The organism is Bradyrhizobium sp. LMG 9283 (genome assembly GCF_045571415.1).
Taxonomy (GTDB): Bacteria; Pseudomonadota; Alphaproteobacteria; order Rhizobiales; family Xanthobacteraceae; genus Bradyrhizobium.
In genome coordinates this window covers 6515068-6745753 of record NZ_CP120691.1, presented here as the reverse complement: position 1 = coordinate 6745753, position 230686 = coordinate 6515068, and the positions used below count along the sequence as shown (strand labels likewise).

Genomic DNA, 230686 nt, shown 5'->3' with positions numbered 1-230686 from the left:
ATGTTGCCGACATCGAAGTGGCCGGTCACGTCGGCGTGCTCGGCGAAAACCGCTCCGGCAAATCGACGATCCTGGACATGGCGCAGGTCGTTCTCACGGGCGGCAGCCGCCGCTTCCTGCGCCTGAACGCGGTCGCCGGCGACAGCGGAAAATCTCGCAGCGCCTCGAAACGCAGCGTCGTCGACTACTGTCTTGGAACTCTCGGCGAAGACCAGCGGCGGCGCGACGAGGCGCGCACCTACATCGCGCTCGGCTTCGAAGACGCGGACGGAGAGAGGCCATCGGTCACCATCGGCATGGCACTGGAGGCCCGAAAGTCAGACACCAGAGAGACCGTGCTTGCACTGTTCGTTGCGGTTGGAGCGATCCTAACCTCCAAGGACTTCATCGAACAAAAAGGAAAGTCGCAGTACCCCGCGCAGTGGGACGACGTGCGCGCCAGGATCGTCGCCGCGGTCGGCGAGGCGAATTTCGTCAATCACCGCGACCGGGCGGGCGACTACGTCCGCGAGTACATGCGCCATCTCCTGCCGCACTCGCCGTGGGGCGAGCAGAATGCCAGCGCGCTGCAAAAGTCGATCGTCAACGCCATGACACTCGACCACAATCAGACCGCCACTCAGTTCGTGCGGAACTACATCCTCGAGGACAGTCCGATCGGGATCAAGGAGCTGCGCGAGTCGATTCAGACCTACCGCAACATCAGCGATATCATCCGGAAGATGCGCCTGAAGCTGGAGGCACTCAAGCAATTGAGGGAAATCCTGGCCAACCTGGAGGCGACATTCGAAGCTATTTTCCGCGAGCAGTGGATCGCCAAGCGCGCGGAATGGCTCGCTGCGCGAGCCGCCAACCGCGAATTCAGGAACAAGCTGCGACTGGCTACGGCCCAGCGCGATGCCGCCACTGGCGAACTCAAGTTCCTGGACGACGACATCAAGGCGATCGACGACGAGATCGAACGACTGACCGAGGCCATCGCCCAGCACGAGGCCAAGACCGGCAGGAAGTCGCTGCAGCAGAGCGCCTCGGTAGCCGAGCAGGCAGCGCAGCGCGCGACGTCCGATTTCAAGGCTCGGCTCGAGACCATCCGGCGGCTGGAGCCGCTGCGCGCGATGGCGGGCCACGGGTTTGACGATCTCATTCCCGTCGTTGAGAGTCTCCTTGCCGCCGCAGGGACGAGCTCCGTCACCTCAGTTTCCGGGGAGCTCTCTGCCGCGGAAGCTGCCGTGACGGGCTTGGGCGCGCAGCGGCTCGCGAAAGTGGACGAGGGGCGTCAGACGATCATCGCACAGGTGTCGAAGCTGCGCAGCGAGCGGAACGAGCTCCTCGAGCGGATCCGGCAACATGCATCCGGAGGACCCGGAGCGCACCTGGAGGATGATACGAAACTCCTCTGCCAACGGCTTCGGCAGAAGGGAATGGCGCCGCGCGTGCTTTGCGAATTGATCGAAGTCGCCGAGCCCGAATGGGCAGGAGCCGCGGAGGCCCTACTTGGCCGCGACCGCGATGCGGTGTTCGTCGACCGGACGCAGATCGGAGTGGCCACGGGAATCTTCAAGGAAGGACGCCGCGAATTCCGCCGTACCTCCCTTGTAAGTCTCAACAAGCTGGAACAGTTCAGAGCCAAGCCGGAGCGGGGAACGTTCCCCTCGATCTTCCGGACGCAGGATCCGGACGCGCTTTCGTTCATCATGCGCCGGTACGGCTCCGTGCGGCTTGCCGACACGCTGGACCAGTTCAATAAGCCTGGCCGCGCCATCATGAAGGACGGCCTCTACGACGACGGTCTCGTCCGGACGCATCGGTCGATCGACCCGTCGCAGCACAAGATCGGCAAGGCGGCGCAGTCGAGCGCGCTGCGCGCCCTGCAGGAGCGAGCCGAAGATCTGGCGGACTCGCTGGCGCTGGCCGAAAAGGAAGCTCAAATCGCCGACAGCGCTTTCATGGCGCTGAAGACGCTCTGTGATTCCCCTTCCAACGATCTGAAGTCCGCAGGCAGGGCATTTGCCGCAGCACGGGCCGAGGCAGCGGACGCGCAGGCGAGGCTTGCGGCCCTCGACGGCGCCGGCGACGGCGGCCTCCGGGACAAAAAGCTGGCCCAGCACCAACTCAAGCAGAGAAGGCTCACGGAGCGCAAAACCCAGCAGGACGCCTTCAACAAGCACGACGGCGAGGTGAGGACGGCGCGAAGCAGGTTGAGCGATGGTGAAAACGTACCTGGCTCTCAGCTCAACCTGAAGATCGCTTGGTCGCTCTTCGCCGAGAACCTCTCGCTCTACTCGGTGGCGAAAGGCCGCCCGGTGCACCGGGCGCGTCTCGATGCCCGGCCGCACAAGAACGAGGTCGAACGCCATCGCGTCATTGCGGAGAAGTCCGCCAAGGATGTTGAGGCGGCGAACGACAAGCGCAGGGAGATCGAGCGGGAGGTGCGCGAGGCGCTGGAGGTGTATTTCGGGGAGTTCGGCGTCAGTTCCCAAGTCGGCATCGAGAGCGAGCCTCTCCAGGAGGTGAAGCCCTGGATGACGCAGTTGATCGACGACATCGAGTCAAACGAGTTGCGGCAGTACGAGAGGCAGGCGCGTGAAGCGGCGGAGAAGGCCGTCACGCTGCTGCGCGGAGAGTTCATCAACGCGCTGACTTCGCGGATCGGCAAGATGGAGCGGGATCTGCAGTCGCTGAACCGCAGCCTCCAGGCCCACCCCTTCCACAGCGAGCGCTACTCGTTCCATCGCACCCAGGTCGTGGAATTCCAACCCATCCTGAAGATCATCGAGATTGGCAAAATGTCCCCGGAGGCGTTGGACATGCTCTTCCGCGGCGACGTCCCCGACGACTTCCCGCACAAGGACACGATCCTGGCGCTAGAGGCGCTGCTCGAGGATCCGGCGAAGGACTTCACGCAATTCGAGGACTACCGCAACTTCTACACCTTCGAGATCCACATGGAGGACGTCGCCACAGGCCGGTCGACCCGTTGGGAGCAGCGGCGCGGAACCGGATCCGGGGCCGAACAGCAGGTACCGATCTATGTGGCCATCGGCGCCTCTCTCGCGGCCGTCTACGGCAGCGCCGAGCGGCGAACTGGCAAGCCGTCCGGGTTCGCGCTTGCCATGTTCGACGAGGCCTTCTCCAAGATGGACGGCAAGAACCAGCGGCAGATGATGAGCTTCTACAAGAATTTGGGGCTGCAGTTCGTGATCGCGGCGCCGTTCGAGAAGCGGGTCGCGGTGCTGGAGCACATGGACACGATCGTGGAAGTGGATCGCATCGGCGAGCAGTCGAGGGCGACCGTGGTCGCGCTAAAGGAAAAGGCCAAGCGCGAACTGATGGCGATCGATCCGGATCTGATGTCCGAAGACGAGCTCGCCACGCGCCTTGCCGCCGAGTAGCCATGGCGCGGCGCTTCACTGACGCAAACGAGCTACTGAACGACCTCCTGGACCGATACGAAGGCGGGGCCGCGAGCCCCATAGCGCATCCGGACTACGACGCGTTTTCTTCTGTGGTAGCTGCCGACACATTCCTAAAGCAAATCGCGCGCGCCGAAGAGGCCGGCGCAGTCAGTCTTGGAATAGGGAAGGGCGCCAGACGACACCAGATCGCGCACGTCAGGCTGCGCGTGGCCAATGCGCTGTATGGCCATCTAGGTCGAGTTCCGGCCGGACAGCTCGCTCAAGATGCTGGTATGCGACTCGTCGCCGGCCTCGCCTTGGACGGGCGCCTGGTCGAGGCAATCCCATCGATCACAGATGCTTGGGGAAGAGGGAAGAGCTGGCATGGATTCGGGTCGTCGGATGTCAACAAGCTGCGCGATGCCTTCGCTCTCGCTCAGGCGATCCTGGACAACAAGCATCTCGACGTCGATTACAAAACATTTTCACGAAGGACGGTGGGTTACAGCAAGACGCTAGAGCACATAGAAGGCGTCGTCGTGCGGCTTCTCAACGGAATTCTCGAATTTCCGCCCGGCGCCCGCCCGCGAGAGGCGCTGCGAACCATCGGGTTGGAGCGCTTCGCTCCGCCGCTCCTGATCGCGGGGCGGATTGATCTAGATGGGGCAGATCTGTCCCGCGCCTCACCCCACTATCTCGGAATTACGCCCAAGGAGGCAGATCGCATCCGCTTTCGGAAGCCTCCGACTTACGTCCTGACGATAGAGAACTTCGCAAGCTTCAACAGACACATTGCCGAGGCGGACCCTGGTCGACTTGGCACGACGATGTACGTGGGTGGCTATCCTTCGCTCGCCACCCAACAAGCGCTGCGAACGATCGCGGGCATGGTGTCCGAACGCACGCCGCTCTTCCATTGGTCGGACATCGATCCGGACGGCACCTGGATCTTCCATACGATCGAGCGTGCCGTCGGTCGCCCGGTTCGACCTCATTTGATGAGCGTCGAAATAGCTGAAAGATTCGGCGCGGTGCCGTCGAAAAAGTCCGCCCCGGCGAGATGTCCGCCGGAGTCCGGGATTGCAGCTCTGGCGGCGTACCTGACAAAGGAAGATGCCAAGACGCTGGAGCAGGAGGAACTCGATCCCATCCTGCCTCTGCCTTTTTCCAACGAATAGAGGATGTTGAGACTGTACGGACTTCGACCATCTTCCGATGCGGAGCGGCGTTGTCACTCGCTTTCTATTGGGCTCGCCTTCGCCAAGCTTCAGCTCTAGCGAATCAGCAGGAGTTCCAAACTTGAGCCGTGGTCCTCGACACCCTTCCATAATCAGCAGAAGCAGCAGCAGAGGCAGCGGATCATTGTGATCACAGTCGCAGGCTTCGACAAAACCAAGCTTGTGAATGTGCTGACCGAAAAAAGGCCTGCCATCGGCAAAGACGCCGGCGCAGCCCAACAGGCCGATGGTCATAGCCATCTTGTTCGCCATGGTCATCCTAGCGACCATGGTTTCGGGCCGCTCGGAGCGCTTCTCGTCGAACTCTCTCCGGTCCGCACTCGATACAGCGGCGTTTCCGTAGCCCTGCAACTCGGAAGCGGCTGGATCGGCGGATTTGCTTCGTTCGTCGCGACGGCGGTCGTCATTGCGACCGGTAGGCTCTGGTACGCGGTGGTGTTTGCCGGCCTGACGCGATCGTCGGTGCGCTATTGTTGCCGGAAACTCGTGGCCCGCGACATCAACCTCTGATCGGGTGCGATCTGCGACACGTGGCGTCAATGTTTGGCGCCGCGGTGTCATCGTACTTGCGGGCACGCGCGTGTTGCCGCATAGCCGATGGCTTCGTGGTGGTCGGGGATGGCTTAGTTGGATGCTACCAGCACGGTGACAAGGAGTAACGGCCTAACGAATCGTTAGGCCAGTAGCTTAGGCAGGTTCTCAGCTCTCGCGGAGTGGAAGCTGTCCAATTGTGCAGCGGCTTGCTTGCTGTCGTACCTTGATTATGAGCCGCTGCCCGATCGGACGCCGATGCTTCCGACTAGGCAGCCTCGGCGAGGCTACCATCAACTGCTTATTCGACGGACCGCCGACACGAGAGTTTCAACCTCCTGGAATGTATTGTAGTAATGCGGCGACGCGCGAACGACATCAGGAAGGTTCCTACGCGTTGCGTCCAACGGGGTGCTTGTTGCTGGCGAGACTGACACATTGATTTTCCCTGCTGCCAACTGACGCATGACCTCGCGTGCACCCACGTTGAAATTGTGAAGGAGATGATTGAAGCGGGATGTTCTCCCAGATCATGAATCGACACTTCAGCGATTGCAGCGAGAAGTTCGCGCAGTCCCTTCGCAAGCAGACGGCAACGTCGTTCGATTCTCTCGATGCCGATCGAAAGCGCGTAATCGACAGCTATCCCAAGTCCAAGCCGCGCTGCATAGTTTGCTTCCCACGTCTCGAATCGTCGCGCGTCGGATCTAAGTTCGTAGCGCTCAGGTCCAACCCACGGTGCTCCGAACAGGTCGATCATGGCAGGTTCGACGCCCTTCAGGAAATCGTTACGTATATACAGGAACCCTGTCCCACGCGGACCGCGCAAGAACTTCCGGCCTGTTGCGGTAAGCATATCGCAACCAAGTGCACAGACATCGATCGGCATCTGCCCAACCGCCTGACACGCATCTAGCAAGTAGGGGATACCATGTCGGCGCGCGATCCGTCCCACGGCCTCAGCCGGATTCACGAGGCCGCCATTGGTCGGCAGCCGGGCGATGCTGTCGTATACGCCGTCGAGGCGAGTGGTGTTCTCAGCGCTTGCCTCATAGCCGCAAATTTCCGCTTCGCGCTGCAGGTATTCGATCATGCCGCCGACAACCTGCTTCGGCATCAATGCCGCGCCTGCATTATTAAATGGGGTCGATTTGCGACGCCTGGCGTATCTTCTCGCAAACGATCCACGTCGGAATCGGAAAGATCCGAGAATCCGAATAACCTGTCGGCTGTGAAAAAGACGGCTGCACCGGAAATCACCTTTGCTCAACTTAAGGCCCACTTCGGCGTGCACGACTCTTCGAAGCGTAACTGGAGCTTCAGGCCCAAACCGGGCGTGTTACATCGAACAATGCCCAATTCTGTCATCGAGCAGCTCCAAATTGCAGTAATCGCCATCGGGTTTCGTCAAAGTATGGTCTGACACGAGGGAGGACGAAATTGCGAGCGCCCCGGCGCCTCGCGCTGCCAGGCCATGCTCTACATCGTCATCCCGGTGGCGATCCCGGGCATCCTCTCGGCCGGCATCTTCGCTTTCACGCTCTCGTGGAACGAGTTCATCTATGCGCTTGTCTTCCTGTCCTCGCCTGAACAGAAAACTGTGCCGGTCGGCGTCACATCGGAGCTGATCCGCGGCGATGTATTCTACTGGGGACCACTGATGGCTGGGGCCCTGCTTGGATCGATACCGGTTGCTATCGCCTATTCATTTTTCGTCGAGCACTACGTCGCAGGATTGACCGGATCGGTGAAGGGCTAACAGCACCACGGATCAAGGGGATTCGAAAGCGCGCATGCAGACTACGCATAGGCCGTTGGGAGGCAGGTGGAAGCGAATGGGCCAAGTCGTCCTCAAGGAGGTCAACAAGTTCTTTGAGAGCGTGTCGACTCGGATAAGGGACGCGTGCCACTGCATCTAAGGGTGACCGGCCCGTAATCACAGCTTCATCAATCCCGGTTCCAGTGGATTGCCTTCACCTACCAGTTCGACAGTCCTGCGGATGTCAGCTCACACCAGTCGGCGAGCGCGGCGGGCAAACTGGATCCGTTCGAGAGGGCAGGAGAGGCTTAACTGCCGCCGAGGTCAGTTACCTGAGGTGGATCCAGACTTGCCTTTTGCCGCGCGCCAGCGCGGCAATCAGTTTAGGCGCGACAGTGTGCTCGGAAGTAAGATAAAAGCCCGCAACAGCTGAATCCCGTCTCTGATCGGGCAGGTCGGGCAGCGGTGTTCGTCGAGCAACGACCAGTTCCAAGAGGCGCTTACTTGGACCGGGATTCTTCGCGTTTTCGATCGGAGGAAACGACGATCGGTATCTGGCGAATATCGGCATTCATGACATTGCCGTTGAGCGTCACAACCGCAAACATGGTGTAGCGGCCAGCCGGCAACCGATTCTTGAAATCGAATTGGAACGAGGAGCTTTCGCCAAGAGGGGTAGCGCCAGCGAGTACCACACGCTTCTGATCGTCGACGACCACGATCCGGCATTCCGCTGGCATTCGCTTCAGCACATCTGCCGGTATGGACGAAAGCGGTACACGCTTAAGGCGATACCTGCGCTGAAACTTGTCGATCATCTCGATGTCGCCCGACAAGCGGACACCATCAACCGTCGAGTCCACCGCAGTTATGAATCCGCGACGCGGGATCGCGTAAGAATCATAGGAGCCCACGCCCAGCGGGTAGCTCAAGTCCCGGAACGCAGACAGCACGACACTGTCATGCGACCAGCTCTTGAGCTGATAGGGCCCGTTGGTCACCAGAAAATGGCCGTTGGCCCTGTAGAACGCAGAGAGCGCTGCCCACCGCCTGCGTGCCTCATCAACGCCGACGAGCGGGCGCAACGCTTCGGGTCGGTAGCCTTCACGCTCGAAGCTCTCGATCAAGGCCAACAACCGCGCGTTAAGTGCTTGAGAGCGGACGAGGTCCAGCCATTCGACGCCGCGGCGAACGGCTTCCGTCTCCGAAAAGGCCGCCCAGTTTCGGTCGACCGCTTCTTCCATCAGAACGAGGAGATGCCAGGGCAGCGTGCTCCAGGGCGGCGCCGGGACTGCCTCTCGCTCCGGGCTCGCCGGTGCGCTGGTCGTATAGACCTCGATCGTGAACACTTCACGGAGGAAATCGACGTCGCCGACCCTGAAGGATTTGGATGCAGTTTCGCTGCCCGCGACGCGCAATCCCGCCAGCTGGCGGCGTATCGGCGCGGTCGCAGTATCGAGTAATGGATCGTAATGCGTCTCGCGGCCGTCGCTACGAATGCTCCAGCGATATGCAAATATATAGGGGTAGAGCAGATCGGCAGTCGTCATCTTAGTCCCGTCGTGAAACGCGGAGCCGAGCAGACGATAGATCAATTTTGTCCTGGCAAATTTGTCGGGCCCGATGGGTTGGAGGCGGCCGCTGTCGAGATCAGGCAGTACCGCGTCCGCGGGTATCGCAATCATATTTTCCGCCACCGATGGCTGCGCGGATGGCCTGCTGCGCTCGACGATCGGCTCGGCCAGGATCGACAGACTGACGAAGGTGTAGACCACCATGAGCGCGGTGAGCGGGATCTGCGAGGTCAACGCGAGCTTGTGCGGGGCAAATGTGTGCATCGCCTGCACATGCGCGAGATAAACTGCCGCGATATGTCCGAGAAGAACGGCCGCGACCGCCGTGTACCAGGCGAAGCGGGCGCCCACGATTGCAATGTTCGGCCGGTAACTCGCGGTCCCGAACAGGTCCCAGCCGTAGCCGAGGGGATCGGAAAGCAGGGGAACGATGTATTGCCCCTGAACTAGGAAGTAAACGAGGTAATGCGCCAAGTGGTAGCCGAGCGCGATTGGGATCAGCGTGAGCGCGAAGTTCTGGGCGATCTGCCGTGGTGAAAGTTGCCACTCCGTCATAGCGCTCATGATGGCGCTCACTATCAAATAGGCCGACATGAACAGGAGCCAGAACCCAACCAGGCCGATGCTACGTAGCGCTACCGGGCCGAGTTCGGCTACACTGGACAAATGCGCCCTGAGAGCGGCTTCCGCGACCGACCATTCGGGAGTCGCAATCAGGCCGTCGTAAAGAACGCTCGACAGAAGCAGCAGCACCAGTGCCATCATCGATGGCGAGGCCTGTTCACGACCGATCAACCCCGCTCCAAATGGTCGCACCAATAATTGAGGTTTCGCCTGGGCGGTGCATATGGCCGTCGGCGCGAAGCCGGCGAACGTGCTGAACACGACTGTGAAGAGCTCGCCGTGCCGCAGCCAGACCTGGCTGCCGAAGACGAGCATGCCGGCCCAGGTCAGTACGGAGTAACCAAGTGCGAAGGAGACTATATGTGAGGGCACAGCGGGCGTCGGATAGACGAGCTCGGTCCATGAGAAGGCCAGCAGCAGGAGCACAGCGGGCCAGACATCGAGTGCGGGGGGATACGGTTTGTCGAGCGCGAGCTTGCGGCCGCAACCGCGCCTGTATGCCATCTCCACGCCTTCGAAGACGGTCCGCCATGGATTGATGAGCGGCCAGATATTTCCGACGAAAGCCGAAATATAGGCGAGGCCGATCCAGACTATGATCCAGACGAGCGTGGGCGCGAGGTTTCGGTAAGGATTCTGATCGCCGAAAAAGCCCGCCGCCAGCATCACGGCAAACAGGACGAGAGCGATCAGCTTGAGTGGAACGCCCGACGCCGCGATGGCTTTTCCGAGCCGGTAGTCGAACAAATCGACGCGCGAATAACTGTGTACCAGCGATGTGTGGCGCACAAACAGGCCGACCACCACGAAGGAGAGCACGACCGCAGTCGCACCGCCGAACAGATAAAGCGGTAACGGAAGGGGGAGATCATAACGCTGGCCGAAGCCGTGCGCGCCGGATGGTGCGACGCTCGTCAGTAAAGTCGCGGCCGCAAACGGCCATCGCATCGCTATCAAGCGCCGTCGGCGCGTCTGGTTACGGATAGACCTCGATACGCACAAGCGGAGCTTCCCCGTGTGAGTGGCCGCCGGGCCCAGCCGATCCATGGACTTCCACCGGAAACCGCCCGATTATGTTCGCGGCGAATTCCATCAGACCAAAGGTGCCGGGCTCGACCTTTCGTTCAATGTCATAGCCGTGCAGATGCAGGACTATTGGCCGATCCGTGCTCCACCGCAGTCTGACGACGTCGCCTTGCTTGACCCGAACCACCTGTGCGCTCTCAGTTATCCGCCCACGCTCGATGCGGAAGTCGAATGTGAGCTCTGCGGCGCTGGCTCCGATGATCGTCACCCTGGTCGCCCAGACGAGCGCCGTGCCGACGAGACATGCGCGAAACATTGCGCTGCAAGGCATCGCAGTAATTCCTTGTCACGGTGGAGTAGCCTGGATCTCCGAGACCCGATTCGCCATCCAGGTCTCCTCGTAGGGCGACGGCAACAGAGCGGGGTCTCCGACGGAGGACCACATCAATCGCCCGAATTGGTCGGAAAAGCCCGTGATGGGGTTCCAAGCGGATGTCGGCCGTGCATCGATTCCGAGACGGAGCCAACCATTCCAGGGAAAGTCCTTTAGCTTCACCGTGCGGAGGAAAATCGCTGCGTTGAGGCCCGTAAGGGAATCGAACGCGATGTTCTCGATTCCCGCCGAGAACTCGGTACTGAAATATTCCCGCTTCAGCGTGTAGCCGACGACGAGTTGACGGCACTCGCTGACGAGCGCGGTCACGACCGCTCGCTCCAGATTGATGCGATCGACGGGGTCGTTGAAATCGCCGGATTGAATCCGCTGCAGGTCAGCTTCCACGCGCTCTTCTGTGCCGACATCGATTGCATCGTGCAAAACGAGATAGGCCTGATACCATCCGCTCCTCGCCACTGGCGGGACCAGCCAGCCGTTGATCACGGTGATTGCCGAGGCCACGAGTTCAGCCAAACTCGTTTGCTTGATTTCAACGTCCCAATCCGGCCCCGGGTCCGCTTGCTCGGTGCCGAGCAGGCGTTTCGCAGAAGCGTTGGCCGCCTTGATCTTCAGATCCCGGATTATTGGCTCAATCTGGGTGTCGGAGAGTACGCGGCTCTTCGCCGCTTCGGCAAGATCGACGTGGTGCAAATAATCGCCGTGCAACGGTGTGATCGGATAGGGGTGCAAGATTACATCCGGATTGCTCGAGCTGATTTTCCGGGCAACAGCACGTGTGACCGCGCAGGCGGTCGCATCCGCTTTCGCATGTGACGATTGCGGGTTGATGCGGACTATCACCAACGAGCCCAGTGATTGCACCGCAGCGATCTGATCCGGCGCAGAGTCCGAAAGACGAAGCTCGTCTCCGAGAAAGGCGTGGATCTTGGACTGCTTGAGCAGGCTCTCCGCGGCGTCGGGCGCGACCGTCCTGATCTCGATCTCATGCGGATAATAGGATGGATAGACCGGCAATTCGTGACCACCTCGCACTGCTCCGGTTACGGTCAGGGCTGACAACAGCAATCCGAACGTCAGGGGGCGTTTCATGATGCAATCCCAGCAAAGCTGTACCCCACATCGTGCGCGCGTGCGACGACGCGTTTCATCCGCGCAGAGCCTTCATCACCCTCTCATCGGTGCGCGCTTCAGTTGGCAAACCGTGGAAGATGATCTCGCCTCGATCGATCACATAGAGCCGGTCGCCGATACGGGACGCGGCGGCGAGATGCGATTCCGCCAAAAGGATGGAGACGCCCATCGCCTTGATCTTCATGACTGCTTCCGTGAACCGATTGACCACGACCGGTGCCAGTCCCTCGAATGCCTCGTCAAGTAGCAGGAGGGACGGCGACGACATCATCGCGCGCGCGATCGCGACCATTTTTCGCTGACCGCCGCTCAAATGCATGCCCTGACGCTGCAGCAGATCCTGAACTTCGGGAAAGACACGAAAAGCCTGTGTCTGCGGGTCGGGACGCACAACCCCGTCTCGCCGGCGCGACACTTCATCCCCGAGCCAGCGGCTGATCATCAAATTGTCGTTGACGGATAGTTCCGGGAAAATGCCGCAATCCTCCGGCGAGTAGCCGATTCCGCGTTTGGCGCGTTCATGCGGTGCGAGTCTGGTCAGGTCCTCGTCGGCAAATACGATCTGGCCTGCCTGCAGTGGCAGGAAGCCCATAATGCTCTCGATCGTCGTACTCTTTCCGGCACCGTTACGACCGATCAGGCACACGACTTCCTGTCTGTCCACGCGCAGCGAAACGCCGTTGAGAATGTGAGCGGGGCCGCGGTAGGTGTGAATCGCCTTGACCTCCAGCACGATCAATCCTTTCGTGAAAATGCGTCCGGACCCGAGGCGCCGAGCAGGATCATCGCAACGTTGTCATTGTTTCTAATGGCGTCCGGCGTGCCCTGGGCGAGGATCGCCCCCTGATGCATCACGACAATTCGATTGGAATACTTGAAGACAACATCCATGTCGTGTTCGATGATCGCGGCGGTGATGCCTTCGCCACGCACGACCGAAGCAATGATGTCCATTATTTTATCCTTCTCGCGCGTGCTCACCCCGCTCGTTGGCTCATCCAGAAATAAGAGCTTCGGCCGGAGCGCGTAAGCGAGCGCAACATCCAGCAATTTACGTTCACCTTGCGCGAGACCCCGCGCAGGTTCGTTGCGCTTGCTCGCGAGTCCGAATTGATCGAGGATCGTGTCGGCCTCGATGGCCACCTCGTGGTCGCGGTCGGCGAGCGCCGCCATGTTCCGGATCTTGCCGTCGCGCGAAAAGATCGCGAGTGCGACGTTGTCGAAGGATGTGAGATCGTCGAACAGGTTGACTAGCTGGAAGCTGCGCGCGATGCCGGCCTTCACTCGCTCGATCACCGACGAATGGGTCACGTCGCGACCTTTGAAGATGATTTTCCCGGAGTCGGGAACGAGAAGGGCGCTGATGACGTTGCAAAGCGAGGTCTTTCCGGCCCCGTTGGGACCGACCACGGAAATGAACTCGCCTTCGGCAATGGTCAGGTTGACATTGTCGACAGCGTGCGTGTCGCCGAAATATTTCTTCAAATTGAACGTCTCCAGGAGGATCATTTCGTCGATCTCCCGAGCTTTGCAGCGAGCCGCATGGTCGTTCCGACGATGCCGGCGGGTAGCGCCATGACCAGAATGACAAGCACCACGCCAAGCAGAAGCTGCCAATATTCGGTGCTGGCGATCGCGTAGGTCTTGAGGTAGTTGAACGCCATCGCGCCGACGATCGGACCGGCGAAGGTGCGGAATCCGCCCAGCACGGTCATGAACACGATCTCGCCCGAGAAAGGCCAATAGAGAATGTCGGGCGTGGTGAGACCGTTGAGCGGAACCCACAGAATGCCGGCAAGTCCCGTGAAGGTTCCGGAAATCATGAAGGCAATCCAGCGATAGCGCCGCACCGAGATGCCTACGAATTGCGCGCGCGTTTCGTTGTCGCGAATCGCCTGGAGCGCCTTGCCGAACGGTGAATGCGTGATCACCCACATAAGGATGGTGGAGACGGAAAACAGCACCAGCACATAGTAGTAATAGGCATAGACGAAACGCTGGAACGAGCCTGCCCCCTTGAAATCGACCAGGCCGCCAAGCAAGGTGAGATTGGCATAGGGGACGCGAATGCCGTCGGTGCCGCCCGTCACCCAGAAGAACTTGAACGCAAGGCTCCAGAGAACCTGCGACAACGCAAGCGTCAGGATACCGAAGAAAATGCGTGTGTGCCGCACGCAGACGAATCCGAAGACTGCAGCAATGATCGCCGTGCCGAGCATCCCGCCGACGATGCACAGCTCCATGGAGTGCGCGCCGAGATCTCGCATGATGAAGGCCACTAAATAGGCGCCGGCGCCGAAATAAGCGGAATGGCCGAATGACAAAAGGCCAGTGTAGCCGAGCAGCAGATTGAAGCCGAGTGCGGCAATGGCCATGATCAGACCGTAGGTCAGCAGTACCGTTTGATAGGGATCGACGAGCTGCGGCAGGATCGCAAGTATCACGAGAGCGATTGCGGCGCCGATGCCGATTCGCCAAATCGAGTTGCCAGTGGCTGCTGTCCTCTCCATCGTCATGCCCTTCCAAACATACCGGTGGGACGGACGAGGAGGACGGCGGCCGCAATCAGGTATAGGACCGCGAGTTCAATCTCGGGGAAGAACTGAATGCCGGCGGTGCGCACGAAGCTGACGATCAACGCGCCGACGAGGGCCCCTTGCAAGCTTCCGAGGCCACCGATCACGACGACCACGAAGGCCAGAATAAGCACCTCGATACCAAGGCCAAGGACCGCCGCCTGCGCTGGTACCACCACCGCGCCGCCAAGGCCGGCCATGAAGCAGCCGATGGCGAAGGCCTGGACATAGACGCGACTGACATTGATACCGAGCGCCGCGGCCATGCGTCGGTCCTGCGAGGTAGCACGCAGGATGACCCCAAACTTGGTGCGGTAGATGAACGCCCACAATCCGATTGCGGCGGCAATCCCGACCGCGACGACGAACAGATTGTAGGAGGGATACATCAGGCGACCAACGGGGATACTGCCCATCCGATCCATGATCTCGCCGGCCGATAGTGGCGTGCGACCGAACAGGAGCTTCATGACGTCTTCGAGGATCATGAGCAGCCCGAACGTAACCAGCAGGTGATATTCCTCGGATCGTCGATAGAGCGGGCGCAATAGGGCAGGCTCGATCAGCGCGCCGACGGCTGCGATGGCAACAGCCCCGAGCGGAAGGAGGAGAAGCATTCCGGCCAGGCCGAGATTTCCTTCCAGCGCGTGGCCGACCGCACTGCCGACAATCCAGGCGGAGACATAGGCGCCGAGCGCATAGAGCGCCCCATGCGCCAGATTCACGATGCGCATCACGCCGTAGATGAGACTTAAGCCGGCAGCGATAAGGAAAAGGACTGCCGCGTAAAAAAAAGAGTTGAGAATCTGGATGACGAAGATCGTCACGGTTTTCGCTCCGCGTCCTTGGCGTCCCCGGCTCGCCCGGCCTTGCCGATTGTCTCGCTATTTCGCAGTTCGATGTGTCCGATTGCTGGGTTGATCGTATTCCCATCAAGAAAGATCGCCGCGAACAGCGTATAGACGCCGGACTGAAGGGTGGTCGGCAGCGATGCCGCAAAGCGATTGTCCGGTTGCCGTACCAGGCTTCCGACCGCAGCCACCCGGCCGTCCCAGCCAATAACGACGTAGTGCGCTTCCGGCCGAATAGGCTCTAGCGTGCCGCGCAGCGTGTCGGGCCGCAGCGGCGCGCGGACGAGGCGATGGTCGCGTTGCTGCTTGACGGCAAATTCGGCGTCGGCGCTGAGCAGCACGAGATCACCGGCGCGCTCCATTCCGGTGATGAGCGCGCGTGCTGGATAGGCAAAGCCGTTGAACGTACCGAGACCGACGGGATAGCTGAATTCCCGTACAACCTCGAAAACGAACGCGTCGGGTGACCAGGCCTTCAGCCGGTAGGGCCCGTTGGTCACCAGCAAATGACCGTTGCCTTCAAGGAACTGGTCGAGAAGCTGCCAACGGGCCTTCGCCGTCTCCGGGCCGACCAGCGACTCGAGCGCTGCCGGGCGGTAGCCGGTCTGCGCAAATTCCTTGATTAGCGCGCGGAATGTCTTCAATTGCGCTGGATCGCGGACAAGGTCGAGCCACGGCAGGTGGCGCCTCTCCGCTTCGCCGCGCGAGAAGGCTGCGATGCCGCGCTCGACCGCCGCCTCCATCAGCGCAAGCACGTGCCATGGCACCGAACTCCAGGGCGGAGCGATGAGGGCGTTTTCCCGTTCGTCGAATGCGAAGTTATCGAGATAAATCTCGATAATCGGGCTGCGATAGGTGAAGGTCTGATCAGCGACCGACCGCGAGGTTTCCTCCACCCGGAGGAGTTTCAAGCCGCGCAGCCGCTCGCGTATCAGCCGCGTCGCAGCAGCGATCTCCGGATCGTGGGCCCCCGCATTCTGCCCGCCGGCGCCCCAGCGGAACGCCAGTGCATAGGGGTAAAGTAAATCGGCCGCCTCCATGACCGAGGCGTCGCGGAAATTCGAGGCCGACAGACGATACAGCACTTTGGTCATCGCGCCATGGCCCGGCCCGACCTGGCCAAACCTGCCGGTCATGGTCTCCGGCATCAGCGCATCATCGGGAACGCGAACCGACCGCTTGATACCGGATTCGTCCGTAGTGCGAATTTCGGCGCGGTTCTGGACCCACCGGCTATTATAGGGGATGGGCAGGAAGGCGTTGTCTCCGACGGTCGACCATGCCAGACGGCCAGCCGCATCGTTAAAGCCAGCGATCGGGTTCCAGGCTGCGGTCGGGGGCGGATCGATCCCAATGCGCAGCGTGCCATTCCAGAGGAAATCCTTGAGCTTCACGGTCCTCAGGAAAACGGCTGAATTCAAACCGAGCTGCGAATCGATGGCAATATTTTCAATGCCGTTGGAAAAGTCGTCAGTATAGAATTCCCGCCGCAGCCGATAGCCGACCACGGCGCGCTCGCAACTGCCTAGCAAAGCTGCCAGCAACTCGCGCTCGAGGTTCATCTGTTCGGTGCGATCCCTGAACTCGTTGTGGGTGAGACGATCATAAAGCTCATCGGCCTGCTCTCGGTCGTTCGCTTCACTGAGGGACGGACGAAGCAGCTGGTAAGCTTGGAACCATCCTTCTTTGGTCCAGGGCGGTGCAGACCAGTCATTGAAGCTGATCCCTGCTTCGATCAGCAAGGCATTCACCGAAGCCTCCTTGAGACTCACATCCCATTCGGTTGCCTGGACGCGAGCCTGCGGTGAGAGCAGGGACACGTCGGCGTCGGCGCGAAATGCCGGCGAGGGTGCACCGGTTGGCGTGCGCGTGGCCTTGCCTGGAGGCAGTCGATCTGCATGGCCGAGATAATCAGCGTGATAGGGCGTGATCGGATACGGATGCATAACGACGTCAGGCGGCGCCGCCAGCGCCGCGGCGGCCTCTTCGAGAGCGTGGCAGCGCGCATCGCGGCCCCGAAGCCGCGATGATTGCGGATTGACGCTGACGGTGATCAGCGACTTGAGTGACTCGATCGACTTGAGGTGCTCGGGAATCTGGCCGGAAAAGCGCGGTGTGGCGCCCACATAAACGTGAAGCGGATCGACCTTGTTGACGAACTCGCGAGCCGCTCGTTCCGGATCGAGCGGCTCGATGCGGATCTCATGCGGATAAAACGAGGGAAAATAAGATATCTCGTGGTCGGCCAGCGACGATGTTGACGCAACAACAACCGCGCAAGTCAGCCCCAGAACCAAGCCGGCTGTTCGCGCCCGAGGCGAAGCTGCGCGCAGAGACATGTTCCGCTCCACCGCCCGCAGAATATCGCTGCGGCCGAATAACGCCGATGTGGAGTTGCGGCCGCCCGATCAAACTACATCCCAAAGACGGCCATGGTTTCGACAAGAGGCATGGCCGTCTCGATTGCTGCCTTCATGCGACCTGCGGCCAAGTCTCCTTGATCCAATTGTAAGTCGCGGTCGGATCGTTATGACCACTGCCAGGCTTCGGCCAGCGCGGTGGAGCCGTGATATTGCGGATCGGGATTGTGATCATCCGATTCGGATCCAGGATTTGGAACTGGTATTCGGGAACGTTCTTGCTGAATCCGGTTACCGCGTCCTTGTAGCCCTGGTGATTGTCCGGACGGATATAGAGATAACCAGCGGCCGTCTCGAAATACATGCCTTCAAGCTGGCTGATGATCGCCTCTTCCTCCGGCCACCCACCCGTAAGCTTGTTCGCCTTCTCGACGGCCGTCTTGTACATATAGAGCGTGTGATATGCACCGTCCGATTGGAAGTTCGGATACTCGTTCCAGCGCTTATAGTACTTCTCGACGAATGTCTTGTTGGCCGGCCAACGATTTCCCGGCGGGAAGGTAAAGTAATAGTTCGAGTGCACGCCCGCGATAACGCCTTCCGGGTGATCTTTGCCGATTGCATGCGGCGCAACGCCAAAAGCAATCGTGCTCGCAAACTTGGCACTATTGAACATGCCGTAGCGCAAGGCCTGCTTGTACATGGCCACGTAATCGCCGCCCCAGACCGACGAAACGATCAGGTCGGGATTCGCCGACATCGCCTTGGTGATGTGAGCGGTGAAGTCGGTGGTGCCGAGCTTCGGCCAGCCTTCCGAGACGACTTGGGTACCGGGCACTAGTTTGCTGAACGCGACATTGAAATGGTCGAAGGCATTGCGGCCATAGCTGTAGTCCGGGTGAATATGCGCAATCCGCTTTGACTCAGGCCAAGTCTGCGCCGCCGCCACCGCGCAAGTGACGCCGTCCGCCGACTGGATGTTGGTAATGCGGAACGCAAATTTCGGATTTGGGACAGCCTTGTCCCACAGAAAGTCGGTGCAGCCATCGACAAAGATCGTCAGCACGCCAAGCTCCTCGGCGACCGGGCCGAGCGCCGGCGTGTTGCCGCTCGATATGACGCCGGTAAACATGTCGATCTTTTCGGATAGCTTCATCCGGCGAAGCTCTTTCACGTTGGCGTCCGTGCCGGCTGCCTCGTCGGCGGTGATCGTCTCGATCTTGCGCTTGCCGAGAATGCCGCCCTTGGCGTTGATTTCCTCCGCAGCCAGAAGGTGTCCCTTGAGTGAAGGTTCGCCGAGCACCGCTGCCGGGCCGGTCAAGAAGGTCATGTGACCGAATTTGAGAGGGGTATCGGGAATTTTTCCTTTCGGCGCCTCCGGAGTCTGCGCCGATGAGGGGTTAATGGCTGGTATCGCGGTTGCTGCCGCGGCAGCGCCGACGCTCACGCCAAGGTTATTGAGGAAGCTTCTGCGGTCTACGTTTCCTTGCTCCATAGTTCATCCTCCTTTATCGAGGACAAAGATGATCTCGCTACGTTCAAGCTCCGTGATGGGGGCTTGTTGTCACATTTTAGGCCATTGTCTGATCCCAAACCATAGCTCTCTCAGGCAATCTTTGGGCATTCGGCGTCGACGGCCCTACGCCGACGCGCGGCCCCGTGTTCACGGCGGCATCGACCGAACTGAAGTGGCCCCTGCGCAGCTTCTCGCTCGCCGTCAATCTTCGAGGGCCTTCTCAGTCGCGGGTAGCTATGCAGGCGACGGCGTTGCGCGTTACACCTCTTGATCCGCCTCGACCGACACGATGCTGCTGAAACAAGCAGATCCTGTCGGACGCGCGCTGGAACATCGTTCACGGCTGCGTGCAGACCGCTTCGCCACGCTAAAGTTACGTGACGGTTGAACAATCAAAGATTAGAAATTACATAATAATTTCAATGCGATAATAGCTGGGCGGCTCTGTCGTGAATGGTGCGCCATTTTGTATTCATCCGCAAACCTGGACATTCGGCTTCCGCAAGCTCACCGCGAAGAGTGTGGCGGTAGTCGCTCCCGGTTCCGGCAAAGGCGATGTGTCGAGCATGGACAATCCTATTGGCGGAATTCGTCGCGGTTGGCCCTCCATCCGTGATGGCTGTGCCAAGCTGTTCGGAGGACCCGCAGTCGTGAACGTGACGTTTTATGACTTTTCCTCGCAAGGTGGAAGCGACTGGCACCTCTTGGTGGGGCGTGAGAAGGGCGCCTGCAAGACACCGTCGACTTACCATCGACCTGCGCTTCCGAACTACGCGCTGGTTCACGAGGATGAACGGCGTCTGGAGGCAGCTCCATCATCACGGATCGATTGAGGATCCCGGTCTGCTCGCCGAAATATCAGCGAGCAATCTTCGGCTCTCCTCTACAGAAGCCGGTGTGAGGCCTCAAGCCAGCCCATCCCATGCAGGCTGGTCTGCCCAATCTGTGAATCGCTGACTTCAGAACCCGCATCTCCGCACACCGCGCAGCGAGAGCGTTGGGTCGCTCGCGCGGATAAGCCAGTCTCCGAGTTCAATTTGCGCGACGCGCAAGTAGAAGCGTAGCTCCCAGGCTAACCATCACGGCGCCTGACGCCCGTGGCGTCTTGGCAATGAATGACGGTCGCTTTGCAAACCCGGCTGTCGCCTTCGCAGCCCAATAGGTCACGATTAAGTTGACGCTTGTCTTCAGTGCAACCGAGATGAGCCCAAACACGATGAACTGCGCGGCGACGTACGCGGTTGGGTCGACGAATTGCGGGATGAAGGCGAGAAAGAATGCGGTCGTGCTGATTCCGATGATCTCGCCCGGGTGTACCGATTTGATCTCGCCCAGGATTCCGAGATGATCTCGCCCACCATTCCGATTTGATGTCGCCCGGGGCGCGAGGCGTTCTGGCTGTCTGGTTTCTGGCATCGGCGAAGCCGCGTGGTCAATCTTGAATCGCGGCTCGACGGGTTGGTTTTTCTGTTGCTCCTGCTGTGGGCATGTGGGCAACGCTCTTGCGTTGTCCAAGCGTAGCGGCATGTCCACAGCGCCACAGGCTCAAGCCTTTCGGTCGGGTTTGCGGGTTCGCCGCATGCTTTCGCCGTTGAGATCGATCCGGTGGGCGTTATGGACCAGGCGGTCGAGGACGGCGTCGGCGTAGGTGGGATCGCCGATCAGCGCGTGCCATTGATCGACCGGGAGCTGGCTGGTGACGATGGTGGAGCGGCGGCCGTAGCGGTCCTCGAGGATCTCCAGGAGGTCGTGGCGGGCGGCGGCGTCGAGCGGCTCGAGGCCCCAGTCGTCGAAGATGAGGAGATCGACGCGGCCAAGCGCGCGCAGCAGGCGGGAGTGGCGGCCGTCGCCGCGCGCCAAAGCGAGATCGGTGAACAGCCGCGGGACGCGCTGGTAGAGCACGGAGCGATTGTCACGGCAGGCCTTGTTGCCGAGCGCTGAGGCGAGCCAGCTCTTACCGACGCCGGAGGGCCCGCAGATCAGCAGGTTAGCGTGGTCATCGATCCAGCGGCCTTCGACCAGCTTCGTCAGCAGGCTGCGGTCGAGGCCGCGTGGAGTGCGGTAGTCGATGTCTTCGACGCAGGCCTCCTGGCGCAGCTTGGCGTATTGCAGCCGCTTCGACAGCCGCTTGTCGCGTCGTAATGACGCTTCGCGTTCGAGCAGCAGCGCAAGCCATTCGGCGTGGCCGAGGCTTGCGGCCTCGCCGCCGGCTTCGATGTCGGCGAAGGCCTTGGCCATGCCATGCAGGCCGAGCGCGTAGAGTTGATCGAGGGTCGGATGCGTGAGCAAGATGTGATCTCCTAATTGTAGTAGCGCGGCCCGCGGATGTTGGGATGAAGGATCGGCGCGTCGTCCGCGGAGCGCTTGGGTGAAGGACGCCGATCGAGATTGTTGGCAAGGATCGATTTGACCGAGCCGTACGTGCGCGCGCCAATATCGATCGCCCGCATGGCGGCGGCATCGAGCCGCTCGTGCCCGTAGGATCGGGCGAGCCGGATGATGCCGAGACAGGCGCGGAAGCCCTGTTCCGGATGCGCCCGCTCGTCGAGGATCAGGTCGCACAGCGCCGCGGTGGCCGGCCCGATCGAGGCGGCGTCCTTACGGATGCGCTCGATGGTCCAGCCAGCGTAGCGCCGATGACTGGAGGCCATATGCTCCGGCACGGTCGTGTGCTTGTGGTTGCCGCTCATGCGCTGATGCGCGGCGATCCGCTCACCCTTGTGGAAGATCTCGACGGTGCGAGCCGTGAAGCGCACCTCCACCTCGGCGCGGACGAAGCGATGCGGAACGCTGTAATAATGCGCCTCGACCTCGACGTGATAATCGATGCTGACCCGGCAGATCCGCCACTCGGCGAACTCGTAAGGGTTCTCCGGCAGGGCCTTCAGCGCTGGCCGGTCGATCTCCTCCAGCAGCTTGCGGCGGGTGACACCGAGCCGCCTAATCGGTCGCTCCTCGTTGAGCCGGATCATCAACTCGGCGATCGCCGCGTTGACGTCGGCGAGGCTGTGGAAGGTGCGGTGGCGCAGCCGCCCGAGCAGCCAGCGTTCGACCATCAGGACCGCCTGCTCGACCTTGGCCTTGTCCCGCGGCCGTCGCGGCCTGGCCGGCAGAATGGCGGTGCCGTAATGCGCCGCCATGTCGGCATAGCTGCGATTGATCCTGGGATCGTAGAGACAGGCTTTGATCACAGCGACTTTGGTGTTGTCCGGCACCAGCAGCGCCGGTACGCCGCCGATCGCCTCGAAGGCGCCGACGTGGCCGCTGATCCAATCGGCGAGCCCCTGCGTCCAGGTCGCCTGCGCGTAGGTGAAGCTCGATGCGCCGAGCACCGCGACGAAAATCTGCGCACTGCGCCGCTCGCCGGTGCGCCGGTCGATCACCACCGGGACGCCGTCGCCGGCATAGTCAACGAACAGCTTGTCGCCGGCCGCATGCGACTGGCGCATCGTCACCGACAGCCGGCCTTCCCAGGCGCGGTAGAGCTCGCAGAAACGCGAATAGCGATACCCGCCGGGCTCGCCCGCGATGTACTCCTCCCACAGGATCGACAGCGTCACGTGCTTGCGCCGGAGCTCGCGGTGCACCGCCGCCCAGTCCGGCTCGGCCTGCCGGCGATGGCCCCGCCGGGTGCCGGGACCGGCTCCCGCGCTGGCGAACAGCCGGGCTTCCAGCACAGCGTCGGTGATGGCGTCGGGCAATGGCCAGGTCAGCCCCGCCGCCTCGAACCGGTGGATCGTCAACCGCACCGTCGAAGGGGCTGTCCCCACCCGCCGCGCAATCTCGCGGGTCGGCATCCCGGCCGACTTCAATCTGATCACATCGCGCACATGGCGCATCGCAAACCTCTCCGTCGGCATCCAGGTCCCCCTTCGCAAAGCCGAAAGGCGGACCGTATCGGAGCCAGAAGAGGCCTCGTCACCCCGGGCGACATCATCCCGGAATGGTGGGCGAGATCATCTCGGAATGGCGGGCGAGATCAAATCGGAACGGTGGGCGAGATCATTCCGGAATGGTGGGCGACATCGAGCGGAATCAGCACGGTCGTCTTCGGCTTGCTCCCTCGACCACGATGCCTTCGCGAAAGGCGCGATGCGCCCCCGTCGTTTGAACCCCTGTTGGTTCGAGGACTCGGGCTTCGCGCCATGTCGTGATCCCGAGCCAGATGAGATACAGGGCTCCCGCGATCCTCAGAAAAGTGAACGCCTCCGCACTCGCCATGACGAGCGCAGATATGCCGACGCGCCGCCGAAAACGTGCACAAGTCCGCACAGACCGAGGCCAACGCTCGATGCCAATCCTTCCGTACGCCCGCCGGCAAGCGTTCGCGCCACGATGTAGAAGATGCGTGGCCCCGGTGTGATTGCGACAACGACGGCCGCTGCCAAGAACAAAAGGAGGGTCTGAAAGCCAAGCATCGTTTACCCGTAATCGTGTTAATTTGGGGAACTCTTGCCTCAGCCCTGAACCGAAATGAGCAGTCCCACTTCTCGATCCCTCGGCTCCTCGCTTGCCGCAAGGCCGACGGCGACGCGGGTGCGGTCAGCTTCGGGACGGTTCTGGCTCATCTTGCGCTTGCCTTCGAACCTGGTGACGGGAATGCGCACCCCAACGATCCCGCGCAACTGTGCTGCGATGTAATCCGCGGGAGCTTCGTTAACGGTCCAAGGCGTCGCGCGCGGCCTCTCGTGAATGTTCGTAAGGCGTGTGACAACCTCCAGCAAGCGTTCGGGATCATGGAAGAAATCAACCGGGCCATGGGCGTGGACAGCGATGTAGTTCCATGTCGGCACCACCTTCCCGGTTTCTTGCTTGGTGGCGTACCAGGAGGGCGTCACATAGGCCTCTGGACCCATGAAGATTGCGAGGGCTTCGCCGATCGAGGAGGCCTTCCATTGTGGATTGGCCTTTGCCACGTGCCCGTACAGCACGCCGCGCTCGCCTTCGGTCTCATCGAGGAACAGCGGCAGAGGCGTCGCAATTGGACCGTCAGTCGTGGCGGTGACCAGATTGGCCAGCCGGGCAGAGCGGATCGTCGCGCGGATATTGTCGAGGTCATCGTCCCTGAAGGCGGGGGGCACATACATGGTGTTTCTCCATTCTGCGCCAGAGATAACGCTGGCCTGGTATGGATGAAACTGCCAGTTACTGAAAATTGTGGTAGTCCAGTTAGCCGCGCCGCTATCGGCGCTAACGAAGCTGCTCCACCGCTTGAGCCAGCAGTTGACAGCCATGCTCAATCTGGCGCGGCTGCAGCGCGGCACCCATGATCAGCCCAGCAAGTTCCGGCCGGCGCCCACGACCGGCATGACGTGGATCGAAGAGCGGAGAGACGGGGTAGATACCTACGCCCCTCGCGCGCGCAGCCTCGATCAATATTGCTTCGAGCGCCTGGGGCAGATCGCAAAACCAGACTACGACATGCAAGCCGGCTGCGGCGCCGTCGATCCGGATACGATCGCCAAATTTGCGGCGTAAGGCATCGAGCAGCATTTTCCGACGCTCGCCATTGCGCCTTCGGATGCGATTGACATGGGCGTCGTAGGTGCCGGTCTCGAGCATCGTGGCAAGCGCCTCCTGCTCGAACAACGGCGTGTGCCGGTCGATGCCCTGCTTGGCGGCAGAGAAGATGGACTGTAGTTGGGGCGGCACAACCAGGTAGCCGATCCTCAGCGTAGGCGAGAGCGTCTTCGAAACAGTACCAAGATAGATGACATTCTCGCTATCTTCGAGGGCGTGCAGCGGGGGAATGGGCTTGGTGTCATAGCGGTACTCGCTGTCGTAATCATCTTCGATCACGTAAGCGTTGAATTTCTTTGCCCAGTTGAGTAACTGCTGCACGAAGTTGAACTCGCTTGAGAACTCGCGAGTGACCCACGCGAACGGCGGATAATACGTTGGTTTGATTGGTGTGAGAAACGCGGTGGGGAGCAACTGAGTTCAGCGGCCGCGGCGTAGAAAACTTAAACCTAACTATCTCCCCAAAACTCCTGTCATACATGTATTTGGCGCAATTGCCGAAGCTTTGATGCACGTAAGCTCAAAGCCGTCGGCAGTTCGTCCGTTGAGTCTGTTTCGCCGTCGATTGGTCAGGTCTAGACCAAGCAGCCCCAAATTCGCGCCAGCTACCAGATTCTCGTTCAAGGTGTTTTCCGCAGATCAGCCAGCCCTTACCAGCCGGCGCGTCGGATTTGGCGACGATATGAAGGCTCGCGGCCCAGTCAGGACCGATGCGCTTGGCCGCCCGTCCTTGTCGGCTGACCCGACAAAGACATAAGTCAGGTTGGTGAAGAAATCCCGATGCTGTACCGGCATCTCCTTTCGAATTGCCACCTTTGCATGCTTGCGGATGTTGTCATCCACACCAGCCCGCCGCTGGACTTCTAGTTCACCCGAGTGAAACGGAGACGAATCGCGTTCCGGCATCATGATGCACTCTCTACGAGCCTGCTATCGGGGGCGCTGGCGGCATTGACTCGAACTTCGGCAAAGCCTCGATACGCTCAAGCCATCGAACGATGTTCTGATGGGGCTTCAACGACACACCGCCTTCCGGTGCGGCGCGCGTATAACTGTAGCATGCGATGTCAGCCACAGTGGGCAGGCCGGTCGCCACGAACTTCCGTTCTGCGAGATGCTCGTCCATCACCTTGAAAAGCCGATCCGCCAGCTCGATGGACCGCTCACGATCTACCGATCGTCCAAACACGGTGCCAAGACGAGCGGTAGCTGGGCCAAACGCGAGCGGGCCGGCAGCGACGGAGAGCTTACGCTTCTCAAAGAAACCCAGACCGAAACTCGCGAGAGCGAGTTCGATCTAAGGTCGCGACGTTGCAAGATTGAACACTACCATACGCGCGTGAATATATCCGCGCCCTTCAACTTGCTAGGCTTGCCGTTCTTATCAACGTAGAACAGCGTCCATGACGTTGGCATCTGAGGCCCGTTAACTTTTCCAACCCACTGGGTGAAAGAATTGCACTGGGCAAAAGTAACGACAAAATACAGTCCGGTTGGACGAACGGCTCCTGATGCAGGATAAGGGATACCCTGGCAAGCAAACCCTTGAGCATGGTTTGTGAAAGTCCCTTGTATTGACCCGCTATTAGCGGACCAAACAAACAGTTCTGAACCCCGCTCATTCTTCCAGTATGAGGGAGCAGGAAGCCCTTGCGCCCTGGCCTCGGCGCAAAGCAAGCAAAACTGAGCGATCACCAAAAATCCCAGAAGTCTCTTCATATTGAAGCCCCAAGAGAGTTCGCTTAAAAGTAGCAACTTAGATAACTAATTTGGTATAACTTGAGGTGACGTTCGCTGCTCTTTCTCGCATTCGGCAACGGAATGCGGCGCATATGCACGAAATCAGGCTGGATCGCGGCGAAGTCGGCGTCCCTCGATCCCAGCGGCCTTGCTTTCCCTGCGTCGGTTCGCCTGGGCGGCCGAGCTACGAGGCGATGCGCTTCCCACGACGGGGCGGGTTCTACCTCTTGATCTGCACCCGTTTTGCGGACCCGTCGAAGACGATGGATGCATCGGCGACCTGCGGGCTACGATGCTCTCACTGAGATCGTCGATTGATGGTGCCGAATGTAAAGGGGGCTTCACCTGCAGCTGCGCGATGAGGTTCTGATCTCGAATTGCTTCATCGCAACGCCATTGCTGACGCGGTGATAGCGAGATTGCGGTCAGCACCCGTGCTTCACGGCAGCTCTTGACGGTTGCCCGTTATCGCGTCAACGAGAAAGACCGATGAATGGGAATGGCAAGCTGAGGATGATGGATGTGATTGATCAAGCGAGCGCCTCGGAGTTGCCACCCGTCTTGCACAAATCCCACGACGTTTTTCCTGGATTCTCGCGATCGTGGTCATCTCCTTTGGTCTGTGCGCGGGGGCAGCCTACTATTGGACTAACATCGAGGCAGTTTTCGCGACATCGTCGGTGCGTGAAGCTGCCTCAACACCAGGCTTGCCACCTGAAGATAGGGAAGCTCTCTCGGAGATTCGATCAGGGCAACATAGGGCGAGAGATGAACTTGCAGAGCTCAATCGCAACATCGGTGCGCAGCAAGCCGATTTGAAACGGATGGCGGACCAGATCGAGGCGCTCACCGCGAAGATCGAATCTTTGCAGAATATACCCGTGCCTGCCTCTGTGCTGTCGGCTCCATCTCCGCCGGCCGTCCATCCCACTTTGAGGCCAGCGAAGAGAGTGGTTCAACGATCTAAACCAGAAGGGCCAATCTCGGTCGGGGGCGCGCCGCTGATTCCTGAGCCCGGCTCCGACCAGCGTTGATCCAGAATACGGCTCTGGCGTGGACTGATTTCGTGGTCATAGCGCTCCTGACACTGCGAGCTCTTGGCCATGGCTCGGTTGATGGCTCTCGAGTCAGCCCTTGACCCTTGCGCTCATCCCTGATCAGCGCTCCGAGGCTTTTGCTGATTGTGATCGTTGGCAAGACCAACCCTATCGGGACGATCTTTGGCAAGTTTCAAGAGCAATTACAAAAACCGATCGGGACGTTTTTCAGTTGATTATTCCTTAGTCTCGTAAAATCGTCCCGATCGGGACAATTCGGGGCTGGCGGGGATCCCGCCGATCGGGCTGTGCAACCGGAAAACACCTAATTCAATCATTTTAGCGCGCCCACGAGCCCAAGACCAATCCGTGGCACCAGCACGGTTCGCCTTGCGATCGTTTTGCCGTCGCACAACTTGATGGGACCGCTTGCCAACTGGCCGAGTCCCAGCTTGCCGCTGTCAAGATCAAGCTTGCCCGGACCAAGACCGCAAATTCCGAAGAAGGTCTCACCTGAAGGTATTTCCCTCGGTCCCACAAACCAAAGTCGCAGAAAGTGATTCGCAGGCCGATATGTCGGGGCCGAGTGAGTGATGAAAAATGACCGCCTCCAAATCTCAAAAAGGCGATCTAAGCTGATTGCGTCATCGTCGTCGGTCATCATAAATCCTCCGCTGCGCGGGAAAGAATGCGCCAAGGACCAGCGAAGGTTCGTAACACTCGAACATCGCCAGCACGGTAGATGTCATGCGCGGGGCTAGTGGTCCTCCACCGAATGCCAGTCCACGCCGTGGAGGCGGATCATCTCGCGATGCGACCGATTGATGAAAGCGCGCTCGACGCAAAAGTCCGGAAGCGACTGAAGCGGCCAGCGCAAGGCCACAGGCGATGTAGCTATTGATGAAATTCCAAAAAATGTTGCTGCCAGCGACGACAATAAAAGTGAGTGCCATGACCGTATTGCGTATTGCCCCAACCATGTAGTGTCCCCGGCTAATCGGCGAGGGAGGTTAACATTGCAGTCACGACGATCAGCAGCGTTGATCGTGGTGATCCGTCGTATTTCTGCTAGACCAGCTTGGGGCTCGGGACGCCGTGGGTCTACTCCGTTGGTTGGCGCAGCTCGCACCGGGCGTCCTCAGCCACATGGCCCAAGAATTACAGCGCCGGTACAACAAGCACCAGTACCCAGACGAGAAGCGCGAGGCCTTAGACGCATATGCTAAGCACGTTGCGGCGACCATGCTTAGGCGGTCCCGGGCCCGGAATTGATGCTGTCTACGGGTTGGGCGCGAGTTCCTGAACCCGACACTTCGTGCGAACGCGATAGCAATTCGCTAAGCACGACTGCAGCACTTAAGGCTCGTTAACAGCCCGGTGGCCGCGCGAATGTACTTTGTGCCACAACCCCTGATAAGCGGAGAAGGCGCATGAATATCGCTATCAAGACCGCTGCTGTTTGCGGAGTTGGTACGCTCCTCATTGGTGTGGTCGCCGGTCGCGGCAATTCGGCGCCGCCGCCGCCATCTGTTCCGGTACCTTACGACCAATCTGGTTTTGTCCGTTCGATCTCTACGGCAAAGACTGCTTACAAAACAGCAACCAACCAATTGGCCGCAGGAGGGGCCCGCAACAGTCGGAAGCAAGCAATCTGCAACGTCCTGCAAGGTCAAAGCGCGACCGGATGGATCGGAAAGATTGCGCAGCTCTCTTCTAACGGCGACGGAAAAGGAGTGATTAGCATCGAACTAGCACCTGACGTGCACGTCGCTACATGGAATAATGCTCTTTCCGACATAGGCTCGCGTACCCTGATCGAGCCAACGTCTTCTCTCTTTAAGAGCCTCGCTGGGATGAAGCGCGGCGATATGGTAAAGTTCTCCGGCAATTTTACGTCGTCTGACGTCGATTGCGTGCGTGAGCAGAGTGTCACGCTAGATGGATCGATGACTGATCCGGTTTTCACGATGCGTTTTTCGTCCGTCGCTAAGCTCTGATCGACCCGGGCCAACAGCGCCCAAGCACATTTTCGAGCTGCGTCAAAGCAATAACAAGCGCAGGGTGCACGCGCGTGCCAATGGACGAGAAGCGCGAGGTGGTTCTCTGGGATATGGGCGGGCCAGACGAGTACCGCCTCATGCATCAATTGTTCCTCCACGACACGACAGTGGCGCTTGTCTTGCTCGATCCCACGTCGTCGCACCGCGCTCGAAGAGGCGGAGGGGTGGACGAAGCGACTTGAGAAGCAACTTGTCGGCAAAATCCCAGCGAAATTGCTGGTCGGCACGAAACTGGATGCAGAAAATGACCCGGTGGATGTGCGCGGAATAGACAAGCTCATCAGAAGTGCCGCGAAGCTTGACTGCGTTGACGAGCACTCTGCGAGAAATCGAGCCGAGCAAATGTGTGGCGAGCACGACGTTGAGCTTTGGGAAGTCGACCGGCTCGTTTCTGTCTTTCGGTCGACCGCAACCAAAGTGCGCAGCGAAACGCGATTGGTGAAAGCTGAACGAAGGCGCAGTAGTTGGCGGCAAGTTCGTCCTAGCTCGGCGCCCCAATCGCAAGATTTCCTGAGGATACCGCTAAGAACGCGACGGTTATTAACTCGTGGTGCGCTGCGCGGCTTATTCGATAGCCTTAACTTGATGGCAGCCCAGTCACTCGTCAGTCAGTTCGTAGCGCATGATTCACCCCTCAATGAGGCGCTTGAATGACCGCTCGGCAGTGAAAGCCCGCTCAATGGCTTCCGGTGCGGCGACACGTCAAAGGCCGGATTCCGATTCCAGGAATCTACGGGATGAACAAGTTCCGACGTAGGCGTGCCGCTCAGCCCTCGAATTCGTCCGCCTCGTCGCGCGGCCTTGGCGAGGCGGGGCATTGCGCATTCTGCGCACGCGCCTCGTCTCGCTCGCGTACGGCTCGGCGCTCGGTCGGCTCGCGGCCGACGTTCGCTTGCAAGCCCGCCAAATCGGTGAAGACGTCGGCCTGGCGGCGCAGCTCATCGGCGATCATCGGCGGCTGGGTAGCAATTGTGGAGACCACTGTGACGCGGACGCCGCGGCGCTGCACCGCCTCAACCACGGGACGGAAATCGCCGTCACCCGAGAACAGGATCATCTCGTCGATTTTTCCAGCAAGCTCCATGGCGTCGACCGCGAGCTCGATATCCATGTTGCCTTTCACCTTGCGGCGTCCGGAAGCGTCGACGAATTCCTTGGTCGGCTTGGTCACGACGGTTAGCCATTGTAGTGGAGCCAATCGACCAGCGGACGGATCGAAGAGAACTCCTGATCCTCGACAACGGCCGTATAGTAAAAGGCGCGGAGCAGGGTGCCCCGCCCCTGAAATTCCTTCAGGAGGCTCTTATAATCGATGTCGAAGCCGAGCGTCTTGGCCGTGGCGTAAAGGTTGGCGCCGTCGATGAAGAGGGCAATCCTATTGGGTACGGTTGACATCCTGACACGGCCCGACTTGCCTCAACTGCGGAAATGCGCTCCCGCATGGGCCTGATTTAACGATCAATCCGACGATTTCGGGCGGCCTTTGGTGCCGCTCGCTCGGCCCCTTTACGGCGTTGCCGTCCGAGCTCCGACAGCGACAGGCTATCTTCGATCGTTCGACCTTTCAAAACCTTTTTCATGAACTCTTGAACCTTGAGTAACGCAGCAACGACGACAGAAGTATATAGCTGACAAGAAGGCGATGCCCGAGCACCTGCCGCTCTTCGAGATCCATCTGAGACAACGCCGCCGGACATGCAGATGGTATCTCTGTACGACCGGCGGCCGGCCGCTCATGCACGGATCGGAAGCCAGCAGGACCGCCGCCCGGTACCAGGCCAATCGCGCACTGTTTCTGATGTTGCTGGCCTCGGCCCACGGACGATCGGGCCTGGCGAAAGCGCCTATCAGGGCAAGTCCCCGGCATGTTTAAGATTGAAGAGGTATGTTGAAGCCAGCATCGCGGGTGCGATTTGACCAAAGGAATTCTCCTCAAAGGAGATCGGTGTCTACGGCTTTGCCGACAGATTGAAATCGCCGCACGATGACCTTCTCGTCGATCTCGAAACTCACCAAGTCCTCACCAACCTGGCTTTGTCGTCGCATGCGCCGCTGCCGCCTGCCTGGGCAGCGTATGGCAGCTCTGCCCAGGCACTTCAGACCTCGATTTTCCGCGCTCTCAATTCATCAATGTCGAGAACGCCGAGATATCGACCGTGCTCTCGATGTTGGTATAGCCCCTGCAGTTGAACCGCAGGCAGGTTGGCCGGTTCGCGCCGTTAGATCAGCCTCCAAGTTTTGGCTGCGTGACGTATAAGCCAAGAATCCAAACCGTGCAGGGTTTTACAACGACTCTCACATCGCGTCATCAGAGGGATGTCCGCTGCTGATGCGGTGGACGGGGGTTCCGTTAGCGTTTGCAGCAAGATGTAGTACATGCTACATGATGTGGCCTAGACGTAATCGCAAGTCGAGGAAGGCTTATTCCATGCAGTTGTTTTCGGACTCGCGGCGGGCCGCTCATTGCCCTCTCAGGATGTCTTGCTTCATTGCTGTAGGAGTATCGGTCGTTTTGCTTTGCTTGGCCGGATTCGCGGGGCCTGCCTTCGCAGAGGGAACATCTGAAGGCGCGGGTATCGGAATTGCGGTCCTGCCACGCGACCTCAGTCCCTGGGGCATGTTCATGCAGGCCGATATCGTCGTGAAGGCGGTGATGACCGGGCTGGCCTTGGCCACTGTCGTGACCTGCACGGTGTGGCTGTCCAAGACCATCGAGCTGTTCAATGCGCGCCGTATCGTGCGGCGCTCGCTGCGCGAGCTCGCGGGGGCCGGAAGCGTCGAAGACGCGGTGCGGACGGTGCCTGCCGGGCCGGTGGCGAGGCTGCTCGACGGCGCGGCTGCAGAGCTGAAGCTCAGCAACGATCGCATGGACAGGGACGGGATCAAGGCCCGCATCCTGTCGCGCCTCCAGCAGATCGAGGCCGCTGCCGGACGGCGCATCGCTTTCGGCACTGGCGTACTGGCGACCATCGGTGCGACCGGGCCCTTCGTTGGCCTGTTCGGTACGGTCTGGGGCATCATGAATAGCTTCATCGGCATTTCGAAATCGCAGACCACCAATCTCGCGGTGGTCGCTCCCGGCATTGCCGAGGCGTTACTGGCAACCGCGCTCGGTCTCGTCGCGGCAATTCCGGCGGTGGTGATCTACAACCTTTTCGTCCGCCAGATCGGCGCCTACCGGGCTCTGCTCGGCGAGGGGGTCGCCGAGATCACGCGGCTCGCAGGCCGTGATCTCGACAGTGGTGCGATCGTCGTGCGACGAGCGCACCTCGCGGCCGCGGAGTGATCCGGTGGCGGTCAATCTCAGCCATTCCGGCACCGAGCTTGCCGAGGTCAACGACATCAACGTGACGCCGTTCATCGACGTCATCCTCGTGCTTCTCATCATCTTCATGGTTGCGGCGCCACTGGCGACCGTCGATGTCGCGGTCGATCTGCCAGCTTCGAATGCGCAGCCGCATCCGCGTCCGGACAAGCCGGTGTATCTCACCGTGAAGCCGGATCTCTCGCTGTCGGTCGGGGACGAGGCGGTGAGCCGCGCAGCACTGGCCGCGGCGCTCGATGTGGCGACCCATGGACAGAAGGACAGCCGCATCTTCCTGCGCGCCGACAAGACGGTGCCCTATGGGGAGGTGATGCAGGTGATGAACGGATTGCGGACGGCCGGCTACCTCAAGGTCGCCCTGGTTGGCCTGGAGCAGTCGACCGCACCATGATCGGTCTTGCGGCGGAAGACGTCTCCGATCTGAGACGCTGGACATTCAGCGGTCTTGCCGTGGTGACGCTGTACGGCGCGCTGACGGCATCGCTCCTGGGATGGCGCGAGCCGGATGACGTCCAGCCGGCCGAACAATCCGGCGCGGTAGTGGTCGACCTTGCGCCTGATGCGGCAGCGCCGCCGGCTACACCGTCCGATCTCCCGCCCGGTCCGGAACAGGCGATGGCAGAGTCCCGGCCGGAGCCGAAGCCGGATGTGTCGCCACCCGATGAGACGCCGGAACTGCCGCAGGCAGTCAATCCCGAGGCGGTCGTTGATACTGCGACCAAGGCGCAGCCCGAAGCCGTCCCCGAGCAGCAGGCCGCGGCGGGCACTTCGGCGCCGGCCATGGTTTCGGAGCGCGTGGCGCCGGTGGCTGCCGCGCCGAAGAAGGGTAGGCCGGAATTGAAGAACGAGCAGGCGGTCGCGACCTGGCGCTCGCAGATCCTCGCGCTGATCGAGCGCAACAAGCGCTATCCCGAAGCCGCGCGGTCGCGGCGCGAGCAGGGGATCACGCAGGTCCGGTTCATGCTGGATCGCAAGGGACAGGTGAGCAATGCTGAGGTTACGCAAAGCTCCGGCTCCAGCGCCCTTGACGGTGAAGCCATCGCATTGTTGCAGCGAGCGCAGCCGTTTCCAGCTCCGCCCGATTCATTCGAGAGCCAATCGGTGGCCGTGAGGCTGCCGATCAGTTTCACGGTCAAATAGATCTGCCCTGACGCGGCCGGTCGCGTCAGTTCGCCACGGCAGCGCGATCGGCCGCGCCGAACCTGTAATTGACCCCGACGCGCAGCGTGTCGGTTCTCACCCGCACATCGGAATCGAACGACGTCGCCATGCCGGCCGGCAGGTTCGGCGTCGCGCGGAACGATCCCAGGTTCGCGTGCAGGTATTCGATCCGTCCGGACCAGTTGCCGGCCAGCAGGGTTTCGATGCCGGCACCGGCGGCCCAGCCAAAGCGGAACGTGTCCACATTGTAGGGCGTCGTGACGGGAGCGCCCGCGGCCGTGAAGCCTGCCACTGAACCCGATGCCGTGACGAGGCCAAACGGAACGCCAGCGGTGACGTAAGCGACGACGTTTGGCGTGACCGCGATGCCGATGCGTCCGCGAATGGATGCCAGCCAGTCGAGCCGGTAGCCGAGGTCAGCCGACATCGGCGCATTGAACGGCAGCAGCGCCGCGTTGCAGACCGCGCCGGGACAGTTGCTTGCCGAGCGGCCGTGCTGGTTCGCGTAAGTGAAATCGCCCTCGATCCCGGCGATCACGGGCCCCGCCGTCCAGTCGTATCCGGCCTGAAGGCCGATACCGGCATTGTCGAGCCGCGCCGTCGGCGTGCTGCCGAACAGCGGCGTCTGCGATGCATTGTCGATGAAGCCGGCATATGTGGTGGCGGTTCCCCAGACATAGCCGAGATTGCCGCCGGCGTAGAACCCGCTCCAATCCGAGGCCGGCGCTGTGGTCGCCTTGCGGTAGATCGGGTCCGCTTGCTGTGTCCGCACGGCGCCAATCGGTGCATTTGCAGGCGTCTCGGCGCCGTATTTGACGTTGAGGAACAGTTTGAACGTCCGTCCGGGCAGAAGAATCTCGTCCTTGTGGAATTGCACGGAGTTGCGGATATCGGCGTTCAGGAGATTGTCACCGATGAGGCCAGTCGCGACCTCCACCGGTCCCCAGGGTGAGGTCTGCCATCTCTGCCGGTGCTCGATCTGAAGCTTGAGCAGGTCGTAGCCGTTGGTCGGCGTGTCGAATTCGGCGAAATCGTTCTGCGTGAACGCGTGCAGATAGTTCAGTCGCGTGTACCAGTTGTCGTTGCGCCAATAGACGCCGCCTCCGGCCCGCATCGGCGGGATGCGCGGCACGTTGGTGCCGTCCGCGAAGGTGGCGCGCACGGTATCGAACTGGCCTTCCACGCCGAATATGCCGTCCGAAAGCGGCAACACGTCCCACTGCCACGACAATTCACCGCCGCGGAAAATCGCGTCGCGCTGCGAGTAGGCGACCTGGATGTAGTCGCCATTGCCGCCAGCGACGCAAGTCGCGAAAGTCGCACCGCAGAAATTTCCGGTGGCGCGGCCGTAGATGAACTTGTCGTAGAACGTATAATAGACGTTCGCATTGAATCTGAAGTCGCCGCGCGCCCGTTTCAGGCCGGTTTCCGCAGTGTTGGCCGTCTCCAGCGTCAGGTCCGGACTGCCGATCTTGAAGGTCTTTTCGGAATCGTCCGGACCGGAAGCGAACAGTTCGAGCGCACGCGGAGCGCGCTGGACGCGTTGGAGCGTGAGGCTCGCCTCGAGGTTCGCTGGGAGATCCTTGATCACGCCGAAACTGACGCTGGTCGGCTGGAAGCTCGATTTGGACGGCGAACTCGACGGCGCGTCCGGCGGCAGGTAGGTCGACGGAAAATCGAACGACGTGCCCGAGACGTTGACGGATTCGATGCGCCCGGCAAGCTGCGTTCGCAGCGTGTCGGTATGCCTGAGCTCCTCGAAGAAATAGGCGGCGGCAGTCGTCGTCTGCGCGGGAAGCAGGATAGCCTGGCCGAGGGTGTCCAACTGCTGATAGGCGCCCTGCGTGCCGACGATGCTCCTCAGCATTCCGAGCGGCGTCGAGACCGGCACAGTTTCGAGCTCGAGCTTGCCCTCGGTCTGGCGGTTCTTGAACGTCGCGCCGATGGTCTGGAAATCGCCGAGGTTCGTGCTGTTGACGTCGACTTCGTCGTGCCGATAGTCGGAATATCCGAGCCAATAGCGGACCGCAGCGATGGCTGCGGCATCGGGCCGGTATTCGCCCTTGCTGGCAATCTTGGTCTGCTCGAGCTGATTGTGCTGCTGGCTTTCCGACGAGGCGATGCCCGGGACGTGGTAGTCGCTGGTGAAGCGCGAGATCGACAGGCCGGCATAGCCCCCATCGAACAGATAGGAGCCGCCGATCGAGGCGCCCGCGCTCTGCGTGGCCGAATTCGGCTGTCGCCCATTGAACGCCGGCGCGGGAGTGGGGGGCACGAGATAGGGATAGCTGGGGATGCGATAGTCCTGGGCGCCGCGACCGTAGACGTCGGCATGCACGGCGGCGTTGCCGCTTCCGGCGTCGAGCAACAGCCCGCTCTCCCAGCCGCGGTCGACCGAGGTGACGGCAGACCGCAGCTCCGCGGCCACGCCGCCGATCGGAGCGGCCGTGGGAATCCGGTTGTTGGTCACATCGACGATGCCGCCGACCGCCTGCGATCCGAACCGCAGCGCGCCCGGTCCGCGGAACACCTCGGTCTTCTGGAGCGCCAGCGGATCGATCGGGACGCCGTGATCCTGCGCGATGTCCGACACGTCGACGCTGCCGATGCCGTTTTCCTGGATGCGCACCTTGGCGTCCGACAGTCCGCGCAGAACGGGGCGTGCAGATTGGGTCGACAGACCCGCCGACGTCGCCCCTGGGGCGGTGAAGAACATGTTCCCGAAGCTTGCGCTGGTGTTCGACTGGATCTGGCTGCCGGTCTGGACCGAAGGCGCAAAGGGGGCCTGGCTGGAGGCCGTCGTCGAAGCGGGCGTGGGCGCGGTTGTTGCGTTGCCGGGCGCCGTCCGGTTTGGGGCTCCGCGGTTGGCGCGGCGGGCCGGCTTTGACTGACGGCCTTCGACCGTGACGACGGGAATATCGACCTCGGCCGGCGCAGCGGATGATGCGGGTGACGCTGTTGGGTTCGATGGCTGCGAGGCGGGAGGCGTGGCAGCGTCGGATGGGGCCGGGGTCGCTGAAGGGCTCGGCGCGGCGTGCTCGGTTGGCGAAGCCGCAGGCACCCCGGGAGCGGCTGGCTGGGCATATGCAAAGCCACCGAGACCAATCATGACGATCGATGTCGTGCCCAGAAGAGCCGAACGGGTTACGCGCATGTCCATCTTCAACCCCCGATGCGCAACCGAGGAGACGGATGCGCTTAGTTCATACATTAAAATGTAGCACAAGCTACAATTGCGAGGCCGAGGCTACAGAGTCAAGGGATGGCTGTTGCAATTGCGACGCTGTTGCAAGTGGGTGACAGGAGGGATGCCGTGTGTGCTTGCAATGTCGCCATGGAGAGCCCATGGTCAGATGGTGAAATTCTGGGTTTTCAGATGCGCCGGAAGACTGTGGACGTTGTGACATCGCTTCACGCCCTCCCCACCGAGCAGGCGCAGGCAAGGCGTTTTGGCAAGGCCCGGTCGGCGCGCTCGACTGCAATCCTCGAGGACTACGTCGAGCTGATTGCCGACCTGCTCGAATCGTCCGGCGAAGCTCGCGCCACTGATATCGCGCGCCGGCTCGGCGTGTCTCATCCGACGGCAATCAACACGATCACGCGGCTCAAGCGGGAGGGCTTGGCAATTGCCCGGCCTTATCGCGGTATCTTCCTGACCGAGAAGGGTGAAGCGCTCGCCAGGCGCGTGCGCGCGCGCCACCGCGTGGTGCTGGAGATGCTGCTCGCGCTAGGCATACCCCGGGAAACTGCGGAAGCGGACGCTGAAGGGATCGAGCATCATGTTTCCGAAGCGACGCTCAAGGCATTCTCGGATTTCATTAAGACGTCCGGAGTGAAGAAGGCCAGTTGACGAGCCGTTGAGATCCGCGTGGCTTGGAACTCTAAGCTTCGACACGCGATCCCATCATGGCGGGCATCTGCCTGCGCCTCAGGCTCAACCTTACCGATTGCCCAGCATCGGCAGGTTGAGGGCAAAGTGAGTCTCGCGAAAACCATAAACCGAGCAGCTTTCCATCAAGCCGGACTACTCGAAGTCGCGCAACCCGTTGTGTACGGTCGCCCGCGAGATCCTGCGACCATTATCTTGTGCACGCGTGATGACAGCCCTGACGGTGGCCGGTCGTCCGCCGTCTTGCAGCAGGAAGCTGATCAGGATGACCCGCTGCCTTGTTGGTCGAAGGCCCCGGGCGGCCAATATTCTTCGAAGTTCATCGTCAGACATGGAAACGAAACCGTAGCAGATGCTGCATACGCATTGCCAGGATGGCGCAACGAAACTAGAATCAAGGCGGGCTTCCTCCTGTGCGATTTGAAGGAAGGTCATCACGTACTGGAGGGGGATGGTGTGCCTTAAGCTGAGCATGACGCTGATTGCGTTGGCGACACCTATCGCTACCTCGCGGAGTTCTGGTGTGAGCCAGTGCGGATCATCTTGCTCCTGCTCAGTCATCGGTCGCTCCTGGTCCCAAAGGGAAGCGTAGGGATACATCGGCCGTTCAGGGGCGTGCCGCTTGCTACACAAGTAGCAAGTATCTTCAACAGGATTGTGGGGAGTGGATGACGATGCGGACTTCCGCTTTTGCGGTCTCAGGAAAAGCCCTTGGTACTTCCGAGACTTGGCAGTCGTGCCCCGATGTCTCGACAGGAGCTATAGGGCAATCAACGTCTGCTAGATATCCAAACGAGGTACTACCATAACGGTTGCTTGGCTCATCAATTTGCCCCATAATAATCTTGGCGGCTTGGCTTACCGCAGTTAGGCAAATCGACTTTCCGCGGGGCTTTGGTTACTTTCACGGGGACAAAAGGTCCAAATATTCTACTTACTGTGACGGACGAAGGCCCGGACTTCGACGTGTCTGATTTTACCGAGAAGAACGACTTGGGAGAGGGCTATTCCTTCGTTTTCGTCGATGGCTCAGAAACGTTAAAGCTGACATGTTCATTGAAGAAGTACGATCGGGGGTGCCAAGACGCCACTAGGCTTTCACCCGTGGCTCTTGCAGCTTTTCAGTCTTTGCAAACGAAAGCGGTTTCGAAGATCAAAAGCAACGCGTCCTCTTATGAGGTTGCACCAACCAATGCCCAAAACATCCGAGCGATGTTCGCGTGCGTAGTACCCTAGATTGGACTGCAACGCCCGCGACGGTGCGCTTCGACGGTCACACGAGGGGCCGCCACGACGCTTCGTTGCCATATGGCAGTTGACGCGGCGACCTCCGCGCCTGCGCTGTTCGAGATGATGAAGCCGACATCGGGGAGTCTATCAGTACCCGCCGTAGGATGGGGAAGAATCGGTGCAGACGCCAGCTATTGGATTAAGACGTCTAAGTCAGAAGAGTTTCGGTGTTGGGGCATGTTCTCGTGGGAGGCTCGGCATAACGCTGGAGCCCTTCGAATTCGAGCGTATCGCTCAGTGAGTGGTATCGATTGCGAAGCCGGAAAAGACGCTTCCAGAGCGCCCTAGGTATCGGCGGGTACTCCGTAGGCCACGGCTGTTCTCGCTTGACGGACTGCCGGTTTCTCCAGAGGCGGCTGATTACTTCGATGTCAGCGCGTAGCTCTGCAGTGTGCTCGGTATTTTCCGGTGCATCCCATTCGTATCGCTTCGGCACTGGCCGACTGAAGGGAGGCATGGTGAAACCTGGTGCGCGTAATGCGGCCAAGGTCTCCACCGCGCAGGGATGGTCAGCGCCTTTCTCGACTGCGTATCTATACGAGGCAGCAGTGGGGTAGGTTCTGCCGTGCGCTAGAAATGCGGATTCCGACGAAGTCGCCCGGGTGTACCGATATGAAGTCGCTCGGAGATTCCGAGACGATGTCGCCCACCTTTCCGATTTGATCTCGCCCGGTGACGAGGCATTCTGGCGGTAGCTTCTCTGGCATTTGGCGAGCCGCGTGGTCAACCTGGAATCGCGGCTTGAACTTCTTCTGCTTCTGTTGCGGTTGCTGTGGGCATGTGGGCAACGCCTGGCGTTGTCCAAGCGAAGCGGCATGTCCACAGCGTTACGGGCTCAGGTCTTTCGGGCGGATTGCCGAGTTCGGCGCAGGCTCTCGCCGGTGAGGTCGAGCCGATGGGCATTGTGGACGAGGCGATCGAGCACGGCGTCGGCATAGGTGGGATCTCCAATGAGCAGATGCCACTGGTCCATGGGGAGCTGGCTGGTGACGAGGGTCGAGCGGCGGCCGTAGCGATCCTCCAGGATCTCCAGGAGGTCATGACGGGCGCCGGCATCGAGCGGCTCGAGCCCCCAATCATTGAGGATCAGCAGATCGACACGGCCGAGGCCGCGCAATAGGCGTGGATGGCGGCCGTCGCCGCGCGCGAGAGCGAGGTCATCGAACAGCCGCGGAACACGTTGATAGAGCACGGAGCGATTATCACGGCAGGCCTTGTGGCCGAGCGCCGAGGCGAGCCAGCTCTTGCCGACGCCGGCCGGGCCGCAGATCAGCAGGTTGGCATGGTCGTCGATCCAGCGTCCCTCGACAAGCTTGGCAAACAGTGGGCGGTCGAGGCCGCGCGGGGTGCGGTAGTCAATGTCCTCGACGCACGCCTGCTGGCGCAGCTTGGCGTAGCGCAGGCGAGTGGCGAGCCGTTTGTCGTGCCGCAGCGAGGCTTCACGTTCGAGCAGCAGAGCAAGCCATTCGGCGTGACCGAGGCTGCCAGCCTCGCCGGCGGCTTCGATGTCGGCGAAGGCCTTGGCCATGCCGTGGAGGCCGAGGGCGTTGAGGCGGTCGAGGGTCGGATGGGTGAGCAAGGGATGGTCTCCTAATTGTAGTAGCGCGGTCCGCGGATGTTGGCATGCAGGATCGGCGCATCGTCCGCGGAGCGCTGGTGAGCAGGACGCCGATCGAGATTGTTGGCGAGGATCGACTTGACCGAGCCATAGGTGCGCGCGCCGATGTCGATCGCCCGCGCAGCCGCCGCGTCCAGCCGTTCGCGCCCATAGGAGGCGGCGAGTCTGAGGATGCCGAGGCAGGCGCGGAAGCCTTGTTCGGGGTGCGAGCGCTCGTCGAGAATGAGGTCGCACAATGCGCTGGTCGCCGGCCCGATCGCGGCGGCGTCCTGACGGATGCGCACGATGGTCCAGCCGGCGTAGCGGCGATGGCTGGAGGCCATGTGCTCCGGTACGGTGGTTTGCTTGTGATTGCCACTCATGCGCTGATGCGCGGCAATCCGCTCGCCCTTGTGGAAGATCTCGACGGTGCGGGCGGTGAACCGCACCTCGACCTCGGCACGCGCGAAGCGATGCGGAACGCTGTAATAATGCTTCTCCACCTCGACGTGGTAGTCGAGGCTGACGCGCCGGATCCGCCACTCGGCGAGCACGTAGGGGCTCGCCAGCAACGGCTTGAGCGCCGGCCGGTCGACCTCCTCGAGCAGCCGGCGGCGCGTCACGCCGAGCCGCCGGATCGGCCGCTCCTCGTTGAGCCTGGTGAGCAACTCGCCGATCGCTGCGTTGACCTCGGCGAGGCTGTAGAAGACGCGGTGACGCAGGCGGCCGAGCAGCCAGCGCTCGATGATGAGGACGGCCTGCTCGACCTTGGCCTTGTCGCGCGGCTTGCGCGGTCGCGCCGGCAAGACGGCCGTGCCGTAATGCGCGGCCATCTCCGCATAGGTGCGATTGATCTGCGGGTCGTAGAGGCTCGCCTTGATGACTGCGACTTTGGTGTTGTCAGGCACCAAGAGCGCCGGGACGCCGCCGATCGCCGCGAAGGCGCCAACATGGGCGCTGATCCAGTCGGCGAGCCCCTGCGTCCACGTCGCCTGCGCGTAGGTGAAGCTCGAGGCGCCGAGCACGGCGACGAAGATCTGCGCCGTCCTCCGCTCGCCGGTGAGGCGGTCGACCACCACCGGCACGCCGTCGCCCGCGTAGTCGACGAACAGCTTGTCGCCGGCCGTGTGCGCCTGGCGCATCGTCACCGACAGGGCGTCCCTCCCAGGCGCGGTAAAGCTCGCAGAAGCACGAGTACCGGTATCCGCCGGGCTCGGCGCCGACGTATTCCTCCCACAGGATCGACAGCGTCACGTGCTTGCGCTTGAGCTCGCGGTGCACCGCCGCCCAGTCGGGCTCGGCGATGCGGCGATGACCCTGCCGGTTACCGTTGCCGGTCTTGGCGAACAGGCGGGCCTCCAGGGCCGCATCCGTGAGTTCGTCGGGCAACGGCCAGCTCAGGCCTGCGGCCTCGAACCGCCGGATGGTCAGCCGCACTGTCGAGGGCGCCGCGCCCATCCGCCGCGCAATCTCGCGGCTCGGCAGCCCAGCCGCCTTCATCCTGATCACATCGCGCACACGGCGCATCGCAAGCCTCTCCGTTGGCATCCAGGGTCCCCCTTCGCAAAGCCGAAAGGGGGACCGTAAGGGAGCCAGAAGAGGCCTCGTCACCCGGGCGACATCATCCCGGAACGGTGGGCGACATCATAGCCACCCGAGCCGGATCGGTTGCGAGCTCATGGAGGCTGGTGTCGAGTCACTCCGCAAAGACTCGTTCGACGTGATCGCGGTAGCCCTCGATGGTTTTTTCGCTGCGGTTCTTCCGGATCAGATGTGCATCAAGATATCGATCCCAGGCCTGCCTGAGAGTGATGTTCGCGACCGCCGCACCAATTGGCATCGCCGGAGCGGGACTCATCCGTTTTGTTTGCCTCTCATCCTTCGGATGCCGGCCCCGGCTAATCTGGGCCAGGTACTCCTTGGCAGTCGCGCGCGCAGCTCGGGTCGACATCTCGCTGGCGTCGCCGATGGCAAAGGGCTTCTCGAACACTCTCGTAGCGCGGCGTGCATCTAGAAACTGTGGCGAAGGGATAGTACTGAACTCTTAATCAGCGGGTCCCAGGTTCGAGCCCTGGTGCGCCCACCATTTCAAGGCATTGGTCGGCAAAACCGTTTGAGCAGTGGATTTTTCAAACGGTCTTTTTTGAACCAATCGCCAACAGCGCCCGATAAAGAGGGGCGTCGCGCGACACCTCGGCTGTTCGTTGTGTAGTGAGGCCTGACTGGCTGTCGGCGAATGGCAAGCCACGGGCGCGGCGGCTTGTCCAATGATGGGCTGGACCGAAAATTCAAGTTCTCGATTAACTGGCGGGGTGTGCACGACGTGTGCACCGGGAGATCAAGAAAAATCCTGCGTCGGCCAATCTGGGCAGGCCCCGGAAGTGGGGCCGCATCCGCGGCGCGGCAGTTGGGTTGCCGTTTGGGCCGGCCTCTGTCGTAAGATATCGGTTCCGGCCGGGTCCTATAGCATCGGCTCGAACTGGCAGTGCACGAGCATCTCGGAGACCGACGCATTGTTCGGCATCATGAGCGCAGTTTCCACCAGGCGTGCGATGTCGCCCGGCTGGCTCATCTCGTGGCGTGGGATCTCGTCGTCGTTCAGCGTCATGTCGGTGGCAACGTAACCCGGGCAGATCACCGTCGCCCGGATGCCGGCCGCGCGTCCTTCCCGGCGAATGCCGTGGGTGAGTGCAACCACGGCGAACTTGGTCATCGCGTAGCCAACGTTGCTTCCCACGCGCTTGCCAGCTAGAGATCCCAGATTGACGACACGGCCATGACCGCAGACGGCCAGATGGGGAAGGGTGGCTCTGACGAGGCGCAGGGGACCCTTGACGTTCACGCGCCACATTTCATCCAGCTCGTTCTCGCCCTCGTCGGAGACACGAACCTTCGGATTGATGCCGGCAGCGTTGACGAGGGCATCGACGCCGCCCCACCGCGCGACCGTTGCATTGACCCAGGAGATCGGGCTCTTGGCGTCTTCGGCGTCATAGCGGTACGTCATAAGCCTCTCGCTCTCGGCGAGACGGCTCGGGTCCCGAAGCCCTGCCGACACGCGGAAGCCCGACGTCAGCAGCCGGTCGACGACGGCGCGCCCGATGCCGCGCGAAGCCCCGGAGACCATGACGATCCGATTGCCGACTTCCAACATCCTAGTCCGTCTCCTATGGGTAAGCGAAGAGCACCGCTAAATTTAAGGGGATACGCGCGAGGACGAGTAAGAGAAATTCACTCTGCCTGCATCGGGTGTGCTTATGGCTCGCGCGCCCGACGACTTCCGGCCGGGGATATTGGATGTCCTTATGAGGGCAGAACAAATCCGCTGTATGCGTGCGTCAATCCCCGCACGTAACTTTCCGCCGCTCTGGCTGACTCTAAGCGAGCCTTGCGGATGGGATTTTCGGACTATCGAACGGCGTTGGTGACGGGCGCGTCCTCCGGTATCGGGGCTGCGACGGTTCGTCGCCTCCGCGCCGAGGGGCTCGAGGTTCATGCACTGGCGCGCGATGTCCGCCGGTTGACCAGCCTGTCAGCTGAGACCGGATGTCACGCATGCGCGGTCGATGCGAACGATCTCGGCGCCTTGAAGCGCCTTGCAAGCTCGGCCGAATTCGATGTTCTCGTCAACAATGCCGGCCAGTCGCGGCGCGGCGCCATCCTGGATACCGCGCCGGACGATGTCGACACGCTGGTCGACGTCAATCTACGGGCGGTCCTGCACCTGACGCGGCTGATCGCACCCAGTATGGCGCGGCGCAACCGCGGCCACGTGGTCAATGTCTCGTCAATCGCCGGCCATTATGCCTTCGGCGAGAACGCCACGACATTCAACTCATCCGTGGCCTATCACGCGACGAAGGCCGGCGTTCATTCGCTGTCGCAGCAATTGCGCGTCGATCTCTACGGCACCTGCGTTCGCGTCACCGAAGTCTCGCCCGGGCGTGTCGCGACGAGCGTCTTTCAGAACCAGAACGCTACCGACAATCCGGATGCCCGCTTCGTCGGGGCATTCGAGACACTTCAATCCGAAGACATCGCCGATGCCATTGCGTTCGCGGTCGGATCGCCGACGCGGATGAACGTCGCGACGATCGAGGTAGTACCCACGTTCCAGGTCGTCGGTGAACTGCGATTTGCCAGCCGATCCGAGGCCGCGCGTTTGAAAGACACGAGAAGTGGAGTTGACAATGCCTGAACTCGCAAACCGGCTCAAGACCGTGAAGGTGTCGGCCTCGGCGGCGATGACGGACAAGGCGCGCGAGCTCCGCGACGCCGGTGTCAAGATCGTGGGCCTGTCGTCCGGCGAGCCCGATTTTCCGACGCCGCCGCATGCGATCGAGGCCGCACATCGGGCCGCCCTCGCCGGCGATACCAAGTATCCGGCGCAGCCGGGGACTGTCGCGCTACGGACCGCGGTCCAGCGCAAGTTCAAGCGCGAGAACAATCTCGACTACGCCCTCGACGAGATCCTGATCGCCAATGGCGGCAAGCAGATCATCTTCAACGCGCTGTTCGCGACCTGCAATCCCGGCGACGAGGTCGTCATTCCGGCGCCAGGCTGGATCACCTATGCCGATATCGTTCTCCTTGCGGAGGCGACACCCGTCGCGGTGCCTTGCCCGGAGAACAACCAGTTCAAGCTCCGCCCCGCAGACCTGGAGGCGGCGATCACGCCCAAAGCGAAGTGGTTGATCCTGAATTTTCCCAACAATCCGACCGGCGCTGCCTGTACACGCGAGGAGATGCGCGCGATCGCCGACGTCATGCTGAAGCACCCCGATGTCTGGATTCTCACCGACGACATCTACGAACATCTCACCTACGATGGCTTCGAGTTCTGCACCATCGCGGAGGTTGAGCCAAGGCTGAAGGATCGCGTCGTGACCGTGAACGGCGCGTCCAAGGCCTACGCCATGACCGGCTGGCGGGTCGGCTATTGCGGCGGTCCCAAGGACCTGATTGCGGCGATGAACAATGTCCATGGTCAGGCGACCGGCGGAATCTGCACTGTGAGCCAGGCCGCAGCCGTCGCCGTCCTGGACGGACCGCAGGACTACCTGAAGGAGCGCGCCGACATCTATCGCGACCGGCGCGATCTGGTGGTCAAGCTCCTCAATCGGATTCCGGGCATCACCTGCCACAAGCCCCAAGGGGCCTTCTACGTGTTTCCGAACATCGCCGGTTGCATCGGCAAGACCACGAAAGGCGGGCGGCGGCTGGATACCGATTCCGATTTCATCTCGGCTCTGCTGGAAGAGCAGCATGTCGCAGCCGTGCCCGGGGGCGCCTACGGCATGAGCCCGTACTTCCGCATTTCCTACGCGACCGATACCGAATCGCTGAAGGAAGGCTGCCGACGCATCGCCAGCTTCTGCGAAGGCCTGCGTTGACCGCGCATCGCGATGGCGGCTCGCCCCTGGTGCAGTGCGAAAGATGCAGCAGGCGGCATTCGTCGGTCAAGATCGGAGCAGTATGCCGAACCAATTGTCATAATCCATCCTGATGCCCCTAAACGAAGATGTTCTTGGTCCTGTAGGATGCCGACGCATAAGCTTTGTGCAGCAGAGGGGTATGCCTTGGTATCGCGCAGTCGAGGACGGCCAGCGATGACCACCAGCGACGATGCGGTGGCAGTCTTAGGTGTTCAAGCTCCACCGGCAACCCGGCGGGCATCGCGGTGGCGTCTGGCTCTGCCGGTCGGGCTTCTCGCCATCCCGATGCTGGCGTTCCTCACGTACTTCTTCTTCTATCCGGCGCTGGGGCTGCTGCTCTCGAGCATCCAGACCCAGGACAGCCGCGGCATCATCGGCCGTCCATTCACGCTGGCGCACTACGCCCGTCTGGTCAACGTCGACCTCTACGCGCGCGTGCTCTGGACGACGCTGCGGATCAGCATCATCACCTCGGTGCTTGCGACAGTGCTCGCCTATCCGGTCGCGCTGGTGATGGTCAAGAGCCGCCCGATGATCACGCGCATCATCACCCTGATCGTCATCGCTCCCCTGATCGTCAGCGTCGTCGTGCGCGGATACGGCTGGCAATTGGTACTTCAGAACGGTCCGAAGGGCATGCTGAACTGGATCCTGATGACGCTGCACATCGTGGACGCCCCGATATCGGTCCTCTACACTGAGGCCGCCGTCGTCATCGGATCGCTGCACGTGTTCTTCCCGATGATGGTGCTGCCGCTGGCCTCAGCCCTCGGCAAGATCGATCCAAACCTCGAAGATGCAGCCCGCATGCTCGGCGCGCCGTGGTGGAAGGTGTTCCTCCGTGTGACGCTGCCGCTGAGCATGCCCGGTTTCGTGGCCGGCTTTACCCTGGTCTTTTCGCTCACCGCCGGCTCCTTCGTCATTCCGGCGATCCTGGGCGGCGCCTCGGCTGTCATGCTCGGCAACCTGATCGAGCAGCAGATCTTCGTCGTCTACGACTGGCCGTTCGGGGCTGCGATCGCCGTCGTTCTCGTTGGCCTCGTCCTTGCGGTGAACGGCGTCTCGATGTGGCTTCTGGAAGGCCAGCGTCTCAGGAGGGCCGAGTGATGGACGAGCGGCTTTCCGGCTTCGGCGCCTTTATCCTCTACACCATCACCGCAGCCATGATGCTGTTCATCTTGGCGCCGCTGCTCCTGGTCATGGCGGCGTCGGTTTCCGATTCCTATTTCGTGACGTTCCCCCCGCAGGGCTTCACGTTAAAATGGTACGCCAAGGTTCTCCAGGACCGCGACTTCCTCGAAGCGATGAGACTGAGCATTCTGCTCGCGCTCGGCACGACCGCGGGCTCACTCTTGCTCGGCGTGCCCGCGGCCTTTGCGCTGGTGCGCGGCCATCTCTTCGGTCTGGCGGCGATCAAGGGATTCCTGCTGTCGCCGCTGATTTTCCCGGCGCTGGTCACCGGCCTCGCGCTGCTTCAAGTCCTGACCAAGCTCGGCTCCCAGGATGCGCGGCTCAACCTCCTGATCGGCCATGTGGTCGTGACCTCGCCTTATGTGATCCGCACGGTCGTCACCAGCCTCCAGCTCGTGGATGAGAACCTGGAGGACGCCGCGCGCACCCTCGGTGCCAACCGTCTGCGGACCTTCTGGCGCGTAACATTGCCGCAGATCGCCTCCGGCGTCGCCGCCGGCGGCCTGTTCGCTTTCATGGTGTCGTTCGACAACTACCCGGTCACGATGTGGCTGGCGAATTCCGAATATTCGCCCGTGCCGCTCGTCCTGATGCGGCAGCTGGTCAACGTCTTTGATCCTTCCGTGCCGGCGATGTCGACGATCATCATCCTGATGGCGATGGTCGGCGTGCTGCTGCTCGAGAAACTGGTCGGCCTTCGCCGCGCGCTGGCCGCCTGATGTGCATTGGTTAGATGGAGATTGGACCCATGAAGCTGACACGTAGGACTCTCATTAAGGCCGGTGCATCCGCGGTTGCTTTCCCGACGATCATCAGCCGGTCGTGGGCGCAGGACGCCAAGCAACTGCATGTCGGCGTCTACAACTCCGCGCTGGGCAAGCTGATCCAGAAGGAGGTCATTCCCAAGTTCGAGGCCGAATTCAAGTGCCGCGTCTTCACGATCGAAGGCGCAACACTTTCGAATATCGCTGCTCTCCGAGCGACTCGCGATACGCCGCGCTTCAGCATGATGATGATGGACGACGTAGGCATCCCTCAGGCCAAGCAGGAGGAGCTGATCGACAAGCTCGATGCGGCCAAGATTCCGAACCTCGCGAAGGTCTATCCGCGCTATCTCTTCGAGGACGGCTATGGCGTCGGCTTCTCGATCTCCAGCGCGGCCATGTTCATAAATCCACAGGTGACGAAGCCGCTCGCGAGCTATGAGCAGATCTTTGATGCGAAATATCGCAAGCAGATCCTGCTCAATACGCCCAAGAACACCCAGAGCGTGCTCATGCTCATCGTGGCGACGGCGCTCGTGACCGGCAAGCCGCTGAAGGAGGCGCAATACCTGGTCGATAGCGGCTGGGACAAGCTCGCGACCCTAAAGCCGAACGTGTTGACGATCTACGATAGCGAAGCGCAGGTGCTTCAGGTGGCCCAGGGCCAGGCGATGATCGGCGGCATCGAATATTCGAAGGCGATCTATCCGCACACGGCGAAGGGCATGCCGATCGACATGACCTTCCCCAAGGAAGGCGCGTTCACCGGCATCAACAGCATGACGCTGGTCAAGAATGCGCCCGAGCCGGAGCTCGCCTGTGCCCTGATCAACCGCATTCTGGAGCCCTCGGTCGCCAAGATGCTGTCCGAGCAGACGCTCAGCGCGCCGTCGGTGGGCGGCATCGACTTCAAGCCGGAGACGGCCAAGTTCCTGGCCTATCCCGACACCAAGGCGACCGATCTCGGACTGTTCACGCCGGACTGGAAGTTTATCGTTCCGCGCCGCGGTCCGTGGCTGGAGCGCTATAATCAGGTGTTCACGAGCTAGGACAGGCTGCCATGAGGTCTTCCGAAGTCAGGCTTGACCGCCTCCGTAAGGAATATAACCGCACCATTGCGGTCGACGACGTCTCGCTCACGATCGAGCCGGGCTACATGGTGGCCTTACTCGGTCCGAGCGGATGCGGAAAGACGACCTGCCTGCGCATGATCGCGGGGCTGATCCGGCCGACATCCGGCGACGTCTTCGTCAACGATAGGCGGATGACCGACGTTCCCGTGCATCGCCGCAATGTCGGGATGCTGTTCCAGAACTACGCGCTGTTCCCTCATCTGACCGTCGAAGAGAACATCGCGTTCGGCCTGGAGATGCGCGGAATCGGCAAGGCCGATGCCGCCAGGAAGGTGAACGAAGCACTCAATCTCGTCCAGCTCTCCAGCTTCGGAAAGCGCTATCCGGCCCAGCTCTCCGGCGGCCAGCAACAGCGCGTCGCGCTGGGGCGCGCCCTGGTGATCGAGCCGGCGATGCTGCTGCTCGACGAGCCGCTCGGGGCGCTCGACAAGGGGCTTCGCGAGAGCATGCAGGTCGAGCTGCGCGCCCTTCAGCGCAGGCTCGGGCTGACCACCATCATGGTAACTCACGATCAGGACGAGGCCCTGACGATGGCCGATAAGATCGTGGTGATGCGCGATGGCAAGCTTGAGCAGGTCGGCTCGGCAACTGAGATCTACCAGCGCCCCGCCTCGAAATTCGTCGCGCAGTTCATCGGCGCGTCAAATCTGTTTCATGGGCCGGTCGAGCAGCGCAACGGGAGCGGGGCGGTCGTTCGTGTCTCGCCCGAACTCAGTCTTCAGGTTGATCAGATCCCGTCGTCGGTCAGCGACGTGATGGTTTCGATCAGGCCCGAGGCGATCTTGGTCGAGCGCGTTGGCCAGAGCCCGGCGGCGCAACGCGCCAACAGCGTGACGGCGCGCGTCGACCAGGCCATCTATCGCGGGTTCGTGAGTCACTACTATCTCAAGACGCCGAGTGGCGGTCAGATCATCGTATTCGAGCAGAACCAGTCGCAGCAGGCCGGACTCCGATACGCGGTGGGCGAGGAGGTCGTGGCGCGGTGGGAGTCACCCAGCAATCATGTCATTGCGCGTCACTGAAGCCGGAGGCGAGCGCGACGTCTTGCCGGTAATCGACATCCCTTATACCCGCAGACGAACATCGTCTTGGATCGGATTGCGCCGCTTGGCTAGATCTAGGGGTGGTGGCGCCACGGGCGTTCGACCAGCGAGGCCCTTTTGTCGATCAATCAGCCAAACGCTCCCTTTGTCGGCACGATCGAAAAAAGCCCGAAGATCAGCCTGATCGGCACGCTTGCAATGCTGGTCGAGGCGCCGGGCGATTTCGACCTGGTGCAGCAGGGCCGCATCTGGGCCCTTGCGGATGCGGTTTCCACCTGGCCCAACGTCCAGGAGGCCGTCATTGGCGTCACCAATGTGATGCTCGTATTCGAGCAGCCACCGGCGGATATTGGCATGCTCAGCGCTTCGATCGTCGAACTGTGGCTTCGCTTGCCGAGCCGCAAGGCCGACGGCAAGCTGATCGAAATTCCCGTGATCTATGGCGGGAAACTCGGCTTCGACCTGCCGGCGGTCGCGAGACGCGCTGGACTGTCCGAACGCGACGTGATCAGGATTCACAGCGAAGGCGAATACACCGTCTGTGCGGTCGCGAGTTCGCCGGGGTTCGGCTACCTCTACGGCCTCGATCCGCGCATCTACATGCCGCGCAAATCGGTGCCGTCGCTCAACATGCGCGCAGGCTCGGTGACGATCGGCGGAATGCAGACCGGGGTGGCGGCGCTGACAAGCCCGAATGGATGGAATGCCATCGGCTGGGCCTCGCTCGCCATGTTCGATCCGAGCTCCGAACAACCCTCGCTCATGCTTCCGGGCGACCGTGTCAAATTCAGAATCGACCGGATCGAGCTGTGATCGAGATACTGACCAGCCCCGCCTTCAATACCATCCAGGACCTGGGCCGCCACGGCGCGCGCCGTTTCGGCGTGAGCACCTCGGGAGCAATGGATCCCGTCGCGCTCGCCGCCGGCAATGCCCTGCTCGGCAATGACGATGGTGCGGCTGGTATCGAGATCCAGACCTTTCCGTTCCGCCTGCGATTTTCGGCCGACACCGCGTTTGCCCTCACCGGCGCTGATCATGACGCGACACTGGCCGGTTCGGCCGTTCGGCCGTGGTGGTGCACGCGGGCGAAGGCGGGCGACGTTCTCGCGATCACCGCGCCGCGGCGTGGTGCGCGGGTCTACACGACGTTCGGCGGCGGTATCGATGTTCCGCGCGTGCTGGGCTCGCGCAGCACGCATGTACGCGGCGGCTTCGGCGGGTTCGAGGGCCGTACCTTGCAGGCGGGCGACATCGTGCCGATCGGGAGTTCGTCGCGCAGCAGCGAGGGCCGCTTCGACTTCGGTGCCGTGCCGCCGGATGTCGCGATCCCAGGCGCCGCTCCAGCGGATGGCCGCGTGCTGCGGATACGCGTCATGCGGGCCGGCGAGTACGACCTGTTTTCCGAGGCGATGCAGGCGACGTTCTGGTCGACGCGATGGAAGATCAGCGCCCAGAGCGATCGGGGCGGCTACCGCCTCGCCGGCGGCAAGCTGATATTGGACGCGCCGGTCGAGATGCGCTCGCATGGCGTCGTGGCTGGCGTCGTGCAGGTGCCGCCGGCCGGCGAGCCGATCATCCAGATGAGCGACGCCAATACGGCCGGTGGCTATCCGAAGATGGCGGCCGTGATCCAGGCTGATCTCTGGCGCCTCGGCCAGGCGGCACCGGGATCGGTCGTCGCCTTCACTGAGGTGAGCTACCAGGACGCGGTCTCGGCCATGGCTCCTGTCAACGACTATCTCGCGAGGTTGCGTGCAACCGCGGATCTCTATCGAGCGCTTTGAGTGGACGTCGACAACAACAAGAGCAGGGTACGAACATGAAAATCGGCATCAATTCGGATATGGGCGAAGGCTTCGGCAATTATCGCATCTGCGACGACGAGGCGCTGATGGATATCATCTCGTCGGCCAACGTGGCGTGCGGTTTCCACGCCGGCGATCCCATCATCATGGATCGCATGGTTCGCCTGGCGAAGCAGAAGGGGGTCGAGGTCGGCGCCCATCCGGGCCTGCCCGATCTTCTCGGATTTGGCCGCCGCGTGATCGAGATGGACGCCGCCGAGCTCGAGAAGCACATGGTCTACCAGATCGGCGCCTTGCAGGCGATCGCGGCCAATGCAGGCCATCGCGTGACCCATGTCAGCTTCCACGCCGCAATGGGCAACATGGTCAATGCCGACCCCGACATGGCCGATGTCGTCGCCCGTGCGATCGCGACCATCAATCGCGATTTCATCGTGTTCTCGCAGCCTAACGCCGAGATCGTGCGCGCCGCGCGCAAGGTGGGCCTGCGCATCCTCACGCTGTTCCTGGCTGACCGCGCCTATGACGAGCGCGGCCATCTGGTGTCCCGCAAGCTTCCCCACTCCGTCATCACCTCGACCGAGGCAGTGGCCGAACGGGTCAAGCGTTTTCTGGACAGTGGGACGGTGCAGACCATCGAGGGCAAGTCGATCAAGGTCGAGGCGCGCTCGATCTTGATCCACAGCGACACGCCCGGATCGGTCAACCTCGCCTGCACGGTGCGCCGCGTGATCGAGCAGGGCGGTGGCGAGGTCACGCCCGCAACCGTCCTGCTCAACTGAGCCGGCGAATGCGCACGACCGGTGTGCCGTAGCCGACCGTTGCGCCGGTCTCCGCGATCACGGCATCGACGATACCGGCGGCCGGCGCCAGGATGGGCGCATACAAGAGCCCGATCTTGACGAGGCCGACGATCGCGCCGGCCTCGATGCGCTGACCCTGTGCGACGAACGGCTTTTCCCGCCAGGGATGAGCCGCAAGGAAATGCCCTGCGACGTCGGCTTTGGCGATGACGGAATGGTCTACAGCCGGGGCGGCCAGCGTCGATGACACAGCCATTCGCGGACCCGTGTCGACGACGAGCTTCAGGGACTGGCCGGGCTCCTCGATCTCGATTGTGTCGGCGCCGGACCTTTCGAGGATCTGCGCCAGACGCGCGATGTCGGTCAGCTCTATCGGCATGTTCTGGTCTCCTCGACAAGGCGAACAATAGTCCTCAGCCGATCGAGATAGGCCGATATCTCGGCTTCGGCTGCCAGCGCATCGGCGTAAGCAGTTTGTTCGAACCGCAGCTTGCTGCCCAGCCGCGCCTGCCCGACGCGCCACAGATCGGCCCGGATCACGGTTGCGATCTTCGGGTAGCCGCCGGACGTCTGCGCGTCGCGCATCTGGATGATCGGCTGTCCGTTCGGCGGAATCTGGATGACCCCGGGGACGATGCCGTGCGAGCGCTTCTCGATCGGCGCCTTCGGCTTCACGGTAGCGCCTTGCAAGCGGTAGCCATAACGGTTGCTCTGCGGCGTGACCTTCCAGCTGCTGGACCAGAACAGCGCCTGCGTGGCGGCGTCGAACTGGTCATACTCGCCGGCAATCACGACCCTGACGGTGGTTTCGTCCGCGACGGCGTTCGGCCGCGCCAGCGTGATCTCAGCCGGCTCGACTCCCAGCTGCCCAATGGTCGCGGTCGATGCGGCGCAGGGCAGCATGTCGCCCACCTGAAGTGGCCGTCCGTGCAAGCCGCCGAATTCGCCACGAAACTGCGTGCTGCGCGATCCCAGCACCATGGGTACCTCGATGCCGCCCCCGAATGTCAGATAGAGTCGTGCGCCGCGGGGCATCGCCTTGATGGCGAGAATATCGCCGGCACGGGCGTGCGCGCGCCACCATGGCGGAATCGCGCGTCCCGCGATGTCGGCCTCGACATCGGCGCCCGTGAGCGCAAAGGCCATGTCGCGGTCGAAACGAAGCTTGAACGGCAGCATCGGAATCTCGATGGCGGCAGCGTTCTCGTCATTTCCGAGCAGGATGTTGCCGGCACGCAAGGCGACGTCGTCCATGGCACCAGACGTGCCGACCCCGAAGCGATACTGGTCGAAGCGACCGAGATCCTGGACGCTGGTGGGCCCTGTGACAGACAGGATCTCGATCACCGGATCACCCGTTCAATCTCGAAGCGGATCGTGTCGCCCGGTGCGAGCGCGGCAGGTGTCAGCCAGGATGGATCGAAGAAGGTCCAGCTCGTATGCCCGATGGCGTGCCAGCCGCTAGGGCCGGGCGACGCGGAGACACCGGTCTGCGATCCGCCGATCGACACCGAGCCGCCCGCGGAGCGTTGCAGCGGCGTCTGCCGGCGCGGCATGGTGATACGCGGGTCCATGCCGCCGAGGTAGCAATAGCCGGGATGACTGCCGAGCGCGAACACGGTATAGAGCGGCGCGGCATGGATCGAGACCACGTCGTCGACGGACAGGCCGCAATGATCGGCGACGGACTGAAGCGACGATCCGATCTCGCCGCCATAGGTGACAGGTAGCCTGATCTCGCGGCCGCCGATTGCGAGGCCTTCCGCCGCGTCCCAACCGTCGTTGAGATCGGCGGTCAGGGTGTCGAGCTCGCGAGGAGGGGTCTCGAAAGTCAGCATCAAATTGGTGATGCCGGGAATGACCTCGCGGATTCCCGGCCATTTCGACGCAGTGGCCGCCAGCGCCCAGATGCGCCGCTGGTGCGGCAGGTCGAATGCGCCGGGCGCCTCGAACAGAACGGCCGATGTCCCGAGCAGGCTGATCTGCGGCCGGTCCGGCGTCGTCATGGCGCGGCTGCCTTCGTATTCATCCAGTGTTCGAGATGGTGGATGTCGTAGCCGCCACGGCAGAACGCGGGATCGGCGAGGATCGCCTGATGCAACGGGACATTGGTTCTGATGCCTTCGGCGCACAGCTCGGACAAGGCGACGCGCGCACGCGCCATCGCTTCCTCGCGGGTGCCGCCGTGGGCAATCAGTTTGCCGATCAGCGAGTCATAGTGCCGGGGAACGGTGGCGCCGGCGGTGATATGCGAATCGACGCGGATGCCGATGCCGCCGGGAACATCCCAGCGCGTCACCGTGCCGGGCGACGGCGCGAAACTGGCGGGGTCCTCGGCATTGATGCGGAATTCAATGGCATGGCCGATACGGGCGATGTCGCCTTGCGCGATCCCCAAGGGCTCGCCTTTCGCGATCCGGATCTGCGCCTTGACGATGTCGATGCCTGCCGTCATCTCGGTGACGGGATGCTCCACCTGGACGCGCGTGTTCATCTCGATGAAGAAGAACTGCCCGTCCTCGTAGAGGAATTCGAACGTGCCGGCGCCGCGATAGCCGATCCGCCGGCAGGCCTCGACGCAGCTTGCGCCCACCCGCTCGATCAGCGCGCGATCGATGCCGGGCGCGGGAGCTTCTTCGACCACCTTCTGATTCCTGCGCTGGAGCGAGCAGTCGCGGTCGCCGAGCCAGAGATGGTTGTCGTGCTGGTCGCACAGCACCTGGATCTCGATATGGCGGGGTTTTTCGAGGAATTTCTCGATATAGACCGCAGCGTTCCTGAAGGCCTTGCTGGCTTCCGCGCGGGTCAGCGCCAGCGCCTCGTCCAGCGCGGCCTCGCTGCGCACGATCCGCATGCCGCGTCCGCCGCCGCCGCCGGCGGCCTTGATGATGACGGGATATCCGATGTCCCGCGCGATCGCGCGCACCTCGGCCGGTTCATCCGGCAGGGCGCTGTCCGGCCCGGGCACGCAAGGCACGCCCGCCAGCCGCATCGCGCGCTTGGCCGCGACCTTGTCGCCCATGGTCCGGATACAGTCCGCCGGAGGGCCGATGAAGGTCAGGCCGGCGCGCGCGACCCGATCGGCGAACTCCGCACTCTCCGAGAGGAAGCCGTAACCCGGGTGGATCGCCTGGGCGCCGCTGGCCTCGGCTGCGAGCAGGATCGCCGCAACGTTGAGATAGGTGCCGCTCGCCGGCGCCGGCCCGATGCAGAGTGCCTCATCGGCGAGCGCGACATAGCGCGCGTCGCGGTCCGCCACCGAGTGAATGACGACCGTCTCGAGACCCATCGCCCGACAGGCGCGCTGGATGCGAAGCGCGATCTCGCCGCGATTGGCGATCAGGACCTTGTCGAACATCAGGATGAACCCGCAGGACCGATCCGGAACAGGGCTTGACCCGCCGCGATCTCCTCACCGTTCTCCGCGAGGACCGCGAGCACGATGCCGGGCGCCTCGGCGGCGATGTCGATGAAGGTCTTCATCGCCTCGATGATGCAGATCTTCTGCCCGGCCTCGATCCGCGCGCCGACCTCGACCAGCGGCGGTTCGTCCGGCGCCGCAGCCCGGTAGAAGATGCCATGCATCGGTGCGGGCACGACGATGTCGACGGCAGCCTCGGCAGCTGGGCGTTCCGGGTGATGGAGAGCAGGGGCCTCGACCTCGACCCGGTTTGCAGGCTGTGCCGGGACCGCAGGCGCTCCTGCCGACGCACGCTTGAGGATGCGGATACGGGTCCCGTCCTGTGTCAGGTCCAGCTCCGCGATCGAGGAGCGTGCAACGAGATCCACGAGCTGTTCAATCTTGGAAAGGTCCACAGTCACGCTCCGCGCTGACGGCCCGCCGAGTTCGGTGCGTTCATGCGTCACTCCGCCGGCGGCCTGCTCTTCTGTGCAAAATTGAGGCCGCCGACGACCTGCTGGGTCGGCAGGACTTCCATGAAGGCGACATTCATGCGGGCCGGCGATCCAACCGCGAACGCGATCGAATTGGCAATGTCCTCGGGCTGAAGCGCATCATAGTCGTCGAAGAAGCGGCGCTTGGCTTCGGCGAGGTCACCGAGCAGCCGGCCGAACACCTCGGTCTCGACGCGGGCCGGCGATATCTCGGTGACGCGAACCCTGGTCCCGTAGAGATCGACCCGCAATTGCTGCGACAGGGAGTGAATGCCCGCTTTCGTGGCATGATAGACGGTGTTGCCGCCGCCGAATGCGTAATGGCCGGCGATCGAGGAGATGTTGACGACATGGCCGCGGTCGCGGCGCACCATGCCCGGCACGACCAGCCGCGTCAGATGCAGCACCGCGCGCAAATTGACGTCGATGAGGGCGTCGACATCCTCGGGCGTCGTGTTCAGGATATTGCCGCGCCGGGACTGGCCGGCATTGTTGACCAGGACGTCGAACTCGGCCGACTTCGTCAATGCGGCAAGCGCGTCGAGGTCGCTGATGTCGACGGCGCAGGGGCGGCAACCAGTTTCTGCCGACAGGCCGCTCAGGCGAGTGGCGTCGCGGGCCACGGCGTAGACTTCGAGCCCTTCCGCACTCAGGCGGCGAACCGTGGCAGCCCCTATTCCGGAGGATGCGCCCGTCACCAGGGCCGTACGATAGTCCGAAAATCCCATCCGCGAGGGCTCCTCTGCTAGCGTCCAACCCGCTGGTGGCGTCGCTGCAACGCGGGCGGCGGACGAGTTCAGCACTAGCTATAGGCCCCTCAGGTTCCCGGTGGTAAGAACGATTCCTTCTGATCCCATAGCTTCAGCCTATTGCTGCTGCACTGCTGCCTGACTGGATATCCGGAGACGCCGTATTGGATACGAAACGTTTGGAGGCCTTCATCAAGGTCGTGGACCTCGGCAGCATGACGAGCGCGGCAAAGGTGCTGAATGTTGCGCAGCCGGCGCTGAGCCAGCACATTGCGAGCCTGGAGGCGGATTTCAAGTGCAAGCTGCTCGACCGCAGCGCCCGCGGGGTCAAGCCCACCGAGGCCGGACGAATCCTCTACCGCTATGCCAAGTCGATCCAGCGGCAGATCGAAGAGGCCAGGCGCACCATTCTGGACAACAAGCCGGAGCTGACCGGCAATGTCACGATCGGTCTGGCCCCGCTCAGCTCGGCGGCATTGCTGGCTATCCCGTTGCTCACGCAGATACGAGAACGCTATCCCGGCATCGTGCCTCACATCTACGACAGCTCCGGGGTGATGCTCAGCGAGATGATGCTGAAGGGGAGCATGGATATGGCGGTCCTTTACGGCGAGCGCCCGGTGACCGGTCTCGATTACAAGCCGCTGATGCGCGAATACTTCTATCTTGTCGCGCCCCGCAGCATGTATCCGGAGCAGAAGCCTTCGGAGGACGTTTCGGCGGCGGAGGTCGCGCAATTCGACCTGCTTCTTCCATATCGGGAGTCCTTCCTGCGACAGACGGTCGAGCGAGTCTGCGCGGAGGCGGGACTGCGCCCGCGCATCGTCGCCGAGATCCATTCTCAATCGATCCTCTCTTCGGCGATCGCCGCCGGAGTCGGCGCGGCAGTGCTGCCCATGTCGATAGCAAGGGAGTTGCCCAATCTCGACCAACTCTGCATTAGACGGATCAATGCGCCGTCGGCGTCGCAACAGATGTCGCTATGCATTTCCGATAACGCTGCGCTGTCCGACGCCGCGTTCGCCGTCTACAAGATCCTGCTCGATATCATCGTCAAGAGCTGGGGACCGTTCGATGTCCAGCTCGGCTCGGCTGCCATGGCCGCGGGTGGCCCGGCCTCGCCCCTGGACGTTTCGAAGGACGAGCCATAACGAAACGCGATGCGGCAATCCTAAAATCTGAATTTGCTGCCCCAAGGCGGTTGGTTATGGAGGTGTAACGGAGATCGCCACTGCAAGGAGGTTATCATGGTGCATGTGATCAGGACATTCGACCGGCCCGCCGCTGAGCTTGTCGAGCGCATCAAGCAGTTTCCTCCGTCCACCCTGCACGAGGCACAGGGGCGATCGGGCGCCCTGACCTCCCGCATCAAGCCGATCTATTCCGGCATGCGCGCCTGCGGACCGGCGTTCACCGTGAGCTGCCATCCGGGCGACAACATGATGCTGATCGCGGCGATCTCGCTGGCCAAGCCGGGCGATGTGCTCGTGGTCAGCGCAGGCGATCATCCCGAGCAGGGCGGCTTCGGCGAGGTGCTGGCGACCGCTTGCGTCTCCAAGGGCATCGTCGGCCTGGTCACCGATGCCGGCGTTCGTGACGGCCTGGCGGTGCGCGCCACCGGCTTCAACGTCTTCTCCTACGGCCTGTGCATGAAGGGCACCGTCAAGGAGACCCTCAGCACTATCAACCAGCCGATCGTCATCGGCGGGATCGCCGTCCGCCCCGGCGACATCGTGAGCGCCGATGACGATGGCGTCGTAATCGTGCCGAAGGAGAACATCCCCGATGTCTGCGCCAAGTCGGCGGCGCGCGAGGACAAGGAAGCCGGCGTGATGAAGGCCCTCAAGGCCGGCGGCGACATTCTCGAGCTCTCCGGCATCGGCAAGGTGCTCGAATCCAAGGGCTGCACCTTCGCCTGAGCGGACAGCCGTTGCACGGACGCGGTGATGGGAGATCAGGTGTCAGCCATTCTCGGCTCTGGGGAGCATTGCTACCGCGTCGTCGATAACTGGGCGAAATTGCCGGATGGCTGGCAGCTCACCGACGTCGCCTCCGTCGCGGTCGACAGCAAGGACCGCATCTACGTCTTCAACCGCGTCGCCCATCCGATGGTGGTGTTCGACCGCGACGGCAATTTCCTGCGCAGCTGGGGCGAGGGGCTGTTCTCCCGCGCCCACGGCCTGCATATCGATGCCGACGACAATCTCTACTGCACCACGACGGCGACCACACCGCGCGAAAATGCACGACGGACGGCAGGGTGCTGCTGATCATCGGTGTCCCCGAAAAGCTCGCGCCGTTCATGAGCGGCGATCCCTTCCATCGCTGCACCCACACGGCTTTGTCGCCGAAGGGCGAGATCTATGTCTGCGACGGCTACGGCAACGCCCGCATCCACAAATTCACGCCTGACGGCAAGCTGATCAAGAGCTGGGGCGCGCCCGGCACCGATCCTGGCCAGTTCAACGTCGTGCACAATATCGTCGCTGATGCCGATGGCTGGGTCTATGTCGCCGACCGCGAGAACCATCGCGTGCAGGTGTTCGACGGCAACGGCAAATAGGAGGCGCAGTGGAATAACCTCCACCGGCCGTGTGCGCTGTGCCGCTGCGGCGGGCTAAGAACCCGACCTTCGTCATCGGCGAACTCGGTCCCGCCATGCCGGTCAACCGCAAGGTGCCCAATCTCGGCCCGCGGCTGTCGATCGTGGACGCCAAGGGCAAGCGCATCGCGCGGCTCGGCGGCGAGGATGGCCCCGGTCTTGCGAGCGGCAAGTTCCTCGCGCCGCATGGGATCGCGCTAGACTCCAGAGGCGACATGTATGTTGGCGAGGTCGGCGTCACCGACTGGAAGACGAACTTCCCGGACGAGGAGATGCCGGCCGTGGTCCGCACTTCGCGTTGCCTGCAGAAGCTGGAGCAGGTGGCCGACGTTCCGCGCTAGACCGTTTCACAATCCCATATAGCGCGCTGAATTTTCAACGCGCAGAGCCTCAGATCGATCATTGCTCCACTTGGGTAACGTTCGGACGATGTCCTGCCTCCTACCGGAAATCGTGCCACGACTCCCGCGCCGGTACGCACCTCTCCCGAGCCAACCCTGCAACTCGTGATCTTGAGCAATCGATGCGCTCAAAGTAGCAAATACCGCGTTACTGATCGCCTGCTGCTGGCCACGTAGATGATCTTCGAGAAGTTTGTGCCGCGTAACTCCCACGCCACCTAGACCGGGTAGAGTGAGGTTAAATCCTCCTCCACCTCCCGGTTTCTCAACGCGGTCCTCCACAGGAATGAGTGCGTTTCCTATGGCTTGCATCACTTGCGCGAAGCCGCTCGTCCGGCCCCACGTCACGTGGATGGGAGGACTTCGAGTTGCGGAGTGGAGATATGCGGAGGTGAGGGCCAGGGAGGTCTTACCTACGCCCCGGTCCCCGTAGATGAATATCTGACGACCTGGAGAACTGAGTGCGCGGTCAATCGTGCGGAGGTTCTTTTCTCTTCCAAACAGCCGTTCTGGGGTCTTGATCGTGTCGGAGGGCGTGAGGTTCTCAGCCAGCACCGCCTTCGAGTCTTCGTCGGTCACGCCCTTAATGGTCATGATGGCCCCGCCCTCGAATCGGACCAGGAACTCTACGGACGCGCGCGAGAGAGAGTGAGGAGGAAGCGTTGCAACCCTGTGCACAATTTTTGGCTCACATATGCGAACCCGCCTGGAGGCGGCAAGGCGACTTCCCCCCGGTACGCCCCTCAGCAGGCCCGGCTCTAGGAGGGTGATAGGGGGCGAGCCGCTGGGTGCAGGCGAGGGCACGGAGTACTGCTGCCGTGGGCCTATTGCCGTCACGACTCAAAGCCGTGGCCTGAAAACAGCACGTACGCCGATGTTAGACTTCAATACAGAGCAAATGTGCGTCACTCGTTAACCGTGGGGACCTTGGCGAAGCTGAAGAGGTCTGCTGCTATCTGCTCTGTGGCCGGAACGACGATTGCTCCGGTGCGGTGCTGGTGATCCCGGCGACGAAGAAGGCCATTTTCCATTCGCATCGATGAAGACGTGCTCGACTTCTTCAAGAGCGAAGGCGAAGGCTATCATGCCCGGAGGACGAAGCCGAAGAGGCGCGTGATGCGCGAGGCTGTAGCCGAGCCGCGAGACCCCGCAGGACGCGAGGCGCAGCATCGATGCGGCTCAGCGCGACCAGACGAGGGCGGAGCCGCTGCCGACCACGACGAGATTGGCGTAGATCAGCGCTGACCAGGACGCTCTTCGTCAATTGGCAATTGGCCTCGATTCCGGGATTGCTGATTGCCGACGATATCGAGCGAGCCATAGCCGCCTGCGACGGCGAAAGCCGTGTCCACAGACATCGACGCTGTTTGGGACGTACGCATCCGATCAAGCTCCGCCCGCGGACAGCACGATGTGAAAGACATTGCGACCGGCGCTATCCCCCGGGTACCAACGGTGCGGTAAACCGACCATCGTCATGGTGTCACCGGTGCCTTCCATCGCATGAAGGCCCCGAAGCATTAGGATAGGATAGTTTCACTCGCATCACTGGAGGCGGCAATCTGCTGGGCGAGCATGATTCCCCGCGCCATCTCGTCGTCCCGGTAGACAAAGTCGCGGGCCTCGTCTGCCACTGTTACGAAAATCGCTGCGATCAGTTCCGGTTCCGCCGGCAGCGGGATATATTCCTTGGCGCCGGCACGGATCGCCGCGGCTGCGGCGCGGGCGTCGTTGGTGATGCCGCAGGCGACGATCGGCACGTAAATGTGCTCGGCTTCCAGCCGCAATACGAGCTCGCGAATATCGAGCCCGACGTCGACCAAGAGCAGGTCGGCGCCCTTGTCGCCGCGCAAAACCCGCATCGCCAGTTCATGATCCTCGGTCTGGGTAACGGTCGCGCCATTGTCGATGGCGATCTTGGTGGCTGTCGTGAGCTGGCCCTTCAAGGTGCCGACAATAAGAAGCCGCATGCGATTATCCTATACATCTGTTCGCGTCGTCCACGACGCGAGTCTATGAAACGTCACAATATGCTTTGCATTGTCATGGTGACGCCGAGCTTATCTTTCAGCACCACCCCGACGCCACTAGGCAGTGATTCCTCAGTCAATCTACGTATGGTTGCTGAGGACCGGCCGCCGGTCAAGCTCAAATCTGCACCGTGCGGTGCGCCCGGAGCACCACTTCTATTGGAGTATCAATCGGCGTCCCAAAATTGCACGCCGAATGACACGGCATAAACGGCTTAACGAGATCGATACAAAGACGGATCGGCGAGCCGGGTGCCAAACCGCGCGCTACTATGCAACGTTTTCCGCCCGGCTTGTTAGTCCGCGGGGCGTTCAGAGACTCTCTGGCACTCCGATTTTCGAGCCCCGGCGCTCGTCCTGACGTGGGTCTAACCGATCGGACGGATTGCGACCCAGCTTCAGCTTCAACTGTGCCAGGTCGATAAATTCGTCCGCCTGCCTCGAAGTTCGTCGGCCATCATTGGCGTCTGGCTCGCGATCGTGGACGCGACAGTCACCCGCACGCCCGCGCCGCTGCACGGCCTCGATCAGGGAGCGGAAATCGCCCTCGCCCGAGCACAGGACCATCTGGTCGATATGCTCGGCAAGCTCCATGGCGTCGACCGCCAGCTCGAGATCCATGTTGCCTTGACCGCGCGGCGACCGCTGGCGTCGATGAATCCCTTGGTCAACTTGGTGACAACCGTGTAGCCGTTATACCTGAGCCAATCGGTGAGCGGCCTGATTGACGAACATTCCTGTTCCTCAATAATCGTCGTGCAATAGAACGCGCGCAGCACCGTGCCGCGGCTCTTAAACTCCCCGAGCAAGCGCCTGTAGTCAATGTCGAAGCCAAGCGCCTTGCAGGTTGCGGTGAAGGTTGGCGCCGTCGATAAAGAGCGCCATTTTGTCGAATGATGACATTGGCGTTTAGCCGCTCCCACCACTCATTCGCCTAGGCCGCGTGTGATCCATCCAAAAAAAATGGTTGAAATGAGCGCGCCACGGCAAGATCAGAAGCAATCGCTGCCAAGACGCGCGCTTGATCAGTCCAGCCCGTCATCAATGTGTCTCCTGGCCTATCCTACGCTTCCAACTAAAACTTAAGAGCCCCGCCTCATGGAGCATAGGGGCAGGGCCGCTCCCGTGCTCCCCAAGGCGGGAAGCCACGCTGCTGGGAAACGGCGCAGTACTTCGGCGTCGCTCAGAGACTCAGCGGGCGTTTCGATTGTCCCCCTCGTCGCTCTTTACGACGTTGCGCAAGACAATTTCGGAAAGCTCCACAACCAGCTTTTTGAGACGCGCAATCTCTTGCTTGCAGCGCCTCAATTCGCGTTGGTCATCCGTCATCTCCGATATTCCAGGGTGGCTGCTATTGCTGTCTTTCATGTTAGGACCATCGGACCAGCGTCACCTTCCGAACAGCAAGGGATGACTTCACCATACGACGCTAGGGTCGGACTCCAGCGACAAATACCTTAGTCCCGCGGACCGTGCTACGTCAGATACAGTACGTAACGAACGAACAATTTCGTTTCTCGCCTGAGTCGGTCACCTGCACAAAACCCCAAGACTCTAACTGCCGCTGGATGAAAATGCAGTGGCAGGTCAGTGGCGGTAACGTATAGAACGAAGTCCGCGTCTTCCGTGATATCGAATCCGTTGACGACCTCGGCTGACGATTTGATGGCCTTCTTGAGTCTAGCGATGATATCTGAACGCTCCCGCTCCATAGTTCCAAGCACAAGCACTTGAACAGGCCGTCCTACCGCCTTCGTCGAAGGCTGCGTAAGAGTCCCATCAGTTCAGAGTTGTAGTCAGGGATGTTGGCGTGCAGGGGAAGGCTCAGAACCAGATCCAGCGCAGGCAGGCGCGGAGGAGACGAATGACCGTCAGCAAATATCAGTTCAGGCACGAGCTGCGGCAGCTGATCGAGAAGCACATCAGCGCGGCGAGCACGTTCGAAGACTACGTCCTTATCATCGGGCAGTTAGAAGAGGCGAGGTACATGTTGGACCTGGAGGCCGAGAAGTTTCCGGACGAAGAGGTCGACGCCTTCGGCTGGAAGTGCTGAAATAAGCTGGAGAAGCCGGCCAAATGGAGGATTAGGTGCGAACGTGCGTCTCGTTGAATTAATCGATGAAACAGAACGCTCAAATGTGAAGCCGACACGACGCCCATGTGAGGCCGCGACGACACACTCAGGTAAGAAAGGAGATTATTCGTTCGTTTCGTACAGTGTTGGTCGAGCAAAAGCGCCCAAAGCGCTGGCAAAGTCAGTGTGCCGGCCAACCCCGGACAGGGGCAACGCGGATGGGAGATATAATGTTTGAGCGCGATGGTGACTTGATCTCTCAACTTCTGCTTTACGTGATCCTGTTGCTTATTCTTGCGTCTCTGATGATCGCTGCATGGCAGACTACAGGATGACCGAAACCGATCGCCGCGAGTTGCTGGAGAATTGATCGAGCGCGATCGTCGCAGGAAGTCGGGTTCGGGTTTCAAGTTCATGCCCGAATGACAGGCCGAACAAGTTCGAGCGCTTCATCGACGGCGCCAATCTCCCGGCAACCGCCAACCAGAGCTGCGAGAGCTGGCATGGCCCCATGGGTGCGTCCTTGCTAACGGTCCCGTCGGCCTCGTTCACAGACTTTACAAAAGGTGCATTTTAGAGGGGTCCAAAGGCCACAGGCTCAGCCGGGGATTAACCCAGGTCAACGTACTGTGGGTGACGGGTATTGGTGCCGGCCGGCTAGGCGTTGCGTTCCTAGAAATGCGGATGGGAGCGGCGGATGCAAAGTCATCCGGTAACCTTTCGAAGAGAAGGTGGATTCGCGCAATTATGCCACAGCGGGCTTTCGATCAAAGTCGGGTTGATGATGATTGTCTGTGTCGTTATCGCTTCGGAGCCGGCCTACGCGGCGCGAGCAACACGGGCTGCGCAAACGCCGCAAAGTGCCGAGGGCAAATAGTGCGCACGCGAGGTGGCAAGGGCGGTCGCGATTCGATGGGCGCACCCCCGACCAGATCTGGGCCGCGTGTCTTGGTCGATGATGGTCGCTTGACTTCCTGCACGAACCTTGAAATTCCCACGAGCGCGGAGCGAGGCTAGATCAGGGGCCGCTGTCGTTGCGCTTCGGGGCTCATGCGGCGTGAAGGAATGTCAACCACTAGCGCGGCATTTCCAATACGCGAGACTATCTTGCTCGCTGTTCGCAGGCGGCCGTACCCTTGACGCTGAACAACAAGACGATGTGACGAACATGGAGCAGCAGGGTGATATCGCAGATGGTCACATTCCGATCCTGGGATTATTCGGCTAGCAATGCACGCGGCGTTCGCAGCATGATGGTCTGTCGGTTTGCCCAAGGCGTTTCAAGCGGCAGGCGTCGACCATTGCTTATTTTGGTCGAGCAGGGCGAAGATGCGGTCGGCTGATACCGGCCGACCGATGAGATATCCTTGGATTTCATCACAGCTGGTTTGGCGCAAATACTCGAGCTGTTCCGTGGTCTCGACGCCTTCCGCGACCACGCCAATGTGCAGATCCTGCGCTAGTGTGATTATTGATTTTACGATCGCCGCGCTATCCGGTCGTGTCAGCATGTCGCGTATAAAGGATTGATCGATTTTGATGCGGGTGTAAGGCAATTTTAGCAAATAGGTCAGCGACGAAAATCCCGTTCCGAAATCGTCGAGCGCCACCGTCACCCCCAGTTGCAGGAGTGAATTCAGAATCGATGATGCCGGCTCGTACTTTGAGATCAGCATCGACTCCGTTATTTCGATTTCAAGCCGGCTAGGGGCGACTCTGGCCTGCGTCAGGGCCTGCACGATTGTTTGCAGGATACTGCTGTCATGGAATTGAGCTGCAGAGAAGTTCACGGCGACCCTGAGATCAGAGGGCCAGTTCGACAGCGTCGAGCAGGCGCGTCGGACCACCCACTCACCGATCGGGTGGATCAAGCCGGTTTCCTCGGCCATTGGAATGAACTCAGCCGGCAAAATGACTCCCCGGACAGGGTGTTGCCAGCGCAGCAAGGCCTCAAAGCCGGTTATTCGGTTTGCGCGAATATCAAAGAACGGTTGATAGACGAGAAAAAGCTCGTCTCTCCCGATCGCCTCCTCCAGATCCCTTTGCAGCGCCCTTCGATCGCGCGCTGATTTGTCGTCGCTGACCTCAAAGAAGCGAACCGTTCCGGGTCCCGCTTTTTTTGCCCGATAGAGGGCAAGGTCGGCATTTTTCAGGAGCTCATGAGGCGTATTGCCGTCGCGCGGGGCCAACACGATTCCGACGCTCGTCGTGCCGACGATCTCGCATCTTTCGATCAGGAATGGCTCGCTGAAAGCGCCGACGAAGCGCTCGCCGATTTCCAACGCGTCTTCTACTTTGGCCAGATTGGTCATAATCAGCGCAAATTCGTCCCCGCCGATCCGCGCGACATTATCGGTCTCACGCGCGCATCGCTGCAGTCTCGCCGCGGCCTGAATGAGAAACTCATCTCCTGCGGGGTGGCCGAATTTGTCGTTCACCTCCTTAAAGCGATCGAGATCAAGGAGAAAAACCGCGAACCCCTCGCCCGATCGAGCCAACCGGTTGAGGGCAGCTTCGAGGGTTTCGTTGAAGGCGAAACGGTTCGGCAACTGGGTCAGGGAATCCCGCCGGATCCTCCGTTCGGCTTCCAATTGAGCAATGGTGCGTTTCGTGAATTCGAAAGAATGGGCGAAAACGCCGCGCAGAAGCACGAAGCCATAGGCCACAACGAGGATAGCGACGAGCAGATGGACGAAGTCGCCATTTCTGCCGAGGCAGATTGCCGTACCCACAAAAATCGGAGCCGTGAATGCAACCGCCGCCACCGGAATCGTAGCGAAGGCGAATGCTCCGCCGGCGAGCATCCCGGAGCAAAGACATGTGATCACGAGTTGGCCGCCATTCGAGGCGTCGGCGAAGAAAGCTACCGGAACGACCGCCCAGGCGGTTCCGAGAACGAGCGCATTTCGCACCAGCCGATGCATGGCCTGTCGGGAGACGAACTGCGGCTTCGTAATCCGTCGGGATAAACGCGCCTTCAAGCCTATCGATAACGCGCCGCAAACTACGGCAGCTGCCCAGATCAGGGCATAGTTTCTGTTGGGCGAGTGCCAGAGGGCAATTGCAAGCACCGTCGCATTGCAGGCGTTGGCTAGCATTATGCCCAGGGAATAACCAAGCACGAGGGAGATCTGCTCCGCGCGAATGTGCCCTGCGACCGCTTCATCAGTGGCCGGGCCGCCGAAAGCCGCCAGATCCCCCGCGAATAGCTTCGAGAGATACGAGCTCAGATATGTCCTCATCTGGGACCCCCGCAGGACTGGCTCTAACGTTGCCGCCAGTACTGGAAGGTCGCGGCAAACATTTGAGAAAAGATAAATTGTTGAAGTTCGCCACGTTCGGCGCGGCATGGGGTGGCCGAACTCATTATTTCGGTGGCTAAGGCGGGGCCGAGAGCTGGGGACCCCCTTGTCCTCTGTCGCCGCAAACGCGGGGGCATGGTTCTGTACGTTGCGTACTGACCTATGCCTTTAATCGATTGCCGAATTCAGCGCAGCGGCCATGATGGCAGCTTGTGCGCTAACCTGCGGTGGGGCGGTATGAGATTGATAGTGCTAACGAAAATGAGATGCCGAACGCATCGTAAGTTACGGCCGCATGCGCCGACAACTTTCTCGATCGATGACGTCGGTAGCATAACGCATCGTAGCCGCCCGACATCTCGCCGCTTTCCCGCGCCATATCCGATAAAGCGATGCAATGCTGCGGCTTCACCCCAAAACACGCACGATACGAACGCAAGGGCAGGTCTAATCTCGCCAAGATCATAGAGGTGATGTGGGCGCGGCGATCTCCGCATCCCCTAACCGGTGTCCCATTCCCGAGACCTAGGTACGAGCGCTGGCGGCAGAAGGCGCTTGAGGCGGTGGCCGGCTGTTTTCTCGTACAAGGCGGGACTGCTGCCCTCGCTCCTAGGAGCAATCGTGGGTGTTTCATGCGCAATCGTGACCTTGTCTCCGACAGCTTCCTGACACTGACTGCGGTCGGTCTGGTGGTGCTCTGCTCGAGCCTGCTTGCCTTTGCGTTCGCTTAAAGCGAACGCGCTCGTTGCGTTTGGCGCCTTGACCATGATGTTTCCGGAGAACAGGTGCCCGGATCACACCCTAACCTTCGCGGGAGTGAGATGAGCAACTTCAGCCAGGAAAGCGTGCTGAGCGTCCATCACTGGACGGACAATCTCTTTAGCTTCACCACCACGCGGAATCCATCGTTCCGCTTCCGCAGCGGCGAATTCACTATGATCGGGCTCAATGTCGACGAAAAGCCGCTGCTGCGTGCCTACGGCCTCGCCAGCGCCCATTACGAGGACCGGCTGGAATTCTTCTCGACCAGGGAGCCGAACGATCCCTTAACCTCGCGTCTGCAGCATTTGAAGGAAGGTGACAAGATCACCGTGAGCCGCAAGGCGACCGGGAGGCTGGTCATCGACAATCTCGAGGACGGGCGCAATCTCTATCTGATTGGCACCGGCGCTGGTCTTGCTCCGTTTCTGAGCGTGATCAAGGATCCCGAAACCTATCTGCGATTCGGAAATGTCGTGCTGCTGCACGGCTGCCGCCGCGTTGCCGAGCTTGCCTATGGCGAAATGATCACCGAGAAGCTACCGAGCGACGAGCTGCTCGGGGATTTCGTGCGCTACCAGCTGATCTATTATCCGACCGTTACCCGCGATCCTTTCCGCAACCGCGGCCGGATCACCGACCTGATCGCGTCAGGCAAGTTGTTTTCGGACCTCGAACTGCCGGAAGTCGAGCCGCAGCATGACCGCATCATGATTTGCGGCAGCCCTGCGCTGGTGCGCGATACCCGCGAGCTGTTGGTGGGGAGGGGCTTGGTTGAGGGCAGTCACGGCAAGCCGGCGCAGTTCGTGGTCGAAAACGGCATTTGAACAGTAGCCCTAGATTGTGTGAGATCGAGGCAGGATCTCAACTGTCACCGTCGTCCGCCGGTGGGCCCCAAAGCGTGCTTGTTCTGAGGCTCGGAAGTCCGGCACCTTTGGCGATCTGGCCGCGCACTTTGCTCACGCTGCACTCGCAGAGATCCGCTGTCATGTGGCCATGCCGCTATCGCTATCACTGGCCCTCCTGTCGGGTACTCTTTTAACCGGCCTAGTCGCCCGCGGGCACGATCAGCAGAAGTCGGAGGACCTGCAACAACACCTCGAAAGCTTTACTAACGAGTCCGAACAGGACGGCGCAATGCGATCGATTCCATCTGTGTTGACGTACCACTTGCCGACGTCCGCTGGTTGGAGCCATTCGGGTCGTCGAACGGCGCGCGCTATTCGATCTGACTTCACAGCCGACCCGCTCGAAGTTCTATTTGAGGGGCGTGCGGCTGGCTGACAGGGGACACTACCCGTCGAGATCATGGAGCTGCCTCTTGGTGGAAAGCTCGCCAGCGCCCTTAAATCTTCTGATTGTACCGGCCCACTTCCTGTCAATCGGCGTTCAAATTTGGCTCTCGTTTGCTCTGACGCAGCTTTGATGCAGCACCATTCTATTCTGCGCCGATTAGTTGAATTGCCGCTTCATCAATCGTAACGCCACGGGCGAATGAGGAGATGAGAATGGCACGAGGGCGCTCAAGCCATGACGATACCTCGGCGGCGGCTCCGCGCCGGATCATCAAGTGGAATTCGGCTATGATCTCTCGAGAGCTTCGACAAGGGTGGGAGTGGCCGCGGCTTTAGCGAATGCTCAGACCAAGATATCGGCGGGCTCAAATGGACGCGAACGCACTTTTCATCGGCTTAAACCCGGAAGAGCCTTCCCATGCGCGAACGTTTGAAACGACGATGCGGTGTACGGCGGAGCTAGAAGAGAATGCAATAGCCGGCGAATGGCAGGTCAATCGGCGTTCAATGCAGACCGAATGACACATTAAAGGATTTTGCTGCTCCGAGCTCCTCCATCTTGAGGAATCTCGGCAACGGTAAAGCGCCAGAGGCCGAAGCAAAGAAGTCTAATCCGACGACGTCATCAGGCAATGCCACGCCGTGCGAAAACTTGCTCAAAATATTTGCCGTGTCAGGCACCGTGCTGCTGGGCTTGCTAGCCGCAAGCACTTTTAGCTTGGCATCGGGGCCAGCGCACCAGCGCACCCGACCCACCTAACCGAACATAGCCTCTCGCAGCCGGCTTGCCGTTCTGGTAGCGCCGCGCGATTTACCCAGCAACTCCCGCTGACGCGCGTCACGTTGCGCTTTGAAAGCAGCGACGAAGACCTCAAGGCCGGCCGAGGTTAAACCGTTCTCAGTGACGAAGCCCAGCCGCGTGAGGTTGACCGTCTCGATCAGACTGTCGCCACGCGTGGAACCTCCGCCGAACAGCTTAATGACAATTCTCTGCTCTCTGCGAGTCAGCTTGTTCCAAAGCGTCAAGTCGGGCATCCCATGCCTCACGCGAATCGCTGCATGACACTGAGGAATTAGCCGATCGCCCAGAGGCGAAATCGTGGCAGCGGCCTCAACGCTGTGAGTAGAGGCTAGGTATTTTTGTAGATGCCCTGATGGTACCGAGCTCGCAAGGCGGCGGCCCATGGGCTTTCGTCCGATTAGTACCAATAAGGGACGCTGACAGTCCGTTTATCTTTCCTGCCAAAGCTGCCAAAGCTTCAACAGCACTGATTTAGAATCCTCCAAAGTACGTCTGGAATTTTTGTAAAACACGGTGCCACTCACTCGAGTCGATCGATGATCGAGACATTCTAAGTCGCGCCGCACGCATTTGCGTTGCGGTCACGATATCATCTCTCTAAAGAGGCGATGCAGATCGCTGGCAATCGGACGTTGGTGATAAGGCGCAGGCAATCAACAGCGCGGGTTTGCGGGTGAGTTGTTTCATGTCGGCCGCGCTCGAACGCGGAGAGCCGAACTTCGATCCATGGTGATTGCGGGCCGAGCGTGGAGCCATTTCACGTTGGGCGACATGCTGTTGATGAGGGGCCTTCCGAGAATGCAACGCGCAACTGAGATTGGGTCGGTAGCTCGCCGTGGTGCGGCGCTGCTAAGTGGAGTGGCGTTGCTGGCATGGTTCGAATCGCCCGCTCAATCCCAAACATCGCAAGGCACCAACGCCCTTCCACCTGTTACCGTCGATGCCCCGGCGCAACAGTCGGTCCGCCGTGCACCGAGCAGGCGCACTGCCGCCTCGGTCCGATCCACATCAAGGCGCGCCACGTCGCCTGGCGCCTCGCAAATGGAAACGGTCGCGGTACAGCCTCAACCATCGCAGCCGGGTGTCGTGCCCGCCTTTGCAGGCGGCCAGGTCGCTCAAGGCGCGCGGCTGGGAATGCTCGGCAACACGAGCACAATGAAGTCACCGTTCAATGTGGCGAGCTACACGGACAAGTTCATTCGGGATCAGCAGGCGGCGACCGGTGCGGATGCCTTGATCCTGGATCCTTCCGTGCGCAGTTCGCACCCAACGGGCGGAGTGGTCGATTCCTTCAATATTCGCGGCTTCCCGATCAACGAAGGCAACAATGGTGAGTTCGCCTTCGAGGCTCTTTACGGCATCGCGCCGAGCTACCGCATCTTCACGGATTACGTCGAGCGCATCGAAGTGCTCAAGGGTCCGTCAGCCGCGCTCTCGGGCATCGCACCCAATGGCGGCGTCGGCGGCGTCATCAATGTCGTGCCTAAGCGTGCGGGAGAGGACTTGACCCGTCTTACCGCGAGCTACGGTTCGGCCGCACGGTTCGGAGGTCACTGGGACGTCGCTAGGCGCTATGGCGACAGCAAGGAATGGGGCGTGCGGGCCAGCGGCAGCGTGCGCGGCGGGGACACACCCATCGACCGCCAGTCTGAGACGACAGGCGTCGGGGCGCTGGCCCTCGACTATCAGGACGAACGGTTCAGGTCTTGGCTCTACCTCATCGCGCAGACCGATCGCTTCGACGCTCCATCACGTCCATTCCTCATGCGTGCGGGCCTGCCAGTGCCAAGGGCGCCGGACGGCCGGCTGAATGTGACGCAACCCTGGGAATGGTCGCGCATCAACGACCAGTCTGTCCTGTGGCGCAACGAATACGATGTAACCGATCAGGTTACGCTGTTCGCCGATGTCGGCGGATCGCACACCAATGTCGAGCGCTTCTTCGGTCTTCCGACCATCACCAACACGAGCGGCGACACCACCTCGACGCCGCAATTCTTCGGACTCGGCATTGATCGGCACACCTATGATGGCGGCGTCCGGGCCCGTTTCGATACCGGATTCGTTCACCATGCCGTCACCTTCCAGGCCTCGGTCTATCATGACGCACTGTACCGACGGCTCACCAATGGCAGTCTCGTCACCTCGAACATCTATAGTCCGACCGTGGCGCCAACGCAGTTCGCAAACGAGATCCCCGGACGCCCTCGGCTCTCGGATAGTGAACTCACGGGGCTCTCGATTGCCGATACCTTGTCTGTGCTCGATGAGCGTGTCCTGTTGACTTTGGGTGTTCGGCGCCAGGGCATCGAGGCGAACAACTATCTCTCCAACGTCGGAACGCTGACGTCGTCCTACGACAAGAGCGCGACCACCCCCGTGGTCGGCCTCGTCATCCGACCCCGGGACAATGTCTCCCTGTACGCGAACTACATCGAAGGTCTCAGCCGGGGCGACATCGCGCCTCAAGCCGCTTCCAATTTCGGCGAAGTACTCCCGCCTTACATCGCCAAGCAGTACGAGGCTGGCATCAAGGTAGACTTCGGCCGGTTCGCAACCACCTTTAGCGCCTTCGAGATATCGAAGGCGAGCGGCGAGCTGTCCGCCGGGCGCTTCGGGGCGACTGCCGAACAGCAGGTCCGTGGGCTCGAGCTCAATGTGTACGGTGAACTCATGCCCGATGTTCGTGTCCTCGGAGGCGTTTCGCTGCTGGACGGCACCCTGACAAAGACCGCCGTCGCGGCAAACGTGGGCAACACGCCAATCGGCGTTCCGAACGTACAGGCCAATATTGGCGCCGAGTGGGATCTTCCGTGGATGAGAGGGCTCACTTTGAATGGGGCTGTCATCTACACGGGCAGGCAGTTCGTCGATGCGGCGAACAAGCAGCCGATCCCGGATTGGACGCGACTCGATCTCGGTGCCCGCTACACGACGGCGATCAACGGCAGGAAAACGGTTTTCCGCGCCAACGTTCAGAATGTGACCGGTGAGAATTACTGGTCCAGCGTAGCTTCATTCGGAACGTTCTTCCTGGGAGCACCGCGCACGTACCTGCTGTCGATGACCGTGGACATGTAATCGCTGCTCTTACGGTTGGTGAGACGCTTATCGATGCGCCCTCATGACGGCGCTTCGTGAACTGCTCCTGCTGACAAAATCAGGCTGGTCGATATGCAAGTTTGTCTCCTTTCGCCAACATGCTTGATCCCGACGGAAGAGGTCGATCCCGACAAGGTAGCGGAGCTGCAGGCGCAGATCCTCTGTACGGATTGCTGGACTGTTCCGATCACAGCGGAGAGGGATGCCCTGTTCGTGATGGACGGTCATCACCGGCTGGCAGTCGCGCACCGCCTGCAGCTGCCGCTAGTGCCAGTGATTCTCTTGGACTACAGCGCGGTGCGGGTGGAGAGCTGGCGCCCGGGCCTGACGATCACGCCGTCGTGCATCTTTGCGATGGCGCGCAGTGGCCGAAAATTTCCCTGCAAGACGACGCGACATATTTTTGATCAAGGCCTGCCTAATTGCAACCTGCCGCTGGAGACCTTGCGCCTCCTTGCTCCGCCAGAACGCGCCGTAGCCCATGCCGAAAGGGCGAGGTCATGACCTTGCTCTGCCACAAGCCCCGCGCGGGCCTCTCGCCAATTCTGCGGCCGAGCACGGCGGAGCTATTGGCTGGCAACTGCCCGCTGCTGATCGATTGGGTCGCCCGACATGGGTCACCGGTCAATCTGATCTGGCCCGATGAGCTGCAGGTGAATCTCGCCGCACTCAAGGGCGTCTTGCGAGAGAGCGGTGTTGCACACGCGCTCTATTACGGAACGAAAGTCAACAAATCGCCCGGTCTATTGGCCGCAGCTCTGCGCGCAGGGGCCGGCATTGACGTCTCTAGCCTTTATGAGTTGCGAGATGCCAAACGGCTCGGTGCCGATGGCGCACAGCTTGTGGCGACAGGCCCAGCGAAGACAGCAGCGTTCCACAACGAGCTTATCAGCTGCAACGCTTTGATATCGGTCGATTCACCGGAAGAACTCGAGGATCTGATCCGCTTGCTTCCTGTAGGCGGCCCGGCTCAGCGGGTGCTGCTGCGTTTGCGTCCTACCAACCAGACGCGCAGTCGTTTCGGCATGCCGGCGCTGGCTATCCGGCAGTGCCTGTCGCGCATTGCTGGCGAAGGCCGATTGCGCTTTGATGGGCTGCACTTCCACCTGAGTGGCTATAGTTGGGAATCTCGTGCGCAAGCGATCGGAGAAGTCGCCGGCCTGATCAGCGAATCCCGCGCACAAGGTCTTGCGCCACGCATGATCGACATCGGCGGCGGCCTGCCGATCCAATATGTCGATCAGCGCGCCTATCAGGCGTACCTCGGGGCGCAGATGCCCGAGGACTACCGCACCGGGAAGGTGCCGACCTCCTTCTATCCCTACGGGGGAGAGCTTTCCGCGGCCGAATGGCTACGCAGTCTGCTGCGTGCGCCGATGGCCGATGGCCGCAGTCTCACGAACTATCTTGTCGATGAGGATCTGGTGCTGGGGATGGAGCCCGGGCGAGCACTGGCCGATCAGGCAGCGATTTCCGTTTTCCGGGTGTTGCGCGTGAAAGCCGTTGGCCCTGATGCCCATGTCGTTTTCGTCGAAGGCAGCAGCTTCAGCGCTTGCGAAACGTGGTTCGGCTCCGAATTCCTAGTCGATCCCATCCTGGTGCCGGCCACACCGCCCCCCGTCGCCGCAGAACCCATCCGAGGCTATCTGGCAGGCCATAGCTGCTTGGACGAGGACGTCCTTTGCAATCGATGGCTCACCTTTCCGATTCCTCCGCGAGCCGGAGACCTTTTGGTTTACGCCAACACCGGCGGTTACCAGATGGACCTCCTTGAAAACGAATTCCATCGCCACCCGATGCCGAGCCGCCTTTGCGTGGTTCAGGACGCAAAAGGGCAGCTCACGCTCGTTCCCGACACGATAGGAGAGGCACAATGCTCTGCACGACCGTAAGCCAGTTGATCGGCCAAACGCCGGTGATGCCGATTGCCGTACCGAACAGCGATGCCACGCTGGTGCTGAAGCTTGAGAAGAACAATCCGGGTGGCTCCATGAAGGACCGAATGGCGCGCAGCATGGTGCTTGCCGCGCTTGCGGACGGGCGGCTTCCGCCGGGCGGCACCATCGTCGAATCGTCGTCCGGAAACACCGGAATCGGATTGGCGTTAGTTGCTTTGGAATTGGGCCTACGTTTCATCGCCGTTGTCGATCATCACGCCGCGCCGGACAAGATCCGCACGATGCGCGCGCTGGGCGCGGAAATTCGCTATGTCGAGGGCAATTTTCGGGAGGACGAGGTTGCGGTGGTGGAGCGCCAACGGCTGGCTGCCCAACTTGGTGCCCAGCTTCCTGATGCGTTGTTCATGAACCAATCCGACAATCCAGCAAACCCGGAAGGCTATGCGGGTTTCGTCGACGAACTCCTGGCGCAGCTTCCAGACGGCATCGACGCCTTTGTCGGTTGTGTCGGCACTGGCGGCTCCATGACCGGTATAGCCCAGCGTCTGAAGCGAGTTAATCCTGCTGTCCGGACCATCGCCGTGGAGCCGGCCGGCTCGATCATCTTCGGCAAACCCGGCCACCCCTACTACCAGTCGGGAACGGGGACGCCCGCTGGCGATGAAATAGGCAAGGTGCTCGACTATGGATGCATCGATGAAGGGGTCCAGGTCACCGACACCCAAGCCTTCGAAACAGCACGTTTTATCGCCCGGCGCCATGGAATTCTAGTCGGGGGCTCAACCGGGGGCACCATCTACAAGGCGCTCGAATTCATTGCGGCCCGCAAGCTGTCCGGCACCGTGGTCACGCCCGTTGCCGACGGTGGCGAGAAATATCTGAGTTCGGTCTTCGACGATGAGTGGATGGCCAAGCGCAATTTGTTGGATCCGACAATCGGCGCACAGCTCGACGGCTGGCTATCCGGAAGGGCGCGCGCAGCATGAAGGTGACGATCTGCGGTGCGGGGCGCACGGGGCATTTGAATGCCGTGCTCTTCAAGCAGCATCAAGGTCTCACTGTGTCGGTGCTGACCGGAGCGGCAGCCGTCGCCAATCGGTGGACGAGCGGAGATGGTGTTTGGTGCGCCGAGATGCCGGACGGCCAAGTCTTGAGCGGGCGGCCTGACTATGTCGGGACCGATCCGGGCGAGGCACTCACAGACACGGACCTCGTGATCGTGACGCAGCCAGCCCACGCGCGGCCTGCGCTTCTGGGCGACTTCGCACGGCATCTCCCGCGGGACAGGCGCGTCTATGCCGGCGCCATTCCTGGCTTTTGCGGCTTCGACTGGCTCGCAGCCAAAACCCTATCCGCCACAGACAATGTGGTGATCTGGGGCATGAAGGACGTGCCCCATACGGCCTTCGACCTCGTTCCGGGCGAGCGGGTGCGCATGGGCGGGGCAAAGGCTCAGCTCTTTGCGGCGCTTCATCGCCGCGAGACCGCAGCGAGCCGTGCCAAGCTCCAGGCGATGCTGAGTCGCCTTTATGAAGCCCCGGTCGCCATGCTGCAGGACTATCTGGAAATCACGCTGACGCCGGGCAACGCGCTGATGCATCCCGCCGTGCTCTATGCGTTAATCGGCCCTGGCGCCCCTTGGGAAGACAAGCCCTTTGACCGTCCCTTTTGCTGGTGGAGCGATTGCCCGCGCGCCGGCGCCGAATTGCTGGAGGACTGCGATGCGGAAAACCAGGCAATCCGCCATGCCGTCGAGTCACGCCTGGGCATTGATCTGAGTTCAGTGAAGCCGCTCCGACAGGAATTGATCGAGGCTTATGGCAGCCAGATCGAGGACGACCGGACCATGTACACGCTGTTGCGAACCAATCGTGCTTACGCTGGCATTCATGCCCCACTTGTTCCCAATCCGGACGGGCCCGGCCTTGTCATCGATCGCGCAAGCCGCGCTTTCCACGAAGACGTCGCCTTCGGACAGTCCCTGCTTGTGGAATTGGCCGCGCGGCTTGAAGTGGCAACTCCCGCGATCACGAAAACCTACAACTGGGCGCTCAACTATCACGGCGGGTTCACCGAAGGCGCGCCGGCCTGTTTGCCCATCAACTGGCCGGAGGAAGGGTGATGGACGAGAGGATGTCTTCCTCCCCAAATGCCGACGCTCAGGCGTATGCCGCGCAGCTCCGGTTCGGCGCATCGCGCAATGCGCTCAAGCGGTTGGTACGCTGCCTGTTCGCCGAGCGTCTTCTTAACCCGGATGCATTATTGTGGGCGCGTGACGGCAACCAGGCATGGCTCCCCCTTTGGCAGTCACGCCGGGTCCTGCATTTCACCGACCTGCGTCGTGCGCCTGCCGGAACATTGCAAAATCGTGGTTCTGTCGAAGTCCTGGACGAGACCGGCGCTCGGCGCCGGATCGATGATCCCTCCGACTTCATCGGGCAGGTCGCGACCGCGTTGGCGATCTCGCCTGCATCGGACGGCATCCAGGATCTCATACGCGATGTCGAGGACAGCATGCGCAACGACGTCCTGGCGCGCCGTCATCGGGAGCAATGGAGCGCCGAGCTGCGAGGGAAGGTGGCCGAAGCAGGTCCGCAGGGATTCCTCGCATATCTGCAAAAGACCTTGCCGCCGCATCTTGCGGCCATGACTCTCGATCAGTGGGGCGCGCTGGAAGGTCACCCCTTCTATCCGACATGGAAGGCCAAACCCGACCTGTCGCCCGAGGACGTCACTGCTTTGTCGCCGGAGTTCGGTGCTCGCGTGCGCGTTCGAATCGCAGCGCTCCGTAAGGAATGGTCCTACGTGGAAAAGATGCCGCATGTCGGCAGTTATCCGGAATGGTTCGCACAAAACTTCCCCGAGCTCTCGGGCGAATGGGCCGAAGGATTGAACAGGCGCGGAAAGTCTCCTGAGGACTGGCTGCCTCTGCCTGTTCATATTTGGCACCTTGACAATTTCCTGCACCGCGAATTCGCGTCCGAGATAGCTTCCGGAGTCTTCGACCCGGACGGTCCGGAGGTCGTAACGCTGCCGTCAATGTCGTTCCGCACAATGCTGCCGGACACACGGGAGCCGAGGCCCTTTATCAAACTGCCGGTCGCGATCTGGATGACCAGCGAACGGCGCACGCTGCAGGCCAAGTCGATACACATGGGACCGCGTCTCAGCACCCTGATTTCCGACATTCTGTCAAAGGAGAGGGATCTTCACGACGGGTTGGAGATCTTTACCGAGGAGCTGGGCGCAATCCTGCACCATCCCGTGACCGGCGACGAGCATCCAGGCCGCTTTCTTTCGGTCGTCTACCGCAACGCCGACGCTCTGGCGCGAAATGATGGACTGTTGCCGGTCACCGTCGCGGCACTCTTGACGGCAAGCCCGATCGATGGCCGCCCGCTCATTTGCGAATTGATCGCGAGAAACGGCGATGAAAGCGAAGCAGCCGTAGCGGCGTTCTTCCGTGCCTATGCAGGGGCCGTGATCGGGCCAACGCTTGCCATGTATCTGCTCTACGGTATCGCGTTTGAGGCGCATCAGCAAAACAGCACAATCCTGTTCGATGACACCGGTCGCCCGCGAAAACTGCTGATCCGTGATTTCGGCGACGGCCGCAGTTTTGCGCCTCTCTTTAAGGAACGCGGGCACCACCTAAAGCCCTTCAGTCGCGCGGGGATCTTACCGACAACATTTGACGACGATATCAGTCTCGTGCGCTCATTCGTCATCGATGCCTGCTTCGTCTGCCACCTTCATGAGGTGGCACTGTGTCTCGACGAACATTATACGCTGTCGAGCACAAGCCTTTGGCGCATCCTGCGGGAAGAGGTCGAGGCAGCTTTCGACACGCTCAGGCCGCGCATGTTGTCGGACGCGTTCTGGCTGGAAGAACGCGAGGCCTTTCTCGAGAAGCCCTGGCCGACCCGCTCGGTGCTGCGGATGCACCTGGAGCGTTATCGCGACTATCGCCTTGAGCACGAGCTGCCAAATCCAATGGCGGCAGCAGAATGACAAATGCTTCGGCCGCGCTTCGCGGCTTCGGACCTGTTTTCGCTCTGCTGTTCGGGCTGCAATTCATTTCCATGGGAGCCATGGAAATGAGCGGTCCATTCTGGCCGATCCAAATCAAAGCGTTGAGCCCTTCCGACAGCGTCTTTGGACTCGCAGGTGTTGGTGTCTATGTCGGCCCGATGATTGGCATGTCGCTGACCAGCGCCTTTTGGGGGCGAATGGGCGATCGCTACGGCAATCGGCTGATGATGGTTCGGGCGCTCGGCGGTCTGGCGGTCACGCAGCTCGTTGTTGCCATTGCACAGGATGTCTGGACCATTATGGCGCTGCGTTTCTTGCAGGGCGCCTGCGCCGGCTATATCGCGCCAGCGCAGGCCTATGGCGTGCAGATGACGGGCGGGAAGGATCGCGCAAGCCTGTTCGCCTGGCTTCAGGTCGCTACCAATGTGGGCTCGCTGGGCGGCGCTTTCCTGGGCGGGCTCATTCTCGATAGCTTCCCATTTGCCGCAATAAATCTGACCGCTGGTGCAATTTGTGCGCTGTGCGCCTTCGTCGCCTGGTTGAGCCTGCCCGTACCGACGTCAGCAACCGTGGCAGCCGATCCCCGCAACGTGGGCACCGCAAAGCAGAGGTCGTCGACAGGTGCTCCGATCGCAGCTCTTCTTGTCTTGATGGGGATGCTGATTGCCAGCCGCATGGTCCTGCAGGTTCCTTTCTCACTGTACATCACCCAGGTATTTGGCGCCCGGCACTGGGTTGCCGGATTCACTTACGGGCTGCTGGCGTGCGGCTTTGTCGTGGCCGCGCCGCTGTGGGCGCGGCTCTTCGAGAATCGCACGCCGTCCTATGTGCTAGGCGGGAACGTGCTAATTTCGGCCGCGTGCGTGTTGGTGACGCATCTGGCCGGCAGTACGGGCTCCGTTGCCGTATTTGCGTTCCTGTACTTTATCTGGGGCATGCTTCTTGGTGGAACGACTCCGGTCCTACTTGCGCTTATCTCGGTAGCCGTGGCTAATGATCGGCAAGGTTCGGTGCTGGGCCTTGCGCAAGCTTGCCAGCAGGTCGCTTCCGCGAGCGGCATCATTGCCGGCGCCGCGGTCACCCAGCTCTTTGGTCTCGAGGCCGCTTTCCCGCTCGTCGCCACGCTTTACGCCTTGTCATTTTTGTCGGCTCTCGGCATTTGGCTCAAAACTGCGCACCCCACTCAAAAAGGAAGCCGACCATGACGGAACACCGATCGCTGCTGCATGCCGCGGTGACGGCTTTTGCCCTGATCACTTTGCTTTCGCCAGCCGCATTCGCCGGCGACCCTGGGCAGACACGGACCCAAGCGCCGCTTACCGTCACTGATATCGCGGGCCGCCAGGTGACGCTTAACGCGCCCGTCAAGCGCATGCTTCTGGGCGAAGGCCGGCAGCTCTATCTGATCGCATCGCTGGAGCCCAAAGATCCTCTGGCCCATGTGGTTGCCTGGCGCACCGATCTGATCGCAGCCGACCCGGCCACTTACGCGCAGTATCTCGAAGTGTTTCCCCAGTTGGCGGAGCTCCCTGCCTTTAAGGGCCAGGAGGACAGCCTGATCGACATCGAATCGGCGATCATTCAGAAGCCTGATGTGGTGCTGCTCAATCTTGAAGCCATGCAGGCCAACAAGGATGCCAACTACATCGAGAAGCTCGCGGCACTGAACATACCGGTTGTTTATGTCGATTTTCGCCACCGTCCCCTGGAAAACACCGAGCCGACCATTCGGCTCCTTGGCAGGATCATGGGGCGCGAAGCGCGTGCGGAGGAGATCATTGCATTTCGCCGCCAAGCCATGGCTGCGGTTGCCAACGTCCTTGCCGCCAAACACCCGAAACGCCCCAATGTGTTCGTCGAGCGGATCGGTGGCTACACGCAGGATTGCTGCCTGTCTTTCGGCGCGGAAAATTTTGGCAAATATGTCGAACTGGCTGGCGGCCATAATATCGGCAGCGATATCATTCCTTCGACCTTCGGGCAGATCAGCCCCGAACAGGTCATCGTCGCCAACCCCGAGCATGTGGTGGTTACCAGCGCCGACTGGCAAGCCTATGTGCCCGGTGGCCGCTGGATTCCGCTCGGACCAGGGGCGGATCCTCGCCTGACACGCAAGAAGCTCGAATGGTTCACTACTCGCGATGCCTATACCGGTATCGTGGCAAAGAAGACGCGGAACTTTCACGGCATTTGGCACCAGTTCTACAATAGCCCATACGAATTTGTTGCCGTCCAGCAATTGGCGAAGTGGTTCCACCCCGATCTGTTTGCTGATCTGGATCCCGACGCAAGCTTTGCCGAATACCATCGTCGATTCCTGCCGATAGACTACCGGCCCGGCTATAGCGTCAGCCTTTCCGACAGCGAGCGATGACAGATCTCCATACCGAAACACTGACCTTGGCCGGACGCGACGCTTACCAAGCGCTCAGCGTCAGGCGATGGATCGTTCTCCTTGTGCTGGTGGTCGGGGTTTGCATCGCATTGGTCGGCGACCTCTCGACTGGACCGGCCAGCTACGGGCTTGGAGACATTGTGCGCACGCTCATGTTGCCAGCAGAGGCTGATGCGCAGATGCGGGTCATTGTCTGGTCGATCCGCATGCCATCAGCGCTCATGGGCATGGTGGTCGGTGTGGCGCTTGCCATCGGCGGCGCTCAGATGCAGACCATCTTGAACAATCCGCTAGCGAGCCCGTTCACGCTGGGCATTTCCGCCGGTGCAAGCTTTGGTGCGGCCCTGGCGCTGGCCTTTGGTGTCGCGCTGATTCCGATGGCAGGCGACTACATCGTCGCGGCGAATGCTTTCGTCGTGGCCATGGCAACCGCTTTCCTGATCCATTTGGCCAGTCTGCGGCGCGGAGCTTCGATCCAGATGATCGTGCTTTTGGGCATAGCGCTGGTTTTCAGTTTCAATACCGCGCTCGCTATCACCCAATATTTCGCTGCCGAGCAGGCGGTCGCGGCCATCGTCTTCTGGACCATGGGCAGCCTCACCAAGGCGACATGGCCCAAGCTCGCCATCACCGCGCTCGTCGTGGGTCTCACCTTGCCAGTCTTTCTGCGCCGCCGGTGGCAGTTGACGGCCCTACGTCTTGGCGAGGCGCGTGCGGCGAGCTTCGGCATTCCCGTGCGGCGCCTGCGGCTGGAAACCCTGATCCTCGTATCCCTTTTGTCGGCAATCCCCGTCGCGTTTGTCGGCACGATCGGCTTTATCGGTCTCGTGGGTCCGCACATCGCCCGCATGATGGTCGGCGAGGACCAGCGCTTCCTGCTGCCCGCGAGCGCGCTGACTGGCGCGCTGATCATGTCGTTGAGCTCGATCCTGACCAAAATCGTGGTACCCGGCGCGGTCCTGCCGATCGGCATCGTCACCTCAGCGATCGGATTGCCGGTCTTCCTCTATTTGATCCTGAAAAGCGGAAGAGACATATGGTAGTGCTGAGCACCCATCGTCTCGGCGCCCGCTTCGGATCGCGCCAGGTACTACGCGATGTGACGCTTCCGCCCTGTTATGGCGGCGAGGTGGTCGCCGTCATCGGGCCGAACGCAGCGGGCAAGTCGACGCTGTTCCGGCGCCTGGCAGCCATTCTTCCGGGGCCCGGCGAGTGCCGGTTGGAAGGCGTGCGCGATGCAGATCGCGCGGTCGCCTACATGCCTCAGGACCAAACGGCAAGCGCCGTGCTGACCGTATTCGAATCCGTTCTTCTTGCGCGCAAGCAGGTCAGCGCCTGGCGTCTGGAGAGGTCTGATCTGCTGGCGGTGGACCAGGCGCTGGCAGCACTCGAAATGGGCGATCTCGCCAATGAAATCCTTTCCGAGCTGAGCGGTGGACAGCGTCAGCTCGTTGGGCTTGCCCAATGTCTCGTGCGCGAACCGCAGGTGCTGCTCTTGGATGAGCCGACCAGCGCGTTGGACATGCACCGCCAACTCGAAGCGATGCGGCGGGTGCGCAGCCTTGCACACGACAACGGAATGCTCGTGCTGATCGCGCTGCACCATCTCGACCTCGCACTGAAATTCGCCGACAAGGTCGCGATCCTCTCCGCTGGAACATTGCACGATTTCGGTACGGCGGCTGACGTTCTGACGCCGGAAAACCTCGCCGCAACCTTCCGCATTAAGGCACGTGTGGAATCCTGCTCGCAGGGCAAGCCACATTTGATCGTTGACGACGCGATCTGACGCGCACGCGTCAGGGCGGCCGGCCTCAGAAGTCCGTCGTGAGCTGGATAAGTATCGCGCTTCCGGGATTTGAGCCTACTCGGCGAATATTTTAGGCGGCGATGGATTGCGCACGAACGGTGACTCTTCGCCACATCGACGATATCGCTATCGCGGACGTCCTCTCGATTTATTTGGACGCGCAGTTGGACAAGCTTCGCGGCCGTTTCAATGTCGATAGCGAGAGCGAAGATACCATCCCCGATATCCGCAAGTTCAAGAAGCGGATCGAACGGCTGAACGAGTGGTAGGGAGCAAGAATGTTGGGCGAGGTAAATGGGGAGGCATGTCGCTCGTACGCCAAGAAGCGCGGCAAGAGGGGAGGCGCGCGCCGAGACCTTGAAGATCTCCGCGCCGCCATTGGTCACCATGAAGCCGAAGGATATCATCGGGAAATTGTGAAGGTGTCGCTGCCGGAGAAGGGCCAGCCACGAGACAGGTGGCTGACGCGCAGCGATGCGGCCAAATTGGTTTGGGCGCTATCGCGAAATGCAGAAGGGCTCGCGTCGACCGACGGATGATGTAAAGGTCCCCACAAGTAAGCGTCCGCTGCGCCACCTTGCTCGGTTCATTTTGATCGGGATCTACAGCGGGTCCCGTGCGGGCGCTATCGCTGCGGCATCTCCCATTCCGGCGATCGGCCGCTCTTATGTCGATCTGGAGCGCGGCCGCTATTACCGTCTCAAGCAGGGCAGCGCTCAAACCAATAAGCGGCAGCCGACGGTGCCGATTCCTTTCCGCTTGCTTGCTCACCTACGACGTTGGCATCGGATCGACCCGGAGGCGAAACATTTCGTCGAATACAGCGGAAAGGCTGTTACCTCGGTTAAAACGGCATTCAAGAGTGCTGTAAGGCTTGCGGGGCTTGCTCCGGGCGTCTCCCCCATACCCTGCGGCACACCGCAGCGACTTGGCTCATACAGAGAGGCGCCGATCCTTGGCAGGCTGCAGGCTATCTTGGGATGTCCCTCGAGGTGCTGCTCAACACCTATGGCCATCACCATCCCGACTATTTGTCTGATGCGGTGGACAAAATCGCGAAGCGCGATTCAGCAAGCGAACGAAAAGCGCACGTATCTGGTGCGGTTTCTGGTGCGGTAATCCCAATCAGAAGAGATGACGTCAGGTAAGTCATTGATTTTATTGGTGGGCCCGGCAGGACTCGAACCTGCAACCAGACCGTTATAAGCGACGGGATAATGGTCGGGTTCGTTGGTCTTGCTGCGTTTTCGTTTGATTTCGATCGCGCTCGTTGCGTTTTGATCAGGTTGTTCTGGTGCGAAACTGGTGCGTAGCGACGAAAGCGGGATTACTTGGTTGGGCGACGTCAGAGGATACCTGCCATCGCGCGAAGAGCCCCACGCCAAAGAAACGCACGTCAGTATCTATCAATGGGCGTCTTTTGCTTCGTCCGTTGATTTGTATCGCTCTTGTGAAGTGTGGCGCGCGCCATGCCGCTGATAAGGACTCGATGAGATTTAAGAATTGGGCCCGAGCAGGGACAGGCGTACCGTCGATACTTGGGCTGAGCTGGACTCCAAAGGTTCTCGAGCAAGTTCGGAGGTCCCCGGACTGATCGACGTCTCGAGCGAGGACTGCGGCCCCTCGGCATCACCTTATCGAGGGCCTGCTCGTGTCACAGGCGCTCATGTTGTATACGAGATCATCGTGATTTGCTTTACCTGTTGCTGGACCGCTTGCACCATCGGCTTTGGGGTCCGGCTGTTACGGCGGACGGTGGGCATCGAGGCTGACACCGCGCGATCCTGAGCACCCGAGCCACGGTGCTTCGTCCGCCTGGCGGGCAGTGAGCGGGTGCAGGACAGCGCCAGGAAGAGTATGGCTGGATGGTCGAAACCAAGTACACGGGAACTGGCCGCCAATAGGTACAACGAAGCGAGCTTTGAGCAGCGACGTGACCTCTTCGCAGTACGATCAACGCAGTCGGGCAGCAGTGCTGAAAGTCAGTTACCTGCTGGGCGCAACTGCGGTCACATTTGTGCTCCCGGCCCTGTCTGCAACACATTCCCTCCGCTGGTTTCTTGTCTCGGTCTTGCTAGCCATTCAGGTGCTAGCGCTGCTCATCTGCCGCGTTCCGACGAGTCAGGTCCTGCGTCCAGTTTGGCGGCTCAAATGGTTGTTCCTGTTCCTGATCGGCTCTTACACGCTGCTTCCGCCGGAGCATCCCGCAGCGGATCTCGTGCTGCACTGGCGAGTTCAGGGGCTCGGATGGGTGTTTCCCTTTAATCTGACCGGTCTGGATCGCGCCGCGGTGATGTGCCTGCAGATTCTGACCGTGTTGCTCACCTCGGCCGTGGTTCGACTGACGGGGAGCCAGGACGACCTGGTCCATGGGCTGCAGCGGCTACGGTTGCCCGACTTGTTCGTTCACTCGCTCGACCGCACGCTCTCGCTGCTCAGCGGTTCCGACGAGCGAAGCCGGCGCAAGGCCCGTGAAGTCGGTGGGGGGCCGCAACACGGGGCCTTGACGGCGCTCAAGCATTTGCTGCGCGGCAATGTTGGGGGCTTCGTGCTGTCGATAAAGGCGAATGTGGAGCTTGCGGGCAGCCAATCCGAAGGAGGCGATAAGCCCAAGCTCGAAGCCAGACTAGCTCACGATGTCGCCATCGTGAGCGGCATCGCGCTCTGCATGGCATCCTTCAAGATGCTGAAATTCCTCCCCGGATTGCCCTTTGCCTCGGGGCATAAGGCTGTTCTCCTGTTCCCGCTCTACGTGCTCGCGGCGCGCCTCACTTATTCGCGCTGGGGTGGCACAACGGCGGGCACCATCATGGGCGTGATCGGCCTTCTGCAGGGAGACGGGAGATTTGGCGTGCTCGAGGTCTTAAAGCATATAGCGCCGGGCCTCGTGATCGACCTTGCAGATCCGCTTGTACGCCGGTTGCCTGTGTGGGCGCTCGGCTACTGCCTGCTCGGACTCCTCGCCGCTGTCGCCAGGATCAGCACGGAGCTGGTTCTGGTATTTCTTCTGGGCGCGCGGGCAGAAATATATCTTTTTCCCGCGGCTAAGCTGGTGCCGAACCTGCTGGCGGGATTCTTGAGCGGTTTCGTGACATTGTTCGTGTTGCGCGTCTTTTTGCGGGAGCCACCAGTTCACGATCATCCGCGGCAATGATTCCGCGCATGTTCAAAAGCTGACTTATCTGTCAGAAAACAATGCGTTAGCTCGCTATTTGGATGCTTATACAGGAACTCGCCCAACTTTTTGACTTAGCTGCTTTCCGCCTGAGAAAGTCGGCCTCCAATTCTCGTCCCGAACCCTTCGGATGCGCCAAAATGAACTGAACGTACAAACGAGAGTTAGTAAGCGCGGCTGCGCCGGGGAACCCACAGCGAAGCCTGTCTGACTCCCGCGAAGGAGGTGTTCCGTGCGGCGCCGGTTCCTGTTCTTCGCAATGTTCGCTGGGCTGTGGTGTCTGGATGCCGCGTTAGCCGCCGAGCCCAGCGGCGTGCGCGTGGCTGCGGCCGCCGACCTAAAATTTGCCTTGGACGAGGCTGCGGACCTCTTCCGCGCTCGGCATCCGAACATCAAGCTCCAGGTCACCTACGGCTCCTCGGGAAATCTCTACGCCCAACTGTCCAACCATGCGCCCTTCGATGTCTTTCTCTCCGCTGACGTTGACTACCCCCATCGCCTCGTTCGGGAGCGTCTTGCGTCCGAGGGCGACGAGTTCGTCTACGGGGTGGGACGAATCGTAATTTGGGTCCCGCGGTCCTCGTCTATCAACGTCGAAAAGCTCGGCATGCAGTCTCTGCTGAGCCCTGAGATCCGCAAGATTGCGATCGCCAATCCGCGCCACGCCCCCTATGGCCGGGCGGCGGAAGCCGCGATGAAGAGCATGGGGGTCTACGAACAAGTGAAAGACCGGCTGGTGCTCGGTGACACCGTGCTGCAGGCGGGCCAGTTCGTCGAGAGCGGCAACGCCGACATCGGCATCATCAGTCGCTCTCATGCGCTTGCCCCATCGCTGCGGGACAAAGGAAGGTTTTGGGAAGTGCCTTTGGACGCCTATCCTCGCCGTGTGCAGGGAGGCGTGATCCTGTCGTGGGCGCAAAGCCGCTCCGCGGCCGAGGCCCTGCGCGATTTCATGCTGGGCGAGGAAGGCCGAACGATCTTGAGACGTTTCGGGTTCGAGAGTCCGGAGGAGTAAATGGATATCGAGGCGATATGGGTCAGCGTCGAACTCGCGGCGTTCACCACCCTGATCCTGTTCCTCCTGGGGTTACCTTTTGCCTATTGGCTGTCCGTGACGCGCTGGCGCCTGAAGTTCCTGCTCGAGTCCTTGGTCGTTCTGCCGATGATTCTACCTCCGACCGTCCTTGGATTTTATGTTCTGGTTGCCATTGGGCCGATGAGCCCGTTGGGCCGGGCCTACGAACACATGACGGGACATGCCCTTGCGTTCTCGTTTCAAGGCCTCTTGGTCGCGTCGATCCTCTATAGCATGCCCTTTGCGGTCCGGCCGTTCGCCGCCGCTTTCGCCAGCGTTGACCGGCGACTGATCGAAGCGTCGTGGTGTCTCGGCGTCTCGCGAATTCGTACTTTCTTGCAAGTCGCCTGTCCGCTCTCGTGGGCGGGCATTGTTACAGGCCTCGTCCTTAGCTTCGCGCACACGCTCGGTGAATTCGGCGTCGTGCTCATGGTGGGAGGTAACATTCCGGGTGTCACGCGCACGATATCGATCGCGATCTACGACGAGGTTCAAGCGGTCAACTATAGAGGGGCTGCGATGGCCTCCCTCGTTTTGTTGGTATCGTCTTTCATTGCGCTCTCGGTGACGCATCTCCTCAATCGGAAGGGAGGATATGGAGCCTGAGCTCGTAGCGGAGTTCGAGAAGAAGTTCCCAGACGGTCCTCCGATAAAGGTCCGGCTGCATCGCCCGCTCGGCTATTTTTCGCTCACCGTCTTGTTCGGTCCGTCGGGCTCGGGAAAAACAACTGCTCTGCGATGCCTGGCCGGGCTCGACCGACCGCAGCACGGCTACATCCGCTTCGGCGATGAGATTTGGTTTGATGCAAGTCGCGGCATCCTGGTTCAGCCGCAGCGACGCCAAATCGGCTATCTGTCTCAAGAATATGCTTTGTTTCCGCATCTCACTGTCGAGCGCAACATCGCTTACGGAATTCGCCGCATCGGTGATGCAGAGCGGCGTAAGCGGATCGCTGAACTGAGCGATCTGCTCGGTCTCGCCGGCTTGGAGGGCCGCTACCCTGACCAGCTGTCGGGGGGACAGCAGCAACGCGTTGCGCTCGCCCGCGCATTGGTCTGCCGGCCGCGCCTGTTATTGCTGGATGAGCCGCTCTGCGCGCTGGATCAGCCAACCCGCGAGCAACTTCGACGTGACCTGCGCCGTTGGCTGACGAAGTTGGCAATACCAGCCGTAATGGTGACTCACGACCGTGTCGAGGCCTTAGGATTGGGCGATCATGTCATCGTGATGGACCACGGCTGCGTTCGCCAATGTGGCTCACCGCAGGATGTCTTTTCCGCGCCGGTCGACCCGGCCGTAGCCCGGATCGTCGGTGTCGACAATATCGAAGTCGGCAAAGTCATTCGGAAGGTGAATGGCTTGGCCGCTGTACAAATCGGCTCAAGCGAGTTGCTCGCGCTGTCGGCAGCCTGCGTCGGCAGCCCTGTATGCGTTTGTATTCGTGCGGAGGACGTTATGCTGCAAAGGGGCGCAGTCGCCCGGCAGAGCAGCGCACGCAACCACCTCGTCGGTCGCATCCGGTCGTTGGACCGTGAAGGTCCGATGGTGCGCGTGGGCATCGATTGCGGCTTTCTTCTCAAGGCGTTGGTCACGTATCAGGCTTACGAGGACATGGGACTGTGCGACGGGATGGAAGTGACTGCTTTGGTCAAGGCGCCCGCCATTCGCCTGATTGCGCGGGAGTGAGCCAGGAAACAATGACTGCTCCGTGAACGGCGGACTTTGCACCGAAGCTTGGGCGAGGAGGAGACCATGTCGCGAGTTAGTCGGATTGCAGTTCGATCTATGCCGGCGCTGCGATACGTGAAGATTGCCGTCGCGATACTCCTGCTCGTGCTTCTCACAGCGTCGCCGGGGCAAGCGCAGGTGCGTGCTACGCTGAGAGGGCATACCCTTGCGCTCGCCTCGGTGGCCTACTCGCCCGAGGGAAAATACATAGCCACGGCCAGCTACGATCGCACTGCGAAGGTGTGGGATGCGACAAGCGGCAAAGAGCTGGTCACCCTGATTGGGCACGAAGCCGCGGTCGAGGCTGTGGCCTTCTCGCCAGACGGCAAAGTCCTGGCAACAGGCAGTTATGACTCGACTGTCAAACTCTGGGATTGGGCTGCCGGAAAGGAGCTCGCTACATTTTGCGGCCACACAAACATGATCCGCTCGCTGGCGTTCTCATCCGATGGCGAGATCGTCGCTTCAGGCAGCCACGATAACACAATCAAGCTGTGGGATGTTGCGACCGGCACGGAGCGGGCGCAGCTCAATCACAAAGGCGCAGTTCGATCGCTGGCGTTCAGCCACGACAGCAAGCACTTGGCATCAGGCAGTAATGACTACACCGTCAAGATCTGGGACGTCGCGACTGGCCGCGAGGAAGCTATCCTGACGGGGCACGGGCATGGGGTGAGGGGCGTCGCGTTCTCGCCCGACGACAGGACGCTGGTCACCGGCGGCATGGACACGACAGTGCGGCTCTGGGATGTCGCCACACGCGCCGAACGCATGATCCTCGATGGTTCAGAGAACGAGGTGCTCTCCGTCGCGTACTCGCCAGACGGCAAACTCGTTGCCGCGGGCGGCCAGGACGATACCCTCAAGATTTGGGACGCAGCGAGTGGACAGGAATTGGCGAGCATCCCGGATGCGGGTGACCGCGTGCGCGCAGTCGCATTCTCGCCCGACGGCAAGACGCTGGCGACCGCCACAATGGATACGCTCGCCAGGCTGTGGGACGTCGAAGAGCTCCTCAAGCGCGGAATTCAGGCGCCCGCGGAAAGGGTGAAAGATGAGGGGCAGGAATCCTTTGCGGGGCATACCGCCTACGTGACCGCTGTGGCATTCACGCCGGACGACAAGATCCTCATATCCGGCAGCCACGACCACACGGCTCGGCTGTGGGATGTCGAGACCGGTAAGAAACTCGCCATCCTCAAAGGTCACACAGGCGCGATCGTGACGCTTGTGCTCTCACCTGATGGGACGATTCTGGCCACTGGCTCCTATGACCGGACGGTCAAGCTCTGGGATATGGCGAGCGGCAAGGAACTTGCGACCTTACGCGGGCACACCAATATCATTCGCGCTGTGGCCTACGCACCGGACGGCAAGACGATCGCATCCGGAGGATATGATCAAACGATCAAGATTTGGGACGTCACGACCGCAAAGGAGCTCGCCACAGTCATCGGACATGCTGGTGGTGTCAAGGCGCTGGCTTACTCTCCCGATAGTCGCATCCTCGCATCGGGCAGCATCGATGGCACCGTCAAGCTCTGGGATATTGCTACCCGGAGCGAGATCGCGACGATCGACGTGCATACCGGGCCGGTGCACTCGGTGGCATTCTCTCCCGACGGCAAGCTTCTGGCATCAGCAGGCGCCAGCAATGATGTGCAGCTCTGGAACGTCGCGACCCACGAAGAGCTCGAGCCTTTCAAGGGCCATACGCGCTGGGTCCGCTCTTGTGCTTTCTCGCCTGACGGCAAAATGCTGGTCTCAGTCGGGCTAGACAACGTCGTGAGGTTCTGGGACGTCGCCACGCGCAGTCAGGTAGCCGCGCTCACCGGGCACGAACGGCGGATTCATCTTGTAACCTTCTCGCATGCCGGTAGGTGGGTCGCGACCGCAGGTATGGATCGCAACGCGAAGCTTTGGAGCGTGCCTAAGGAGCCGGCCGCGCGCGTCTCTGAGCAAAGGTCCAAATACGATGGAATGACGCAGAACGAAGCCGGTAGCCGCGGAGCTGTGCGCTCCGCCTGCAAGGGTGAAATCGACAGGTTGTGCCTCGGTGAAGAGCATATCGGGCAGTGCCTGCGTAAACACAAAGACCAACTGTCCGCGGGGTGCCAAACCTCAATGGGAAGAGGACATTGAATACAGCGATCTTCTCGGCGGCGCGACTGGGCGCTCCGGTTGAATGGAGGACGAGATGGACAAGGAAATCTTGGACCGAATGACGATAGCGCTGATGGGCGCGAGTCCCACCGACGACGAAATGATGGCGAATCTCGACAATCAGCCGGTCGTGCAAATCCTCCCCGATGCCAACGTCGTCAAGGTCGGCGGCCAGAGCTTCATCGATCGCGGACGCGCCGCGGTGTTTCCGCTCGTTGAGGAGATCGTCGAGAATCTTCCCCGCCACAAGATGATCATTGGCACCGGTGCCGGTACACGAGCGCGCCACGCCTACAGCGTCGGCCTGGACCTCGGCATGCCAACGGGCGTCTTGAGCGTGCTCGGCTTCTTCGTGAGCATTCAAAACGCCAAGATTATTCATTACCTCTTGGCCAAGCACGGCATTCCGTCAATTGAGCCAGCGCAATTCGCGCAATTGCCGCTATACTTGGCAGAGCGCCAGGCGTGCGTTTCCGTCGGCATGCCACCTTATGCGTATTGGCAGCCCAATCCGGCGATCGGGCGTATCCCGCCTCATCGCACCGATGCCGGTTGCTATCTGATCAGTGAAGTGCTCGGCGCCCGCTCCATGATATACGTAAAGGACGAGGATGGTCTTTACACCGCCGATCCCAAGAAGGATCGCAACGCGCGCTTTATCCCGAAGATCACCGTTGAGGAGCTTGAACAACTCGATCTCGTTGACGTCGTGTTGGAGCGAACTGTCTTCGAACTGATGAAGACCGCAAAACACCGCCGATCGGTGCAGATCATCAACGGATTAAAAAGAGGCAACCTTACCCGCGCGCTCAATGGCGAGGCGGTTGGGACCATTATCAGCGCGTGATCGGAGATCGTGCCATGTCATCATCGGATGCATCGCTTAATGAAATTCCGGCCGACGGCCGTCATCACGTCAAGTCAATGCTGATGCGCGAGAGTCTTCTCGACAAGAAGGTGATGTCCTCGACCGAAACGCCGGTCGTTCGCATGCTGCCATTCGCTCATGTTATCAAGATCGGCGGACGATCCATCATCGATAACGGGCGCAAGGCGACTTATCCGCTGGTGGACGCGCTCGCTGCTGCTCTTGACAAATTCAAGCTCGTGATCGGACTTGGCGGCGGTATTCGCAGCCGACACGTCACATCGATCGGCATGGATCTTGGCTTGCCAACCGGAGTGCTCGCGCAGTTGCGGATCATCGACGCGTTAGGCAATGCCCACTTGCTCGGGACGCTGCTCGCTCCCTATGGCGTCGTGGCAATTCCACCGGAAATCCTTGGACACATGCTGCCGTTCTTCATCAAGTCAGCTCCGGGCGTCATCTGCAACGGCGATCCGCCGTTCTCGATCTGGGAGCATCCGCCGCGTTTAGGCCGTATCCCGCCGCATCGGACGGATGCGGGCACCTTCCTGCTGGCAGAGTGTTACGGATGTGCCACGCACACGCTGATCAAGGATGTCGACGGGCTTTACGATGCCGATCCGAACGCCAACCCGAACGCAAATTTCATCAAGGAGATCACCGTCAGCGAGCTGAAGGAGCGGAATATTTCCACACTGCCCTTCGACCGGGTGCTGATCGACCTGCTCGCTTGCGCCCGCCAGGTGAAATGCTTTCAGATCATCAATGGGTTGAAACCGCATTTGCTTGAACCGGCGCTGCGAGGTGAACACGTTGGAACGATCGTACGCCAGGACGCGTCCTGAGACGCCACTGCCGTCTAAAGCCGCTAACCCGTTCAAGCAGGCTTTCGAGCGCAGCGAGCCACCGTATGAGTGACAAGTGTCAGGAACTTAGGGCCGACATCGGAGTTTCCATGAGTTTCCCATCTGGAGGAGTGTCATGCGGAGAACGATTCTGGCGTTGACAGTCATTTTTTTGGCGCCGACGGCAGTGATGGCGTTGACGGCCGGTCGTGAGCAGGTCGGAGACCCTCAATCGGGAGCTGCTGCGACTGCCATCCAAAAGCGCCAAATCGCTCCCGGCGACGTCGCCGGAAGCGGCCACGAAGGCTCCCTTGGAGGCAAGGTGATCCTGGCCAAGGGCGACAAGTCTGGAACCGGTCCTGGTCATGGCGGCCACAAGGGGGCCCACAAGGGGGAGCGCAAGGGCGGCCAGAAGCATGGTAAATCCTGAGCGTTGGTATTTTTGAGCCGCCATAAGCTTCGCGCGGCCCGCACGATTTGAAAGGCACACGGCACCGCCGACACGGCGCCTGTGGTCCGCGCTGCACACACCGTTGCGGACCACCGGCGCCGGATAACCGGCAAACACGCCCGGCATCGGTGGCATGTTGCCGGCGTCGCGATTGATCACGCGGAAGAGCGCGATGATCGCGGCTTGGTTTGTGGTGACGGAGTGCCGGTCCCAGCATCCTCGACGGCGCTCGGCGTTTCTGGTGCGGTACCCCTGCGGCCGACGAAATTGAAAACCAGCTGAGCAGCCATTGATCAACTGGTGGGCCCGGCAGGACTCGAACCTGCAACCAGACCGTTATGAGCGGCAGAATATCGATCGGGTCCTTGCTGTGTTTTTGTTCGCTTTCGATCGCATTCGTCGCGTTTCGCTCGCGACGTTTCCGGTGCGAAACTGATGCGGTAGCCTTGTCCGCCGTCTGTGTCTGAGGCTTTCGCTTCCAGACCAAAGCGGGCGACAGCTGATTCCACCCGCGAAGTTCCCTCTGCACACCGGATTTCTCGGTTCCGCTTGCAAGGGACGGAAAGCTCACCCGCGGGTTAGTAAGCGTTCCTCATCCGCGAGACACTCTGTCGCAGAACCATTCGCTTTGCCAGAGGACTAACCTCTGGGCGGAAATCTGCCGCGCCAATGTCGAACAGCATGCAACGGGTCGATCCAGCGCCCTCGAGGTTGCAAGAGCTGTGGCCGTGGGTCGCTGCTTGCTGATCTGTCCAAGAGCATGAAAGCGGACTGCCGCAATACCAACCGCTAGTCACGGAGGAGATGCCATGACGGAGATCCGGCTGGCCTCGCTGCAGGGCGGGGCGATTACGCTCGAAAGCGATGCAATTGCTGCCTTTCGCCAAACCTTGCGAGGTAGCGTCTGTCTGGCCGAGGAGCCGGGCTACGATGAAGCACGCACGATCTGGAATGCGATGATCGACCGCCACCCAGGCGCGGTCGTGCGCTGCAGAGGGACCGCAGACATCATTCGTGCCGTACGGCTTGCGCGTGAGCACGGACTCTTGGTCGCTGTGCGCGGCGGCGGCCATAACATCGCGGGCAATGCTGTTTGTGACGGCGGGCTCTTGATCGATCTATCGCTGATGCGCTCCGTCCGGGTTGATCCATTTCACCGCACCGCGCGCGTGGACCCGGGGGCAACGCTTGGCGACTTCGACAAGGAGGCGCAAGCTTTCGGCCTTGCGACCCCGCTCGGGATCAACTCGACAACCGGCGTTGCAGGATTGACGCTGGGCGGCGGCTTCGGGTGGCTTAGCCGCAAGTTCGGGCTTGCCGTCGATAACCTGATCTCGGCCGACGTGGTGACGGCCGAAGGCGAGCTCGTCCGGGCAAACATCGCCGAGAAGACCGACCTGTTCTGGGCGCTGCGCGGAGGCGGAGCCAATTTCGGGGTGGTGAGTTCGTTCGAGTTCCGCTTGCATCCTGTTGGTCCGATGGTTCTGGCCGGACTCATCGTCCATCCCTTTGCGCGGGCGAGGGAGCTGCTCGCGGGCTATCGCGACGTCGCCGCCCACGCGCCCGACGAACTGACGGTGTGGGTGGTGCTCAGGCAGGCGCCGCCGCTGCCGTTCCTGCCCGCCGAGGTTCACGGCAATGAGATCGTCGCGTTCGCCGTCTGCTATGCGGGAGATGAGAACGAGGGCAAGCGTGCATTGGAGCCGTTGCGCGCGCTCGGACAGCCGATCGCAGACGTGATCGGCATGCAGCCCTTCGCGGCCTGGCAGACCGCGTTTGACCCACTGCTCACGCCCGGCGCCTATAATTACTGGAAATCGCACAATTTCGTTGAGCTCAACGACAGTCTTCTCGATACGCTGGTGAGCCATACGACAAGCCTGCCGACCGGGGAGTGCGAGATTTTCATCGGTCAGCTTGGTGGCGCCACCAGCCGCGTGGCCGTCGACGCCACGGTGTTCCCCCACCGCGAGGCGAAGTTTGTCATGAACGTTCACACGCGATGGCGCGACCGCGCGGATGAGCAACATTCGATCGACTGGGCGCGCAAGCTCTTTAAGGAGGCCGCGCCCCATGCAACTGGCGGCGTCTACGTCAACTTCATGCCGGAGGACGAGACCGATCGCGTGGCCGGCGCCTACGGCCCGAACTACGCGCGTCTTGCAGCGCTGAAGGCCAAGTACGACCCCGACAACCTGTTCCGGCTGAACCAGAATGTCAGGCCGTCTGCCGCACAGCGACCGGCCGCCTGACGAGAGACAGAGGGGATCCGTATTGAGGGGGCCACGGAGACGAAGTTGGACATCGGAGAATGGCTGCGCAGCCTGGGCTTGCAGTCTTATGAGCAGACATTCCGCGACAACGGAATTGACCTTGAGATCCTGCCCCACCTGACGGTTGAGGATATCAAGGAAATCGGAGTCCAGGCCGTCGGCCACCGGCGTAAGCTTCTCGATGCAATCGGTCTGCTGCCGGTGGAGGCGGCGGCTCGCCTCCCCGCGTCGGTGGAGCGCCGTCAGCTCACGGTCATGTTCGTCGACCTCGTCGGCTCGACCGACCTCAGCCGTCGCCTCGATCCCGAGGAACTGCGCGATGTCATGCGGGCCTACTCGAACACGGTGGCGGGAGAGATCGCGCGACTGGAGGGCCACGTCGCGAAATTCTTGGGAGACGGTGTGCAGGCCTATTTCGGCTGGCCGCGCGCAAGCGAAGATGCGGCAGAGCAAGCCGTCCGGGCGGGACTTGCCGTCGCAACAGCGGTCAGCGGCATGTCATCAGGTGCAGGAGGTCTGCTGGCCGCACGCATCGGCATCGCCACCGGTCTTGTCGTGGTGGGTGATCTGCTTGGGGAAGGCGCTGCCAAGGAGGAAACGGTAACCGGGGAGACACCCAATCTCGCAGCCCGTCTGCAACAGGCTGCGGAGCCTGGTGCGGTCGTGATCGCCGACAGCACACGCCGCCTGATCGGCCATCTCTTCGAAGTTGTTGAGCTCGGTCCCCTTCAGCTCAAGGGCTTTGCCGAGCCCGTACAAGCGTGGCGGGTCATTGGCGAAGGCAGCGCAGAGAGCAGGTTCGAGGCCCTGCACGGAGCGCACGTCACGCCGCTCGTCGGGCGCGGCGAGGAACTCGAGTTGATGTTGTCACGGTGGCGGCTTGCCAAAGGAGGGGTTGGACAGGTCGTCCTGATTTTTGGAGAGCCAGGAATCGGAAAATCACGATTGGTGCTCGCGCTGCGCGAACGGCTGCACGCCGAGCAATTCTTGCCCATCAGCTACGCCTGTTCGCCGCATCACCTGAACAGTCCGCTCTTTCCCTTCATCTCGCAGCTCGAGCGCGAGGCGCGGTTCGCACCTGAAGATGCCGCGGAAAAACGGCTCAAGCGCCTTGAATTGCTCCTTGGCGAAAACGGCGAGGTCCTGTCCAGCGATGCAATCCAGCTTCTTGCCGATCTGCTTGGCATACCAACCGAGAGGCCGAGCACCCAGCCAGAGATGTCGCCGCAGCAAAGGAAGACGCTCCTGTTCCGCACGTTCCTGGCTCGGCTCGATCGACTTGCCGCTCGTGGCCCGGTGATGATGGTGCTTGAAGACGCGCATTGGCTCGATCCGACCTCGCGCGAGTTGTTCGACCAGATCGTGGATCGTCTTCAGAACCTGCCAGTGCTGGTCGTCGCCACATTCCGCCCGGAACTTCCACCGCCATGGACCGGGTTTCCGCACGTCACGTTGCTCATGCTAAACCGCCTGCCGCAGGCACAGGTGGTTGCACTCGTCGATCGGATCACCGAAGGCAAAGCGCTCCCCTCCGAGGTCCTCGACCAGATACTGGCGCGGACCGAGGGTGTGCCGCTCTTCACTGAGGAGCTCACGAAGGCCGTTCTAGAAGCCGGGATCCTCCGCTACACCGGCGCTCGCTACGTGCTCGCCGGAGCATTCCCGTCCCTGGCGATCCCGGCGACACTGCACGATTCCTTGATGGCGCGACTTGACCGCCTTGCTCCAGTCAAGGAAGTCGCCCAGATCGGAGCCTGTATCGGCCGCGAGTTCGATCATGAGTTGCTCGCTGCGGTCGTGTCGATACAAGAGGTGGAGCTCGCAGCGGCGCTTGACCGCTTGGTAGCGGCAGAGCTCGTTTTCCGGCGAGGCCTCGCGCCTGCCGCTACCTATGTTTTCAAGCACGCCCTGGTGCGCGACGCCGCCTACGAAAGCCTGCTCAAGCGGCGCCGCCAGGAGCTACACGCGCGGATTGCCACAGCGATCGAAGCGCGGTTTCCGCAGCTCTGCGAAGCACAGCCGGAACTCGTCGCCCGTCATTTCGGTGAGGCAGGATTGGCAGAGAAGGCCATTCCATACTGGCTGAGGGCAGGTCGGCTTGCGGCCGCCCGATCGGCGAATATGGAGGCAATTGCCCATTTGCGATCGGGGCTCGAGTGCGCGAAAGCGCTTCCTCAGGGAGCATCACGCTGGCGTTCGGAGCTTGCCCTGCAGCTTGGGCTTGGCGGGCCGCTGATTGCAACCAAAGGCTTTGCTTCACGCGAGGCAGAAGCGGCGTTCCAGGCCGCCCAGGAGCTCAGTCGCGAGTTGCAGAGCGAGGATGATCTCTCCGCGGCCTTGAAGGGGCTCGGCCACGTCTATCACGTGCGCGCCAACCTGCGCGAGGTCATAAAGCTGGTCAAGGAGACGGACGTTCTGGCGAAACGAAGCGGTGATCCCCTGCGTCAGGCCGAAGCCGATCATCTTGCGGGTGTGCTCTCGTTCCACCTCGGACAGTTTCAATCCTCACGCGATCGGCTCGAGAGAAGCGCACAAGCCGGGGAACACCGCGGCCGCTACTATTCCGAGGTTTACGGAATCGACATGAGCGTATTCTGCCGTGCCTACATGAGCCATTGCGACTGGCATCTCGGCTATCCCGTTCGTAGCCTTAAGATTGCTAAGGAAGGGCTCGCCGTCGCCCGCGAGATTTCACATCCATTCAGCATCGCGCTCGCGCTCAACTATCTGGCGATGCTCTATCAATTCCGGCGAGAGCCCGATGCCGCGCTGAAAGCCGCTGCAGAGTCACGAGACATCTGCACCGAGTACCGCTTCGATTACTATGGCGCCTGGGCCAGCCTTGTTCGCGCCTGGGCGATCGCTGAATCCGGCCGGTTTGACGAAGGATTTGCGGACTTTGATGCTGGACTTGAGGATTTCCGGCGAACCAGCGCGGGACTACGTATTCCGCACCATCTTGGTTTGCTCGCGGCGCTACATCGCAAGGCGGGTAACGCCATGGCGGGGCTTCGGCTCATTGACGAGGCGGTCGCAATTGCGGACTCGAGTCTCGAGAGCTGGTGCGTTGTCGAACTTCATCGGGAGCGCGCTGAACTGCTGTTGCAGGCAGCCGGGGAGCAGGCCGAAAGTCAAGCGGACGCAGAGTTTGATGCTGCGATTGAAATAGCCGCTGCCCAGGAAGCAAAGCTACCCGAGCTTCGCGCAACCGTTGCGCGCGCCAGACTCCAGGCGGCACGCGGCATGCGTCAGCAGGCGCGCGACGCGCTTGTGCCGATCTCCAGCTGGTTCAGTGAGGGTTTGGAAACGCGCGATCTCGTGGAAGCTCGCAAGTTGCTGGCAGACTTGTAGTGCGCTTTAACGAATTAACCGCGCTCGATCGGTTCCGCCTCATTGTCTGAGGAGACAGAGCTCCCGCAGATTCCGCGGCTTGCGCGTGGGCCGTAGCGAACGTGGTGGGCCCGGCAGGACTCGAACCTGCAACCATACCGTTATGAGCGGCGGACTATCGACCAGCTTTGTTGATTTTGTTGCACTTTAGTTCGAGTTCGATCGCGTTCGTGACCTCCGTAAGGTATCCATCGCAGGACATCAAGCGGATCGACCTTACCCTCTCAAGGCTGAAACAGGGGTTCGATTCCCCTAGGGAGCGCCAGCAAGCTTATTCAATGACTTATCCTGACCTTTAGCGGTCTTAGCGGCACTCATTAGACGCAGCTGCTCGTGCATTGACGGCCTCTCCGTCGCGCACACGATGGTGAGTCGAACAGGCGTGGCCACATCGCTAGCGCACGATATCATGCAATCAAACCGGGGCGGCTCGCAGCGTTTGGTATGTTCTGAAGGGCGTCGGCCAAGATCAGTGCCGCGCTAAAGCACGTCTTTCATCCATCGTGGGACATTCACATTCGCCTTGATGCGGCCGGCAAGTCCGGGATCGTCGACGGCGGTTATCGGTTCGATGGTGAGGGGGTCCACGTCCGCAGGGCCGGGCAGGGTGGGGGCCGCGAACATCGGACCAGAGGGCCGGTCATCGTAATCCGGGACTGGACGCCATTGGTCGTGGGCGCCGGCCAACGCGGGCGCAAGGGCATGAGCCTCTCTCGCCACATCAGGTAAGTTCGCCAAAGCGTAGGTTAGAGTTGCGATCGCGCTACTGACCGATGTGCCGCCGAGCGGATGTGCACGACAATCGGACCACCGGCAGCCGCAAAAGTCCTTCGTAGTCTTTGGGAAAAGCCCTTCATTGCGAAGGTTTCCCATTCTCTAAGTCTGCTTATTCGATTGTTTGATCGCAATCCTGGGCCTTGCGCCGGAAGAGAAGAGTGGTGAGTTTTGACGCCAGGAGCTCTTCGAGTTTCTGACAGCGGATCAGCCCCGAGCATGCCGATTGATCAGAATAGGGATGCAGCAGCGGCCGCGTCTGGATGGGCAGGTAGGGCTTCTCGAATTCGTTGATGTTCATATGGGAGCGCAGCGTGACGCTCTCCTCCGCGTAAAATCCCTTGAAATACACCCGAATTTCCAGTGCTTGGACTCTGGGGATTTTTAATTGTTTTTCGGCGACGCGCGTCCGGTCTATCACGAACTGAACACCGCTGCCGGCGTTCGCTGCTGCAAGAATGTCGGTCAAATCAGCGTGGAGCTGGTTCTCGTCGAGCGCAGTCTCACATGAAAAATTCAGGTCTTTGGAATATCGAGTGCCGGGAACGTATCCTTTGCGAAGGCCATTACCGCCTTTCAATACCAAAAGATTTGAAAGTCGCTGGTGCGCAAAGATTTCGCGTAACGGGCCAGCCGTGGACATAGTCTCGCTCAACGTTCTGCGGCGAAATATCCAGCTCAGCGGCCTTCTGCTTGATTTCAGCATCGCTAATCATTGAGCCTCGTTGTCGTCCTGATCCCTGGGCCGGCTGGCCTGTCCCAAGCGGGCGTGAGGTAACGATATCAGCTTAGGTAGTTTTGTTCCTCATTTGTTCGGGAGCAAAGCCTTGTATCGTCTTGGTTTCCTTCTAAGGTTGGTTTAAGAAGTATCCATTTTATCAATTATGCGTTGATTTACGACAATTTCTTCAAACTAGCTGTTAGTTTGCATATATGCTATCTTATCAAGTATGACTGTATCAAAAGGAAAACTTCTAAACCAACTCGCTAAGCTCCTTCCCGAGGGCCTGCTGGTGGATTCCGTCTGGCTTAAGCGAAAAGGCTACTCCGCCCAGCTTCAAAATCTGTACGTGAAGTCGGGTTGGCTTGAGCAGCCGGCCCGTGGTGTCTTCCGGAGGCCGCGGGGAGCCCTAAGTTGGCAACAGGTCGTTATATCGCTCCAGACGATCCTCAACTATTCGCCGCTCGTAGTTGGCGGCCGGACGTCGCTCGAATTGCAAGGCTATGCGCACTACCTTCCGCAATCGACGACGCGCGTTCATCTCTATGGACCAAAGGCACCACCCAACTGGGTTCAAAAGCTGCCACTGCCCGTCAAGTTCGTCTACCACAACGACCGCCGGCTCTTCAAAAACGAACCCGTCGCAAAAGGCATAAGCAGCGTCCGCTGGAATGTCGAAACGGGTAAGATGCTCGACGTCACGGCCTTTCGCGGAGGGGACGTCGCTCAATTGAATTGGGGCCAGTGGGATTGGCCATTGACCTTATCAACGCCGGAGCGCGCAGTCTTTGAACTGCTCGACGAATTGCCCAACAATGAAAGTTTCGAGCAAGTCGATGCCCTGCTTGGCGGGCTTGCCAATCTTCGGCCGGATCGCCTGCAAAAGCTCCTGCAAGATTGTGTAAGCGTGAAGGTCAAACGCCTCTTCTTTTACTTTGCCGACCGCCACGAGCATGCCTGGCTCAAGCGGCTTAACAAGGAAACCGTCGATCTCGGCCACGGCAAACGCATGCTCGTGAGAGGTGGCGTCCTCGATCCTACCTATCAAATAACCGTCCCCGGAGACCTCGATGGCGTTCGCTGACGTTTACAAGAAACAGGTTGCGCTGCTGCTGCGCGTTCTTCCATTCGTCACGGAGGAAAAGTGCTTCGCCCTGAAAGGTGGTACCGCGATCAATCTGTTTGTTCGCAACATGCCACGCCTCTCGGTTGATATCGATCTCACCTATGTTCCTGTTGCGCCCCGGGCTGAATCTCTTGCCGACATCGACGCGGCGATGAAGCGCATCGTCGGCAAGATCAAAGAGAAAATCCCAGGCGCGCAGGTCCACGAGACCCAAAAAGAGGGGGCCATCGTCAAACTTGTCTTTCGTTCCCAGAACGTCCAGATCAAAATTGAAGTAACGCCAGTGCTGCGCGGATGCGTTTTCGAGCCCGTTCTCACCACGGTGCGCCCCGCCGTTGAGAAAGAGTTTGGGTTTGCAGAGGCCCGCACAGTCTCCTTCGCCGACCTCTATGCCGGAAAAATCGTCGCGGCTTTGGACCGGCAGCATCCGCGCGATCTATTCGACGTTCGCGATCTGCTGGCCAACGAAGGCATCACGGATGAGATCCGAAAGGCGTTCATCGTCTACCTGTTAAGTCACGATCGTCCGATGTCTGAGGTGCTTGCATCATCCCAGAAGGATATCGGCGACGAGTTCCTTCATGGCTTTGAAGGCATGACAGACAAGCCCGTCTCAAAGGACGAACTGATCGCTGCGCGGAAGAAGCTTGTCAATGAGATCGTCGGCAAGATGCCCGATGGTCATCGAAAACTCCTGGTATCGTTCGAACGCGGGCAACCGGATTGGGATCTCCTCGGCGTGCCTGGCGCGGCTAATCTCCCGGCCGTCAAATGGCGTCAGCAGAATCTTGACAAGCTCCCTAAGGAAAAGCGCGATCAGCTTGTCGCCGACCTCGAGAAAGTATTAGCTCGGTAACTCGCTGGACCTTTCTAGCTGCTGCTCTGTTGCGCACCACGGCAGAAGTCCACACAAATGCTCAACACCGTTATCCATGATTGACTTTGATCGACCTCGTCTCAAGGAATTTCAGAGCTGGCTTGCCGACGAAATTCCATGCACGGAAAAAGAGGCGCGCTCAGAACTGCATTCCTTTCCGCTGCCCGCACTTCTGATCCACTATCTCAACTGGCGTGATCGCATTGTGCCAGTAAGGCCCCGCACAGTTACGACTTGGGACAAGTTTCTGGGCGACAAGCGGACCTTGGACAATTGGGCAGCCATCAATGCCCATGTCGAGCGGATCGTCGCGGGCAAGGACCTGACGCCGTATCTCTCGCAAGATATAGCTCGATCGGGCCATGTCCGCTCCCGCGCGAGTAAGGGAAGGCGTCCCGGTGTGGAGTGGGGTGACAAGGATTATGCTCTGAATGCGTATGGATTTCACCACCTGCATTTGAGCGATGCGATACTTTCGAACGGCTGGGCTCGCCGAACAAAAGAACTTCTTTACGTATCGTTCGATCGAAGCTCGGCATTCTTCCTCATGGTCGGTGACCATAAGAGTTTCGATGACGGAACCTTGGCACAGGCAGTGGCCGAAATGCGCGCCGGGTCGCGCTCGTCAATCCTGGGCGGCGCAAGCACGAGCTCTGAAGGAAGGGACCATTCCGAGCGAAATAAGCTCCAACGCCACGGCTTTGCGATGACCGTGACGATCGGCGATAAGGTCGTGTTTGGCGCAATGATTTCCACCGCCGGTATATCGACCCACCATTCAATTCATGTCGCGAAAATCATGCGCACCATCGAGGAGCCAGAACGCCGCGCCGATGATGCCGATTTCCAACAAGCTCTCTTCGAATCCGCTCCTCAGAACTGCCCGGCAAGGCCGGATTTCGTCTGGCGAATGCACAATTGTGATGTTGGACTTCTGAAGCGTACGACAGGCACGTTTTTCACAATGCTTCCTTGGATACGCTAGAGCGAGTTGGGGTCGACTTGAATCGTAGGGATTCCCAAAGGGAGCGAACCGTGATTCATCCTTGAGGCCGGAAGGAGGCCGGCAGGGATGGCGCATGGAGAGGCTCTTCGCATTCGGGTGATCAAGGCCGTCGTTGAGGATGGTCTTTCGCGGAATGAAGCGGCCCGGGTATTCCGGGTCGGGATCGCAAGCGCGATCCGCTGGGTGAAGGCGTTTGAGGAAACGCAGCGCACGGCGGCTTTGCCGACCGGCGGGGACCGGCGCTCGGTGCTGAAGCCGCATCGGGAGTGGCTGCTGGAACTTCGGCGCAAGGAGAACGATCTGACGCTCGATGCGATCGCCGAGCGACTGCTTCGCAGGCATGGCGTCGAAGCCGACAAGTCGATGCTGTCGCGCTTCTTTGCCGGTGAGGGCATCAGCTTCAAAAAAAACCGTGTACGCCAGCGAGCAGGATCGTCCCGACGTCGTTGAGCGCCGGCAAGCGTGGCGGTGCGCGCAACCCAGCCTTGGCGGTCGGCTCATCTTCCTCGACGAGACCTGGACGACGACGGCGATGACGCGTCGTTACGCTGGGCTGGGGTCGGCGAACGTGCCCTGGGCCATGCGCCGCACGAACATTGGAAGACGACGACGTTCCTTGCCGGCCTGACCCGCGAGGGGCTGATCGCGCCCTTTGTGCTCGATGGGCCTATCAACGCCGAGTGCTTCTTCGCCTACGTCGAGCAAATCCTCGTTCCGGTACTGCGCGCCGGCGACACAGTGATCCTCGACAACCTGTCGAGCCATAAGAATGAGGCGGCTGGGCGTCTCATCGCCGACGCCGGCGCGAGCCTCCTGTTCCTGCCGCCCTACAGTCCTGATCTCAATCCGATCGAGATGGCCTTCGCCAAACTCAAAGAACTGTTGCGACAAGCCCAGGCAAGAACCGTCGACGCACTCTGGGATCTCATCGGCCGCTCTCTGAGCCTCTTTACCCCCGAAGAATGCGCTAATTACATCCGCCATTGCGGGTACAATCCGTTTTGATCGCAACTCGCTCTAGAGAGTGCTGTCCTAAGCCCTTCTGATACCTTGTTCGGGATTACGCGGTAGAGTGACGAAAGATTCACCCAAATCTTCACATGAAATTTCTTCCAAATAGCGCTGATATTCCCCACGATCTCATTCGGTCTGTGAGTGATGGTGACGTCATCTTCCTTTGCGGGGCGGGCGTCTCCCTTGGTGTCGGCTTGCCGACCTTCAAAAAGCTGACCGACGACGTTTATACGACCATTGGTGAGAGCCGGGCGCATGAGCCCGCGGAAACGGTAGCTTATGAGAAGGAGGAGTATGGCCGCAACGATCTGATGTTCACCACGCATTGGGAAGAGGTCGCCCCTGGCACGGCCGCGACCGGTCGCATGACGGTTGATGTTCAGGATGACGGTCTTTTCCGCTGCACTACTGAGTTCGACGGATATCCTTCCACATAACTGACCGCCGAGAATCTCCGTCACCTTGGGGTCCTACAGGACGGGACCCACGCGCCGTATCCGAAAGTTTCATTTACGGAGTTCAGTGCGAGGATGCGGCCTCCCTGCGAGTGGCCGAATTTGCCGCTGCTCAGGCCGGCTCTTCAGAGTCGGCAAAACCGGTGCAGACGTTCAGAACGGTGCCAAGTTCGGCTTCAATCCGCCGACGGGAAAACGGCAGGTATCGCTGATCGAGTCCAGCGCCTTGCCGAACTCGGCAGCAGCCATTTCGATGAACGTGCCGGCCAGCGGATCCGTCCGAGCGATCTGGAATGCGCTCCGCGGGCTTGCGGATCGGCGCGGTGCTACATCCAGCCGTGCTGCTCGCATTCGCGAATGGCGCCGACGTCGCTGAGCACCGAAATCTCCAGCTACGTCACGACTTGTGGTCGAGCAGCCCGAACATGGGGGAAGCGCAACGCGGTGCTTCTCAGCACTTCTGCGTCTTATAGGTGCTGTCTTGATGAACCGACGCAACGCCCTTCACTTTGCGGAGTTCGTCAAGGCCATCCGCGTTGACGCTACCGTTGACAATCATAAACCGCTTATGGCTTTCGACGTCGCCGAGCCCGCTCACCTTGAGGGCGTCGACGATCTCGTCCATTCGATTTTGTTCCGACTTCTCTATTCGGATCGTGACGTCAACTTTTTCGACCATGCATACATCGCCTAGATTTGCGGCTCACGAAGGTGGCGCCTGGGCAAATCCTTTACCAATGTCACGCGGCGGAAACCGCAGCGGCCTGGAGATCTGGAGCAGGCGCGCCCATAACGCCCAGCCTCGAAATGCATTATTGGACTGCGCAATTAAAGCTGCAATCCCACTTACGTGGGGTGTCGCCATGCTGGTTCCATCCCAGCGATCATACTTATTGCCAGGTAAGCTCGAAAGTATGGCAACACCAGGTGCGGCAATGTCCACCTCCTGGTTGGGGTTCATTCCACCGCACGAGAACGAGGCGATGCGGAAGGTATTATCCACGGCCGCCACCGCCATAATCGTGGACGCATTCGCCGGCGAACCGAGTGGGGCGATCCGCTGCGGACGTGTGCTTTCGTTGCCGGCGGCAGCGATCACCAGTGTCCCTGCGTCAAGACAGACCTGTCCGATCTGCTCGTAATCGTCGCTTGGCTGGTCTCCAAGTCGCGTCGCGGCGCCGAGCGACATCGAAATGATTTGGCAGTTCTGATCCAGCGCCCATTCCATGCCCGCGATGATCGAGCGATCGGTGCCGAAGCCGTCATCACCTAGGACTTTTCCCGCGTAGATTTCCGCTTCGTAGGCGATGCCGTAGCGCGGGCCCGTGGTCGGACGCATCGGACCGCAAGCGGTACCAATGCAGTGTGTGCCATGGCCGACCATATCATCCTCGCTACTGCGGCTCGCAAACAGCTTCTTGGTGACGGCACGACCGACGAAATCCTGGTGAGTGTGATCGAAGCCGGTGTCGAGTACCGCGACCCTGATGCCGGCGCCCGTCAAACTGCTGCCAATGACCCTGGTCGCTTGCAGTCCCCATGTGGCCGTTGTCTCGTCAACGCGCGGCACGGCCGCCCGCTCGCCCTCCACCACGTCACTGCCCAGCAGGCGATCAACCAGTTCGTTAATGCCATCGCGGTAGCCCCGCAGGTAATCCTGATCCAATGTAGCGACGCCAGCGGATGACGCTTGCGCAATCTCGGCGCGTTGCATTCCGGCCGCACCAAGAGCGCGATACGTCCGCTCGGGCCGAACGGCGCTTACGGTTTTCTGCTGCATGGCCTTTTCGACCATGGGCCTCAACCGTTCGCCGTCGCGCCTGACGATGGCGATTCCGAAGCGCTCGAAGTACTGTACATCAGCGCCATCAAAATCATTTGGCACTGCGTTAGCTGAGCGGAAATCCTTCGATGATGCCACGCGAAAACCACTTCCTTCGAGTTGTCTGACACCCGCGCGGGCCGCCTGCGGCGTAAACCGCACCACGGTGCCGAGGCGTGGCGTACCTTCAGCTTGCTCACCGTAAGTTCGGCGTGTCGATCGCTTAGCCATAAATCCCTCCTAATGTGAATGGACTTCGTCTTATCGGCCCAAATCGAAGGCTAAAGAGTAGTGGCTCTACCTAGGGAAGGATCGGAGACATTGCTCTAAAGCTTTGCGCTTTCCGGTCGACTTTCTTGCAATTCTTGAGACGCAAGACCTTGTTTTCATTGCGTGTGACAATAAACATTTCCGCTGATATGGCGGCTGCAACCGATGCATCGCACATCGAATATCCGATAATTGTTGTATTCTGCTGGCCTGCAGCTGTGTTGCAGGTCGTCGCGAGGAACGATCCGATAACTCGGAGGCGTTTCATAGCCGTTCCTCTCTGGCCCGCCGAAAAGGTACGCTATTTCGTTAGCCGGAAACTTCGATATGCAATTCGTAATCGGGCGGAGCCTTGGGGCTTTTCCGCGATGCACAATCTCAATGATGTGTCGCAATATAATACACGCTGAAGCGATGTGCAACTGCCTCCTGAGTGATCGCTGCTGCGGTTGGGATGGACAGCCTTTCGGAAGTAAGGCTGCTCGTTTCACTCTGTCGAGCTTGCTCTGCTTGTTGTTGGTCGGGAGTATTTTACTTCGTCGTAGGATGAAGCCGCCATGTCCGCCAAGCAGATGCTGACCACTACTGTCTCGACCACGGGCCAGGTGATACTGCCCAAGGCGATCCGGGAACAGCGGCACTGGTTTGCCGGAACGGAACTGATCATGGAAGATGCACCCGAGGGCGTATTGCTGAAGGCGAGGCCCGCCTTTCCGCCCACCCGGCCGAGCTCCCTATCCTACACGAGGCCGGCAAAGTCGATCGCGGATATGCAGGCGGGGATCGCCGGCCAGGCGAAAAGGCGGCATACTCACAATCGATCCTAGTCCTGTCATCCGCTGTCTGGTGGGCGACCGTGCCGGACAGGCTACCGGGCACGCAGACTGATCGACAACAATGACAGCCGACGCACTTCGTCTGTACCAACTGTGGATCGCTCTTCGACGCTGACATCAACGCGGCGAAAAATACTCTCGCCATCGGCATTAGCCCAGCCGGAGGACTTCCGGGGATCTCAGACTGCGCGCACGAGGACGTGCTTGCTCCATAGCCATGACGCGATCCTGTGGCCGGTAACCGACGAAACGTGGTCTCGCCAGATTTTCGGAATGTCGCAATACGCGAACCGCTGCGGCAGAGCTGAAAGCAAGCGAGCCAGATCGGCGCCCTCGACGTAAGCAACGTCACCGTCGATATTGGGGTGCCTGACGACCTGCCGGACCTGCACGAAGACGCCATCGATCACAGGCGCTGCGCCGAGCGAGACATGGGGCGACACGGCGACCTGGTCGGATGCTGCGCGCGGTGGTGAGTCCACGGATGAATCGGGGCCGGCTACGGCCATTGCTGCGGAGGCATCGCCCGCTCGCGCGCGCCAGAATGCGTTCGGGTAGATGGCCGCGACTCGCGCATATTCCTGCTTCGTCCTGTCTGTGTAACGACCGATCCGTTCGCCGGTGCGCATGAAAAAGAACTGCCGGGCTGCTTCGGTGTTTTCCGGCTTTCGCAGGATGGTGTTGACGACAATTGAGCCTTGCAGGCCGGACTGTAACGCCAGATGGACGCCTTGGGACGACAGCGGGTCGACGCTGAAACACGCATCCCCGAGCCGGATGTAACCATCGCCGACGGGATCCTCGGCGTGGTGACTGGTGGCATCGCAGACTTGCGGAGTGGAACTTTGTTCTCCCAATTGCTCCGGCCGCAACGCGCGGAATTGCCGGAGCACGCCGGCGTACTGCGCTTGCATGCCGTCTGCCTTGCCTGCTCTGAGGCTGCGCGGATCGCAGAAGACAGATATTACCGCCTGATTGTGCGCCGTCTGGGCGTACCAGAGCCAGGCATCCTTCCCGGCTTCGATCAATCCGTCGAACGCGATAATCCCTGTAAGCGCCCAGTTCGCATGGATCGATACCAGCGGCGGACCATCCTTGATGCGAGCGCCTGATATGGCCGGGCGCCGTCCGGCTGCATCGACGATGAATTGCGCCTTCAGGCGCTGTCGTCGTTCGTTCGCGACGATCGTTACGCCCCAGCCAAAATCCTCCAGCCGCTTCACCTCCTGGATCTGGACCGGCTGATAAATCCTCACGCCCACCGAACGTGATCGGCCCAACATGAGTTCGTCGAGCACGGCGCGATCCACATGGTATCCCTGTTGCGGAACGAGTCTTGCCTCTGGGTCTCCCCACCGCACGGCCGTGAGATGCCGCCGCCAGAATTGCGCGCTGTCGAACGCGCGGCCAAGGCCGAGGTAATCGATCAGTGCGACCGTTTCATCCGATATGCAAATGCCGACATGGCTGCGTGGAAAGTGAAGGCGCTCGACCAGCCCGACGTCCAGGCCCATTTGCGCCAGCCGGATGGCGGCCGAGGCTCCCGCCGGCCCCGCGCCCAGGATCACGACATCATGCTCGGCGGCAAATTCCATGCTTCGTCCGCAGCAAGAGAAATCAATGAATCGCCAGGATACGCTCCAAGCTGTCTGGATTCGACCGCAACAGTTCGGTGTAAAGGACGAGGCAGTAATTCAACCACCCGCGAATGTAGTCGCAGGCCGGGCGCCCGCGCTTGATCGACTCGTAGTGGCAGCTTCCGGAGCAGAGGTAGCGCGCCCAGCACGTGCTGCAGGGAGATTGCTTCTGAAGGTGGCGGCTATCGAGCCAATCGGACTGCCTGCTCTGATCCACGCCGGTGAATACATCGCCCATGAGACCATCTTCGTCATTGACGAAGCGATGGCACGCATACAGTCCGCCTTCCGCCGACACGCCCATATATCCGCCGCCGGCGCCGCAGGGATACTGTTCCCGCTGTCGAAAATGGATGCGCTGAAGGGTAGTGGTGACGTTCGAGAACGGCAGGATGCGGCCCTGTCGCAAGCTGTCACGAAAAATGTCGCCGCACCTGATCAATTGCTCGAGCAGCTGATCGAGGTCAGCCGCGTCCATCTCGTCCTTGCCGCTGGGCGCGCTGACCATGGGCGAAAACATGATGGCGTCGAAACCCATATCCAGCAGGCCGGACATGATCTCGGGGAGGTCCAGGTTCTTCGGCGTCACGGTGACGCGGGCCAATACGCGAAAGCGCCGCCGCTCGGCCGCCAGCAGGGCTTTCACGTTCCTTGCCACTTGCTCGAAACTACCCTTGCCCGAGCGGAACGGCCGAAGATTGTCATGCGTTGCCTCCAAGCCGTCCAAGCTGACTGTCAGCGTAAAGCCGTATTCCTCGAACAGCGCGATGTCCTCGTCGTTCAGCAAGGTGGCATTGGTCGTCATGGTGAAGCCGATGCGGATGCCGCGCGCGGCGGCAGCGGCAGCGGCATACCGAGTCGATGCGTGCAGCGTCTTCCGGTTGACCAGCGGCTCTCCGCCCATGAACGCCAGGATGAGGCTTTCGCCTGAAGCGGCCTCTCCAACCAGGCGGTCGACCGCGGCCCTCGCCACATCGGGGGGCATGCTGCCTGCCGTCCCCCCGAATGTTCCGTGCTGCGCATAGCAATAGGTGCAGCCGAGGTTGCACGTCTGCGCAACCGCGAGCGATATGGCCTTAACCGGCACGTTTGCCGGCGCGCCCGCCGGCATCGCCGCCGGGGTTACGATACCGAACGCGAGAGCCGTCAACTCGGCGCGACCGGGATCGCCCAGACGCAACGTTGCGTCCAGGACGTTGGCATGCCCCGCGGGCAGCGGATGGATATTTCCGCTCTCGACATCGAGGGCGAAGTGCCCCACCTCGCTCTCGAAGAGATGGAGCTTTGCCGAGCGCGGCCGCGTGTTAGCGTGGCGATCGATCTCCTCGACGGGACTGGCGGAGGCCATCACGAAGTCTCCGGCGGCAGCTTCTCGGCCTCCACCGGGAATGGGGCCACCGGCACGTCGCCGGCGGTGTCATTGGCGTCTCGCTCCGTCCCATGCAGGAAGTTGATGTCACCCTCGACGTCGCGGGCGATTTCCATCAAATCGATGTTGGCGTTGAGCCAGTCGGGGTCGTTGATACGCGGGCCGGCGGCGGCAAATTGCTTTCGCGCAAGAACCCGCGTCTTCGGCGCCGCGGTGAATGACACATCATTGGGATAGGTCGACGTCCAGTAGTTCAGGCAGGCGCTCAGATCGGTCTGCCAGGCCGAGCAAAGTCCCGCGGTCAACTGGCCGGGCTTTGCGGTCGCATAGCTCGGCCGGATCTCGTTGGCATCGATGTGTGCTTGTCCCCGCGCAAAGAACGCGCTGGCCGGATTGGGCAACGCCGGTCCGCCGTCGAGGCAGATTTCCATGCCTGGGTTGTAATCGGCATTCATGGTTTTCATCATCGCGATGTCCATGGCGTAGCCGGTGCCGGTAAGGCTGGCGTTCTGCGGTATGTTCAGAAGCGTCCTCGTCTCCCTCACGAAATCCTTGTTCTGGAAATTGTCGATCTGGCCCGGGCCTACATCGGGTGAGTGATCCTGCGGCGCGACGATGACGCAAGCGGGCACGATCGGAATGCCGCCGGCGCCAGCCAGGCTGACATTGATCGAGCCATCGGATGTGGTGTCGAGGATGCCATTGTCCTTCCTGTGATTGCCGTAGGGTGGAATAGAGGTGTTGGCAGTCTTGCGATATGCCCCTCCCATCGGCGGGATGAACAGGCCATCGCCCGTGATGTCGCCGAGCCAGACCTTGCCCCCCGGGCGCCAGGGATTGTCGCCCTCGAGCCGCTTGCTTTCACCTGCGGTGGCGGAAGCCTGCGCCTCGACGGCGGGCGTTGCTCCTTGGGACCAAACGTTGAGCTTTCGATTGGCTACATTCGCGGTCCAGGTCGCGCGCAGCCCGAGCTTGGTCATGACATCGCCCGTCAATTCTCCGATCTCGCTGCCCTGGTTGTCGTACGCGAATATCCTGAACCTCACCGCCTGCCGCATGATCCAGTGCTTGCCGTCACGCAGCGACATGTACTTTACGCTTTGCGGGTCGGTCTGCCGCTTTTTCTCGTAGTCGAAGAATTCGTAATAATCCTTGTTGCTGGCGAGCCGGGCACAGCCGATGGCCGGATGAATCTTGAAGGCTGCGACATCTGTCAGATCGTCTGGGAATGCCATGGATTCATACCTCCGGTTTGGGGACGCATATCGATGGATGCTGTCAGGAGATCGACGGCGGCTTGGGAAACTCGAATGGAATGCCGGCCTTTACACCTTTCTGCTGGGCGCTTTGAATGATGGCCGAGGCCACATTGGGCATGGTCTGCATGGTCGCCATCGCGTCGTCATAGGCCGCCTTTGCCTGGGCTTGCTGATCGGGAGCCGGGCAGTTGAAAGCCTGCTGCAACGCGTTGATCATGCTGGCGTAGTAATCGTTGAAACGCGTCATCTGCCGACTGACCGTTGGATAAGCGTCAAAGTCCGCGGTTTTGGCGTTGGTGCGGAATTCGTGCACGCCGGTCTCGTCAAACGGCAGATCGCCGCCCGAAAAGGAATATCCGAGTGTCTTGACCCTTTCGTCCTTGATGAGAAAACGCTGCTTGATGATCGACTCGAACCGGTAAAAGTGCGCGGGAATGCCCTCAGCGGTGAGCGGGTTGAAGGGGGCAGTGCCCTCGCCCTGACCGACGACCCAGCGCAGATGCCGGACGGCGGACACCTTGTCCGTGATCCTGAAGTTGATGTCGTTCTTCAGCGGGTAGGTGTCGGTGTCCCGGTTGCTGAGATAGGCGATCGGCCTGAAATTCGGAACGACCTTCCTTTGCTTGTACGCGTCGCGCGTGGCGTGATCGAACAAGCCGGGAATGGTGTCGCGATCGATGATCTCGATGATGCCCTCATAGAATTGCCCGATTGTTCTGGGCCGACCTGCGGCGAGGGCCATCGGATAATGGACTGGGTCCTCCGGCGTTTCGATCTGCATGAAAAGATCTTTGACCAGATCATACGAAAAGGAACGGAGATCGAGTTTGAGCGGCGGGTCAAGAATGGTCAGCTGACAGGGATAGTCGGGCACCGCGGCCACGATGTCGGGCGCGACGCCGATGGCGTTCATGAGATTGGCCACCGCGGTCATATGAAGCATCTCTTCAATGGCCGCCCGCAGGATCAACTCGGAGATCTTGGTATTTGCCGTTGTCAGGCTGAAAACCGCCGACAGATAGGGCGGGATCGTCGCAAATTCCAGCTGTAAGGCGTGCTGCAGCAGCCCGCCGAGTTCCTGGCGCGCGGCATCGCCCTGGATAGCGGCCGTCTGAATGCTGCGGAGGCGGGCATCAAGATGGCGATTGATGGTCAGGGGAGAATAATTTGTCGCCATAATAACTCACCATCACTTCAATATTCGGGAATGATAGCGGGGCGCGCGGAAGATCGCAACCAAAGGTTGGTCGGAGCGACAGCAATTTAGGCGCGAAAAATATTTGTTCGTCGAGCAATTGCATCCGACGTCAACCGGGCCGAGCGGATCCGGGCAGGTCGCGAGCAAATAGTGGCATAGTGCCGCGGCCCGGATTCCCGTATCGTTCAAGAAAGTGATGTTGCTCTTGTGGACTTCGGAGAGCGGTGCCTACGCATCATGCGGCGCTCAACCACCCTGAATGGCCCTTCAAGCGAATGTCGGTATCGGTAGTCGAGCGAAGGTCGGGTCGTTGTCTTAGCAGGACAATCAGTCGACGATTAAGTAGATCGGAGGTCCATGACCTTTGCTATGCGCCGATCCGATCGATCCACTTGCGAGCAATGGCACCGGGAAACCCTCGCCGTAGCCTTCGGCAACCGTCTTCTTTTCGTGTCCAAGCAACGCCCACCCATAGTCTTGCGGGCAGCCAGCAGCGCGCAGGCGATCCTGAGCTCGATGGCGCAAGGAATGGACGACTTTGTCGGGATCGTTGATTCCACAATTGTCCAGAAACCTGTTCAGCCGCTTTGTCGCAGCCGGGATGCTATCCGAGAAGAGCGGACGCTTTATTCGCTTCGGAAGGTAAGGAAGCAAGACTTTCGGGAAGGGAACGCGCCTCTTGGAAGTCAACGACTTCTTTCTGACGATGGTGAACCTACAGCCTCGCTCTTCAAATTCATCGTCGATCTCAAACGTTTCTGAGAGGCGCATGCCCGTCGATGCCAAGACACGGAAAAGCAGCTGATCGGCTTCGTCCAAATCGCCCAGCCCAGTGTGGCAAAGCTTCATGTCGGCTTCCGAGAGAGGAAGTCGGGTGTCCTCGTCGTCATTCTTCGGTACAATTCGCGAGAATGGATTGAACTGCAGCTTGGATTCGTCAATGGCGAGATTGACTGCCGCGTTCAACCAGCCGATCTTTTTTGTGATCGTGGCTGACTTGAGGCCTTGGGCTTCCAGATAATGGACAACCTTGCGACCATCATCTCTTGTTGCCTTCTTCAAGGGAACGGTCGAAACCGAACCGCAGACTCGCAGATCGCACCGTCATCCGGTAGGTGGCCGCTGAACAGCGCTTACGAACGTACCCTGTTCCGGCGTCTCTAGCGAAAACGGGAGATGATGTCACCGCTCGATCGCGAGCGTGCTGTTGTTGCCCCACCGCAGCCATCTATAGTCCATGTCGGCGGGACATTCTCCAGGTACAACTTTTCTGAGACCGCCAATCTTGATGTTGTTTCCCGGCACCTTGCGATGTCAATACCGATATGGTTTATAACGGAATTCTCTTCTAGATCATTGGAGAGTCCGGCGTCGGAGATAGTCCTCCATCTCCCCGTGAATGTGCCACTCCTCATTGCCGCCAAAGGACTGGCGGGGCTTGGTTTGGCTCCGACCCAGAACGTTGCGGAGTTTGTCATCTCCGTTTGGCGCAGATAGATCGACGGCAAGGGGCTTGCCCCCGACCAGGGCTGCGATGCGCAGTGTGGACGTTGCTGACAAACGGGCCACGCGGAAGGTCTTTAGAGACGCCGAAGCGAAGGTGGCAGTGTACAGGCATTCCATGCCCACCGGGAGCGCCTGAAGACGGAACGACTAGACGACGAGGTGGGGCGACCAAAGGCGTTGGCAGGGTCACTCGCGCCTAGCCACGAAAAGGATCGACGTTTTCCCTCGAGCCGACTTGTACAGACGGCGATGCTGAGGGAAATACCATCGCATGACTTCTCGTATGTTAGTCGGAATCTCCGCGCGCCCAACCGCCTGTTCAACGTGCTCGCTCAAATCACAATGCACGACTGGACCCGACGGCGAATTACACGGTGGGAGCATGAGCATCTGCTCGAAGCCGTGCAGCAGCGTCTTGATGCAAACCCAGAAGCCATGCGTCAGCGCCGAGAGACAGTCGAACATCTGTTCGGCACGATGAAGGCTCACATGGGAGCGGCGCACTTCCTCAGCAAAACCCACATTTGAAACCACGATTGCAGACAAGGCGTAGCAAGCCAGGACGCGATTGATCCTGAAGCGAAGAGAGCAAGAGCCGGTTGGTGGCGTCATGCCGCGAGGCGTGGCCATCTGAGCGCAGGGTGCGTGGCCACCGCTGCTGCCAGCGCCTGCAGGTCAGAACTCGCAATAATAGTAAGCGGTGCTGTCGCTCTTTTGGATTGAAATCTGCTAAAGCGTGAGCGAATACTGTTGCTACTTAAGCTTTACGCACCGGTTGGAAGGTGAGACAAACAGTCACCAACTAAACATTGCGCAGCCGCTCGGGGGGATACCAGTCGCGGGCCAGGGCATTTTTCCAAGTTCTAAGCTTCGGCAAGTGTAGATTAACGAAAGGATTTCGAGATGCAGTCGCAAATCTATTGGCCCCGAAAGAGATTTCTCAAGTGGTGCCAAGGGAAGTGAGCAGGCCTTTTTCCAGAGGCGCTTTATCTCGAGAAGTGTGTAGCTCTGACTCAAAGCCAACATTAACACGGCATGTCCGAATGCGACAGGTCTGAAGGTTTGGCCTGCAGTCTGATGGCCAAGATTTGGTGTTCTTATTTGGGTGGATGATATGCTTCTGGCGATCCGTTCCCGTTGTTGCGGCGCAGTCCTCATATCCATCTCGATAGCTGTGCCAGTCAAAAGTGCCTTTGCTCAGGTCGATGTGCCTGGCGAGTATCGACAACTCGTTCCCGGGCTGCTCAGCCGATCAATTTTCAAAGGTGACGCGGGAGGCCGGACTGTCGAGGTGATCGACCTGCTGGTCGGTGCGCGTAAAGCCTCCGAAGAACTTACCGCGCCCGGTCGTGCAATGCTGGACGTGCAGGCCGGTGACGCGACTCTGATTGTTGACGGCAAGCCCCAGCAGGTGCGGCCCGGCGCCGTTATTCCGCTCGATCACGACCGGCGGATTACAATCGACAATACGGGCGGGGAACGCCCCTTTGTCGCGCGAATGATTGTGTTTTCGTCAGCGCGGCGCTGATTGCGCGGTATTTGGGAAAGGAGGGGCGCATGCTGGTTCGTTTGATCATTTCCATCATCGTGAGCGCCAAGATGATCGGCTGCCCTGTCGTGAGCGCACAGCCAGCGCCAGAGCGAGATTCGCATCTGCAACCGGGTGGCGGAAGATTTCAAAACAATCCGGAGGTAATCTCGCCGATCCTGCTCACAAGACCGATCTACGAATGCGCCCAGACAGTAGTCGTAAACGGTTACGTTCCGGATGCGCAGATTGAGATCTACCTTGCTGGCCAGCCAAATCCTGTCGGTTCTGCCATCGCGTCCGAGATCGCCAATCAGCCGATCAAGGTCGCGGCGCCATTTGAAATCGGGCAAGTCATCACTGCGGTCCAGGTTGTGGGTGGAGTGAAAAGCAAGCCTTCGAATGCGGTGACGGTCACGTCCTACAAAGATGACTATCCGGCAGGCTTGCCGCAGCCGCGGTTGAATCCGGCGCCTTGTTACGATTGCGGACGTGCTGTCGGCATTGCCGACGTAATTCCTGGGGCATGGTGGAAAGTATTTGCCGAGGATCCGCTGGCGGGCGGTGGTTTCGGTCCGAAAACCGAGATAGGTGGTAACGCGGATTTTGCCTATACGTTCGTGAACCCCGCGTTTCGGAAGGGGCAACGCATCACCGCGCAGTCCGGAATTTGCCGCGATGTCAGTCCGGTGTCGCGCGCCGAGATTGTGCAGTCGCAGCCGTCCTCATTACCGGGGCCGGTAGTTGACACGGTGTATGAAGGTGCCCCCGTTGCTGTGGTGCGCGGGCCGGCATCGAGTCCGCTGCTCAATGGCGCCGATATCAAGGTGTTCACTGACAACATGATACCGAATCCCAACCAGGTCGGGGGACAGCCCACTCCTGGCGGTGCGCAGCAGATTGGACTGAACCCTCGCGGGAAGGGGACCGGCAGCTACTGGGCAACCCAGGCACTGTGTACTGCCAGTGCACCGGGACCGAAGACGCCGGCGAAGCCCTGCAGCCAGCTGCCGGCCGCAAAGATTCGTCAGCCGCTACCGGGTGACACGATCATCGAGGTAGTGGAGTTCGTCCCCGGATCAAGGATCAGCATTTACGCAGAGGCCGAAGAAATCGGGGATGGAGGTGGTGCCCAGGTCGCTCTGACGCGCGCGATAAAGGAAGGCGAGAAGATATCAGTGGTGCAGTCGATGGGACGTTGTGTGGCGGATCTCGTTTACGTCGCCAACGCCGGCTGTGGAGACCGTGATCCGAAAGTCTGTTCGCGGGAGTGGCCTGCTTTCCGGCACAGTGGACTGCGGGACGCGCAGCAGCCGTTCTACTCTCCACTGGCGGACCCGCAACAGGTCAAGACGCTCAAGGTAAAGTGGACATTCCGGCCACCGGATGATCCACGCAGTTTCCGTGCATCTGCCATCGTCCACCAGGGGCGTGTTTTCATCGGAAACGGCAATGGCAGGCTCTACGCTATCGATGCGGCGAGCGGCAATCTGCTCTGGCAATATCCAAAGGCAGGCGATCCTGCGCTGCGCTCGCAATATGAGACAGTCTCCGCACATAACCCTTCTTCCGAAGGACTGCCGGCGAGCGCGTCAGTCGGCACGGTCAGGGAGAGAGATGCAGTTATTTTCGGGGGGCCCGACCAATCTGTCGGACGCAGGTTGGGCAGCGGTCGGCTTTTTGCTCTCGATCCCGCGAGCGGTGCGGAGATCTGGAAGTCTCCAGAGATCGCGGCTCTCAATGGGCTCACACCAGGCGACGGGCGAGAACTGCACGAGAATATCGGTTACTCCTCGCCACTCGTAATCGGAAATCGTGTGTATGTGGGGATCGCAAACCATGCAGATAGCCCGATCCAGAACGGGCGTGTCGCGTCGGTCGACATCAATTCCGGCAACATCGTTGCTTCCTTCGATTTCAAGGCTACGAGCACGCGTGGCGGCGGGATCTGGTCCTCACTGGCGGGGGGACTGGTGGGCAATGCAATCTACGCGACAACCGGTAATGCGCGGCTCTGGAACGGAGGAAGTCAACCGCAGCCAAGTGTCGATCACTCGTTAAGTCTGCTAAGACTGAATGCCGCAACTGGCGCACTCGACTGGAAGCTCAAGCCGGTGCCATTCAACATGGACGATGATCCCGATTGGGCGTCAGGTCCTACCCTGCTGGACGCACGTTGCGGTGCTACGGTTGCTTCGACGCAGAAGGATGGCTGGAGCTATGCTGCGCGTGCGGGTGCCGGTGCGGGTGGAAATCCGGTCGTACGCTGGCAATTTCCTCCAACGGGAATCCCGTTTACAAGCGGAACCCACGGTGACACGCGCTATCTGATTCCGGGCGCTGCCTGGCGCGACACGTTCATCACCACCACCGGTGGCTATACCGTGGAAGCCGGGCAGGTACCGCCCGGGTTCACCCGGTTGCATGCGCTCGACGTCTGCGTAGGGCCTTCTGGTCCAGTGCGGTGGGTAGCAGACATCCCGGGCACGAGGAAAAATACGGCCTACCAGCTTGGGCCGCCGACGATCACGCGGGGCATCGTGTTCCTGGGCACTGCCCAAGGGCACCTCGTTGTGCTCGCAGATCCGTCGGTCTGGCCTCCAGCCGGGTCGATATGCGATAATCCGGAGGTCTCACAGGCGGACTGCGTGTCGAACGGTTTCAGACTCGTTCCACGTCCGCAAATCCTCGCGGACATCGATCTTGACCCCGGTAACAGTAGTGACCGCATTTTCACCGAGCCCGTCTTGGCCGATGGCCGCGTGTTCGTTGCGACAACTGCCGGCGTACTCTACATGCTCGAAACGGCCAGATAACCGGAGAAAATCGATGAGCAGCGTCCCACTTCGCGTCCTCATCGTCCTCGCCATACTCTCCTTGTCTCGCGAGCCCGCTTGGGCACAAACTGCCGCAAATACGGCAGGCATTTTCGCTCGCGACCGCTACTCCGGCCCGCTGACCGCTCAACGCGTCGGCGGAAGGAACCGGCCAGCTGCAGTGCCACAAGCGGGTGGTGCTGGTCTGGATGTGCCGGTAGTTCACTATCAGGAAATAAGTCTGCGCCCTGGCACACGCGTGGCCGGCTCAACTACGGCGGCGCCGCCAGCGGCTGGGGCAGGGTCTTCGCTCCCGCTTAAAGCCACAGGCGGCTTTCTGATCTATGAGTTGAGGGCAGGAAAGCTCACGACAATCATCAACGGCAATCGGCGGGAACGCGGGTTAGGCGAATTCTGGATCGTGGGGCCCACAGACACGGTTACGCTCGAGACCGAGGATGACTCAGTGGTTCTCCGGACGATCCAGCTCGCAGATCAATAACCAAGCCAGCCGCCGCACTTGGCGCTTTACAGATAGTCTCGTCTCTAACGGACCGGCCGTCCTCGTCTGAGGGCCGGTTTGGCGCGCAGGCGAACCAGAGACAAATCTCTCGGACTTGTGCAGGACGCCCTTCCAAAGGTGAGGAGGCCTCCCTTCTATGCCTTTACGGTAACCTTTCCCCTCATTCCGCCGTGATGGTCACAGTGATACGGGATTTCTCCGGTCGTTCCAAACGTATGCTCGAACGGCGGGTCACCCCTGACCATGTCGCCGCTGTCGAACTCGCCACCATCAGCCGTTACGGTATGTGCAACAGTATCCTCACTTGTCCATATGACTTTGTCGCCTTGTTTGATTTCGATTTGCGACGGGGAAAAAGCGAAATTCTTGATGGTGACGTTATAGCTGGCCATGAGACAGGGTCCTTATTTTACAATTTTGACGCGTTCCATCATTCCCATATCCTCGTGCCCGAGGATGTGACAATGCATGACGAACTCTCCTTCGTAGTCCATATATCGAGACTTGATGACTATCGGTCTTGGTTGGCCACCGGCTGGCAGAATGATCGTATCCTTCCACAGTTTCGCCCGCTGCATCTTGCCATCCTGCGCAGGCTCCTCGCGCTCTACTTCGAACGGGTTGACGTGAATATGAAAGGGATGAGGGAAAATCCCATCACCAGTGATGGTCCACCTGGATGCTTGACCCAGCTTGAGCATGCGGGGCGAATGCTCGGGCATAAAAACCCGTTCATTCGACGTAAAATGCAGCTTGCAGTCGGGAGTTTCTGTCTGGCATATCGGGCAATTGCCGTCCGGGGTGCAGGAGCGGCGGCTCATGCCATCGAAGCGCACCGACTGCTCCGCGTCAGCTAATTCCTCTTCCCTGATCGGAACGAGATCGCTCGGGACGCGGTCACGCAGCTCTTCGCTACTCGGCAATGCCATGTCTCTGGAGGCGCCCTCAACGAGCACTCGTGCAATGATGCGTTGCGGTTTGTTTCCGATATCAGCAATGAGATCCCCCGCATTGAAGGCGGCTCTTGACTGCGCGACCCGAATTGCCGCCGTTGCTGCTTGCAACGACAGGGCGGGAGGTAACATGCCGTCTCGCAAAAAGTACTCCTTCGAGGTCTCGCCAGCGGCGAGAGGAGCGGCCTTGACCAGAACGTCGCTTCGGTAGCCGGGACCGAGCAGCAGCTCGCGGACACCTTCTTGAGAAGGCTCGGCCGCTGGCCAGTCCACCCGGCGACCCAAGGCCAGTCCATCTGCTGCGATTTCATGGAGCTGATGGCCGTCGAGTGCCAGGGCAATATTGTCTTCGACGCCCGCATGAACAAAGCGCCATCGCTGCACCTCGCCCGGATGAATCCGGATCGTCGGAACGAACACGCCATTTACAGTGATGTTACGCGACCACTGCCGGTCCGGAATTGCTTTGTCGAAGTCCTCAAGCTTTCCGTCAGGTCCAAACCTTATCTGCTGAAGAACGAACACTTTTTGTTCGGCGGCCTTGATTTCGGGTACAGCATCCAGCCCGCCATTTGCATCCTGACCACCCTCGATAATGAGAGCTCCTGCCATCCCACTGGAAACCTGCACGGCAGTGCTGCCATGAAAGTGAGCGTGATACCAAAAGGTACCTGTCGGATGTTTGTCGGGGATGTGGATCCGATACAGCTGCGTGGCTTTGGGGTCACCCGGATACTTCTCCGGCCGTACTTCCAGGAAAACGTTATCGCTATTGCCGGAAGGAGAGGTGTGCAGCCCGTGTGTGTGAAGATTGGTGATATTGAAGCTGAAATCGCCGTCGTGGTCAGCCGGATGTGGATCCTGCGGGTGATGGTGCATCACATCTCCCGGCAATTTGTTCGTCAAGCGGATAAAGAGCGTATCACCCGGTCTTGCGCGAATGGTGGAGCCAACGAGATCGCCGTTATAGGAGCGAAGCTCAATTTCGCACCCTGCGATTTTCTTCCCCTTCGAGTATTGCACAACGAGCTCGTAGGGGGCGCTTTCGTTCGTTGGTCGGACGACAGCAGGTTCATGAAAATCGGCAAAGCCAAAGCTCGTGATGAGCTCCTTGATCCAAGCCTCACGCTGCTGCGGATTGCGCGGGTAGGGGGCACACGGGTCCGTGACAGGCACCTGCGCGCAAGCAAGCCCGGCACTCTCAATTAGCGCCAGGAGGACAATAGCAATACAGCGGGCTGAAACACTGCATCGAGACAGCATCATTGCTCCGTGCATCTCGTTGTATCCACAACCAAAGCTATTCTATCGGCGCTTGTGAGGCAGGCAAGAAAAATGTCAGCTTGCGCATGGCCCATCAGAAAGACTGGCAAGGAATTACCAGCCATTCTCCTGACGCAACTAACGGGAAGACGTAGGCATTCTTGGCGCTCCGTGCATGTGCGCGCCTAAAGCGAGCTGAGAAGGCAACTCCGGCTCAGGAGAATGGTAGTCAGTAGTCTATTCTGGGAACGCCCGAGCCGCGATGCACGCACATCATGCACATGGTGATTGTTCCGGCTTTGATGACCCGCAACACGCTCGGCTTTCGCTTTGCCGTGGACTTCAGGTGGGCGTCAGGTGTATGGTCATATACAGTAAACGCTAAGATTGAATCAAGCCAGCCGGTGCCGGTCGGTCATTTCGACGCGCAAGGCTGACGGCGCCGGGTGCCGTACCGCGAGCGGCTCCAGCGCTGAAGTTCTGGTGCGAACGATTTATGTGATCCGGGAGGACGTCCGATGTTGCATCGCTTTCGGTCGCACGGGCTCGGTGCGGCGGCTGCTCCGCAGAACACCGTGCCGCCACGCTCGGTGATCGAGCCGATCGAGGATATCCGGGCCTCGTTCATCGACAAGTTTCAGAAGCGGCGCATCGAGGCCGGCGAGAAGCCCGCCGAACGTGCCGTCTTCCGCAAGCAGCACGGCGCCGCGAAAGGCAGGCTGACGGTCGCGAACGAATGCCCAGCGAAGCTTCGCAAGGGGCTGTGGCAAGGCGGCCCCTATGACGTTTGGATGCGCTGGTCCAGCGACGTGCCGCCAAACGTTCCGGATCAGAACAACAACACGCTCGGCTTCGCGCTCAAGCTGTTTGGGGTCAAAGGCCCGACGCTGGCAACCGACAATCCGCTCGCGTCTACGGCCGACCTGATCTTCCAGAACAGCGATATCTTTTTTGTCGACAACGCGCAGGAAATGGCGGCGATCTCGTCGGAAGACGAAACGAACGCTTTCACCGCGATCCACAAGCGGTCGTTGCTGATCCTGAACGAGATGGCGAAGGAAGAAAAAAGTCTCGCGGCGGCGCGTTATTACAGCACGCTGCCATATGCGGTGGGCGAGGAGATCGTTAAATATCGTCTCATTGCCGCACAAGCGGTGCAGACCGCCGCGCCGGGCCCATCCCCGGTCTATCTCGCGGAGGATATCAAGGCGCGGCTCAAGGCCGGTGCGATCAGTTTCGTGATGGAGGCGCAATCATTCGTCGACGACAGCGTCACGCCCCTCGATCGCGCAACCGAGCGTTGGGAGGAGGCGATCTCTCCCTTCGCGCCCGTCGCCCGGCTGGATATTCCGGCGCAAGACATCGATCAGGCGGGTCAGGCCGCCTATGGCGAGGGCCTTGCGTTCTCGCCGTGGCGGACCTTGTACGAGAACAGGCCGCTCGGCTCGATTGCCGACGCAAGGCGCATCTCCTACCCGGCCTCCGCCGCCGTGAGGCGCAGCCTGAACGGACAGCCGATGGAGGAGCCGGACCATCCGCGCTGACGGGGGGCTGCGGCAATTCTCGTGCGACCGCCCCTGCTTTTTGGATAATCCTTTTGATCTCGAGATCAGACAATGATCGAGCCACACGCAATTGCAGCGCTGAAAGTCTATCCGCCGATCGGCATCGCCCGCGTGGGCAATGCTCAAGGCGCCGATGACTACGTTATCGGTCCCGAAGTGATCGGCGGCGCGCCGACCTTGCCCGGCACGACGCCGGAGCACCCGGCTCGCTTTGTCGAGGACTTCCGCACCGCGAGCGGCGAGATCAAGCGCCAGGCCGCGCGCTTCCGCGTCTACGCCCACATGAAGAACGGCAGCGTGCAGGAGGTGACCGCCGCATCCGCGAAGATCGAGTGGCGCGTCAACATCGCGAACCTCAAGGCCGGTTGGTACGACTTCAATCAGGCGATGGACCTCGGCGCGTTGAGCCACAACGCGTTGCAGCGAAACCGCGAGCTGGTTTTGCCGAACGCCAGGTGGAAGCTCGACATCACTCCAGCGCCAAAAAGCATTACGGGGCAGACGGCCGGCCCGATCAGGCTGGATGACGGCGCGTTCTGGGGCTCGCCGGTCTATCTCGGCGAGCTTCGCACCGACGACGAGGGACGGCTGATCTTCCTCGGCGGCAACGGAGTGTCGCAGCCGTTCCGCAGAGGGACACGGCCCCTCACATTCGCCAATAATCCAGGTTGGCACGATGACGTCAGCGACGGGCCCGTGCGGGCGCAGGTGACTTTCCCGGGGCACGCACCGATCGATGCAGAGCCCGGCTATGTCTGCGTCACGCCGCCGAATTACGCGCCGGGCCTGTTCGGTCTCGTGACGATGGACGACGTGGTGCGGGAGGTCTTCTACGACAAGGAATGGATTCCACGGCCGGTCAAGACCTCGTTCACCAATGACGTGCTGCCGGTGTTTCAGCGCCTGACCGGACTGCAATGGGTCAATCACGGGCTCTTCCTCGTACATGGCTTTGGCTCGCCGCTCGACGCGCAGAATCCGCAAGTCGTCGCGAAGCTCAACGACGCGTCTCCTGCGAATGCGGCGTGGCGCACCGCCGTACTGGCGTTGTTTCGCGATCAAAGTGCGGGTGGCGCCCTGATCGAAGATCAGATCCCGCAGATCTTCGGCGATGCGGTCGACGAGTTCTTCGGCAACCCGCCGAAGCCACCGAATTCGCTGCTTGCCGTGACCAAGACTCAGTACGCGCACCTCAAGCGCTGGGCTGCCGGAACATTTGACGCCGACGGGTCGTCGAATGAACCGGCGCGGCCGCAGGACTTCTCCGCCCTGCCTCCCGAGGTCCAGGTCGCGCATCTCGAGCGCGCGCCTTTGCACGACTGTGTCGGCGGCCCGTTCCATCCCGCGATGGAGATGACATGGGTGATGCGGATTCCTCTGATGTGGACATCGGCGTATCGCCTGAAAATCCTGCCCGGCGAGCAACCGGCGCGGCAGGATTTTGGGAGTGCACTCACGCCGGCGGTCTGCACCGGTGCGAACGGCCCACACGACGGTGTTGCCGCAGGCTGCCTCACCCGTTTCCTCGGCGTGCCCTGGCAGACCGATCATACCTCGTGCAATTCGGCGGCCGACTACTTCCCCTCGACGTTCCTGTCGATGCCGACGTTCTGGGGAGCGCGTGCACCGGATCAGGTTCTGGCGGACGGAAATTATCTGCGTGCGGCCGCTATCGTGCCGCTCGGTCAGGCGACGCAACAGCAGACCTTCAAGCACCTGATGAACCGGGTCGACTGGCTCCGCGACATCCGCTGCAACGATTACTATGACCGCCTGTCGAACATGATTGCGGAATGGTCCGAGCTCGGCATGGTGTTGCCGGTGAAGAACGCGCCTGCATCCTTGCCGGTACAGGACGTGCGCGTCGAGCAGGGACGCAGCGACAACGGCGTGCTGATCGATGTCACGACCGATCCGAAGTACCACGCGGTCGAAAACATGGAGAGCCTGTTCTCGCCGCAGACGACGAAAGTCTTGGCGCAGAGGCGCGCCGCGCGCACGACGACTCCGCCGCCGAAGCGGACCTATCGCCAGGGCGAGATCTGACCTTGGACGTGCTGCGCACCGATTGTTTCGTGGTCGGTGCGGGGCCTGCTGGCCTGACTGCCGCACGCCTATTGGCCCTCAAGGGCCGCACGGTTGTCGTCGCGGATTCCGGCACCGCTCGGACGACTCGCCTCGAGCTCCTTGCGCCCGCGTCGCATGTCACCGTCGCGGCGCTAGGACTTGAACATCTGCTGGGCGATTCGGCAATCGCCCGGGCTTGCCTCGGAATTCGGCGCACCCGCCGCTCGGGCGAGCACGACTATGAGGACTTTCTGCGTCATCCCTGCCGCGTCGGCTATGTGGTCGATCGCGCCCGTTTCGACGAGCGCCTTCGCGACGAGGCTGTCGCCGCCGGGGTTACGTTCTGCGGTCTTCGCGCAATCGGCGTCACGCTGGACCGTAGCGTCATCTGTCGTGCAAGCGACACCGCGAGGACGAAGCTCGTTCTTGCAGAAATCGTGGTCGATGCCACCGGCCGCGCCGCCGCGATCGCGCGGCGTCGGGGAGCGCGCGTGGCCGCCCGGGATCGCATGGTCGCCGAACTGGTCGAGGATGCGGCCATCGACGCGACCGCCGACTCCGCATCGTGGCTCGATTACCGCAGCGATGGACCAACCTGGTCCTACCGCATCCATGGTCCACAAGGGCGCGTACAGAATTGGTGCATTCGCGCCTCCGGGACACCGGCTGGACACGCGCTACTCCGCGTGGACGCATCCGCATGCATCCTCTCACAAGCTGCGGGCGAAGGTTGGATTGCAGTGGGTGATGCGGCGATGGCGTTCGACCCGATCGCCTCTCAGGGGCTGTTTAACGCTTTGTCGTCCGCGTTGGTCGCTGCGGGTGCATTGTTATCGTCCGATCGATTGAGTCCGACCGCAGCTAGATTGTATTCCGACGCGGTCACCGCAACATTCGTTCGCTGCGAAGCAGGGCGCTTCAGCGTCTACAACACTACACCGCTTTTCAGGACGTGAAGCCTAACCCAGAAAAAAGCGATCGTGTAAAATCGATTACTCATTGATCGCGGTCGAATTTGACTGGTTGCTTGGTGCTGCTCACAATCGAATTGATCTTGATTCCGAAGTTGGCCTGCAAATCAAGCCACGCTTCCTTTCGCCCTGCCGAGAGTTAACCTGGCAGCGTACGAGCGGATCGGGCGCCATCAGAGCACTACGGAAACCGCTGTATTCCAATCTTCCCGAAGTCAAATCGCATGGCCTGCTTATTCATCTTGCTCGGATATGTTGTCTTCTTGGTCACCTATGAAAAGGATCGACCAAAGTGAATGCCGCTGGTCTCCCTGTTTTTGCCAAAAACGCCAGCCGCCCCGAGCAGACTTCATAGCACCTGCCTCTTAATCAGCGGGTCCCAGGTTCGAGCCCTGGTGCCCCCACCATACAAATCAAGACCTTGGCGAGAGAAACCGTTTGAGAGAGCCGAACTAAAACGGTTTTTCAAACGGTGTTTTTGGCGGCTAGTTGGCGAGCCCGCTCTCGGCATTGTGATCTGCGCTGCTCGTGTCGCTGGAGACCAGGACGATTTGAAAGCCGCTCAGCAGTACCCTCCAACGATGTATTGGGTCAGAGCCGCCCGACGTAGCCGGCATTTTCCCACTTCTGTTCAATATCATCGGCGACGCACTGCGGAAGCTGCGCCGCGCTTCCATCAAAATAGTGCTTGAAGTCGACGTGAACCCTCATGTTGTTCGGCCGGTAAGGCGCCACTCGGTCAAAGAGGAGAACCGATCCCGCCTCGAAGCGCCGATAGACTGACTTGTGCATCGGCGATTTCGATTCTCCACTCTCGGGATCGATCAGAAGATCGCGCACGCCGGCCTTGAGGAAACCGCCCGCCTGCTCATTGTGTTGGGGGCCGGCGGGATCGGGCGACAGCCGTAGGACACTGCCGTCGTGTTTCAGGCCGCCCGGAATGAGCGAGGCTCCGGCCAGAAGCCAGTTGAGCGCGACGTCCGAGAGCCGCGCCTCATTCTCGAGATAGCCGCCGCCGACATCGGCGTGCACGCCTGGAAACCAGACCTGTTCGAAGTAAAGGTTGCCGTGTGCGTCCCGCTCGTCCTGCTTATCGGCCGTGGGCGACCAGCCGACACGTTTGAAGTCGGCGCGGTTCTCGTCGATGGAAATCGCGTGCTTGGCGTAGCCCACGTTCGGATTCAGGGTCGTGTCGTAGAATTTGTGCTTTGGCGGCGCGAAATGCGCGGTCCGCAGGCGCTTCAAGAACCCATAGCCGGGCAAGGATGGCGCGATCTTGAGATAGTTCATGAGAAAGGCGATCAGCGCTGTGGCGATGCCAAGGTAGCTCAGAATCCAGGCCCCCCATCCAGCCCATGGAAAGACCGGCTGAAGGAAGCCACCGAGCCAGTGAAGGCCGATCAGTAGCGCAATGCCCGACGTCACGAGCGCCGAGGCCAGATATTTGTGGCCGAGGGCGGCGACGGTATCGAACACGCCGATGAAGTAGGGAAAGACGTTGGCGTGCTCGGCGCCTGCGACGGTGATCGTGCTGCCGTACTGCTGTCTGAATTGGGCGGCGATGGCGTCGCGCGTCTCCAGCAGAAATTGGCGGTACCCACCAATCTTGCGTGAGTACGATGGGCAGAATTGATAGACATCCTTGACGGCGTGCTCGGCCAGCCTGTGGATGCTCTTTGGGTCGCGGCGCAGGGGCGAGCCGTCCGGCATATGGCGCGGGATCCCGCAATAGGTCATGACGCCGGCAACCGATCGGACCGTGTAGGCGCCGCGGCTGAAGCCGATGAGAAATATCCGATCGCCTTCCTCATACAGTGCAATGATCGCGGCATAGCAGTCGACAATGTTCCGGGTGATCCCAAGGCCCGTCGCCATACTGGCGAGGTTGTAAAGCCACCGCATCCAGCCGATCTTGAAGTGGCCGCCGTCGGACGCTGAACCAAGACCGGCATCATAGAAGGCCACCTGTTTGGATGGTTCGACCTTCGTGTCCGGGCCGACCCGGCAGGCGCGGTAGAGCTTGTAAACATTCGTACGGGCTTCGTCGAAATTGATGCCACCAGCCTGGCCTGTGCCGTCGGAAAAGATCACAATATTCTTCGGCATCGCACGCCAACCCCCAAAGTGCGCCAAAGGCCAACCTATATCACGGATTGTGCGTATCGAAATGTGAGCTGGCCCACTTGCGCACAGCGTGCGGATTGTCATGTCCCTTACTTTAAGTCATCTAAGCTTCACACGCGGCGGTCGCGTAAACGGCTTGATCGGTATTGGCGCTTAAACATCGCCTTTTTCAACAACATGCGGCGAATGCCAGTGATAAGTAAGCTAACGCTGCAAGTTGAATAGCACGCTGCCGCGTCCACGCGATGCGACAATTGCACATCGCAGTACGGAACGGGTAACGAAGGAGGCGCGTCGTGGCGGGATTTTTCCGAGTACGGCAAATTCGAAGCCCGATCCGGCGGCATCATTCGCAAAGGAAAACACTGCAGGGTCTTGGGCTCAACAAAATTGGCCGCATAGCAACAGTACCCTTCAATGGCTCAATCTGGGGAATGGTTCAGAAAGCGAGGCATCTGATCGATTTTCCGGACCAAGAGTTGCTCGAAGCGCATCGCTTGATGCTGCCGCAGCCAATTGATGAAGTGGCGGATGAAACGCTCATGCGCGAGCTTCTTTTTAAGGGGCTGGGGCTTGAACTCGCTCGTCTGCCCGAGGGGAAGGTAAATAGCCCGGACTTCAAGATACTCAGGAATGGTGAACTGCTGGGCTACTGTGAGCTTAAGTCCCCGCGCGATGATCGCATTTTCGTGTTTCCCAACGATCTCAAGCCAGGTGAAATCCGGCAGGACGTCCGTGAAAACCCGACCGCGCATGCGCTTGCACGCGTGATTGAAAAAGCCGCCGCCCAGTTCGATGCCGTGAATCCGGATCATGCGCAGCCCAATATCCTGGTGATTCTCAGCCACGCGCGTCTCCGCGGGCCAATCGACCTGCACCTCGCGATCGCGGGCATGCCCACTCCGGAGGGAGGCCGCGGCTTCCTGTTAGTCGACCCGAATGAGAAGGATTTCACCAAGGCTTGGGCCAAACAAAGAAAGCTGTGGCAAGACGCACGACGGATTGATCTGTTTTTCTGGATCGATGCGCACACCCGCACCGTTCGCTATATCGTCAACAATGACGGCGCCCGACGCAAGGAAGCTTGCGATCTTATGAATATTCGCGGCTAGGGTACGAAGATTGTCTCCAACTCTGGCAAGAGACTGGCCGCATTCGGTTTGTAGCCCTTAGCGCGACACAAAGTCGGAAGGCGCGTTCGACTCCATTTTTGATGATGGTCCTTTAAGAGCCATCTGCGGCCTTGCCGGGTAACAGGAGAGCGCGAACGGAGCTACGGTCAATTAACCTGGAAAATTTCTTGTAATTTTGGTGATCCCGCTGCCAACGGCCGGCCACCACGGTTACAGGAACTAGCGCTCGCGCCGATACCGTCGTGATATCATCGAAGCTCGAATCCGGGCTCCAGACGACTTGCTCCAGGATGGAAGAAGGAATCAGAGACTCTTGGGCAAGTGAGTCCGCTTGCTGCTCTCGCACATCGTCACTGATAATCTCCATGTCGTCCACGAAGGTCGTATGTCCATCGACCAGCACTTCATAGTGGAGACAGATGTGGGAGAGCTCATGGAGGAGTGTGAACCAAAAATTATCTGCCCGATCATAACGTAGCGTAAGACCGACGACCGGCGCATTCGTCGATGTGACCATCGCCGCGCCATCGAGGAACGTGCCGGGGAGCGAGGGCATCACGATCACGGCTATGCCTAGATGCGAAAGGCTGTCGAGGACACGCTTTATTCCATCTATCTTGGAGCTTAGCTTTGCAAGTCTCCGCAAAGTTGCTCGGCTGAATTCAGATCGATCGAATGTGTTGGCGAGCGTCAAGGCTTCCGCGCGTTGCAAGACAGCGGCCTGCCAAAGTAAGAGCGCGCCTTGATCAGTCTTTGAGGCCGCTCGTTGCGTACGGGTCTTGCGAAGCAGGGCCGATGGTGCGGTTTGCTGAAGGGAGGCGGGGATGAAGTGGGATATTTCCTCTCTGTCGAGCGAGAAACCAAGCGTGTTTAAATGCCGGATCGCGCTGCCGGAGATCTCGTCGACGCTTTCAGTTTTTCTCGGCCGGGCGACTAGCGAGGCGTACGGGATTCCCAACCCCTCGTGAAGCGAACGGATCATGTCGATCGACAAGCTCCGTTTGCCAGTAAGGACTTCCGATACTCGCGCCCTTGATCCGATAAATGGCTCCAGCTGACGGGGGGTGAGTCCTTTTTCTTCCATTCGAAATTTGATCGCTGCAATTGGGTCCGGTGCGTCAACCCGCGCGAACTTTTCTTCATACTGCTCGATTAAGGTCGTCAGGACCTCGATCTCGTCATCGAAATCGCCTGAGTTCTTAGCCAGCAAGCTAGCGAGGCGAGCCTTCGTCGCCGACAGATCGGAAGCATTGCGGATCGGCTTGATGGTCACGATGCTCTATTCCAGGGTTGAGTTTGGATGCGGTGTCGGGCGGCGGATAAATCAATGGCCAGCAGCATGACGACGCCGATGCGGAAATCGATGAGGGTGCGAATGCGGAGCGCCGAAGGCAGCAGGTAGAAGGCCACCCACGGCAATGCCGACACGTCGACGTGTTGGAAATCCGCAGCAAGCGCCGTCGCCGAGTCCCATTGACCCGACTTCATCTCTGCGACCCAAGCCTTTACGGTACTATCGTAAGCAGGCGAGCCGGCCAGAAACGCCGCCACCTCGGTTTGTCCCACGAATCTCATAACAATCTCCTAGCTCCCATTTTGGGAGCTTCTTTGTTGACGGCAAGGTCAAAATAATCCACGCTCCCAATACGGGAGCATTCATATCTTGCCGGGCCGCAACCCAAGAGTTTATGGAGACCATTATGCGTCGCATCGCGATACTTGGCCGGAACCTGACGGACGAAGAGATCGAGCAGATCAAGCGTCTCGCCGAAGACGCGGGCATGGCTGGTGATGAGATCGAGGTGGTCAACGCCGTCGGCGAGCCCGATCCCGACTGCGAAGATGAGATCGTGGTGATCCTGGCCTCGGCAGACACCTGCACCGATCCGGCTCTTGAAGCAGACCTCGCGACCACGCAGCGGGGCGGGCGCCGCGCCGTTTGTGTGTGGCCCGAAGACGCAGCGCCTGATGCCCAGCCGTCGGACGCCATGAACAAATACGCCTACTCGATCATCGGCCCCGATGCCGAGAAATTCCGCGTCGTTGTTACGGAAGAAGACCAGCACTGTTTTGAAGGACCCAACGGTCAGCCCCTGCCCAAGCCTAAGACGGAGCGCAACCTGTGCGTCGACGAAAAAGCGAAAGCGTCATGAGCCTTTTCTCCTACGTCATCGAGCACGATCTCGGCTTCGCGCCCAATCCCTTTCACGGCGTCTGCACACTTGCGTGCTGCAAGCCGCAGATCCGCAAGATCGCCAAGGTGGGCGATTATATCCTTGGCACCGGCGCCGTCGATCCGAAGCTCGCCGGCCATCTCTGCTACTGGATGCGGGTCGACGAGGTCATGGGCTTCGATGATTACTGGCAGGATCGCCGCTTCCGCCGCAAGAAGGCGGTGATGAGTGGCTCGACCGTTCTGCGCTACGGCGACAACATCTATCACCGTGACGGCGGCGAGGAGTTCGTCCAGGAGGACTCCTTTCATAGTCTTGAAGACGGAAGCCTATCTCTCGGCGATCTCCACCGCGATACCGGCACCACCGACCGGGTGCTGATCAGCCGCGAATTCGCCTACTGGGGCCGGCTCGGCATCAAGATTCCCGATCATCTCTCTTTCGTGCTCAAGAAAGGGCCGGGGCACCGCTGCATCTTCACCGACGACCAGATTGCGCAGGTCATGGCGTGGCTGCAGACCTTGCCGCAGCGCGGCTACATCGGCGAACCCGCCCATTGGCAATTTATCGGCGCGAAAAAGCCGCGCGCGAAGAAGGCCGCCAAGGCTAAGGCGGTCAGCGCATGAAGCCGGTCGATTACGCGGCCTTCGTCGAGAAGACCAAGCAGTTTGCGGGCAAGCCCGTCGATGAACAGCGATCGATCGCACTCTACGGTTTGGTGAGCGAGATCGGCTCGCTGGTCGCGGCGGTCAAAAAGAAGATCTTGTCTGAGGGCGGCGAGGGGCCGCATTGGGACCAGCCGAACGACGAGATCACGGAGGAGCTGGGCGACTCCTTCTGGTATTGCTACTCTGCCGCGCAGGTGATGAGCGGCGGCTATGTCGACATTCTTTCCCACAACATCGCGGCGATGCGCGCCGAGATCGGCGGCAGCGACGACCGCGCCCACATGATCGAGCGTTCGCTTGATCCCGCCAACCGAGAAGCCTTTCTTGATGGCGCCGCGGCATTTCCACCCGCCGACGGCTATACCTTCGATGACTACCAGCGGCTTGCATACAAGACCGCACGCACGGACGGCCGCGTTTTACTCGAAGTGTGCCTTGCGCTTCTCTGGCAGCACGGCGCCGAATTAATGCGGACCGTGCTGCCTGCTCCCGAAGCCGCACTGCATACGAACGTGGCAAATAGGGAGCCGACCATTGTTCTTGGCGGTGTCGCCTGGCATCTTTCGGCAATCGCGAGCCTTTATCACCTTTCGCTTGATGAAGTTATTGCATCGAACTGCCGGAAAGTGCAGTTCCGGTCGGAGCGCGGCGCGCCGACGCCGCTGCATGATGCGGATCGCGACGCAAAGGAACAGTTCCCGCGCCAGCTCGATGTTGCCTTTGTGCGCATCGGCCCGCAGAAATCCCGGATGTATTTTGAGGGCAAGCCGCTCGGCGATGATCTGACGGATAACTATTACGAGGACGACGGATATCGATTTCACGACGCCATCCATCTGGCGTTCATCGGACATCTCGGCTGGTCTCCAGTCGTGCGCGGGTTGATGAAGCGCAAGCGCAAAAGCCGCGATGACAAGGTTGATGAAGTGGAAGACGGTGGCCGCGCCAAGGTCGTCGAGGAGTTGGTGATCAAGGCCATCCACTCAGAAGGCGACCGCCAGGCCAAAGCCGCCGGCCGGTGTATCGTGGGCACGCCGACGCGCCTGTTCCCCGAACGTACGCTGATCAATTTCAAGCTGTTAAAGATGCTCCGCGCCTATGTCGATGGACTCGAGGTCGCCAAGAATACGTTCTGGGAATGGGAAGACGCGATCTACGACGGTTGCGATATGTTCTTCCAGCTTTCCAATGAAAAGCAGGGCACGGTGCATATTGATCTCGACCGCCGGACCCTTTCCTTCTCTCCAACCGTTTGCCCCGGCGTTCAGGGCATCAGCGTCGGCCTCGGCATGGGTTCGGCGGAATTGAGCATGCGCGCGAGAGATCCGTTGCTCGGACCCTCCGAACAGGAGTGGGCGATGCGAGATAACCGGTGCGCCGAAACCGTGGCTGCCAAGCGCGCTGTTCTCGATGCGCTGGGATTGGACCAGAACTCTGCCGAGCTCTGGTCTGAAATCGAGGTGCGGCTCGGCACCGGAAACCTCGTCTACGTCAAGGCGGCAAAATCTGTTCAGCAGCGCGCATGGAAGTTGAAGGCCGTCGATTACAAAATCGCCTTCAGCCGGGATACGAACAGGGTCACCTGCACCGCGACGGCCATTGCCGATATACACGACATGGCCACGTGATACGGCGCCCTATCGAGCAGTGATCTTCCACTTCGGCGGATAGAAAGGCTCGGGCAGGGGGCCCGTGGGTTCGTATTTCTGCTTGATGCGCGTTCTGCCCGCTACGCCCAGATAGTCGGGAAATGCCACACGCGCGTATTTTGAAATCTCGCAAAAGAGGTTTTGGCAGTCGATAAGCTGAAGGCGCCGGCCCCAAAGCTTCGGAAAATCGATGTCGAGCTTCTCAAAATGCTCCTCCTGACGATCGAACATGTAGCGAATGACATCGGAGGATCTCACCGTGTCCGCACCCAGGAAGCATTTCGAAATGCCATCCAGCGCACCAGGCCCCGCCATGACGAACTCGTCTTCCCCGAAATTGGTCAACTCGCTGTAATTAAAGTCGGTCACATACTGATAGGCCAGAAACGGTCCCACGAAGGGCACCGTTCGCAAGAGCGCGAACGCGTCCGTCATTGTTTTGCAGTCGGACAGTCTTTCCGGATACCGTTCGGCGAAAAGATGCTCGATCATCCGGAGATGATTGCGATGCTTGAGCTTGTGTCCGAAGACGCTGCCCCCCGACGGCATGATGTACGCGGCGGAGTAAATGGTCTCGCCCGCCTTCATTCGGTTCGTCAACAGCCTGTCGTAACGCGCGAAGTCAAACTCTTCCCACGTGATCTTGCCGACGGCCGACTCAAGATGCTGCCACGTCTCGATCTTGTTGAACAGCTTGAAGAGTATCGTGCGAAAGAACACGTTCCGCGCATCAGACGGCAGGTCGGGTCGGTAGATGACATTGCGCAGGAGGTATTGGCTCACGCGGTCAGACGCCCGATAGGCGTTCGTGAATTTGAACAGCTTCAGAACCGGATCGGTCGTGAGCGCACCCGACATCCCTGCGAGGCGGCGAAAGAAGATCCGCTGCCGCTCGGCCGCGAACTCCCAATAGGCGTCAAAGACCGGCGTCGTCCGCAATTGGTTGTTGCCGATCGCGATGACGATACCGCGGTGGCGGTTCGCTGCCGGCGGATCAAGCGGAAGCCGTGGGGCGAGTTCAGTTGGCATCATATCTCGAATCTGTGCTTCACGGCACTATTGTTTTGCATAACCGTGCTTGCGCTGCCAGAGCTTCAACGCAGTCCATGTCTTTTTTCCGCACGGCGCTTTTTTGATGCCGCGGCGCAAGTTTTTAAAATCGCTCCTAGCGGTCGCAAGGTGAGGACCTGTGCAAAAGCGCGACAGCTAAGCTCACGCGCATGAACTAAGTGCACGCGCTTGATGAGCGCTTCAGTGTTTGTCCAGCCACTGGGCTGCCTCCTGCGATGTGTCGGCGGTGCGAAGCCCGAGGCCAAACGTTTAAACGCGGGCAGTATGTTTCTGAAGGCCGACCTCGCACGGCGTTGTTTGAGAGCCGGCTTTGGGCTTGCTGGTAGTAGGCTGACGGCGATCCCCGGCGTCAGGATGCTGCGGCCGCCATTCCAAGGAAATCCTGCGCGTTCAAAAGCAGAGTAGAACGGTTCGCGGCTCCCTAGATCATCATCCAGCCTTCCGTTCCATCTCTGCCGAACTCTCCAGTAGCGGCGTATCGAGGCTTGGAATCTCTGGCATGGCTTTGCCGGCAATCGCCTGCAGGTCGCCGACCATGCCGACTGTAGACTCGATCACGGACAGGATTTGCATCTCGCGCTTGGCCCACTGTCTGCCCATGAACTTGCGCTCCTTGTCGAGGTCCTCGCGCATGTCGTTGAATTTCTCGACAACAGCTTCCACCCTCTGCCGGAACTTGATGCCAGTTAGATATTGGTAAACCTGTTCCATCTTGGTCTGTTGTCCCTGCTGAGCCAGGCGCGACCCACTGACCTCGATAAGGGTCTGACGGAGCGCGACAGCAACCGGGAGAGCATAGCGCGGGTGAGCGACCCATACCCCGTCGATTAGATCAAAATGCTCAATGTGCTTTGGAAGAGCCTGCGAAATAATAAGGGCAATGTCGGCCCCACAACGCCGCTGGTCGTCGCGCAATTTCGCCAACCATCCATCGCTCCAAGCTTTGGTGCGTTTGGACTCCCAAAGGATGATACCGGCGGCCAGGCCGATCGAACCATTGACTTGCTGGACAACATCGGCACCCAGCTCTCCTTTGCCGACGGGCTCGACCAGATCGGTCGGAAAACGCCCACGCAGCAATACCTCGAGCTCAAGCTCAAGCACTTCGCCCTGTGACTGCTGAGAGCCTTGCTCAGCTTTGCGCTTCAGCTCCTGGATCGTGCGAGCCATCGACTCAATCGTCTGGTCTTTTTCCGCGACGCGCAGCCGAGCAGCTTCATCAGCTTCCTGACGGGCTTTGATCTGAATTTGATCAATCGACGCTTGAACGCGCTTTTCGACAGTCAGATCGAGTTCGCGCTTTTCTTCATCTAGGCCGCGCTGCCGACGCATCAACTCTGCCTGTTGTTGCTGCGCCTCCGCAAGCTTGGCGTTGTTGACCTCCAAGCTTCTCCGAAGCTCGATGGCCTCGGCTTCCTTGGCGAGGAGGTCAGCGGCCGCCGCCTCGCGGGCCTTCTTGGCCTCAGCGGCGACCAGTTGGCCGCGCTCGGCGGCTAGGCGGTTCGAAACCTGTTCCTCAACCTGCTCCCGGTCCCTGGCGAGCTGCGCACGCTCCAACCGCAGCGCCTCGGTCTTGCGCGAAACCTCGGCATCCTTGCTGGCCAACTGTTCCTGGAACCGTTGCCGGGTCTCAGCCAAGAGCGGAGCGGCAAGAGATTCGGTTAGCGGGATCTCGTGATTGCAGTTGGGGCATCGAAGGGTGGGTTCATGAACGGTGCCGACTGCGGTTGCTCTAAGGCTCAAGAGTCGTCTCCGTCATCGATCAGACCAAGGCTGCTGGACTTAAAGGCTATCCGGCGAGACTCGCCACGGTTGTTATGCGGCTGTACCGCGATTTGAACGCCCCGGTCGAAAAGTTACGAGCACCGGCTTTGGCTTTTCCACACCGAAACTGTCCAAATGCGGGCGTGATTTTCGGGGCGAACATTCGGCGGCCTTCGGCGGCATTTGGAGACCGGGCTCGTATCTCCATCAACGACAAAGGGACTTTTGTCTGATCGATTCCCGTCGAAGCGCGCATTCCGTGCCGTCCTGAATCCTACGGATAGCTCGTACATCGCGTGCAGTCATAGCTCACAGAAAAGCACTAGAACAAAAAGAGAACAAAGAATCAAGCTCTTTCAATAGGAACGGAGGTGAAAATGAAAGCCGTGACCGCGGCCAAGCTTACCCGCGGGCCTTGTTTTTCAACGTAGAAATTATATGTTCCGGTGGATCGGAAGGATTATTGGTGCCGACATGTCAACGGAGCCTGAACTACTCACGACTCCCGAGGCTGCCGTCGTGGCAGGCGTTGACGTGCGCGACGTCAACCGGTTGATCGATGAACGCATTCTCCCCGAGGATCTCTATACAAACGAGGACAGTCGACGGGTTTGGGCCGGAGCTTGTGCGCTCATTCGTTTCTACTATGACGCCGCGCCGTCCCTCACAGCACAAGAGCGCAAATATGCGATCGACACGCTTTGCGGCGACATGAACGCGAAGGCCGTCGTGCGATTGATCAAGACCTGGCGACACAAGCGTCCACATTGGAAGATCGAACATCACTTCCTGACGCTGAACTTCGATCGCTTCATTGCGGACACGTTGGCCGAACACGACAAGCTAACGCGTGCTCGTACCGCCGTAACGGAAGATCCGGAAATCCTTGGCGGCACACCCGTGATCAAGGGCACGCGCGTGCCTGTCTATGATGTTGCGGCATCCGCTGCCGCGGGCGTTCCGATGCGCCGGCTTCAGGAGGCCTATCCGAGCTTGACACGAGAACTAATCGAATTGGCGATCCTCTATGCCAAGGCGACGCCGCCCCGGGGCCGTCCACGGCAAGTGCGGCGCCCTATGGCAACGTCGCCGCCGCGAAAGGTCCTTCGGCGACGGCGGCATGAAGCTTCTCGTTGATGAATGTCTGAGTCCTGAGTTAGTGCACATGGCGCGCGAGCGCGGCCATGGCCAAAGCTCTCATGTCGTCTGGATCGGTCGCCAGGGCATCAAGGATTGGGACCTGCTCAAGATAGCCCTCGAAGGCGATTGGACTCTTGTAACCCGCAACGCCTATGACTTTCGTGGGCCAGAATCCGCACCGGGAACGCGCGGCCAGTATCAGCGAGCTGACATTCATGCAGGCTTGATTTGCCTCAACGGCCCAGAGGGAATGGATCTCGATATGCAGCGCGAACTGTTTGACGCCGCGCTTGATGAAATCGACAGAGACGGTGATCTCGTCAACATGGTTCTAGAACTGACCTTGGAGACGGCTCGCTCCGATGAGATCGTAGCCGATCGCTATGCGCTTCCGACGGATTCGGATGAGTAAGTGCGGCGTCATTCCTCCTTGAAAAAAGCAGCAAACGAAGTCTGGGGCGCGTTCGGCAAAGCCGGACCGGCTCTCGTGAACCGAGCCCGGGGGTCTCGGCCTGTCTGCTTCGATCCTCGCGCTCATTATGTGTTGCTCGCCGGAGGCACTCGCACGAAGGGCTCGCGGCTTTGCCGCGATCGCTATAACTGCCCGTCGTGCGGGTGCCTTTTTAACCGGTCGCGCAGCCGCACTCGTTGTCGGGTCCGCCGTTCCGGCGTCGCTATCACCGGCCCCGAAAGCGGGTGTCATCCTTCCACCACCGCTTCGCTTCGGTCGTCCATTCGCCGGCATGCGATGGACGGACGCTTTTGGTGCCACGATGTAAGACTGATGCGACATCTATGATGCAGTGCGCTATCTGTGCAAACACTGATGGCATCGTCCTGTTCAACGTCTAGCCATCGTTGATGTAGCGCCACAGCTTATGGACCGATCCGGTCGATGAGAGGGCCGTCTTCCCCGATGGCGCGGAAGCGGTAGAAGCGAACAGTGTCCTGCAGATAGTTGAACTTCTGGCGCGCGAGCTGGAAGAATTTCTCGTCGCATGTCGAGATGATGAATTGGCGGGTGCCGAAGTCTGACTTCAGCAGACCCATGATCAGATCCAGGAGCGCATAGGTATTGAGATCGTCGAAATGCGTGACAGGATCATCGAGAAAGACCGGCGCCAACGACGACCAGTTTTGTCCGCTGCAGGCCGTCAGGAAGAGACCGAGCTGCAGCGTTTGCTTCTGGGACTCACTGAAATAGTCGACGGGCCGCAGATCGACACCATGCCGCTTGACCGTGACCGAAATCTCGGACCTGCGGTTGATGATTTCGACGTCGTCGAAGCCGTAGACCGATCGAAGCCGCCGCTGAATGACCGACGTCCGCGGGCCGTATTGGCGCGTGAAGTTGGCGATGGCCGTAGCCTGTTCGTCGGACAGAATTTTCTCAATCGCTGCGAAGTATTCCCGCCAGGGCTTGCGCGCGTCGCGCGATGCGTTCTTCTCGGCGATGAGCTTTTCTTTCGCCGCGATGGTTGCTTCAAGTCGAGCGAGCGCGGCGGCGGTCGTCGCGGCATCGAGTCCGATTTCGGCACTTGCGACACGCTGGTGAAGGGCACGTAGGCGGGCAAACGCCTGGGTCTCTTCACCCAGTTTGCCGATCAATTCCTGCTCGTCGGAATCTTCTGGCAACTCGGCGTCGGCAAGCCGCGCAGTAATGGCCTCGCGTGCTTGCTCGCTCTCGTTTGCGTTTCTGCGGAGGATCGGGAGTTGGCCTGCGAGCTCCGCGATAATACGTGACTCCGCATCGAGCAGTCCCTGCAGCCTCGTCTGTTCCTGTGTTGCGGTATCATGAGATTGGCGAAGCTCATCGAGCAGCCCCAAGCGATCTTCCTCTGCTTCATTCAACTCACCATCGCTCGAATCCAACGTCACGCCACTCAAGCGCGGGTCGCTACGCAATGTCGTGAGCGCCTTGCGAATTCGCTCCAGTTCCGTATTCACCGCGGTCCTCGCCGACTCTTGCTGGGCGATCGACTTGGTGAGCGCGTCGAGGGCGGCCTTTGCCGCATCGGCGGCATCCGAAGCCGCCTTCACGGCAGCATTGCTGTCTTCGATCTCCTTGCGTGCTTCGGTGAAATTGACCGCGATCTGCCGGGTCAGTTCAGTTAAGCCTGCAGATGCATTCAGGCCAAGGCCATTTGCGGTGTCCACCCAGACATTAATCTCGCTATCACGGGCGATGCGATCGTTCGCGAGTTGGCTCAATTGCGCTTGAGCGGACTTTTGGGCCTCACGATTTCCTGCCAGCTGGCGGGTTATTTCCTGGATGCGCTGCCGCAGCCCGGCGAGTTCGGTGCGTGCCGTCCCCGCGCTATCGAGCGTCATCTGCTCCTGGATGTGACGGACCAGCTCATCCTGGCTTCCGTGATCGACGCCGCACAGAGGGCAGTTGCTGTCTGTGACATGTTTTTGCAGCTGGGAAAGTAATTGTCGAAGCTCGGACTGGCTGCGATCGGCATCAGCGATCACCCGTTCGAGCGCTGCCTGCTGCGGGGCATTCGAATCCAGTTGCGCATGAAGCGTTGGCTCTGCTGTGCGCAACTCCTGCAAAGTCTCGTTCAGGGCCGCTTCCTGCTGCCTGATTTCGGCGAGACGGTCGGTACTCGCCTTCCACGGGCCCAAGGTCGCCCGAAGTGCTTCCAGATCGGCGAAACGCTTTCTCGCCGCAGCCTGCCATTCAACGGACGTCGCGAGCTGATTGGATTTTTGCTGCAGATCGGCCGCGGCGGTTGCTGACCGGTTGCGATCAGCGGCGATCGCCTCGATCGCTCGATTGAGCCGCTCGGTTTGTGCGTTGAGCGAGTTGAGCGCGGTCGCGTAGCCCGGGCGCTGATCGCGCACCCATTTCAGGTTGTCGAGTGTAGATTGAGCTTGACGGATCTGGGCGGCGATCTCTGCAATGCGCTTGTGGACAGCATCCAGTTGCTGCTGGACGGACGCCTTCGCCTGCTCGGCAGCCACCCTGCGGGCGTCGCCCGCGCCGATCTGCGCGCGCAGATCTCTCCCTTCCCGGATGAGGGGCGGGAGCCGGCCGACTTCTTTGGCGATCTCGGAGAGCAGGGCGATCCTGCCATCGCTTTCAGCGATGCGGGCCTCCAGCGTTGCGCGCCAGCCACGCGCCGCCGTGGCGTCGACTGGACCGGAACCAGCGTCGACGCCGATATCCTTCAACGCGGCGCGCAAATTGCGCAGCTCGGCATTGAGGGCGCCGATGTTCGACTTATCCTTGATGGTACGACGAAGCCCGTCGAGTTCGGATTTGTCCGCCTTCAAGGACGCTGTGGTTTCCGATATCTCGGAAGAAAGCGCATCGAGGCCGTTCTTGAATATCGTCACGATGTTGGCGGATTTTTTCAGCGCGTTTTCGTAATCCTCGAACGCCAGCATGCGCGAGACGATCTCGCGCGGCAGAGTGCAATGATCCTTGAAACTCTGCGTCAGCGCCTGATTATCCTGGCTGAACAAATGGGAGGCACGAAACAAGCTGATGAGATTGTCGACCCGCTCGGCGACGGCCTCCCCGCTCTTGGTCAGCTGCTTAAGGATCAGCTTTCGCTCTTCCTGCGACCCATCCAGTGTCGCATACGCCGGGTCGGCTACCGTCCTTTCGATCGTGTGCGATTTCCCGTCCGATCGATAAGTCAAGGCGACGCGGGCATCTTCCGGCTTGCTGTCGAGATGGGCTGCGACCTTGCTGAAGCGGTTCTTGTCGGCAATTTTGAGCCGGCCGATCGATCCAGTGATACCGAAGTCGATCGCGTCGAAGAACGAGGTCTTACCGAACCCGTTCGGACCAAAGAGCACGGTGATCTCGCTGCCGATCTCGAACGTCGTCGGAGCGCGATATGCCCGGAAATTCTCAATCGTAACGGATTCAAGCAACACAGGAGCGTTGATCTGCTCGCCGGAAACTGCGGATAACGTCGCCACACGTGTCGGTATTTTCGGGCTTCCATACTCGTTGGCCAGACACGCTTCGACGATTCGTTCGGCGCCCCGTTCATGCTGAGAGACGATCTGCCTGGCCAAGGTCTTCGGAACGTCAGACTGTTGAAGGAATGTTTGGGCTGATGCGGGACGAAGGGCCGGGCCGTCAAGCTGCGTCAATGGAAAGAAGGGTAGCCGCGCGAGCGCGTTCCCGACATGCTCGGTGAGCGGCACCACGAACTTGCGGCAAAAATAGACGTCGGTTTCGATGTCCGATGCGAGCTGGTCGAGCTTGTCGGTGTCTGTCGCAATGCAGAGCACGTAGGACAGATCGTGTTGATCCCATTCCTTAGATCGCTCGGCCTCCTCCTTGAACGCCTCGTAGGTTTCCTCGAATGTTGCGTGCGGGTCGGAACCTGCAAAGGCAAACGCGGCGATGACCCGCTCGGTTTGCAGGACGGTGACCGGGAGACCTTTTCCTGCCTCCAACACCGACAGGATGCCTCCCGGCACCTGACCGAGGCACGCCTTCACCGCTTCCGCGTGACCTTCGTTAAGCGCCGACATGGGCAGCTACTTTTTGTGAGAGTTCTTCGACGGTGGCCGCATCGATGAAGGCGGCTAACAACCCTTGATAATCGACGTGGATGATCGCGCTTTCAGGATCCGTGATCTTGCGCTCCTCACCGAGCTTCGGCGCGGTGGTTTGAAGGATGCTGCCAGCCCGGCGTTTGCGCGGCGAGTTGTCACGATCGCGCGTGACGAGGATCGTCTGCCGGCGGGTATTCGGCGTGAACTTGGCCTTTGCGTATTTGTGGCATTGGTCATGCGTCTTGCCCCGTACGGCGAGCAGGTCCAGCGTCTTTCCATCGACCGACACGGTTGCATGTCCGGTGTCCTGATCGCTTGCAGCAGCCTCGCCGCACATAGCGAGCAGATCGAGCGTGTGCACCACATGACCGAGGGCGTCGCGTTCATCGGCGTCCCATGCATCGGCGTCGACTTCGGCGGCGCCGCGTCCGCTTGTCTGACCGTCGCGCGCGGTGGCCAACCGTATAAGCTTGTCGCAAGAGGGCGCGGAGAGCGCGCGCAATTCCTGAATCGACGTCGCATGTGCGGCGTCGGCGCGGGCACCGAGGTCGCCCGCAGGTTGGAAATCGCTAAGGCTCGTAACATCGTCAAGCTCATCGTTGATCCATTTGACGCAGGCCGGGACCAGGTTGGATGGGGTGCGTGGGTCGGCGGCCGCGGCCAGCGGGAAGACGAACGGCCTATCGACCGCGAACGAACGGTTTGCAGCACCAGCAGTTACAGAGTCGGGATTGATCTGGACAAACGAATGAATGCACGCGCCCTTTTCACGGAAATACGCATCGCGGAAGGCATTCAACAGCGGATTGCCTCTGAAGCGCGGACCGCCCCTCGCGACGGTCGGCCGTGAAGCGGTTTCCTGAAATAGAGTTTTAGGTGAAAAAACCACGCTGGTGCCGCCGTAGAGTTCGGATCGCCCAGGGGCAGGCTTGCCCGCGCTGTTGGCGAACACGAGGCATGTCCGATCCCGCTGGACGTTCGGCACGATCGTCCCATCGAAGAAGGATACTGCCGCGTTCATGAATGCAGGATGCGAAGGGCGTGGGTTGTACTGAATGACGAACATCCATGAAAGCGGCAGCTCGCCTTCGCCGGCCTGGATGCCGAGATCATCGATGGCCCATCGCCACGAGGGCTTGGCACTGATCGTCGCGATCCAGTCGAAACAGATCAGCGAGGAGAAGCGGTACTTCAAGCCATTGGACAAATCCCCCTTGAAGGAAAAGATCGACTTGCCCCGGTACATATTCTGGTAGCTGATGTTCTGCTCTTCCCAAGCCGGCCAAAGCTTGGGCTGCAACCAGCGCTCGACCGTACCATCGGCCGCCTTGGTCCAGGTGATCGCGCAATTGATCCATTCGTTGGCGCCGATGTTGCCCAGCCCGTTATGCTCGGTGTCGAGGTGGCTACCCGCGCGCCCCGCCAGATTTTCGAAATCGGCCTTCGAGAGCGCATCCACCCCGCCGATGACGATAGTTCCCGTCGGCCACTGCTGGTCCGCGAGCGACGCGTCGATCAGGTCGATCCCATCCAGACCGGGGATGCTGTATTCCGGGAAGATCGTGAAGTGCGATTTCTCGGCGTGATGCGGAGCGGCCCGCGAGACAGCCAGTGTCGCGGTCAGGTTCCTCAGGAGTTCGAGCTTGCCGGCAAGGGGGGTCCTATACGGCTCCTGCTGTGTCAATGTCAGATGGGGTTGGGCGATAACCATGCCCACGCGATCATGCGGCAACAGGATGCCCCGCTCGGTCAGGTCTACGCGTGAGATGTGGATCATGGCGGAACGAACTTAAACTTCGATAGGGTTAGACCACGAGAATTGGCTCCGCCAGAAAGGTGTGGCCGCCGCTCCTACAACTTATAGGCTAGGTAGTGAAACCGACACAAGGGTGCTCCTTGGACGGGTTTGCACATTGGTCCCGTTCGCGGCGAACGCCGCGGCGTTGATTGCCTACGACCTTATTTTGCTGAGAGGCTTGCAGCATTTAGGAAGTGAAACAGCAGATGGAAGACCACGCCAGAGCGGCTAGTCACATGGTCTTATAGGTTAAGGCATTGTAATATAATATATTTTAGTCGCTTTAAGGGCATGTATTGAAATTGTAGCGCAACAGTCTTTGGCACGCAGAGGATGTGGGGATGACGCAGCGCTCGTAGGGGATATCCCAGAACACATAGCTGCAGCCGGGGTTGCCTGAGGGAAATCCGCCGAATCGAGCGGTTGTCAACCAGCCGCAACTTCGAACGCGCTTGGTCCTGCGATTTCCAGCCACCCCAAAGATGAAACGATCACCGAGGTGATGCATAATCCGGATGACCGGCTGCGGATCGACCGGTTGTCAAATGGCCTGATTGACGCGGGCGATATCCTATCCGCAGCGGATGGAGAGCGCATCGTTCGCCTGATAGCGCATAGGCGCCGAAGTACATGCCGGCGCGCCACGAGTTTCGGCCGAATTGTCTGGAACTGCGGAGCGCTTCGAAGGTCTCTTGCCACCCGTCGTTGCCGCACCAGCTTTCGCCATCGCTTGCACGCACGCGAAGGTGGCGATTTGCTTTATATTCATGTCCAGCGGCACTGATTCCTTATTGGCATGTTTGAAATCACCGGCGACCATATTGCAGAACTGAGCGATGAAGACCTGCGCAGCCTCATTGGCATGCTGTGCGAGGCGGAGATGCGCCGCCGGGGTCTTCCGGTTTCAGCCGTTACGTGGGGCGGCAACCTGAACGCAAAAGACGCTGGACTTGATGTTCGTGTGTCGCTTCCGTCTGTGACCGTCATTGATGGATTCATCCCGAGGCCTTCGACGGGATACCAAGTCAAGAAATCCGACATGCCCCGGAGTGCGATCCTCGACGAGATGAAGCCGAAGGGTGTCATTCGGCCATCCGTCGCCGCTCTTGCCGAGGAATCGGGTGCCTACACCATCGCAAGTGCCAACGGTTCAACGTCGGACTCAGCCCTCACGGATCGCCGCAACGCGATGGCTGAAGCGATGCAGGGTGTGCCCCATGCCGATAAACTAGCGTTGGACTTCCTTGATCGTGGGCGTGTCGCCACATGGGTGCGCGATCATGCCGGTATCATTCCGTGGGTCCGCAAGAAGATTGGAAAGGCTATCCCGGGATGGCATCCGTACGGTGCCTGGTCGCACGCTCCAGACGCCAATAACCCGGATTATCTCGCCGACGACGCGGCAAGGATAAAGACCGGGACCCGGGACGAAGGCGACGGGCTATCCGCCGTCGACGGTATCAATCGCATTCGGGACGTTCTACGCACCCCCGGCAATGTCGTGCGCCTCGTCGGTCTGTCCGGTGTGGGCAAAACCCGCCTTTTGGAAGCGTTGTTCGACGCGAAGATTGAAGGCAATGCGCTCGATCCCGCACTCGCGGCATACACTGACGCAGCTGATACGCCTGACCCGCAGCCGCCGGGCCTCGCGGCTGACTTGCTGGCCGAACAACGGCGGATGATCCTTGTCATCGATAATTGCCCGCCCGATCTTCATCAGAAGCTTTCCGAGATCGTCCGTGTTCCCGGCAGCACGCTGAGCGTCATCACCGTTGAATATGACATTCGCGAAGACCAGCCCGAAGGAACCGACGTTTTCTCTTTGGAGGTTGCGTCAAACGACCTCATCGAGAAGCTCGTAGCGCGCCGCTTCCCGCAACTGTCGCAGGTCGATTGCCGTACCATTGCGGAGTTCGCTGGTGGCAACGCTCGCATCGCGATAGCGCTCGCCGGCACGGTCGAGAAAGACGAGACGATCGCGGGGTTAAAGCATGCCGAGCTGTTCCGCCGGCTTTTTCATCAACGTCACGAGCCAGATGAGGCGTTGCTACTCATCGCCCAGGCTTGCGCTCTTGTTTACTCCTTTCAGGGGCATGATCTGGAAGGCGAAAACGCCGAGTTGCCGATCCTCGGCGGTCTTATCGGTAAGACGGCCGACCAAATGTATACGGGCGCTGCCGAGCTACGGCGCAGGGACTTGCTTCAGCAGCGCGGCAATTGGCGAGCGGTTCTCCCGCACGCCATCGCCAACCGGCTCGCCGAGATGGCACTTCAGAACATTCCGCCACAAAGGATTGAGAGCGCGATCATCAACGGCAAGTCGGAACGCTTGCTTCGCTCATTCTCACGACGGCTTGGATATCTCGATACCAGCAAGGAGGCGCGCGCTATCGTGACAGCGTGGCTCGCTCCGGGCGGTCTGCTGTCCGATGTTTTGAACCTTTCTGAACTCGGCAACGCGATTTTCAACAATGTCGCGCCAGTAATGCCGGATCTTGTTCTTGCGAAACTTGAAAGCGCGATTGCAGGCGCGGACGGTGCGACGCTGGAACGCTCTAAGGATTTCATCAACCTGCTTCGTTCGCTTGCCTTTGATCCGGAATTCTTCGACCGCGCTACCACGCTCCTAATGCGCTTCCACGCCATCGAAGCCGAGCGCAGCAATGCGGATGGCGACGCTGGGTGTGTGATCGTGTCTTTCTGCCACATCTACCTTTCGGGTACGCACGCCACTGTCGAGCAACGATTAGCTCTCATCGAGAAACTTCTGCGCTCGCCGGAGCCAAAGCAACAAGCTCTCGGCGCTGAGGCGCTAGAAGCGATGTTCAAGACGGATCACTTTTCATCGGGCTACCTCTTTGAATTCGGGGCCCGCTCGCGGGATCACGGGTATTACCCAAAGAGTGACGCAGACATCGCCCAGTGGTTCGGCTCCGCTTTGAAGCTGTCGGAAACGATAGCGTGCTCAGATTTGCCCGTTGCCGATAGCGTGAAAAGGGCCATCGCCGGTGAGTTTCGGGGCTTGTGGACCAACACGCGGCTTTGCGACGAAGTCGATAGACTGGCCCGAACCTTTGCGGGCAATGGCTTCTGGAGGGACGGCTGGGTCGCGGCCCGGCAAACACGTGCATACGACGGGAAACAACTCCCCCCGGAGGCATTGGCCAAGCTCAAGGCCCTTGAGGAGTTCCTGCGCCCGAAGGACCTCACAGCCAAGGTGCGCGGGATCGTGCTGGAAGCCAAGGGCGGCGGTCTTGGTTATGACGAACTGGACGATGCGGACGACATCGATACCTACGACTACGAAGCCGCCGAAAAGCGAACGGCGGTCGCCATAGCACAGCTTGGCAAGGACCTTGCTGCCGCTAACGAATCTTTTCAGGAGATTTTGCCAGAATTGCTCGGCAACAGCGGCAATCGCCTTTTTGCGTTGGGTGCCGCGCTTGCCCAGGCAGCAGAGGAACCGCATGTCCTTTGGGACGCACTCGTGACCCAGCTTGCCGCTATTTCTGAGGCCAATCCGGCTATCATGGGTGGATTTCTAAGCGGGTTGCAAAAGGAGAAGTCCGGTGAGGTCGACGAGATGCTGGACGACGCGTTGACGAATCCGGTCTTGGTCCCCTGGTTTCCCTATTTGCAGGCGTCCGTGATGATCGATGAACAGGGCATCGCCCGAATCCATCGTTCCCTTGAGCTGGGCCATTCCCCGATTGAACGATACATGCATCTGGCATGGGGGCGGGCATCCGATCCCCTTCCGGCTCGCGCCTTCCGCGATTTGGTGATTGCTCTTTGCGACAAAGGGGGCATGGATTCTGCCCTGCACATGGTCTCGATGCGACTCTTGTCTGACAAGACCGCAACGCGCGTGCCCTTGCCCGAAACCGTTGCGGCAGGCCGGCATGCACTTTCCGTGTTCGAACTTGGCAAAACCAAGCGTCAGATTCAGCGTGAGGATCATGATCTGGCGTCACTCGCGCGAGCTTGCCTTGTCGGCCTCGAGGGTGAGCCGATCGTTCGGCGTCTCATTCGTATCCTCAAGGAAGCCTCTGCCGACTACACACGTGGGGCGCACGACTATGGCGATTTGATAAGAGCCTTGTTCGCTGTTCAACCGGTTGCAGCGCTCGATGAAATGTTCACGGGCGACGATGCTTCGGTAAAGGTCGCCCTGCGCCTTGTTGAAAAGCTCACACGTCGGCGGGCAAGTCCGTTGGACGGGATACCGCCGGAGTCTTTGATTGACTGGTGTAAGGTCGACCCAGACACGCGTTATCCGATCGCCGTCGGTATTGGATCGCTCTTCAAGACAGATAACAACGCTGCTCCTTTGCATTGGACAACGTTGACGTCGTTGCTTCTGCAGAGCGCACCCGACCCAATAGCGATTTTCCCGCTTGTCGTGAAGCGGCTCTACCCCAGCAGCGGTTGGGGGTCTTGGGCGACGGAGATGGAAGGATGTTTCAAGCTTTTGGAGAAACTCGATGTCGGCGACAACGTCGCACTCCGACAAACAAAGTCGGACTCGCTTGCACTCCTTAGGACGCAGATCGAGAATGCGCGCCGCACGGAAGCGGAAGAAGACCGACAACGCAGCGCGCGCTTCGAGTAAGGATATCAAGCTGCGATGCCAAACGATACTTGGCAGGGCGTGACTATAGCCTGGTACTTCAAAAGACCGTCGGGCTTCTTGACCGTAAAACTCGCTGGCAGTCGCTCGCAAAAGCCGAGCGTTGTTATAAGAGAATTGTTCGGTGTTCTACAAGGAGGGAAATCACAACGATTCGATGGCAACCGACCTCGGTGACGAACGCGTTCGTTATACTCAGGTCTCCGGAGCCCGCAGCGACGTAGCGCGATTACATCGGCAGCGCCAGCTGCGGTTGCGCGTCGTCGGCATGCTGGAGCGCCGACAGCGCGACGCCCAGAAGCCGGACAGGCTTGCGAACCGGCATCTCGTTCTGCAACATAGCGACCGATAGGCTTTGCAGTTCGCTGCGGCTCGAAACTGCAACAGGAACGGATCTGCTGCGCGTGACGATCTCGAAGTTGTTGAACTTCATTTTAAGCTTCACCGTGCGCCCCCGGTTGCCGGTGCTTTCGCAGTGTCACCAAACCTTGTCGACGAGCGGTGCGAGCTTGACTGCCATGGCATCGAAGTCGGTGAGGTCGGTGGAGAACGTGTTCTCGGCGCCGACGGATTTTCGGATCCGGTCGGCGCGGACCACACGATTGTCGACGCCCCGCGAGATCCAATAGTAATAGCATCCGGCCTTGCCGAAATTGGCCTGCATGAATTCGAGTGACTGATTACGCATATCGAGGACGGTGTAGAGGCCCAGCGCATTCATCTTGGCGCTGGTCGCAGGCCCGATGCCGTTGACCGGAAGGATTTCTACGAATGCCGGGCCCATCTCAGGCGTGATGACGTACTGGCCGTTCGGCTTGCGGTAGTCGGAGGCGAGCTTCGCGAGAAACTTGTTGTAGGAGATGCCGGCCGAGGCGTTGAGGCCGGTTACCTCCTTGATCTTCGTACGGATCGCCAATGCGACGTCCCGTGCCAACGGAATGCCTTGCAGACTTTCGGTCACATCGAGGTAGGCCTCGTCCAGCGACAGCGGCTCGATGATGGGAGCGTGCTCGGCGAAGATCTCACGGATCTGCTGGGAGACCGCTTTGTAGACCTCGAAGCGTGGTTTCACGAAGATCAGGTCGGGGCATTGCCGTTTTGCCGTAACCGATGGCACGGCCGACCTGACGCCGAACTTGCGGGCTTCGTAACTCGCGGCCGCCACCACGCCCCGCTCCTGGGACCCACCGACGGCGACCGGCTTGTCGCGGAGATCTGGATTGTCCCGCTGTTCGACCGACGCATAGAAGGCGTCCATGTCGATGTGGATGATCTTGCGCTGGCGGCTCGGGGAAGCTGCCTGGTCGTCATCGTCCTCGATGGTCACGTCGCTAGCCCGGCCGTGTCTTCCTTGATACCACGCGCGACGATTCGGAGCGTTCCGTCGGCGAGCGGCCGCTGCAGCTTCAGAGCCTCGTCCAGAGGGGCCGTCATCCAGGTCTCCACTTCGTCCGGCGTTGTCAGGATCACCGGCATCGCCTTGGGGTGGATGGCGCCGACCTCTGCGTTCGGCTCCGTTGTAAGGAACGCGTAGAGGTCGTTGGTTGTCTCGCCTTCCTTGACCTTCCGGACGGACGTCCAGTTGGTCCAGATGCCGGCGAAGCAGGCGAGGGGACGGGTCTCATCGAGCGCGAACCAGATATCGCCGCCCTCAGCCTTGTTGAACTCGCTGAACGAGTTGAACGGCACCGCGCAGCGGTTTTCGGTCCCCAGCCATCGCGTCCAATGCTTGCTCTTCACGTTGCGGATGTTGGTCGTGCCGCCGTCCGGCTCCATTCTGAGCAAGTCCTTGAAATCCACTGCCTTGCCTTTGGCCTGCTGCTTCTCAGCTCGCTTCTTCGTGGCCTCCATCAGCGCTTTTGACGACGATGGCATTCCCCACCGCGCCGTTGCGAGCTCGCGGCCGTCGGCCCCGTTGCGCACGATCGGTGCTTTGTAGTCGGGAAACACACCAGGCATCGGCGCCAGATTTCCAACGTATCGGTTCACGACGCGGAACAGCGCACTGATCGCGGCTTGGTTGGTCGTGATCGAATAAAGATTGCACATCGGTCAGGATTCGGTTCGAGGATGGCGCGGCTGCCACGTCAACTGTAACAGAGTCGCGGATGGACGCCGGCCCGCCTTGGCGCATTTGCGGCAGCGCAGCCGGCTGGCGAGATCGTGCACGAAGGTAGTCGGCGGATGCTTCATCGCGGCGAGGTCTACGTCGCTCGGCGTCTTGCAGCGCGCGCACCTGATTTCCAGCCAGGGGAAGCCTCCGTTTACGGCCTGGTCGATGGTGGGCGACGGATCGATCGGCTCGCCGTCACTCCACATCCTCTCGTTCCAGCTTTCGCAAAGCAGCCTATCGGCTTGCTGGATCATCGCCTCGCCTTTGGCCCGCATCTCCGCCGATTGGGTAGCCAGGATGTTAGCCATTGCGCGCGCCTTGCCGAGCTCTTTTGCCAGAGCCTTCCGATCGCCGCCCGACAGGGGCGTAGGGTGATACTTCGGGGCCATCCGGACATCCAGGCGCAAAGAGATCGGAACGGCAAATCCTGAGCGACTACGGCGTCTCGAACGCTGGCCAGCACCCATCTTCTTCATGCCTGCCGGTGCGCTGCTGGCAGGTGTTATCGAGCAGCCGCTGCGCCACGTCCTTCCAGATGGAGTTGGCGCCATACAAGCGGACGGCATCGGCGGTCTGGATTTCCACTGTCCGCTCGCAGCGGCGGCAGGACACGCGCAATACGTGGGCCTTGATTTCCGAAAGGCGTCGCTGTCGGGCCTGGGCAACGGTCGCTCCGGCGCGAGGGTCCTTGAGGACCGATTCCCAATATTCGGCCGGGAGGGGGGCATCCGGACCCGCAGCGGACGACGATCTTCTGCGGTCGGCTTCAGCGGCCAGTTTTTCCATCTGCTTCGGGGTCGGCATGCGCCAGCTCGCGGGTCGGTCGGTCATGACCGAATTAGAACATAACAAGAACAAATGTCGAGTCCGGGGGAGGCAGCGACTGAGAAAAATCCTCCTGTGGGACGGGCCGCGATGTCGGAACCAAGCCTGATCGTTCGTCTTGAATCCGGTATCAGTATCGGAGTTCCCCGGCATGGCCCCCCGCGCTAACTGGAAAGGCTTCCTGCGCCTTTCCCTCGTCACCTGTCCGGTCGCGCTCTATCCGGCCACCTCGGAATCCGAAAAGGTCTCTTTCAACCAGCTGAACCGAAAGACCGGCCATCGGATCAAATACGCCAAGGTCGACGCCGACACCGGCGAGGAGGTCGACAACGAAGATATCGTCAAAGGCTACAAGGTCGACACCGACACCTTCATTGAGGTGACCAAGGAGGAGCTTGAGAACGTCGCGCTGGAGTCGACGCGAACCATCGAGATCGATGAGTTCGTCGACCGCAGCGAGATCGATCCGCGATATCTCATTCGTCCCTACTACCTGCGTCCTGACGGTAAAGTCGGGCACGATGCCTTCGCCGTCATTCGAGAAACCATCCGCGAGATGAACAAGGTCGCGATCGGTCGTGTGGTGCTGACCAATCGCGAGCACATCATCGCGCTCGAGCCGCTGGATAAGGGCCTGATGGGCACGCTGTTGCGCTATCCCTATGAGGTTCGCTCCGAAAAGGAGCATTTCGACGACATCCAGGATGTCAAAGTCACCAAGGACATGCTCGATCTCGCCAGGCACATCGTCAATCAGAAGGCGGGCCATTTCGAGCCCGATAAGTTTGAAGACCAGTACGAAACCGCCCTCATCGATCTCATCAACCAGAAGCGCGCCGGCAAGCCCGTCACCGCGAAAGCGCGTCCTCGAGGTGAGAACGTCGTGGACCTGATGGACGCGCTGCGCAAGAGCATCGGAAGAGAGGAGGCCGCGACAGAGGCGCCGAAGAAACCAGGCAAGAAGCCGCGCAAGGCGGCTGCGGGGCAGAAGGAAATGCTGATGCCGATCGCAGGCAAGAAGCCGGCGAAGGAGACCGCGGCGAAGAAGCCGGCCGCCAAGCCGCAGCGGAAGTCGGCTTAAGTGTCGTGAAGCATCCAGTGACGCCGGACGGCCGCCACTTCGTCGTCCACGGCAGGCTCTGGCGAATGGCATATCCCATGTCGACGAGGTCACGCGAGATCATCTTGTCGGCCGTCTAATGGCGCCCCGGTCGGTGCGCAACGCCAGAAAGGCGGCCGAACGCGAGGCCAAGCAACGATGTATAAAGCCATCGACCTCGCGATTTGAAATAGGGGCTTGTGCGTTTTGCGCGCTCCTGGCCACGCCGCTGGGGAAGTTTATCAAGTTGGGTGATTTTCCCTTGGGGAGTGTTCGGGTATCATCGCCTTCAGCCCAATCAGTTCGATTTTGCGGGCTTCGACCTGCAGAGGCAATCCATCGGCGCAGTACGCGACCATGTGTGCCGCGCACCATCTGCAAGCTTAACATTCTTGAATCCCCAAACGTGCGAAACCGCGCTAGGATTAGATTTTCCCTCTGGGGGCAGCTTATGTTCGACATGGCAACCACCGCGCTTTTGCGCGCGGTTCTCGATGAAGTCTGTGAAAGCATCTCGGACCGCGAGACCGGGGCACGTGCCCACGTCGCGTCGAAAATCCTTGAGGCTGCGACGAGAGGCGAGATATCTCCCGAGAGTCTCAAACAGGTTGGTCGCGACGCCCTCTCGCATGCGCCGACGATGTGGCGCTGATCGCGGGGACCGGCGTGAACTTCCAGGTTACCGTTCTGAAGATTTTGGTAGCCTATCCGGACGGTTTCGCCGTGATGGAGGACCTCAAGAGGGATATGGCCATCCTGGCGACGAGTGGCCGCGACTGGGCGGACCGGACCAGGCGCCTCGCGGGCAGGGTGCCAGACCTCGACATCTTCTCACAAGGACTGGTCGAACGAATAAGCGGAGGATGGAAGATCACGTCCAAAGGACGGGCGATGCTCGAGTTGATGGAGGCGCGGCCAACGGCGTTGCAAAGGGCCGAGGCGCCTCCAGTTGTGGACACGAGTGCGACCTCGCCGGCGCCTGTTCCTCCGCTGCGGCAGCCTGCCGATCGTGCCAAGCGGCGGCGCGAAAGACGTGAACGTCGGCTCGAGGCGCGCGAACGGGCAAGAGCAAACGCCTCTTGAGGTAGCGACGAAGCGAAGAAAAAGCCGCCAATTCGGCGGCTTGATAATCCCGGAGTGTCGATTGCCTCCCCAGCCCCAAGCGTACCGCCGTTACCTTGTTTGCGGCCATGCCGGCCCGATCTACCGATCGCGTTTCGATTCGGCTATCGGGACGGCGACTTGTGCACGGGTCCTTCTGCAGAGCGATAAGCGACGGTATCGGCGTGGACGGAAGCCGAACCGCGCGGTGTCGCCAGCCGCAACCGCGCCGCCGGCCCTTACCACCGCGCCAAGCACCTCGATTTGAACGAACGGCCTGTTCTGTCGTCGAGAGCCCCCCCCATTTGAGTCGTGCTCGGAAGCATCGAGGAAGACGCAGGCGTCCGGAGACTAGTATCCGAGGCTAGGCGGGAGCCTTCAAAGTATCGAGACGCTTGCGGAGAAATGACAGCACCATGATCTCGTCGGAACTGAGCTTGGCATACTGGCGCTTGAACTTTCTGCGCGATCTTGGCTTCAATCATCTTCACGAGATCCCCCGACATGTAGGCGTTTAGGATTTCGGGGTGGATGTAGCATTTGCGGCAGATTGCCGGTGTGTTGCCGAGCTGCTTCGAGACGCTCTCAATCGCAGCGACGACGTTGCGCTTCGTCTCGGCCTGGCTGTCATACTTCTTGAATTCGGCCAGGGCCAAAGCTGCCAAAACCGTCCCGCCCAGGTCCGAAAATCCTTGGCGCTGAAGTCCTCGCCAGTGATGTCCTTGATGTAAGCGTTGACGTCGCCGGAATCGACGGTGCGAGGCTGTCCGTCGTCGTCCAGGTACTTGAAGAGCTCGTGTCCCGGGATCTCTGCGCAGCGCTTCACGATGGCGGCTATCCGCCTGTCCTCGACGCGAAGCTTCCACTGCTTGCCTGACTTTCCTGAAGTCGAACCGAAGGACGCCGCGCCCGACAGCGACGTGCTTGCGGCGCATGGTGGTGAGCCCGTAGGACTTGTTTTTCTCGGCATATTCGGCGTTGCCGACCCGGATCAGCGTCTTCTCCAGAAGACTGACGATTGTGGCCAGCCCTTCTCGCGGGGAAGCCCGTCCAGCTTCATGTCGGCGGCGACCCGGTTCCGCAACGCAGGCAGGGCGGCCGCGAACTGGATGATATGCTCATACTTATTCTGGTCGCGGAGCTCCCGCCATTTCGGATGGTAGCGATACTGCTTGCGACCCCGCGCATCGAGCCCGGTTGCCTGGATGTGGCCGTTTGGCGACGGGCAGATCCACACAGACTCGTAGGCCGGTGGGATGCCGATCGATTTGATGCGTCGGACGATTGTGGCATCGGTGATGCGTTTGCCGTCCTCATCGTAGTAGCTGAAGGTGGTTCCGGTCCGCTTGCGCGCGTAGCCCGGCGCGGAGTGGCTGAGGTATCGGAGGCCTTCTTCCGCGATGGTGGCCGCGACCTCGGCGGTGCGATCCAGGATCAGTTCTTCATTGCTGGTCTATCGGAGCATGGGCGCTGGTCCCTTCGGAAGCACCCTGGGATCGAGGCTCCGCTCTTTCTCAAGGGGGATCAAGACACCGGTTGGTTCCAGTCTGAGGCCGGTGGACATGATGCGTACGGGGTCCAGAAATCCAGCTTCAGGTGAGAGCCGGCCGGGTTCCCTGCGAAAGGGCGTTGCGCGGATATTGAAGCGGTTTAGCTAATTCAGACAATCGCCATAAAGCTCAACGACACGCTCCCCCACAGTCAGTTCGCACCAAGGCCGCTATGTCCCAATACTCGCTCGATCTATTGCGTCAGCGCTATGTCGTTGAGAAAAGACCGCTCGAGGCCAGCGTGGAGCAGATCTTGCGGGCCGACAGCCGCGCGGGAGTGCGTGCCATCCTGGCTGCAATTGATAAACGCCGCTTCGAAAATAGGTCCGAAGGGCAGCGCCTGCGCAAGATGCTCCGCTTCGAGACCTCTCTCTGGGAGAGTGGCCATCAGGCCGTGGCAGGCGTGGATGAGGCCGGAATGAGCCCTCTCGCTGGGCCGGTGTCCGCTGGCGCCGTGATCCTGAAACCTGGCACGCGGATCGTCGGTATTGACGACTCGAAAAAACTCGACGCTGCGGCTCGCGAAGAACTCTCGAAGGAGATCAAGGAAAAGGCAGTAAGCTGGTGTGTGGCGTTGGTGGAGGTCGAGGAGATCGACGCGATCAACATCTATTGGGCGGGCATCCAGGCTATGCAGCGTGCGGTCCGGGGACTAGGGTTGACGCCGCAGCACTTGCTGATCGATGCGAAGCGGTTGAAGGAGATCGATATCCCTCAGCAGGCCATCATCAAAGGCGATGCCAAGTCCGCCAGCATCGCCGCCGCCTCCATCCTCGCGAAAGTCGAGCGCGACACCGTAATGCGGAAGCTCGACGTGCGTCACCCCGGCTACGGGTTCGCGGATCACAAGGGCTACCCGGTGCCGGCTCATTATGAAGCGCTCGCCAGGCTTGGTGCATGCGCAGCTCACCGGCGGTCGTTTGGACCCGTTCGTAAAGCTCTCGGGTTGCCGCCTCTGCCGCCGTGGCCTCGGGCGTCCGAGCGCACCGCCGGCTAAACAGGTCGTACGCTTCGTCTCTGCGGCGCTATTTTCGCGACCACTGCTTTTCGCGAACGACGTCCTTGGCGTTTTTGTCGGACCGCAGGCCGAGATATACCGGCTGGCGCAGCTCGCCCTTGCTGGTCCACTCCGCGAACTTCACTTCCGCGACCAACGAAGGACGCACCCAGGTCGTGACCCGCTCGTCCTTCACCTTGGCGGGAAAGGGCGACTTGGCAGTTTTGAGCCTCACGAGCTTGCCGTGAAGCTCTTCGAGAACTTGGTGGCTGAAGCCGGTACCGACATGGCCGATGTACCGCCATGCGTTGTCTTTGCGTACCGCCAGAACGAGGGCGCCGAAGAAGGGCCGGGTTCGCCTCGGCGCGGTGAAGCCGGCGATCACCACCTCCTGTCGCTGTGCGGTCTTCACCTTCAGCCAGTCGGCGGTCCGGCCTCCGGATGCATACGCGCTGTCCGCACGCTTCGCCATGATGCCTTCAAGACCTTTCTTCTCGGCCTCCGCGAAGAAGTTCTTGCCGTCAGCTTTTCGGTGCGGGCTGAACGCGATCAGCCTGTGGCGCGGTAGGATGGCCTTCAGCCTTTCCTTGCGTTCGAGCAGAGGACGCTTCCGAAGGTCTTCTCCGTCGGCGAACATGAGATCGAACACGCAGTAAAGGAGCTTGGCTTCGTGTCTCAACGCGTTCTGGAGCAATTGGAAGTGCGAAACGCCGTCCTTGCCGATCGCGACCAGCTCGCCATCGATCACGGCGTCGCCCTTCATGCTTTCCAGGGCTTGCGCGACCTCCACATACGAATGGCTAATGATCTTGCCGTTGCGGCTGTACAAGGCCACCCTGCCGCCGCGGATCTCGGAGACCATTCGGAATCCGTCATACTTGTCCTCAAACACCCAATCGGGGTCGTCGAAGGGGGCATCCGTGAGCGTGGCCAGCATCGGTTGCAGGCGTTTAGGTAGTGTCGACTTTCGGCTCATTTCGAAGCCGACTGCCGATCGAGAACTGTCTCGTCGGTGCGGCCGACACGGAAGACGCCGAACACGCGCGTCCGAACCAAGACGAACACTTTCCAGAGTTTCGCAAACCAAGAGATTGTGAGCAGCTTCGGCTTCACAATGGCAAAAAGCCGCTCGAGCCCCAGAAGGCTTAATGCATAGCACACCGCAATCATCGCGGTCCCCGTGATCCAATGGCCTTTTCCCGCCACGGCCACCGCGGCGAGCTTGAGGGGTTCGACGGTCGCCGTGGGCAACGCCAGCACGAATAGCGAGGGGTAGGGGCCCAGTCTCTGAATCGACCGTCTCAAGCTCATTGACTTCTCCTCCGTAGAGAACGGCCGTGGCTCACCTGTCGTTCCCGGTGGCGGAACATCTCTGGCCTAGCAACATGGGCCAGATCCCTGACGATGGACGGGCTTACCGAACGAGCGACAGGTCGCGCGCGGGCAACATCAGGCAGCGCGGGCGGGTGAGCGCCGCTTCCGGCGCAGGTTGCGCGTGATTCGGGCACATCGCGTTCAGGATCCGGTCGGCAGGGACGCCGCCCTTGCGGGCCATCTCGACGCCCCAATGCATGTGATCGAGCTCGGGTACCGAGTGCGCGTCCGGATTGATGCTCAGCATGCAGCCAAACTCGAGGGCGGCTTGGTGCCAGCGCCAATCCAGGTCGAGACGCCACGGATGGGCGTTGATCTCGACGGCGACGTCGTGCTTCGTGCAGGCCCGCAGCACCTTCTCGATGTCGTTTCGTAGCCCGGCCGCCGTTGTAGCTGCCGGCCGGTCATGTGGCCGATGATGGTGGTCTGGGGATCGGCGATGGCCCGCAGTAGCCGCTGCGTCTGCGTCTTGCGGTCCAGCTTGAAACGGCCGTGGATGCTGGCGACGACGAAGTCGAAGGTCTCCAGCACATCGTCCGGATAGTCCAGCGAGGCGTCGGCCAAGATGTCGGACTCGATCCCTTTCAGGATCCGGAAATCCTTGCCGAAGCGCTTGTTTAGCCGGTCGGCTTCCCGGTGCTGCTGCGCGATCTCCTCCACCGACAGACCTCCGGCATGGTGCGCAGACTTGGAATGGTCGGCGACCCCGAAATATTCGAACCCGCGCTGGCGGGTCGCCTTCGCCATCGTCTCCAGGGTCTCGGTGCCGTCGGAGGCATGGGTGTGGCAGTGAAGGATTCCGCGGAGGTCGTCGTCGGTGACGAGCTTCGGCAACTTGCCTTCCGGCCAGCTCGAGCTCGCCGCGCCCCTCGCGGAGCTCGGGATCGATGAAAGGCAAGCCTAGAGCGCGATAGATATCGGCCTCCTCGCCCGCGACCAGTGTGCGACCCTTGTGCAAGCCGTCGGCTTCCAACCGCATCCCTTTCTCGGCGGCCATCGCCTGGAGCTGCTCGATATGGGCGGCAGACCCGGTCGCGAAGAGAAGGGTGGCGCCGAAATGCTTGCGGTCGGACACGCGGACACGCAGTCCTTCGGCCGATGGCATCGACATCTTGTCTGATTTGGCAGCCACGGCAACGATCGCGAGGTCGCCGACGAGCTCGCAGCCTCGACGGAAATCGCCAGCGATCGTCACGCGCTTGAGTTCGGGGCGGGACTTGTGCATCGAGTCCTTGGCGTGCGCGAGCAGGGCGGCGGCACGGTGCAGGTGAAGGCGACCTTCTCCGCTTTTGGCGATCGCCAGGCTCTGCAGGATCTTGATCTGCAGCGCGGCGCCGAGGCCCTTGGCCTTCTTGATGCGGTCGTCCTTGGCAGCGGCCTCCAATTCCGCGAGCGACGTGATGCCGAGATCTTGGTAGAGCCGCAGCACCTTCTCCGGACGCAAACCGGGTACGGCCAGCAGCTCAAGCACGCCAGCTGGTATTTCCTTCCGGAGCTTTTCGAGGCTCGGATGACTGCCCGTCTTGTGGAGTTTGGTGATGATGTCGGCGATCGCAGCGCCAACCCCGGGGATCTCAGTCAACCGGTCGTCGGCGATGAGCACGTCCAGAGGAACCGCGAGAGCCGCCAAGCTGTCGGCGGCTCTCGAATAGGCCTTAGCCCGGTAGGGATTGCCGCCGCGCAAGGCGGTGCGCTGCGCATACTCTCGCAGGAGATTTGCCACACCGCGAGCGTCGAGCGAAGGCATTCAGCGAGCCTCCCGGTCCGCGTTTTGCGGCCCAGCCGGAGCAAGGCGACCGCAGGAACGGTCGCTTGGCCGGCGTTCGAGAGACTCTCGAGCTTCTGAGCTGCTCGGAAGTCCTCGAGGTGCTGGATATTGGGGCCATAGGCAGCCTCCTTCTTGAGGAGATTGTAGATCCGGCCGGCCACCAGCTGCAGATGCTTCATCCTGCCTCGCGGCATGGCTCTCGCTTTGCAGAGAGCTCGGACTGCGTAGCCCGGAAGTAATCGAATGCGTCTGACATGATGTCAGTAACGCCGGCTCTCGCCGGGAGTTCGATGGGCACCGCGAAGGACCGGATTGGCCCTTTGGCACCCGTAGCAGCCTGGCGCTGCGGACCGGCGAGGTCGTTGGAACTCCTCTCCGCCTTCGAAGTTGCGAGACTCGTTGATTAAGGTAGGTACACTGCCCGCCGTCGGGCCCAACCCGGCGGCGGGTTTTTTGTGAGTTGCGTAGCGTGGCAAAGCGTACAAGACCGGCGCCTCCGGCCGAGAAGCCAGAAGCTTCTCAGATGCCGGGCTTCATCAGCCCCCAACTGGCGACCCTGAAGATCAAGGCGCCTTCGGGATCTCGATGGATTCACGAAGTCAAATACGACGGGTACCGCATCCAGCTCCGGATCGACGGCGATGATCGCCGGGCTTATACGCGCAAGGGCTACAACTGGGTCAGCAAGTTTTCGAGGATCGCTGCCGCCTTCGACATCGAAGGTCAGGCCATCGTCGACGGCGAAGTCGTCGTCATCCATGAGGGTCGCACCAATTTCTCCGAGCTGCAGGCAGACCTCGGCAGAGGCGATCAGGACCGCCTGATCTACTTCGCGTTCGATCTGCTGTGGCTCGACGGCAAGGATTTGCGCAAGGAGCCGCAGATCGAACGAAAGAGACTGCTCAAGGAGCTGATAGAGGAGCATAGGCTCGAGGAGCCCATTTTTTTCAGTGAACACCATGAAGGAGATGGGCAGGCTCTGTTCGTCGCCGCCAGCAAGTTGAACTATGAGGGCATCATCTCAAAGCGCGTGGACGCGCCATACCGATCTGAGCGGGTCGAAGCCTGGCAGAAGATCAAGGTCGTTCAGAAGGGCAAGTTTCCCGTGGTCGGCTTCATCAAGGACCCATCCGGCGTGGCCGCGCTCTACCTGGGCAAGAAGGAAGGCAAAGATCTCGTCTACATGGGGAAGGTCGGTACGGGATGGAATCGAACCACTTCAGCGCAGATCCGCAAGGCGCTCGAAACCGTAGTCAGCCCGAAGCAGAGGCTCACAAAGACCATCAGGAAGCCGAAGGCCACGTGGGTCGAACCCAAGTTCTATGCCGACATCGAGTACCGCGAAATCACCTCCGAAGGTCTCCTGCGGGCCGGCTCGTTCAAGGGGCTGAGCAAAGGAACGCGCCGTTCATAGCCGCGTTTTCCCGTAAGTATGTGGAGTACCGGTCATGGATCCGGAACAGCGAATTGCGAAGGCGTTGGAAGACGCTCAGGGCATCCTGGCCCGGTATGTCGAGCCAGGCCCCAGAGATTGCGAGCAAACCATAAACCAGCTGCTGGATGTGCTCGACGACGAGGCCGTCGTGCAGGCGCTTAAGGATTTGAAGATGGAAAAACCAACTGCAGAACAACTCGCCGAGCTCAAGAGGCTCAGCGCGATCGCACGGGTGCCGGACGAATCTGAGATCGTGACCTCGAAGGAGGAAGCCGAGGCCCGGATCCGCGACCTGAAAGACAAGGCTCGGATGGAATGAGCCCGGAGAAGCCGATGAGTGGCGTCGGAACGCTCCGAGGATGACATCCAGCGCGAAGAGCTCGGTCCCCGCGGCGTGCCCGAAAGTCCTGCGAAGATGACGCCGCAGCGGGAGAAGAAGACGCCTAAGGACGTCGATCCTGGACATCCGGCATGAACTCGATGGATACGTTCGATCCGGATATGCCGTGCCGCGTTCATGACGGCCTCAATGACCAGATCATCGAATGGAGCCCTCAGTGGGCTTCGATGTACGCGAGCACGCGTCGAAATGGGATGAGGGCGTCGTAGCTTGGGACGGTTTGTTGCTCGACAGCTGGGCTCCCATAGTCCACGGCCATTCTTGTGGCCACTGACCGGCGGCTATAGCTCGCACGGAACCCGCGAATCCTTGCGGCGTTGCACCTTATCACTAAGCATTCGCAAGAGGAGGAGCCGATGGCGACACCGAAGAAGAAGACCGCTCGTGGACGAAAGCAGGACCGCGCCCAGGTAGCCAACGGTCAGGACTACGAAGTCCGGTATGAAGCCAGGAAGACCGGGCGCTCGGCCTCGGCGGTGAAGAAGGCCGTCAAGAAGGTCGGCAACGCGCGCAAGCGTGTAGAGAAACGGCTGGGCCGCTGAGACGGGTCGGCGTCGGGGGCTAGCGCCGGTCCTCCTCGTCAGGCGGGCATTCTGGGCAGGTATCACCAATCGAGTCCAGCACGTCGCGAATCGCGGCCTCCGCTGCTTGACGGGATACGCCTTCCGGCAGGTCTCGACGGGCGATCTCGAAGGCCAGCTCTCGGGCATGCGGATCGGCGCGGTCCTGCATCCAACCGTGCTCCTCGCACTCGCGGATGGCGCCGGCTTCGTTCAGCACGTTGATCGCCCAACCGCGCAGGGTGCGGATCGCTGGCCGTCTCTGCTGGGTCATCAGCATTGAAAGGTTCTCCCACGCTGAGGCGAATCGTTTAGTCCCGCAGACGTTCCTCATCCCTAACACAAGACTGGGATTCCGGATCGTGGGATCTCGTGTTCCTTCAAAGGCCGAATTTTCTAGCAGGCCAGCGGGTAGGGTGGGCGAGAACGAACTGAAGAAGCCGTTTTCCGATACTTCAGACGTCTTATCCGTTTTGCGCATGCGGCTGTCGCCGCACCGGCCTCTCGTGAACCGAGCCGCATAGCGTCTCGGCCATGCGGCTTCGACCCCTCGCGCGCGAGCAGACCGTGCCCCTCGCGGGGCAGAAACGAAAAACCGGACCTTTATGCAGCAGCCACCTGCACAAAGGTCCGGCCTTATCTTAGCGTGCCGCGATACCGAACGGCTGCAAAGGACGCTTCATATCCTTTGGAAGGTCTCGCTTTTCATCCGGGTTGCGACCCGGAGGCGGCAATAGATCAGTAGCCGATACGACTACTTCTTTTTCTTTGAAGTCTTCGTCTTCTTTGCCACCTTCTTGGTGGCTGCCTTCGCGGTCTTCTTTGCCTTCTTGGCTTTCTTGGCCATGTCATCCTCTGTAATGAATAGACTCAGTGAACATGCCCACGCCGTGCATCGACATGCGCACGAATGGGACGATATCACAAAAACAAAACTGATACCAAGCAGACGTGAATCCGCATTGAGTCGCTCGCCGGAGGCACTCGCCCTCGGGCCCGCCGTCATTGCATGTCGGCGTCGCTATCACCGCCCTTCGAGTCCGGTGCCTTCTTGACCGGTCTCGCGACTGCATTCGGTCCCGGGTCCCGCCGCTACGCGTCGGCGCTATGCTGACCCTCCTGCGGGTGCCTCTTTCGCCGCGTCCGCCAGTGGTCTTCGCTTTCGCTCCGCCCACAGGCCCTCTCTTCCATAATTGTGAGACTCCTGTGAAAATGCCGGGCGGTTCTCGTATCATTGCCTGCATTACGTTCGCTCAGGTTTTGGCGCGTGCAGCCAGGGCCGCACCGGGCTCTCGTGAACCGAGCCGCGCAGCGTCTCGGCCTTGCGGCTTCGATCCCTCGCGCTAGAGCTTTGGTGCTCCTCGCCGGGGGCACTCGGAAAAGGGGCTCGCCTGCGGCGATCGCTATCACTGCCCCGTTCCCGGGTGCCGCTATTGAACCGGTCTCGTCGCTGCACTCGGACCCGCGTGCCCCTTCGGGTCGCTATGCTCACGCTCTCCGGGTGCCATTTTCCGTTGCGGCGATGCGCCCTCGGGCGCACGCCTGATCGGGCCTGCGGCCCGAGGTAGATGGGGCTAGAGGCTGAGAGTAAGAGTGCAGGCTGGTTTTTCCGTGACGGGTTACCAGCTGCGAGAGAGGCTCGTGGCGCCCGTCGCGGAGACCCGCGATGTCAAACTCTACTGTTCGCGCGCGCGCCGGCCAGGACCGGGCGAACCTCTATACCGAAATCACCGACAAGATCATCGCCGAGCTTGAGGCCGGACGCGTCCCCTGGGTTCAGCCCTGGGGTACGGCCGCGGCGAAAGCGCAGCTGGCTATGCCGAAAAACGCGTCGACCAACCGGCAATACAGTGGGGTGAACATCCTCATCCTCTGGGGAGCCGTGATCGAACGCGGATTTGCCGGTCAAAGTTGGCTCACCTTTCGTCAGGCCCTCTCGCTCGGCGGCCACGTTCGCAAGGGAGAGCGCGGCACCACAGTCGTCTACGCTGATCGTTTCGTGCCAAATGATGAAAAGCGACGCGCCGCCGAGACCGGCGAAGACGTGCAGGCAATTCCATTCCTCAAACGATTTACTGTTTTCAACACCGACCAGTGCGAGCAACTGCCCGACGGCATTGCCACTGCTGCGCCGCCACCGCCGGATGGCCTCATCGAACCCACGGTCGACGCCCTGATCAAGGCCAGCGGAATTCCATTTCGGATTGGTGGAGATCGCGCATTCTACGCAACAGCCGAAGACTATGTTCAGATCCCGCCGCCGCAGGCCTATTTCGAGCCCATCAACTGGCACCGGACTGCGTTGCATGAACTCGGTCATGCGACTGGGCATCCCACACGCCTCAATCGCGACCAGAGTGGATCCTACGGTACGAAGAAATATGCCTTCGAAGAGCTGGTCGCCGAGTTGAGCTCCGCGTTCAGCTGCGCGTCGCTCGGGATCGTCCCGACCGTGCGCCATGCGGACTATATCGGCTCCTGGCTTGAAGTGCTGCGCGAAGACAATCGGGCCATCGTGCGTGCCGCCTCGCAGGCGAGCAAGGCGGCGGACTATTTGCTCGGCTTCATTCCCGGGTCCGTTGAGCCCGCGTCGCTGGATTCGGCTGTCGCCGATCACGAGCCGGCGTGATGCTTGGCCTCGCGCGAGAGTGAGAGGAGGGAAGGCTGTTCGCGACGGGTTGGAAGCCGAGAGAGAGTCTTTCGGCCGTCGATCCCGATGCGGCGCCAGTGGAGCAGGAGGGTGATGCGGGCCTACTGCCCGAATTCCTCGCCGATGAGGAGGATCGGGTGAACGCCGGCGACGATGATCCGCAACAGCTCGACGCGGCTGAGTGACATTATGGAGCGGGGCGGCTCCGACTGTCCTGCGGTTGCTCGGGGACCGGTGCACAGCGCCGGTCCCCATTCTTATGGGCGAGCGCTGAGAGCAAGAGTCGGGCCGGGAAGGGTTTGAACCGTCGGGATCAGAGGAGAGCGCCTGGTGGTTCGACCCATTCCTGCTCTCCGAAAGAAATCCTGCCATGACCGAATCTCTCGCCAGCGGCGCTGTCGCCGCGCCGCTCTCAATGCGTGCCGCTGCAAGTCTCACCTCCGCCGCCGTCAGGGCCGCGCGACAGCTTCTGACCGAACTCGAACGCGGCCGGCGCATCGATGCCGCTGTTCTGCGTAGCGCCATGGAGGCTGCCTACGGCGCCTCGGACGCAGCCGGCGCCTGGAATTGGAAGACCGGCTATGACGTGTGCGAGGCGGCAACCGTTCTGTTCCTTCGCAAGTTCGGCCCGGCCATACGGGCCAGGGCTGGCTCGACGGCTGCCATGCTGCCGATGCTAGCGAAAGTCGCGAACTGTCTGCCGACCCACACGCGGCGTTCCGATGACAGTCAGGCGCTCCAACAGTTCTCGACGCCGATCCCCCTTGGGCTGGCTGCATGCACCGCAGCCGGCATTACATCCGCCGATCGCGTTCTGGAGCCCTGCGCGGGGACCGGTTTGCTCGCTATCTTTGCCGAGCTCGCCGGGGGCGCCTTGGTGTTGAACGAGTTGGCCGAGGCCCGCGCGGAGCTTCTCGAGGATCTATTCACCAACGTTAAAGTCACGCGGTTTGACGCAGCTCAGATCGACGATCACCTCAATGCGAGTGTCGTACCAAGCGTCGTCCTGATGAACCCGCCGTTCTCGGCGCTGGCGAATGTCGATCGACGGATGGCGGATGCGGCTCTCCGCCACATCGCTTCGGCGCTCGCGCGTCTTTGCGACGGCGGACGCCTCGTCGCCATCGCTGGCGCAAGCTTCTCGCCGGATAACCCGGCATGGCGAGATCCCTTTGTGCGGCTCCAGGAACGCGGGCGGGTGGTGTTTTCTGCGGCCATCGATGGCGCCGTTTACGCGAAGCATGGCACTCAGACTGATACGAGGCTGATTGTCATCGACAAGCTGCCCGCTGCCAATCCGGCGGTTTTTCCTGCCTCGCCGGGAAGGGCGGCCAATGTCGCGACCTTGCTTGGCTGGGTAAACCAGCATGTGCCTCCACGGCTACCCGTCGCATCACCATCGGAAATCGTTGCTATCGGCCGGCCAGCAATGCCGCGTTCGACCGGCGCCGTTGCACCGCGCCCATCGTCCTCTTCGAGAGACGCTGGGCCAGAAGGCGTCGAACTTACGTACGAGACGATCGAATGGTCGACGCCGGAAGGTGCCGGGCTCACCGACGCGCTCTATGAGGAATACGGACTACAGTCGATCTGCATTCCCGGATCATGCGCACATCCGACCAAGCTCGTGCAGTCTGCCGCGATGGCGTCCGTTGCGCCACCGAAGCCATCCTACCGGCCGCGCCTGCCGGCCAATGTCATGGACGACGGAGTTCTGTCGGATGCTCAGCTGGAGAGCGTCATCTATGCCGGCGAAGCGCATTCCGAATTCCTGGCAGGCTCCTGGACGGTCGACACGACCTTTGATGTTGTGGCCGCCGCGCGCGACGACGCCGAAAATGCCGTGCGCTTTCGCCGCGGCTGGTTTTTGGGCGATGGCACCGGGGCGGGCAAGGGGCGGCAGGTCGCGGGGATCCTGCTCGATAACTGGCTCAAGGGTCGCCGCCGTGCGGTCTGGATCAGCAAGTCCGACAAGCTGATCGAGGACGCGCAGCGCGACTGGTCCGCACTCGGAATGGAGCGGTTGCTGGTCACACCGCTGTTCCGGTTTCGTCAGGGCACCCCGATCCGGCTTGCGGAAGGCGTCCTATTTACCACCTACGCCACGCTACGGACCGACGAGCGTGGCGAAAAGCTTTCGCGTGTCAGGCAGATCGTTGAATGGTTGGGCTCGGACTTCGACGGAGTGATCGTCTTCGACGAGAGCCACGCCATGCAGAATGCGGTGGGGGGCAAGGGAGAGCGCGGTGACCAGGCGGCCTCTCAGCAGGGGCGCGCGGGCCTGCGGCTCCAGCACGCGCTGCCGAATGCCCGCGTAGTTTATGTGTCGGCGACCGGCGCCACCACGGTCCACAACCTGGCTTATGCCCAACGCCTCGGCCTTTGGGGCGGCGCTGACTTCCCGTTCGCCACCCGTGCCGAGTTCGTCGAAGCGATCGAGGAGGGCGGGGTCGCGGCCATGGAGGTGCTGGCGCGCGACCTCAAGGCGCTCGGTCTCTACGCCGCCCGCTCATTGTCCTATGAGGGCGTCGAGTACGAGCTCGTTGAACACCACCTGACGCCGGAGCAGGTTCGCATCTACGATGCCTATGCCGGTGCGTTCAGCGTCATCCATAATAACCTCGATGCGGCGATGCGAGCCACCAACATCACCGGCGCAACGGGAACGCTGAACGGGCAGGCCAAGTCTGCGACACGCTCCGCTTTCGAAAGCGCGAAGCAGCGCTTCTTCGGCCACCTCCTGACTTCGATGAAGACCCCGTCGCTGGTCCGATCGATCGAGCGCGACCTTGATGCTGGCCACGCCGCTGTTATCCAGATCGTGTCGACGGGCGAAGCGCTGATGGAGCGCCGGCTCGCCGAGATCCCGACTGAAGAGTGGGGCGACGTCCAGGTCGACATCACGCCGCGCGAGTATGTCCTCGACTATCTCGCCCACTCCTTTCCGGTGCAGCTCTACGAGCCCTTCACCGACTCGGAGGGCAATCCCTGCTCCCGGCCTGTCTATCGCGACGGCCAGCCGGTCGAGAGCCGGGAAGCCGTCGCACGACGCGACCGCCTCATCGAGAAGCTTGCATCACTACCGCCGGTACCTGGGGCACTGGATCAGGTCATCCAGCGCTTCGGCACCGAACTGGTCGCCGAGGTGACGGGCCGCTCGCGCCGCATCGTTCGCAAGGGCGACCGGCTGGTGGTCGAAAACCGCGCCGGTTCGGCCAATCTTGCTGAGACCTCGGCGTTCATGGACGACGTCAAGCGCATCCTCGTGTTCTCCGACGCCGGGGGCACGGGGAGGAGCTACCATGCCGAACTGTCGGCCCGGAATCGCCGTTTGCGGGTCCACTACCTGCTCGAGCCCGGCTGGAAGGCCGATGCCGCGATCCAGGGCCTCGGCCGCACAAACCGGACCAATCAAGCGCAGCCGCCGCTGTTTCGTCCCGTTGCGACCGACGTCAAGGCCGAGAAGCGCTTTCTCAGCACGATTGCCCGCCGGCTCGACACGTTGGGGGCCATTACGCGCGGTCAGCGCCAGACCGGAGGGCAGGGCCTGTTCCGGCCCGAGGACAATCTTGAGAGCCAGTACGGACGTGATGCGTTGCGTCAGCTCTACACGTTCCTCGCGCGAGGCAAGGTCGACGGCTGCTCGCTCGAGAGGTTCGAGGATGCGACCGGCCTGAAGCTGACGGGTGCCAATGGGCTCAGGGACGACCTGCCCCCGATCACGACCTTTCTGAACAGGTTACTCGCGCTCACCATCGGCCTACAGAATGTCCTGTTCACCGCCTTCGAGCAGCTCCTGACCGCTCGGATCGAGGGCGCGGTCGCGTCGGGTACCTACGACGTTGGGCTGGAAACGCTCCGCGCCGAAAGCTTTCTCGTTACAGACCGGCGGACCATCTATGTCCAACCGGGTACCGGCGCCGAGACTCGGTTGCTCACGATCACCCAACGTCAGCGCAATCATCCCGTGAGTCTGGATGACGCTCTTGCTCGTCTTTCCGACCGTCAGGCTGTTCTGCTGGCCAATGAGCGCTCGGGACGAGCCGCCGTGCAGGTCCCCGCGGCGAGCGTCATGCTCGATGACGGCGAGATCGGGCAGCGCGTCCGCCTGATCCGGCCGATGGAGCAGCACAAGGTCCCTCTAAACATGATGGCGGAAAGCCATTGGGTCGAAGCAGACCGTGAGCCCTTCACCGCCGCCTGGCTGGCGGAGCTTGCCGAGGTGCCCGAGTTCACGGAAAGCACCATCCACGTTGTGGCGGGCTTGCTGCTACCCATCTGGAAGCGGCTGCCGAACGAATCGACCCGCGTCTATCGTCTCCAGACCGACGCGGGCGAACGCATCATCGGCCGCAAGGTCTCGGTTGCGTGGGTCGCAAACATCCTGGCGACCGAGGCGCCTTCGCTGACGCCGGACGCTGCCTTTGCCGCGCTGATACAGCGACGGACTGTCCTTGATCTTACCGAGGGTCTCCAGCTTCGCCGTGTCCGGGTGATGGGCGCTTACCGCGTCGAGCTGTCGGGATTCAACGACACGATGCGGGATCGCCTTCGGGCTTACGGCCTCTTTGGGGAGATCATCTCCTGGAAGCTCCGCATGTTCGTACCCACGGACGCGACCGGCATCGAGGTCCTATCGAGGGTGCTCGATAAATATCCGGTTACGAGCGTCAGTGAGCGGGAGGCCGCGTGATGTCCGGCGATGTCTCCGAGCTGGCACGCCGCCTCGCGCGCGAGGCCGAGGCGGTGTGCCGATACTATCTCTCCAATGGCAAGCGGGCGGGGCGGTACTGGGTGGTCGGCGACGTCCACAACACGCCGGGCCGCTCCTTGTTCGTGCGGCTTCAGGAATCGCCGAAGGGCGCCGCCGGCAAGTGGACCGATGCCGCGACGGGGGAGCATGGCGATCTCCTCGACATCATTCGCGAAAGCCTGGGCTTCCGAGACTTCCGCGAGGTCGCGGAGGAGGCGAGGCGGTTTCTGAAGCTGCCTCGTCTGGAGCCGCAACTCGCTCCGAAAACCGTTCATCGAGTAATGCCAGCCGGATCGCAGGAAGCTGCCCGTCGGCTCTTTGCAATATCCAGCCCGATTGAAGGGACGCTAGCCGAGACGTACTTGCAGCGCCGTGGGATAACCCGCATCCACCATGCTGGCAGCCTTCGCTTCCACCCGCGTTGCTACTACCGGCCGGACGAGCAATTGCCGACCGAAACCTGGCCGGCAATGATAGCCTCCGTCACCGACCTTGAGGGACAGATCACCGGCGTGCACCGCACCTGGCTCGATCCAGATGGTTTTGATCGCGTACGGCTCGGTAAGGCTCCGATCGACACGCCACGTCGGGCTATGGGCGACCTGCTCGGCAATGCCGTTCGGTTCGGCGTGGTCGAGGACGTGCTCGCTGCCGGCGAGGGGATCGAGACCATGCTATCACTGCGTTACGTGCTTCCGACGTTGCCGATGGCGGCCGCGCTTTCGGCCAATCATCTCGCAGCGATATTGCTGCCATCTGGCCTGCGACGTCTCTATATCGCCCGCGACGACGATGCCGCGGGAGATGGAGCACAGGCTCTTCTCGCCAAGCGCGCAGAAGAGTTTGGCGTTGAAGCGATCGCGCTGTCGCCTCGCCTTGGTGACTTCAATGAAGATCTGCACATCTTCGGCCTCGACGCCCTGCGAACTGCGCTGCGGATTCAACTCGCACCAGAGGACGTCGTCCGCTTCCTGCATTCGTCAACGGTAGCCGCAGAATAGCTCTGCGTATTCGATCGGCGTTGCTAGATCGGTCAAAACGAGGCCACTGCCGGAAGAGGACGCGACCTGGCCTTCTAGAGGGCGATCGGACGGCAAGCGGCTCGTGCCGCCAATGGCTACGTCCGGCTATTTTCCGCCGCGCGCCGGCAATGGGAAGACACGTTATCTATCTGGTCGGCGCGCTTTGCATCGCGAAGCAAAATAGCCGGCCTCCGCCATCCTCCGCTGCCGCTTCGGCCCTCCGCGCCGCTCCGGGTTCTGGCCCGCTCCGCCCGCCGTCTTAGTGATCGCCACGAAGGCCGCAATGGGCGCGGCCGATCCGGCAAAGGACTTCTTCCATGACCAATCACGACGACATCGAACCGCCGCACACCTCTTCTTCAACTGACCACGTCCTCACCGAACCGCAGCTCTTTGGCTACCGCCCATTCGACGACCAGCCCGATCCACGGCCACTTCCCGAGGACAAGATCATCGCCGGGGCCGTCGCTGATATCTTTGATGCCTTGGTCGCGACGTTGAGTGATACGCGGCTCGAGCCAGACCTTGACGATCTGCTCTGGTCGGCCGTCAACCTGTTCCATCGTGCCGTCGACCGCATCGAACGCCAACTCGATGATAACGAACAGGCGCAGCAGAAGAGCCAGCGCGAGCAGGACGGCTCCGAAGTGCGATCGGTCGAACTCGAGCGTGTCACGGCCGAAGGCATCACGTTGATCGAGCGCCGCAATTGCCTGGAACTCTTCCGTGACCAGGCCATCGAGCGGTTTGAGACACACACCGGCTCATTCTGGCGCCCCCGATCGGGATCGCTGGTGCACCACCGCACGCTGACCGCAGCGATGATCGACTCCCGCGACTTCATCGCGGCCAAGCGCCGCGCCCAGACCGAGGTCATGCTGCCCTCAGGGCCGAAGATCGCACTCACGGGTGGGCTCGACTTCAACGATCACCACCTCATTTGGGATCGCCTCGACAAAGTTCACGCCAAGCATCCCGACATGGTCCTGCTCCATGGCGGCTCCCCGAGGGGCGCAGAACTGATCGCATCCAAATGGGCCGCCACCCGCAAGGTGCCTCAGATCGCCTTCAAGCCCGACTGGACGAAACATGCCAAAGCAGCACCGTTCAAGCGCAACGATGCCATGCTCGAACTGCTGCCGATCGGCGTCATGCACTTCCCGGGCACGGGCATCCAGGACAACCTCGCCGACAAGGCGAAGCGCCTCGGCATCCCGGTCTGGAGGTTCGGCGGCGCGTGAGCGCCGTCCTCTTCACTTCTAGACGATCAAAGCGAAGTTGCATGCGCCGCAACTCCGCCTCGTTTCGGTCTCATATCCAGAGTTGCGCCGTGGTGGTGGTGGAAGGCGCAACTGGTACATCTATGCACATGGAGCCACCACCATGCTCGCCCTTGGGCTTGTTCTCAACACACTCGGAATCGGTTTGTTCTGCTGGGCGATTTTCGCGCTCACCGTGTACGTCCTGCCGTTTTTCGTCGCGCTGAGTATCGGGATGACGGCGTTTCAGAGCGGTGCCGGCCTCATCGGCGCGTTGCTTCTCGGAACGGCCGGCGCCGCGTTGACGCTTGTCCTTGGTCAGGTCGCCTTTGCTGTTACTCGGTCCTCGGCCTTGCGCATCGTGGTCGCGACAGCATTCGCTATTCCCGCCGCCGTCGCCGGCTATCACGTGGTGTTGGCCGTGTCCCAGATCGGGGTGCCTTCGCTGGCTTGGAGTGAGGTCTTCGCTTGCCTCGGCGCGGTTTGCATTGGCGTTACGTCATGGACGCGCTTGATGGTTTTGGCGGAGGCCCGCCCGCTGGAGCCGGGTGGGGTTGTGGAGAAACCGTCCTAACCAGTTCTTACGGCCGCATGGTCCGAGGGATGACCGTTTCCCGCCTTCATCTTCGGACAGGTGCGCGTAGATCGGCGCGTCGAACGGGGATAATCGAAACGTGAACGCGGGAGAGGCAGTCCCCCTCGGAACTCCCTCGATCAAGCTGCCGGAATTCGGTCTGGCCCACTCAGCCGCGGCAGAGCGGTGTTACCTCGATCCCCTCCTTGGAGACGATGCCGCCCTTTGCAGGAGATTGTTTCTCTTTCTGCGCTGAATCGTTCCGACCTCTTGTTCACCAAAACCGAGATAGCCACGCTTCTCCGTAAGATTGTGGTTCAGCACGCGGACGCACGTGGCCTCGTTGATGGCTTGATCTGGCCGAAGACCGGCTTCGCCTCGATCGTCTGAGCCGCAACGCCGTTGATGCGACTTTCTTCCCCTGGGCTTCGCCCATTCCTCGCGAGACAAGAAAGTCGCCACAACGACGTCCTCCGCTGCGCTCCGGCCCGAGCGGGTGCGTCGCCGATCGTCCTCGGCCCTAGATCGCCATCGAGGCCGCGGTGGTCGCGGGCTCGAAACACAACAGGAGAAGTGACATGGCTAACATCGGTTCTTTCAAGAAGGTCGGTAACGATTTTCAGGGCGAGATCGTGACCCTGAGTCTGAAGGCCAAGGGCGTCCGCATCGTCGCCGAGACCAGCCGATCCAACGAAAACGCTCCCAGCCACCGCATCTATGTGGGTCGCGCGGAGATCGGCGCGGCCTGGTCTAAGCGCTCCGAAGAGGGCCGCGACTACCTCTCGCTCAAGCTCGACGACCCCTCGTTCAACGCGCCGATCTACGCGAACCTGTTCGACGACGAAGGCGGTGAAGGCTACACCCTCCTGTGGTCGAGGCCGCGCAAGAACGGTGAGTAAGATTCGCTCAATCAAGCCCCGTCCGAACAGATCGGACGGGGTTCTTAAAAGCCCCCCACAGTCTTTACGTCGTGTATCTAGGCATGCAGCCCTTGCTCAGGATACCCGGACATACAAAGTGGACGAGACCACCAAAACGATCCACGTCAATATTGAAACGAGTTCGTTTCCGAATTTGGTCGGAGCGCCAAATCAACGGCGGATCGTGCAATGGATCACGAACGAAGAACTGAAGTTTACAAATCCGCCTACCCGGCCGGCACTACTTGGAGCTAGCATTCCAACGGGCGAAATGACGCTCCAAGCAGCCGTTTGCCCCCCGGGCGTTAGGGTGCTTCTCGCATAGCAGCCATGGACCGCTCCTCGCCTCGGCGAAACTGCGCCCTGCCTGACGGAGGTCCGCTCATCGCGACGAAGCGGACCAGATTTGCTCAATCTGAGTTTTCGCATTGTGACCCATCTGCGACATAGGCAGCATCGAAATCCCGCAGCGCAGCAGTCTCCTGCTGTAGCCGAGGTGTGTTATGCTTCCAGTCGGAAGCACGGAGGGACCGGGAGTGAACCGGCGCTCATGCATCATGCTGCTCGGCGGCGCGGCGGCTTGGCCGCTCGCAGCGCGTGCGCAGCGAGGCGGGAAGGTCTATCGCCTCGGGATTCTGGAGCCAATACCGGCGGCACGGAACAGCGCCAACCTCGAGGCTCTGCGCAAAGGTCTGCGCGATTTCGGTTATTTCGAAGGAAGCAACTTGATCATCGAGTATCGGTCGGCCGATGGTCGGGCCGAGCGGTTTCCGGATCTCGCATCCGAATTGGTTGGCCTCAAAGTCGACCTGATCCTGGCGAGAGGCACTCCTGCCACCACGGCGGTTCAGAACGCGACCGGAACGATTCCAGTAGTCATGATGACAATGGGCGGCCCCGGTGCGATCGTACCGAGCTTCGCGCGGCCGACCGGCAACATCACGGGGGTGATTACTTTCAGCACCGAACTGACAGCGAAACGGGTTCAGGTTCTCAAAGAACTGGTTCCTGGCCTCACGCGAGTTGCGTTGCTTCACAACATGGGCAATCCAGCTGTCCCAGCCGAATGGGAAGAGACAAAGATAGCGGCACGCTTGCTGGGTCTCGAGGCTGAGCTTCTTGACGTGCGGAACGAGAGTGACCTGAGCCACGCATTCGAACAGGTGGTGCGACGGCATATCGACGGCCTCGTCGTTGGGGCAGACGGCCTCACCCAAATGCATCAACAAATGATCGTTGAATGGGTAGCCCGCAACCGTGTGCCCACCATCTTCCCAGCCCGCGAATTCGTCGAAGCCGGGGGACTGATCGCCTACGCCGTAAACTATCCTGACCTCTATTTCCAGCTCGCAGCCTTCATCGACAAGATCTTCAACGGCGCAAAGCCAGGCGATTTGCCGGTGCAACAGCCTACCAAGTTCGAGTTGGCGATCAATCTTAGGACCGCAAGCGCGCTCGGCCTCGAAGTCCCGCCGACGCTGCTAGCCGGGGCCGACAAGGTGATCGAATAGAGGACCTGCTTGCTGCGTGCATTAGTCGGGAATTGGCCCATGGCGTCGGTCGGCGCAGTGCAGCAGCAGGTCTGGAGCCGGGAGTAGAGCCGAAGTAATCGCCTCCGGTGCAGATCGGCCGTTGAGGTCCGCTGTTAGTGCACTCGGGCGACCCTTACCGACGCTTTAGGGCGGCGTGGGCTGGCGATACTCATCTTCCAGCAGCGCGGAATCGGGCGCGAGCAAGCTCTGCTGGTCATAGCTCGCGCTCCATCGCTGGATGCTTGCGGTTCCTCACTTTGATCCAATAGCGACAGCGACCGCCCTCATAAAGACGGTCCCGCCGCCTCGATACCAGCCCTTCAAGTCCTAGCTTGCAAGCAGCGGGAAACAGATCAGCCCCAAGCTCGTCACGTTCGCTCGGTCAGGCTACCCTGCTCTCTGTTAGGGCTGACCGTTCAGCCGGTCCTTGAACTTGATCACCGTGATCTCACGCTTGCCGTTGCTATGCAGCATGCCGACAATGCTGATGTCCCCGTTTGGCAACACGGCACATTTCGGCAGGCCTTGGTGCAGATTGAAGCAATCGCTCTCGAACTGCGCCCGGTCGTCGGGGTCAATCCGGGTCTGCACTTTCGGCCGGGTGCGGTGCACTTCACAGGCGAACACGTACTCCCGCGCATTATCCCTGAAGCTCATCCGCTCCAGCCACACATCCTGGGCCGTGGCGCAGGTTTGGTCAGTCAGGGGGTGGCTGACCGCCCCGATCAGATGGGCGGTGGTGTAAACCACCAGGAACATGCTGCTCATCGCCTTCTCTCCATTGCCCCAGCGGCCGATCCCGCACAGCTCTCCTGTCATGCGGTAATCGGCGTGCACCGCCTGTTGCTCTCGGAGGCACTGTGCAACAGAGGCTTGCATGTCTGCCGAGAATTGCGCCGATGATATCGGCTCGACCGTGCGCTATGCCCTTAGAGACGAGCCGGGCAATCGCGCGTCAAGAGGATTGCTCGCCATGGACATCGAGCGCGTATTTACTCAGCGCCGTTCGTGATCCCATTCCGTGGAAGTGAAGGAACTATTTCGAGCATTGCGTTGTGAAAGCGTGTTTGCTGTCCCATGCCGGGAAACGGCACGCCATATCGTGGGGCATTGCTCCCAGCCGCCTTTGCGGGCGCCTCGGCAATGCTCTTGATACTGATGAGCATAGAAACGATCGCGAGAGGTTGATAGGCAGCAATTCGATCTCGTAGGCCGTCCATGGCAGCGAGACACGTCGCCTTGCGCTCGGTAGGAGACAATTTGTCCACGGGCGTGAGTACGAGGTCATCGAGGAACCAGCCGTATGCCTTGAATCGATTCAAAAACTCTATGTCGGCCGGGCCGAGCGCTGCCTCTGTGGCGCGCTGCATGTGCCGTAGCATGGCGTTCTTGCCAAGATAGAAAAAATCGCCACTGGCTGGCGCGCTCTCACCGACGAACAGCGTAGTAATTCGGTCTGGACGATAGCTCGCCCGGATAAACTCAACGTCCATCATTCTTTTAGCCGCATCTCGAAAGTGTGGGCGATTGATCGTGATCTGCGCAACGCGGTACTGCGACGGCTTTCATGAGCCGCGTGTCGCTAAGAGCTGGGGAGCTGCACATTTCCAGCCTTCAAGGCATTGGCTCTACGGGTCGCAACAGCCTTGCGCGCGGCCTCGCTACGCAACTTCGCTGCGGCGTTTGCCGCTCGTGTAACAGCGGCCTTTTTGCCAGCGTCTTTCATGAAAGCGTTAGTTCGCTTACCCTTCATCTCTTGCCAGTGAGCGCGTTGTACCTTCAGTGCGGCAAGCGAAAACAGGCCAACGTCGTACATCCAGTGATGGTGATTGCACAGCCATGCGAGGTTTTCTGGATCGTTGTTTGAAGCCTCGTGATCGAGATGGGCGAGCTCCTGACCGATAGTATGGCCGCACAAGCAGCACCCCGGATAGGGATAGGCGGCTTTCGCAATTTGCCTAGCCTCGCCTTGGTTCCGCACTCTCTTGATCATATGTAGCTCCCTTAGGAAAAGCTAAGCTATGCGCCGTACAGGATACCTTGGAATTACAGCTGCGGCTTCATCGTGTGTGATGACACGTTGGAAATTGCCGATCCGTTCGTCTGAAAGAGTATCTTCACCACAGAAGAGGACGGTGACCCAGTCATGATGCGGATTGACAGTCGGTCGCGTGGAATACGTTCTTGAGAAGCACTCGGCTCTCAGTGGATAAGCCTCAGGCTGTCCAAATTTAAATGCCTCGTACTCATGCTTGAACTCGACATGCATGGCCAAGACCTTGGCAGATCGAGAGCGGAGGAAGAAGATCGCGTCAGACTCTAAGCCTTTGCTACCTTCAATCCTGCAAGTGCAACGAGCATCCTTTCCACACCAGTAATTCGCCCAAAAAGGCTGCTTCATTTGGCCCTTCTGCCAACGCCTCTTACGCTGCTCATCGATGAGAATGTCAGCGCCACGATATTGAACCTCGGCTGACGTGCCGGCGACCAGCCAATCCCTGATCGTCTGTGAGGAGAAGACACCTTCTGCAATCGCGTCTAAGTATGGCTGGGCTGTTGACGAATATGGGGGCAAGGGGGCACTCCAATTATAGCTCGTAATTGTCGGTTCTTGCGCAGCCAAACTAACCTCAAGCTCCCTGATCTGCTCGATCAGCAGTTCTACGATTTCATCGTAGTCGGCTGGCGATAGCGTGTTCACGCCGGGCACGGCCATCTGGTCTCGGAGAATGGCCGCCATCAAGGCTTTGACGCTCATGCGTCCTCATCGGAAAATGGATCGTCATAAAATCTATCTGAAGTAGATGCCAAAGATCGCGGATCTGCAACGGCCGTAAAATTACGGGCGCCACGTAGCCGCGACGAACTTCGCAGTGCAGCACGGGTTGCCGAGTACCATCTTATTGGCGGACCTTCGCTTTGGGTACTTTCCGCATTGACGCCGATGTCGCAGGAATATCAACTCGGCGCCATGAAGGAAATGCAAGCCCAACTCAACCTGCTCCGCGCGCAAATCGCTGAATGCGAGCGACTTCAGATGGTTGCAAAAAATCAGACTAAGCGCGACCTATATGCGAGACTGCTCGTGCGCTACCGGGCCATCGCCACTGAGCTGGAGCATGCGATAGCAAATCTACCATCTTTCGACACCCTCCTACGCCGCACGACCCAAGAGTTGCTTCCTAAAGAGGAGAAGTAACGCCACGCACGACCGGCTAAATCATCTCAGGTTCGCGGAAGAACAAAGTGCGCCTCGGCCTTAAGTTCTGAATTGAGCGATGGGCCAATGCTGGCTTAGTAAACGCACTGTCGGACCCAGTAGCCACCGCTCACCCGTATCCACTGGCATGGGCTCGGCGGGGGCTCTTTGATGATCGGCCACCCGTGAATATCGATGTTTGTTGGCGCGGTGATGCCGCGCCAAAAGACAGCATTCGCTTCGGAGGAATGGAAGACCAAAGCTCCGGCGAAGCAGGTAGCGGCTACACAGCACAGCAGGAAACGGCTCATTTGTCTGATCCCGGTGAGACGTTGAACCCTTGCCGATGCTACGCGAGCCGCCGGGTTTTATCCACACCCACGACGAGCAGTCTGCCGCTTCGGGGGCACGCCCCAACGTACAGTTACCGACCGTTGGCGCTACGTTGCGTTGCCAAGTGCGCGTTTGTGAGATCGGGCGCCTCGCTCGAATTCGGGTCCTTCGAAACAGTTCGTTAGCTTTCTTGTGGCTAGCTGGGGGTGTGCCGATTACCGCCGATTGCGGCACATTGGAATGGGAATGCCGGCCCCGGCTGTTTACCCCAACCTGCGGCTGGGGCCGTTTTGAACTTTCGCTGCATCGTTCAACCCGGTCCATAACCATGTTTAGAGGCATTGCCATCGCGCTATTTGGAATGGGCATCTTTTCGCAGCTTGATCGAGCGTTCTTCTATGGCCGCCATACCGACGCCGCGCTCAAGCTTGCGCGGGAGATTGGCCGAGGCTTTGGGCTGTAGGTCCGCCGCGCTGCGCTGAAGATCGCGCGGGGACTACTTCTTCAACAGCAGTCCCAACGTTCGCGCCATGCGCCTCACCGATCCGGCGTGGCGGCCAAGTTCGGCGGCTATCCTCGATGTGCCAAATCCCTGCCGGGCGAGCCTGACTAATCGTCGGACCTCCTGCTCGGCCCATTGCTTTGGCTTCGGTGTTTTCATGATGCGGCGCTCACGTGCACCAGTTAACCAGTGAGCCGAGCAGCCAACACTTGGGAAATTTACGGGTGGGCTTCCTGCCTGAGGCCGGCCCTCACCGCTGAACGGCATTTTCGATGCTTGTCGGCTGACGGCCGTGCACCGGGCGTAGGGTTGCGTTTGCCACGACGCCGCTTGTGACCCTGGCTGTGTGGAAACGCAGCGGTGCTGGTATGATTCTCTCGTGATTCTGCGGGGGAATTGATGAGGCGCTTCGTTGCGGGGGCGGATCGTGGGCAATGGACGCTATTGCCCGAGTGCCTCGATGATTTCATTGACGAGAGCAATCCTGTTCGCGTGATCGACGTGTTTGTCGATGCGCTCGATTTGGCTGAGATGGGCTTTGAGGGGGTGGAGCCGGCGGCGACCGGCCTGCCGTCGTATCATCCCTCGGTTCTCCTGAAGCTTTACATCTACGGCTATCTGAACCGAGTGCAGTCGAGCCGGCGGCTCGAACGAGAGGCCGGACGCAATGTCGAGGCCATGTGGCTGCTGGGCCGGCTCGCACCTGATCACAAGACGATCGCGGACTTCCGCAAAGACAATGGCCTGGCGCTCCGCAAGGTATGCGCACGCTTCGTCGAACTCTGCCGTGAAATGGGTCTCCTCGCGACGTCGAGCGTCGCCATCGATGGCAGCAAGTTCAAAGCGGTGAACAACCGGGACAAAAACTTCACACGGGCGAAGGTGGAACGGCGGCGCGCCCAGCTGGAGGAGAGCGTCGCGCGCTATCTGAGCCAACTTGACACGGCCGACCGGCAGGAGCCGAGCGAGGCGCTGGCGGCGAAGGTGACGAGGCTGACCGAGAAGCTGACGAAGCTGAAGGAAGAAATGGGCAAGCTTGCCGTCTACGAGAAGCAGATGCTTGCGTCACCCGACCAGCAAATCTCGTTGACCGATCCCGACAGCCGCTCGATGGCGACAAGCGGCCGGGGCTCCGGCACCGTCGGCTACAACGTGCAGGTCGCCGTCGACACCGAGCACCATCTAATCGTGGCGCACGAGGTGACGAACAGCGGCTCAGATCGGGCACAACTCGCCAATATGGCCAAGCAGGCGAAGGCTGTTCTCGAGACCGAGACGCTCGAAGCCGTGGCCGATCGCCGCTACTTCAACAGCCCGGAGATCCTCGCGTGCCACGAGGCCGGCATCACGGTAACTCTGCCCAAGCCGCTGACGTCGGGTGCCAAATCGGAGGGGCGCTTCGGTAAGCAAGACTTTGCCTATTTGCCAGAGGAGGACGTCTATCGCTGTCCGGCTGGGGAGCGATTGCCGTATCGCTACACAAACGAAGAAGACGGCAAGATGCTGCGGCGCTACTGGACCACTGCCTGTCAAAATTGTGCGCTCAAATCGCAGTGCACGACAGGGCCAGAGCGGCGAATTACACGATGGGAGCACGAGCATCTGCTCGAGGCTGTGCAGCAGCGCCTTGACGCAAACCCAGAAGCCATGCGTCAGCGTCGGGAGACGGTCGAGCATCCGTTCGGCACGATGAAGGCCCGCATGGGAGCGACACACTTCCTCACCAAAACGCTCCTGGGCGCAGGCTCGAATAGCCCTTCCGCTGAGGGGTATCAAAATCGCCCCCTCAATATTCGGCATCCCCCTCCGAGATCTTGCTTCTCCATGATGACCGCACACGCGCCGGCATAGCCGTGCGTGGTGCACTGTCCTCTTGGAGTTCTCAAATGCCCGATCCGATGGCCGGTCTTCCCCCGCGCTTCCTGCGTACACCTGAGGCCGCGCGCTATCTTGGCCTGTCCGGCCGCACGCTCGAGAAACATCGCACGTACGGTACCGGACCGACGTATCGGAAGATTGGCGGACGTGTCGTCTACGCCGTGGATGACCTGAAAGCCTGGGCCGACCGCGGCGCCAAGACCTCGACGTCCGACCCCGGCAAGGGGACTGTGCTGCCGGCCAAGAAGCATCCCGCGCTGCGCCCGTATGCGGGCCAGGAACGTCGCTGATGTCAGCGTGAGAACAGTGATCATGCGGCGCAGACACCATTCCGAGCGCGAGCAGCTTGAGCTCTTTCGGGCGCTGCCCGGCGATCTTGCGCCTCGCGACGCGCAGGATCTGATGGCCTATCCGTTCTTCTCACTTGCAAAAACAAAGCGAACCGTGCCGATCGATTTCCGTGCCGGCGCGATCGCAATTCGTGTTGAAGCGGTGCCGGAACACGGCATGGCGACCATTTGGGATGCAGACGTTTTGATCTGGGCTGCGTCCCAGATCGTCGAAGCCCGTGACGCGGGCTTGAAGACCTCGCGCTTGATGGCTGCAACACCTTACGAGATCTTGACGTTCGTGGGCCGCGGCACCAGCGCGCGCGACTATGACCGCCTGAAGGCAGGTCTTGACAGACTTCAGTCAACGACCGTGCTAACGTCGATCCGCCAGCCGACAGAACGACGGCGACACCGCTTCTCCTGGATCAACGAGTGGAAGGAGACAGCCAATGCAAATGGCCGATCATTTGGGATCGAGCTGATCCTGCCGGATTGGTTCTACGCTGGCGTCATCGACGACGCGCTCGTGCTGACGATCGATCGCGCCTATTTCGAGCTCACGGGCGGGCTTGAGCGGTGGCTCTACCGCCTCGTGCGTAAGCACGGTGGACGTCAGGGTGGCGGCTGGAGCTTTGACCTTGTGCACCTCCATGCCAAGTCCGGCATCATCTCGCCGCTCAAGCACTTTGCTTACGACGTACGTCAGATCGTCCAGCGGCAGACATTGCCCGGCTATCAGCTCGTGCTCACGCGAGACCGGAACGGCAGCGAGCGACTGAACTTCGCGCCAACGCCTGTTGATCCCTTAACGGCACGCTTGCGCCGTCGCGGTCTCATTCCAACTTCGGAGGACAACCTGTGAATCAGCTCGTGCTATCGGGGACCGCAACCCTCGTGCTATCGGGGACCCGATCCTCGTGCTATCGAGGACCGGAATCGACCTTAAGGCCTTGTTTCTCCGCACTTTCCGGCCGCTCTAACTTTACTAACATACTGACACTAACTTCTTGTTGTGAATCAGTACGTTGTGAACAAGTCGGCCGCGCGTGCAACGAGGATGCCTCATGCATCCACTCTCACACGCGCAAAGCTTCGCTGCAATGCGATTCTTGTCGCCAATGCACGCGCGCCAACGCGATCGCGCGCAAGTCTACGCGATCACTGACGTCAACATCATCGCCTGGTGCGCGTCACATCCTTTTGCAGCCACTCGCTCGTCGAGGAGAACTCGCTAACATTCGTGGTTGGCACGACGGCCACCACAAGCCGGAATCTGAGGAGAGGGCGGTCAGGCTAACCAGCGCCGTGCTTGATGGCTTCAAACGCCGTCATGAAGCCGCCGGCAAGAAAAGTTGCGATCTCACCCAAATCCCCGTCTCCTCGGGAGACGCTGCTCCGCCGTGGCGGAAGGAAAAGGCGCGCGTGGAAGCGGCCGGGTCGCGGAGGCCCTTACATCGCCGCAGCGACCCGGCCGCGCTTGCCGCCGGCGCCAAACCGGAAGGTCGTGCCACTGGTCCAGATCTTGTGCAGCAGCACGGCGAGCGCGCGCGCCACGGCGGTTGCCGCGCGCTTCAAACCCTTCTTCCTGGCCAGCCGCAGGCCCCACAGCCGCAGCTTAAAGTTCTTCGGAATGCGCGTCAGGATCGCGATCGCGGCCTCGTAGAGCATCGCCCGCGTCAGCTCATCGCCGCATTTGGAGATGCTCCCGATCCGATCAGTTTGTCCGGATTGGTGGCGCCGTGGCGTCAAGCCGAAATGGGCGCCGACATTGGTCGACTTCTTGAATCGTGCGGGATCGTCGACGGTCGCGCGGAAGGTCAGCGCCACGAGTGCGCCAACACCGGGCACCGTCATCATCCGCCGCACAGCATTGTCGCTGCGCGCCGCTGCCAGCGCCAGGCGCTGCAGCTTTGCCAGCTGCAGCCGCATCGCGCTTCTAGCGTCCAGCAAAGGTGCCACAATGGCCTCCAAATCCCTCTTCCCGGCCATGATCTCGCGCACCCGCACGTCAAAGCGGCCGCCCGAGATTTCGCCGACCTTCAAGCCAAACGGGCGCAACAGGCCGCGGATCATGTTCTCCATATCCAGCACCTTGCCGAGCAGCGCCTTGCGTCCGACCAGCAGCGCCCGCAACGTTTGCGCGCGTTCCGATTTGACATGGACCGCAGGGAACCAGCCGGTCCGCATCATCTGCGCGATGCCCTTGGCGTCGTTGCGATCGGTCTTGTTCAGCATCGCGTTCAACGCCGCCTTGGCATGCTGGGTCTCGATGCAAGTCACGGGCAGGCCCTTTTAGGCGAGCGCCGTGTACAGCCAGGCGCTGTACGAGAACGCTTCCAGCCCGACGCGCTTCAGATGGATTCCCCACTCCGCCAGGAACAGCTCGATCGCGTCCGGATCGGTGTCGAGTTTCACCTCCCGGACGATTTTGCCGTCGCCATCCACCACGCAAACGTTTGTCGCCGCCAACGATACGTCGAGCCCTGCATAGAAGTCCATCGTTCGTCTCCACCGCCAACCGCCGGAACGCACCGCGCGTTCCGTTTGCGAATCGTTGCGAGGCATCATCGCCGCAATGCGGCCGCCGAGGGGGCACAAGTCAGTACCCCGGCTAACCAGAAATCCTTCGGATTTCTTCTAACGGAGCAGGCCGAAAGCCGCGTTGGCGGCGCTCGGCAACGGCAGTCCGATAGGCCCGCCTGCCTTTGCAGGCCACAGACTCTCTCCACCGAGCCCCAGGCTCACGGTTGCCAGCTCCAGCGTCGGGGAGCCGGCGCATGAGCGATCTCACGGAAGTGGAAGTGTTGTGGCTCGAGAAGCGGATCGAAAACCGCATTCGGTTCGGCCGCGTAGTCGAGGAACGCAAGATCGATCGTCACCGGCGTGTCCTATCATTTACGCCCGGCAGTATCTTTGCCTTCGTCCGTTGGACGTCCAACGACTTCGGCGCGATCATTTCGCGCATCGACATCTTGCGCGCGGTCGCACCGGGGCAGCGCTGCTCGACTGTACCGTATGTGAAGCCAGGCGGAGAGATTCTGCTGCGGCTCTCCGGTTGGCCAAAGGTCGAAAGCGTGCTGCAGATGGTCGGCGCCATTGAGTCGCTCGGCATCGATCCGGCTGACGTCGCGCCTGATCATTGGCATCACGTTCATAACCGCCTGTCCGTCAACGAAAACCCGCGTCCGTATACGAAAGCGCGCCATCAGGCCTGGCTTCACCGTCAGAGGATAATGCGATGACGGGCCGCATGAAGACGCTGACCGCGACGTTTGGGGCGGCTGCCGCGATCGTCGCGACGCTCGCTCTGGAGCCGCTTCCGCTCTACATCTGGAACGCATCCGCGAGCGTGCCGATCGGTCTCTACCGCTTACGACCGACGAAGAGCTTCCATGTCACCGAGCTAGTCGCCGTTCAGCCGCCCGAGCCGCTTGCGACCTTCCTCGATTTGAACGGCTATCTGCCGGTCGGCGTCCCCATGCTCAAGCGGATCTTGGCACTGCCAGGTCAGACGGTCTGCAGAATCGGGCTCACGATTTCGGTCGATGACATTGCAATGGGCGTGGCGCGGGATCGGGACGGACGCGGCCGGCCGCTGCCGAAGTGGCAGGGCTGTCGCGTCGTCGGAGACGGCGAGCTCTTTCTCATGAACTGGCAGTCTCACGACTCTCTTGATGGCCGATATTTTGGATTCTTGCCGGCGTCGGCAGTGATCGGCCGTGCGCTGCCCGTGTGGACGTGGGAGGAGTGATCGTGCGTGTTCCACGCTCTCACCCCGCCATTCCTCTGTTCGATCGATTGCGAGATCATTCCGCCGCCTCGATCAACGTCTGCAAGGCCGGCGCGTGCGGCGGCAGTCCAGGGCGGCCGCATGGCCGGCGCGAAGCGGCTTTACCCTGGACGGGCGCGAGCACGACGGCATGCTTGGCTCGGTCGGGCGTGCGTGTTTGGGCTGTCGTATCGCTGCTGCTTATTTTCGCTGCGTCGGACAGTGCCGCTCTAGCCCAGAGTGGGTCGGCGTCGGCTCAAGCGGTTGCTCGGGCAAGCAACCCGTTTGCAGCTTTTGTCCACGAAGCCTCGAATCGTTTTGCAATTCCAATTAACTGGATCGGTTCGGTCATCAGCGTCGAGAGCGCTGGAGACGTGCACGCCAAGTCGACAAAAGGCGCAATTGGATTGATGCAGATCATGCCGGCGACTTGGGCGGAACTTCGCGAGCGCTACGATCTCGGGAACGACCCCTACGACCCGCACGACAACATTCTGGCCGGCACGGCTTACTTGCGCGAACTGCTCGATCGGTATGGCTCGCCTGGCGTGTTTGCCGCCTACAACGCGGGACTATCTCGCTATGAAGAACATCTCGCAGGCGGCCCTTTGCCAGACGAGACGCGAGCATACGTCGCAAGTCTTGCAAATCTGCTTGCCATCGAACTGCCGCCGAGGTGGACCTCCAGCGGACAGTCATCAGCAGCTGCGACGCTATTCGTCACGCGATCCGATCTCATGAAAACGCGCGATCGGTTGCTGGCGCTCGTGCCGTTGAGCGGCGCCTCGACTGCAATCTCGGCGCCCGATGTTTCGCCCATGGTCCCTCGGCCAATTGGCGTGTTCGTCCCTCGATTAGATTCAGGAGTATCGCAATGACCAAGTGTGCGGGTTCGCAAGCTGATGGCGTATGGGCGATGCCTTCGGCCCGCGCTCTACTCGTCGCTTCGCTCCTCACCGAGCCACCCTCCGGGTGTCTCGGCCCTTCGGGTGACGATCGCTATCGCAAGCGCGCGGAAGCAGTGAGGGCTTCGCGAGTTGGCTGCCAAGTCGCTGCGGCTCTGTCGGGAACCGGCGACCGGGAGACCACGACGGCAGGACGGCGAGATAAAAGGGACTCGCCGGTCGAACCGCAAGCCATTGGCATGGCTTGGGTTCTGGCGTGCCGGTCGGTCGGCGCGCGTGCCGCGCCTTTCATTTTAGCGAATGCAATCAAGGGCGTTTGCGGCACCGTAGGTGCTTTTGATCGTTGGGAGGCCTTGCCGTGAGCGTGCGCGACAGCGACCTGCGCATTCGGCCGGGGCGCATCCGCAGTACCCGTGCGCCGAAGCAAAAGAGCTTCATCAACCAGGTGCTACGTGCCGCGAAGAAAGCCGGTCACACCTCGGGGCAGGCCGCGCCTGGCAGACGCTCTGCGGCTTATGGGCGCTCGACGTTTGGCCGTGGGCGCCTCGCCTTTAGCCGCGCCAGATTGTTCAGTCCGACCCGGCGCGTCGTGGTGAAGGCACGCGTGGTTCGTCACAAAGGCCGAGCCTTCCGTTCAGCACCGCTGACGGCCCATCTCTCGTACCTGAAACGCGACGGCGTGACTCGGACCGGCGACCGAGCCGAGATGTTCGATGCCGGCGGCGACCGAGCCGATAGCGCGGCCTTCGCTGAGCGCTGCAAGGACGATCGGCATCATTTCAGGTTCATCGTCTCGCCTGAGGAGGGAGGCGAGATGACCGACCTTAGGGCCTTCACCCGCGACCTCGCCAAGCAGATGGAAGCTGACCTCGGCACGCGGCTCGATTGGTTGGCTGTCGATCATTGGAACACCGACAACCCTCACGTCCATCTTCTCGTTCGGGGCGTCGATGAGGAAGGGACGGATCTCGTGATCTCCCGCGACTACATCAGACAGGGCCTGCGCTCACGCGCCGAGGAACTGGTCGCCATTGAACTCGGTCCAAAGCCGGAGCACGAGATCCGCACTTCGCTGAAGAGGGAAGTCACGGCGGAACGATGGACGCGGCTCGATCGGGAGATCCGGCTGGCGGCAGATGAGACCGGCTACATCGATCTTCGCCCAGACAATCCCGGCAGCTCCAATCCCGAAATCCGGCGCCTGATGGTCGGTCGCCTCCAATACCTGGAGAAGATGGGCCTTGCCTCATCCGCCGCACCAGGGGAATGGATGGTCGGACTCGAAGCGGAGCGCAGCTTGCGCGACCTCGGCATGCGCAGCGACATCATCAAGACCATGCACCGCGCCTTTACCGAGCGTGGGGAAGCGCGCGGCGTTGCCGACTTCGTCATTGAAGGTGGACAGCCGACGTCCCAGATTATCGGAAGGCTGGTCGGCCGTGGATTGCATGACGAACTGACCGGCGAGGCCTACGCCCTGATCGACGGAACAGACGGACGTGCGCACCATGTGCGCTTCCGAGGCCTCGAGGCTTTCGAGCACGCACCGCCGATCGGCGGCATCGTGGAAGTGCGACGCTTCGGTCAAACCGGCGATCCGCGGCCAACCGTGGTGCTGGCTACCCGTTCCGATCTCGATCTTGCCGATCAGGTCACTGCTAAAGGAGCAACCTGGCTCGATCACAGGCTGGTCGAACGCGACTCCATGCCGCTCGCCCTGGGCGGATTCGGCCGCGAGACCCGCGACGCCATGGAAGCCCGTACCGAGCATCTGATCCAGCAAGGCCTGGCGCGGCGGCAGGGCCAACGCATCATCCTGCAGCGCGACCTCCTGAACACGCTGCGCCGACGTGAGCTGGACGAGGTGGCAGCAAAGGTCTCTGCCGCCACCGGCCTGCCTCACGTGAAGGCCGCGTCCGGGGAGCACGTGGCGGGCACGTATCGCCAGCGGCTGACTCTCGCCTCGGGGCGCTTCGCCATGATCGACAATGGGCTCGGCTTCCAGCTCGTGCCCTGGTCGCGCGATCTGGAAAAGAAACTCGGAAAACACGTCACCGGTGTCGTGAAGGACGGCGGTGGCATCGAATGGGGCTTTGGTCGCAAGCGCGACCTCGGCCTCTAGCAGTCTCTCCTATTCAGTTGCGGAAGGGCGTTTGCGATGTCCGGAACCAAAATCCTCTGGGGACAGGTGATCGTCGTCGGCCTGATCGTTTTGCTGGCCATCTGGGGAGCAACTGAATGGACTGCCTGGCGGCTTGCCTGGCAACCGGAGCTTGGGCGACCCTGGTTCGAACTGTCCGGATTCAAGGTCTACTACCCGCCGGTCTTCTTCTGGTGGTGGTTCGTCTACGATGCCTATGCGCCTCAGGTCTTTGTCGAGGGAGCCTTCATCGCGGCGTCCGGGACCTTCGTGTCGATCGCGGTGGCGATCGGCATGTCGGTGTGGCGCGCGCGCGAAGCCAAGAACGTCGAGACCTATGGTTCGGCGCGCTGGGCTGATGCGGAAGAGGTTCGAAAGGCGGGACTTCTTGGTCCGGACGGTGTGGTGCTGGGCAAGCTTGAGCGCGACTATCTCCGCCATGACGGACCGGAGCACGTCTTGTGTTTTGCACCCACTCGGTCCGGCAAGGGTGTTGGGCTCGTCGTTCCTTCGTTGCTGGCTTGGCCTGGCTCAGCCATCGTCCACGACATTAAGGGTGAGAACTGGCAACTGACCGCGGGCTTCCGCTCGCTGCATGGCCGCGTCTTGTTGTTCGACCCCACCAACCCAAAGTCGTCAGCCTACAATCCGCTCCTCGAAGTTCGGCGCGGGGAGTGGGAAGTTCGCGATGTCCAGAACGTCGCTGATGTCCTGGTCGACCCCGAGGGCTCGCTCGATAAGCGGAACCATTGGGAGAAGACCAGTCATTCGCTCCTGGTCGGCGCCATCCTCCACGTCCTCTATGCCGAGGCGGACAAGACCTTGGCTGGCGTGGCGGCCTTTCTGTCCGACCCGAAGCGGCCGATCGAGGCGACGCTGAAGGCGATGATGACCACCGCGCATCTGGGCGAGCAGGGCGCCCATCCCGTTGTCGCATCTACCGCGCGCGAACTCCTCAACAAATCCGAGAATGAACGTTCTGGCGTCCTGTCCACCGCGATGTCGTTCCTCGGACTTTACCGTGATCCGGTCGTGGCCCGGGTGACCTGCCGCTGCGACTGGCGAATAACTGATCTGATCGCCGATCGGCGACCGACGACGCTTTACCTCGTCGTGCCACCCTCCGATATCTCGCGGACCAAGCCCCTGATCCGGCTAGTGCTGAACCAGATCGGTCGTCGCCTGACAGAGGATTTGCACGCCCGCGATCGCAAGCATCGCGTCCTGATGATGCTCGATGAGTTCCCAGCACTTGGGCGGCTTGATTTCTTCGAGTCCGCGCTCGCCTTTATGGCGGGGTACGGCATCAAGAGTTTCTTGATCGCGCAGTCGCTCAATCAGATCGAGAAGGCCTACGGGCCCAACAACGCCATCCTCGACAACTGTCACGTCCGCGTCAGTTTCGCGACCAACGACGAGCGGACCGCCAAGCGGGTTTCCGACGCGTTGGGCACGGCGACCGAGATGCGGGCGATGAAAAACTATGCCGGTCACAGGTTGAACCCGTGGCTGGGGCACCTGATGGTCTCACGGCAGGAGACGGCGAGGCCACTGCTGACCCCCGGCGAGGTCATGCAGCTTCCGCCGATGGACGAGATCGTCATGGTGGCGGGCACGCCGCCGATCCGGGCGAAGAAGGTCCGCTACTACGAGGATCGGCGGTTCACCGAGCGGGTTCTGCCGCCGCCCGATCCGGGGAGCGCCAGCCGGTCGTCGCGAACGGACGGATGGTCAGCGCTTGGACCGTTGAAGCCAACGGGAGGCCCTGACAAAACCGCGGAAGCCGAGGAAGACAGAGCGAACAGCGGACTTCGTCGTGAGCCCGAGCTTCCCGATCACGTCGCGATCGCCAAGGAGACGACCGAACCGACACCAGCAGAGGAATTCGCTGCCGTCCTTGACGATGACGAGGATGCGGTCCGTCAGTCCCGGCTCATACGCCAGCAGATGCGAGGGGTCGCCCGTCAGGTCGCCCTTGACCCGAATGACGGGATGGAGCTCTGACAGCTATGCGCGACCGGATGAACGTCTACTTTCCACCGGAGCTTCTGAAACAGATCTCCGACCTCGCCGATCGCAAGAAGCTTTCCCGGTCCGCGATCGTGGAAGCGGCGGTCGCTTCGTTTCTTTCACCGGACGGAGCCGACAGGCGAGAGGCAGCGTTCGCCCGTCGCCTCGATCGGCTGTCGCGTCAGATGCAGCGGCTGGAACGCGACGTGGGCTTGACGGCCGAAACCTTGGCCCTCTTCATTCGCTTTTGGCTGACGATCACGCCACCGTTGCCCAATGACGCGCAGGCGGCCGCGCAGGTAAAGGGCAGGGAGCGCTTTGAAGGATTCGTTGAGGCACTCGGTCGCCGTCTGCAAAAGGGACAAAGCTTTCTGCGCGAGATTCCAGAAGACATCCGCCGTCAGGAATCGGGAGACGAAATCTAGTGGCGGTCCAGGGTCTCTTTGATTCCCATGTCAAAGCCGAAGTCGACCGGCCGCTCGTGGCCCTTAGCCGAACGGCGCTGATCCCGTTGTAAGGTCGGCTATCAAGAGCAAGGCGGACGCGGCAGGAGGCTTGCGCCGACCGCCGCTTGTGTGAAGGGTTTCGGATGCCGGCCGCATGAGGGACGGCGCCGCGTATTCGGCGGTCGGCGTCCGAAAGCCTCCAAGGGAGGAAACCGCGCTTGAGGGAACGTAAGGCGTTGCGGCGGGCGCTATGGGGATTTGAGCGCCGCGGGCGAGCTGGCTGATTTGGATGGAGCCGTTGCAACGAGTTGTGCGACGGTGAAGCGGCTGACGAATGCGCGACGAATGGCATCGAACTCGACAGGTCGCCCGAGGATTTGCGTCGGCAGGCGGATGTCTGAGCGCGCTCCGCCGTGGCCGGTCGAGAGGCGGCGAGCGCGATGAGCTGATTTGCAGGATTGAGACGCGGTCATGAGGTGTCGATCCTGGTGCGGTTCGTTGGAGCTGTCGCCCGATGCCGCGGCGTTGCACCGCGCGCGAACACCTCGATGATGATCATGCGGCCGCCGCAGCATGGACAAGTCGGCTTGCTTTGATCGACGGCGGCAGGCTTGCCTTCAGGTCTTGCAACGGCGAGCAGCTGCCGCGCGCGGGCGATGTTGTCGGCGCAGGAGGTTTTGGCGAACAGGCCGTAGTGGCGGATGCGATGCAAGCCGCGTGGCAGCACGTGGATGAGGAAGCGGCGGATGAACTCGAAGGTCCCGAGCGTCATCTGCTTGTAGCGATCGCGGCCCTCGATGCGGTAGTCCTTCCACCTGAAGGTGACGCCACGCTGGTCGCAGGCAATCAGGCGGCTGTTGGCGATGGCAACACGGTGGGTGTAGCGCGACAGATAGGCCAGCACGGCCTCGGGCCCGCCGAACGGACGCTTGGCGTAGACGACCCACTCGGCTTTGCGCAGCGGCGCCAGGAAGGCTGCGAAGGATTGCACCTCGGCGAGATGAGCGTCATCGCCAAAGAAGGTCAGGCGGCCCGCTTGATGGGCGGCGACGAGCTTCTCCAGGAACAGCCGCCGGAACAGGCGGGAGAGCACGCGCACGGGGAGGAAGAAGCCCGGCCGGCAGGACACCCAGTGCTGGCCGTCGGGCGAGATGCCACCGCCCGGCACGATCATGTGCACGTGGGGATGATGGGTCAGCGCCGAGCCCCAGGTGTGCAGCACCGAGGTGATGCCGATCCTGGCGCCCAGATGCTTGGGGTCGGCGGCGATCGTCAGCATGGTCTCGGCCGAGACCTTGAACAGCAGGTCGTAGAGGACGGCCTTGTTCTGGTAGGCGATGTCGGCGATCGCTCCTGGGAGCGTGAACACCACATGATAGTACGGCACGGGCAACAGCTCGGCCTCGCGGTCGGCAAGCCAGTCCTTCGCGGCGGCGCCCTGGCACTTCGGGCAGTGCCGGTTGCGGCAGGAGTTGTAGGCGATGGTCGTATAGGCGCAGTCCTCACAGCGCGCGACATGGCCGCCGAGGGCTGCCGTGCGGCAGCGCTCGATCGCCGACATCACCTTGAGCTGGTGGAGGCTGACATGGCCGGCATGGGCCTTGCGCCATGCCGGGCCATGGTCGTGGAAGATATCCGCAACCTCCAAAGCCGGGCGCGACACCGCTTTGGCGTCAGCCGGGCGGCCGGATCTCCTTGAGCTTGAGCGCGATGTGCTCCAGCGGGCTCATGACCTCGCTGATCGTCTTGGTAGCGACGCGGGTATACAGCGCCGTGGTGTCGAGCTTGGCATGACCGAGCAGCACCTGGATCACGCGGACATCGATGTTCTGCTCCAAGAGGTGGGTGGCGAAGCTATGCCGCAAGGTGTGCAGCGAGACGCGCTTGTTAATCTCCGCCATTTGCGCAGCGGCATGACAGGCGCGGTTGAGCTGGCGCGTGGTCATCGGCTGGGCCGGATCGCGGCCCGGGAACAGCCAGCCCTGGGGGCGCGCCGCCTTCCACCAGGTCCGCAGCAGGTCGAGCAGGTATGGGGAGAGCATGACGTTACGATCCTTGCCGCCCTTGCCCTGTTCGATGCGGATGATCATGCGCTGGCTGTCGATGTCGGAGACCTTGAGCGAGACCACCTCGGTGGCGCGCAGGCCGGCGCCGTAGGCCACGCTCAAGGCCGCCTTGTACTTCAGCCCCGGCGCAGCATCGAGCAGTCGCGCCACCTCCTCGACGCTGAGCACCACCGGCAGCTTGCGCGGCTCGTGAATGACATGGGTATGCTCGACGATCTCGTGGCGCTTGAGTGTGACCCGAAAGAAGAACCGCAGCGTCGAGACGGTCTGGTTGATGGTCGGCACGCCAACGCCGCTTGCCGTCAGATGTAGCTGATAGCGGCGCACGTCCTCGAAGGTCGCCGTATCCGGTGATCGCCCGAGAAACGCGGCGAAGTTCTTGATTCTTTGCACGTAGTCATGTTGGGTCTTCGGCGCGAGCTTGCGGATTGTCATGTCTTCGATCATGCGCCGGCGCAACGGGCTCATTGCCTCGTCGGTCATGGGGATGCTCCTGTCTTGGGTGAAGGTTGCGAACCCCTCATCTCAAGACAGGACGCCCCGTCGCGCTATCGTCTTGGCTGTGTCGCCAGCCCCGGGGCCCTACCGCGCGAGCGGTTTAGTCCTCTGACCTCAAGCGGAGTTTGCGGCGCAGGCCAGAGAGCCGCTACCTGCTGAGGGGGTGAGAAGTAGGTAACTCGGTTATTTGGAGACGCGACCAAAAAGGCGCACGCTTCCCGCCATGGACGAACTCCTAGAACGCGCAAGACGCGCGATTGCAGACAGCCAAACACTCCAGCGCGAGCGCCAACTTCTCGCCGAAGAGCAACGATTTGAGCGATCGGAACTCCGGCGCGCTGTTCTCGAAAGTGCCATGGGGCGGGCTGAGGCTCTTCGCGACAACAGCCAGGCCTGATTGCCAGCTGGCTGTGGAACCAAATTAATCTGTGTTAGTTTTCCCCGATCACCGGCTGAGGCGCTGCCCGTAGGCGTCGGTGGCTGAGAGATGTTCGCGCTCCCGCCTGCTGCTGAAGGGGAGCCGAGCTGTATTGGGCACGCTCAAGATCACGACCTACTACGTCGAACGTCGACAACTCATCGCCTCTTTCGAAGCAGAGATGATCGCACGATCGCGCGAGCGGTTAGCCCGTTCGGAAGCGATGTTGCGCGAGCCCATTCCGTCGTTGTTTCTCGGCGGGCGTCCCTTCGTCCCTTGGCCAAGATCAGAGAGCTCAGCCCTGAGGGAGGGTCGAGCCTTTCTCAATTAGCTGTGCAGTAGGCTGCCCCGTTTAAGCTTGGGAATATGCGTGCACTTTGGTACATCATTACTGCTGCGCTGAAGCGGCGGAGGATTTCGCCGTGCAAAACCCAGTCCTGCTGATTCTCGTTGTCTAGGCCGAAGTCGCTATCCAAGAAGCGGTACACGAAGCCCTTTCCGGCGGTGGGTTCGCTGCCGAAATCCTCTCATCGGGCGAAGAGGCAGTTGCTCTCCTCCAATGCCATAAAGGCAAGTATCGCGCGCTTGTGACCGAAACCCACTTGCGGGGCAGGCTCAGTGGGTGGGAGGTCGCTCGGCGCGCCAGAGAACTCTTGCCCGAACTTCCTGTGGTCTACACGACCGGTCAGCGGGCCACGAATGGCCCTCGCAGGGGGTGCCGAACAGCTTGCTTTTGCAGAAGCCCTTCGCCCCTGCACAGGTCATTACCGCTGTGTCTCAGTTGCTCAACCAGACGCCGGCACCTACGTGAACAGCCGAAGGCTGGCGGCTCTCAGTAGACTCGGCCTGAGAGGAGTGAAGGCGACTGAACTTCACCCTCTGCCCATGACTGGCCTAGCGCAAGGCGCCGCGACGGCCGCTTCGGGGAGGTAAGGCGAACAAGGTCATGCTACGTACCAACGGCAGCCGTTGACGCTTACAGACGTTTGCGCTCTCAGCTTGGACGGCCCTTTGGAACGTCTGAGGGTCCTGGCGGTTGGTCGCGACACTCTTGCCGCGGAAAGTTCAAAGTGTGCGATCCCACAACCGACGAGAACCGGACTCCGCTCAAACTGTTTGCCTTCAGCCCTCACGATCTCTGTTGAGAGCCGCCAGGGCATGGATGGCCCGTCAGAATGACATCCCGAGCCTGCCCGAAGCGATGACGCGCTTAGTGCATCTGGGTCTTGCGTCGGACGCTCATCATGATCAGCAGCAACGGCGGGCCAGGAAAATGGCGGGCGACACAATTGATGGCATCGGCGATGCATCTGCAACAGTCGATGATCGGGAAGATCGCAAGCGCGATTTGCTCGACGGACCCGAAGAGTTCCAGCGGCTGCGCGTAGACAGGATCAAAGGCAGTAAGGCGATCCCAGATTAAGTCGACAGCAACCAAATTTACGTCCGGATCAGCCGGTGACAAGGAGGAAGGCTATGAGACCGCATTCTCAATCGCATGTCGCGGATGAAGCGAATAAAGTATTCAAACCGCCCCGGAAGGAAGCGACCGAGTACGAGAAGGCGGAACAGAGCTTCCGAGCAAATCGAGAGCGACTGAAGGCTGAGCGCTTAGGAAGAGAGGCGGAGGCCCAAACCCAGACCAGTAGGCTGTCTTAGATCGCAATTACTTCGACATCCGCGATGGCGAGTTGGAGTTCATTGGTCAAGGGAGCCGAGATAGAAGCGGCGCTCTCGCTTGCCGACATTGCGGTGAGCTTGACCCTTCGCCGACAGCAGGGTGTGACCGTCGGAGTCCACGACGCAAGCGGCCCAGTTCTGAGCGGGACCTTCATTTACGAAGGAGTTCGCCCGATCAGTTGAGCAGCGGCAGAGATACTGAGATAGCCAGCCAGATCAAAGCATTGAAAGCATGACAATTCCATCTTCGAGCTCTCCCGACGCCAGGCGTGCCCGTGCCATGCGCTCGAACTCCGTCCGGTGCTTCTGCAGATAGCTGAACGCTTGCTTCTGCGTGTTGAATGTCGTGGCAAGTCGACACATGTGCCGATTTGGGCCCGACGCGAGAAAGAAAGTGATGGTTCCGTGGTTTGGCTTGAGTCTAAGCACGATCTGCTCTCTCCGGCATGTGATCGGCCCTTTCAAGTTCGGCGGTAGCGCTGAAGGCGACTACCGCGCCCGCTTCTTGGGCGTCGACGCCGGCAAAGCTATCCGAGCGGCTTCATCCGCCGCTTCCTTGGCCTCGCGCACCTCGCGCAGCCGCGCCATGTTGCTGCGGATCTGAACAGCCTGCCTCTCGACCTCTGCCAATGCGCGCGCGCCCTCTTCAGCCGCCAAACGCTTGCGGTCGGAACGTGCGATGCTCTCCGGGGACGGCTCTGCCGATTTCCTGGCGCTCATTGCTCGCAGGCCTCCGCCACGGACAAAACCCGCTCAATCCGAAGATCGAGCGGGCAGGGGGACCGTTTCAGTACATCCGTGAAACGGCGCCACGATATCAAGCCAGCGAGAGATTCTCCGCGCTGACTTTGCCTCGCATCTTGTCGGTCTTGATCTCGAAATTGACCGTTTGACCCTCTCCGAGACCTGCAAGACCAGCGCGTTCGACAGCGCTGATGTGAACGAACACATCGTTGCCGCCGTCGTTCGGCTGAATGAAACCGAAGCCTTTTTGGCCATTGAACCACTTAACAGTGCCTGTCGTCATTTTCTTCTCCAAAGCGCGCAAGCGCGTGCCGCGCGACAATCACGCGGTTACCTTCAACTTCGTCGATGTCTTTGGAAAAGGAGCCCGCAGGCGCATTCAACAAGGCACAGCGGCAAATCGAACAAGCTCAATGTATATCACATTCGCGAATTTGCAAGGACGCAAGTCAATTTGTTTATGCGAGAGGCAACCTGGTGTTGCGATCGAGCCGCTCCCGCGCCTCCGACTGCAAGCAAGGCGTTATCGATTGACAGGGCTGCGCGGGAGTGGTCACGTCGATCTCACCAAGCTGCATTGCTGTGACGAGCCGAGCGGCTTATCGGAGCCGCGACAAGCGTCGCCGCCAGTTTCCTCAGAAGTCCAATGAAGCTCCTGCGCAATCGGCTGCCAGCAGGACTTGTCGCATTCGCAGCCCGCAGCGAGGAGGATCAATTTGCAGGTATTAGTAAGAGACAACAATGTCGAGCAGGCCCTCCGTGTTCTCAAGAAGAAGATGCAGCGCGAGGGCGTCTTCCGCGAAATGAAGCAGCGGCGTTCCTATGAAAAGCCGTCCGAGAGAAAGACCCGCGAGAAGTCCGAAGCCATTCGCCGGGCCCGCAAGCTCGCCCGGAAACAGGCGATTCGAGAAGGCTTGCTGCCCGCGCCGCCGAAAAAGAAGCCGTTCGAGCGCAAGCCGCCCTTGCCGGAGATCAAGGCACGAGCGGAATAGAGGATGCCGTTACCGAGCATGTTGCTGTGCTCTGAAATCAATGCCGCGCAGCACGATGCCGGGCGGCGTGCCTTCGAACTCATTCGCGCGATACTTGCTCGCCGCACATGCTTCGATACGATCCCGCAGGCGGGTGAATTGGGCTTCCCGCTGCTCGGGTCTGACTTGCGGCCCGCCTTCGAGGTGGTCCATCGCAGCGGTTGAGATTGCGCACGGGATCTCTTTGGCCCCGTCGTGCATCGAGAACCGAACAATCATCCGGTCGTATTCGTGTCCGATGAAGCGGCCGCTGGTTAGTGTCATGGGGTACTCCGTTAGTCTGATCACGTGTCGGCATGATCGGGCGTTCAAATCACCGACCGTGACGGGGCCGTCACTCCCACCTGAATGTCACGGGTCACCAAGCAGGCCGCGCTCGTTCTCCTCAGTCCTCCCCCGATAACCGGACGAAATCGTCGAACAGTGCTGCCACTAGTGCGCGGTGGCGCGTGTCCTCGGCGGGCAGGCTCGCGGCATAGAGGTTAAGCAGATACCGCGCTTTGGCTGCGGCTTCGGGCCATGACGCGGCTGCCACTGTCAGCAGGCGGTTCTCCAGGTTGGCCTCGCGCTCACGCAGCTCGCGCATATTGCTCTCAACGTCGGCCAGCGCTCGGCGCAAATCGGTCGCCTTCTGCGCAGCCATGCCGCGATGCTTGTCGAGATCGACAGTGTGGTCAGTCACTGGTGACACCCATATCCCTGTTGAGCCATGCGCGCTGACTGATCCCTGCCTGGACGACCATGCTCCTATGGTCCGACAATAGCCAGCACTATCCTCATCCGGCGGTAAACGACGTGGTCACGGCGCGACCGTCGCCACCGCCGCATTTAGCGCTCGCTAAAGGCTCAGCGGGGGCGTAGGGTCGCTGCCATCACCGCACTTCTCAACGGCTTCGACCGGTGACTGAGGGTCACGTGTGCTCCCGCCGAGGGCCTCGCAGGAGCATTCGATGCAGCGTTTTCGTCTTTCGGAATGGATCGTGCCGCCGGTGATCGTTCCCTTGTTTCTTCTACTTCTCGTCTGCGGAGCCGCCATCCTCAATGGCTAGGGCAACACGCGTGCCGTATCTGGTCAGCGGGACCAACGAATACGGCAGCTCCAATCTCGGCCGCGGCACTGCATCAGTCGCGCTGCGCCTCGCACGGAAACTGCTGCGCGAGGGCTACATGGACGTCAGGGTCTGCACTCCGCGGGGCCGCGTGCTGCAGTCTGATGAACTCGACGAACTCAAACCACCAAAGGAGAGCGACATGGCGAAGGGACAGCAACGCGGCAATCGCGAAGCCAAGAAACCGAAAAAGGAAAAGGTCAAAGTGATCGCCGCGGCGCCGAGCCGCAAGGAAGCGGCTTGGCAGCCTGATTTCGGGCCTGCAAAGAAAAAGTAGATAGAGCCGAGCAGACAAATCCTATCGCGCTAGTCATGCGAGCGGATCACGGAACTCATTGCCCACGCGTCCTTCATTGGCTCCGATGGCAGGTCAACCGTTAGGCGACAGTGTGTTTTTGGGCTTCTATCGGCTCGGCTACCGTCCGCATTCAGAAAATAGGAACGGCTCGTCGAGGACTCGCGTTGGCCCTGCCATTGGTACTCTGCCCAGGAAAACTAAATGCAGAGGCAGCGCTGTATTGTATTGGGGGCTTTGTTCTCGATCGCTCTGATCGCGGGGATCTGCACTGTGGCTCTGCCGAAAGCTTGGTTTGAGCATGGAGGCGTGCCGCACTCCGATCCATCTATGCTGCTGGTGTCTGAGAACAGCCCATACATGCGGAACGAGCGCTAGGTACTCCAGATCCTCCTCGCCCACGCACTCTCTGTGTGTGCCGCCGTTTCCCCGGTCATCAAACCTAAGCGTACGGCGGCACGTTCACGAGGGTCCCTATCAGGCGGAGGAGGGCCTGATGCTCCGGTCCTTTCGGCTCGCTGCGCAAAAAATCGCCGAGTTCGATGTGTGTCAGTCGGCCGCCAGAAGGCGCATTTGGCTGATGAATGACGAACGCATGGCCATTGGCGGGCTCGCGCCCGAGAAACCAGGCATCGCCGTTGGTACTTCGATAGAGCTCACGTCGTTCGCTCATCTGAGGCTCCCTGTAGGGGCTCGTTTATAGTCATTCGGCCTTCCCGAACCGTTTTCGTTGTTGCCGATGGCGGATCACACCAGGGGATACATTTCAGCTAAGACCGATTCCTCTGCTTACCTCGCGGACTTCTCCCGGCGCGAGGCTGCCGGTTAAGGCGAGTGCCGCAGCTTCGTCGCATCCGCCGACCCGTCCACGATCGATCACTTTGGCAGTCCACCCCTCTGGGATGGCATCCAAGACCAGTTGAACGGCCTCTTCCTCCGTACCGGCCGCTAACCAAAACCGGCACTCGCCATCGTCAGTGCAGAAGATGCGCTTCCATGCATGTGAACAGGCTGACGCATGCTTGGTTGCTATCTACGCGCTTGCTCGCGCCGCAGCGCCCGCTGTCCTAAACCAACACCACAACACGTCATCAGGAACGGGGATGCCTTGAGCTATTTGAGCCATACCCCTGCAAAGAAACAGGTGACTTCCCTTGACCAAGGCTCAGCCAGACAACACCTCGGGCCTTTCGTTCGGCAGACGCATCACGAACCATTGCAAGAATGCGCTCCTTAACTCTGCGGATGTCCGTCTCTTCAGGGAGATAGACCATGTTTGATCCTACCCTCCCCAGCTGAGCTGAATTGCGAGGCTTGCTTTTTTAACATATGTTAAAGTAGGGCAGACGGCCGTGATACCGACATGCCTTACGACAAAGAGGCTTTTGCGAGTTACTTGCGACGGAAGCAGGAGCGCCACCGCGCGGCCGAAGACATGACCCGCCGGATGATCGAGCGCTCAGTAAAGCAGATTGCCCACTCCAAAGAACTGCTTTCGAAAGAAGTACCGAAGGTTTGGCACCCCGAGCGCCGGAACACCACGTATCCTCCATTTGCTCAAAGACCAGCTAACTTGGATCAAGAAATGTCGATTGCTACTGGAGGGCCATGGGCGAATTAAACCTATGATGTGGCACAACAGCTGCGACGCAGCCATTATCCGAAACATGATCGACCGACTCTTCGCACGTGCCCAACTCGCCATTGAAGAGAGCCGAAGCCTCCAGCAGTTGAGGCGCTCGCTCCACGAGCAGAACGAATACCAGCGCGGCCAGCTTCGTAGGGCCGTGCTGGAAAGCGCCTCAGGTCGGAGCGAGAGCAAGGCTTACCGCGAAAACAGAGAGTAAGGCGGCCTCATTCTGACGGCTTGGCAGCTGGTGCGGCAAAGATTGCTCAGCCTTGGTTCACGCCAACGCTGACAGATTACCCGCCGGCGCCGCAAGGCAAGTTGCACCTGTCGGTTCCTAGGCCGCGCCTGAGAGGCGATAGCTGTCCTGAAGGACCGCACTTCTACCTAGCAGCCGGCGGCTTCAACGGCAGAACCAGGCTCCGCGTTGCAAAGTGCCGGTACTGGTTTCAGCACCTCCATGGACGCTCGAACAGATGGAACCTAGCCGATCCCATCGAGCGGTTAGTCACCAATTCGCAGGTCTTTTGAAACATCTCGGCTTGTAGGGCCTTAGTTCGCATCGCCGGTCTGGGTACGTGCCACACGCGGGCGGGCGGCGGAGAGATGCGCCCTACCGCCTTTTCTTGAAGCGGAAACGTCGAATGTGTGCCAGATGTGACGCGGTCGATCTTCAGTTAGTCGATCATAATTCCGTGCTCGATCGCGCGACAGAAGTGCTCGCGCAGACGCTCCTTCGATACGACATCAGTGAACTGGCGGACGAGAAGGCGATCCTTCATTCGGAGCATCGGGTTTCAGCCCGCTATAGAATGTTAGCTCACCATTTGGAGGCTGCCTCGTCTCTCACCGAGGAATTGGGCCTCGCAAAGGCAGACGTTGATGCTGCGAGGGAGCGTTTCGGCCGTTATCTGACTTGAAGCAAGCGGCCAAAACAAAATCGAACGACCTCAGCCGCGACGTGATAACGACAGGGATGAAGACTTCCCTCATCGTCGCACTACTCATCCTGTGGTCGTCAGTCACGGCGGCTCAGACACCCATCTCTAGGTCAAAGCCGGATGACGAGTCCGTGCGGGACCAGATCAAGGCGGCCCGCGCGAGGGACAAAGCCGAAGAGAGGGCCGATCAATCCAAGAGGCCTTGGGATCGCGACAGTGCGGGAAAGCGTCCCTGGGATGCACCGGTGTCGTCGGATAACCCTCACGAGCTGAGTTCGGCATCGTTGCATGGGTCGCGGGATCGTGCCCGCTCGGGCGTGCCAAGACACTCGCCGATCCTGAAGCGGAACGATAACTCGGTGCGAAGAGCCCTCGTCCCGCCCAAGCTCTTACGAGCGGACCTGAACAATCGTCTTGCCTTGGCGCCGCTGGGCCGAGTTGAAGGTGGCGACCGCGTCCTCGAGGGAAGAAACCTTTCCGATGTTTGTCTGCCGGTCGGCCGCGCGTCCTGTTCCTATGACATAGGCGCCAGCCTCTCGTGCGAGTTGAACGACCATAGAACCGACCGCGCCGGCCGCACCATGGGCAAGCACGCTCTGGCCTGCCTGAAGACGGCCGTGCTGGAAAAGCCCCTGCCACGCGGTCAAGCCCGAGATCGGCAAACTCGCGCCGACCTTAAAATCGACATCACCCGGCAATGGCGCCAGATTGCGCGCCTCGATCGCAATGTATTCGGCGAGCGTGCCATCGCGATACCAGTCGGCAAGGCCGAACACGCGCTGTCCCACCGACAGTCCCGTCGTGCCGTAGCCAAGCGCGGTGACGATGCCGGCGAACTCGTGCCCAGGGATCGACGGAGTTCTGTCCTGCTCGCGACGATCGGTCCACGTCGAGGGCCACTCCAACTCCGTCGGAACGAATCCCGATGCATGAACCTCTACGATAACGTCGTTGATCGCTGGTTGAGGTTCGGGCCGTTCCAACAGCTTCATCCCGACCAATCCGGCAGCCTGGTCCGTCACAGTAATCGCTTTCATCTTCGACTCCCTTATGTGTGTGGTGTTTTTCAGTTTCCGAACTTCCCGATCTGCCAACCGAGAGGACCGTGCTCAGATCGAGCCGGCCGGTGCCACCGTGGGGAAGTCCTTGTCGGGGTTGAACACGTTGTTGAAGAAGTTCGTCAGCGAATACATGGCCACAAGCGCGACGATCTCCATGATGTTCGCATCGGTGTAGCCCGCATCGCGGACGGCTTGCAGATCGCCGTCCGTGACGTGGCCACGGCTCTCGATGATCTTGCGTGCAAACCAGACGGCGGCATCCCGCTTCGGGTCCTTGGAATGACCCTTTCGGGCGAGAACAATGTCCTCGGCCGACAGCTTGGCCATATGCTCCGCCGTGAAGCTGTGCACCGTCAGGCAATAGTTGCAGCCGTTCACTTCGGAGACCGCAAGGCCGATGCTGTCGCGCGTCTTGACGTCGAGCGTCTTGCTCAACGAGCCGAGCAGCGCGGCCCATGCGTTGAACGCGATCGGACTTTGCGCGAAGGTCGCCATCATGTTTGGCGTGAACCCGATGTGCTTGGTGAAGATATCGAGGGTCGGTTTCGAAGCAGCCGGCACGTGTTCCGGCTTCAGAGCGGCAGCTCTTGCCATGATATTCTCCTTGGATGATTGAGTTCGGGGTTGGTCAGGCGAAGTGCAGCACGTCGGCCACGGGCAGGCGGGGCTTCTGCGGCCAGTTGCCAGGCCGCTCCGGCCCGACGGTCAGGAGCATGACAGGGATCTCGTGCTCGGCCAGGCCGAACTCTCGGTGCACCGCCTCTGCATCGAAACCGATCATCGGCGTCGAACCGAGGCCTAGCGAGCGGGCCGCATAGACAATAGCTGCGGCGCCGAAGGTCGCGGAGCGCACGGCCTCGTCGCGCTGGCGCTGCGGATGATCGTCGTAAAGACCGCGAGCAGGTCCTTCCCATTCCGGCACCATATGTGCCGGCATGATTCCGGCTTCCACGACCGGCGCGAGGCGCGCAGGAACGGTGCTGGCATCGGCCAACTGGCCCACGATGATGAAGGTCACTGCTGCTTCGGTGATTGCGGGCTGATTCCAGGCGATCGGAAGCAGCCGCGCCTTCGCTTCGCTTGATCGCACGGCGATGAAGCGCCAGTTCTGCAGATGGAAGGATGTCGGCGCTGAAGTACCGATCCGTACCAGGTCACGGATCTGATCGTCGCTTAACGTGGCGGTCGAGTCATAGTACTTCGCAGCACTGCGGCTCAGAATGTTTTCGATGACGGCATTTGTCGGAAGCTTCCCCGCGAGCCAGCGGGAGGTTTCGCGATGGGCAGCGGTTGTAGCGGTGTTGTTCATTGGGTGCTCCGTTATCAAGTGATGACAGAGCCCAACTTACCGACGGGAATGAGCATTTCGAGCCTCAATCTGCCCAATTTGATGCTCAAAAGGATCAATCTGACGACGCCCCAGCCTCATCGCCATTGTGCGCCAGTCGACGCCATTCCCCTGGCGTCATCCCCATCCTCTCCGCAAACACACGCCGGAATGCCGAAACCGATTGGTAGCCGACCGCTTCGGCCACAGCTTCCGTGCTGATCGCCGGCTTCTTGAGCTCGTTGGCGGCCATGCTCATGCGAAGATCGCTCAACAGATCGAGGGCGGAGCGGCCTAACTTGTCCTGAAATTGGCGCATGAATGTAGCGCGTGACATGCCGCACAAATCGGCCAGTTCGGGAAGTTTCCAAGGTCGCGTCGGATCAGCGAACAGCGCCGCAATGGCCGGTGCCAATCTCGGATTGCCAGCAAGGGCCAACAAGCCCTTGGTCGATTTGCCGGCTTCGCTTGCGGCGCGGAGAACCAGAGTGAACAAGACCGAAGAAAGCGCGTTCAAAATGGCGCGACCTCCCGCTCTGTCACCAGAGGACTCCATTCGCATCAGGCTGACCAGTCCGGAAAGTTGACTCGATGCCGACGCGATGTCCTCTTCTCCGCGGTTTTTCAGAGCCCGCACGACCAGATTTGCTGGCAGGTAGTTGCGGATTAATCGATCGTGGGGTGGCACGACGAAAAACCGTCCGCACAGCAGATCGAGTTGCTCACCCGGCTCATCGTTCTCGCTCAACATCCATCCTGCGGAGCCCCAGCTTTGGTGCGTGCTGACTGGCGTCTTGCCGCTGCCGTCGTGCAGAACATGCGCTGAACCGTGAGGGAGCAGCACTATATCCCCGCTCCCAAGCTCCTGCACTGTTCTCGAACCAGGGTCCTCGAAAATGGCCCGGCCCTTGACGATGACATGGTAGGGGATCTCGTTCGCCGCTGCCCTGGGCCAGATGACACGCCATGGTGCGCCGTAGGCGCAGCGGACCTCGAGTTGGCCGGTCACGGCGACGATTTGCAGGAGATGACTCAACCAATCGACTTGAGACACATAAGACCTCGAAAACGTGGGTCGCCGGCGCAGCATATCAATTTAGCGACGCGTTGGCCCAAAGGCTTTGCGTTCCGTCCTCATTGATTGCAGCGACGAATGCCGGCATGCTCATTGCTGATTGCCTCTATACGGCAGTGAGTTCAGTCATCGTCAATACCCACTTTGGACATGGGTGCTCAGGACGCCGCACGAGGTCCGCCGGCGCGAACTCTAACTTTGAGCGGCCTCTATCTGGTCGACTGCGGCGCCCCCGTCTTGCCGGATGGGCGATGCCGGTCATCGTTCTTTACGGGCGCGTCACTAGCAACGGCCGCGGTAGCCATCATCGAAATCCTGAGAGGAGGGAAGGCGTCGGCTTGCGCCCCCCAGCGCGCATGCACCAATCTCCGGTTGATTGTCCCTTTGCGGGGGTAGAGCGGAGCTGATGAATTTGTCGATTCGCGCCCGAGCAAAAATCACATCGGCCTTCCTTTTTCTACGCCAGCCTACCATGGCAACAATTTAGCCAAGCGCACAAAAGGCTGGCCGCGCTATCGGCTCGCACGAGCTGACAGCAAGAGGGGCCTGCATGCAAATTTCAAAAGGATGGCGTGGAATTGCGCGCGTTTTTCTCCCTTTTGCTGCTGGATACTATCTTTCGTATCTGTTTCGAACGATCAACGCTTTGATCGCCAGTCATCTCAGCTCGGATACCAGGCTTGGGAGTGCCGACCTCGGGTTGCTCACGTCAGTCTATTTCCTTGTTTTCGCGGCGGCTCAGATCCCCGTCGGCATCTTGTTGGACCGATTTGGTCCGCGTCGCGTCCAGAGTGTTCTGCTCTTGCTCGCCGCAGCGGGCGCCGGACTGTTTGCAGTATCGACCGGATTCCTGTCACTCTTGCTCGCACGCGCAATGATCGGGCTTGGCGTGGCGGCGGCACTGACAGCAGGTCTGAAGTCCATCATCCTTTGGTTCCCCAGGGAACGTGTTGCCTTGCTTAACGGCTACATGATCATGCTGGGCTCGCTAGGAGCGGTGACTGCTACGGCTCCCGTCGAATACCTACTCGCTTGGATGGGGTGGCGGCAGCTTTTTGAGATCTTGGCGGTCGCCACCGGTGCGACGGCCATTCTCATTTATGTCGTGGTGCCCGAACGAGGCGCCGTCCCATCAACCGCGCGCGCCACCCTTGGCTCCGTTTTCGGCGACCGACGCTTCTGGCGCATTGCCCCGTTGTCGGCGACTTGCGTTGGATCAGCTTGGTCCCTGCAGGGATTGTGGGCATCGCCGTGGCTGACAGACGTAGAGGGGCTCGACCGCGCAAGTCTCGTCCGACAGCTTTTCATAATGTCGATCGTCTTGAGCGGCGGTGCCTGGCTGTTCGGTATGGCGGTCCATTGCATCAAACGAAGGGGAATCGGGGCGGAGACGATTTTAGCGACGAGTGCAGTGCTGTTTATGGGCGCCGAGTTGGCCTTGATCTTGCGAGCGTCTCTGCCGTCCATCTTGCCATGGTCCGTTGTCGCAATTGTCGGAACGGCAACCGTGGTCAGCTTTGCGGTGATAGCGGATTACTTTCCGCCGGAGCTTGCTGGTCGTGCCAATGGCGCTTTGAACGTCTTGCACTTTGGTTGGGCATTTCTGGCACAATACGCGACAGGCCTGATCCTGGAGCAATGGTCTGCGAATGATGGCCATAGGAGCGTCCAGGCCTATCAGGTCGCGTTCGGCGTCAACTTAGCGCTGCAGATCGCCGCTTTGGTCTGGTTCTCGCTGCCTTGGGGCCAATACCTAGCTTCACGGATAAGGCCAACTCCGTTTTTTGTGCCGGCTAATGTCTTCGATGTTGTCGAGTCAGTGAGCTCGTATGAGAATTCGGTGGTACTCATACCCGCGGATGATGATGCCGAGTGGTGAGCAGTAACTCGCAGCGAACCGATACGATTGACTAGGCCTCCGAGATCAGTTCTCCGTCTTTCTTTTTCTACGCCAGCCTACGATCACCGAAAGCACTTGTTGCGCCAAGTCCGTTGGTGCCTTTTCTAATCATCCCCATCTGAGGGGCCCCCTGCGGACGCCCTCATTCGGTGGGGCGACGGTGGCAATCCATTCCATTCAATCGGAAGCGAGTTCGCGCGGTGCGCGAATGCTGCGCAGCGCGCTCGGCTCTGCGATTGTCGGCTACCTCGAAGACGAAGCGATCATCGAGGTTATGCTCAACCCAGATGGGCGACTGTGGATCGACCGGTTGTCCAATGGCCTGATCGACACAGGCGAAACTCTGTCGGCGGCGGATGGCGAGCGCATTGTTCGTCTGGTCGCGCATCACGTAGGCGCCGAGGTGCATGCCGGCGCGCCACGGGTTTCGGCCGAACTGCCCGGAACAGGCGAACGCTTCGAAGGTCTCCTGCCTCCGGTGGTTGCCGCCCCGGCCTTTGCTATCCGCAAGCCCGCCGTCGCCGTGTTTACGCTCGACGACTACGTCGCCAAGGAGATCATGACCTCGGAGCAGGCCAGGATCCTGAAGAGCGCGGTCGCTGCACGGAAGAACATCCTCGTCGCCGGCGGGACATCTACTGGCAAGACAACATTGACGAACGCGCTCCTGGCCGAGGTGGCAAAGACTGCCGATCGGGTCGTGTTGATCGAAGATACGCGCGAACTTCAGTGCAAAGCGCCCAATCTTGTAGCGCTCCGGACCAAAGATGGCGTGGCCACGCTATCGGACCTCGTTAGGTCTTCGCTGCGCCTGCGTCCTGATCGCATCCCGATCGGTGAGGTCCGAGGTGCCGAAGCACTTGACCTCCTCAAGGCCTGGGGCACCGGTCATCCCGGCGGCATCGGCACAATTCATGCGGGTAGCGCGCTCGGTGCGCTGCGCCGGCTCGAACAACTCATCCAGGAAGCCGTCGTCACGGTTCCACGTGCCCTGATCGCTGAGACCATCAACCTCGTCGCCGTCCTTGCAGGCCGCGGCGCTGACCGCCGCCTCGCTGAACTCGCCAGCGTAACAGGGCTTGGTGCCGCCGGCGACTACAACCTTTCATCAGCAGGAGACTGACATGCGTCAGCAATTTCGTTTTCTTCGAGGTGCATCGCTAGCCGTATTCGGCATGGCGCTTTTGGGAGCGGCGCCGGCATGGGCGGCTGGCTCGAACATGCCGTGGGAGCAGCCACTCAATCAGATCCTGCAGTCGGTAGAAGGTCCGGTTGCCAAGATCATCGCCGTCATCATCATCGTGGTGACCGGGCTCACGCTCGCGTTCGGGGACTCGTCAGGTGGCTTCCGCCGGCTGATCCAGATCGTTTTCGGTCTGTCGATCGCGTTTGCCGCCTCGAGCTTCTTCCTGTCGTTCTTCTCCTTCGGCGGCGGCGTGGTCATCTGATGGGTGATCAGGTCGCAGGCTTTGTCGTGCCCGTTCACCGCGCGCTCACCGAACCGATCCTGATGGGCGGCGCGCCGCGATCGGTCGCGATCGTCAACGGCACGCTTGCCGCAGCCCTGGGGCTCGGACTTCGGCTCTGGATCGCGGGTCTCGTCCTCTGGTTCATCGGCCATATGGCCGCCGTCTGGGCCGCCAAGCGCGATCCTGCCTTTGTCGATGTGGTGCGCAGGCATCTGCGCATTCCCGGCCATCTCAACGCCTGAGCTCTCTACCATGATGAACCTTGCCGAATACCGCCATTCCAACGCGCGTCTTGCCGACTTCCTTCCGTGGGCCGCCCTGGTAGACGAGGGAGTCATTCTGAACAAGGATGGCTCATTCCAACGGACGGCGAAGTTCCGCGGCCCCGATCTCGACAGCGCAGTGCCGGCTGAGCTTGTCGCCGTCGCCAGCCGCCTGAACAACGCCGTGCGTCGCCTCGGATCGGGCTGGGCCGTGTTCGTTGAGGCGCAGCGTCACTTTGCGGGGACATACCCGCCCAACTCCTTTCCCGACGTCGCGTCCGCGCTGGTCGACGCGGAACGCAGGGCGCAATTCGAAGAGGCGGGTGCCCATTATGAGTCCAGCTACTTCCTGACTTTCCTTTATCTGCCTCCAGAGGAAGGGGCCGTCAGGGCAGAGCAACTGCTTTACGAGGGTCGCGACCGCACCGTCGGAGCCGACGCACGCGAGATCCTCCGCGGGTTTATCGACCAAACCAACCGCGTGCTCGGTCTCCTTGAAGGGTTCATGCCCGAATGCGCCTGGCTCGATGATCAGGACACGCTGACCTACCTGCATTCGACGATTTCGACCAAACGTCATCGAGTGCGGGTGCCCGAAATTCCGATGTACATCGATGCGCTCCTAGCCGACCAGCCGTTGACCGGCGGGCTAGAGCCGATGTTGGGCTCAGCCAATCTTCGCGTCCTGACGATTGTCGGCTTTCCGGGCGCCACAACCCCGGGAATTCTCGACGACCTGAATCGTTTGCCATTCTCGTATCGTTGGTCGACTCGGGCGATCATGCTCGACAAGATCGATGCCACCAAGCTGCTGACCAAGATCAGGCGGCAATGGTTTGCGAAGCGAAAGTCCATCGGCGCCATCCTCAAGGAGGTGATGACGAACGAGGCGTCGACGCTGCTCGATACAGATGCCCACAACAAGGCGCTTGATGCCGACGCGGCGTTGCAGGAACTGGGCTCCGATCAGATCGGACAAGCCTTTGTCACGGCAACCGTCACTGTCTGGGACAGGGATCCCGGTGCCGCCGATGAAAAGCTCCGGCTGGTCGAGAAGGTCATTCAGGGCCGCGATTTCACCTGCATGATCGAGACGGTGAACGCCGTCGAAGCCTGGCTTGGCAGCCTGCCCGGGCATGTCTATGCGAATGTGCGACAGCCACCGGTATCGACCCTCAACCTCGCCCATATGATTCCGATGTCGGCCGTGTGGGCCGGCGAGGCGAGGGATCTGCACTTCAAGGGTCCGCCGCTTCTGTTCGGCAAGACCGAGGGATCAACGCCGTTCCGATTCTCGCTCCACGTCGGTGACGTCGGCCACACCCTCGTGGTTGGACCGACAGGCGCCGGCAAGTCAGTGCTGCTCGCGCTGATGGCGCTACAGTTCAGGCGTTATCCGAACTCACAGGTCTTCGCGTTTGACTTCGGTGGTTCGATCCGGGCGGCTGCGCTCGCCATGGGCGGTGATTGGCATGATCTCGGCGGTGCATCGTCCGAGGGGGACGAAAACGCCGTCGCTCTGCAACCGTTGGCCTGGATCGACGATCCCACTGAGCGCGGATGGGCCACGGAGTGGATCGGCGCGATCCTGGCACGAGAGAAAGTCGAGATCACCCCGGAGGTCAAGGATCACCTCTGGTCGGCGCTGACGTCGCTCGCCTCGGCGCCGAGGGAGGAGCGCACGCTGACGGGCCTGTCAGTTCTGCTGCAATCAAACTCGCTGAAACGTGCCCTGCAACCCTATTGCCTGGGCGGTTCCTCCGGGCGGCTGCTCGATGCCGAATTCGAGCGTCTTGGCGAGGCTTCGGTCCAGGCGTTTGAGACCGAAGGCTTGATCGGAACGAGTGCTGCGCCCGCCGTGCTGGCGTACCTCTTCCATCGTATTGGAGATCGTCTGGATGGCCGGCCGACACTCCTGATTGTCGACGAGGGTTGGCTTGCCCTCGATGACGAGGATTTTGCGGGGCAACTCCGGGAATGGCTTAAGACGCTTCGGAAAAAGAACGCGTCCGTCATCTTCGCTACCCAGTCGCTTTCTGACATCGATGGGTCCGCAATCGCGCCGGCGATCATCGAAAGCTGCCCAACGCGATTGTTGCTGCCGAACGAACGGGCGATCGAACCGCCGATCACCGGCATCTACCGCCGCTTCGGCCTCAATGACCGGCAGATCGAGCTTCTGAGCCGGGCAACGCCAAAGCGCGACTACTACTGCCAATCGCGTCGCGGCAACCGGATGTTCGAACTTGGGCTCGGTGAGGCCGCGCTCGCTTTTACGGCAGCCTCTTCCAAGACGGATCAGGCTGCCATCGCGCAACTCCTCGCCGAATATGGACCTGACGGCTTCGTGCCGGCCTGGCTACGGCACCGCGGCGTGGCCTGGGCCCTCGACCTGATCCCCAATCTCATCAATCTGGAGAAATCGTCTTGAAGCGTCTTGGCCTATTGGCGGCCGCTGGCACGGTCGCGCTGATGCTCGGCGTGACGGTGCCCGCGCGGGCGCAGTGGATCGTCTTTGATCCCAACAACTACGTTCAGAACGTCCTGACTGCAGCGCGAGAGCTCCAGCAGATCAATAACCAGATCACCTCGTTGCAGAACGAGGCGCAGATGCTGACCAATCAGGCAAAGAATCTGGCAATCCTGCCGTATTCGTCACTGCAGCAACTGCAATCATCGATCCAGCGGACCCAGCAGTTGCTGGCCCAGGCCCAGCGCATTGCTTACGACGTGCAGCAGATCGATCGCGCCTTCTCGACCAGTTACGCGCCGGCCAATAGCAGCCAGTCGAACCCGTTGCTGATCTCCAACGCTCAATCGCGTTGGCAAAATACATATGCCGCAACGCAAGACGCACTGCGCGTCCAGGCGGGCATCGTTGGCAACCTCGACACCAATCGCATCCAGACGTCCGCGCTCGTAACGTCTTCCCAAGGCGCCAGCGGCGCGCTGCAGGCGACGCAAGCCGCCAATCAAATTCTCGCGCTGAACGCGCAGCAACTCGCCGACCTCACCGCTGTCGTGACGGCACAGGGCAGGGCGCAGAGTCTTGAAGCGGCTCAGCGCGCCTCGGCCCAGGATCAGGGGCGAGAGCAGCTTCGGCGCTTCCTGACACCGGGGCAGGGCTATCAATCATCCAATGTGCAGATGTTCCACTAATGACCGACATAAGGGCATTCAAGGCGCTGTCGCTGCTTACGACAATCGGCCTGATGGCCGTCGCTGCCTGCACGATTCAATTGCGTGGCGGAGCCGATTCTCCATCGGCGCCGAAGGCGGAGCAGGCGACCGATGCAACTAGCTCCGACCTCGCACGCTGCCGCGGCGTCACTCCGGAGGAAACAGCGGGTTATCGCCATTGCCAGCAAGTTTGGGCCGAAAACCGGCGTCGGTTCCTTGGCAAGAAAGACGGCATTCTAGCGCCCGGCCACGACGACTCGGCCAGTTCGACGCCTGCCCCAAAGGATCAAAGCCGGATCCCGCAGGGCTATCCGAACCTGGCGGCGCCTGAGGCGGGCAAGCCATGACCGGTACGGGGATCATTGACCATTTTCTGGAAACGTTCACGCGTTATATCGATAACGGTTTTGGGCTGCTCGGCAGCGATGTCGGTTATCTCGCAACGACCCTTGCCGCGATCGACATCACACTCGCAGCCTTGTTCTGGAGTTGGGGAACGGACGAGGACATCATCGCGCGCCTCGTCAAGAAAACGCTCTTCGTCGGGGTTTTCGCCTACCTCATCGGGAACTGGAACAGCCTGGCGCGCATCGTCTTCGAGAGCTTTGCCGGTCTTGGACTGAAAGCATCGGGCGCAAGCCTGTCCGCATCCGACTTCCTGAGACCTGGAAAGATCGCTCAAGTCGGACTCGATGCCGGCCGACCGTTGCTCGACTCGATTTCCAACCTGATGGGCTACATCAGCTTCTTTGAGAATTTCGTCCAAATCGTCGTTCTCCTGTTCGCCTGGGTCGTGGTGTTGCTCGCCTTTTTTATTCTGGCGATCCAGCTCTTTGTCACCCTGATCGAGTTCAAGCTCACGACGCTGGCAGGCTTCGTGCTCATTCCCTTTGGCTTGTTTGGCAAGACCGCCTTCGCAGCAGAGCGGGTCCTGGGCAACGTCATCTCTTCAGGGATTAAGGTCCTGGTCCTGGCCGTCATCGTCGGCATAGGCTCGACTCTGTTTTCGCAGTTCACCGCAGGCTTCGGCGGCGCCCAGCCCACCATCGAAGACGCGATGACGCTGGTGCTCGCGGCGCTCGCGTTGCTGGGCCTCGGCATCTTTGGTCCGGGTATCGCAAATGGCCTGGTATCGGGCGGACCGCAACTCGGCGCCGGTGCCGCGATCGGAACAGGTCTTGCTGCCGGCGGCATCGTTGCGGCGGGCGCAGGCCTCGCCGCCGGCGGCGCCGGTCTCACTGGTGGTGCGATTGCAGGTGCCGCCCGCGGTGGGGGTGCCGTCTTGAGCGGTGCGTCCGCGGCCTATCGAAGCGGAGGCGTGGCTGGCGTTGCGGAGGCTGGTGCCTCCGCCGCCGTGAGCCCGTTGCGTCGTGCGGCGGCTGCGCTCGGCGGAGGTGGGGAGGCCGGTGCGCAGACCGCGAACACTTCGGCCGAAGGGCAGCCCGATTGGGCGCGACGCATGAAGCGCGCTGAGACTATTCGGCATGGTGCCTCGGCCGCTAGCCAGGCCGTTCGCTCGGGCGATCATGGTGGCAGCGGTTCCTCCGTCGATTTGTCTGAAGGAGAGCGCTGACACGCACAACTGCACCTCCGCCGCACAGAAGCGCCGCAAATCCTTCCATCGCACGACTTGAAACCGATCACTCGATACCAGGGGCAACCATCGATGTTTAGACGAACTTCCGTTCATTACGGGCGCATGCCCGAACCGGTCACACCGTATCAGAAAGCAGCGCAGGTTTGGGACGAACGCATTGGATCTGCCCGCGTGCAGGCCAAAAACTGGCGCCTGATGGCGTTCGGCTGCTTGATGTTATCGGCTGGACTCGCGGGTGGACTTGTCTGGCAATCGAGCCAGGGGTCAATCACGCCGTGGGTGGTCGAGGTCGATCAACTCGGCAAGGCCCAAAGAGTCGCGCCGGCCAACATCGACTATCAACCGACAGATGCCCAGATCGCCTACCATCTGGCGCGCTTTATCGAAGATGTCAGAGGTCTGCCGGCGGACGGCATCGTTCTGCGCCAAAACTGGCTCAGGGCCTATGATTTTACGACCGATCGCGGCGCCGCTGCGCTCAACGATTACGCGCGCAACAATGACCCCTTTGCCAAGTTGGGCAAGGCCCAGATTTCCGTCGACGTGTCGAGCGTCATTCGCGCCTCTTCGGAGAGTTTTCGGGTGGCGTGGACTGAGCGTACCTACGACAATGGTTCGCTGAGCTCGACCGAGCGCTGGACTGCCATTCTCACCATCGTGATCGAAACGCCACGCGATGCCGAACGCCTGCGCAAGAATCCTCTTGGCGTCTACGTTCGCGCCATCAACTGGTCGAAGGAGTTGAGTCAGTGACCAAGACGCCGTCTGACGTTCATTCGAAACATCCCGTCGCGTACAGCAGGATCACGCCGACTCCGCCCGAATTCTTGACCGCGAAGCGAGCAGTCTTGTTTGCTCTCCTGCTTGCTTCCTCGGCGATCGGCGGGTGCACGACCTACATTCCGCCGGAGATCAGCTATGACGCTGAAGTTCCTCCGTTACCGGCGACGCCGGTGGCTCTCGACGAGAGATCGCGACCGCTTCACGTTCCACCCCTCTGGAAGCCGGCTCTCGGCGGCAAGTCGGGAGGGAAGGAAGAGCCTGAACCCGTGAGCCGGGTTGAGACCGCAAACAGCGCAGCCCGGGTCGAACCGCGCAAGCGGGGATATTTCAACGCGGCGCAGATCTACGCCTATAGTCCAGGTGCGCTCTACCAGATTTACGCCGCACCCGGGCAGATCACGGATATTGCGCTCGAGGAGGGAGAGCAGTTGACGGGATCAGGGCCGATTGCGGCTGGAGACACCGTGCGCTGGGTCGTGGGCGATACCGAGAGCGGGAGTGGCGACACGCGGCGCGTCCACATCCTGGTCAAGCCGACCCGCGCATCGATCGAGACCAATCTCGTCGTCAATACCGACCGGCGCACCTATCTGATCGAGCTCCGCTCCCGCGAGCGGCCTTACATGCCATCCGTTGCCTGGTACTATCCTGAGACGGTACGCGAACGGTCGCGCTCAGCTGCTGTGAAACCCGTTCTTCCGGACCCGGCGCAGCGTATCTCCAGGTACGCCATCGAAGGGGACAGTCCTCCCTGGCGGCCGCTCGCCGCATATGACGATGGCCGCAAGGTATACGTCGAATTCCCGCAAGGCATCGTGCAGGGCGAGATGCCCCCGCTCTTCGTCATCGGTCGAGACGGCAAGACCGAGCTCGTCAACTATCGCACTTACGGCAACGTGTTGATCGTCGATCGGCTGTTTGCTGCCGCCGAACTGCGGCTTGGCGGCGAGCACCAGCAGAAGGTCCGTATTGTCAGAACCGACGGGAGGCCGTCGTCATGAACACCCGGAATGGAAACGATCAGGAGCAAGCGGCTTCGCCTGAGACACAAGAGGAACAGTTCAGGAGCTTCCGCTTGAGAGCGGAGCACCCGCGCGTGACACGGTTGTCACGGAAAGTACTGGCAGGCGGGAGCGCGGTCGCTCTGCTTGTTATCGGCGGAGCCGTGCTGTGGTCACTTCAGAAGAATCGCCCTCGAGATCAGGCGACCGCCGAGCTTTACAGCACCGACCATCACAATGTCGCCGACGGTATTACGACACTGCCAAAGGATTATGCTGGCATCCCGCGCCAGCCAATCCCGCAACTCGGTCCACCTCTTCCTGGGGACCTCGGTCGACCGATCCTTGCCGCTCAAGGCCAATCGCCGACGATCGGCGCTGATCCGGACCAGCAGCGCCGCGACCAGGAAACCGAAGCGGCCCGTATCAGCCATGTGTTCGCTTCCACTAGTGGACGAGAGGTGCGTCCGTCCGCCGCTGCGGCGGTTGGAAGCGACCGCGTCGTGTCGGCGAGCGCAACAAGCATTGGCGACGATGGATCTGGGCAGAACGGCCAAGACCGGAAGCTAGCTTTCGTTAATGCTTCCGTAGATCGTCGCACGGTAAGCCCTGACCGTATTACCAAGCCCGCTTCACCCTACATCGTGCAAGCAGGAACGGTGATTCCAGGAGCCCTGATCACTGGGATCCGATCGGACCTGCCAGGCCAAATTGTCGCGCAGGTAACCGAGAATGTTTTCGACACACCGACCGGCCGCTTCCTGCTTGTACCACAGGGAGCGCGTCTGATCGGGATCTATGATAGCCAGGTCACATTCGGCCAGTCACGGGTCTTGCTGGTCTGGACGCGACTGATCATGCCGAATGGACGTTCAATCGTTCTCGAGCGACAGCCTGGCGCTGACACCGCAGGTTATGCGGGCCTCGAAGACCAAGTCGACAATCACTGGGGCGAACTCTTCAAGGCCGCTGCATTATCGACGTTCTTGGCGGTCGGAACGGAGCTAGGCGCAGGCTCCGACACCATTAGCAACGACAGCGCAATCATCCAGGCATTGCGGCACGGCGCCTCCGACTCACTGAACCAGACCGGACAGCAGGCGGTTCGGCGGAGCCTCAACATCCAGCCCACGCTGACCGTGCGACCTGGTTTCCCGGTTCGCGTCCTAGTTAATCGTGACCTCATACTTGTGCCATACGGAGGGTAACGGCATGCCCAAGCTCAAAATAGCAGCGCTACCGGATGACAAGCCGGTCAAGGTCGCCACTGAACTTCCGGCGTCAGTGCATCGGGATCTCGTCGCCTATGCGGAGGCCCTAACAATCGAAAGTGGGCAGCGCGTCGATCCGGCAAAGCTGATCGCGCCCATGTTGGCGCGCTTTATGGCCACAGACCGCGGGTTTGCAAAGGCGAGACGAACCAATCATTCTCCAAGAACCGGCGGAGGCGAGGGATAGCGCTCCGCTAACAGATCGAGGAATCGCTTCAGGGCCGGATTTTCATTGTCGTCGCGCCAATGTGCATGGAAGTCCACCCGGCTTGGTCCCGATCCGTCCTGCAACTCCCGGTACACCAGGCCAGCGAAACTTGCACCAATATCCGATTCCATCGCCAGACTTAATCCCATGCCCATACTCGTCAGACTTTTGATGATGCCACGGCTGACATCGTGGCGTTCTACGGTGGGGCGGTCGTCGGGCAATACGAGCTTCGAGATCAGCAGGTCCTCTAGCTCCCGCCCGGGGTCGTACTCACTTAGAAGGATCTTTTCGTTGCGCAGGTCGGTCCAAAAGACGGTGTCGCGTGCTGCCAGACGGTGGTCCTGAGGCAGCGAGATCAGGATGCGTTCGCTCCATAGCAGCTGTGATCTAATGTCCTTCGAAGTCAGACGTCCAGGACTGACCACGACGTCGACAGTACCACTACGGAGAGCAGTCATCGGACGAGAGCGAGAGCGCTCCATCGTCGCCAATTCGAGCTGTGGCAGCAGCTTTTTGAGCTCAGCTATCGTAGCTCGTAAATTGCCCGTGGACATGGACGTGTAGAAGCCAATAACGAGATGGCCGGTATCGCCGCGACCGCCGGATCTCCCGGTGTCAACGAGCATGTCTACCTGCTCAAGGATCAATCGCGCAATTCTCAGAACCGCCCGGCCGGCGAGAGTAGGCTTGATTCCACCGCTTGAGCGCTCAAACAGTGACGCGCCGATCAGATACTCGAGTTGACTGATAGAACGGCTGAGGACGTTGTGCTTGATCGAAAGTGCTTCTGCGGCCCGACGGAAGCTGCCGAAGTCACAAGCGGCAACAGCCAGCGAAGCTGCTGGAGGTCAATGGCTCTTGCTGCGCTCCGCCGATCGCCCCTGATGCCGGTTTCCGTCATTTTTCTATAGCCCGGTAGCAAACTGCAAGACAGCAATTCCCCGCTCGAGGGCGGAGACCTTTATCTCTTTCGGCGTTTCTCTCGGCTTGGGAGGCATTGTGAGCGAGTTGGGCGCAAACATTCCTTCAAGTTTCTCTCCGCGCGGAGCAGCGTCGCTTGGCGCAACCGGCAGCTTTTGCGCGCACAAAGCGATCTTCAACATTGAGCTATTTGTTGGCGTGGTCCGCAGGATTGCTGAACGAGACCGCTGTTCTCGCCGATAAACGTCCGCAACGATATCGCAACGAATTGGGTGAAACGACCGTGAACAAAACGGGATGGAAACGGACGCGCCCCGAGAAAAATCAATAACTTAGAAGATGTTCACTGCGTTCGGGACGCAGGGGTCGCAGGTTCGAATCCTGCCACTCCGACCATTCTTCCAAAAGTTGACGTTTTCCTAAAGACTTGGCGGACCGGCCGCTGGCGTCTCAGGACGCCTTTTTGCAACGATTTTCGGGGTGGGTCCACGAAGGATTTGGCCCGGCAGGGCGGCTTGCCGCGGCGGCATGGCTCGTGGAGACCGGCGCCTTGAGACGGGAGCGAGTAAGCGGTCATGCAGGCAGCTATTCTGCGCCTTGTTCAAATCGGCCCGCTGCCGAGTTCAACTGAGGCTAACACTCCGGTAGTGCGGGAGCTGGAAGCTTTGCTTGCCGGAGTGCAAACACCCAAGATGCGCTCGATGGTCTAAGCGGCGAAGGGATCGACAGGCTGAAAGAGCGCAGTAGCAAGTTGCCGCAGTAACAGAGTGGGGCCGCTTCCAGCCGCGAATTGCGTCGTCTGCCTACCGCCTTGCCACCAGCACGCCCACCAGAAACGCCACCAGCAGTGACGGCAGCGGGGCCTCGCGCACCATGCCCCGGACCATGTCCTGCCAGTGTTGCTCCGGGACCAGTCTCGGCGATCGCACGTGGGGCGCCGGCTCGATGCCCCAGTTTGAGGCGAGCTCGGCGATCTCGCTTTGTGCAAGGCGCACGCCGTCACGGACGCGGAAGACGGCGGCGTCCGTTCGTTTGCGCGGTGCGAGCCGCATCAAAGTCTCGACGGCGGTGCGCAGCGTCATCTCGCCGTAGCCCTGCAGCCGCACCGACTCCTCGGGGTCGGATGTCATGCGAAGTCCCTCACAGCGCCAAATTCTTCATAACGCAAAGTGGCGTGCGATGCTGAAGGCCGCCGCCGCGCACAGGATCAGCGTGGATACCGCGCCGGCCACGCCGCGTGCGAGATGGGCTCGCGTCAGGTGCCTGCTCATGATCTTGCTCCATGCTCTGCATGGAAATGATGGCGGCGGAACTTGGTTCCTCGCGCGCAATGCGAATCGTCGAGCTCCGGCTACTTGCGCAGCAATTCGCTCAATGTCGCTGTCGCCTCGGCGCAGCGGATGTCGTCGATCTCGCGCGACAGGCTGAGTGCGCTCGCTCTCAGCTCTTCGAGCTTCCAGCTGTCCGGATGCTGGTTTTCGAGCTGACCGAGACGCTTGTTCAGATCGTCCAGTCTCGATTGAAGCTGCCCGATGCTGGCGGCCCCATTCACTTTCCAAACGCGTTGTGCACGCATCGTCTTCCCCTGGTAGTCTCACGGCCTTGTGAGAGCGGTTCGTGGCCGGAATGGGAGTTTGTTTTGTCCGGCTTCAGACCGTGGGGAACCGTTGCAGATCGGCAACGAAGTTCCGGGAGTTTTTGGCGTGCACGCGCCAGCGCCGCACGATGATACCCGCAGGCACGGAATTTGATTGTGCCGTCGGCATGAAGGGCCGAGGTGTACGCTTCAGGCCCCGACGCAATCAGAAACGTAAGGAATGACTCGTGGCGAGATTGGTGACCATCGCAGCCGGCCAGCTCGGCCCGATCGCGAGGAGCGACACCAGGACCGCGGTGGTGGTGCGGCTGATAGCGTTGATGCGCGAGGCGCGCGCTTGCGGCTGCGATCTGATCGTCTATCCCGAGCTGGCGCTGACCACCTTCTTTCCGCGCTGGTACTTCGAGGACCAGGCCGAGATCGACAGCTTCTTCGAGCGCGAGATGCCGGGCCCTGAAACGCAGCCGCTGTTCGATCTCGCGCGCGAGCTCGGCATCGGCTTTTGCCTCGGCTATGCCGAGCTCGTCGTCGAGGCCGGCATCGTCAGGCGCTACAACACGTCCATCCTCGTCGACAAGAGCGGCACGATCGTCTTGAAGTATCGCAAGGTCCATCTGCCCGGCCATGCCGAGCACGAGCCGTGGCGCGAATTCCAGCATCTGGAGAAGCGCTATTTCGAGCCGGGCAGCGGCTTCGGCGTGGTCGATGCCTTCGGGGGCGTGATGGGCATGGCGATCTGCAATGACCGCCGCTGGAGCGAGACCTATCGGGTGATGGGGCTGCAGGGCGTCGAGATAGTGCTGATCGGCTACAACACGCCGGTGCACAATCCGCCCGCGCCCGAGCATGACGATCTCTCGCTGTTTCACAATCATCTGGTGATGCAGGCCGGCGCCTATCAGAACGGCACTTTCGTGGTCGGCGTCGCCAAGGCCGGCCTGGAGGAGGGCGTCGATCAGATCGGCGGCAGCTGCATCATCGCACCCTCGGGCGAGATCATCGCAGCCTGTACCACCAAGGGCGACGAGATCGCGCTGGCGCGCTGCGATCTCGATCTCTGCAACTCCTACAAGCGCACCACCTTCAATTTCGACGTCCACCGCCAGCCGCACGCCTATGGGATGATCGTGGAGCGGAAGGGCGTGACGACGATGGCGGATGGAACGCCGGTGCGGCCGAAGGGGTGATGCTCCCGTAGCCCGGAATGGAGCGAAAGCGTAATCCGGGGCCGCTCGCGCGGCATCCCGCACCGTCCCGGATTGCGCTGCGCTCCATCCGGGCTACAGGTCAGGGCCTGTTTCGCTTCTCCGTCAACCCACTGGCGCAAAAATATTCCGCTTTACCGAAATTCGGATTTGTCGTATGTATCGCCCATCCCGGCTCATCCTTGAGGGGCGATCATGTGGTCGTCATTGTCGCGAGCCGGGCTTGCGGTGGACGCGGCAGCGTCGGGCGCGAGTGGCCAGGGCAGGGCGGATTGCTCTCCGTGAGCCCTGGGCATCGTGCGGACGAACGGCGCTGCTAGGCTCGTCTCGCCTGTAAGTTTCCGGCTCCGTCGACAGGGCTGGGAAAACTGCGGCGAAATGGCGAACCGTGCGTACGGCAAAACCGTGTGGTCCTGGCCGTCGTTGCTACGGTCAAGCTCTTGCGGAGGCGGCAGTCGCGTCAACCGGCGCGGTGCCGGCGACTTTCGCAGGGGCGAGGGAGGCCAGAAGGAACTCGGCTCCCGGGAGCAACTGTGTTGAAGTAGACCGGTGAGCGAGCGGGCTCAAGGCTGGCGCTGTGCGCCCCCGCCTTCGGCGGCTGACGGCCTTGACCCCGCCCGCTCACCGGTCTTCAGGCGGTGCATGCGCTCGGCTGAGGCCGAGCGGGTTCGCTCAGTTCGTAGCGGCGAGCATCCCATTTCTGGCGCCGGGCGATCATGGTGTTGAGAATGCCGATGAGCTTGCGCATGCAGGCGGTCAGCGCAACCTTCGGCTCCTTCCCTTTAGCGATCAGACGATCATAGAAGGCCATGATCACAGGGTTGTGCCGCGTCGCAGCGCCGAGGCAAGCCATGTAGAAGAGATTGCGAACCTTTCGGCGTCCACCTTTTACATGGCGATCACCGCGTCGCTTCCCGCTGTCGTCATCGTAAGGAGCTGCTCCCAACAGCGCAGCGGCGATCCTGTTGCTCACCTGGCCAAGTTCCGGCATCGCGGCGACCAGACCGGCGGATGTGATCTTGCCGAGCCCTGGCACGCTCTCGATGATCTCGGCAAGTTCGGCCAAATGTGGCGCGGCCTTGATCATTGCGGCGATCGCAACCTCGAGCTTGGCAACTTCGTCTGCGATCTGCTTTAACAACCGAGCCTGCATCTGCTGGACGATTTTGGGGGCGGCATGCTCGCCCCTATTTTTCAGGCTCGTCTGCAGATCGAGCAGGCTCTGGCGCGCTTTTACGACCTGCACCAGATTCTCGCGGGCCGTGTCATGGGCCTGATCTGGAGCATCGGTGAAGGTCTCGGCAAACCAGGCGATCATCTCCGCATCGATCGCATCGTTCTTGGCGAGTTGTCCGGCTGATCGAGCGAAATCACGCACGCGCTTGGGGTCGACGATCCGGGCTTCGATGTCGGCCTGACGCAGCGCCTTAGCCCACTCTCGCTCGTAACCGCCAGATGCCTCCATGACCGCCTTGGCAACCTTGTATTTGCGCAGCCAGCGGATCAGACCGCGCCGTCCTTCTGCAGTGCTAGGAAACGTCTGCCGTTGCGACACCGCGCGGATGCATGCATCCACCTTGTCCTTGGCCACATCGATCCCGACGACAACGCCACCGTTTTGTGCCATCATCCACTCCCTTCCTTGCTCGGTTCGGGCTCGAAGCCCATGCAACTGTTCGGGTTGAGGAAGACACCGGATCTGTCCCACGCTCCCGGACAGGCTCTCAAGGCCTTTGAGCACGGTCGGGCTCAGATCCAGCGACGGGCGGTTGGTCAGAACCGCCCGTTGGCGTTTTTTGGCACAATTTGCAGACACAAGAGCGCGGCATAAGCCGTCCGACCATCGCGCAGGGAAGGCCGAGTGATTGGCACCACCTGTATGCTGCTGTGCGGTCTTTTTGCGCGTGCCTTTTGCGCAGCGGACCGCGGGTGCGAGGTCAGCACCCCGGCCTTCCCTGCGCCCTTGTGTCCCCGAAATCTGCCAGAATGTGGCAACGGGCGGTTGGATCAGAACCGCCCGTTGCCGGAACTGAGCCCGTTGCGCCCAAAGGCGACAGAGCCTGTTAAAGAGCAAGGGACAGCTCCGGTGTCTTCCTCAACCCGAACAGTTGCAAGGGCTGCGAGCCCGTACGAGGCAAGGAAGGGAGTGGATGATGACACAAGACGATCTGGTTGTCGTCGGCATCGATGTCGCCAAAGACAAGATTGATGCGTGCATTCGGACCGTAACGGAGCGGAAGACTTGCCCGACAACCGCGGCGGGGCGACGGAGCTTGATTGCATGGCTTCGCAAGCATCGGGTCGGCAAGGCAGTGATGGAGGCAAGCGGCGGCTACGAGCGGGTATGGGCCAAGGCGTTGCGCCAAGCCGGGCTGGAAGTACGGATCGTCGATCCCAAACGGGTTCGCCACTTTGCGGAATCGGCGGGACGCCTTGCTAAAAATGACAAGATCGACGCAGAGATGATCTCCTGGTTCGCCGAGACATTCAGCGAGGCTCCCAGCCAAGTCGACGATCCCGCTCACGAGGAGATGAAGGCACTGGTGAAGGGACGCCAAGGCCTGATCGACGTCAGGGCTCGCCTGGAAATGCAGAACGAGCATGAGGCGCCGGCCCTTGTTCGGAAGGCTCGCGCGCGTCTTCTTCAGAAGCTGGCTGACGAAATCGCCGCGATCGATACCGCGATCGCGGCGACGATCAAGACAACGCCGGACTTTGCCAAACGCGCCGAGATCATCCAGAGCGTACCAGGCTTTGCTGAGGGGACCGCAATGGCGCTGCTTGGAGGCCTACCGGAGTTGGGGCAGGTGAGCGACGAAGTTGTCGTCGCGTTGGTGGGCGTTGCTCCTTATGACGACGATAGCGGCAAACGTCGAGGTGAACGCTGCATCAAGGGTGGTCGCCGCTGGGTGCGGAACGCCCTCTACATGCCCTGCATCGGCGCCGCGACGCTGAACAACCCGGTGTTCAAGGCCTTCTATGAGCGCCTGATTGCCAAGGGCAAGCCGCCAAAGGTCGCGATCGTCGCCTGCATGCGCAAGCTGATCGTCATTCTCAACACCATGATCGCTCGCGGCGAGACGTGGGATCCGAAGAAATACAGGTTGGCCTGACGAGCGCGCCTTCTCGTGCTCGGACCTCGGCCGAGCGCATGCCAAGCCCAAAGACCGGCGTGCAGACGGGGTCAAGGCCGTCAGCCGCCGAAGGCGGGGTGCGCCAGCACCAGCCTTGAGCCCGTCTGATCGCCGGTCTACTCCGACCCAGTTGCTCTTGGATCGAGAGGGGCGAGCGATGAAGCAAAGCTCGGGCGAAAGCGCCGCGGGGATGCGAACGCATGTCTGCAAATCTGAAATGCACGTTGGAGAGTTGCTGCGTCGCCCTTGCTCCGTCATTGCGAGCGCAGCGAAGCAATCCAGAATCCCTCCGCGGAAAGACTCTGGATTGCTTCGCTGCGCTCGCAATGACGAGGAGGAGAGTGCGTGCGCCACTTCGCTTTCGTGCCCCGGACGCGGCGCAGCGTCGCTTCGACGATGCGCTGCAGAGCTGGGGCCCATCTATCCGCACCGTGCGGTGTTGCCCTGGGTCCCGGCTCCGCGCCGCAACGCTTTGCGCGTTGCAGCTAGTCCGGGACGCGCAAAATATCGTTGTCATTGATCACCTATTCACAACCACGTGTCTTTATTCGGAAACGCCCATTCCCTATTATGCCGCAATGCAAAAGACCGCCCGCCGATCTCAGTCCGCCCGTCCGCCTGGCCGCCCTCGGGAATTCGACATGGACACGGCCCTCGACAGGGCCGTGCGGGTGTTTCGCGAGCGCGGTTATCATGCCACCTCGATCGGAGACCTCACCGCGGCGATGCGGCTCGCCACGGGAAGCATCTACAAGGCGTTTCGCGACAAGCATGCGGTGTTTCTCGCCGCCTTCGAACGCTATACGGCGCTGCGCCAGGAGCAGACCCGCAGCGCGGCCGAGCGCGGCGCAAACGGCCGCGAGCGAATCCGCAATGTGTTGCTGTCTTATGTCGAGCATTCCCAGGGCAGCGAGGGGCGGCGCGGCTGCCTCGTCGTCGGCAGTGCCGTCGAGCTGTCCGCGCTCGATCCGGTCGTTGGCGCCCGCGTCAATGCCCAGCTCAAGAGCAACGAAAGCTTCATTGCCGGCCTCATTCGCGAGGGGCAGGCCGATGGCTCGATTCCCCGCCATGTCGCGGCCGATGATACCGCGCGGCTGATGATCTGCATCACGCAAGGCCTGCGCGTCGTCGGCAAGGCCCGCCTGCCGCTCGACGGGGAGCGCCTCGTCGGCGTCGCGATGAAACTGCTCGCCTGAATTTTTTGTCACAATAGGGAATGAGCATTCCCTATATTTATCCGGAGTCCATGTGAATGACGATGAATGCCACGATCGAGACCGCGCCCGAGCCGGATGCAGTGTCGCAGCGCCTGACCTTCGTGCTCGCCGCGGCCTGTGGCATGGTTGCCGCCAACATCTACTATGCCCAGCCGTTGATCGCCCCGATCAGCGCCGCGCTCGGCCTGTCGCATGCAGCGGCGGGACTGATCGTCACCATGACGCAGATCGGCTACGGCACTGGGCTGCTGCTGATCGTGCCGCTCGGCGATCTCGTCGAGAACCGGGCGCTGATCTGCTCGGTGATCACGCTTGGCGCCGCGGCGCTGCTCGCAGCGGCCTTCGCGACACATGCGCTGCCGTTCCTGATCGCCGCGCTGTTCATCGGGTTCGGCTCGGTCGCGGTGCAGATCATCATTCCCTATGCGGCGCATCTTGCGCCTGAAGCCATCCGCGGGCGCGTCGTCGGCAACGTCTCGACCGGCCTGATGCTCGGCATCATGCTGGCGCGTCCGGTGTCGAGCTCCGTCACAGCCGTGCTGTCGTGGCACGCGGTGTTCTTCGGCTCCGCCGCGCTGATGATCGTGCTCACAGCCGTGCTCTGGATGACGCTGCCGAAGCGCAAGCCTGTCACGCGGATGCACTATGGCGAATTGCTGCTGTCGATGCCGCATCTGGTGCGGATTACGCCGCTGCTGCGGCGCCGCGCGCTCTATCAGGCGAGCCTGTTCGGCGCCTTCACCCTGTTCTGGACGGTGGCGCCGCTCCAGCTCGCCGGCGAGTTCGGCTTCACCCAGCGCGGCATCGCGCTGTTCGCGCTGGCCGGCGTCGCCGGCGTGTTCGCTGCGCCGATCGCAGGACGGCTCGCCGATCGCGGCCACAGCCGCATCGCGACGCTGGTCGCGATGCTACTCGCGGCCGCCGGATTCCTGATCACGCATGTCGGCGCGGCCGGATCGGTCCTGAACCTCGCCTGCCTGGTCGTGGCCGCGATTGCGATCGATATCGGTGTGCAGGGCAATGTCGTGCTCGGCTTCCGCGCCATCTTCTTGCTCGGGCACGAGCACCGCAGCCGCCTCAACGGCCTCTATATGGCGACCTTCTTCGCCGCCGGCGCGGCCGGCTCCGCGGTCGGAGCCTTTGCCTTCGCGCAAGGCGGCTGGGCGCTCGCATCGGCCATTGGCCTCGCTCTGCCCATCGCGGGCCTGCTCTATGCGGCGACCGAATAGCCGCCGGCGTGGCCGGAATTGTGCGATGCGGCCCGTTTACCAACCCCGCGGGGACGCAATTTCCGTCTCGCAGTCCCGGCGCCGCTGTAGTACTTTGGTCGCAAACGCACCTGGTTAACGGGCGGCAGGGGGAGGCTGATGAGACGTGCGGGGCTGTTTGGCGTACCGCGGGTACGGCCATGGTCGTGGCAGGCGTTTCTGCTCGGGCTGGTCGTCGTCGCAATGTCGGCCGTGCTTCAGGGCATCTGCGTCGCGCTCGGCGCAAAGCTCTATTTCGTGGCGTTCCTGCCCGGCCTGTTCGTGCTTGCGCTCGTTGCAGGCGTACCGGCGGCGGCATTCGCCACGCTGCTCACCGTTCCGCTGGTGTGGTGGGCGTTCATGCCGCCGTTCTTCCAGTTCACCGCGCTGACCATCGCGAATGCCGACTCCATCAACCTGTTCTGCCTCCTGGCTGTACTCCTGATCGGCCTTGCCGATCTCTGCCGCGAGACGATGACGATCATCAGAAGCGGCGGGCTGAAGCCTTCGGGCGAGAGCGCAGCAACGAATCCGCAATAAATCGCGCCGCGCACGTTGCGCTCGCGCAACAGTCCGGCAACCATCCGCGAACTTGCCGCGCGCCGCTAACTTTTCGAAAAAGATTTGGCCGCAGTTTCTCCCGCGGGAATGACGAGGGAGTTTTCGGATATGAACGGTCACGCCATCTTGGAGAACGTGCGCCGCTACCGCGGCATTGCATCGCTCTATCGCCAGACCGCTGCATTCCGCCCGGGCCAGAGCTGGTCGCTGCTGGAGCAGGCGAGGGATTGGGAAGCGCGGGCGCTGTCGGAGCTGGAAGCCTATTTCGCGACGCGCACGGACTGCACCGCCCCGCTCGCGGCCTGATCGCCGGCCCTCAGTGCGGCCGCGAGCCGGCTCGCCGAAGCCGCGACCACCCACGGGGCAACTACGGAGTTGCCCCCGCATCGTTCTGTGCTAGCAACGGGCCGATCGAGGCATTCTTCACGTCGGCCGGGGCACGCGATGAGCACCTTCAACCGCATCTTCACGACGGAGCGTCTGCTCCAGATCATCGTGGTACTGGCGGCGACCGTCGCCATGAAGCTGATGAGCTGAGCGCCGGCCGGCTACTGCCCGCCGAGTTCGGGCACATCGGGCAGATAATTCGATCCTTCCGAGCCCAGGAAATCGAACATCGCCTGCGCCGGCGGCAGCAACACCTTGTCGCTGCGGCGGATCACGTACCATTGCCGTACGATCGGCAGGCCTGCGACGTCGAGCACGACGAGCCGGCCCTCGGCAAGCTCATGCGCCACGGTGTGGGCCGAGATGAAGGCGATGCCGAGCCCGGCGATGACCGCCTGCTTGATGGTCTCGTTGCTGCTCATCTCCATGCCGATGATCGGCTCGAGATCCGACTTCTGGAACATGCCCTCCATCAGCGTCCGCGTGCCCGAGCCGGGCTCGCGGGTGAGGAAGGTCTCGTGCACGAGGTCGGTCAGGTTGAGGCCGGAATCCTTCTCCAGCCAGTGGCCCTTGCGCGCGACGATGACGTGCGGATTGCGTCCGAGCTGACGGACGTCCACGCTGACGTCGGCCGGTGGCCGACCCATCACCGCGAAATCGAGGTCGTAGCCGTGCATGGCCTCGCGGATCTCCTCGCGATTGCCGATGGTCAGCTTGATCTCGATCTTGGGATGGCGCTTGGAGAACGCCGCGATCGCGTGCGGCACGAAGTATTTCGCGGTCGAGACCGCACCAAGCTGCACCGTGCCGCCGGTCCGCCCCGCGAGCAGATCCAGCGCGCCCTGGCAATCCATGATGGCGGCCTCGACGCGCTCGGCCAGCGCCAAGACCTCCTTGCCCGCCTCCGTCAGCAGCATGCCGTCGCCGGTCCGCTGCACCAGCGGCAGGCCGGCAAGATCCTGAAGCTGCCGGAGCTGCTGGGTCACGGCCGGCTGGGTCAGCCCGAGATGGCTCGACGCCGCCGTCACGCTGCCCTTGGCCGACAGCGCCGCAAGCGAGCGCAGCTGCCGGATCGTGAGATGCCGGAGCTGGGTCGCCGCATGGCCGGGACCATTATAAGAAAATTCTTTGAGGCTCATTATGATTAGAAATTTTCCTTATTAGACCGTCCCTGTCAATCTCCTCGTGCCGGGATGGACCGCACCAACCTCCAGCGGGGAGGGAATGGATGCGGCGCCGGCAAAGGGGATGGACGCAGATGACCGGGCAACTCAGGTTGGACGACCACCTTCAACGGTATTCCGAGACCGCACCCCATGCGCTCGCGGTGGCGGGCGCCGTCGATGCCATCGCTGCGGCTGCGATCGAGATCGCCGATCTCATCGCCTCCGGCGATCTCGCCGACGCCTCCGGCCTGACGACGGGCCGCAACAGCGACGGCGATGTCCAGCGCGATCTCGACCTCCAGGCCGACGCGATCCTGCGCCGCTGCCTCGGTCGGCTGCCGATCGCGGCGCTGGCGTCGGAAGAAATGCGCGAGGCCCAGATCGTCGACCGCGAAAGCCGCATCTGCATCGCGATCGATCCGCTCGACGGCTCCTCCAACATCGACATCAACATGACCGTCGGGACGATCTTCTCGATCCTGCCGGCACCTGATGATCTCTCACTCGCTTTCCATCAGCGCGGCTCGGCGCAGCTTGCGGCGGGCTTCGTCACTTACGGCCCGCAGACCTCGCTGGTGCTGACGCTCGGCGACGGCGTCGACATCTTTACGCTCGACCGCAGGGCCGGCTGCTTCCGCCTCGCGCGCAGCGCCGTGCAGATCTCCGAGGCCTGCGAGGAGTTCGCGATCAATGCGTCGAATCGCCGGCACTGGGATCCGCCGGTGCGCGCCTTCATCGACGAGTGTCTCGCCGGCGTCGAGGGGCCCGCCAACCACGACTTCAACATGCGCTGGATCGGCTCGCTGGTCGCGGAAACCTATCGCATCCTCACCCGTGGTGGCGTGTTCCTCTATCCCTCGGACGCACGTCCCGGCTATGGCGACGGCCGCCTGCGCCTCGTCTACGAAGCGCATCCGATGGCCATGATCATCGAGCAGGCCGGCGGCTCCGCCACCACCGGGCGCGAGCGCATCCTCGATCTGTCGGCGCAGAGTCTGCACCAGCGCGTGCCGCTGATCATGGGCTCCAGCAACGAGGTGCGGCGTGTCGAGGAGCTGCATTGCGATTCGCTGCTGGTCGCCAGCGTTTCGGCGCCGCTGTTCGCGCGGCGCGGATTCTTCCGGCTGTAGGAGGGCGAGCATGTCAAGGAAGCATCCCATCATCTCCATCACCGGCTCGTCCGGCGCCGGCACCACCTCGGTCAAGAAGACTTTCGAGCAGATATTTTTCCGCGAGAAGGTCAACGCCGTCTACATCGAGGGCGACGCCTTCCATCGCTACGATCGCGCCGAGATGCGCGCGCAGATGGCGAAGGAGGCTGAGCGCGGCAACAAGCACTTCAGCCATTTCAGCCCCGAGACCAACCTGTTCGAGGAGCTGGAGCGCGCCTTCCGCGACTATGGCGAGACCGGCACCGCGGTGACGCGGCACTACGTCCACGACGCCGAGGAGTCTGCGCTGCATGGCGCCGCGCCCGGCACCTTCACCGACTGGAAGCAACTGCCGGAGAACTCCGATCTGCTGTTCTACGAGGGACTGCACGGCGCCGTGGTTACGGATAAGGTGAATGTCGCGCGCTATGCCGACCTGAAGATCGGCGTCGTGCCCGTCATCAATCTCGAATGGATCCAGAAGCTGCACCGCGACCGCAGCGCGCGCGGCTATTCGACCGAGGCCGTCACCGACACCATCCTGCGGCGGATGCCCGACTACATCCACTACATCTGCCCGCAATTCACCGAGACCGACATCAACTTCCAGCGCGTGCCGACCGTGGACACCTCCAATCCGTTCATCGCGCGCTGGATCCCGACGCCGGACGAATCGATGGTCGTGATCCGCTTCAAGAATCCGCGCGGCATCGACTTCCCCTACCTGCTCTCGATGCTGCCGCAGAGCTGGATGTCTCGCGCCAATTCGATCGTGTGCCCCGGCGCGAAGCTCGATCTCGCGATGCAACTGATCCTGACGCCGCTGATCATGCAGCTGATCGAGCGCAAGCGCAGCTTGAAGTGAACAGGGAGAGAATCCGATGAACATCTCCGTCCACGCTGAAGCCGACCTCACGGCCGTCACGCACAACGATCTCGCCAACGCCGTCCGCTTCCTCGCGGTCGACGCCATCGAGACCTCGCAATC

The 230686-nt window shown here is 60.9% G+C and carries 191 protein-coding genes and 18 pseudogenes (2 of these 209 running past the window's edge); 118 read left to right on the top strand and 91 right to left on the bottom strand.

The features are described 5' to 3' along the window. The 3 genes from P6U29_RS31675 to P6U29_RS31665 form a co-directional block, all read left to right on the top strand. Positions 1-3392, top strand: the 3' portion of a protein-coding gene (locus P6U29_RS31675) for an SbcC/MukB-like Walker B domain-containing protein (protein WP_407114257.1). It extends 46 nt beyond the left edge of the window; only the last 3392 of its 3438 coding nucleotides appear in the window; its start codon lies off the left edge, out of view; its stop codon occupies positions 3390-3392. A 2-nt stretch (positions 3393-3394) separates the two neighbouring features. Next, a complete protein-coding gene (locus P6U29_RS31670; RefSeq protein ID WP_407114256.1) occupies positions 3395-4573 on the top strand; it encodes a Wadjet anti-phage system protein JetD domain-containing protein in 1179 nt (392 codons plus the stop codon). Between the two features lie 186 nt (positions 4574-4759). Further along, on the top strand, positions 4760-5143 hold the full coding sequence (locus P6U29_RS31665; protein ID WP_407114255.1) for a hypothetical protein: 384 nt from the start codon (positions 4760-4762) through the stop codon (positions 5141-5143). Positions 5144-5457: 314 nt separating this feature from the next. On the opposite strand, the pseudogene P6U29_RS31660 reads toward P6U29_RS31665, so the two are convergent. Then, positions 5458-6352, bottom strand: a pseudogene (locus P6U29_RS31660) (aminotransferase class V-fold PLP-dependent enzyme). Positions 6353-6617: 265 nt separating this feature from the next. Here P6U29_RS31660 and P6U29_RS31655 point away from each other — a divergent pair. Continuing rightward, positions 6618-6923 (top strand): annotated as a pseudogene (locus tag P6U29_RS31655) (carbohydrate ABC transporter permease); the annotation flags it as partial. Positions 6924-7423: 500 nt separating this feature from the next. Here the strand turns inward: P6U29_RS31655 and P6U29_RS31650 are convergent. From P6U29_RS31650 to P6U29_RS31610, 9 genes are all read right to left on the bottom strand, one after another. Continuing rightward, a complete protein-coding gene (locus P6U29_RS31650) occupies positions 7424-10069 on the bottom strand; it encodes a hypothetical protein (protein ID WP_407114254.1) in 2646 nt (881 codons plus the stop codon). Between the two features lie 28 nt (positions 10070-10097). Then, the gene (locus tag P6U29_RS31645) at positions 10098-10478 is read right to left on the bottom strand and encodes a hypothetical protein (RefSeq protein WP_407114253.1); all 381 of its coding nucleotides are present in this window, start codon (positions 10476-10478) and stop codon (positions 10098-10100) included. 15 nt (positions 10479-10493) lie between these two features. Continuing rightward, positions 10494-11633 carry a hypothetical protein gene (locus tag P6U29_RS31640; protein WP_407114252.1) on the bottom strand — a complete coding sequence of 380 codons (1140 nt, stop codon included), beginning with the start codon at positions 11631-11633 and terminating at the stop codon, positions 10494-10496. A gap of 55 nt (positions 11634-11688) precedes the next feature. Next, positions 11689-12408 (bottom strand): ABC transporter ATP-binding protein, encoded by a 720-nt coding sequence (locus P6U29_RS31635; protein ID WP_407114251.1) that lies wholly within the window; start codon positions 12406-12408, stop codon positions 11689-11691. Between the two features lie 2 nt (positions 12409-12410). Further along, complete coding sequence (locus P6U29_RS31630) at positions 12411-13184, bottom strand: ABC transporter ATP-binding protein (protein WP_407114250.1); 774 nt, start codon at positions 13182-13184, stop codon at positions 12411-12413. After that, positions 13181-14185, bottom strand: a complete 1005-nt coding sequence (locus tag P6U29_RS31625; protein WP_407114249.1) for a branched-chain amino acid ABC transporter permease — start codon at positions 14183-14185, stop codon at positions 13181-13183. The genes P6U29_RS31630 and P6U29_RS31625 overlap by 4 nt, the downstream gene beginning before the upstream one ends. Positions 14186-14187: 2 nt before the next feature. Then, on the bottom strand, positions 14188-15078 hold the full coding sequence (locus tag P6U29_RS31620; RefSeq protein ID WP_407114248.1) for a branched-chain amino acid ABC transporter permease: 891 nt from the start codon (positions 15076-15078) through the stop codon (positions 14188-14190). Further along, positions 15075-17441 carry a hypothetical protein gene (locus P6U29_RS31615; RefSeq protein WP_407114247.1) on the bottom strand — a complete coding sequence of 789 codons (2367 nt, stop codon included), beginning with the start codon at positions 17439-17441 and terminating at the stop codon, positions 15075-15077. Before P6U29_RS31615 ends, P6U29_RS31620 begins: the two co-directional genes overlap by 4 nt. Positions 17442-17574: 133 nt before the next feature. After that, positions 17575-18957 (bottom strand): ABC transporter substrate-binding protein, encoded by a 1383-nt coding sequence (locus tag P6U29_RS31610; RefSeq protein ID WP_407114246.1) that lies wholly within the window; start codon positions 18955-18957, stop codon positions 17575-17577. Positions 18958-19529: 572 nt separating this feature from the next. On the opposite strand from P6U29_RS31610, the pseudogene P6U29_RS31605 reads away from it, so the two are divergent. After that, positions 19530-19879 (top strand): annotated as a pseudogene (locus P6U29_RS31605) (nuclear transport factor 2 family protein); the annotation flags it as partial. 131 nt (positions 19880-20010) lie between these two features. On the opposite strand, the gene P6U29_RS31600 reads toward P6U29_RS31605, so the two are convergent. From P6U29_RS31600 to P6U29_RS31555, 10 genes and pseudogenes are all read right to left on the bottom strand, one after another. Next, entirely contained in the window at positions 20011-20505 is a 495-nt protein-coding gene (locus P6U29_RS31600) for a LysE family translocator (RefSeq protein WP_407114245.1), read from the bottom strand. Between the two features lie 18 nt (positions 20506-20523). Beyond that, positions 20524-21267 (bottom strand): IS21-like element helper ATPase IstB, encoded by a 744-nt coding sequence (gene istB, locus P6U29_RS31595; protein ID WP_407112755.1) that lies wholly within the window; start codon positions 21265-21267, stop codon positions 20524-20526. A gap of 11 nt (positions 21268-21278) precedes the next feature. After that, on the bottom strand, positions 21279-22817 hold the full coding sequence (gene istA, locus P6U29_RS31590) for an IS21 family transposase (protein ID WP_407119246.1): 1539 nt from the start codon (positions 22815-22817) through the stop codon (positions 21279-21281). A gap of 196 nt (positions 22818-23013) precedes the next feature. Continuing rightward, positions 23014-23199, bottom strand: a complete 186-nt coding sequence (locus P6U29_RS31585) for a LysE family transporter (RefSeq protein WP_407114244.1) — start codon at positions 23197-23199, stop codon at positions 23014-23016. A gap of 236 nt (positions 23200-23435) precedes the next feature. Continuing rightward, positions 23436-24065, bottom strand: coding sequence for an FMN-binding negative transcriptional regulator (locus tag P6U29_RS31580; protein WP_407119463.1), 630 nt, complete (start codon positions 24063-24065; stop codon positions 23436-23438). Between the two features lie 103 nt (positions 24066-24168). Next, positions 24169-24813 (bottom strand): annotated as a pseudogene (locus P6U29_RS31575) (aminotransferase class I/II-fold pyridoxal phosphate-dependent enzyme); the annotation flags it as partial. Positions 24814-25137: 324 nt separating this feature from the next. Next, positions 25138-25407, bottom strand: a complete 270-nt coding sequence (locus P6U29_RS31570) for a pyridoxamine 5'-phosphate oxidase family protein (RefSeq protein WP_407114243.1) — start codon at positions 25405-25407, stop codon at positions 25138-25140. A gap of 10 nt (positions 25408-25417) precedes the next feature. After that, positions 25418-25687: a glutathione binding-like protein gene (locus P6U29_RS31565; protein ID WP_407114242.1), complete on the bottom strand. Its 270-nt coding sequence runs from the start codon at positions 25685-25687 to the stop codon at positions 25418-25420. 137 nt (positions 25688-25824) lie between these two features. Beyond that, complete coding sequence (locus tag P6U29_RS31560; protein ID WP_407114241.1) at positions 25825-26217, bottom strand: avidin/streptavidin family protein; 393 nt, start codon at positions 26215-26217, stop codon at positions 25825-25827. A gap of 1392 nt (positions 26218-27609) precedes the next feature. Continuing rightward, positions 27610-27936, bottom strand: coding sequence for a hypothetical protein (locus P6U29_RS31555; RefSeq protein WP_407114240.1), 327 nt, complete (start codon positions 27934-27936; stop codon positions 27610-27612). 769 nt (positions 27937-28705) lie between these two features. Here P6U29_RS31555 and P6U29_RS31550 point away from each other — a divergent pair. Next, positions 28706-29272 carry a hypothetical protein gene (locus P6U29_RS31550; RefSeq protein ID WP_407114239.1) on the top strand — a complete coding sequence of 189 codons (567 nt, stop codon included), beginning with the start codon at positions 28706-28708 and terminating at the stop codon, positions 29270-29272. A gap of 138 nt (positions 29273-29410) precedes the next feature. Here the strand turns inward: P6U29_RS31550 and P6U29_RS31545 are convergent, their stop codons facing one another. Beyond that, positions 29411-29809, bottom strand: coding sequence for a hypothetical protein (locus P6U29_RS31545; RefSeq protein WP_407114238.1), 399 nt, complete (start codon positions 29807-29809; stop codon positions 29411-29413). Positions 29810-30101: 292 nt separating this feature from the next. Continuing rightward, a pseudogene (locus P6U29_RS31540) lies at positions 30102-30730 on the bottom strand (NYN domain-containing protein). A 1228-nt stretch (positions 30731-31958) separates the two neighbouring features. Between P6U29_RS31540 and exbB the strand changes: the two are divergent. The 3 genes from exbB to P6U29_RS31525 are packed head-to-tail and all read left to right on the top strand — an operon-like array spanning position 31959 to position 33800. Next, positions 31959-32621, top strand: a complete 663-nt coding sequence (gene exbB / locus P6U29_RS31535) for a tonB-system energizer ExbB (RefSeq protein ID WP_407114237.1) — start codon at positions 31959-31961, stop codon at positions 32619-32621. Positions 32622-32625: 4 nt separating this feature from the next. Then, positions 32626-33051 carry a TonB system transport protein ExbD gene (gene exbD, locus P6U29_RS31530; RefSeq protein WP_407114236.1) on the top strand — a complete coding sequence of 142 codons (426 nt, stop codon included), beginning with the start codon at positions 32626-32628 and terminating at the stop codon, positions 33049-33051. Beyond that, positions 33048-33800, top strand: coding sequence for an energy transducer TonB (locus P6U29_RS31525; protein WP_407114235.1), 753 nt, complete (start codon positions 33048-33050; stop codon positions 33798-33800). The genes exbD and P6U29_RS31525 overlap by 4 nt, the downstream gene beginning before the upstream one ends. A 25-nt stretch (positions 33801-33825) precedes the next feature. Here P6U29_RS31525 and P6U29_RS31520 read toward each other — a convergent pair whose 3' ends face one another. After that, entirely contained in the window at positions 33826-36570 is a 2745-nt protein-coding gene (locus tag P6U29_RS31520) for a TonB-dependent receptor domain-containing protein (RefSeq protein WP_407119462.1), read from the bottom strand. On the opposite strand from P6U29_RS31520, the gene P6U29_RS31515 reads away from it, so the two are divergent. Then, the gene (locus tag P6U29_RS31515; RefSeq protein ID WP_407119607.1) at positions 36536-36712 is read left to right on the top strand and encodes a hypothetical protein; all 177 of its coding nucleotides are present in this window, start codon (positions 36536-36538) and stop codon (positions 36710-36712) included. The two genes, P6U29_RS31520 and P6U29_RS31515, sit on opposite strands and share 35 nt — an antisense overlap. A 371-nt stretch (positions 36713-37083) precedes the next feature. Continuing rightward, on the top strand, positions 37084-37671 hold the full coding sequence (gene mntR / locus P6U29_RS31510; RefSeq protein ID WP_407114234.1) for a manganese-binding transcriptional regulator MntR: 588 nt from the start codon (positions 37084-37086) through the stop codon (positions 37669-37671). A gap of 174 nt (positions 37672-37845) precedes the next feature. Here the strand turns inward: mntR and P6U29_RS31505 are convergent, their stop codons facing one another. The 5 genes and pseudogenes from P6U29_RS31505 to P6U29_RS31485 form a co-directional block, all read right to left on the bottom strand. Further along, entirely contained in the window at positions 37846-38271 is a 426-nt protein-coding gene (locus P6U29_RS31505; protein ID WP_407114233.1) for a hypothetical protein, read from the bottom strand. A 1564-nt stretch (positions 38272-39835) separates the two neighbouring features. Next, the gene (istB, locus tag P6U29_RS31500) at positions 39836-40579 is read right to left on the bottom strand and encodes an IS21-like element helper ATPase IstB (protein WP_407114232.1); all 744 of its coding nucleotides are present in this window, start codon (positions 40577-40579) and stop codon (positions 39836-39838) included. Between the two features lie 11 nt (positions 40580-40590). Continuing rightward, positions 40591-42124, bottom strand: a pseudogene (gene istA / locus P6U29_RS31495) (IS21 family transposase). Positions 42125-42293: 169 nt separating this feature from the next. Further along, a complete protein-coding gene (locus tag P6U29_RS31490) occupies positions 42294-42587 on the bottom strand; it encodes an integrase arm-type DNA-binding domain-containing protein (protein ID WP_407114231.1) in 294 nt (97 codons plus the stop codon). 471 nt (positions 42588-43058) lie between these two features. Continuing rightward, positions 43059-43751 (bottom strand): SDR family NAD(P)-dependent oxidoreductase, encoded by a 693-nt coding sequence (locus tag P6U29_RS31485; protein ID WP_407114230.1) that lies wholly within the window; start codon positions 43749-43751, stop codon positions 43059-43061. A 240-nt stretch (positions 43752-43991) separates the two neighbouring features. On the opposite strand from P6U29_RS31485, the gene P6U29_RS31480 reads away from it, so the two are divergent. The 9 genes from P6U29_RS31480 (at position 43992) to P6U29_RS31440 (ending at position 52753) form a co-directional block, all read left to right on the top strand. Further along, positions 43992-44795, top strand: coding sequence for an SDR family oxidoreductase (locus tag P6U29_RS31480; protein ID WP_407114229.1), 804 nt, complete (start codon positions 43992-43994; stop codon positions 44793-44795). Then, positions 44788-45990: a pyridoxal phosphate-dependent aminotransferase gene (locus P6U29_RS31475; RefSeq protein WP_407114228.1), complete on the top strand. Its 1203-nt coding sequence runs from the start codon at positions 44788-44790 to the stop codon at positions 45988-45990. The genes P6U29_RS31480 and P6U29_RS31475 overlap by 8 nt, the downstream gene beginning before the upstream one ends. A 216-nt stretch (positions 45991-46206) precedes the next feature. Next, positions 46207-47139 (top strand): ABC transporter permease, encoded by a 933-nt coding sequence (locus P6U29_RS31470; RefSeq protein WP_407114227.1) that lies wholly within the window; start codon positions 46207-46209, stop codon positions 47137-47139. Further along, the gene (locus tag P6U29_RS31465; RefSeq protein WP_407114226.1) at positions 47139-47942 is read left to right on the top strand and encodes an ABC transporter permease; all 804 of its coding nucleotides are present in this window, start codon (positions 47139-47141) and stop codon (positions 47940-47942) included. The genes P6U29_RS31470 and P6U29_RS31465 overlap by 1 nt, the downstream gene beginning before the upstream one ends. Positions 47943-47971: 29 nt before the next feature. Continuing rightward, positions 47972-49036 carry an extracellular solute-binding protein gene (locus tag P6U29_RS31460; RefSeq protein ID WP_407114225.1) on the top strand — a complete coding sequence of 355 codons (1065 nt, stop codon included), beginning with the start codon at positions 47972-47974 and terminating at the stop codon, positions 49034-49036. A gap of 11 nt (positions 49037-49047) precedes the next feature. After that, positions 49048-50142 (top strand): ABC transporter ATP-binding protein, encoded by a 1095-nt coding sequence (locus tag P6U29_RS31455; protein ID WP_407114224.1) that lies wholly within the window; start codon positions 49048-49050, stop codon positions 50140-50142. A gap of 138 nt (positions 50143-50280) precedes the next feature. Beyond that, complete coding sequence (gene pxpB / locus P6U29_RS31450) at positions 50281-50976, top strand: 5-oxoprolinase subunit PxpB (protein ID WP_407114223.1); 696 nt, start codon at positions 50281-50283, stop codon at positions 50974-50976. Next, positions 50973-51950 carry a biotin-dependent carboxyltransferase family protein gene (locus P6U29_RS31445; protein ID WP_407114222.1) on the top strand — a complete coding sequence of 326 codons (978 nt, stop codon included), beginning with the start codon at positions 50973-50975 and terminating at the stop codon, positions 51948-51950. Before pxpB (P6U29_RS31450) ends, P6U29_RS31445 begins: the two co-directional genes overlap by 4 nt. A gap of 35 nt (positions 51951-51985) precedes the next feature. Next, the gene (locus P6U29_RS31440) at positions 51986-52753 is read left to right on the top strand and encodes a LamB/YcsF family protein (protein ID WP_407114221.1); all 768 of its coding nucleotides are present in this window, start codon (positions 51986-51988) and stop codon (positions 52751-52753) included. Here P6U29_RS31440 and P6U29_RS31435 read toward each other — a convergent pair. The 6 genes from P6U29_RS31435 to P6U29_RS31410 are packed head-to-tail and all read right to left on the bottom strand — an operon-like array spanning position 52746 to position 57396. Further along, positions 52746-53153 carry an acetyl-CoA carboxylase biotin carboxyl carrier protein gene (locus P6U29_RS31435; protein ID WP_407114220.1) on the bottom strand — a complete coding sequence of 136 codons (408 nt, stop codon included), beginning with the start codon at positions 53151-53153 and terminating at the stop codon, positions 52746-52748. The two genes, P6U29_RS31440 and P6U29_RS31435, sit on opposite strands and share 8 nt — an antisense overlap. Further along, positions 53144-54121 (bottom strand): biotin-dependent carboxyltransferase family protein, encoded by a 978-nt coding sequence (locus P6U29_RS31430; RefSeq protein WP_407114219.1) that lies wholly within the window; start codon positions 54119-54121, stop codon positions 53144-53146. The genes P6U29_RS31435 and P6U29_RS31430 overlap by 10 nt, the downstream gene beginning before the upstream one ends. Further along, positions 54118-54780: a 5-oxoprolinase subunit PxpB gene (gene pxpB / locus P6U29_RS31425; protein ID WP_407114218.1), complete on the bottom strand. Its 663-nt coding sequence runs from the start codon at positions 54778-54780 to the stop codon at positions 54118-54120. The genes P6U29_RS31430 and pxpB (P6U29_RS31425) overlap by 4 nt, the downstream gene beginning before the upstream one ends. Continuing rightward, positions 54777-56132, bottom strand: a complete 1356-nt coding sequence (accC, locus tag P6U29_RS31420; RefSeq protein ID WP_407114217.1) for an acetyl-CoA carboxylase biotin carboxylase subunit — start codon at positions 56130-56132, stop codon at positions 54777-54779. The genes pxpB (P6U29_RS31425) and accC overlap by 4 nt, the downstream gene beginning before the upstream one ends. Beyond that, positions 56132-56590, bottom strand: a complete 459-nt coding sequence (locus P6U29_RS31415; RefSeq protein ID WP_407114216.1) for an acetyl-CoA carboxylase biotin carboxyl carrier protein — start codon at positions 56588-56590, stop codon at positions 56132-56134. The genes accC and P6U29_RS31415 overlap by 1 nt, the downstream gene beginning before the upstream one ends. Before the next feature lie 47 nt (positions 56591-56637). Beyond that, entirely contained in the window at positions 56638-57396 is a 759-nt protein-coding gene (locus tag P6U29_RS31410) for an SDR family oxidoreductase (RefSeq protein WP_407114215.1), read from the bottom strand. A gap of 185 nt (positions 57397-57581) precedes the next feature. Here P6U29_RS31410 and P6U29_RS31405 point away from each other — a divergent pair, with 185 nt between their 5' ends. From P6U29_RS31405 to P6U29_RS31395, 3 genes and pseudogenes are all read left to right on the top strand, one after another. Continuing rightward, positions 57582-58568 (top strand): LysR substrate-binding domain-containing protein, encoded by a 987-nt coding sequence (locus P6U29_RS31405; protein WP_407114214.1) that lies wholly within the window; start codon positions 57582-57584, stop codon positions 58566-58568. A 96-nt stretch (positions 58569-58664) separates the two neighbouring features. After that, positions 58665-59336 (top strand): 4-carboxy-4-hydroxy-2-oxoadipate aldolase/oxaloacetate decarboxylase, encoded by a 672-nt coding sequence (locus P6U29_RS31400; protein WP_407114213.1) that lies wholly within the window; start codon positions 58665-58667, stop codon positions 59334-59336. Between the two features lie 39 nt (positions 59337-59375). Then, positions 59376-60360 (top strand): annotated as a pseudogene (locus P6U29_RS31395) (peptidyl-alpha-hydroxyglycine alpha-amidating lyase family protein). Positions 60361-60366: 6 nt separating this feature from the next. Here the strand turns inward: P6U29_RS31395 and P6U29_RS31390 are convergent. Next, a complete protein-coding gene (locus P6U29_RS31390) occupies positions 60367-61014 on the bottom strand; it encodes an ATP-binding protein (protein WP_407114212.1) in 648 nt (215 codons plus the stop codon). A gap of 453 nt (positions 61015-61467) precedes the next feature. On the opposite strand from P6U29_RS31390, the gene P6U29_RS31385 reads away from it, so the two are divergent. Continuing rightward, positions 61468-61665 carry a hypothetical protein gene (locus P6U29_RS31385; protein WP_407114211.1) on the top strand — a complete coding sequence of 66 codons (198 nt, stop codon included), beginning with the start codon at positions 61468-61470 and terminating at the stop codon, positions 61663-61665. 284 nt (positions 61666-61949) lie between these two features. Here P6U29_RS31385 and P6U29_RS31380 read toward each other — a convergent pair. The 4 genes and pseudogenes from P6U29_RS31380 to P6U29_RS31365 all read right to left on the bottom strand — a co-directional run. Continuing rightward, positions 61950-62390: pseudogene (locus tag P6U29_RS31380) on the bottom strand (sigma-54-dependent Fis family transcriptional regulator); the annotation flags it as partial. Between the two features lie 372 nt (positions 62391-62762). Next, positions 62763-63071, bottom strand: a complete 309-nt coding sequence (locus P6U29_RS31375; RefSeq protein WP_407114210.1) for an NYN domain-containing protein — start codon at positions 63069-63071, stop codon at positions 62763-62765. Next, positions 62978-63373: an NYN domain-containing protein gene (locus P6U29_RS31370; RefSeq protein ID WP_407114209.1), complete on the bottom strand. Its 396-nt coding sequence runs from the start codon at positions 63371-63373 to the stop codon at positions 62978-62980. The genes P6U29_RS31375 and P6U29_RS31370 overlap by 94 nt, the downstream gene beginning before the upstream one ends. A 268-nt stretch (positions 63374-63641) precedes the next feature. After that, the gene (locus P6U29_RS31365; RefSeq protein ID WP_407114208.1) at positions 63642-63818 is read right to left on the bottom strand and encodes a hypothetical protein; all 177 of its coding nucleotides are present in this window, start codon (positions 63816-63818) and stop codon (positions 63642-63644) included. Positions 63819-64314: 496 nt separating this feature from the next. Here P6U29_RS31365 and P6U29_RS31360 point away from each other — a divergent pair, with 496 nt between their 5' ends. Next, complete coding sequence (locus P6U29_RS31360) at positions 64315-64503, top strand: hypothetical protein (protein ID WP_407114207.1); 189 nt, start codon at positions 64315-64317, stop codon at positions 64501-64503. 1301 nt (positions 64504-65804) lie between these two features. On the opposite strand, the gene P6U29_RS31355 is transcribed toward P6U29_RS31360, so the two are convergent. Beyond that, positions 65805-67766 carry a putative bifunctional diguanylate cyclase/phosphodiesterase gene (locus P6U29_RS31355; RefSeq protein WP_407114206.1) on the bottom strand — a complete coding sequence of 654 codons (1962 nt, stop codon included), beginning with the start codon at positions 67764-67766 and terminating at the stop codon, positions 65805-65807. A gap of 881 nt (positions 67767-68647) precedes the next feature. On the opposite strand from P6U29_RS31355, the gene P6U29_RS31350 reads away from it, so the two are divergent. After that, the gene (locus P6U29_RS31350; protein ID WP_407114205.1) at positions 68648-69412 is read left to right on the top strand and encodes a ferredoxin--NADP reductase; all 765 of its coding nucleotides are present in this window, start codon (positions 68648-68650) and stop codon (positions 69410-69412) included. 1224 nt (positions 69413-70636) lie between these two features. On the opposite strand, the gene P6U29_RS31345 is transcribed toward P6U29_RS31350, so the two are convergent. Continuing rightward, positions 70637-70915 carry a hypothetical protein gene (locus P6U29_RS31345; protein ID WP_407114204.1) on the bottom strand — a complete coding sequence of 93 codons (279 nt, stop codon included), beginning with the start codon at positions 70913-70915 and terminating at the stop codon, positions 70637-70639. 808 nt (positions 70916-71723) lie between these two features. Between P6U29_RS31345 and P6U29_RS31340 the strand changes: the two genes are divergently transcribed. From P6U29_RS31340 to P6U29_RS31245, 20 genes are all read left to right on the top strand, one after another. Further along, positions 71724-73763: a TonB-dependent receptor gene (locus P6U29_RS31340; protein ID WP_407114203.1), complete on the top strand. Its 2040-nt coding sequence runs from the start codon at positions 71724-71726 to the stop codon at positions 73761-73763. Between the two features lie 93 nt (positions 73764-73856). After that, the gene (locus P6U29_RS31335) at positions 73857-74288 is read left to right on the top strand and encodes a hypothetical protein (protein ID WP_407114202.1); all 432 of its coding nucleotides are present in this window, start codon (positions 73857-73859) and stop codon (positions 74286-74288) included. Continuing rightward, on the top strand, positions 74285-75676 hold the full coding sequence (locus tag P6U29_RS31330) for a Y4yA family PLP-dependent enzyme (RefSeq protein ID WP_407114201.1): 1392 nt from the start codon (positions 74285-74287) through the stop codon (positions 75674-75676). Before P6U29_RS31335 ends, P6U29_RS31330 begins: the two co-directional genes overlap by 4 nt. Continuing rightward, the gene (locus P6U29_RS31325; RefSeq protein ID WP_407114200.1) at positions 75658-76668 is read left to right on the top strand and encodes a PLP-dependent cysteine synthase family protein; all 1011 of its coding nucleotides are present in this window, start codon (positions 75658-75660) and stop codon (positions 76666-76668) included. Before P6U29_RS31330 ends, P6U29_RS31325 begins: the two co-directional genes overlap by 19 nt. Further along, the gene (locus P6U29_RS31320; protein WP_407114199.1) at positions 76665-77804 is read left to right on the top strand and encodes an NAD/NADP octopine/nopaline dehydrogenase family protein; all 1140 of its coding nucleotides are present in this window, start codon (positions 76665-76667) and stop codon (positions 77802-77804) included. The genes P6U29_RS31325 and P6U29_RS31320 overlap by 4 nt, the downstream gene beginning before the upstream one ends. Next, the gene (locus P6U29_RS31315) at positions 77804-79693 is read left to right on the top strand and encodes an IucA/IucC family protein (protein ID WP_407114198.1); all 1890 of its coding nucleotides are present in this window, start codon (positions 77804-77806) and stop codon (positions 79691-79693) included. Before P6U29_RS31320 ends, P6U29_RS31315 begins: the two co-directional genes overlap by 1 nt. Then, positions 79690-80919 (top strand): MFS transporter, encoded by a 1230-nt coding sequence (locus P6U29_RS31310; protein WP_407114197.1) that lies wholly within the window; start codon positions 79690-79692, stop codon positions 80917-80919. Before P6U29_RS31315 ends, P6U29_RS31310 begins: the two co-directional genes overlap by 4 nt. Beyond that, a complete protein-coding gene (locus P6U29_RS31305) occupies positions 80916-82088 on the top strand; it encodes an ABC transporter substrate-binding protein (RefSeq protein ID WP_407114196.1) in 1173 nt (390 codons plus the stop codon). Before P6U29_RS31310 ends, P6U29_RS31305 begins: the two co-directional genes overlap by 4 nt. After that, positions 82085-83152: a FecCD family ABC transporter permease gene (locus tag P6U29_RS31300; protein WP_407114195.1), complete on the top strand. Its 1068-nt coding sequence runs from the start codon at positions 82085-82087 to the stop codon at positions 83150-83152. The genes P6U29_RS31305 and P6U29_RS31300 overlap by 4 nt, the downstream gene beginning before the upstream one ends. Beyond that, entirely contained in the window at positions 83146-83898 is a 753-nt protein-coding gene (locus P6U29_RS31295; protein ID WP_407114194.1) for an ABC transporter ATP-binding protein, read from the top strand. The genes P6U29_RS31300 and P6U29_RS31295 overlap by 7 nt, the downstream gene beginning before the upstream one ends. A 299-nt stretch (positions 83899-84197) precedes the next feature. Continuing rightward, entirely contained in the window at positions 84198-84458 is a 261-nt protein-coding gene (locus P6U29_RS31290) for a hypothetical protein (RefSeq protein WP_407114193.1), read from the top strand. A gap of 441 nt (positions 84459-84899) precedes the next feature. Continuing rightward, a complete protein-coding gene (locus P6U29_RS31285) occupies positions 84900-85067 on the top strand; it encodes a hypothetical protein (RefSeq protein ID WP_407114192.1) in 168 nt (55 codons plus the stop codon). 773 nt (positions 85068-85840) lie between these two features. After that, on the top strand, positions 85841-87073 hold the full coding sequence (locus tag P6U29_RS31280; protein WP_407114191.1) for a hypothetical protein: 1233 nt from the start codon (positions 85841-85843) through the stop codon (positions 87071-87073). 253 nt (positions 87074-87326) lie between these two features. After that, positions 87327-88109, top strand: a complete 783-nt coding sequence (modA, locus tag P6U29_RS31275) for a molybdate ABC transporter substrate-binding protein (protein WP_407114190.1) — start codon at positions 87327-87329, stop codon at positions 88107-88109. Continuing rightward, entirely contained in the window at positions 88110-88775 is a 666-nt protein-coding gene (gene modB / locus P6U29_RS31270; RefSeq protein WP_407114189.1) for a molybdate ABC transporter permease subunit, read from the top strand. It begins immediately after the preceding gene. Then, positions 88765-89856: an ABC transporter ATP-binding protein gene (locus P6U29_RS31265; protein ID WP_407114188.1), complete on the top strand. Its 1092-nt coding sequence runs from the start codon at positions 88765-88767 to the stop codon at positions 89854-89856. Before modB ends, P6U29_RS31265 begins: the two co-directional genes overlap by 11 nt. 117 nt (positions 89857-89973) lie before the next feature. Further along, positions 89974-92040, top strand: a complete 2067-nt coding sequence (locus P6U29_RS31260) for a WD40 repeat domain-containing protein (RefSeq protein WP_407114187.1) — start codon at positions 89974-89976, stop codon at positions 92038-92040. A 55-nt stretch (positions 92041-92095) separates the two neighbouring features. Then, positions 92096-92908 carry a uridine kinase gene (locus P6U29_RS31255; RefSeq protein WP_407114186.1) on the top strand — a complete coding sequence of 271 codons (813 nt, stop codon included), beginning with the start codon at positions 92096-92098 and terminating at the stop codon, positions 92906-92908. A 77-nt stretch (positions 92909-92985) separates the two neighbouring features. Further along, positions 92986-93774, top strand: coding sequence for a uridine kinase (locus tag P6U29_RS31250; protein ID WP_407114185.1), 789 nt, complete (start codon positions 92986-92988; stop codon positions 93772-93774). Positions 93775-93910: 136 nt separating this feature from the next. After that, positions 93911-94204 (top strand): hypothetical protein, encoded by a 294-nt coding sequence (locus tag P6U29_RS31245; protein ID WP_407119606.1) that lies wholly within the window; start codon positions 93911-93913, stop codon positions 94202-94204. A gap of 95 nt (positions 94205-94299) precedes the next feature. Here P6U29_RS31245 and P6U29_RS31240 read toward each other — a convergent pair. Then, positions 94300-94402, bottom strand: a pseudogene (locus P6U29_RS31240) (SOS response-associated peptidase); the annotation flags it as partial. A 632-nt stretch (positions 94403-95034) separates the two neighbouring features. Between P6U29_RS31240 and P6U29_RS31235 the strand changes: the two are divergent. Further along, a complete protein-coding gene (locus P6U29_RS31235; protein WP_407114184.1) occupies positions 95035-96477 on the top strand; it encodes an FAD-binding oxidoreductase in 1443 nt (480 codons plus the stop codon). A gap of 45 nt (positions 96478-96522) precedes the next feature. Beyond that, positions 96523-99849 carry an AAA family ATPase gene (locus P6U29_RS31230; RefSeq protein WP_407114183.1) on the top strand — a complete coding sequence of 1109 codons (3327 nt, stop codon included), beginning with the start codon at positions 96523-96525 and terminating at the stop codon, positions 99847-99849. Between the two features lie 925 nt (positions 99850-100774). On the opposite strand, the gene P6U29_RS31225 is transcribed toward P6U29_RS31230, so the two are convergent. After that, the gene (locus P6U29_RS31225; RefSeq protein ID WP_407114182.1) at positions 100775-101305 is read right to left on the bottom strand and encodes a nucleotidyl transferase AbiEii/AbiGii toxin family protein; all 531 of its coding nucleotides are present in this window, start codon (positions 101303-101305) and stop codon (positions 100775-100777) included. Between the two features lie 307 nt (positions 101306-101612). Here P6U29_RS31225 and P6U29_RS31220 point away from each other — a divergent pair, with 307 nt between their 5' ends. From P6U29_RS31220 to P6U29_RS31200, 5 genes and pseudogenes are all read left to right on the top strand, one after another. Then, a complete protein-coding gene (locus tag P6U29_RS31220) occupies positions 101613-102467 on the top strand; it encodes a type IV toxin-antitoxin system AbiEi family antitoxin domain-containing protein (protein ID WP_407114181.1) in 855 nt (284 codons plus the stop codon). Continuing rightward, positions 102454-103365 carry a nucleotidyl transferase AbiEii/AbiGii toxin family protein gene (locus tag P6U29_RS31215; RefSeq protein WP_407114180.1) on the top strand — a complete coding sequence of 304 codons (912 nt, stop codon included), beginning with the start codon at positions 102454-102456 and terminating at the stop codon, positions 103363-103365. Before P6U29_RS31220 ends, P6U29_RS31215 begins: the two co-directional genes overlap by 14 nt. 76 nt (positions 103366-103441) lie before the next feature. Then, positions 103442-104371: a hypothetical protein gene (locus P6U29_RS31210; RefSeq protein ID WP_407114179.1), complete on the top strand. Its 930-nt coding sequence runs from the start codon at positions 103442-103444 to the stop codon at positions 104369-104371. 87 nt (positions 104372-104458) lie between these two features. Continuing rightward, positions 104459-105397: pseudogene (locus P6U29_RS31205) on the top strand (IS630 family transposase). Between the two features lie 95 nt (positions 105398-105492). Then, on the top strand, positions 105493-105843 hold the full coding sequence (locus P6U29_RS31200; RefSeq protein WP_407114178.1) for a hypothetical protein: 351 nt from the start codon (positions 105493-105495) through the stop codon (positions 105841-105843). A 469-nt stretch (positions 105844-106312) separates the two neighbouring features. Here P6U29_RS31200 and P6U29_RS31195 read toward each other — a convergent pair whose 3' ends face one another. Together P6U29_RS31195 and P6U29_RS31190 are read right to left on the bottom strand one after the other, a co-directional pair. Further along, positions 106313-106540, bottom strand: a complete 228-nt coding sequence (locus P6U29_RS31195) for a hypothetical protein (RefSeq protein ID WP_407114177.1) — start codon at positions 106538-106540, stop codon at positions 106313-106315. A 24-nt stretch (positions 106541-106564) separates the two neighbouring features. Further along, on the bottom strand, positions 106565-107914 hold the full coding sequence (locus P6U29_RS31190; RefSeq protein ID WP_407114176.1) for a S8 family peptidase: 1350 nt from the start codon (positions 107912-107914) through the stop codon (positions 106565-106567). A gap of 596 nt (positions 107915-108510) precedes the next feature. On the opposite strand from P6U29_RS31190, the gene P6U29_RS31185 reads away from it, so the two are divergent. Further along, positions 108511-108780, top strand: coding sequence for an AbrB/MazE/SpoVT family DNA-binding domain-containing protein (locus P6U29_RS31185; protein ID WP_407114175.1), 270 nt, complete (start codon positions 108511-108513; stop codon positions 108778-108780). A gap of 188 nt (positions 108781-108968) precedes the next feature. Here the strand turns inward: P6U29_RS31185 and P6U29_RS31180 are convergent, their stop codons facing one another. The 5 genes from P6U29_RS31180 to P6U29_RS31160 form a co-directional block, all read right to left on the bottom strand. Further along, positions 108969-110384 (bottom strand): NAD(P)/FAD-dependent oxidoreductase, encoded by a 1416-nt coding sequence (locus P6U29_RS31180; RefSeq protein ID WP_407114174.1) that lies wholly within the window; start codon positions 110382-110384, stop codon positions 108969-108971. 22 nt (positions 110385-110406) lie between these two features. After that, positions 110407-111774 (bottom strand): radical SAM protein, encoded by a 1368-nt coding sequence (locus tag P6U29_RS31175; RefSeq protein WP_407114173.1) that lies wholly within the window; start codon positions 111772-111774, stop codon positions 110407-110409. Further along, complete coding sequence (locus P6U29_RS31170) at positions 111774-113030, bottom strand: LodA/GoxA family CTQ-dependent oxidase (protein ID WP_407114172.1); 1257 nt, start codon at positions 113028-113030, stop codon at positions 111774-111776. Before P6U29_RS31170 ends, P6U29_RS31175 begins: the two co-directional genes overlap by 1 nt. A 43-nt stretch (positions 113031-113073) precedes the next feature. Next, positions 113074-114231, bottom strand: a complete 1158-nt coding sequence (locus P6U29_RS31165; RefSeq protein WP_407114171.1) for a ferritin-like domain-containing protein — start codon at positions 114229-114231, stop codon at positions 113074-113076. Between the two features lie 348 nt (positions 114232-114579). Beyond that, a complete protein-coding gene (locus P6U29_RS31160; RefSeq protein ID WP_407114170.1) occupies positions 114580-115314 on the bottom strand; it encodes a tyrosine-type recombinase/integrase in 735 nt (244 codons plus the stop codon). A 757-nt stretch (positions 115315-116071) separates the two neighbouring features. Here P6U29_RS31160 and P6U29_RS31155 point away from each other — a divergent pair. From P6U29_RS31155 to P6U29_RS31145, 3 genes and pseudogenes are all read left to right on the top strand, one after another. Further along, positions 116072-116277, top strand: a pseudogene (locus P6U29_RS31155) (transposase); the annotation flags it as partial. 595 nt (positions 116278-116872) lie between these two features. After that, positions 116873-117286 (top strand): hypothetical protein, encoded by a 414-nt coding sequence (locus tag P6U29_RS31150; protein WP_407114169.1) that lies wholly within the window; start codon positions 116873-116875, stop codon positions 117284-117286. Between the two features lie 29 nt (positions 117287-117315). Next, the gene (locus tag P6U29_RS31145) at positions 117316-120102 is read left to right on the top strand and encodes a PQQ-binding-like beta-propeller repeat protein (protein WP_407114168.1); all 2787 of its coding nucleotides are present in this window, start codon (positions 117316-117318) and stop codon (positions 120100-120102) included. Between the two features lie 657 nt (positions 120103-120759). On the opposite strand, the gene P6U29_RS31140 is transcribed toward P6U29_RS31145, so the two are convergent. Together P6U29_RS31140 and P6U29_RS31135 are read right to left on the bottom strand one after the other, a co-directional pair. Next, entirely contained in the window at positions 120760-121017 is a 258-nt protein-coding gene (locus P6U29_RS31140) for a plastocyanin/azurin family copper-binding protein (protein ID WP_407114167.1), read from the bottom strand. Positions 121018-121029: 12 nt separating this feature from the next. Further along, entirely contained in the window at positions 121030-122856 is a 1827-nt protein-coding gene (locus tag P6U29_RS31135; RefSeq protein WP_407114166.1) for a multicopper oxidase family protein, read from the bottom strand. A 503-nt stretch (positions 122857-123359) separates the two neighbouring features. Here P6U29_RS31135 and P6U29_RS31130 point away from each other — a divergent pair. The 3 genes from P6U29_RS31130 to P6U29_RS31120 all read left to right on the top strand — a co-directional run bounded on the left by P6U29_RS31130 (position 123360) and on the right by P6U29_RS31120 (position 127429). Continuing rightward, positions 123360-124385, top strand: a complete 1026-nt coding sequence (locus tag P6U29_RS31130; RefSeq protein WP_407114165.1) for a hypothetical protein — start codon at positions 123360-123362, stop codon at positions 124383-124385. A gap of 72 nt (positions 124386-124457) precedes the next feature. After that, a complete protein-coding gene (locus P6U29_RS31125) occupies positions 124458-126452 on the top strand; it encodes a LodA/GoxA family CTQ-dependent oxidase (RefSeq protein WP_407114164.1) in 1995 nt (664 codons plus the stop codon). Positions 126453-126460: 8 nt separating this feature from the next. Continuing rightward, positions 126461-127429 (top strand): NAD(P)/FAD-dependent oxidoreductase, encoded by a 969-nt coding sequence (locus P6U29_RS31120; protein ID WP_407119461.1) that lies wholly within the window; start codon positions 126461-126463, stop codon positions 127427-127429. Positions 127430-128035: 606 nt separating this feature from the next. Here P6U29_RS31120 and P6U29_RS31115 read toward each other — a convergent pair. Continuing rightward, complete coding sequence (locus P6U29_RS31115; protein WP_407114163.1) at positions 128036-129535, bottom strand: phospholipase effector Tle1 domain-containing protein; 1500 nt, start codon at positions 129533-129535, stop codon at positions 128036-128038. A 329-nt stretch (positions 129536-129864) separates the two neighbouring features. Here P6U29_RS31115 and rpmD point away from each other — a divergent pair. Beyond that, a pseudogene (gene rpmD, locus P6U29_RS31110) lies at positions 129865-130047 on the top strand (50S ribosomal protein L30); the annotation flags it as partial. Positions 130048-130792: 745 nt separating this feature from the next. Here rpmD and P6U29_RS31105 read toward each other — a convergent pair. Next, positions 130793-131974 (bottom strand): ImmA/IrrE family metallo-endopeptidase, encoded by a 1182-nt coding sequence (locus P6U29_RS31105; RefSeq protein ID WP_407114162.1) that lies wholly within the window; start codon positions 131972-131974, stop codon positions 130793-130795. After that, positions 131971-132276 carry a hypothetical protein gene (locus P6U29_RS31100; protein ID WP_407114161.1) on the bottom strand — a complete coding sequence of 102 codons (306 nt, stop codon included), beginning with the start codon at positions 132274-132276 and terminating at the stop codon, positions 131971-131973. Before P6U29_RS31100 ends, P6U29_RS31105 begins: the two co-directional genes overlap by 4 nt. A gap of 125 nt (positions 132277-132401) precedes the next feature. On the opposite strand from P6U29_RS31100, the gene P6U29_RS31095 reads away from it, so the two are divergent. Genes P6U29_RS31095 through P6U29_RS31085 form a run of 3 tightly spaced genes read left to right on the top strand, consistent with a single transcriptional unit; the run spans position 132402 to position 135171 of the window. Next, positions 132402-132854 (top strand): hypothetical protein, encoded by a 453-nt coding sequence (locus tag P6U29_RS31095; RefSeq protein ID WP_407114160.1) that lies wholly within the window; start codon positions 132402-132404, stop codon positions 132852-132854. After that, positions 132851-133501, top strand: coding sequence for a hypothetical protein (locus tag P6U29_RS31090; protein WP_407114159.1), 651 nt, complete (start codon positions 132851-132853; stop codon positions 133499-133501). The genes P6U29_RS31095 and P6U29_RS31090 overlap by 4 nt, the downstream gene beginning before the upstream one ends. Next, positions 133498-135171 (top strand): hypothetical protein, encoded by a 1674-nt coding sequence (locus P6U29_RS31085; RefSeq protein ID WP_407114158.1) that lies wholly within the window; start codon positions 133498-133500, stop codon positions 135169-135171. Before P6U29_RS31090 ends, P6U29_RS31085 begins: the two co-directional genes overlap by 4 nt. A gap of 9 nt (positions 135172-135180) precedes the next feature. On the opposite strand, the gene P6U29_RS31080 is transcribed toward P6U29_RS31085, so the two are convergent. Both P6U29_RS31080 and P6U29_RS31075 read right to left on the bottom strand, forming a co-directional pair. Next, entirely contained in the window at positions 135181-136221 is a 1041-nt protein-coding gene (locus P6U29_RS31080; RefSeq protein WP_407114157.1) for a nucleotide kinase domain-containing protein, read from the bottom strand. 471 nt (positions 136222-136692) lie between these two features. Continuing rightward, complete coding sequence (locus P6U29_RS31075; RefSeq protein ID WP_407114156.1) at positions 136693-138006, bottom strand: DUF2130 domain-containing protein; 1314 nt, start codon at positions 138004-138006, stop codon at positions 136693-136695. A gap of 540 nt (positions 138007-138546) precedes the next feature. On the opposite strand from P6U29_RS31075, the gene P6U29_RS31070 reads away from it, so the two are divergent. Together P6U29_RS31070 and P6U29_RS31065 are read left to right on the top strand one after the other, a co-directional pair. Further along, positions 138547-139164 carry a DUF433 domain-containing protein gene (locus P6U29_RS31070; protein ID WP_407114155.1) on the top strand — a complete coding sequence of 206 codons (618 nt, stop codon included), beginning with the start codon at positions 138547-138549 and terminating at the stop codon, positions 139162-139164. Then, the gene (locus tag P6U29_RS31065) at positions 139148-139579 is read left to right on the top strand and encodes a DUF5615 family PIN-like protein (RefSeq protein WP_407114154.1); all 432 of its coding nucleotides are present in this window, start codon (positions 139148-139150) and stop codon (positions 139577-139579) included. The genes P6U29_RS31070 and P6U29_RS31065 overlap by 17 nt, the downstream gene beginning before the upstream one ends. A gap of 464 nt (positions 139580-140043) precedes the next feature. Here the strand turns inward: P6U29_RS31065 and P6U29_RS31060 are convergent, their stop codons facing one another. Both P6U29_RS31060 and P6U29_RS31055 read right to left on the bottom strand, forming a co-directional pair. Beyond that, the gene (locus P6U29_RS31060; protein WP_407114153.1) at positions 140044-143667 is read right to left on the bottom strand and encodes an AAA family ATPase; all 3624 of its coding nucleotides are present in this window, start codon (positions 143665-143667) and stop codon (positions 140044-140046) included. Beyond that, positions 143654-145468 carry a hypothetical protein gene (locus P6U29_RS31055; protein ID WP_407114152.1) on the bottom strand — a complete coding sequence of 605 codons (1815 nt, stop codon included), beginning with the start codon at positions 145466-145468 and terminating at the stop codon, positions 143654-143656. Before P6U29_RS31055 ends, P6U29_RS31060 begins: the two co-directional genes overlap by 14 nt. 484 nt (positions 145469-145952) lie before the next feature. Here P6U29_RS31055 and P6U29_RS31050 point away from each other — a divergent pair. Together P6U29_RS31050 and P6U29_RS31045 are read left to right on the top strand one after the other, a co-directional pair. After that, positions 145953-146217 (top strand): annotated as a pseudogene (locus P6U29_RS31050) (P-type conjugative transfer ATPase TrbB); the annotation flags it as partial. A gap of 68 nt (positions 146218-146285) precedes the next feature. Continuing rightward, positions 146286-150101, top strand: coding sequence for a hypothetical protein (locus P6U29_RS31045; protein WP_407114151.1), 3816 nt, complete (start codon positions 146286-146288; stop codon positions 150099-150101). Between the two features lie 247 nt (positions 150102-150348). Here the strand turns inward: P6U29_RS31045 and dinB are convergent. From dinB to P6U29_RS31025, 4 genes and pseudogenes are all read right to left on the bottom strand, one after another. Then, positions 150349-151377: pseudogene (dinB, locus tag P6U29_RS31040) on the bottom strand (DNA polymerase IV). Between the two features lie 65 nt (positions 151378-151442). Beyond that, positions 151443-152168, bottom strand: coding sequence for an SOS response-associated peptidase (locus P6U29_RS31035; RefSeq protein ID WP_407114150.1), 726 nt, complete (start codon positions 152166-152168; stop codon positions 151443-151445). Between the two features lie 3 nt (positions 152169-152171). Further along, a complete protein-coding gene (locus tag P6U29_RS31030) occupies positions 152172-152621 on the bottom strand; it encodes a hypothetical protein (RefSeq protein WP_253587629.1) in 450 nt (149 codons plus the stop codon). A 46-nt stretch (positions 152622-152667) separates the two neighbouring features. After that, positions 152668-153063, bottom strand: a complete 396-nt coding sequence (locus P6U29_RS31025) for a hypothetical protein (protein ID WP_407114149.1) — start codon at positions 153061-153063, stop codon at positions 152668-152670. 145 nt (positions 153064-153208) lie between these two features. Between P6U29_RS31025 and P6U29_RS31020 the strand changes: the two genes are divergently transcribed. The 3 genes from P6U29_RS31020 (at position 153209) to P6U29_RS31010 (ending at position 155239) form a co-directional block, all read left to right on the top strand. Then, positions 153209-154138 (top strand): Ku protein, encoded by a 930-nt coding sequence (locus P6U29_RS31020; RefSeq protein ID WP_407114148.1) that lies wholly within the window; start codon positions 153209-153211, stop codon positions 154136-154138. 469 nt (positions 154139-154607) lie between these two features. After that, complete coding sequence (locus P6U29_RS31015) at positions 154608-154808, top strand: hypothetical protein (protein WP_407114147.1); 201 nt, start codon at positions 154608-154610, stop codon at positions 154806-154808. Between the two features lie 14 nt (positions 154809-154822). Next, complete coding sequence (locus P6U29_RS31010) at positions 154823-155239, top strand: hypothetical protein (RefSeq protein ID WP_407119460.1); 417 nt, start codon at positions 154823-154825, stop codon at positions 155237-155239. A 532-nt stretch (positions 155240-155771) separates the two neighbouring features. On the opposite strand, the pseudogene P6U29_RS31005 reads toward P6U29_RS31010, so the two are convergent. Together P6U29_RS31005 and P6U29_RS31000 are read right to left on the bottom strand one after the other, a co-directional pair. After that, a pseudogene (locus P6U29_RS31005) lies at positions 155772-156249 on the bottom strand (hypothetical protein). Continuing rightward, the gene (locus P6U29_RS31000; protein ID WP_407119459.1) at positions 156249-156530 is read right to left on the bottom strand and encodes a hypothetical protein; all 282 of its coding nucleotides are present in this window, start codon (positions 156528-156530) and stop codon (positions 156249-156251) included. Before P6U29_RS31000 ends, P6U29_RS31005 begins: the two are co-directional and overlap by 1 nt. 449 nt (positions 156531-156979) lie before the next feature. Here P6U29_RS31000 and P6U29_RS30995 point away from each other — a divergent pair, with 449 nt between their 5' ends. Next, the gene (locus P6U29_RS30995; RefSeq protein WP_407114146.1) at positions 156980-157804 is read left to right on the top strand and encodes a ribonuclease HII; all 825 of its coding nucleotides are present in this window, start codon (positions 156980-156982) and stop codon (positions 157802-157804) included. 28 nt (positions 157805-157832) lie between these two features. On the opposite strand, the gene ligD (P6U29_RS30990) is transcribed toward P6U29_RS30995, so the two are convergent. The 3 genes and pseudogenes from ligD (P6U29_RS30990) to P6U29_RS30980 form a co-directional block, all read right to left on the bottom strand. Next, a complete protein-coding gene (gene ligD, locus P6U29_RS30990) occupies positions 157833-158780 on the bottom strand; it encodes a non-homologous end-joining DNA ligase (protein ID WP_407114145.1) in 948 nt (315 codons plus the stop codon). Then, positions 158777-159115 (bottom strand): hypothetical protein, encoded by a 339-nt coding sequence (locus P6U29_RS30985; protein ID WP_407114144.1) that lies wholly within the window; start codon positions 159113-159115, stop codon positions 158777-158779. The genes ligD (P6U29_RS30990) and P6U29_RS30985 overlap by 4 nt, the downstream gene beginning before the upstream one ends. A gap of 138 nt (positions 159116-159253) precedes the next feature. Further along, positions 159254-160925 (bottom strand): annotated as a pseudogene (locus P6U29_RS30980) (PHP domain-containing protein). A 544-nt stretch (positions 160926-161469) separates the two neighbouring features. Between P6U29_RS30980 and ligD (P6U29_RS30975) the strand changes: the two are divergent. The 4 genes from ligD (P6U29_RS30975) to P6U29_RS30960 all read left to right on the top strand — a co-directional run bounded on the left by ligD (P6U29_RS30975) (position 161470) and on the right by P6U29_RS30960 (position 163323). Then, entirely contained in the window at positions 161470-162360 is an 891-nt protein-coding gene (gene ligD, locus P6U29_RS30975) for a non-homologous end-joining DNA ligase (RefSeq protein WP_407114143.1), read from the top strand. A gap of 34 nt (positions 162361-162394) precedes the next feature. Next, complete coding sequence (locus P6U29_RS30970) at positions 162395-162700, top strand: hypothetical protein (protein WP_407114142.1); 306 nt, start codon at positions 162395-162397, stop codon at positions 162698-162700. An 18-nt stretch (positions 162701-162718) separates the two neighbouring features. Next, positions 162719-162856 (top strand): hypothetical protein, encoded by a 138-nt coding sequence (locus tag P6U29_RS30965; protein WP_407114141.1) that lies wholly within the window; start codon positions 162719-162721, stop codon positions 162854-162856. 281 nt (positions 162857-163137) lie between these two features. Beyond that, positions 163138-163323: a DUF3606 domain-containing protein gene (locus P6U29_RS30960; RefSeq protein ID WP_407114140.1), complete on the top strand. Its 186-nt coding sequence runs from the start codon at positions 163138-163140 to the stop codon at positions 163321-163323. Positions 163324-163342: 19 nt separating this feature from the next. On the opposite strand, the gene P6U29_RS30955 is transcribed toward P6U29_RS30960, so the two are convergent. Further along, entirely contained in the window at positions 163343-163621 is a 279-nt protein-coding gene (locus tag P6U29_RS30955; RefSeq protein WP_407114139.1) for a hypothetical protein, read from the bottom strand. Positions 163622-165007: 1386 nt separating this feature from the next. Here P6U29_RS30955 and P6U29_RS30950 point away from each other — a divergent pair. The 7 genes from P6U29_RS30950 (at position 165008) to P6U29_RS30920 (ending at position 176030) form a co-directional block, all read left to right on the top strand. Further along, the gene (locus P6U29_RS30950) at positions 165008-165970 is read left to right on the top strand and encodes an ArdC family protein (RefSeq protein WP_407114138.1); all 963 of its coding nucleotides are present in this window, start codon (positions 165008-165010) and stop codon (positions 165968-165970) included. A gap of 391 nt (positions 165971-166361) precedes the next feature. Continuing rightward, positions 166362-170684, top strand: a complete 4323-nt coding sequence (locus P6U29_RS30945; protein ID WP_407114137.1) for a strawberry notch-like NTP hydrolase domain-containing protein — start codon at positions 166362-166364, stop codon at positions 170682-170684. After that, complete coding sequence (locus P6U29_RS30940) at positions 170684-171745, top strand: toprim domain-containing protein (RefSeq protein WP_407114136.1); 1062 nt, start codon at positions 170684-170686, stop codon at positions 171743-171745. Before P6U29_RS30945 ends, P6U29_RS30940 begins: the two co-directional genes overlap by 1 nt. A gap of 338 nt (positions 171746-172083) precedes the next feature. Then, on the top strand, positions 172084-173007 hold the full coding sequence (locus tag P6U29_RS30935) for a DUF2493 domain-containing protein (protein WP_407114135.1): 924 nt from the start codon (positions 172084-172086) through the stop codon (positions 173005-173007). Between the two features lie 142 nt (positions 173008-173149). Then, entirely contained in the window at positions 173150-173599 is a 450-nt protein-coding gene (locus tag P6U29_RS30930; RefSeq protein ID WP_407114134.1) for a hypothetical protein, read from the top strand. Positions 173600-174177: 578 nt separating this feature from the next. Continuing rightward, positions 174178-174498: a DUF736 domain-containing protein gene (locus tag P6U29_RS30925; RefSeq protein WP_407114133.1), complete on the top strand. Its 321-nt coding sequence runs from the start codon at positions 174178-174180 to the stop codon at positions 174496-174498. A gap of 557 nt (positions 174499-175055) precedes the next feature. After that, on the top strand, positions 175056-176030 hold the full coding sequence (locus tag P6U29_RS30920; protein WP_407114132.1) for an ABC transporter substrate-binding protein: 975 nt from the start codon (positions 175056-175058) through the stop codon (positions 176028-176030). Between the two features lie 423 nt (positions 176031-176453). On the opposite strand, the gene P6U29_RS30915 is transcribed toward P6U29_RS30920, so the two are convergent. From P6U29_RS30915 to P6U29_RS30900, 4 genes are all read right to left on the bottom strand, one after another. Beyond that, entirely contained in the window at positions 176454-176870 is a 417-nt protein-coding gene (locus P6U29_RS30915) for a hypothetical protein (RefSeq protein ID WP_407114131.1), read from the bottom strand. Between the two features lie 173 nt (positions 176871-177043). Then, positions 177044-177547 carry a hypothetical protein gene (locus P6U29_RS30910; RefSeq protein WP_407114130.1) on the bottom strand — a complete coding sequence of 168 codons (504 nt, stop codon included), beginning with the start codon at positions 177545-177547 and terminating at the stop codon, positions 177044-177046. Positions 177548-177633: 86 nt separating this feature from the next. Beyond that, complete coding sequence (locus P6U29_RS30905) at positions 177634-178044, bottom strand: hypothetical protein (RefSeq protein WP_407114129.1); 411 nt, start codon at positions 178042-178044, stop codon at positions 177634-177636. Positions 178045-178065: 21 nt separating this feature from the next. Then, positions 178066-178809, bottom strand: a complete 744-nt coding sequence (locus P6U29_RS30900) for a hypothetical protein (protein WP_407114128.1) — start codon at positions 178807-178809, stop codon at positions 178066-178068. A 186-nt stretch (positions 178810-178995) separates the two neighbouring features. Here P6U29_RS30900 and P6U29_RS30895 point away from each other — a divergent pair, with 186 nt between their 5' ends. The 4 genes and pseudogenes from P6U29_RS30895 to P6U29_RS30880 all read left to right on the top strand — a co-directional run bounded on the left by P6U29_RS30895 (position 178996) and on the right by P6U29_RS30880 (position 183157). Continuing rightward, a complete protein-coding gene (locus tag P6U29_RS30895; protein WP_407114127.1) occupies positions 178996-179250 on the top strand; it encodes a hypothetical protein in 255 nt (84 codons plus the stop codon). Positions 179251-180484: 1234 nt separating this feature from the next. Further along, positions 180485-181819, top strand: a pseudogene (locus P6U29_RS30890) (IS1182 family transposase); the annotation flags it as partial. Positions 181820-181971: 152 nt separating this feature from the next. Further along, positions 181972-182253 carry an AlpA family transcriptional regulator gene (locus tag P6U29_RS30885; RefSeq protein WP_008561544.1) on the top strand — a complete coding sequence of 94 codons (282 nt, stop codon included), beginning with the start codon at positions 181972-181974 and terminating at the stop codon, positions 182251-182253. A 22-nt stretch (positions 182254-182275) separates the two neighbouring features. Beyond that, positions 182276-183157, top strand: a complete 882-nt coding sequence (locus P6U29_RS30880; protein WP_407114126.1) for a replication initiator protein A — start codon at positions 182276-182278, stop codon at positions 183155-183157. Positions 183158-183744: 587 nt separating this feature from the next. Here P6U29_RS30880 and P6U29_RS30875 read toward each other — a convergent pair. Next, a pseudogene (locus tag P6U29_RS30875) lies at positions 183745-184794 on the bottom strand (IS110 family transposase). Between the two features lie 278 nt (positions 184795-185072). Between P6U29_RS30875 and P6U29_RS30870 the strand changes: the two are divergent. The 6 genes from P6U29_RS30870 to P6U29_RS30845 all read left to right on the top strand — a co-directional run bounded on the left by P6U29_RS30870 (position 185073) and on the right by P6U29_RS30845 (position 191544). Further along, a complete protein-coding gene (locus P6U29_RS30870; protein WP_407114125.1) occupies positions 185073-185537 on the top strand; it encodes a DUF2840 domain-containing protein in 465 nt (154 codons plus the stop codon). Further along, positions 185534-186046 (top strand): S26 family signal peptidase, encoded by a 513-nt coding sequence (locus P6U29_RS30865; protein WP_407114124.1) that lies wholly within the window; start codon positions 185534-185536, stop codon positions 186044-186046. Before P6U29_RS30870 ends, P6U29_RS30865 begins: the two co-directional genes overlap by 4 nt. Before the next feature lie 2 nt (positions 186047-186048). After that, complete coding sequence (locus P6U29_RS30860; RefSeq protein ID WP_407114123.1) at positions 186049-186942, top strand: lytic transglycosylase domain-containing protein; 894 nt, start codon at positions 186049-186051, stop codon at positions 186940-186942. Positions 186943-187327: 385 nt separating this feature from the next. Then, positions 187328-189091, top strand: a complete 1764-nt coding sequence (locus P6U29_RS30855; RefSeq protein ID WP_407114122.1) for a relaxase/mobilization nuclease domain-containing protein — start codon at positions 187328-187330, stop codon at positions 189089-189091. A 36-nt stretch (positions 189092-189127) separates the two neighbouring features. Then, positions 189128-191113 (top strand): conjugal transfer protein TraG, encoded by a 1986-nt coding sequence (locus P6U29_RS30850; RefSeq protein ID WP_407114121.1) that lies wholly within the window; start codon positions 189128-189130, stop codon positions 191111-191113. 5 nt (positions 191114-191118) lie between these two features. Continuing rightward, positions 191119-191544 carry a CopG family transcriptional regulator gene (locus tag P6U29_RS30845; RefSeq protein ID WP_407114120.1) on the top strand — a complete coding sequence of 142 codons (426 nt, stop codon included), beginning with the start codon at positions 191119-191121 and terminating at the stop codon, positions 191542-191544. 490 nt (positions 191545-192034) lie between these two features. Here the strand turns inward: P6U29_RS30845 and P6U29_RS30840 are convergent, their stop codons facing one another. Together P6U29_RS30840 and P6U29_RS30835 are read right to left on the bottom strand one after the other, a co-directional pair. After that, positions 192035-193228: an IS91 family transposase gene (locus P6U29_RS30840; RefSeq protein ID WP_407112508.1), complete on the bottom strand. Its 1194-nt coding sequence runs from the start codon at positions 193226-193228 to the stop codon at positions 192035-192037. A 10-nt stretch (positions 193229-193238) separates the two neighbouring features. Next, the gene (locus P6U29_RS30835) at positions 193239-194114 is read right to left on the bottom strand and encodes a tyrosine-type recombinase/integrase (RefSeq protein WP_407112507.1); all 876 of its coding nucleotides are present in this window, start codon (positions 194112-194114) and stop codon (positions 193239-193241) included. A gap of 1595 nt (positions 194115-195709) precedes the next feature. Between P6U29_RS30835 and P6U29_RS30830 the strand changes: the two genes are divergently transcribed. Then, a complete protein-coding gene (locus P6U29_RS30830) occupies positions 195710-195970 on the top strand; it encodes a hypothetical protein (protein WP_407114119.1) in 261 nt (86 codons plus the stop codon). Positions 195971-196443: 473 nt separating this feature from the next. Here P6U29_RS30830 and P6U29_RS30825 read toward each other — a convergent pair whose 3' ends face one another. The 3 genes from P6U29_RS30825 to P6U29_RS30815 all read right to left on the bottom strand — a co-directional run bounded on the left by P6U29_RS30825 (position 196444) and on the right by P6U29_RS30815 (position 197254). Then, positions 196444-196656, bottom strand: coding sequence for a hypothetical protein (locus tag P6U29_RS30825; RefSeq protein WP_407114118.1), 213 nt, complete (start codon positions 196654-196656; stop codon positions 196444-196446). A 60-nt stretch (positions 196657-196716) separates the two neighbouring features. Then, entirely contained in the window at positions 196717-196947 is a 231-nt protein-coding gene (locus P6U29_RS30820; RefSeq protein ID WP_407114117.1) for a transcriptional regulator, read from the bottom strand. A 97-nt stretch (positions 196948-197044) separates the two neighbouring features. Further along, on the bottom strand, positions 197045-197254 hold the full coding sequence (locus P6U29_RS30815) for a cold-shock protein (RefSeq protein ID WP_407114116.1): 210 nt from the start codon (positions 197252-197254) through the stop codon (positions 197045-197047). A gap of 433 nt (positions 197255-197687) precedes the next feature. Here P6U29_RS30815 and rpsU point away from each other — a divergent pair, with 433 nt between their 5' ends. Continuing rightward, positions 197688-197963, top strand: a complete 276-nt coding sequence (gene rpsU, locus P6U29_RS30810; protein WP_407114115.1) for a 30S ribosomal protein S21 — start codon at positions 197688-197690, stop codon at positions 197961-197963. 9 nt (positions 197964-197972) lie between these two features. On the opposite strand, the gene P6U29_RS30805 is transcribed toward rpsU, so the two are convergent. Together P6U29_RS30805 and P6U29_RS30800 are read right to left on the bottom strand one after the other, a co-directional pair. After that, positions 197973-198266: a DUF1488 domain-containing protein gene (locus P6U29_RS30805; protein ID WP_407114114.1), complete on the bottom strand. Its 294-nt coding sequence runs from the start codon at positions 198264-198266 to the stop codon at positions 197973-197975. Positions 198267-198387: 121 nt separating this feature from the next. Then, complete coding sequence (locus P6U29_RS30800; RefSeq protein WP_407114113.1) at positions 198388-198684, bottom strand: hypothetical protein; 297 nt, start codon at positions 198682-198684, stop codon at positions 198388-198390. Between the two features lie 359 nt (positions 198685-199043). On the opposite strand from P6U29_RS30800, the gene P6U29_RS30795 reads away from it, so the two are divergent. Further along, on the top strand, positions 199044-199388 hold the full coding sequence (locus P6U29_RS30795) for a hypothetical protein (protein ID WP_407114112.1): 345 nt from the start codon (positions 199044-199046) through the stop codon (positions 199386-199388). A gap of 460 nt (positions 199389-199848) precedes the next feature. On the opposite strand, the gene P6U29_RS30790 is transcribed toward P6U29_RS30795, so the two are convergent. Further along, a complete protein-coding gene (locus P6U29_RS30790; RefSeq protein ID WP_128933068.1) occupies positions 199849-200079 on the bottom strand; it encodes a hypothetical protein in 231 nt (76 codons plus the stop codon). Positions 200080-200769: 690 nt separating this feature from the next. Here P6U29_RS30790 and P6U29_RS30785 point away from each other — a divergent pair. Further along, positions 200770-201027: a hypothetical protein gene (locus P6U29_RS30785; protein ID WP_407114111.1), complete on the top strand. Its 258-nt coding sequence runs from the start codon at positions 200770-200772 to the stop codon at positions 201025-201027. Between the two features lie 1336 nt (positions 201028-202363). Here P6U29_RS30785 and P6U29_RS30780 read toward each other — a convergent pair. The 4 genes from P6U29_RS30780 to P6U29_RS30765 form a co-directional block, all read right to left on the bottom strand. Beyond that, positions 202364-203011 carry an NADP-dependent oxidoreductase gene (locus tag P6U29_RS30780; RefSeq protein WP_407114110.1) on the bottom strand — a complete coding sequence of 216 codons (648 nt, stop codon included), beginning with the start codon at positions 203009-203011 and terminating at the stop codon, positions 202364-202366. A 72-nt stretch (positions 203012-203083) separates the two neighbouring features. Beyond that, a complete protein-coding gene (locus tag P6U29_RS30775) occupies positions 203084-203629 on the bottom strand; it encodes a carboxymuconolactone decarboxylase family protein (RefSeq protein ID WP_407114109.1) in 546 nt (181 codons plus the stop codon). Positions 203630-203663: 34 nt separating this feature from the next. Then, entirely contained in the window at positions 203664-204344 is a 681-nt protein-coding gene (locus P6U29_RS30770; protein ID WP_407114108.1) for a nitroreductase family protein, read from the bottom strand. Between the two features lie 94 nt (positions 204345-204438). Continuing rightward, positions 204439-205416, bottom strand: coding sequence for an AraC family transcriptional regulator (locus P6U29_RS30765; protein WP_407114107.1), 978 nt, complete (start codon positions 205414-205416; stop codon positions 204439-204441). A 571-nt stretch (positions 205417-205987) separates the two neighbouring features. Between P6U29_RS30765 and P6U29_RS30760 the strand changes: the two genes are divergently transcribed. From P6U29_RS30760 to P6U29_RS30705, 12 genes are all read left to right on the top strand, one after another. Continuing rightward, a complete protein-coding gene (locus tag P6U29_RS30760; protein ID WP_407114106.1) occupies positions 205988-207316 on the top strand; it encodes a nitrate/nitrite transporter in 1329 nt (442 codons plus the stop codon). A gap of 229 nt (positions 207317-207545) precedes the next feature. Then, on the top strand, positions 207546-208460 hold the full coding sequence (gene trbB / locus P6U29_RS30755; RefSeq protein WP_407114105.1) for a P-type conjugative transfer ATPase TrbB: 915 nt from the start codon (positions 207546-207548) through the stop codon (positions 208458-208460). A 1-nt stretch (position 208461) separates the two neighbouring features. Then, on the top strand, positions 208462-208785 hold the full coding sequence (locus P6U29_RS30750; RefSeq protein ID WP_407114104.1) for a TrbC/VirB2 family protein: 324 nt from the start codon (positions 208462-208464) through the stop codon (positions 208783-208785). Next, positions 208785-209048, top strand: coding sequence for a VirB3 family type IV secretion system protein (locus tag P6U29_RS30745; RefSeq protein ID WP_407114103.1), 264 nt, complete (start codon positions 208785-208787; stop codon positions 209046-209048). The genes P6U29_RS30750 and P6U29_RS30745 overlap by 1 nt, the downstream gene beginning before the upstream one ends. Positions 209049-209058: 10 nt before the next feature. Continuing rightward, a complete protein-coding gene (trbE, locus tag P6U29_RS30740; RefSeq protein ID WP_407114102.1) occupies positions 209059-211500 on the top strand; it encodes a conjugal transfer protein TrbE in 2442 nt (813 codons plus the stop codon). Next, positions 211497-212228 carry a P-type conjugative transfer protein TrbJ gene (gene trbJ / locus P6U29_RS30735; protein WP_407114101.1) on the top strand — a complete coding sequence of 244 codons (732 nt, stop codon included), beginning with the start codon at positions 211497-211499 and terminating at the stop codon, positions 212226-212228. Before trbE ends, trbJ begins: the two co-directional genes overlap by 4 nt. After that, positions 212228-212596: a putative entry exclusion protein TrbK-alt gene (gene trbK-alt, locus P6U29_RS30730; RefSeq protein WP_407114100.1), complete on the top strand. Its 369-nt coding sequence runs from the start codon at positions 212228-212230 to the stop codon at positions 212594-212596. The genes trbJ and trbK-alt overlap by 1 nt, the downstream gene beginning before the upstream one ends. Then, on the top strand, positions 212593-213822 hold the full coding sequence (trbL, locus tag P6U29_RS30725; RefSeq protein ID WP_407114099.1) for a P-type conjugative transfer protein TrbL: 1230 nt from the start codon (positions 212593-212595) through the stop codon (positions 213820-213822). Before trbK-alt ends, trbL begins: the two co-directional genes overlap by 4 nt. A gap of 93 nt (positions 213823-213915) precedes the next feature. Further along, positions 213916-214599, top strand: a complete 684-nt coding sequence (gene trbF, locus P6U29_RS30720; RefSeq protein ID WP_407114098.1) for a conjugal transfer protein TrbF — start codon at positions 213916-213918, stop codon at positions 214597-214599. Further along, the gene (gene trbG / locus P6U29_RS30715) at positions 214596-215630 is read left to right on the top strand and encodes a P-type conjugative transfer protein TrbG (protein ID WP_407114097.1); all 1035 of its coding nucleotides are present in this window, start codon (positions 214596-214598) and stop codon (positions 215628-215630) included. Before trbF ends, trbG begins: the two co-directional genes overlap by 4 nt. Then, on the top strand, positions 215627-216838 hold the full coding sequence (locus tag P6U29_RS30710) for a TrbI/VirB10 family protein (RefSeq protein WP_407114096.1): 1212 nt from the start codon (positions 215627-215629) through the stop codon (positions 216836-216838). Before trbG ends, P6U29_RS30710 begins: the two co-directional genes overlap by 4 nt. Positions 216839-216842: 4 nt before the next feature. Beyond that, positions 216843-217088: a DUF2274 domain-containing protein gene (locus tag P6U29_RS30705; protein ID WP_407114095.1), complete on the top strand. Its 246-nt coding sequence runs from the start codon at positions 216843-216845 to the stop codon at positions 217086-217088. Here the strand turns inward: P6U29_RS30705 and P6U29_RS30700 are convergent. The 3 genes from P6U29_RS30700 to P6U29_RS30690 all read right to left on the bottom strand — a co-directional run bounded on the left by P6U29_RS30700 (position 217055) and on the right by P6U29_RS30690 (position 219609). Next, entirely contained in the window at positions 217055-217888 is an 834-nt protein-coding gene (locus tag P6U29_RS30700; protein WP_407119458.1) for a LysR substrate-binding domain-containing protein, read from the bottom strand. The genes P6U29_RS30705 and P6U29_RS30700 overlap by 34 nt on opposite strands. 948 nt (positions 217889-218836) lie before the next feature. After that, positions 218837-219163 carry a hypothetical protein gene (locus P6U29_RS30695; RefSeq protein ID WP_407114094.1) on the bottom strand — a complete coding sequence of 109 codons (327 nt, stop codon included), beginning with the start codon at positions 219161-219163 and terminating at the stop codon, positions 218837-218839. Between the two features lie 221 nt (positions 219164-219384). Next, the gene (locus P6U29_RS30690; RefSeq protein WP_407114093.1) at positions 219385-219609 is read right to left on the bottom strand and encodes a hypothetical protein; all 225 of its coding nucleotides are present in this window, start codon (positions 219607-219609) and stop codon (positions 219385-219387) included. A gap of 248 nt (positions 219610-219857) precedes the next feature. Here P6U29_RS30690 and P6U29_RS30685 point away from each other — a divergent pair, with 248 nt between their 5' ends. Further along, positions 219858-220817 carry an N-carbamoyl-D-amino-acid hydrolase gene (locus P6U29_RS30685; RefSeq protein ID WP_407114092.1) on the top strand — a complete coding sequence of 320 codons (960 nt, stop codon included), beginning with the start codon at positions 219858-219860 and terminating at the stop codon, positions 220815-220817. A gap of 649 nt (positions 220818-221466) precedes the next feature. Here P6U29_RS30685 and P6U29_RS30680 read toward each other — a convergent pair. After that, positions 221467-222465, bottom strand: a complete 999-nt coding sequence (locus P6U29_RS30680) for an IS110 family transposase (protein ID WP_407114091.1) — start codon at positions 222463-222465, stop codon at positions 221467-221469. Positions 222466-222985: 520 nt separating this feature from the next. Between P6U29_RS30680 and P6U29_RS30675 the strand changes: the two genes are divergently transcribed. The 5 genes from P6U29_RS30675 to P6U29_RS30655 all read left to right on the top strand — a co-directional run bounded on the left by P6U29_RS30675 (position 222986) and on the right by P6U29_RS30655 (position 227300). Further along, entirely contained in the window at positions 222986-223948 is a 963-nt protein-coding gene (locus P6U29_RS30675) for an IS110 family transposase (protein ID WP_407112966.1), read from the top strand. A 599-nt stretch (positions 223949-224547) separates the two neighbouring features. Further along, positions 224548-225165 (top strand): TetR/AcrR family transcriptional regulator, encoded by a 618-nt coding sequence (locus tag P6U29_RS30670; protein ID WP_407114090.1) that lies wholly within the window; start codon positions 224548-224550, stop codon positions 225163-225165. A 56-nt stretch (positions 225166-225221) separates the two neighbouring features. Continuing rightward, the gene (locus P6U29_RS30665) at positions 225222-226415 is read left to right on the top strand and encodes an MFS transporter (RefSeq protein WP_407114089.1); all 1194 of its coding nucleotides are present in this window, start codon (positions 225222-225224) and stop codon (positions 226413-226415) included. Between the two features lie 138 nt (positions 226416-226553). Continuing rightward, complete coding sequence (locus tag P6U29_RS30660; protein WP_407114088.1) at positions 226554-226973, top strand: DUF4118 domain-containing protein; 420 nt, start codon at positions 226554-226556, stop codon at positions 226971-226973. 129 nt (positions 226974-227102) lie between these two features. After that, positions 227103-227300, top strand: coding sequence for a hypothetical protein (locus P6U29_RS30655; protein WP_027570913.1), 198 nt, complete (start codon positions 227103-227105; stop codon positions 227298-227300). A gap of 242 nt (positions 227301-227542) precedes the next feature. On the opposite strand, the gene P6U29_RS30650 is transcribed toward P6U29_RS30655, so the two are convergent. Beyond that, positions 227543-228520 (bottom strand): LysR family transcriptional regulator, encoded by a 978-nt coding sequence (locus tag P6U29_RS30650; protein WP_407114087.1) that lies wholly within the window; start codon positions 228518-228520, stop codon positions 227543-227545. A 119-nt stretch (positions 228521-228639) separates the two neighbouring features. On the opposite strand from P6U29_RS30650, the gene P6U29_RS30645 reads away from it, so the two are divergent. The 3 genes in view from P6U29_RS30645 to tkt are tightly spaced (at most 16 nt apart) and all read left to right on the top strand, a layout consistent with a single transcriptional unit that may run on beyond the window. Then, positions 228640-229677, top strand: a complete 1038-nt coding sequence (locus P6U29_RS30645) for a class 1 fructose-bisphosphatase (RefSeq protein ID WP_407114086.1) — start codon at positions 228640-228642, stop codon at positions 229675-229677. A gap of 10 nt (positions 229678-229687) precedes the next feature. After that, entirely contained in the window at positions 229688-230563 is an 876-nt protein-coding gene (locus P6U29_RS30640) for a phosphoribulokinase (RefSeq protein WP_027570916.1), read from the top strand. A 16-nt stretch (positions 230564-230579) separates the two neighbouring features. Further along, positions 230580-230686 carry the 5' end (the start) of a transketolase gene (gene tkt, locus P6U29_RS30635; RefSeq protein WP_407114085.1) on the top strand. The gene runs 1909 nt beyond the window's last position, so 107 of the gene's 2016 nt are visible here — the first part of the coding sequence; its start codon is at positions 230580-230582; the stop codon falls past the right edge of the window.

Bases quoted from the DNA above. Each gene is read 5' to 3' on its own strand.
- P6U29_RS30675 (WP_407112966.1), top strand. From the start codon at position 222,986: ATGATGACACAAGACGATCTGGTTGTCGTCGGCATCGATGTCGCCAAA.
- P6U29_RS30870 (WP_407114125.1), top strand. From the start codon at position 185,073: ATGAGCGATCTCACGGAAGTGGAAGTGTTGTGGCTCGAGAAGCGGATC.
- P6U29_RS31165 (WP_407114171.1), bottom strand. From the start codon at position 114,231: ATGGCGACAAATTATTCTCCCCTGACCATCAATCGCCATCTTGATGCC.
- P6U29_RS31200 (WP_407114178.1), top strand. From the start codon at position 105,493: ATGAAATTTCTTCCAAATAGCGCTGATATTCCCCACGATCTCATTCGG.
- P6U29_RS30910 (WP_407114130.1), bottom strand. From the start codon at position 177,547: ATGATGGACGTTGAGTTTATCCGGGCGAGCTATCGTCCAGACCGAATT.
- P6U29_RS31190 (WP_407114176.1), bottom strand. From the start codon at position 107,914: ATGGCTAAGCGATCGACACGCCGAACTTACGGTGAGCAAGCTGAAGGT.
- P6U29_RS30770 (WP_407114108.1), bottom strand. From the start codon at position 204,344: ATGAACAACACCGCTACAACCGCTGCCCATCGCGAAACCTCCCGCTGG.
- P6U29_RS30775 (WP_407114109.1), bottom strand. From the start codon at position 203,629: ATGGCAAGAGCTGCCGCTCTGAAGCCGGAACACGTGCCGGCTGCTTCG.
- P6U29_RS30915 (WP_407114131.1), bottom strand. From the start codon at position 176,870: ATGACAGGAGAGCTGTGCGGGATCGGCCGCTGGGGCAATGGAGAGAAG.
- accC (WP_407114217.1), bottom strand. From the start codon at position 56,132: ATGTTCGACAAGGTCCTGATCGCCAATCGCGGCGAGATCGCGCTTCGC.
- P6U29_RS31135 (WP_407114166.1), bottom strand. From the start codon at position 122,856: ATGCACGGAGCAATGATGCTGTCTCGATGCAGTGTTTCAGCCCGCTGT.
- P6U29_RS31550 (WP_407114239.1), top strand. From the start codon at position 28,706: ATGAATATCGCTATCAAGACCGCTGCTGTTTGCGGAGTTGGTACGCTC.
- P6U29_RS31045 (WP_407114151.1), top strand. From the start codon at position 146,286: ATGTTTGAAATCACCGGCGACCATATTGCAGAACTGAGCGATGAAGAC.
- P6U29_RS30670 (WP_407114090.1), top strand. From the start codon at position 224,548: ATGCAAAAGACCGCCCGCCGATCTCAGTCCGCCCGTCCGCCTGGCCGC.
- P6U29_RS31625 (WP_407114249.1), bottom strand. From the start codon at position 14,185: ATGGAGAGGACAGCAGCCACTGGCAACTCGATTTGGCGAATCGGCATC.
- P6U29_RS31180 (WP_407114174.1), bottom strand. From the start codon at position 110,384: ATGGAATTTGCCGCCGAGCATGATGTCGTGATCCTGGGCGCGGGGCCG.
- P6U29_RS30655 (WP_027570913.1), top strand. From the start codon at position 227,103: ATGAACGGTCACGCCATCTTGGAGAACGTGCGCCGCTACCGCGGCATT.
- P6U29_RS30710 (WP_407114096.1), top strand. From the start codon at position 215,627: ATGAACACCCGGAATGGAAACGATCAGGAGCAAGCGGCTTCGCCTGAG.
- P6U29_RS31505 (WP_407114233.1), bottom strand. From the start codon at position 38,271: ATGACTGAGCAGGAGCAAGATGATCCGCACTGGCTCACACCAGAACTC.
- P6U29_RS30880 (WP_407114126.1), top strand. From the start codon at position 182,276: ATGCGGCGCAGACACCATTCCGAGCGCGAGCAGCTTGAGCTCTTTCGG.
- P6U29_RS31030 (WP_253587629.1), bottom strand. From the start codon at position 152,621: ATGGCCCCGAAGTATCACCCTACGCCCCTGTCGGGCGGCGATCGGAAG.
- P6U29_RS31570 (WP_407114243.1), bottom strand. From the start codon at position 25,407: ATGATGCCGGAACGCGATTCGTCTCCGTTTCACTCGGGTGAACTAGAA.
- P6U29_RS30780 (WP_407114110.1), bottom strand. From the start codon at position 203,011: ATGAAAGCGATTACTGTGACGGACCAGGCTGCCGGATTGGTCGGGATG.
- P6U29_RS31130 (WP_407114165.1), top strand. From the start codon at position 123,360: ATGTTGCATCGCTTTCGGTCGCACGGGCTCGGTGCGGCGGCTGCTCCG.
- P6U29_RS31215 (WP_407114180.1), top strand. From the start codon at position 102,454: ATGGCGTTCGCTGACGTTTACAAGAAACAGGTTGCGCTGCTGCTGCGC.
- P6U29_RS30945 (WP_407114137.1), top strand. From the start codon at position 166,362: ATGACCGAATCTCTCGCCAGCGGCGCTGTCGCCGCGCCGCTCTCAATG.
- ligD (WP_407114145.1), bottom strand. From the start codon at position 158,780: ATGAGCCGAAAGTCGACACTACCTAAACGCCTGCAACCGATGCTGGCC.
- P6U29_RS31140 (WP_407114167.1), bottom strand. From the start codon at position 121,017: ATGGCCAGCTATAACGTCACCATCAAGAATTTCGCTTTTTCCCCGTCG.
- P6U29_RS31305 (WP_407114196.1), top strand. From the start codon at position 80,916: ATGACGGAACACCGATCGCTGCTGCATGCCGCGGTGACGGCTTTTGCC.
- trbF (WP_407114098.1), top strand. From the start codon at position 213,916: ATGTTTAGACGAACTTCCGTTCATTACGGGCGCATGCCCGAACCGGTC.
- P6U29_RS31650 (WP_407114254.1), bottom strand. From the start codon at position 10,069: ATGCGATGGCCGTTTGCGGCCGCGACTTTACTGACGAGCGTCGCACCA.
- P6U29_RS31330 (WP_407114201.1), top strand. From the start codon at position 74,285: ATGACCTTGCTCTGCCACAAGCCCCGCGCGGGCCTCTCGCCAATTCTG.
- mntR (WP_407114234.1), top strand. From the start codon at position 37,084: ATGGCTGTTGCAATTGCGACGCTGTTGCAAGTGGGTGACAGGAGGGAT.
- P6U29_RS30645 (WP_407114086.1), top strand. From the start codon at position 228,640: ATGACCGGGCAACTCAGGTTGGACGACCACCTTCAACGGTATTCCGAG.
- P6U29_RS30790 (WP_128933068.1), bottom strand. From the start codon at position 200,079: ATGAGCGAACGACGTGAGCTCTATCGAAGTACCAACGGCGATGCCTGG.
- P6U29_RS31250 (WP_407114185.1), top strand. From the start codon at position 92,986: ATGCTGATGCGCGAGAGTCTTCTCGACAAGAAGGTGATGTCCTCGACC.
- P6U29_RS31085 (WP_407114158.1), top strand. From the start codon at position 133,498: ATGAAGCCGGTCGATTACGCGGCCTTCGTCGAGAAGACCAAGCAGTTT.
- P6U29_RS31225 (WP_407114182.1), bottom strand. From the start codon at position 101,305: ATGTCCACGGCTGGCCCGTTACGCGAAATCTTTGCGCACCAGCGACTT.
- P6U29_RS31125 (WP_407114164.1), top strand. From the start codon at position 124,458: ATGATCGAGCCACACGCAATTGCAGCGCTGAAAGTCTATCCGCCGATC.
- P6U29_RS31485 (WP_407114230.1), bottom strand. From the start codon at position 43,751: ATGTTGGAAGTCGGCAATCGGATCGTCATGGTCTCCGGGGCTTCGCGC.
- P6U29_RS30985 (WP_407114144.1), bottom strand. From the start codon at position 159,115: ATGAGCTTGAGACGGTCGATTCAGAGACTGGGCCCCTACCCCTCGCTA.
- P6U29_RS31455 (WP_407114224.1), top strand. From the start codon at position 49,048: ATGAGGTCTTCCGAAGTCAGGCTTGACCGCCTCCGTAAGGAATATAAC.
- P6U29_RS31080 (WP_407114157.1), bottom strand. From the start codon at position 136,221: ATGCCAACTGAACTCGCCCCACGGCTTCCGCTTGATCCGCCGGCAGCG.
- trbL (WP_407114099.1), top strand. From the start codon at position 212,593: ATGACCGGTACGGGGATCATTGACCATTTTCTGGAAACGTTCACGCGT.
- P6U29_RS30895 (WP_407114127.1), top strand. From the start codon at position 178,996: ATGTCGCAGGAATATCAACTCGGCGCCATGAAGGAAATGCAAGCCCAA.
- P6U29_RS31600 (WP_407114245.1), bottom strand. From the start codon at position 20,505: ATGCCGCTACGCTTGGACAACGCAAGAGCGTTGCCCACATGCCCACAG.
- P6U29_RS31470 (WP_407114227.1), top strand. From the start codon at position 46,207: ATGACCACCAGCGACGATGCGGTGGCAGTCTTAGGTGTTCAAGCTCCA.
- P6U29_RS31640 (WP_407114252.1), bottom strand. From the start codon at position 11,633: ATGAAACGCCCCCTGACGTTCGGATTGCTGTTGTCAGCCCTGACCGTA.
- P6U29_RS30940 (WP_407114136.1), top strand. From the start codon at position 170,684: ATGTCCGGCGATGTCTCCGAGCTGGCACGCCGCCTCGCGCGCGAGGCC.
- P6U29_RS31035 (WP_407114150.1), bottom strand. From the start codon at position 152,168: ATGTGCAATCTTTATTCGATCACGACCAACCAAGCCGCGATCAGTGCG.
- P6U29_RS31560 (WP_407114241.1), bottom strand. From the start codon at position 26,217: ATGAAGAGACTTCTGGGATTTTTGGTGATCGCTCAGTTTTGCTTGCTT.
- P6U29_RS30750 (WP_407114104.1), top strand. From the start codon at position 208,462: ATGCGTCAGCAATTTCGTTTTCTTCGAGGTGCATCGCTAGCCGTATTC.
- P6U29_RS31170 (WP_407114172.1), bottom strand. From the start codon at position 113,030: ATGGCATTCCCAGACGATCTGACAGATGTCGCAGCCTTCAAGATTCAT.
- P6U29_RS30760 (WP_407114106.1), top strand. From the start codon at position 205,988: ATGCAAATTTCAAAAGGATGGCGTGGAATTGCGCGCGTTTTTCTCCCT.
- P6U29_RS30640 (WP_027570916.1), top strand. From the start codon at position 229,688: ATGTCAAGGAAGCATCCCATCATCTCCATCACCGGCTCGTCCGGCGCC.
- P6U29_RS30955 (WP_407114139.1), bottom strand. From the start codon at position 163,621: ATGCTGATGACCCAGCAGAGACGGCCAGCGATCCGCACCCTGCGCGGT.
- P6U29_RS30905 (WP_407114129.1), bottom strand. From the start codon at position 178,044: ATGATCAAGAGAGTGCGGAACCAAGGCGAGGCTAGGCAAATTGCGAAA.
- P6U29_RS31630 (WP_407114250.1), bottom strand. From the start codon at position 13,184: ATGATCCTCCTGGAGACGTTCAATTTGAAGAAATATTTCGGCGACACG.
- P6U29_RS30650 (WP_407114087.1), bottom strand. From the start codon at position 228,520: ATGAGCCTCAAAGAATTTTCTTATAATGGTCCCGGCCATGCGGCGACC.
- P6U29_RS31440 (WP_407114221.1), top strand. From the start codon at position 51,986: ATGAAAATCGGCATCAATTCGGATATGGGCGAAGGCTTCGGCAATTAT.
- P6U29_RS31460 (WP_407114225.1), top strand. From the start codon at position 47,972: ATGAAGCTGACACGTAGGACTCTCATTAAGGCCGGTGCATCCGCGGTT.
- P6U29_RS31365 (WP_407114208.1), bottom strand. From the start codon at position 63,818: ATGAAAGACAGCAATAGCAGCCACCCTGGAATATCGGAGATGACGGAT.
- P6U29_RS31235 (WP_407114184.1), top strand. From the start codon at position 95,035: ATGACGGAGATCCGGCTGGCCTCGCTGCAGGGCGGGGCGATTACGCTC.
- P6U29_RS31360 (WP_407114207.1), top strand. From the start codon at position 64,315: ATGACCGTCAGCAAATATCAGTTCAGGCACGAGCTGCGGCAGCTGATC.
- P6U29_RS31340 (WP_407114203.1), top strand. From the start codon at position 71,724: ATGGAAACGGTCGCGGTACAGCCTCAACCATCGCAGCCGGGTGTCGTG.
- P6U29_RS30820 (WP_407114117.1), bottom strand. From the start codon at position 196,947: ATGAGCGCCAGGAAATCGGCAGAGCCGTCCCCGGAGAGCATCGCACGT.
- P6U29_RS30935 (WP_407114135.1), top strand. From the start codon at position 172,084: ATGACCAATCACGACGACATCGAACCGCCGCACACCTCTTCTTCAACT.
- P6U29_RS31555 (WP_407114240.1), bottom strand. From the start codon at position 27,936: ATGACCGACGACGATGACGCAATCAGCTTAGATCGCCTTTTTGAGATT.
- P6U29_RS31055 (WP_407114152.1), bottom strand. From the start codon at position 145,468: ATGATCCACATCTCACGCGTAGACCTGACCGAGCGGGGCATCCTGTTG.
- ligD (WP_407114143.1), top strand. From the start codon at position 161,470: ATGCCGGGCTTCATCAGCCCCCAACTGGCGACCCTGAAGATCAAGGCG.
- P6U29_RS30695 (WP_407114094.1), bottom strand. From the start codon at position 219,163: ATGACATCCGACCCCGAGGAGTCGGTGCGGCTGCAGGGCTACGGCGAG.
- P6U29_RS31345 (WP_407114204.1), bottom strand. From the start codon at position 70,915: ATGCCCGACTTGACGCTTTGGAACAAGCTGACTCGCAGAGAGCAGAGA.
- P6U29_RS31400 (WP_407114213.1), top strand. From the start codon at position 58,665: ATGGTGCATGTGATCAGGACATTCGACCGGCCCGCCGCTGAGCTTGTC.
- P6U29_RS31315 (WP_407114198.1), top strand. From the start codon at position 77,804: ATGGACGAGAGGATGTCTTCCTCCCCAAATGCCGACGCTCAGGCGTAT.
- P6U29_RS30960 (WP_407114140.1), top strand. From the start codon at position 163,138: ATGGCGACACCGAAGAAGAAGACCGCTCGTGGACGAAAGCAGGACCGC.
- P6U29_RS30705 (WP_407114095.1), top strand. From the start codon at position 216,843: ATGCCCAAGCTCAAAATAGCAGCGCTACCGGATGACAAGCCGGTCAAG.
- P6U29_RS31525 (WP_407114235.1), top strand. From the start codon at position 33,048: ATGATCGGTCTTGCGGCGGAAGACGTCTCCGATCTGAGACGCTGGACA.
- P6U29_RS31515 (WP_407119607.1), top strand. From the start codon at position 36,536: ATGTTCCCGAAGCTTGCGCTGGTGTTCGACTGGATCTGGCTGCCGGTC.
- P6U29_RS31220 (WP_407114181.1), top strand. From the start codon at position 101,613: ATGACTGTATCAAAAGGAAAACTTCTAAACCAACTCGCTAAGCTCCTT.
- P6U29_RS31025 (WP_407114149.1), bottom strand. From the start codon at position 153,063: ATGACCGACCGACCCGCGAGCTGGCGCATGCCGACCCCGAAGCAGATG.
- P6U29_RS31185 (WP_407114175.1), top strand. From the start codon at position 108,511: ATGTCCGCCAAGCAGATGCTGACCACTACTGTCTCGACCACGGGCCAG.
- P6U29_RS31060 (WP_407114153.1), bottom strand. From the start codon at position 143,667: ATGTCGGCGCTTAACGAAGGTCACGCGGAAGCGGTGAAGGCGTGCCTC.
- P6U29_RS31285 (WP_407114192.1), top strand. From the start codon at position 84,900: ATGTCCCTCGAGGTGCTGCTCAACACCTATGGCCATCACCATCCCGAC.
- P6U29_RS31350 (WP_407114205.1), top strand. From the start codon at position 68,648: ATGAGCAACTTCAGCCAGGAAAGCGTGCTGAGCGTCCATCACTGGACG.
- P6U29_RS31610 (WP_407114246.1), bottom strand. From the start codon at position 18,957: ATGGAGCAAGGAAACGTAGACCGCAGAAGCTTCCTCAATAACCTTGGC.
- P6U29_RS31475 (WP_407114228.1), top strand. From the start codon at position 44,788: ATGCCTGAACTCGCAAACCGGCTCAAGACCGTGAAGGTGTCGGCCTCG.
- P6U29_RS30830 (WP_407114119.1), top strand. From the start codon at position 195,710: ATGGCCCGTCAGAATGACATCCCGAGCCTGCCCGAAGCGATGACGCGC.
- P6U29_RS31065 (WP_407114154.1), top strand. From the start codon at position 139,148: ATGAAGCTTCTCGTTGATGAATGTCTGAGTCCTGAGTTAGTGCACATG.
- P6U29_RS31150 (WP_407114169.1), top strand. From the start codon at position 116,873: ATGCTTCTGGCGATCCGTTCCCGTTGTTGCGGCGCAGTCCTCATATCC.
- P6U29_RS31245 (WP_407119606.1), top strand. From the start codon at position 93,911: ATGCGGAGAACGATTCTGGCGTTGACAGTCATTTTTTTGGCGCCGACG.
- P6U29_RS30995 (WP_407114146.1), top strand. From the start codon at position 156,980: ATGTCCCAATACTCGCTCGATCTATTGCGTCAGCGCTATGTCGTTGAG.
- P6U29_RS31390 (WP_407114212.1), bottom strand. From the start codon at position 61,014: ATGACCATTAAGGGCGTGACCGACGAAGACTCGAAGGCGGTGCTGGCT.
- P6U29_RS30805 (WP_407114114.1), bottom strand. From the start codon at position 198,266: ATGACACTAACCAGCGGCCGCTTCATCGGACACGAATACGACCGGATG.
- P6U29_RS30850 (WP_407114121.1), top strand. From the start codon at position 189,128: ATGTCCGGAACCAAAATCCTCTGGGGACAGGTGATCGTCGTCGGCCTG.
- P6U29_RS30815 (WP_407114116.1), bottom strand. From the start codon at position 197,254: ATGACGACAGGCACTGTTAAGTGGTTCAATGGCCAAAAAGGCTTCGGT.
- exbB (WP_407114237.1), top strand. From the start codon at position 31,959: ATGCAGGCCGATATCGTCGTGAAGGCGGTGATGACCGGGCTGGCCTTG.
- P6U29_RS31290 (WP_407114193.1), top strand. From the start codon at position 84,198: ATGTTGGGCGAGGTAAATGGGGAGGCATGTCGCTCGTACGCCAAGAAG.
- P6U29_RS31480 (WP_407114229.1), top strand. From the start codon at position 43,992: ATGGGATTTTCGGACTATCGAACGGCGTTGGTGACGGGCGCGTCCTCC.
- pxpB (WP_407114218.1), bottom strand. From the start codon at position 54,780: ATGACGACGCCGGACCGGCCGCAGATCAGCCTGCTCGGGACATCGGCC.
- P6U29_RS30950 (WP_407114138.1), top strand. From the start codon at position 165,008: ATGTCAAACTCTACTGTTCGCGCGCGCGCCGGCCAGGACCGGGCGAAC.
- P6U29_RS31175 (WP_407114173.1), bottom strand. From the start codon at position 111,774: ATGGCCTCCGCCAGTCCCGTCGAGGAGATCGATCGCCACGCTAACACG.
- P6U29_RS30785 (WP_407114111.1), top strand. From the start codon at position 200,770: ATGCCTTACGACAAAGAGGCTTTTGCGAGTTACTTGCGACGGAAGCAG.
- P6U29_RS31410 (WP_407114215.1), bottom strand. From the start codon at position 57,396: ATGGGATTTTCGGACTATCGTACGGCCCTGGTGACGGGCGCATCCTCC.
- P6U29_RS31310 (WP_407114197.1), top strand. From the start codon at position 79,690: ATGACAAATGCTTCGGCCGCGCTTCGCGGCTTCGGACCTGTTTTCGCT.
- P6U29_RS30930 (WP_407114134.1), top strand. From the start codon at position 173,150: ATGCTCGCCCTTGGGCTTGTTCTCAACACACTCGGAATCGGTTTGTTC.
- P6U29_RS31615 (WP_407114247.1), bottom strand. From the start codon at position 17,441: ATGTCTCTGCGCGCAGCTTCGCCTCGGGCGCGAACAGCCGGCTTGGTT.
- P6U29_RS31300 (WP_407114195.1), top strand. From the start codon at position 82,085: ATGACAGATCTCCATACCGAAACACTGACCTTGGCCGGACGCGACGCT.
- P6U29_RS30680 (WP_407114091.1), bottom strand. From the start codon at position 222,465: ATGATGGCACAAAACGGTGGCGTTGTCGTCGGGATCGATGTGGCCAAG.
- P6U29_RS31210 (WP_407114179.1), top strand. From the start codon at position 103,442: ATGATTGACTTTGATCGACCTCGTCTCAAGGAATTTCAGAGCTGGCTT.
- P6U29_RS31145 (WP_407114168.1), top strand. From the start codon at position 117,316: ATGCTGGTTCGTTTGATCATTTCCATCATCGTGAGCGCCAAGATGATC.
- P6U29_RS31375 (WP_407114210.1), bottom strand. From the start codon at position 63,071: ATGGATCTCGAGCTGGCGGTCGACGCCATGGAGCTTGCCGAGCATATC.
- P6U29_RS31580 (WP_407119463.1), bottom strand. From the start codon at position 24,065: ATGTATGTGCCCCCCGCCTTCAGGGACGATGACCTCGACAATATCCGC.
- P6U29_RS31645 (WP_407114253.1), bottom strand. From the start codon at position 10,478: ATGCCTTGCAGCGCAATGTTTCGCGCATGTCTCGTCGGCACGGCGCTC.
- trbE (WP_407114102.1), top strand. From the start codon at position 209,059: ATGATGAACCTTGCCGAATACCGCCATTCCAACGCGCGTCTTGCCGAC.
- P6U29_RS30845 (WP_407114120.1), top strand. From the start codon at position 191,119: ATGCGCGACCGGATGAACGTCTACTTTCCACCGGAGCTTCTGAAACAG.
- P6U29_RS30925 (WP_407114133.1), top strand. From the start codon at position 174,178: ATGGCTAACATCGGTTCTTTCAAGAAGGTCGGTAACGATTTTCAGGGC.
- P6U29_RS31015 (WP_407114147.1), top strand. From the start codon at position 154,608: ATGTTCGACATGGCAACCACCGCGCTTTTGCGCGCGGTTCTCGATGAA.
- modB (WP_407114189.1), top strand. From the start codon at position 88,110: ATGGATATCGAGGCGATATGGGTCAGCGTCGAACTCGCGGCGTTCACC.
- P6U29_RS31295 (WP_407114194.1), top strand. From the start codon at position 83,146: ATGGTAGTGCTGAGCACCCATCGTCTCGGCGCCCGCTTCGGATCGCGC.
- P6U29_RS31325 (WP_407114200.1), top strand. From the start codon at position 75,658: ATGCTCTGCACGACCGTAAGCCAGTTGATCGGCCAAACGCCGGTGATG.
- P6U29_RS30660 (WP_407114088.1), top strand. From the start codon at position 226,554: ATGAGACGTGCGGGGCTGTTTGGCGTACCGCGGGTACGGCCATGGTCG.
- P6U29_RS31195 (WP_407114177.1), bottom strand. From the start codon at position 106,540: ATGGTCGAAAAAGTTGACGTCACGATCCGAATAGAGAAGTCGGAACAA.
- P6U29_RS31265 (WP_407114188.1), top strand. From the start codon at position 88,765: ATGGAGCCTGAGCTCGTAGCGGAGTTCGAGAAGAAGTTCCCAGACGGT.
- P6U29_RS30885 (WP_008561544.1), top strand. From the start codon at position 181,972: ATGCCCGATCCGATGGCCGGTCTTCCCCCGCGCTTCCTGCGTACACCT.
- P6U29_RS31255 (WP_407114186.1), top strand. From the start codon at position 92,096: ATGGACAAGGAAATCTTGGACCGAATGACGATAGCGCTGATGGGCGCG.
- P6U29_RS30745 (WP_407114103.1), top strand. From the start codon at position 208,785: ATGGGTGATCAGGTCGCAGGCTTTGTCGTGCCCGTTCACCGCGCGCTC.
- trbB (WP_407114105.1), top strand. From the start codon at position 207,546: ATGCTGCGCAGCGCGCTCGGCTCTGCGATTGTCGGCTACCTCGAAGAC.
- P6U29_RS30835 (WP_407112507.1), bottom strand. From the start codon at position 194,114: ATGACCGACGAGGCAATGAGCCCGTTGCGCCGGCGCATGATCGAAGAC.
- P6U29_RS30665 (WP_407114089.1), top strand. From the start codon at position 225,222: ATGACGATGAATGCCACGATCGAGACCGCGCCCGAGCCGGATGCAGTG.
- P6U29_RS30690 (WP_407114093.1), bottom strand. From the start codon at position 219,609: ATGCGTGCACAACGCGTTTGGAAAGTGAATGGGGCCGCCAGCATCGGG.
- P6U29_RS31435 (WP_407114220.1), bottom strand. From the start codon at position 53,153: ATGCCGATAGAGCTGACCGACATCGCGCGTCTGGCGCAGATCCTCGAA.
- P6U29_RS31465 (WP_407114226.1), top strand. From the start codon at position 47,139: ATGGACGAGCGGCTTTCCGGCTTCGGCGCCTTTATCCTCTACACCATC.
- P6U29_RS30865 (WP_407114124.1), top strand. From the start codon at position 185,534: ATGACGGGCCGCATGAAGACGCTGACCGCGACGTTTGGGGCGGCTGCC.
- P6U29_RS31020 (WP_407114148.1), top strand. From the start codon at position 153,209: ATGGCCCCCCGCGCTAACTGGAAAGGCTTCCTGCGCCTTTCCCTCGTC.
- P6U29_RS31090 (WP_407114159.1), top strand. From the start codon at position 132,851: ATGAGCCTTTTCTCCTACGTCATCGAGCACGATCTCGGCTTCGCGCCC.
- trbK-alt (WP_407114100.1), top strand. From the start codon at position 212,228: ATGACCGACATAAGGGCATTCAAGGCGCTGTCGCTGCTTACGACAATC.
- P6U29_RS31100 (WP_407114161.1), bottom strand. From the start codon at position 132,276: ATGAGATTCGTGGGACAAACCGAGGTGGCGGCGTTTCTGGCCGGCTCG.
- P6U29_RS31335 (WP_407114202.1), top strand. From the start codon at position 73,857: ATGCAAGTTTGTCTCCTTTCGCCAACATGCTTGATCCCGACGGAAGAG.
- P6U29_RS31670 (WP_407114256.1), top strand. From the start codon at position 3,395: ATGGCGCGGCGCTTCACTGACGCAAACGAGCTACTGAACGACCTCCTG.
- P6U29_RS30900 (WP_407114128.1), bottom strand. From the start codon at position 178,809: ATGAGCGTCAAAGCCTTGATGGCGGCCATTCTCCGAGACCAGATGGCC.
- P6U29_RS30795 (WP_407114112.1), top strand. From the start codon at position 199,044: ATGGCTAGGGCAACACGCGTGCCGTATCTGGTCAGCGGGACCAACGAA.
- P6U29_RS30970 (WP_407114142.1), top strand. From the start codon at position 162,395: ATGGATCCGGAACAGCGAATTGCGAAGGCGTTGGAAGACGCTCAGGGC.
- istA (WP_407119246.1), bottom strand. From the start codon at position 22,817: ATGCGCCATGTGCGCGATGTGATCAGATTGAAGTCGGCCGGGATGCCG.
- P6U29_RS31355 (WP_407114206.1), bottom strand. From the start codon at position 67,766: ATGAGGACATATCTGAGCTCGTATCTCTCGAAGCTATTCGCGGGGGAT.
- P6U29_RS31320 (WP_407114199.1), top strand. From the start codon at position 76,665: ATGAAGGTGACGATCTGCGGTGCGGGGCGCACGGGGCATTTGAATGCC.
- P6U29_RS31095 (WP_407114160.1), top strand. From the start codon at position 132,402: ATGCGTCGCATCGCGATACTTGGCCGGAACCTGACGGACGAAGAGATC.
- P6U29_RS31585 (WP_407114244.1), bottom strand. From the start codon at position 23,199: ATGGCGAGTGCGGAGGCGTTCACTTTTCTGAGGATCGCGGGAGCCCTG.